The sequence below is a fragment of the Streptomyces sp. NPDC032822 genome (assembly GCF_055578825.1).
Window position 1 is genome coordinate 1 of record NZ_JBVIOL010000001.1, and the last position, 224,607, is coordinate 224,607.

The 224,607-nt window shown below is 70.2% G+C and carries 209 protein-coding genes, 2 tRNA genes, 1 rRNA gene, 1 other RNA gene, 2 pseudogenes and 1 riboswitch (1 of these 216 only partly in view); of the genes and pseudogenes, 111 read left to right on the forward strand and 104 right to left on the reverse strand.

The window, feature by feature from the left end; translation table 11 throughout:
• Positions 1-95: ribosomal RNA gene (gene rrf / locus ACZ5VD_RS00005) — 5S ribosomal RNA — on the forward strand; the annotation flags it as partial.
• Positions 96-189: 94 nt separating this feature from the next.
• On the opposite strand, the gene ACZ5VD_RS00010 is transcribed toward rrf, so the two are convergent.
• From ACZ5VD_RS00010 to ACZ5VD_RS00030, 5 genes are read right to left on the reverse strand one after another with little or no spacing between them, the layout of a single operon-like run.
• Positions 190-1,500: a DUF58 domain-containing protein gene (locus tag ACZ5VD_RS00010; RefSeq protein WP_468679746.1), complete on the reverse strand. Its 1,311-nt coding sequence runs from the start codon at positions 1,498-1,500 to the stop codon at positions 190-192.
• On the reverse strand, positions 1,500-2,498 hold the full coding sequence (locus ACZ5VD_RS00015; protein WP_468552972.1) for an AAA family ATPase: 999 nt from the start codon (positions 2,496-2,498) through the stop codon (positions 1,500-1,502). Before ACZ5VD_RS00015 ends, ACZ5VD_RS00010 begins: the two co-directional genes overlap by 1 nt.
• A complete protein-coding gene (locus ACZ5VD_RS00020) occupies positions 2,498-3,697 on the reverse strand; it encodes a DUF4350 domain-containing protein (protein WP_468552847.1) in 1,200 nt (399 codons plus the stop codon). The genes ACZ5VD_RS00015 and ACZ5VD_RS00020 overlap by 1 nt, the downstream gene beginning before the upstream one ends.
• Positions 3,694-4,455 carry a DUF4129 domain-containing protein gene (locus ACZ5VD_RS00025; RefSeq protein ID WP_468552848.1) on the reverse strand — a complete coding sequence of 254 codons (762 nt, stop codon included), beginning with the start codon at positions 4,453-4,455 and terminating at the stop codon, positions 3,694-3,696. Before ACZ5VD_RS00025 ends, ACZ5VD_RS00020 begins: the two co-directional genes overlap by 4 nt.
• A 4-nt stretch (positions 4,456-4,459) precedes the next feature.
• The gene (locus ACZ5VD_RS00030; protein ID WP_468679748.1) at positions 4,460-5,830 is read right to left on the reverse strand and encodes a DUF7847 domain-containing protein; all 1,371 of its coding nucleotides are present in this window, start codon (positions 5,828-5,830) and stop codon (positions 4,460-4,462) included.
• A gap of 140 nt (positions 5,831-5,970) precedes the next feature.
• Here ACZ5VD_RS00030 and mtnA point away from each other — a divergent pair, with 140 nt between their 5' ends.
• The 7 genes from mtnA (at position 5,971) to ACZ5VD_RS00065 (ending at position 15,263) form a co-directional block, all read left to right on the forward strand.
• Positions 5,971-7,143 carry an S-methyl-5-thioribose-1-phosphate isomerase gene (mtnA, locus tag ACZ5VD_RS00035; RefSeq protein ID WP_468552850.1) on the forward strand — a complete coding sequence of 391 codons (1,173 nt, stop codon included), beginning with the start codon at positions 5,971-5,973 and terminating at the stop codon, positions 7,141-7,143.
• A gap of 247 nt (positions 7,144-7,390) precedes the next feature.
• Entirely contained in the window at positions 7,391-8,080 is a 690-nt protein-coding gene (gene mtrA, locus ACZ5VD_RS00040) for a two-component system response regulator MtrA (protein ID WP_187284748.1), read from the forward strand.
• Position 8,081: 1 nt separating this feature from the next.
• Entirely contained in the window at positions 8,082-10,172 is a 2,091-nt protein-coding gene (gene mtrB, locus ACZ5VD_RS00045) for an MtrAB system histidine kinase MtrB (RefSeq protein WP_468552851.1), read from the forward strand.
• Positions 10,162-11,988 carry an LpqB family beta-propeller domain-containing protein gene (locus ACZ5VD_RS00050; RefSeq protein WP_468552852.1) on the forward strand — a complete coding sequence of 609 codons (1,827 nt, stop codon included), beginning with the start codon at positions 10,162-10,164 and terminating at the stop codon, positions 11,986-11,988. Before mtrB ends, ACZ5VD_RS00050 begins: the two co-directional genes overlap by 11 nt.
• 219 nt (positions 11,989-12,207) lie before the next feature.
• Positions 12,208-13,308 carry a ComF family protein gene (locus ACZ5VD_RS00055; protein WP_468679750.1) on the forward strand — a complete coding sequence of 367 codons (1,101 nt, stop codon included), beginning with the start codon at positions 12,208-12,210 and terminating at the stop codon, positions 13,306-13,308.
• A 311-nt stretch (positions 13,309-13,619) separates the two neighbouring features.
• Positions 13,620-14,312, forward strand: a complete 693-nt coding sequence (gene hpf, locus ACZ5VD_RS00060) for a ribosome hibernation-promoting factor, HPF/YfiA family (RefSeq protein ID WP_468552854.1) — start codon at positions 13,620-13,622, stop codon at positions 14,310-14,312.
• A 204-nt stretch (positions 14,313-14,516) separates the two neighbouring features.
• Positions 14,517-15,263: a response regulator gene (locus tag ACZ5VD_RS00065; RefSeq protein ID WP_468552855.1), complete on the forward strand. Its 747-nt coding sequence runs from the start codon at positions 14,517-14,519 to the stop codon at positions 15,261-15,263.
• A gap of 5 nt (positions 15,264-15,268) precedes the next feature.
• Here the strand turns inward: ACZ5VD_RS00065 and ACZ5VD_RS00070 are convergent, their stop codons facing one another.
• Both ACZ5VD_RS00070 and ACZ5VD_RS00075 read right to left on the reverse strand, forming a co-directional pair.
• Complete coding sequence (locus tag ACZ5VD_RS00070) at positions 15,269-16,468, reverse strand: winged helix-turn-helix domain-containing protein (protein ID WP_468679752.1); 1,200 nt, start codon at positions 16,466-16,468, stop codon at positions 15,269-15,271.
• Positions 16,469-16,523: 55 nt separating this feature from the next.
• On the reverse strand, positions 16,524-17,099 hold the full coding sequence (locus tag ACZ5VD_RS00075; protein ID WP_468679754.1) for a GNAT family N-acetyltransferase: 576 nt from the start codon (positions 17,097-17,099) through the stop codon (positions 16,524-16,526).
• 267 nt (positions 17,100-17,366) lie between these two features.
• Here ACZ5VD_RS00075 and secA point away from each other — a divergent pair, with 267 nt between their 5' ends.
• A complete protein-coding gene (secA, locus tag ACZ5VD_RS00080; protein WP_468679755.1) occupies positions 17,367-20,207 on the forward strand; it encodes a preprotein translocase subunit SecA in 2,841 nt (946 codons plus the stop codon).
• Between the two features lie 111 nt (positions 20,208-20,318).
• Here the strand turns inward: secA and ACZ5VD_RS00085 are convergent, their stop codons facing one another.
• A complete protein-coding gene (locus ACZ5VD_RS00085) occupies positions 20,319-21,092 on the reverse strand; it encodes an Rv3235 family protein (RefSeq protein WP_468679757.1) in 774 nt (257 codons plus the stop codon).
• 333 nt (positions 21,093-21,425) lie between these two features.
• Here ACZ5VD_RS00085 and ACZ5VD_RS00090 point away from each other — a divergent pair, with 333 nt between their 5' ends.
• The 3 genes from ACZ5VD_RS00090 (at position 21,426) to ACZ5VD_RS00100 (ending at position 28,152) form a co-directional block, all read left to right on the forward strand.
• Positions 21,426-21,941: a DUF6912 family protein gene (locus tag ACZ5VD_RS00090; RefSeq protein WP_468679759.1), complete on the forward strand. Its 516-nt coding sequence runs from the start codon at positions 21,426-21,428 to the stop codon at positions 21,939-21,941.
• A 135-nt stretch (positions 21,942-22,076) separates the two neighbouring features.
• Positions 22,077-22,742 (forward strand): HAD family hydrolase, encoded by a 666-nt coding sequence (locus tag ACZ5VD_RS00095; RefSeq protein ID WP_468552861.1) that lies wholly within the window; start codon positions 22,077-22,079, stop codon positions 22,740-22,742.
• A 478-nt stretch (positions 22,743-23,220) separates the two neighbouring features.
• Positions 23,221-28,152: an NAD-glutamate dehydrogenase gene (locus ACZ5VD_RS00100; protein WP_468552862.1), complete on the forward strand. Its 4,932-nt coding sequence runs from the start codon at positions 23,221-23,223 to the stop codon at positions 28,150-28,152.
• Between the two features lie 210 nt (positions 28,153-28,362).
• Here the strand turns inward: ACZ5VD_RS00100 and ACZ5VD_RS00105 are convergent, their stop codons facing one another.
• Positions 28,363-29,211 (reverse strand): ABC transporter ATP-binding protein, encoded by an 849-nt coding sequence (locus ACZ5VD_RS00105; RefSeq protein WP_468552973.1) that lies wholly within the window; start codon positions 29,209-29,211, stop codon positions 28,363-28,365.
• A gap of 25 nt (positions 29,212-29,236) precedes the next feature.
• A complete protein-coding gene (locus tag ACZ5VD_RS00110) occupies positions 29,237-30,166 on the reverse strand; it encodes an ABC transporter permease (RefSeq protein ID WP_468552863.1) in 930 nt (309 codons plus the stop codon).
• Between the two features lie 193 nt (positions 30,167-30,359).
• Between ACZ5VD_RS00110 and ACZ5VD_RS00115 the strand changes: the two genes are divergently transcribed.
• Both ACZ5VD_RS00115 and ACZ5VD_RS00120 read left to right on the forward strand, forming a co-directional pair.
• A complete protein-coding gene (locus ACZ5VD_RS00115; protein WP_468552864.1) occupies positions 30,360-30,986 on the forward strand; it encodes a TetR/AcrR family transcriptional regulator in 627 nt (208 codons plus the stop codon).
• 53 nt (positions 30,987-31,039) lie between these two features.
• Positions 31,040-31,684 carry a LuxR C-terminal-related transcriptional regulator gene (locus ACZ5VD_RS00120; RefSeq protein WP_468552865.1) on the forward strand — a complete coding sequence of 215 codons (645 nt, stop codon included), beginning with the start codon at positions 31,040-31,042 and terminating at the stop codon, positions 31,682-31,684.
• Positions 31,685-31,800: 116 nt separating this feature from the next.
• On the opposite strand, the gene galE is transcribed toward ACZ5VD_RS00120, so the two are convergent.
• Positions 31,801-32,793, reverse strand: a complete 993-nt coding sequence (gene galE, locus ACZ5VD_RS00125) for a UDP-glucose 4-epimerase GalE (protein WP_468552866.1) — start codon at positions 32,791-32,793, stop codon at positions 31,801-31,803.
• A 207-nt stretch (positions 32,794-33,000) separates the two neighbouring features.
• Positions 33,001-33,486, reverse strand: coding sequence for a MarR family winged helix-turn-helix transcriptional regulator (locus tag ACZ5VD_RS00130; RefSeq protein WP_468552867.1), 486 nt, complete (start codon positions 33,484-33,486; stop codon positions 33,001-33,003).
• A gap of 119 nt (positions 33,487-33,605) precedes the next feature.
• Here ACZ5VD_RS00130 and ACZ5VD_RS00135 point away from each other — a divergent pair, with 119 nt between their 5' ends.
• Complete coding sequence (locus ACZ5VD_RS00135; protein ID WP_468679761.1) at positions 33,606-34,019, forward strand: organic hydroperoxide resistance protein; 414 nt, start codon at positions 33,606-33,608, stop codon at positions 34,017-34,019.
• Positions 34,020-34,162: 143 nt separating this feature from the next.
• Here ACZ5VD_RS00135 and ACZ5VD_RS00140 read toward each other — a convergent pair whose 3' ends face one another.
• The 6 genes from ACZ5VD_RS00140 to ACZ5VD_RS00165 form a co-directional block, all read right to left on the reverse strand.
• Entirely contained in the window at positions 34,163-35,443 is a 1,281-nt protein-coding gene (locus ACZ5VD_RS00140; RefSeq protein WP_468552869.1) for a hypothetical protein, read from the reverse strand.
• A gap of 132 nt (positions 35,444-35,575) precedes the next feature.
• Positions 35,576-37,846 (reverse strand): bifunctional glycosyltransferase/CDP-glycerol:glycerophosphate glycerophosphotransferase, encoded by a 2,271-nt coding sequence (locus ACZ5VD_RS00145; RefSeq protein WP_468679763.1) that lies wholly within the window; start codon positions 37,844-37,846, stop codon positions 35,576-35,578.
• A 181-nt stretch (positions 37,847-38,027) separates the two neighbouring features.
• Positions 38,028-38,936: a carbohydrate ABC transporter permease gene (locus ACZ5VD_RS00150; protein ID WP_468552871.1), complete on the reverse strand. Its 909-nt coding sequence runs from the start codon at positions 38,934-38,936 to the stop codon at positions 38,028-38,030.
• Positions 38,933-40,276 (reverse strand): carbohydrate ABC transporter permease, encoded by a 1,344-nt coding sequence (locus ACZ5VD_RS00155; protein WP_468552872.1) that lies wholly within the window; start codon positions 40,274-40,276, stop codon positions 38,933-38,935. Before ACZ5VD_RS00155 ends, ACZ5VD_RS00150 begins: the two co-directional genes overlap by 4 nt.
• Before the next feature lie 4 nt (positions 40,277-40,280).
• The gene (locus ACZ5VD_RS00160; protein WP_468552873.1) at positions 40,281-41,657 is read right to left on the reverse strand and encodes an ABC transporter substrate-binding protein; all 1,377 of its coding nucleotides are present in this window, start codon (positions 41,655-41,657) and stop codon (positions 40,281-40,283) included.
• Positions 41,658-41,817: 160 nt separating this feature from the next.
• Positions 41,818-45,567: an FHA domain-containing protein gene (locus ACZ5VD_RS00165; RefSeq protein ID WP_468679765.1), complete on the reverse strand. Its 3,750-nt coding sequence runs from the start codon at positions 45,565-45,567 to the stop codon at positions 41,818-41,820.
• A gap of 427 nt (positions 45,568-45,994) precedes the next feature.
• Between ACZ5VD_RS00165 and ACZ5VD_RS00170 the strand changes: the two genes are divergently transcribed.
• From ACZ5VD_RS00170 to ACZ5VD_RS00185, 4 genes are all read left to right on the forward strand, one after another.
• Positions 45,995-47,659, forward strand: a complete 1,665-nt coding sequence (locus ACZ5VD_RS00170; protein WP_468552875.1) for a serine/threonine-protein kinase — start codon at positions 45,995-45,997, stop codon at positions 47,657-47,659.
• A 126-nt stretch (positions 47,660-47,785) separates the two neighbouring features.
• Positions 47,786-49,021 carry a serine/threonine-protein kinase gene (locus tag ACZ5VD_RS00175; protein ID WP_468552876.1) on the forward strand — a complete coding sequence of 412 codons (1,236 nt, stop codon included), beginning with the start codon at positions 47,786-47,788 and terminating at the stop codon, positions 49,019-49,021.
• A 179-nt stretch (positions 49,022-49,200) separates the two neighbouring features.
• Positions 49,201-50,307 carry a peptide chain release factor 2 gene (gene prfB, locus ACZ5VD_RS00180; protein ID WP_468552877.1) on the forward strand — a complete coding sequence of 369 codons (1,107 nt, stop codon included), beginning with the start codon at positions 49,201-49,203 and terminating at the stop codon, positions 50,305-50,307.
• 321 nt (positions 50,308-50,628) lie between these two features.
• On the forward strand, positions 50,629-51,261 hold the full coding sequence (locus ACZ5VD_RS00185; protein ID WP_468552878.1) for an LPXTG cell wall anchor domain-containing protein: 633 nt from the start codon (positions 50,629-50,631) through the stop codon (positions 51,259-51,261).
• A 119-nt stretch (positions 51,262-51,380) separates the two neighbouring features.
• Here ACZ5VD_RS00185 and ACZ5VD_RS00190 read toward each other — a convergent pair whose 3' ends face one another.
• The gene (locus ACZ5VD_RS00190) at positions 51,381-51,572 is read right to left on the reverse strand and encodes a hypothetical protein (RefSeq protein ID WP_468552879.1); all 192 of its coding nucleotides are present in this window, start codon (positions 51,570-51,572) and stop codon (positions 51,381-51,383) included.
• A 223-nt stretch (positions 51,573-51,795) separates the two neighbouring features.
• Here ACZ5VD_RS00190 and ftsE point away from each other — a divergent pair, with 223 nt between their 5' ends.
• The 5 genes from ftsE (at position 51,796) to ssrA (ending at position 55,822) form a co-directional block, all read left to right on the forward strand.
• A complete protein-coding gene (gene ftsE, locus ACZ5VD_RS00195; protein ID WP_468552880.1) occupies positions 51,796-52,485 on the forward strand; it encodes a cell division ATP-binding protein FtsE in 690 nt (229 codons plus the stop codon).
• Positions 52,486-52,529: 44 nt separating this feature from the next.
• On the forward strand, positions 52,530-53,450 hold the full coding sequence (ftsX, locus tag ACZ5VD_RS00200; RefSeq protein WP_468552881.1) for a permease-like cell division protein FtsX: 921 nt from the start codon (positions 52,530-52,532) through the stop codon (positions 53,448-53,450).
• Between the two features lie 67 nt (positions 53,451-53,517).
• Entirely contained in the window at positions 53,518-54,690 is a 1,173-nt protein-coding gene (locus ACZ5VD_RS00205) for a S41 family peptidase (RefSeq protein WP_468679767.1), read from the forward strand.
• Positions 54,691-54,742: 52 nt separating this feature from the next.
• A complete protein-coding gene (gene smpB, locus ACZ5VD_RS00210; protein ID WP_468552883.1) occupies positions 54,743-55,288 on the forward strand; it encodes an SsrA-binding protein SmpB in 546 nt (181 codons plus the stop codon).
• 145 nt (positions 55,289-55,433) lie between these two features.
• Positions 55,434-55,822: a transfer-messenger RNA gene (gene ssrA, locus ACZ5VD_RS00215) on the forward strand.
• A 114-nt stretch (positions 55,823-55,936) separates the two neighbouring features.
• Here ssrA and ACZ5VD_RS00220 read toward each other — a convergent pair.
• Genes ACZ5VD_RS00220 through ACZ5VD_RS00230 form a run of 3 tightly spaced genes read right to left on the reverse strand, consistent with a single transcriptional unit; the run spans position 55,937 to position 60,746 of the window.
• Positions 55,937-56,389 (reverse strand): DUF4913 domain-containing protein, encoded by a 453-nt coding sequence (locus ACZ5VD_RS00220; RefSeq protein WP_468552884.1) that lies wholly within the window; start codon positions 56,387-56,389, stop codon positions 55,937-55,939.
• 4 nt (positions 56,390-56,393) lie between these two features.
• Positions 56,394-60,404: a hypothetical protein gene (locus tag ACZ5VD_RS00225; protein ID WP_468552885.1), complete on the reverse strand. Its 4,011-nt coding sequence runs from the start codon at positions 60,402-60,404 to the stop codon at positions 56,394-56,396.
• Positions 60,405-60,419: 15 nt separating this feature from the next.
• The gene (locus ACZ5VD_RS00230) at positions 60,420-60,746 is read right to left on the reverse strand and encodes a trypco2 family protein (protein ID WP_468552886.1); all 327 of its coding nucleotides are present in this window, start codon (positions 60,744-60,746) and stop codon (positions 60,420-60,422) included.
• 431 nt (positions 60,747-61,177) lie between these two features.
• On the opposite strand from ACZ5VD_RS00230, the gene ACZ5VD_RS00235 reads away from it, so the two are divergent.
• The gene (locus ACZ5VD_RS00235; protein ID WP_468552887.1) at positions 61,178-66,034 is read left to right on the forward strand and encodes a ricin-type beta-trefoil lectin domain protein; all 4,857 of its coding nucleotides are present in this window, start codon (positions 61,178-61,180) and stop codon (positions 66,032-66,034) included.
• A 14-nt stretch (positions 66,035-66,048) separates the two neighbouring features.
• Positions 66,049-66,651 carry a contact-dependent growth inhibition system immunity protein gene (locus ACZ5VD_RS00240; protein ID WP_468552888.1) on the forward strand — a complete coding sequence of 201 codons (603 nt, stop codon included), beginning with the start codon at positions 66,049-66,051 and terminating at the stop codon, positions 66,649-66,651.
• A 49-nt stretch (positions 66,652-66,700) separates the two neighbouring features.
• Here ACZ5VD_RS00240 and ACZ5VD_RS00245 read toward each other — a convergent pair whose 3' ends face one another.
• The 6 genes from ACZ5VD_RS00245 to ACZ5VD_RS00270 form a co-directional block, all read right to left on the reverse strand.
• Positions 66,701-67,708, reverse strand: a complete 1,008-nt coding sequence (locus ACZ5VD_RS00245) for a LacI family DNA-binding transcriptional regulator (protein ID WP_468679769.1) — start codon at positions 67,706-67,708, stop codon at positions 66,701-66,703.
• Positions 67,708-69,993, reverse strand: coding sequence for an alpha-xylosidase (gene yicI, locus ACZ5VD_RS00250; protein WP_468552889.1), 2,286 nt, complete (start codon positions 69,991-69,993; stop codon positions 67,708-67,710). Before yicI ends, ACZ5VD_RS00245 begins: the two co-directional genes overlap by 1 nt.
• A gap of 13 nt (positions 69,994-70,006) precedes the next feature.
• On the reverse strand, positions 70,007-70,831 hold the full coding sequence (locus ACZ5VD_RS00255) for a carbohydrate ABC transporter permease (RefSeq protein WP_468552890.1): 825 nt from the start codon (positions 70,829-70,831) through the stop codon (positions 70,007-70,009).
• The gene (locus ACZ5VD_RS00260; protein WP_468552891.1) at positions 70,828-71,796 is read right to left on the reverse strand and encodes a carbohydrate ABC transporter permease; all 969 of its coding nucleotides are present in this window, start codon (positions 71,794-71,796) and stop codon (positions 70,828-70,830) included. Before ACZ5VD_RS00260 ends, ACZ5VD_RS00255 begins: the two co-directional genes overlap by 4 nt.
• Complete coding sequence (locus ACZ5VD_RS00265) at positions 71,793-73,088, reverse strand: ABC transporter substrate-binding protein (protein WP_468679771.1); 1,296 nt, start codon at positions 73,086-73,088, stop codon at positions 71,793-71,795. The genes ACZ5VD_RS00260 and ACZ5VD_RS00265 overlap by 4 nt, the downstream gene beginning before the upstream one ends.
• Positions 73,089-73,221: 133 nt before the next feature.
• Positions 73,222-74,559: an MFS transporter gene (locus ACZ5VD_RS00270; protein WP_468679772.1), complete on the reverse strand. Its 1,338-nt coding sequence runs from the start codon at positions 74,557-74,559 to the stop codon at positions 73,222-73,224.
• 84 nt (positions 74,560-74,643) lie between these two features.
• On the opposite strand from ACZ5VD_RS00270, the gene ACZ5VD_RS00275 reads away from it, so the two are divergent.
• From ACZ5VD_RS00275 to ACZ5VD_RS00300, 6 genes are all read left to right on the forward strand, one after another.
• A complete protein-coding gene (locus ACZ5VD_RS00275; RefSeq protein WP_468679774.1) occupies positions 74,644-75,630 on the forward strand; it encodes a LysR family transcriptional regulator in 987 nt (328 codons plus the stop codon).
• A gap of 563 nt (positions 75,631-76,193) precedes the next feature.
• Positions 76,194-76,904 (forward strand): hypothetical protein, encoded by a 711-nt coding sequence (locus ACZ5VD_RS00280; protein WP_468679776.1) that lies wholly within the window; start codon positions 76,194-76,196, stop codon positions 76,902-76,904.
• 170 nt (positions 76,905-77,074) lie between these two features.
• Complete coding sequence (locus ACZ5VD_RS00285) at positions 77,075-79,267, forward strand: polysaccharide deacetylase family protein (RefSeq protein WP_468552896.1); 2,193 nt, start codon at positions 77,075-77,077, stop codon at positions 79,265-79,267.
• Entirely contained in the window at positions 79,264-80,511 is a 1,248-nt protein-coding gene (locus tag ACZ5VD_RS00290) for an acyltransferase family protein (protein WP_468679777.1), read from the forward strand. The genes ACZ5VD_RS00285 and ACZ5VD_RS00290 overlap by 4 nt, the downstream gene beginning before the upstream one ends.
• 220 nt (positions 80,512-80,731) lie before the next feature.
• Positions 80,732-82,117 (forward strand): nitrate/nitrite transporter, encoded by a 1,386-nt coding sequence (locus ACZ5VD_RS00295; RefSeq protein ID WP_468552898.1) that lies wholly within the window; start codon positions 80,732-80,734, stop codon positions 82,115-82,117.
• Positions 82,118-82,323: 206 nt separating this feature from the next.
• Positions 82,324-83,475, forward strand: a complete 1,152-nt coding sequence (locus tag ACZ5VD_RS00300; RefSeq protein ID WP_468552899.1) for a uroporphyrinogen-III synthase — start codon at positions 82,324-82,326, stop codon at positions 83,473-83,475.
• Here ACZ5VD_RS00300 and ACZ5VD_RS00305 read toward each other — a convergent pair.
• Positions 83,472-83,975, reverse strand: a complete 504-nt coding sequence (locus ACZ5VD_RS00305) for an anthrone oxygenase family protein (RefSeq protein WP_468679780.1) — start codon at positions 83,973-83,975, stop codon at positions 83,472-83,474. The two genes, ACZ5VD_RS00300 and ACZ5VD_RS00305, sit on opposite strands and share 4 nt — an antisense overlap.
• 183 nt (positions 83,976-84,158) lie before the next feature.
• Here ACZ5VD_RS00305 and ACZ5VD_RS00310 point away from each other — a divergent pair, with 183 nt between their 5' ends.
• From ACZ5VD_RS00310 to ACZ5VD_RS00335, 6 genes are all read left to right on the forward strand, one after another.
• A complete protein-coding gene (locus ACZ5VD_RS00310; protein WP_468552901.1) occupies positions 84,159-84,752 on the forward strand; it encodes a CGNR zinc finger domain-containing protein in 594 nt (197 codons plus the stop codon).
• 319 nt (positions 84,753-85,071) lie between these two features.
• Positions 85,072-85,593 carry a sigma-70 family RNA polymerase sigma factor gene (locus ACZ5VD_RS00315; RefSeq protein ID WP_010039908.1) on the forward strand — a complete coding sequence of 174 codons (522 nt, stop codon included), beginning with the start codon at positions 85,072-85,074 and terminating at the stop codon, positions 85,591-85,593.
• Entirely contained in the window at positions 85,593-86,426 is an 834-nt protein-coding gene (locus ACZ5VD_RS00320; RefSeq protein ID WP_468552902.1) for an anti-sigma factor family protein, read from the forward strand. Before ACZ5VD_RS00315 ends, ACZ5VD_RS00320 begins: the two co-directional genes overlap by 1 nt.
• Positions 86,427-86,508: 82 nt before the next feature.
• On the forward strand, positions 86,509-89,025 hold the full coding sequence (locus ACZ5VD_RS00325) for a HelD family protein (protein ID WP_468679782.1): 2,517 nt from the start codon (positions 86,509-86,511) through the stop codon (positions 89,023-89,025).
• 335 nt (positions 89,026-89,360) lie between these two features.
• On the forward strand, positions 89,361-90,776 hold the full coding sequence (locus tag ACZ5VD_RS00330) for an NAD-dependent malic enzyme (protein WP_468552904.1): 1,416 nt from the start codon (positions 89,361-89,363) through the stop codon (positions 90,774-90,776).
• A gap of 347 nt (positions 90,777-91,123) precedes the next feature.
• Positions 91,124-91,405, forward strand: a complete 282-nt coding sequence (locus tag ACZ5VD_RS00335; protein WP_007382399.1) for an HU family DNA-binding protein — start codon at positions 91,124-91,126, stop codon at positions 91,403-91,405.
• A 289-nt stretch (positions 91,406-91,694) separates the two neighbouring features.
• On the opposite strand, the gene murA is transcribed toward ACZ5VD_RS00335, so the two are convergent.
• Positions 91,695-93,041, reverse strand: a complete 1,347-nt coding sequence (murA, locus tag ACZ5VD_RS00340; RefSeq protein ID WP_468552905.1) for a UDP-N-acetylglucosamine 1-carboxyvinyltransferase — start codon at positions 93,039-93,041, stop codon at positions 91,695-91,697.
• Positions 93,042-93,293: 252 nt separating this feature from the next.
• On the opposite strand from murA, the gene ACZ5VD_RS00345 reads away from it, so the two are divergent.
• The 12 genes from ACZ5VD_RS00345 (at position 93,294) to ACZ5VD_RS00400 (ending at position 106,475) form a co-directional block, all read left to right on the forward strand.
• Positions 93,294-93,866, forward strand: a complete 573-nt coding sequence (locus ACZ5VD_RS00345; protein ID WP_468552906.1) for a YqgE/AlgH family protein — start codon at positions 93,294-93,296, stop codon at positions 93,864-93,866.
• Between the two features lie 28 nt (positions 93,867-93,894).
• Complete coding sequence (locus ACZ5VD_RS00350) at positions 93,895-94,191, forward strand: DUF3039 domain-containing protein (protein WP_468552907.1); 297 nt, start codon at positions 93,895-93,897, stop codon at positions 94,189-94,191.
• A 213-nt stretch (positions 94,192-94,404) separates the two neighbouring features.
• Positions 94,405-95,700, forward strand: a complete 1,296-nt coding sequence (locus ACZ5VD_RS00355) for an extracellular solute-binding protein (RefSeq protein ID WP_468679785.1) — start codon at positions 94,405-94,407, stop codon at positions 95,698-95,700.
• A 5-nt stretch (positions 95,701-95,705) separates the two neighbouring features.
• The gene (locus ACZ5VD_RS00360; RefSeq protein ID WP_468552909.1) at positions 95,706-96,752 is read left to right on the forward strand and encodes a carbohydrate ABC transporter permease; all 1,047 of its coding nucleotides are present in this window, start codon (positions 95,706-95,708) and stop codon (positions 96,750-96,752) included.
• Positions 96,749-97,594, forward strand: coding sequence for a carbohydrate ABC transporter permease (locus ACZ5VD_RS00365; RefSeq protein WP_468552910.1), 846 nt, complete (start codon positions 96,749-96,751; stop codon positions 97,592-97,594). The genes ACZ5VD_RS00360 and ACZ5VD_RS00365 overlap by 4 nt, the downstream gene beginning before the upstream one ends.
• A gap of 1 nt (position 97,595) precedes the next feature.
• Positions 97,596-99,239 (forward strand): beta-N-acetylhexosaminidase, encoded by a 1,644-nt coding sequence (locus tag ACZ5VD_RS00370; protein ID WP_468552911.1) that lies wholly within the window; start codon positions 97,596-97,598, stop codon positions 99,237-99,239.
• Between the two features lie 240 nt (positions 99,240-99,479).
• Entirely contained in the window at positions 99,480-100,373 is an 894-nt protein-coding gene (locus ACZ5VD_RS00375) for an FAD binding domain-containing protein (RefSeq protein ID WP_468552912.1), read from the forward strand.
• Positions 100,370-102,067: a (2Fe-2S)-binding protein gene (locus ACZ5VD_RS00380; RefSeq protein ID WP_468679786.1), complete on the forward strand. Its 1,698-nt coding sequence runs from the start codon at positions 100,370-100,372 to the stop codon at positions 102,065-102,067. The genes ACZ5VD_RS00375 and ACZ5VD_RS00380 overlap by 4 nt, the downstream gene beginning before the upstream one ends.
• A complete protein-coding gene (locus tag ACZ5VD_RS00385; protein WP_468552914.1) occupies positions 102,064-104,373 on the forward strand; it encodes a xanthine dehydrogenase family protein molybdopterin-binding subunit in 2,310 nt (769 codons plus the stop codon). Before ACZ5VD_RS00380 ends, ACZ5VD_RS00385 begins: the two co-directional genes overlap by 4 nt.
• The gene (locus ACZ5VD_RS00390; protein ID WP_468552915.1) at positions 104,370-104,501 is read left to right on the forward strand and encodes a hypothetical protein; all 132 of its coding nucleotides are present in this window, start codon (positions 104,370-104,372) and stop codon (positions 104,499-104,501) included. The genes ACZ5VD_RS00385 and ACZ5VD_RS00390 overlap by 4 nt, the downstream gene beginning before the upstream one ends.
• Positions 104,498-105,028 (forward strand): AAA family ATPase, encoded by a 531-nt coding sequence (locus ACZ5VD_RS00395; protein ID WP_468679789.1) that lies wholly within the window; start codon positions 104,498-104,500, stop codon positions 105,026-105,028. Before ACZ5VD_RS00390 ends, ACZ5VD_RS00395 begins: the two co-directional genes overlap by 4 nt.
• Before the next feature lie 265 nt (positions 105,029-105,293).
• Entirely contained in the window at positions 105,294-106,475 is a 1,182-nt protein-coding gene (locus ACZ5VD_RS00400; RefSeq protein WP_468552917.1) for an SUKH-4 family immunity protein, read from the forward strand.
• Positions 106,476-106,558: 83 nt separating this feature from the next.
• Here ACZ5VD_RS00400 and ACZ5VD_RS00405 read toward each other — a convergent pair.
• Positions 106,559-106,633, reverse strand: a tRNA-Cys gene (locus ACZ5VD_RS00405).
• 214 nt (positions 106,634-106,847) lie between these two features.
• On the opposite strand from ACZ5VD_RS00405, the gene ACZ5VD_RS00410 reads away from it, so the two are divergent.
• The 7 genes from ACZ5VD_RS00410 to ACZ5VD_RS00440 all read left to right on the forward strand — a co-directional run bounded on the left by ACZ5VD_RS00410 (position 106,848) and on the right by ACZ5VD_RS00440 (position 114,809).
• Positions 106,848-108,302 (forward strand): MFS transporter, encoded by a 1,455-nt coding sequence (locus ACZ5VD_RS00410; protein ID WP_468679791.1) that lies wholly within the window; start codon positions 106,848-106,850, stop codon positions 108,300-108,302.
• Positions 108,303-108,381: 79 nt separating this feature from the next.
• Positions 108,382-108,654, forward strand: a complete 273-nt coding sequence (locus ACZ5VD_RS00415; RefSeq protein WP_468552919.1) for a hypothetical protein — start codon at positions 108,382-108,384, stop codon at positions 108,652-108,654.
• Positions 108,651-109,025 carry a type II toxin-antitoxin system death-on-curing family toxin gene (locus tag ACZ5VD_RS00420; RefSeq protein ID WP_468679793.1) on the forward strand — a complete coding sequence of 125 codons (375 nt, stop codon included), beginning with the start codon at positions 108,651-108,653 and terminating at the stop codon, positions 109,023-109,025. The genes ACZ5VD_RS00415 and ACZ5VD_RS00420 overlap by 4 nt, the downstream gene beginning before the upstream one ends.
• A gap of 137 nt (positions 109,026-109,162) precedes the next feature.
• Positions 109,163-110,953: a DEAD/DEAH box helicase gene (locus tag ACZ5VD_RS00425; RefSeq protein WP_468552921.1), complete on the forward strand. Its 1,791-nt coding sequence runs from the start codon at positions 109,163-109,165 to the stop codon at positions 110,951-110,953.
• 442 nt (positions 110,954-111,395) lie between these two features.
• Positions 111,396-112,040 (forward strand): IclR family transcriptional regulator, encoded by a 645-nt coding sequence (locus tag ACZ5VD_RS00430; RefSeq protein WP_468552922.1) that lies wholly within the window; start codon positions 111,396-111,398, stop codon positions 112,038-112,040.
• Between the two features lie 303 nt (positions 112,041-112,343).
• A complete protein-coding gene (locus ACZ5VD_RS00435; RefSeq protein WP_468552923.1) occupies positions 112,344-113,588 on the forward strand; it encodes a GNAT family N-acetyltransferase in 1,245 nt (414 codons plus the stop codon).
• Between the two features lie 429 nt (positions 113,589-114,017).
• Positions 114,018-114,809, forward strand: coding sequence for a YlbL family protein (locus ACZ5VD_RS00440; RefSeq protein WP_468679795.1), 792 nt, complete (start codon positions 114,018-114,020; stop codon positions 114,807-114,809).
• A 102-nt stretch (positions 114,810-114,911) separates the two neighbouring features.
• Here the strand turns inward: ACZ5VD_RS00440 and ACZ5VD_RS00445 are convergent, their stop codons facing one another.
• From ACZ5VD_RS00445 to ACZ5VD_RS00475, 7 genes are all read right to left on the reverse strand, one after another.
• Positions 114,912-115,100, reverse strand: a complete 189-nt coding sequence (locus ACZ5VD_RS00445) for a hypothetical protein (protein WP_468552925.1) — start codon at positions 115,098-115,100, stop codon at positions 114,912-114,914.
• Positions 115,101-115,113: 13 nt separating this feature from the next.
• Positions 115,114-115,782: an ArsR/SmtB family transcription factor gene (locus ACZ5VD_RS00450; RefSeq protein WP_468679797.1), complete on the reverse strand. Its 669-nt coding sequence runs from the start codon at positions 115,780-115,782 to the stop codon at positions 115,114-115,116.
• A gap of 127 nt (positions 115,783-115,909) precedes the next feature.
• Entirely contained in the window at positions 115,910-116,875 is a 966-nt protein-coding gene (locus tag ACZ5VD_RS00455) for a glycine betaine ABC transporter substrate-binding protein (RefSeq protein ID WP_468679799.1), read from the reverse strand.
• Positions 116,872-117,714 carry an ABC transporter permease gene (locus ACZ5VD_RS00460; protein ID WP_468679801.1) on the reverse strand — a complete coding sequence of 281 codons (843 nt, stop codon included), beginning with the start codon at positions 117,712-117,714 and terminating at the stop codon, positions 116,872-116,874. Before ACZ5VD_RS00460 ends, ACZ5VD_RS00455 begins: the two co-directional genes overlap by 4 nt.
• Positions 117,711-118,949 (reverse strand): betaine/proline/choline family ABC transporter ATP-binding protein, encoded by a 1,239-nt coding sequence (locus tag ACZ5VD_RS00465; protein ID WP_468552927.1) that lies wholly within the window; start codon positions 118,947-118,949, stop codon positions 117,711-117,713. Before ACZ5VD_RS00465 ends, ACZ5VD_RS00460 begins: the two co-directional genes overlap by 4 nt.
• On the reverse strand, positions 118,942-119,589 hold the full coding sequence (locus ACZ5VD_RS00470; protein WP_468552928.1) for an ABC transporter permease: 648 nt from the start codon (positions 119,587-119,589) through the stop codon (positions 118,942-118,944). The genes ACZ5VD_RS00465 and ACZ5VD_RS00470 overlap by 8 nt, the downstream gene beginning before the upstream one ends.
• Before the next feature lie 6 nt (positions 119,590-119,595).
• Positions 119,596-120,093, reverse strand: a complete 498-nt coding sequence (locus ACZ5VD_RS00475; protein ID WP_468552929.1) for an Lrp/AsnC family transcriptional regulator — start codon at positions 120,091-120,093, stop codon at positions 119,596-119,598.
• 124 nt (positions 120,094-120,217) lie between these two features.
• Here ACZ5VD_RS00475 and hppD point away from each other — a divergent pair, with 124 nt between their 5' ends.
• The gene (hppD, locus tag ACZ5VD_RS00480) at positions 120,218-121,363 is read left to right on the forward strand and encodes a 4-hydroxyphenylpyruvate dioxygenase (protein ID WP_468552930.1); all 1,146 of its coding nucleotides are present in this window, start codon (positions 120,218-120,220) and stop codon (positions 121,361-121,363) included.
• 41 nt (positions 121,364-121,404) lie between these two features.
• Positions 121,405-122,262: a phage baseplate protein gene (locus ACZ5VD_RS00485; RefSeq protein ID WP_468679803.1), complete on the forward strand. Its 858-nt coding sequence runs from the start codon at positions 121,405-121,407 to the stop codon at positions 122,260-122,262.
• A gap of 4 nt (positions 122,263-122,266) precedes the next feature.
• Here the strand turns inward: ACZ5VD_RS00485 and ACZ5VD_RS00490 are convergent, their stop codons facing one another.
• Entirely contained in the window at positions 122,267-123,718 is a 1,452-nt protein-coding gene (locus ACZ5VD_RS00490; RefSeq protein WP_468679804.1) for a tetratricopeptide repeat protein, read from the reverse strand.
• A 92-nt stretch (positions 123,719-123,810) separates the two neighbouring features.
• On the opposite strand from ACZ5VD_RS00490, the gene ACZ5VD_RS00495 reads away from it, so the two are divergent.
• Positions 123,811-125,217 carry an FAD-binding oxidoreductase gene (locus tag ACZ5VD_RS00495; RefSeq protein WP_468552933.1) on the forward strand — a complete coding sequence of 469 codons (1,407 nt, stop codon included), beginning with the start codon at positions 123,811-123,813 and terminating at the stop codon, positions 125,215-125,217.
• An 85-nt stretch (positions 125,218-125,302) separates the two neighbouring features.
• Here ACZ5VD_RS00495 and ACZ5VD_RS00500 read toward each other — a convergent pair whose 3' ends face one another.
• Positions 125,303-125,785, reverse strand: a complete 483-nt coding sequence (locus tag ACZ5VD_RS00500; RefSeq protein ID WP_468552934.1) for an SsgA family sporulation/cell division regulator — start codon at positions 125,783-125,785, stop codon at positions 125,303-125,305.
• Between the two features lie 263 nt (positions 125,786-126,048).
• On the opposite strand from ACZ5VD_RS00500, the gene ACZ5VD_RS00505 reads away from it, so the two are divergent.
• Complete coding sequence (locus ACZ5VD_RS00505) at positions 126,049-127,704, forward strand: RDD family protein (RefSeq protein WP_468679806.1); 1,656 nt, start codon at positions 126,049-126,051, stop codon at positions 127,702-127,704.
• 97 nt (positions 127,705-127,801) lie between these two features.
• Positions 127,802-128,491 carry an RDD family protein gene (locus tag ACZ5VD_RS00510; RefSeq protein ID WP_468552936.1) on the forward strand — a complete coding sequence of 230 codons (690 nt, stop codon included), beginning with the start codon at positions 127,802-127,804 and terminating at the stop codon, positions 128,489-128,491.
• Between the two features lie 39 nt (positions 128,492-128,530).
• Here the strand turns inward: ACZ5VD_RS00510 and ACZ5VD_RS00515 are convergent, their stop codons facing one another.
• On the reverse strand, positions 128,531-128,839 hold the full coding sequence (locus tag ACZ5VD_RS00515; protein ID WP_468679808.1) for a hypothetical protein: 309 nt from the start codon (positions 128,837-128,839) through the stop codon (positions 128,531-128,533).
• Positions 128,840-129,174: 335 nt separating this feature from the next.
• Between ACZ5VD_RS00515 and ACZ5VD_RS00520 the strand changes: the two genes are divergently transcribed.
• Positions 129,175-131,529 carry an immune inhibitor A domain-containing protein gene (locus ACZ5VD_RS00520; protein ID WP_468679810.1) on the forward strand — a complete coding sequence of 785 codons (2,355 nt, stop codon included), beginning with the start codon at positions 129,175-129,177 and terminating at the stop codon, positions 131,527-131,529.
• Between the two features lie 133 nt (positions 131,530-131,662).
• Positions 131,663-132,001, forward strand: coding sequence for a hypothetical protein (locus ACZ5VD_RS00525; protein ID WP_468552939.1), 339 nt, complete (start codon positions 131,663-131,665; stop codon positions 131,999-132,001).
• A gap of 40 nt (positions 132,002-132,041) precedes the next feature.
• Here ACZ5VD_RS00525 and ACZ5VD_RS00530 read toward each other — a convergent pair whose 3' ends face one another.
• Positions 132,042-132,632 carry an isochorismatase family protein gene (locus ACZ5VD_RS00530; RefSeq protein ID WP_468679812.1) on the reverse strand — a complete coding sequence of 197 codons (591 nt, stop codon included), beginning with the start codon at positions 132,630-132,632 and terminating at the stop codon, positions 132,042-132,044.
• A gap of 142 nt (positions 132,633-132,774) precedes the next feature.
• Positions 132,775-134,121, reverse strand: coding sequence for a nicotinate phosphoribosyltransferase (locus tag ACZ5VD_RS00535; RefSeq protein ID WP_468552941.1), 1,347 nt, complete (start codon positions 134,119-134,121; stop codon positions 132,775-132,777).
• 138 nt (positions 134,122-134,259) lie between these two features.
• Here ACZ5VD_RS00535 and clpS point away from each other — a divergent pair, with 138 nt between their 5' ends.
• The 8 genes from clpS to ACZ5VD_RS00575 all read left to right on the forward strand — a co-directional run bounded on the left by clpS (position 134,260) and on the right by ACZ5VD_RS00575 (position 140,171).
• Positions 134,260-134,577, forward strand: a complete 318-nt coding sequence (clpS, locus tag ACZ5VD_RS00540; protein ID WP_468552942.1) for an ATP-dependent Clp protease adapter ClpS — start codon at positions 134,260-134,262, stop codon at positions 134,575-134,577.
• A gap of 40 nt (positions 134,578-134,617) precedes the next feature.
• Positions 134,618-135,220, forward strand: coding sequence for a DUF2017 domain-containing protein (locus tag ACZ5VD_RS00545; RefSeq protein ID WP_468552943.1), 603 nt, complete (start codon positions 134,618-134,620; stop codon positions 135,218-135,220).
• A gap of 355 nt (positions 135,221-135,575) precedes the next feature.
• Positions 135,576-137,009 carry an amino acid permease gene (locus tag ACZ5VD_RS00550; RefSeq protein ID WP_468679814.1) on the forward strand — a complete coding sequence of 478 codons (1,434 nt, stop codon included), beginning with the start codon at positions 135,576-135,578 and terminating at the stop codon, positions 137,007-137,009.
• An 83-nt stretch (positions 137,010-137,092) separates the two neighbouring features.
• Complete coding sequence (locus ACZ5VD_RS00555) at positions 137,093-137,515, forward strand: M67 family metallopeptidase (protein ID WP_468552945.1); 423 nt, start codon at positions 137,093-137,095, stop codon at positions 137,513-137,515.
• A 34-nt stretch (positions 137,516-137,549) separates the two neighbouring features.
• The gene (locus ACZ5VD_RS00560; protein ID WP_468552946.1) at positions 137,550-138,608 is read left to right on the forward strand and encodes a LacI family DNA-binding transcriptional regulator; all 1,059 of its coding nucleotides are present in this window, start codon (positions 137,550-137,552) and stop codon (positions 138,606-138,608) included.
• A 110-nt stretch (positions 138,609-138,718) separates the two neighbouring features.
• The gene (locus ACZ5VD_RS00565) at positions 138,719-138,814 is read left to right on the forward strand and encodes a putative leader peptide (RefSeq protein WP_019759525.1); all 96 of its coding nucleotides are present in this window, start codon (positions 138,719-138,721) and stop codon (positions 138,812-138,814) included.
• Positions 138,815-138,927: 113 nt separating this feature from the next.
• Positions 138,928-139,206, forward strand: coding sequence for a MoaD/ThiS family protein (locus ACZ5VD_RS00570; protein WP_468552947.1), 279 nt, complete (start codon positions 138,928-138,930; stop codon positions 139,204-139,206).
• Between the two features lie 14 nt (positions 139,207-139,220).
• Complete coding sequence (locus ACZ5VD_RS00575; protein WP_468552948.1) at positions 139,221-140,171, forward strand: PLP-dependent cysteine synthase family protein; 951 nt, start codon at positions 139,221-139,223, stop codon at positions 140,169-140,171.
• Positions 140,172-140,262: 91 nt separating this feature from the next.
• Here the strand turns inward: ACZ5VD_RS00575 and ACZ5VD_RS00580 are convergent, their stop codons facing one another.
• Complete coding sequence (locus ACZ5VD_RS00580) at positions 140,263-140,727, reverse strand: type II toxin-antitoxin system PemK/MazF family toxin (RefSeq protein ID WP_468679816.1); 465 nt, start codon at positions 140,725-140,727, stop codon at positions 140,263-140,265.
• Between the two features lie 213 nt (positions 140,728-140,940).
• Between ACZ5VD_RS00580 and ACZ5VD_RS00585 the strand changes: the two genes are divergently transcribed.
• Positions 140,941-141,693: an MBL fold metallo-hydrolase gene (locus tag ACZ5VD_RS00585; RefSeq protein ID WP_468552950.1), complete on the forward strand. Its 753-nt coding sequence runs from the start codon at positions 140,941-140,943 to the stop codon at positions 141,691-141,693.
• Between the two features lie 69 nt (positions 141,694-141,762).
• Here ACZ5VD_RS00585 and ACZ5VD_RS00590 read toward each other — a convergent pair whose 3' ends face one another.
• Positions 141,763-143,067 carry a PTS transporter subunit EIIC gene (locus ACZ5VD_RS00590; RefSeq protein WP_468552951.1) on the reverse strand — a complete coding sequence of 435 codons (1,305 nt, stop codon included), beginning with the start codon at positions 143,065-143,067 and terminating at the stop codon, positions 141,763-141,765.
• Positions 143,068-143,207: 140 nt separating this feature from the next.
• Positions 143,208-144,509: a PTS transporter subunit EIIC gene (locus tag ACZ5VD_RS00595; protein WP_468552952.1), complete on the reverse strand. Its 1,302-nt coding sequence runs from the start codon at positions 144,507-144,509 to the stop codon at positions 143,208-143,210.
• 161 nt (positions 144,510-144,670) lie between these two features.
• Here ACZ5VD_RS00595 and ACZ5VD_RS00600 point away from each other — a divergent pair, with 161 nt between their 5' ends.
• From ACZ5VD_RS00600 to rdgB, 4 genes are all read left to right on the forward strand, one after another.
• Positions 144,671-144,904, forward strand: coding sequence for a PTS sugar transporter subunit IIB (locus ACZ5VD_RS00600; protein ID WP_468552953.1), 234 nt, complete (start codon positions 144,671-144,673; stop codon positions 144,902-144,904).
• 69 nt (positions 144,905-144,973) lie between these two features.
• Positions 144,974-145,711 (forward strand): ribonuclease PH, encoded by a 738-nt coding sequence (rph, locus tag ACZ5VD_RS00605; protein WP_468552954.1) that lies wholly within the window; start codon positions 144,974-144,976, stop codon positions 145,709-145,711.
• Positions 145,712-145,852: 141 nt separating this feature from the next.
• On the forward strand, positions 145,853-146,257 hold the full coding sequence (locus tag ACZ5VD_RS00610; RefSeq protein ID WP_468552955.1) for a hypothetical protein: 405 nt from the start codon (positions 145,853-145,855) through the stop codon (positions 146,255-146,257).
• Positions 146,258-146,299: 42 nt separating this feature from the next.
• Positions 146,300-146,902 carry an RdgB/HAM1 family non-canonical purine NTP pyrophosphatase gene (rdgB, locus tag ACZ5VD_RS00615; protein ID WP_468552956.1) on the forward strand — a complete coding sequence of 201 codons (603 nt, stop codon included), beginning with the start codon at positions 146,300-146,302 and terminating at the stop codon, positions 146,900-146,902.
• 53 nt (positions 146,903-146,955) lie between these two features.
• Here the strand turns inward: rdgB and ACZ5VD_RS00620 are convergent.
• Positions 146,956-147,039: transfer RNA gene (locus ACZ5VD_RS00620), tRNA-Leu, on the reverse strand.
• Positions 147,040-147,185: 146 nt separating this feature from the next.
• Between ACZ5VD_RS00620 and ACZ5VD_RS00625 the strand changes: the two genes are divergently transcribed.
• Positions 147,186-147,713, forward strand: coding sequence for a GNAT family N-acetyltransferase (locus ACZ5VD_RS00625; RefSeq protein WP_468552957.1), 528 nt, complete (start codon positions 147,186-147,188; stop codon positions 147,711-147,713).
• Between the two features lie 9 nt (positions 147,714-147,722).
• Here the strand turns inward: ACZ5VD_RS00625 and bcp are convergent, their stop codons facing one another.
• Positions 147,723-148,190 carry a thioredoxin-dependent thiol peroxidase gene (gene bcp, locus ACZ5VD_RS00630; RefSeq protein WP_468552958.1) on the reverse strand — a complete coding sequence of 156 codons (468 nt, stop codon included), beginning with the start codon at positions 148,188-148,190 and terminating at the stop codon, positions 147,723-147,725.
• Positions 148,191-148,297: 107 nt separating this feature from the next.
• Here bcp and ACZ5VD_RS00635 point away from each other — a divergent pair, with 107 nt between their 5' ends.
• The 3 genes from ACZ5VD_RS00635 to sugE all read left to right on the forward strand — a co-directional run bounded on the left by ACZ5VD_RS00635 (position 148,298) and on the right by sugE (position 149,552).
• A complete protein-coding gene (locus ACZ5VD_RS00635; RefSeq protein ID WP_468552959.1) occupies positions 148,298-148,630 on the forward strand; it encodes a DUF3618 domain-containing protein in 333 nt (110 codons plus the stop codon).
• Between the two features lie 55 nt (positions 148,631-148,685).
• Positions 148,686-149,042 (forward strand): GroES family chaperonin, encoded by a 357-nt coding sequence (locus tag ACZ5VD_RS00640; protein WP_468552960.1) that lies wholly within the window; start codon positions 148,686-148,688, stop codon positions 149,040-149,042.
• A gap of 86 nt (positions 149,043-149,128) precedes the next feature.
• Positions 149,129-149,196, forward strand: a riboswitch (guanidine-III (ykkC-III) riboswitch).
• A gap of 35 nt (positions 149,197-149,231) precedes the next feature.
• Positions 149,232-149,552 (forward strand): quaternary ammonium compound efflux SMR transporter SugE, encoded by a 321-nt coding sequence (gene sugE / locus ACZ5VD_RS00645; RefSeq protein WP_468552961.1) that lies wholly within the window; start codon positions 149,232-149,234, stop codon positions 149,550-149,552.
• Between the two features lie 16 nt (positions 149,553-149,568).
• Here sugE and ACZ5VD_RS00650 read toward each other — a convergent pair whose 3' ends face one another.
• On the reverse strand, positions 149,569-152,004 hold the full coding sequence (locus tag ACZ5VD_RS00650; RefSeq protein WP_468679817.1) for a transglycosylase domain-containing protein: 2,436 nt from the start codon (positions 152,002-152,004) through the stop codon (positions 149,569-149,571).
• Positions 152,005-152,215: 211 nt separating this feature from the next.
• Between ACZ5VD_RS00650 and ACZ5VD_RS00655 the strand changes: the two genes are divergently transcribed.
• Genes ACZ5VD_RS00655 through ACZ5VD_RS00670 form a run of 4 tightly spaced genes read left to right on the forward strand, consistent with a single transcriptional unit; the run spans position 152,216 to position 155,774 of the window.
• The gene (locus ACZ5VD_RS00655) at positions 152,216-153,016 is read left to right on the forward strand and encodes an ABC transporter permease (protein WP_468552963.1); all 801 of its coding nucleotides are present in this window, start codon (positions 152,216-152,218) and stop codon (positions 153,014-153,016) included.
• A 52-nt stretch (positions 153,017-153,068) separates the two neighbouring features.
• Positions 153,069-153,833: an ABC transporter permease gene (locus tag ACZ5VD_RS00660; protein WP_468680924.1), complete on the forward strand. Its 765-nt coding sequence runs from the start codon at positions 153,069-153,071 to the stop codon at positions 153,831-153,833.
• Positions 153,834-153,839: 6 nt separating this feature from the next.
• Positions 153,840-154,901, forward strand: coding sequence for an ABC transporter ATP-binding protein (locus ACZ5VD_RS00665; protein WP_468679819.1), 1,062 nt, complete (start codon positions 153,840-153,842; stop codon positions 154,899-154,901).
• A gap of 33 nt (positions 154,902-154,934) precedes the next feature.
• Entirely contained in the window at positions 154,935-155,774 is an 840-nt protein-coding gene (locus tag ACZ5VD_RS00670) for a DUF1707 SHOCT-like domain-containing protein (RefSeq protein ID WP_468679821.1), read from the forward strand.
• Positions 155,775-155,802: 28 nt separating this feature from the next.
• Here ACZ5VD_RS00670 and ACZ5VD_RS00675 read toward each other — a convergent pair whose 3' ends face one another.
• The gene (locus ACZ5VD_RS00675) at positions 155,803-157,140 is read right to left on the reverse strand and encodes an SGNH/GDSL hydrolase family protein (RefSeq protein WP_468679823.1); all 1,338 of its coding nucleotides are present in this window, start codon (positions 157,138-157,140) and stop codon (positions 155,803-155,805) included.
• 195 nt (positions 157,141-157,335) lie between these two features.
• Here ACZ5VD_RS00675 and ACZ5VD_RS00680 point away from each other — a divergent pair, with 195 nt between their 5' ends.
• Both ACZ5VD_RS00680 and ACZ5VD_RS00685 read left to right on the forward strand, forming a co-directional pair.
• Entirely contained in the window at positions 157,336-158,685 is a 1,350-nt protein-coding gene (locus ACZ5VD_RS00680) for a DUF445 domain-containing protein (protein WP_468679825.1), read from the forward strand.
• A 129-nt stretch (positions 158,686-158,814) separates the two neighbouring features.
• Positions 158,815-160,293 (forward strand): MFS transporter, encoded by a 1,479-nt coding sequence (locus ACZ5VD_RS00685; RefSeq protein ID WP_468552968.1) that lies wholly within the window; start codon positions 158,815-158,817, stop codon positions 160,291-160,293.
• A 46-nt stretch (positions 160,294-160,339) separates the two neighbouring features.
• Here ACZ5VD_RS00685 and ACZ5VD_RS00690 read toward each other — a convergent pair whose 3' ends face one another.
• Complete coding sequence (locus tag ACZ5VD_RS00690; protein WP_468680926.1) at positions 160,340-161,806, reverse strand: alginate lyase family protein; 1,467 nt, start codon at positions 161,804-161,806, stop codon at positions 160,340-160,342.
• A 268-nt stretch (positions 161,807-162,074) separates the two neighbouring features.
• Here ACZ5VD_RS00690 and ACZ5VD_RS00695 point away from each other — a divergent pair, with 268 nt between their 5' ends.
• Complete coding sequence (locus tag ACZ5VD_RS00695; protein ID WP_468552969.1) at positions 162,075-162,434, forward strand: VOC family protein; 360 nt, start codon at positions 162,075-162,077, stop codon at positions 162,432-162,434.
• Between the two features lie 16 nt (positions 162,435-162,450).
• On the opposite strand, the gene ACZ5VD_RS00700 is transcribed toward ACZ5VD_RS00695, so the two are convergent.
• A complete protein-coding gene (locus ACZ5VD_RS00700; RefSeq protein WP_468552970.1) occupies positions 162,451-162,753 on the reverse strand; it encodes a hypothetical protein in 303 nt (100 codons plus the stop codon).
• Between the two features lie 164 nt (positions 162,754-162,917).
• Positions 162,918-163,769, reverse strand: a complete 852-nt coding sequence (locus ACZ5VD_RS00705; RefSeq protein WP_468552971.1) for an oxidoreductase — start codon at positions 163,767-163,769, stop codon at positions 162,918-162,920.
• 129 nt (positions 163,770-163,898) lie between these two features.
• Here ACZ5VD_RS00705 and ACZ5VD_RS00710 point away from each other — a divergent pair, with 129 nt between their 5' ends.
• The 6 genes from ACZ5VD_RS00710 (at position 163,899) to ACZ5VD_RS00735 (ending at position 169,855) form a co-directional block, all read left to right on the forward strand.
• Positions 163,899-164,564, forward strand: coding sequence for a DNA-binding response regulator (locus ACZ5VD_RS00710; RefSeq protein ID WP_468555368.1), 666 nt, complete (start codon positions 163,899-163,901; stop codon positions 164,562-164,564).
• A 53-nt stretch (positions 164,565-164,617) separates the two neighbouring features.
• Complete coding sequence (locus tag ACZ5VD_RS00715) at positions 164,618-165,196, forward strand: GNAT family N-acetyltransferase (protein WP_468679827.1); 579 nt, start codon at positions 164,618-164,620, stop codon at positions 165,194-165,196.
• A gap of 87 nt (positions 165,197-165,283) precedes the next feature.
• Positions 165,284-166,249, forward strand: a complete 966-nt coding sequence (locus ACZ5VD_RS00720) for an ankyrin repeat domain-containing protein (RefSeq protein ID WP_468679830.1) — start codon at positions 165,284-165,286, stop codon at positions 166,247-166,249.
• Between the two features lie 350 nt (positions 166,250-166,599).
• Positions 166,600-166,920: a hypothetical protein gene (locus ACZ5VD_RS00725; RefSeq protein ID WP_468679832.1), complete on the forward strand. Its 321-nt coding sequence runs from the start codon at positions 166,600-166,602 to the stop codon at positions 166,918-166,920.
• A gap of 428 nt (positions 166,921-167,348) precedes the next feature.
• A complete protein-coding gene (locus ACZ5VD_RS00730; protein ID WP_468679834.1) occupies positions 167,349-169,025 on the forward strand; it encodes a glycosyltransferase family 2 protein in 1,677 nt (558 codons plus the stop codon).
• A 665-nt stretch (positions 169,026-169,690) separates the two neighbouring features.
• Positions 169,691-169,855 carry a hypothetical protein gene (locus tag ACZ5VD_RS00735; RefSeq protein ID WP_468550608.1) on the forward strand — a complete coding sequence of 55 codons (165 nt, stop codon included), beginning with the start codon at positions 169,691-169,693 and terminating at the stop codon, positions 169,853-169,855.
• A 52-nt stretch (positions 169,856-169,907) separates the two neighbouring features.
• On the opposite strand, the gene ACZ5VD_RS00740 is transcribed toward ACZ5VD_RS00735, so the two are convergent.
• From ACZ5VD_RS00740 to ACZ5VD_RS00760, 5 genes and pseudogenes are all read right to left on the reverse strand, one after another.
• Positions 169,908-170,120, reverse strand: coding sequence for a DUF397 domain-containing protein (locus ACZ5VD_RS00740; protein WP_468679835.1), 213 nt, complete (start codon positions 170,118-170,120; stop codon positions 169,908-169,910).
• Positions 170,121-170,288: pseudogene (locus ACZ5VD_RS00745) on the reverse strand (Scr1 family TA system antitoxin-like transcriptional regulator); the annotation flags it as partial.
• Positions 170,289-170,305: 17 nt separating this feature from the next.
• Positions 170,306-170,800, reverse strand: a complete 495-nt coding sequence (locus tag ACZ5VD_RS00750) for a hypothetical protein (RefSeq protein WP_468550606.1) — start codon at positions 170,798-170,800, stop codon at positions 170,306-170,308.
• A 390-nt stretch (positions 170,801-171,190) separates the two neighbouring features.
• Positions 171,191-171,400, reverse strand: a complete 210-nt coding sequence (locus tag ACZ5VD_RS00755; RefSeq protein ID WP_468550605.1) for a DUF397 domain-containing protein — start codon at positions 171,398-171,400, stop codon at positions 171,191-171,193.
• Complete coding sequence (locus tag ACZ5VD_RS00760) at positions 171,400-172,245, reverse strand: helix-turn-helix domain-containing protein (protein ID WP_468679836.1); 846 nt, start codon at positions 172,243-172,245, stop codon at positions 171,400-171,402. The genes ACZ5VD_RS00755 and ACZ5VD_RS00760 overlap by 1 nt, the downstream gene beginning before the upstream one ends.
• A 201-nt stretch (positions 172,246-172,446) precedes the next feature.
• Here ACZ5VD_RS00760 and ACZ5VD_RS00765 point away from each other — a divergent pair, with 201 nt between their 5' ends.
• Positions 172,447-173,109: an ATP-binding protein gene (locus ACZ5VD_RS00765; protein ID WP_468680928.1), complete on the forward strand. Its 663-nt coding sequence runs from the start codon at positions 172,447-172,449 to the stop codon at positions 173,107-173,109.
• 4 nt (positions 173,110-173,113) lie between these two features.
• Here the strand turns inward: ACZ5VD_RS00765 and ACZ5VD_RS00770 are convergent, their stop codons facing one another.
• The 4 genes from ACZ5VD_RS00770 to ACZ5VD_RS00785 form a co-directional block, all read right to left on the reverse strand.
• A complete protein-coding gene (locus tag ACZ5VD_RS00770) occupies positions 173,114-176,278 on the reverse strand; it encodes a DEAD/DEAH box helicase (protein ID WP_468679837.1) in 3,165 nt (1,054 codons plus the stop codon).
• Between the two features lie 209 nt (positions 176,279-176,487).
• Positions 176,488-177,498, reverse strand: coding sequence for an SEC-C metal-binding domain-containing protein (locus ACZ5VD_RS00775; RefSeq protein ID WP_468550602.1), 1,011 nt, complete (start codon positions 177,496-177,498; stop codon positions 176,488-176,490).
• A gap of 272 nt (positions 177,499-177,770) precedes the next feature.
• Positions 177,771-178,157: a hypothetical protein gene (locus ACZ5VD_RS00780; RefSeq protein ID WP_468679839.1), complete on the reverse strand. Its 387-nt coding sequence runs from the start codon at positions 178,155-178,157 to the stop codon at positions 177,771-177,773.
• 34 nt (positions 178,158-178,191) lie between these two features.
• Positions 178,192-179,664, reverse strand: coding sequence for a glycoside hydrolase (locus tag ACZ5VD_RS00785; RefSeq protein ID WP_468679841.1), 1,473 nt, complete (start codon positions 179,662-179,664; stop codon positions 178,192-178,194).
• 243 nt (positions 179,665-179,907) lie between these two features.
• Here ACZ5VD_RS00785 and ACZ5VD_RS00790 point away from each other — a divergent pair, with 243 nt between their 5' ends.
• Positions 179,908-180,696, forward strand: a complete 789-nt coding sequence (locus tag ACZ5VD_RS00790) for a class E sortase (protein ID WP_468679843.1) — start codon at positions 179,908-179,910, stop codon at positions 180,694-180,696.
• Between the two features lie 129 nt (positions 180,697-180,825).
• Here the strand turns inward: ACZ5VD_RS00790 and ACZ5VD_RS00795 are convergent, their stop codons facing one another.
• On the reverse strand, positions 180,826-182,277 hold the full coding sequence (locus ACZ5VD_RS00795) for an MFS transporter (RefSeq protein WP_468679844.1): 1,452 nt from the start codon (positions 182,275-182,277) through the stop codon (positions 180,826-180,828).
• A 69-nt stretch (positions 182,278-182,346) separates the two neighbouring features.
• Here ACZ5VD_RS00795 and ACZ5VD_RS00800 point away from each other — a divergent pair, with 69 nt between their 5' ends.
• The 4 genes from ACZ5VD_RS00800 to ACZ5VD_RS00815 all read left to right on the forward strand — a co-directional run bounded on the left by ACZ5VD_RS00800 (position 182,347) and on the right by ACZ5VD_RS00815 (position 185,107).
• A complete protein-coding gene (locus ACZ5VD_RS00800) occupies positions 182,347-182,874 on the forward strand; it encodes a winged helix-turn-helix transcriptional regulator (RefSeq protein ID WP_468550597.1) in 528 nt (175 codons plus the stop codon).
• A 72-nt stretch (positions 182,875-182,946) separates the two neighbouring features.
• Positions 182,947-183,273 (forward strand): DUF6412 domain-containing protein, encoded by a 327-nt coding sequence (locus tag ACZ5VD_RS00805; protein ID WP_468679846.1) that lies wholly within the window; start codon positions 182,947-182,949, stop codon positions 183,271-183,273.
• Positions 183,274-183,363: 90 nt separating this feature from the next.
• The gene (locus ACZ5VD_RS00810; RefSeq protein WP_468679847.1) at positions 183,364-184,077 is read left to right on the forward strand and encodes a YidC/Oxa1 family membrane protein insertase; all 714 of its coding nucleotides are present in this window, start codon (positions 183,364-183,366) and stop codon (positions 184,075-184,077) included.
• Positions 184,078-184,249: 172 nt separating this feature from the next.
• Complete coding sequence (locus tag ACZ5VD_RS00815) at positions 184,250-185,107, forward strand: fumarylacetoacetate hydrolase family protein (RefSeq protein WP_468550594.1); 858 nt, start codon at positions 184,250-184,252, stop codon at positions 185,105-185,107.
• Positions 185,108-185,235: 128 nt separating this feature from the next.
• Here the strand turns inward: ACZ5VD_RS00815 and ACZ5VD_RS00820 are convergent, their stop codons facing one another.
• From ACZ5VD_RS00820 to ACZ5VD_RS00830, 3 genes are all read right to left on the reverse strand, one after another.
• A complete protein-coding gene (locus ACZ5VD_RS00820; RefSeq protein ID WP_468679849.1) occupies positions 185,236-186,108 on the reverse strand; it encodes an LLM class F420-dependent oxidoreductase in 873 nt (290 codons plus the stop codon).
• Positions 186,109-186,259: 151 nt separating this feature from the next.
• Positions 186,260-186,787: a heme-degrading domain-containing protein gene (locus ACZ5VD_RS00825; protein WP_468679851.1), complete on the reverse strand. Its 528-nt coding sequence runs from the start codon at positions 186,785-186,787 to the stop codon at positions 186,260-186,262.
• Positions 186,784-187,872, reverse strand: a complete 1,089-nt coding sequence (locus tag ACZ5VD_RS00830) for a Gfo/Idh/MocA family protein (RefSeq protein ID WP_468679852.1) — start codon at positions 187,870-187,872, stop codon at positions 186,784-186,786. The genes ACZ5VD_RS00825 and ACZ5VD_RS00830 overlap by 4 nt, the downstream gene beginning before the upstream one ends.
• A gap of 252 nt (positions 187,873-188,124) precedes the next feature.
• Between ACZ5VD_RS00830 and ACZ5VD_RS00835 the strand changes: the two genes are divergently transcribed.
• The 3 genes and pseudogenes from ACZ5VD_RS00835 to ACZ5VD_RS00845 all read left to right on the forward strand — a co-directional run.
• A complete protein-coding gene (locus ACZ5VD_RS00835) occupies positions 188,125-189,366 on the forward strand; it encodes an ROK family transcriptional regulator (protein WP_468680930.1) in 1,242 nt (413 codons plus the stop codon).
• Between the two features lie 223 nt (positions 189,367-189,589).
• Complete coding sequence (locus ACZ5VD_RS00840) at positions 189,590-190,390, forward strand: hypothetical protein (RefSeq protein WP_468679854.1); 801 nt, start codon at positions 189,590-189,592, stop codon at positions 190,388-190,390.
• Between the two features lie 152 nt (positions 190,391-190,542).
• Positions 190,543-190,920 (forward strand): annotated as a pseudogene (locus ACZ5VD_RS00845) (HAD family hydrolase); the annotation flags it as partial.
• A 130-nt stretch (positions 190,921-191,050) separates the two neighbouring features.
• Here the strand turns inward: ACZ5VD_RS00845 and ACZ5VD_RS00850 are convergent.
• Positions 191,051-191,830, reverse strand: a complete 780-nt coding sequence (locus ACZ5VD_RS00850) for an HAD-IIA family hydrolase (protein WP_468679855.1) — start codon at positions 191,828-191,830, stop codon at positions 191,051-191,053.
• Between the two features lie 255 nt (positions 191,831-192,085).
• On the opposite strand from ACZ5VD_RS00850, the gene ACZ5VD_RS00855 reads away from it, so the two are divergent.
• Positions 192,086-193,285 carry a hypothetical protein gene (locus tag ACZ5VD_RS00855; RefSeq protein WP_468679857.1) on the forward strand — a complete coding sequence of 400 codons (1,200 nt, stop codon included), beginning with the start codon at positions 192,086-192,088 and terminating at the stop codon, positions 193,283-193,285.
• 62 nt (positions 193,286-193,347) lie between these two features.
• On the opposite strand, the gene ACZ5VD_RS00860 is transcribed toward ACZ5VD_RS00855, so the two are convergent.
• From ACZ5VD_RS00860 to ACZ5VD_RS00875, 4 genes are all read right to left on the reverse strand, one after another.
• Positions 193,348-194,250: a JmjC domain-containing protein gene (locus tag ACZ5VD_RS00860; RefSeq protein WP_468679860.1), complete on the reverse strand. Its 903-nt coding sequence runs from the start codon at positions 194,248-194,250 to the stop codon at positions 193,348-193,350.
• 12 nt (positions 194,251-194,262) lie between these two features.
• Positions 194,263-194,661, reverse strand: coding sequence for a hypothetical protein (locus ACZ5VD_RS00865; RefSeq protein WP_468679862.1), 399 nt, complete (start codon positions 194,659-194,661; stop codon positions 194,263-194,265).
• Between the two features lie 197 nt (positions 194,662-194,858).
• Complete coding sequence (locus tag ACZ5VD_RS00870; RefSeq protein WP_468679864.1) at positions 194,859-195,101, reverse strand: DUF397 domain-containing protein; 243 nt, start codon at positions 195,099-195,101, stop codon at positions 194,859-194,861.
• A 370-nt stretch (positions 195,102-195,471) separates the two neighbouring features.
• Positions 195,472-195,834 carry a hypothetical protein gene (locus ACZ5VD_RS00875; RefSeq protein WP_468679866.1) on the reverse strand — a complete coding sequence of 121 codons (363 nt, stop codon included), beginning with the start codon at positions 195,832-195,834 and terminating at the stop codon, positions 195,472-195,474.
• 206 nt (positions 195,835-196,040) lie between these two features.
• Between ACZ5VD_RS00875 and ACZ5VD_RS00880 the strand changes: the two genes are divergently transcribed.
• Genes ACZ5VD_RS00880 through ACZ5VD_RS00895 form a run of 4 tightly spaced genes read left to right on the forward strand, consistent with a single transcriptional unit; the run spans position 196,041 to position 198,004 of the window.
• Positions 196,041-196,448, forward strand: a complete 408-nt coding sequence (locus tag ACZ5VD_RS00880) for a hypothetical protein (RefSeq protein ID WP_468679867.1) — start codon at positions 196,041-196,043, stop codon at positions 196,446-196,448.
• Entirely contained in the window at positions 196,420-196,944 is a 525-nt protein-coding gene (locus tag ACZ5VD_RS00885) for a DUF6879 family protein (RefSeq protein ID WP_468679869.1), read from the forward strand. The genes ACZ5VD_RS00880 and ACZ5VD_RS00885 overlap by 29 nt, the downstream gene beginning before the upstream one ends.
• Before the next feature lie 7 nt (positions 196,945-196,951).
• Positions 196,952-197,806, forward strand: a complete 855-nt coding sequence (locus tag ACZ5VD_RS00890) for a helix-turn-helix domain-containing protein (RefSeq protein WP_468679872.1) — start codon at positions 196,952-196,954, stop codon at positions 197,804-197,806.
• A 6-nt stretch (positions 197,807-197,812) separates the two neighbouring features.
• On the forward strand, positions 197,813-198,004 hold the full coding sequence (locus tag ACZ5VD_RS00895; RefSeq protein ID WP_468679875.1) for a DUF397 domain-containing protein: 192 nt from the start codon (positions 197,813-197,815) through the stop codon (positions 198,002-198,004).
• Here the strand turns inward: ACZ5VD_RS00895 and ACZ5VD_RS00900 are convergent.
• The 21 genes from ACZ5VD_RS00900 to ACZ5VD_RS01000 all read right to left on the reverse strand — a co-directional run bounded on the left by ACZ5VD_RS00900 (position 197,988) and on the right by ACZ5VD_RS01000 (position 209,564).
• On the reverse strand, positions 197,988-198,263 hold the full coding sequence (locus tag ACZ5VD_RS00900) for a hypothetical protein (RefSeq protein ID WP_468679877.1): 276 nt from the start codon (positions 198,261-198,263) through the stop codon (positions 197,988-197,990). The genes ACZ5VD_RS00895 and ACZ5VD_RS00900 overlap by 17 nt on opposite strands.
• A 64-nt stretch (positions 198,264-198,327) precedes the next feature.
• Positions 198,328-198,600, reverse strand: a complete 273-nt coding sequence (locus ACZ5VD_RS00905; RefSeq protein ID WP_468679879.1) for a hypothetical protein — start codon at positions 198,598-198,600, stop codon at positions 198,328-198,330.
• Between the two features lie 32 nt (positions 198,601-198,632).
• On the reverse strand, positions 198,633-200,765 hold the full coding sequence (nrdJ, locus tag ACZ5VD_RS00910) for a ribonucleoside-triphosphate reductase, adenosylcobalamin-dependent (RefSeq protein ID WP_468679881.1): 2,133 nt from the start codon (positions 200,763-200,765) through the stop codon (positions 198,633-198,635).
• 2 nt (positions 200,766-200,767) lie between these two features.
• Entirely contained in the window at positions 200,768-201,175 is a 408-nt protein-coding gene (locus ACZ5VD_RS00915; RefSeq protein WP_468679884.1) for a hypothetical protein, read from the reverse strand.
• A complete protein-coding gene (locus tag ACZ5VD_RS00920; RefSeq protein WP_468679886.1) occupies positions 201,172-201,555 on the reverse strand; it encodes a hypothetical protein in 384 nt (127 codons plus the stop codon). Before ACZ5VD_RS00920 ends, ACZ5VD_RS00915 begins: the two co-directional genes overlap by 4 nt.
• The gene (locus ACZ5VD_RS00925; RefSeq protein WP_468679888.1) at positions 201,552-201,872 is read right to left on the reverse strand and encodes a hypothetical protein; all 321 of its coding nucleotides are present in this window, start codon (positions 201,870-201,872) and stop codon (positions 201,552-201,554) included. Before ACZ5VD_RS00925 ends, ACZ5VD_RS00920 begins: the two co-directional genes overlap by 4 nt.
• On the reverse strand, positions 201,869-203,062 hold the full coding sequence (locus tag ACZ5VD_RS00930; RefSeq protein ID WP_468679890.1) for a hypothetical protein: 1,194 nt from the start codon (positions 203,060-203,062) through the stop codon (positions 201,869-201,871). Before ACZ5VD_RS00930 ends, ACZ5VD_RS00925 begins: the two co-directional genes overlap by 4 nt.
• Before the next feature lie 3 nt (positions 203,063-203,065).
• Positions 203,066-203,272 (reverse strand): hypothetical protein, encoded by a 207-nt coding sequence (locus ACZ5VD_RS00935; protein WP_175314868.1) that lies wholly within the window; start codon positions 203,270-203,272, stop codon positions 203,066-203,068.
• The gene (locus ACZ5VD_RS00940) at positions 203,269-203,634 is read right to left on the reverse strand and encodes a hypothetical protein (protein ID WP_468679893.1); all 366 of its coding nucleotides are present in this window, start codon (positions 203,632-203,634) and stop codon (positions 203,269-203,271) included. Before ACZ5VD_RS00940 ends, ACZ5VD_RS00935 begins: the two co-directional genes overlap by 4 nt.
• The gene (locus ACZ5VD_RS00945; RefSeq protein WP_468680932.1) at positions 203,631-204,248 is read right to left on the reverse strand and encodes a toprim domain-containing protein; all 618 of its coding nucleotides are present in this window, start codon (positions 204,246-204,248) and stop codon (positions 203,631-203,633) included. The genes ACZ5VD_RS00940 and ACZ5VD_RS00945 overlap by 4 nt, the downstream gene beginning before the upstream one ends.
• Positions 204,130-204,435 (reverse strand): CHC2 zinc finger domain-containing protein, encoded by a 306-nt coding sequence (locus tag ACZ5VD_RS00950; RefSeq protein WP_468680934.1) that lies wholly within the window; start codon positions 204,433-204,435, stop codon positions 204,130-204,132. Before ACZ5VD_RS00950 ends, ACZ5VD_RS00945 begins: the two co-directional genes overlap by 119 nt.
• Positions 204,436-204,545: 110 nt before the next feature.
• Complete coding sequence (locus ACZ5VD_RS00955) at positions 204,546-204,698, reverse strand: hypothetical protein (protein WP_468679895.1); 153 nt, start codon at positions 204,696-204,698, stop codon at positions 204,546-204,548.
• The gene (locus tag ACZ5VD_RS00960; protein WP_468679897.1) at positions 204,695-205,072 is read right to left on the reverse strand and encodes a hypothetical protein; all 378 of its coding nucleotides are present in this window, start codon (positions 205,070-205,072) and stop codon (positions 204,695-204,697) included. The genes ACZ5VD_RS00955 and ACZ5VD_RS00960 overlap by 4 nt, the downstream gene beginning before the upstream one ends.
• 15 nt (positions 205,073-205,087) lie before the next feature.
• The gene (locus tag ACZ5VD_RS00965; protein WP_468679899.1) at positions 205,088-205,951 is read right to left on the reverse strand and encodes an AAA family ATPase; all 864 of its coding nucleotides are present in this window, start codon (positions 205,949-205,951) and stop codon (positions 205,088-205,090) included.
• A 13-nt stretch (positions 205,952-205,964) separates the two neighbouring features.
• Complete coding sequence (locus tag ACZ5VD_RS00970; RefSeq protein WP_468679901.1) at positions 205,965-206,348, reverse strand: deoxycytidylate deaminase; 384 nt, start codon at positions 206,346-206,348, stop codon at positions 205,965-205,967.
• 63 nt (positions 206,349-206,411) lie between these two features.
• Entirely contained in the window at positions 206,412-206,849 is a 438-nt protein-coding gene (locus tag ACZ5VD_RS00975) for a hypothetical protein (RefSeq protein WP_468679903.1), read from the reverse strand.
• Complete coding sequence (locus tag ACZ5VD_RS00980; RefSeq protein WP_468679905.1) at positions 206,846-206,971, reverse strand: hypothetical protein; 126 nt, start codon at positions 206,969-206,971, stop codon at positions 206,846-206,848. Before ACZ5VD_RS00980 ends, ACZ5VD_RS00975 begins: the two co-directional genes overlap by 4 nt.
• A gap of 5 nt (positions 206,972-206,976) precedes the next feature.
• Complete coding sequence (locus tag ACZ5VD_RS00985) at positions 206,977-207,465, reverse strand: hypothetical protein (protein ID WP_468679907.1); 489 nt, start codon at positions 207,463-207,465, stop codon at positions 206,977-206,979.
• 45 nt (positions 207,466-207,510) lie between these two features.
• On the reverse strand, positions 207,511-208,443 hold the full coding sequence (locus ACZ5VD_RS00990; protein ID WP_468679912.1) for a hypothetical protein: 933 nt from the start codon (positions 208,441-208,443) through the stop codon (positions 207,511-207,513).
• Positions 208,440-208,865: a hypothetical protein gene (locus ACZ5VD_RS00995; protein WP_468679914.1), complete on the reverse strand. Its 426-nt coding sequence runs from the start codon at positions 208,863-208,865 to the stop codon at positions 208,440-208,442. The genes ACZ5VD_RS00990 and ACZ5VD_RS00995 overlap by 4 nt, the downstream gene beginning before the upstream one ends.
• 249 nt (positions 208,866-209,114) lie before the next feature.
• Entirely contained in the window at positions 209,115-209,564 is a 450-nt protein-coding gene (locus tag ACZ5VD_RS01000; protein WP_468679916.1) for a hypothetical protein, read from the reverse strand.
• Positions 209,565-209,780: 216 nt separating this feature from the next.
• Between ACZ5VD_RS01000 and ACZ5VD_RS01005 the strand changes: the two genes are divergently transcribed.
• The 3 genes from ACZ5VD_RS01005 (at position 209,781) to ACZ5VD_RS01015 (ending at position 211,862) form a co-directional block, all read left to right on the forward strand.
• Complete coding sequence (locus ACZ5VD_RS01005; RefSeq protein WP_468679918.1) at positions 209,781-210,728, forward strand: hypothetical protein; 948 nt, start codon at positions 209,781-209,783, stop codon at positions 210,726-210,728.
• A 56-nt stretch (positions 210,729-210,784) separates the two neighbouring features.
• Positions 210,785-211,459, forward strand: coding sequence for a hypothetical protein (locus ACZ5VD_RS01010; RefSeq protein ID WP_468679920.1), 675 nt, complete (start codon positions 210,785-210,787; stop codon positions 211,457-211,459).
• 148 nt (positions 211,460-211,607) lie between these two features.
• Positions 211,608-211,862: a hypothetical protein gene (locus ACZ5VD_RS01015; RefSeq protein ID WP_468679922.1), complete on the forward strand. Its 255-nt coding sequence runs from the start codon at positions 211,608-211,610 to the stop codon at positions 211,860-211,862.
• Between the two features lie 55 nt (positions 211,863-211,917).
• Here ACZ5VD_RS01015 and ACZ5VD_RS01020 read toward each other — a convergent pair whose 3' ends face one another.
• From ACZ5VD_RS01020 to ACZ5VD_RS01075, 12 genes are all read right to left on the reverse strand, one after another.
• Positions 211,918-212,118 carry a DUF7439 family protein gene (locus ACZ5VD_RS01020; protein ID WP_468679923.1) on the reverse strand — a complete coding sequence of 67 codons (201 nt, stop codon included), beginning with the start codon at positions 212,116-212,118 and terminating at the stop codon, positions 211,918-211,920.
• A complete protein-coding gene (locus tag ACZ5VD_RS01025) occupies positions 212,115-212,933 on the reverse strand; it encodes a CHAP domain-containing protein (protein ID WP_468679924.1) in 819 nt (272 codons plus the stop codon). The genes ACZ5VD_RS01020 and ACZ5VD_RS01025 overlap by 4 nt, the downstream gene beginning before the upstream one ends.
• A 69-nt stretch (positions 212,934-213,002) precedes the next feature.
• Positions 213,003-213,353: a DUF2746 domain-containing protein gene (locus tag ACZ5VD_RS01030; RefSeq protein WP_468679925.1), complete on the reverse strand. Its 351-nt coding sequence runs from the start codon at positions 213,351-213,353 to the stop codon at positions 213,003-213,005.
• The gene (locus tag ACZ5VD_RS01035) at positions 213,350-214,660 is read right to left on the reverse strand and encodes a tail fiber domain-containing protein (protein WP_468679927.1); all 1,311 of its coding nucleotides are present in this window, start codon (positions 214,658-214,660) and stop codon (positions 213,350-213,352) included. Before ACZ5VD_RS01035 ends, ACZ5VD_RS01030 begins: the two co-directional genes overlap by 4 nt.
• Positions 214,661-214,672: 12 nt before the next feature.
• A complete protein-coding gene (locus ACZ5VD_RS01040; protein ID WP_468679929.1) occupies positions 214,673-216,871 on the reverse strand; it encodes a siphovirus ReqiPepy6 Gp37-like family protein in 2,199 nt (732 codons plus the stop codon).
• Positions 216,871-217,719 (reverse strand): phage distal tail protein, encoded by an 849-nt coding sequence (locus tag ACZ5VD_RS01045; RefSeq protein WP_468679930.1) that lies wholly within the window; start codon positions 217,717-217,719, stop codon positions 216,871-216,873. Before ACZ5VD_RS01045 ends, ACZ5VD_RS01040 begins: the two co-directional genes overlap by 1 nt.
• Complete coding sequence (locus ACZ5VD_RS01050; protein WP_468679931.1) at positions 217,716-222,437, reverse strand: phage tail protein; 4,722 nt, start codon at positions 222,435-222,437, stop codon at positions 217,716-217,718. Before ACZ5VD_RS01050 ends, ACZ5VD_RS01045 begins: the two co-directional genes overlap by 4 nt.
• A 4-nt stretch (positions 222,438-222,441) precedes the next feature.
• Positions 222,442-222,621: a hypothetical protein gene (locus ACZ5VD_RS01055; protein ID WP_254708966.1), complete on the reverse strand. Its 180-nt coding sequence runs from the start codon at positions 222,619-222,621 to the stop codon at positions 222,442-222,444.
• Between the two features lie 194 nt (positions 222,622-222,815).
• Positions 222,816-223,154: a phage tail assembly protein gene (locus ACZ5VD_RS01060; RefSeq protein WP_468679933.1), complete on the reverse strand. Its 339-nt coding sequence runs from the start codon at positions 223,152-223,154 to the stop codon at positions 222,816-222,818.
• A gap of 108 nt (positions 223,155-223,262) precedes the next feature.
• Positions 223,263-224,003: a phage tail tube protein gene (locus ACZ5VD_RS01065; RefSeq protein ID WP_175314745.1), complete on the reverse strand. Its 741-nt coding sequence runs from the start codon at positions 224,001-224,003 to the stop codon at positions 223,263-223,265.
• 77 nt (positions 224,004-224,080) lie between these two features.
• A complete protein-coding gene (locus tag ACZ5VD_RS01070) occupies positions 224,081-224,575 on the reverse strand; it encodes a hypothetical protein (protein WP_468679936.1) in 495 nt (164 codons plus the stop codon).
• On the reverse strand, positions 224,575-224,607 hold the end of the coding sequence (locus ACZ5VD_RS01075; RefSeq protein WP_468679938.1) for a DUF5403 family protein. 366 nt of this gene lie beyond the right edge of the window; 33 of the gene's 399 nt are visible here — the last part of the coding sequence; the start codon falls outside the window, past its right edge — the gene reads right to left on this strand; its stop codon occupies positions 224,575-224,577. Before ACZ5VD_RS01075 ends, ACZ5VD_RS01070 begins: the two co-directional genes overlap by 1 nt.

Here is a 224,607-nt window from a genome sequence, read left to right on the forward strand (position 1 = left end):
AAACGCCCGGTTACATTCCGAACCCGGAAGCTAAGCCTTACAGCGCCGATGGTACTGCAGGGGGGACCCTGTGGGAGAGTAGGACGCCGCCGAACAAACTTTATGGAAAAGGCCCACACCTTATGGTGTGGGCCTTTTTTGTGTTTCCGGTCAGGGGTGGTTGCCCGCCCCAGGTAGCAAAGGAATAGGTCATAGGCGGCCGGCGGCCTTCAGCGCCAGGTAGGCGTCTGCCAGTGCCGGGGCCAGGTCATCGGGGGTGGCGTCGACGACCGTGACACCGCGGCGGCGGAGTTGTTCCGCGATGCGATGGCGTTCGGCCTGCGCCTGGGCTGCGGCTGCGGCCTCGTAGACGGCCTCGGTGTTTCCGCGGGCTCGGGCCATGCCGGCGATGTGGGGGTCCGCCACCGATGCCAGCAGAATCGTGTGGCGCTGGGTGAGTTGGGAGAGCACGGGCAGCAGGCCCTCCTCGACCGGGGCCGCGTCGAGAGTCGTGAGCAGGACGATCAGGGAGCGGCGCGGGGCGGCCCTGAGTGCCGTTGCCGTAAGGCCTCGGGAGTCCGTTTCGACGAGCTCTGGTTCCAGCGTCGCCATGGCGTTGACCAGGGACGGGAGTACGTCTCCTGCCGCGCGGCCCTGGACCAGGGCGCGCACGCGACGGTCGTAGGCGAGCAGGTCGACGCGGTCGCCGGCGCGGGATGCCAGGGCGGCCAGGAGCAGGGCCGCGTCCAGGGAGGCGTCGAGGCGTGGGGCGTCGCCGACGCGGCCCGCGGAGGTGCGGCCGGTGTCCAGGACGAGAAGGATGTGGCGGTCGCGTTCGGGGCGCCAGGTGCGGACGGCGACCGTGGTCTGGCGGGCTGTGGCGCGCCAGTCGATGGAACGGGTGTCGTCGCCGGGGACGTACTCGCGCAGGCTGTCGAATTCAGTGCCCTCGCCTCGGGTGAGGACGCTGGTGCGGCCGTCCAGTTCGCGCAGCCGGGCCAGCTTGGAAGGCAGATGCTTTCGGCTGGTGAACGGGGGCAGGACGCGGACCGTCCACGGGACCTTGTGGGTGCCCTGGCGGAAGAAGAGACCGAGGGGGCCGTACGAGCGGATCGTGACGCGGTCGGGCCGGCGGTCGCCGCGGCGGGTCGGTCGTAGGCGGGTGGTCACGCGACGGCGTTCGCCCGGCGGGACCGTCAGGCGGTGGCGGGAGGCTGCCACCTCTGTGCCGGGTTGCCAGCTGCTGGGGGGCCAGGCGTCGCGCAGATGGGCGCGGAGCGGTCGGCGGGACTGATTGGTGACGGTGAGGGTGACGTCGGCGGTCTCGCCCAGACGGACCGAGGTGTCGCCCGAGCGGGTCAGGCCGAGGCGTCGTACGGGAGCCGCGAGTGCGAAGTCGCAGGCACAGGCGACGGCCAGGGGGGCGTTGACCGCGAGGATGCCCGTCCAGCCGGGGTCCCAGATGCCGACAGGGAGGGAGCCCAGGGCCGCGAGGAGTGCGGCGCGCCCGGTGAGTGCCATCAGCGGGGGACGGGGACGTGGGCGAGGATCGCGTTGACGACGGAGTCGGCCGTCACGCCTTCCATCTCTGCCTCCGGGCGGAGTTGTACACGGTGGCGGAGGGTGGGGAGGGCGAGGGCCTTGACGTCGTCGGGGGTGACGTAGTCGCGGCCGGTCAGCCAGGCCCAGGCGCGGGCCGTGGCCAACAGGGCCGTGGCGCCACGCGGGGAGACGCCGAGGGTGAGGGACGGCGATTCTCGGGTGGCTCGGCAGATGTCGACCACGTACGCGGTGATTTCCGGGGAGATCGTCGTCTTGGCGACCGCGGCGCGGGCGGCTTCCAGATCGGCCGGGCCCGCGACGGGGCGTACGCCGGCGGCGTGCAGGTCGCGCGGGTTGAAGCCCTCGGCGTGGCGGGTGAGGACGCTGATCTCGTCCTGGCGGGAGGGGAGCGGGATCGTCAGCTTGAGGAGGAAACGGTCCAGTTGGGCCTCGGGCAGGGGATAGGTGCCCTCGTACTCGACGGGGTTCTGGGTCGCGGCGACCAGGAACGGGTCGGGGAGCGGGCGGGGGATGCCGTCGACCGTGACCTGGCGTTCCTCCATGGCTTCGAGGAGGGACGACTGGGTCTTGGGCGGGGTGCGGTTGATCTCGTCGGCCAGCAGGAGGTTGGTGAAGACCGGGCCGGGTTGGAAGGAGAACTCGGAGCTTCGGGTGTCGTAGACCAGGGAGCCCGTCACGTCGCTCGGCATCAGGTCCGGGGTGAACTGGACACGCTTGGTGTCGAGTTCCAGCGCCGAAGCGAGGGCGCGGACGAGCAACGTCTTGGCTACTCCAGGGACTCCTTCAAGGAGAACGTGTCCGCGGCAGAGGAGGGCGACGACGAGACCGGTCACGGCGGGGTCCTGGCCGACCACGGCCTTGGCGATCTCGGTGCGCAGGGCCTCCAGGGAGGCTCGGGCGCTGTCCTCGCTCCCGGCGTACCCGGTGTTCCCGGCGTTGTCAGTGGTCGGGTCCATCATGGACGGCGTACCTCCCTTTCGAGGGCGTCGAGTTGGTCGGCGAGGGCGATCAGGGCCGCGTCGTCGCCGGGCGGCGGGCCGAAGAGGAGCGAGTGGAGGGTCTGTCCGTCGCCGTCGTTGTGGAGATGGGCGGACAGGGCGGGGAGCAGGGTCTCGGGCGTGTGCGCCTGGGCGACGGGGGCGCCTACGAGGGGGGCGAGGCGGGTGCGGGTGGCGGAGCGAAGAGCGATGGCCGCGCGGTCACGGGCGTTGGCCTTGCGGTAGAGGCGGGCGCGGCCTTCGGCGGTCTCGGAGGCGCGGATCGCCACGGGGAGATTTTCCGGTACGAGGGGGCCCAGTCGGCGTGCCCGCCAGAGGGCGGCGAGGGCGGCTGCGACGAAGAGCTGCAGTGTGCCCCAGAGCCAGCCCGAAGGGAGCAGGTCGAAGAAGCCCTGTTCGCGGTCCGTGCCGGCGGTGGAGTCGGAGAGCGAGGGGAGGTACCAGACCAGATGGGGGCGGGAGCCGAGGAGTTGGAGGGCGAGCGAGGCGTTGCCGTGCTCGTCGAGGGTGTCGTTGTAGAGGATGTCGGGGGCGCCGAGTGCGATGGTGTCGCCGTCCCCGGAGGTGTCCGGGACCCGAACCAGGGTGGCCAGGCGTTCGCTGGGGTAGCACTCGTCGGCGTCGGGCCGGGTGGCGGTGTAGCGGAAGCCGCCCGTGTCGGCGGTGCCCGCGCGCCGGGCGGCGGGCAGGGCGCAGTCGGGGGAGAGCGTCGAGTCGACGCTGGTGGCCGGGCTGGCGACCACACCGGGGGCCAGCTGTTCCACGGACCAGCTGCCGGGGGCGACCAGGACGGTACGGCCGCCGGAGTCGGCGGTCCCGGAGCGCAGCCGGTTCTGCTGGCTGTGCGTCAGCAGGTCGGGGACGGCGATCAGCAGGGTGGTGTCCGGGCCGGCCGCGGCGCTCGCTTCTTCGAGGGTGGTCACCACGCGGGTGGAGACACCTCGGTCGGCGAGGAGTTCGGCGACGGCGCGGCTGCCCTGCGGGTCGGCGGCGCGCGGGTCGAGCGTGCCGTGCTGGGCCTCGGAGCGGATGGCGGCGATCGCCACGGCCCCCGCCAGGAGGACCACGAGGGCGAGGACGACACCTCGCGCGCGGGTCCACACCTGACGGGTGGTGGGCGAGGCCGAGGTGGACGGGAGCGGGGCCCCGGTGGTCATTCGGCGGCTCCCCGGCTGACGTCGTGGGCCGTGCTGTGGGCCGCGCTGGGGACGGTGCTCGCGAGCTGTGGCTTGGTGCGCCCGAGGTCGCGGTCGAGTTCGGCGATGCGGTGGTACGACCGCTCGGTCGCCGCGCGTCCGCCGTATGTCACGTCGTCGAAGTCCCGGGCGGCGGCGCGCAGTCGGTCCGCCTGCGAGGGCAGGGTGCGGCCCGCGTCGGCGGCTGCCTCGTCCGCGGTGCGGCCGGGGCGGGTGTCGAGGAGCGCGCGCTCCTCCAGGGAGCGGACGATGGCCCGCATCTGTTCCTGCACGGCCTGGCTCCAGTGGCCCTGGGCCGCGTGCGCCGCGGCGGCCGCGCGGTGTTCGGCGGCGCTGCGGGGGCGGTCGTCGAACAGGGCCGCGGTGGAGGTGGGACGGCGGCGCGGGGTGCCCAGGCGCCACCACAGGGCGCCCAGGACCGCGAGGACGGCCAGGACGACGACGACCAGGCCGAGTGCTCCGCCGGGGGTCGCGGCCGAGGCGGCGTTGAACAGCTTGTCGAGCCACTCCCAGAAGGCGTTCAGGGCGCGCTGGAACCAACCGGGGTCGTTCTCGTGGTACATCCGCTTGGACAGCTCGCGCCGGGCCGCCTCGCGCGCGGGGTCGCGCGGGATCGTCAGCGGTGGCTCGTCGTTCGAGCGGGCGAGCGACAGCACCGCTGTGCGGTCGGCGTGCGGCAGGCCCCGGACCACTGTGAGAACTCCCCCCGTCGGACTCACCGCATCAGCTCCCGGGGGCGGGGGTGGTGCCGTAGCCCTGGACGCCGGCGGCGCGGGCCAGTTCGAGGTCGAGGGCCTCGCGCCGGATGCGCTGGTCGATGTAGAGGAGCACGGTGACGCCCGCCGTGATCGGGAACGTGATCATGGAGCCGATCACCGAGCCGATGCCGCTGATGATGAGGAACGTCCAGCCGAGGTCGCTGGTGCCTTCCATGAAGCCGGTGAAGCCGTCCCCGCTGAACGCGGCGGCGAGGAAGGTGAAGGGGAGGACGACGATCGCCGCCATGATGTTCGCGATGATCCCCGCGAGCAGCTGGATGCCGAACACCCGCCACCAGGAGCCGCGGACCAGCTTCGCGGAGCGGTTCAGGGACTTCACGATGCCCTGCTTCTCCAGCATCAGCGTGGGCGAGGCCAGGGAGAAACGCATCATGAGCCATACGGCGACGATGACGGCGGCCAGGCCGCCCAGGACGGCGAGTGCCGTGCCCGCTCCGCCGGCGCCCGAGACGGCCACGATGATGCCGGGCAGCACGCCCACGACGACGAGGCCGACGGCGATGAGCATCAGGAGGAGGATCAGGCCCAGCAGCTTCATCACCTGAGGGCGGGCGTCGTGCCAGGCCTCGCGGGTGGTGACGGGGCGGCCGAGCACGGCGCGGCTGGTGACGGTGGTGAGCAGGGCGGTCGCCATGACCGTACCGATCAGGGTGATCGCGAAGACGACCACGCTGCCGATCATGGCGTCGCCCATGGCGCGGCTGATCTCGCTGAGGGTGGCGCTCGGGTCGTTGAGGGCCTCGGCGTCGGTGGTGTCGTTGAGGACGAGCCCCTGGAGCAGGATGATGACGATTTCCGTGACGACCGCGACGGTCAGCGAGATGCCCAGGACCGTGCGCCAGTAGGTGCGCATGGTGGAGACGGCACCGTCGAGGATCTCGCCCACGCCGAGGGGGCGCAGCGGGATCACGCCGGGCTTGGCCGCGGGCGGGGGGCCGCCCCAGCCGCTGTAGCCGCCGGGGGTGCCGTAGCCGCCGCCCCAGCCGCCGTTTCCACCGCCGTTCCCGCCACCGGGAGGGCCGTAGCCCCCGTGTCCGCCGGGGCCGCCGGGAGGCGGGGTGCCCCAGCCCGGGCCGGGCGGTGGGGGTGGCGGCGTCTGGCCGGGAGGCGGGCCACCGGCGGGCGTGGACCACTGGTCGGCCGGGGGCTGCTCCTTGGACCACTTCGTGCCGGGGCCCTGTGGGTCAGGTCCCGGCTGTTCCGCGGGGTTCGCCGCGTCGGGCCGGTCGGCGGGCTCGGCAGGGCCGGGTGCGCCGGGCTCGTGCCCGTCGGAGGGGGCGGATCCGGGCGAGGCCCAGCCCGGAGTGTCCTTCATCGTCGCTCCTTCACGGTGCCCGTCCGCGGTCGCGGCGGCAGGTTGGCAGCCATCGTGCCATGGGGTGGTCGCCGACGGACCAGGCACGGTATGGGCTGGACACCTTCAATTGTCCGCCGGACAAGGGGCAGACTGGCCACATGGCTGATCAGTACGCGCAAACCGGCGAGGACAGCAGGCCGACCGAGATACCGGCGATCCGTTGGGAGGAGCCACCGGAGGGTCCCGTCCTGGTGCTTCTCGACCAGACGAGACTGCCGGCCGAGGAGGTCGAACTGGTCTGCACGGACGCGCCCGCGCTGGTGGAGGCGATCCGTTCGCTCGCCGTGCGCGGGGCGCCGTTGCTCGGCATCGCGGGGGCGTACGGCGTCGCGCTCGCCGCCGTACGGGGGTTCGACGTGGACGACGCCGCGAACGCGTTGGCGGGGGCCCGCCCCACGGCGGTGAACCTGGCTCTCGGGGTGCGCAGGGCGCAGTCGGCCTTCCGGGCGGAGCTCGCCAGGGGCGGTGACGGCGAGCAGGCCGCCGCGGCGGCGCTGGCCGCGGCTCGGCTGCTGCACCGGGAGGACGCCGAGGCCAGTGGCCGGATGGCCGAGCGCGGTCTCGCCCTGCTGGACGAGTTGCTGCCCGGTGGCGGGCACCGGATCCTCACCCACTGCAACACCGGGTCGCTGGTGTCGGGCGGGGAGGGGACGGCCTTCGCGGTGGCGCTCGCCGCGCACCGGGCCGGGCAGTTGCGGCGGCTGTGGGTGGACGAGACGCGGCCCTTGTTGCAGGGCGCGCGGCTGACGGCGTACGAGGCGGCGCGCAGCGGTATGGCGTACACCTTGCTGACCGACAACGCGGCGGGTTCGCTGTTCGCGGCGGGGGAGGTGGACGCCGTGCTGATCGGGGCGGACCGCATCGCGGCGGACGGGGCGGTGGCGAACAAGGTGGGGAGTTATCCGCTCGCGGTGCTGGCGCGGTACCACCATGTGCCGTTCATCGTGGTGGCGCCGCTGACGACGGTGGATCCGGACACCCCGGACGGGGCGTCCATCGAGGTCGAGCAGCGTCCCGGCCATGAGGTGACCGAGATCACGGCGCCTCAGGTGCCGATGGCCGGGGTCGAGGCGGGCGGCGGGGTCCCGCTGGCACCGCTGGGGACGCAGGCGTACAACCCGGCGTTCGATGTGACACCGCCCGAGCTGGTGACGGCGATCGTCACCGAGGAGGGGGTCGTCTCGCCGGTGACGGCTGAGGCGCTCGCGGAGTTGTGGGCACGGTCGCGTCAGGTGACGGCCGGCCAGGCGGTTCCGTCGGAGGGCGCTTGACGAGGTTCATGGCGCCGAGGGTGTACGCAGGGAAAGAGAGTCGTGACCGACAGTGCGGGGAGCTGGCGAGGATGACCGTGCGGGAGAGGTGTCGGGTGGCCGGGAGCGGCCCGTGGCGGGCCTGCCCGACATCTGCTACTGACATCGACACCGGCGGGCGAGGGCAGACAGTGGCGACTCCGTACGACTATCGTCACAGGCCAGTGACCTCGCTCACCAGCGCCCCGGTCACTGTTACGAGAATGGGATGATGTCGTTTATGAAGGGACGAGTCCTTGTCGTCGACGACGACACCGCACTGGCCGAGATGCTCGGCATTGTGCTGCGTGGTGAAGGTTTTGAGCCGTCTTTCGTAGCCGACGGCGACAAGGCGCTGGCCGCTTTCCGTGAGTCCAAGCCCGATCTGGTGCTGCTGGATCTGATGCTGCCCGGACGGGACGGCATCGAGGTGTGCCGCCTGATCAGGGCGGAGTCCGGGGTGCCGATCGTGATGCTCACGGCGAAGAGCGACACCGTCGATGTCGTGGTGGGTCTGGAGTCGGGTGCCGACGACTACATCGTGAAGCCGTTCAAGCCGAAGGAGCTGGTGGCCCGGATCCGGGCCAGGCTGCGGAGGTCGGAGGAGCCGGCGCCCGAGCAGCTCGCCATAGGGGACCTGGTCATCGACGTGGCCGGGCACTCCGTGAAGCGGGACGGGCAGTCGATCGCGCTCACCCCGCTGGAGTTCGACCTGCTGGTGGCGCTCGCGCGCAAGCCGTGGCAGGTGTTCACGCGTGAGGTGCTGCTGGAGCAGGTGTGGGGCTACCGGCACGCGGCCGACACCCGCCTGGTGAATGTGCATGTGCAGCGGCTGCGTTCCAAGGTCGAGAAGGACCCGGAGCGCCCGGAGATCGTGGTGACCGTCCGTGGTGTCGGTTACAAGGCGGGGCCGAGCTGACATGTCCGGTGACAGTGCCGCTTCGGCGCCCGGCAGGTCCGGGGCCCGCGCGGGGCGGTCTGTCGGCCGGAAGACGGCAGGCTCCCGCTGGGGTCGCCTCTTCGAGGGCGGGTTGCTGCAGGGCGGCGTCCATGGCAGCCCGGTGCTGCGCCTCTTCATGCGCTGGGTGCGCCGGCCGCTGCTGCCCGTCATGCGGCTCTGGCGGCGCAACATCCAGCTCAAGGTCGTCGTCACGACCCTGCTGATGTCGCTGGGTGTCGTACTGCTGCTCGGGTTCGTCGTCATCGGCCAGGTGCGCAACGGACTGCTGGACGCCAAGGTGAAGGCCTCGCAGAGCCAGGCCACCGGAGGGTTCGCGGTGGCCGATCAGAAGGCCGACGAGGCGTCGAGCGGCACCGGCGACGACGGCACGACGGTGGACGGCCGCCCCTCACAGAACGTCATCCCGTGGATGAGCGACCTGGTGGAGTCGCTGTCCAGCGGCGGCCAGGGCGCCTTCGACGTGGTGACGCTCCCCGCGGGCAACGACAGCGGCAGCGGGCGCGGGCCGCGTGCCTCCGGTGACGTGGACCCGTCGTCCAGCGTGCCGGAGGATCTGCGCGAGCGGATCGACAGCAGTACGGCGGCGGCCCAGCGCTACACCCGGATCGTCTACGACGCCGACAAGGACTCCCAGCCGGCCCTGGTCATCGGCAAGCAGGTCAGCGACCCGAACGGCGACCCCTACCAGCTGTACTACCTCTTCCCGCTCACGCAGGAGGAGAAGTCGCTGAGCCTGGTCAAGGGCACCCTGGCGACGGCGGGCCTCTTCGTCGTCGTCCTCCTCGGGGCCATCGCCTGGCTCGTGGTGCGGCAGGTCGTCACGCCGGTGCGGATGGCGGCCGGGATCGCCGAGCGGTTGTCCGCCGGGCGGCTTCAGGAGCGGATGAAGGTCACCGGTGAGGACGACATCGCGCGCCTCGGTGAGGCCTTCAACAAGATGGCGCAGAACCTGCAGCTGAAGATCCAGCAGCTGGAGGAACTGTCGCGGATGCAGCGCCGGTTCGTGTCCGACGTGTCGCACGAGCTGCGGACGCCGCTCACGACCGTGCGGATGGCGGCCGATGTCATCCACGACGCGCGCGTGGACTTCGATCCGGTGACCGCCCGCTCGGCCGAGCTGCTCGCCGACCAGCTGGACCGGTTCGAGACGCTGCTCGCGGACCTGCTGGAGATCAGCCGCTTCGACGCGGGCGCGGCGGCCCTGGAGGCCGAGCCGATCGACCTGCGTGAGGTCGTGCGGCGGGTCGTCAGCGGGGCCGAGCCGCTGGCCGAGCGCAAGGGCACGACGGTCCGGGTGGTGGGCGACCAGCAGCCCATCGTGGCCGAGGCGGACGCCCGGCGGGTGGAGCGGGTGCTGCGCAACCTCGTCGTCAACGCCGTGGAGCACGGCGAGGGCAAGGACGTCTTCGTCAAACTGGCCACGGCGGGCGGGGCGGTCGCGGTCGCGGTGCGCGACTACGGGGTCGGACTCAAGCCCGGTGAGGCGACCCGCGTCTTCAGCCGCTTCTGGCGGGCGGACCCGGCACGCGCGCGTACCACCGGAGGTACGGGCCTCGGGTTGTCCATCGCCCTGGAGGACGCGCGGTTGCACGGCGGTTGGCTGCAGGCGTGGGGTGAGCCGGGCGGCGGTTCGCAGTTCCGGCTGACGTTGCCGCGGACCGCGGACGAGCCGCTCAGGGGCTCGCCGATACCGCTGGAGCCCAAGGACTCGCGGCGCCATCGGGGCCTCGACGACGCCGGGCTGCCACGTGGCGGCGGGGAGAAGAAGGCCACCGTGCCGGCCCAGCCGACGGGTGACCAGGGGGCGGCGCGGGGTCCGATAACGACCCGGACCTCGGCCGCGGCAACGGCGGACCCGACGGCGCTGCCCGGCAACGGCGCGCGCGTCGTGTCCCGGCCCGCTTCGGGGGCGCGACGGCAGGACGAGCAGCCTTCGGGCAGCGGGCCGGAGAGCGCCGAGGCCGCCGGGCCCGGGCGGGCGGCCGTGAGCGGTCCGGAGGCCGGGTCGGAAGGCTCGTACGAGCAAGGGGAGGCATTTCGTGGGCGCTGACCGCCAGCGGGGCGCGCGGCGCACGCCGGGGCGCGCGGCGGCCTACGCCGCTTGTGGCGTCGTACTGCTGGCGGGCTGTGCGTCCATGCCCGACAGCGGGGATCTGCGGGGGGTCGAGTCCACACCGCGACAGGACAGCCAGGTGCGGGTGTTCGCCATCCCGCCGCAGGAGGACGCGCCCGCCTCGGACATCGTCCAGGGCTTCCTGGAGGCGCTGACCAGCGACGATCCGAACTATGAGACGGCGCGCGGTTACCTGACGAAGGCTGCCGCGAAGACATGGCGTCCGAAGCTGTCCACCACGGTGCTCGCGGACGGGGCGACCATCGGGCCCGAGCGGGCCGCGGACCGGGAGGACGCCAACGCCGTCTCGTACCCGCTCACCGGGGAGAAGGTCGCCACGGTGGACGGGCAGCAGTCGTACGCGCCCGCGGAGGGCAACTACGACCAGTCGGTGTACCTCAAGCGGGACCCGAAGACCAAGCAGTGGCGCATCGACCGGCTGCCGCAGGGCGTCGTCATGGGCCAGTCGGACTTCCAGCGCAACTACACATCCGTCAACAAGTACTACTTCGCCTCGAACACGAGGGTCGGAACGAGTCCCGAGATCGTGGCCGTCGCCGATCCCGTGTACGTGCGCGAGCGGGTGGATCCCATGACACAGATGGTGCGATCCCTGATCGCCGGGCCCACGAGCTGGCTCGATCCCGTCGTCAGGTCCAGTTTCCCCACCGGAACGACGCTCGCGAAGGACGTCACCTCGCTGGTGCCGGACGACCGGAGCAAGCTGACCGTGCCGCTCAACGCCCGCGCCAGGCAGGTCGGTTCGGCCAAGTGCGAGGAGATGGCGTCCCAGGTTCTGTTCACCCTGCAGAACCGCACCCCCGCGGTGGACGAGGTCGAACTGCGGTCGGGCGACAAGCAGTTGTGCGCGCTGACCAAGGCCGACGCCGTCGCCGTCGCCGCCCGTGGCTCGGTGAGCGGCGCCGACTACCTGTACTTCGTCGACGGCGAGCATCGGCTCGTCCGGCTGCCGGCGCGTAGCAACAGCACGAAGTCCGATCCGGTGCCGGGAGCGCTGGGCGAGGGCGACAAGGAGTTGCGGTCGGTCGCGGTGTCGCGTGACGAGCACAGCGCGGCCGGGGTCGGGATCGACGGCAAGTCGCTGTACGTCGGCTCGCTCGTGTCGGGCGGTTCGCTCGGGGAGCCCGTGCTGACCAGCCAGGGCGCGACGGTCGACGACCGGCTGACCGCGCCGAGTTGGGACGCGGAGGGCGACCTGTGGGTGGCCGACCGCGACCCCGGGCACGCGCGGCTGCTGGTGCTGAAGGAGGGCGCGGGCGAGCCGTTGACGGTGGACATGCCGGGGCTGGACGGTCGCATCAAGGACCTCCGGGTGGCCGCCGACGGCGTGCGCATCGCGCTCGTCGTGGAGAAGGGCGGCAAGCAGTCCCTGTTCATCGGTCGGGTCGAGCGCGGCGAGAAGGCCGGTGAGGCGCCGTCGGTCCAGGAACTGCGTTCCGCCACACCGGAGATGGAGGAGCTCACGACCATGTCGTGGGCCGGTGACAGCCGGCTCGTGGTGGTCGGGCGCGAGGAGGGCGGAGTGCAGCAGATGCGCTACGTCCAGGTCGACGGCTCCACGCCGGAGGCGCCCGCGCCGGCGGCCCTGACGGGTGTGAAGGAGATCGCCGCGTCCGAGGACGACCATCTGCCGTTGGTGGCGTACTCGGAGGACGGGATCGTCCGGCTGCCGTCCGGAACGCAGTGGCAGAAGGTGAACGCGGACGGGACGGCGCCGGTCTATCCGGGGTGAGTGGTGGACCGCGGGGCGAGTGCCGCCGCGGGGTGTGGGAGGCGGCCGTCTCCGCCGGGGGTGACCCCGGTGGGGGCGGTCGCTTCTTGTCGGTCACGGCGGTCGTGATCTCGGTGGTGACGGCGGCGGTGACGACGGTCGCGGCGGCGTCCGGAGTTGTCCACAGGGAGTTGTCCACAGGGGTGGCAGGGTCGCGTCGGCGTTGGCAGAGTGGTGGCCATGCGGGGGTGGTGGCAGGACCTCACCGATCTGGTGCTGCCGGCCGAGTGCGGAGGCTGCGGGAGGCCTCGCACGGTGCTCTGTCCGGAGTGCCGTGCCGTCCTGAGCGGGGCCGTGCCGTGCCGGGTGCGACCGGTGCCGGAGCCGTCGGGGCTGCCGGTCGTGCACGCGGTGGCGCGGTACGCGGACGAGGTGCGGGCCGTGCTGCTGGCCCATAAGGAGCGGGGTGCGCTGGCGCTGGCGACACCTCTGGGCACGGCGTTGGCGGGGGCGGTGCGGACAGGGCTTCAGGAGGCTGCCGAGGCGGCCTGTGGGGGCGGATCGGGGGAGGCCTGGGGATGGTGTCCGGAGGCGGGGTTCTCGGAGGCGAGAGGGCGGCTGGGCGACCGGGACGGGGGCCCGGAAGCGGTGGCTCGGGATGGCGGGGTCGTGCGGCTCGTTCCGGTGCCGTCCGCGCGGGGGGTGGTCCGGGCGCGGGGACATGATCCGGCGCGGCGGATCGCGCTCGCGGCGGCTGCGGAACTGCGGCGCACCGGGACACCGGCACGTGTGGTGTCCGTGCTGAGGCAGGGGCGTGCCGTGGCCGACCAGACGGGGCTCAACGCACGGCAGCGGCTGGAGAATCTCGCCGGCGCGTTGACGGTGGTCCCCGGCGGCGGACGGCTGCTCTCCGGCGGTCCGGTCGTGCTGGTCGACGACCTGATGACCACCGGCGCGTCCCTGACGGAGGCGGCGCGTGCGGTGCGGGTGGGGTTGGCGGGTCAGGTGGCGGCGGACGGGGACGCGAGGGGGGCGGGGGAGGTGGCGCCGGGTGGGGCCACCGCGCGTGTGCGGCGGACGGCGGTGCGTGGCAGTGGTCCGACGGCACCGGTGCGGCCCGCGGGAGTGCGCGGGGCGGGTGTGCGGGGAGAGGGGACGACGGCGGTGTACGGCGCCGGAGGCCGGGAAGTCACAGGGGAACGGATGGGCGGCACGGCGAAGGAGGAGACGGATCAGGTGGGTGTCCCGTCGGGAAGGGCGGGCTCCGGAAGCGGTGGTGACGTGATCTGCGCGGCCGTGGTCGCTTCCGCACCGGATTCTTTCGAAATAAACCGGAACTGACTGTGAACTTGCATCGTTGCAGGTTATGAGAGGACCAATTCACCTGAACGGAGGTAGGTCGCGGTAGAGGGTGACGACATCCGTCCGGGCGAGATATGTTCGGTTGTGAGAGAAAGGCGCAGGCCACACCTCTCCTATCCGAATGTCGTGCCGTGGGTTTTTCACTATCACCCGCACCGGTGGAGTGGAGATCTTGCCCGCGGGGGAGGAGGTGGACGTCACCGAGTCCGAGGTTCCGGGGCTGACCGGAGCCTGGTGCAAAAGGGAGACGCTCCGTAGTGAAGCGGAGCGATCCGGGAACGGAGTTCTGCGTGGACATCGTCGTCAAGGGCCGCAAGACCGAGGTGCCCGAGCGGTTCCGCAAGCACGTGGCCGAGAAGCTGAAGCTGGAGAAGATCCAGAAGCTCGATGGCAAGGTGATCAGCCTGGACGTCGAGGTGTCCAAGGAGCCGAACCCCCGTCAGGCCGACCGCTGTGACCGAGTGGAGATCACGCTCCGCTCCCGCGGTCCGGTGATCCGGGCGGAGGCGGCGGCCAACGATCCGTATGCGGCACTCGACCTGGCGGCGGAGAAGCTGGACGCGCGGCTGCGCAAGCAGCACGACAAGCGCCACACCCGCCGCGGCTCACGAAGGCTCACGGCGGCCGAGGTCCCCGACCACGTTCCGGGCGCCGCGACCCTCAACGGCAATGGCCACGCCGTCCAGGAGGAAGCGCCGGACGGCGTGCCCACCAAGAAGATCGGCTCGCTGGAGGTCAAGGGTGACGGCCCCCTCGTCGTCCGCGAGAAGACCCACGTCGCCTCCCCGATGACCCTCGACCAGGCTCTCTACGAGATGGAGCTGGTCGGGCACGACTTCTATCTGTTCGTCGACTCCGAGACCAAGGAACCGAGTGTCGTCTACCGGCGGCACGCCTACGACTACGGCGTCATCCACCTCAGCACGGACCCGATGGTCACCCAGGCGCAGTCCCCCGCGGCGGGTGACACGCTGGGTGGCTGACCACCCGGCCGACGGCTGATCCGGTGCCCCTGGTGCGCGCGTGCGCCTCCAGGGGCACCGGTGTGCGACCACTTCACGCCCCGCTCTGTGACCGCGGCGCCGTCCGGGCATGAAATCATGGCCGCACCGGCCCAACCGCTGGGTCGTTGCCTTGGGTTGGCGATGGCACAGGACCACAGGCCACAGCCTTCAGGGGGAGGAACCATGGCGGACAGCTTCGGACCGATGCAGGACGACGACGCCGGAGCCGGTGTCGCCGGCACGGGCCCGGACGTGGGCTCTCCACGCAAGGAGCCGATCCGTGTCCTGGTCGTGGACGACCACGCCCTCTTCCGCCGTGGCCTGGAGATCGTCCTCGCGGCCGAGGAGGACATCCAGGTCGTGGGCGAGGCCGGGGACGGCGCGGAGGCCGTCGACAAGGCGGCCGACCTGCTCCCCGACATCGTGCTGATGGACGTACGGATGCCCAAGCGCGGTGGTATCGAGGCGTGCACCTCCATCAAGGAGGTCGCCCCCAGCGCGAAGATCATCATGCTGACGATCAGCGACGAGGAAGCCGACCTCTACGAGGCGATCAAGGCCGGCGCGACCGGATATCTCCTCAAGGAGATCTCCACGGACGAGGTGGCCACCGCCATTCGCGCGGTGGCCGACGGGCAGTCGCAGATCAGCCCCTCCATGGCGTCGAAACTGCTCACCGAGTTCAAGTCGATGATCCAGCGGACCGACGAACGCCGGCTCGTGCCGGCGCCGCGGCTCACCGACCGTGAGCTGGAGGTCCTGAAACTGGTCGCCACGGGCATGAACAACCGGGATATCGCCAAGGAGTTGTTCATCTCCGAGAACACCGTGAAGAACCATGTGCGCAACATCCTGGAGAAGCTGCAGCTGCACTCCAGGATGGAAGCGGTGGTCTACGCGATGCGGGAGAAGATCCTCGAAATCCAGTAGCGGGTTCAGGCCGTCGCGCGGGCGATTTCCCTCGCGAGAGGCTCGCGCAGTTCCGGCGCGTCCACCCGCTCCACCCGCACGTCCGTGCAGTTCACCCAGCTCGCCGCCTCGACCAGGGCCTGCGCGACCGCCGGGACCGCCTTCGGGCCGTCCAGCGTGACCTGCCGGGCGACCAGGGTGGCGCCCTCCCGGGCCGGGTCCACGCGGCCGACCAGGTGGCCGCCGGCCAGCACCGGCATCGCGAAGTAGCCGTAGACCCGCTTCGGCTTCGGGACGTACGCCTCCAGGCGGTGCGTGAAGCCGAAGATCCGCTCTGTGCGCGCCCGCTCCCAGACGAGGGAGTCGAAGGGGGACAGGAGCGTGGTGCGATGGCGGCCCCGCGGGGTGGACTCCAGGGCCGTGGGATCGGCCCAGGCCGGCTTGGACCAGCCCTCGACCGTGACCGGGACCAGGCCCGAGCCGGCGATCACCGCGTCGACCTGCTCGCTCTTGAGACGGTGGTAGTCGGCGATGTCCGCGCGCGTGCCGACGCCCAGGGACTGACCGGCGAGGCCGACCAGGCGACGCAGGCACTCGGAGTCGTCCAGATCGTCGTGCAGCAGGCTGCCCGGGATGGCGCGCTCGGCGAGGTCGTACACGCGCTTCCAGCCGCGGCGCTCCACGCACACCACCTCGCCGTACATGAGTGCCCGCTCGACGGCCACCTTCGTGCCCGACCAGTCCCACCACTCGCTGGTCTTCTTCGCACCGCCCAAGTCCGTGGCGGTGAGCGGGCCTTCGGCGCGGAGCTGCTTGATGACCTGGTCGTAGGTGCCGTCGGGCAGGGTGTGGTTCCAGTGCGGGCGGTTGCGGTAGGCGCGGCGGCGGAAGGCGAAGTGGGGCCACTCCTCGATGGGGAGGATGCACGCCGCGTGCGACCAGTACTCGAAGGCGTGCGGTCGCGCCTCGGGCGTGTCGGCGGGCACGGGCTTCCAGTAGGCGTCCTCGACCGCTCCGCGCCCCACGGCGCCGAGGCGGGCGTACGGGATGAGCTCGTGGGAGCGGGCGAGGACCGAGATGGTGTCGAGCTGGACCGCGCCGAGATGGCGGAGAACGCCCCGGACGCCCGAGCGGCGGTCCGGGGAGCCGAGCAGGCCTTGGGCGCGCAGGGCGATACGGCGGGCCTCGTCTGCCGAGAGGGTGGTGAGCGGGCGCGGGGTCGTCATGGGCCGCACGATAGGGGGTGCCACTGACAACACGAGGTGAGCTGCGGTTTTGCCGCTACGGCCGGGAGGGAGCCGGCAGGTACGGTGCCGTCGACGGCAGCTCAAGGTCGGACGGCAGCAGCGAACCCACCCAGCAGTCCCGCCGCACGCCTTGGTGCACGAGCGCGGAGCGCAGGGTGCCCTCAAGGGTGAAACCGGTGCGTTCGGCCACCGCGCGGGAGGCGCCGTTGCCGACCTCCGCACGCCATTCCACGCGGTCGACCGACAGGTCGGTGAAGGCCCAGCGGACGGCGGCGCGGGCGGCCTCGGTGACGTAGCCGTGGCCGCGGTGCTCCTTCGTGGCCCAGAAGCCGATCTCGGCCACGCTCCGGGAGCGCATCGTGAGGCCGACCATGCCCGCCAGCTCGTCGCCCGGGAGGAAGACGCCGAAGGTGAACATGGAGCCGTCCGCCCACCCTTCGGGGACCAGTTGCTCGGTGAAGCCGGCGGCGTGTTCGGGGAGGTAGGGCGAGGGGATCGACGTCCAGCGCAGGATGTCGGGGTCCTGGACGGCGGCGTACACGGCCCGGGTGTCGTTCGGCCCGACGGTACGCAGCAGGAGACGGTCGGTGGTGAGGGTGACGGGGTCCATCGGGCGATTCTGCTAGGGGCTCGACCACGGCACCATCTCTTTGCCGTGCGTGAGCGGGTGATCACAATTCGCGCAATTCGTCGGTGCGGCGCGGCACCATCGGCGGGGCCCGGCCGTTGTGCCCTTCGAAGAGATGTGAAGCAGTCGACGGTTGCCGTTCCGGCAGGCCTCCCGGCGTGGCGGGGTCCTCGCATACGATGGCCGTTGCTCAGCAAGCCAAACGGAAACCGACCGTCCCAGGCCCGACCGGCAAGGAGACCAACCCCCGTGTCCGTCCTCTCAAAGATCATGCGTGCAGGCGAAGGCAAGATCCTGCGCAAGCTGCACCGCATCGCGGACCAGGTCAACTCCATCGAAGAGGACTTCGTCGACCTCTCCGACGCCGAGCTGCGGGCCCTCACCGATGAGTACAAGCAGCGCTACGCTGACGGTGAGAGCCTGGACGACCTGCTTCCCGAGGCATTCGCGACCGTCCGCGAGGCCGCCAAGCGCGTCCTCGGACAGCGTCACTACGACGTCCAGATGATGGGCGGAGCCGCCCTCCACCTCGGCTACGTCGCCGAGATGAAGACCGGCGAGGGCAAGACCCTGGTCGGCACGCTGCCCGCCTACCTGAACGCCCTCTCCGGGCAGGGCGTCCACCTGATCACGGTCAACGACTACCTGGCCGAGCGCGACTCCGAGATGATGGGCCGCGTCCACAAGTTCCTGGGCCTGGAGGTCGGCTGCATCCTCGCCAACATGACCCCGGCCCAGCGCCGCGAGCAGTACCGCTGCGACATCACGTACGGCACGAACAACGAGTTCGGCTTCGACTACCTGCGCGACAACATGGCGTGGTCCCAGGACGAGCTCGTCCAGCGCGGCCACAACTTCGCCATCGTCGACGAGGTCGACTCCATCCTGGTGGACGAGGCCCGTACGCCGCTGATCATCTCCGGCCCGGCCGACCAGGCCACCAAGTGGTACGGCGACTTCGCCAAGCTGGTCACCCGCCTGAAGAAGGGCGAGGCCGGCAACCCCCTCAAGGGTCTTGAGGAGACCGGCGACTACGACGTCGACGAGAAGAAGCGCACGGTCGCCATCCACGAGTCCGGCGTCGCCAAGGTCGAGGACTGGCTGGGCATCGACAACCTCTACGAGTCGGTGAACACCCCGCTGGTGGGCTACCTCAACAACGGCATCAAGGCGAAGGAACTCTTCAAGAAGGACAAGGACTACGTCGTCATCGACGGCGAGGTCATGATCGTCGACGAGCACACCGGCCGTATCCTCGCCGGCCGCCGCTACAACGAGGGCATGCACCAGGCGATCGAGGCGAAGGAAGGGGTGGACATCAAGGACGAGAACCAGACGCTCGCCACGATCACCCTGCAGAACTTCTTCCGCCTCTACAAGCGCCACGACCACAGTGGCAAGGAGCAGCCCGGCCTCTGTGGCATGACCGGTACGGCGATGACCGAGGCCGCCGAGTTCCACCAGATCTACAAGCTCGGCGTCGTCCCGATCCCGACCAACCGCCCGATGGTCCGCAAGGACCAGTCCGACCTCATCTACCGCACCGAGGTCGCGAAGTTCGAGGCGGTCGTCGACGACATCGTCGAGAAGCACGAGAAGGGCCAGCCGATCCTCGTCGGCACGACGTCGGTCGAGAAGTCCGAGTACCTCTCGCAGCAGCTCTCCAAGCGCGGCGTCCAGCACGAGGTGCTGAACGCGAAGCAGCACGACCGTGAGGCGCCGATCATCGCCCAGGCCGGCCGCAAGGGCGCTGTGACGGTCGCCACCAACATGGCCGGCCGTGGTACCGACATCAAGCTCGGCGGCAACCCCGACGACCTCGCCGAGGCGGAGCTGCGCCAGCGCGGCCTCGACCCCGAGGAGCACATCGAGGAGTGGGCCCACGCGCTGCCCGCTGCCCTGAAGAACGCCGAGCAGGCGGTCAAGGCGGAGTTCGAGGAGGTCAAGGACCTCGGCGGGCTCTACGTCCTCGGCACCGAGCGGCACGAGTCGCGACGTATCGACAACCAGCTGCGCGGTCGTTCCGGCCGTCAGGGCGACCCGGGCGAGTCCCGCTTCTACCTGTCCCTGGGCGACGACCTGATGCGGCTTTTCAAGGCCCAGATGGTCGAGCGCGTCATGTCGATGGCGAACGTCCCGGACGACGTGCCGATCGAGAACAAGATGGTCACGCGCGCGATCGCGTCCGCGCAGTCGCAGGTCGAGCAGCAGAACTTCGAGACCCGTAAGAACGTCCTGAAGTACGACGAGGTCCTCAACCGGCAGCGCGAGGTCATCTACGGCGAGCGCCGCCGCGTCCTTGAGGGCGAGGACCTGCACGAGCAGATCCAGCACTTCACGAACGACACCATCGACGCGTATGTCACCGCGGAGACCGCCGAGGGCTTCCCGGAGGACTGGGACCTCGACCGGCTGTGGGGCGCGTTCAAGCAGCTCTACCCGGTGAAGGTCACCGTCGAGGAGCTGGAGGAGGCGGCCGGCGACCGGGCCGGTCTGACCGCCGAGTTCATCGGCGATTCCATCAAGGACGACGTCCAGGAGCAGTACGAGGCGCGTGAGGCGCAGCTCGGCTCCGAGATCATGCGCGAGCTGGAGCGCCGGGTCGTGCTGTCGGTCCTGGACCGCAAGTGGCGCGAGCACCTCTACGAGATGGACTACCTCCAGGAGGGCATCGGCCTGCGCGCGATGGCCCAGAAGGACCCGCTGGTCGAGTACCAGCGCGAGGGCTTCGACATGTTCACCGCCATGATGGAGGGCATCAAGGAGGAGTCCGTCGGCTACCTGTTCAACCTGGAGGTCCAGGTCGAGCAGCAGGTCGAGGAGGTCCCGGTCGAGGACTCCAAGCCCTCGCTCGACAAGAAGGACGCGGTGCCGGCTCAGGCGGGCGCGCGCCCCGAGATCCGCGCCAAGGGGCTCGACGTCCCGCAGCGCCGGGAGCTGCACTTCTCCGCGCCGACGGTGGACGGCGAAGGCGGTGTCATCGAGGGCGAGTTCGCCGACGACGACGAGCCGGTGCGCTCCGAGTCCGACGGCCTCACGCGCGCGGAGCGGCGCAAGCAGTCGCGTGGCGGGCGTCGCCGCAAGAAGTGATGTCGCGGTCGCCTGGGGCGCCGTAGTCGACGAAAGGGCCGGTCACCTGAGGGTGGCCGGCCCTTCGGCATGCCGGTGGAGCCCGGGGCCCTCCCCGGGTCGGGGCCGGTGTCAGTCGTCGTCCGTGTGTGGCCTGCGGGGGCCGCCCAGTTCCACCGCCGTGCAGCGCCAGCGCAGGTCGTGGCCCTGTTCCAGACGGAAGGCCATGGCGCGCAGCTGGTCGCCCGCACCGATCCGGGCGAAGGCCTCGATGGCTCCGGGGCGGGGGACGAAGTAGCCGATGTCGCGGACGACGGGAAGGGTGCCGCGGGTGGCGCGCAGGGCGCCGCGTTCGGCGAGCCAGGCCAGTTCGTCGTAGGCGCGGCCCGCGGTGTGCCGGAGCATCCAGTGGACGGGGCGGTGGCCGCTCAGTACGGCGAGGAGACGGTCGGCGAAGACGTCGGTCGGGCGGGGCTGGGGGACGGGCCTGCGGGGGGTCTGGGCGGGGACGACGGGGGTGGTGGGGGCCGCGACGGCGGAGTGGGGCCCGTCGGGCCTGCGAGGGGCCGTGACGGGCCGTTCCGCGGTGCTGGGCCCTGCGGTGGTGGACCCGGCCGAGGCGCGGATGCCGGTGCCGGTGCGTGGCGCGGCGGTGAGGGTGAGTGAACGGGTGCCCGGGGAGGCCGGGGTGCCCGGCGTGGTGCGGGGGCGGTTGTCGGGCGGGCCGGTGCGGGTGCGGGCCTCGCCGCCGGCCGGTGAGCCCGGCGGGCGGCCGTCGGGCGCGGTCGTGCGAGGCGTGCCGCCGCCGGGGGTGCGGGGCGGTGTGCCACCGGGGCGGCGCGGGTCGCGGCGGCCCGGCGGGCGGGCGCCGGGGTGGTGGCCTGCCCTCGTCATGACCTTGTTCATGGTGTCCCCGCTCGATCGGCCCGGGTTGATACCGGGCGGTAACTTCGTGGTTGGTGATCTTGTACGGGGTGGCGGACCACGGCGGCAAACGGGCGGGGCCCCTCGCCGGGGCGGCCGGGATGTTCACCTATCAGAGTGGTCGGGGGTGGTGGAAAGCCCGTGGTGACGGGGGTGCACCGGGTGAATTCCGGGGCGTCGGGTGGACGCCTCCAGGGGGGTGGGCGGGGACTCGAAAGGGGACCCGCGCACGTATCCTGAAGGCCTTCCGGAGGTGCCGAGCGCTCCTCGCGGAGGGACCCTGAGAAGCCTCCGACCACGAGAGAGCGGCGAGCCATGCGTGTCTACGTCCCCCTGACCCTTCCCGGGCTCGCCGAGGCGTACAGGACGGGAGAGCTGGGGAGTGGGCCGCTCGTCGCGTACGCGGTCACGCCGGCCCTGCGCGAGTGGTACCTGTCCGAGGACATCGAGGAGCTGGAGTACGCCGCGCTGAACCGGGCCGCGCTGGCCTCGCTGCGGTTGCTGGCGGCCGACGCCGCGGCGGTGCGGCGCCGGGTCGTGGTCGCCGTGGACGTGCCCGACGGCGCGGCGGTCTCCGATCCCGACCGCGCGCTGGACCCCGCGGCGCTCGGGGAGGTGTGGGTCGCCGGGACCGTACCGCTGGCGAAGACGGCGGCCGTGCACGTCGATGCCGGGGACGCGGAGGCGGACGTGACCGCGGCGGCCGGGGCGCTCGCGGCGGCGGACGGCGGGGACGACGACGCGCAGTTCGTCGTGGACGGGGCCGAGGACCATGAACTGCTGTGGTTCGCCACGCAGGAGATCCCGAGCCTGGTGGGGCCGGCGCGGTAGGCCGAGCCCGCCTGGGCCGTCACGGCCGTCGCCGTGGTGTCACTCCCGCCCGCGTGGCCCCGCTCGCGCCCGCGTGATCCCGCTCTCACCCCTGCGGTCTCTTGATTGTCAGTGCGGGCGGGTACGTTTTTCGGCATGGGGAATCAGACAGGCGCGCACATCGTCTGGGACTGGAACGGGACGCTGTTCCACGACAATGACGCGATCATCGGAGCGACGAACGCGGCGTTCGTGGAGCTGGGGCTGGCGCCGATCACGATGGAGCAGTACCGGGCGCTGTACTGCGTGCCGGTGCCGAAGTTCTACGAGCGGCTGATGGGGCGGCTGCCCACCGACGCCGAGTGGGAGGTCATGGACGAGACCTTCCACCGCTACTACGCCCAGCACCGGGTGAGATGCGCGCTGACCGCGGGGGCGGCGGAGCTGCTGGCCGGCTGGGGGTCGGCCGGGCGGAGCCAGTCGATACTCAGCATGTACGTCCATGACGAACTGGTGCCGTTGGTGCGGGGGTTCGGGATCGAGGCGCACTTCCTGCGGGTGGACGGGCGGGTCGGGCCGTCCGGGGGAAGCAAGGCGGAGCACATGGTGCGGCATCTCGGGGCGCTGGTCGGGGTGGACCCGGCTCGTACGGTGGTGATCGGGGACGCCGCCGACGACGCGGTGGCGGCGCTGCACGTGGGAGCGCGGGCCGTCCTGTACACCGGCGGGTCGCATGGGCGGGCGAGCCTGGAGGTGGTGGGCGTGCCGGTGGTGGACACGTTGGAGGAGGCCGTCGTGGAGGCGGAGCGGCTGGCGGCGTGACGCGGCGGCGAGGGGCGAAGCCGCACACGCACGCGAAGGCGTCCCGCGCCTCTGTGCAGAACGTCAAACTTCTCCCCCCGGTTTTGTACACATACGGCTCATGACGGGCCCCCTGTGGGGAGCGATAGCCTGGTGGCGTGATCAGCGCGATAGCTCGCGGGGGCATCGCCGCCCCTGCCCCGCGCCCGGAGAACACGGACCACATCCGTGACCGGGCGGCAGTCGCTGGTCCTCGCGGGCGGGACAGGGACGCAAGAGCCCCACAGGACGCCGTACACACCCCGGAAGCACACGCGGCAGAGAGCAGCGTCACACTCCGGAGGCGTGTCGAGAATGGCTGATAACCCCCCGCTCATCTCACCCTGCGGCATAGCGTCGGAACAGACCGGACACCCCGCGTCGCGGCGTCACGTCACAGGGGAAGAGACCGTACTTCCACCTACGTCACGCAACGGCGCGCGACAGGAGCCAGAGGAAAATGCAGACCAAGCTGGACGAAGCCAAGGCCGAGCTGCTCCAGAGGGCCGCCCGGGTAGCTGAGAACAGCCCGGTCGGGGGGCACCTACCGACCGGGAAGACGGACGAGGGCACACCCGACCGGGACACCGTGCTCGCGTTCCTCCAGCGCTACTACCTGCACACCGCCCCGGAGGACCTCGCCGACCGCGACCCGGTCGACATCTTCGGCGCCGCACTCTCGCACTACCGGCTGGCCGAGACCCGCCCGCAGGGCACGGCCAACGTCAGGGTCCACACACCCACCGTCGAAGAGAACGGGTGGATGTGCAGCCACTCGGTCGTCGAGGTCGTCACCGACGACATGCCCTTCCTCGTCGACTCGGTGACCAACGAACTCACCCGGCAGGGCCGCGGGATCCACGTCGTGATCCACCCGCAGGTCGTGGTCAGGCGTGATGTCACCGGACGCCTCATCGAGGTGCTCACCTCGCCCGTCGCCGGCGAACTGCCGCACGACGGGCACATCGAGTCCTGGATCCATGTCGAGATCGACCGTGAGACCGACCGCGGCGACCTGAAGCAGATCACCGCCGACCTCCTGCGGGTCCTGTCCGACGCCCGCGAGGCCGTCGAGGACTGGGAGAAGATGCGGGACGCGGCCCTGTGCATGGCCGACGAACTGCCCAAGGAGCCGGTCGCCTCCGATCTGCGCGAGCAGGAGATCGAGGAGGCCCGGGAGCTGCTGCGCTGGTTGGCCGCCGACCACTTCACCTTCCTCGGATACCGGGAGTACCAGCTCCGGGAGGACGACTCGCTGGTCGCCGTCCCCGGGACCGGCCTCGGCATCCTGCGGTCCGACCCGCACCACACCGACGTCGACAGCCACCCCGTCAGCCCGTCCTTCGAGCGGCTTCCGGCCGACGCCCGGGCCAAGGCGCGTGAGCACAAGCTGCTGGTGCTGACCAAGGCGAACAGCCGCTCCACCGTGCACCGGCCGTCGTATCTCGACTACGTCGGTGTGAAGAAGTTCGACGCGGACGGCAACGTCATCGGGGAGCGGCGGTTCCTCGGGCTGTTCTCCTCGGCCGCCTACACGGAGTCCGTGCGGCGGGTGCCGGTCATCCGGCGCAAGGTCGAGGAGGTGCTGGAGCGGGCCGGGTTCTCGCCCAACAGCCACGACGGGCGCGATCTGCTCCAGATCCTGGAGACCTACCCGCGCGACGAACTCTTCCAGACCCCGCCCGACGAACTCCAGTCCATCGTCACGTCCGTGCTCTACCTCCAGGAGCGGCGCCGGCTCCGGCTCTACCTGCGCCAGGACGAGTACGGCCGCTACTACTCCGCCCTCGTCTACCTGCCCCGCGACCGGTACACGACCGGCGTACGGCTGCGGATCATCGACATCCTCAAGGAGGAACTCGGCGGTACCAGCGTCGACTTCACCGCCTGGAACACCGAGTCGATCCTCTCCCGGCTGCACTTCGTCGTCCGGGTCCCGCAGGGCACCGAACTGGAGCAGCTGTCCGACGGCGACAAGGACCGCATCGAGGCCCGGCTGGTGGAGGCCGCGCGGTCGTGGGCCGACGGGTTCGGGGAGGCGCTGAACGCCGAGTTCGGCGAGGAGCGCGCCGCCGAACTGCTGCGCCGCTACGGCAACGCCATCCCCGAGGGCTACAAGGCCGACCACAGCCCGCGCGCCGCGGTCGCCGACCTCGCGCACCTCGAAAAGCTCACCGAGGAGCAGGGCTTCGCGCTCAGCCTGTACGAGCCCGTGGGCGCCGCCCCCGAGGAGCGCCGGTTCAAGATCTACCGCAAGGGCGACTCCATCACCCTGTCGGCCGTGCTGCCGGTCCTGGGCCGGCTCGGCGTCGAGGTGATGGACGAGCGGCCGTACGAACTGCGCTGCTCGGACCGGAGTGTGGCCTGGATCTACGACTTCGGGCTGCGGATGCCCCGCTCGCAGAACGGCGCCGGCGACTACCTCGGCGACGACGGCCGTGAGCGTTTCCAGGAGGCCTTCGCCGCGACCTGGACGGGCCAGGCCGAGAACGACGGGTTCAACGCCCTCGTGCTGAGCGCCGGTCTGAACTGGCGGCAGGCGGTGGTACTGCGCGCCTACGCCAAGTACCTGCGGCAGGCGGGCTCGACGTTCAGCCAGGACTACATGGAGGACACCCTCCGCGACAACGTCCACACCACCCGGCTGCTGGTCTCGCTGTTCGAGGCGCGGATGTCGCCGGACCGGCAGCGGGCGGGGCACGAGATCGTGGACGCGCTGCTCGAAGAGGTGGACGCCGCGCTCGACCAGGTGGCCAGCCTCGACGAGGACCGGATCCTGCGCTCCTTCCTCACCGTCATCAAGGCGACCCTGCGGACCAACTTCTTCCAGGAGGCGGCCGGCGGCAGGCCGCACGAGTACGTCTCCATGAAGTTCGACCCGCAGGCCATCCCCGATCTCCCGGCGCCCCGACCGGCGTTCGAGATCTGGGTGTACTCGCCGCGGGTGGAGGGCGTGCACCTCAGGTTCGGGAAGGTCGCGCGCGGCGGACTGCGCTGGTCCGACCGGCGTGAGGACTTCCGCACCGAGATCCTCGGCCTGGTCAAGGCGCAGATGGTGAAGAACACCGTCATCGTGCCGGTGGGCGCCAAGGGCGGCTTCGTCGCCAAGCAGCTGCCGGATCCGAGTGTGGACCGGGACGCGTGGCTGGCGGAGGGCATCGCCAGCTACAAGACCTTCATCTCGGCGCTGCTCGACATCACCGACAACATGGTCGCCGGTGAAGTGGTCCCGCCCGCCGACGTCGTCCGGCACGACGAGGACGACACCTATCTCGTCGTCGCCGCCGACAAGGGCACCGCGACCTTCTCGGACATCGCCAACGGGGTCGCCGAGCAGTACAACTTCTGGCTCGGGGACGCCTTCGCCTCCGGCGGCTCGGCCGGCTACGACCACAAGGGCATGGGCATCACCGCCCGGGGTGCCTGGGAGTCCGTCAAGCGGCACTTCCGGGAGCTCGGCGTCGACACACAGTCCGAGGACTTCACGGTCGTCGGCATCGGCGACATGTCCGGTGACGTGTTCGGCAACGGCATGCTGCTCTCCGAGCACATCCGCGTGGTCGCCGCCTTCGACCACCGGCACATCTTCATCGACCCGAAGCCCGACGCGGCCACCTCCTACGCCGAGCGCCGCCGTGTCTTCGAACTGCCGCGCTCCAGCTGGGCCGACTACGACACCGGGCTGATCTCCTCGGGCGGCGGCGTGTTCCCCCGCACCGCGAAGTCGATCCCGGTCAACGCGCACATCCGGGAGGCCCTCGGCATCGAGGAGAAGGTCTCCAAGATGACGCCGGCCGACCTGATGAAGGCGATCCTCAAGTCGCCGGTGGACCTGCTGTGGAACGGCGGCATCGGGACGTACGTGAAGGCGAGCACCGAGACGCACGCGGACGTCGGCGACAAGGCCAACGACCCGATCCGTGTCGACGGCGCCGACCTGCGGGTCAAGGTCGTCGGCGAGGGCGGCAACCTGGGCCTGACCCAGCTCGGCCGGATCGAGTTCGCGCTCCAGGGCGGCAAGATCAACACGGACGCCATCGACAACAGCGCGGGCGTGGACACCTCCGACCACGAGGTGAACCTCAAGATCCTCCTCAACGGCCTGGTCGGCGAGGGCGACATGACCGTCAAGCAGCGCAACAAGCTGCTCGCCGAGATGACCGACGAGATCGGCCATCTCGTCCTGCGCAACAACTACGCGCAGAACACGGCCATCGCCAACGCGCTCGCCCAGTCCAAGGACATGCTCCACGCCCAGCAGCGGTACATGCGCCACCTGGTGCGCGAGGGGCTGCTGAACCGGGCGCTGGAGTTCCTGCCCGCCGACCGCCAGATCCGCGAGCGGCTGAACACCGGGCAGGGTCTGAGCGGCCCGGAGACGGCCGTGCTGCTGGCGTACACGAAGATCACGGTCGCCGAGGAGCTGGTGCACACCTCGCTGCCGGACGACCCGTATCTGCGCACCCTGCTGCACGCGTACTTCCCGAGCACGCTGCGCGAGCGGTTCCCCGAGCACATCGACAACCACCCGCTGCGCCGCGAGATCACCACGACCGTGCTGGTCAACGACACGGTCAACACGGGCGGTACGACCTATCTGCACCGGCTGCGCGAAGAGACCGGCGCCTCGCTGGAGGAGATCGTGCGGGCGCAGACCGCGGCCCGGGCGATCTTCCGCTCCGGTGTGGTGTGGGACGCGGTGGAGGCCCTCGACAACACGGTCGAGGCCGCCGTCCAGACCCGTATCCGGCTGCACTCGCGCCGGCTGGTCGAGCGCGGCACGCGCTGGCTGCTCAACAACCGGCCGCAGCCGCTGCAGCTCGCCGAGACCGTCGACTTCTTCGGCGACCGCGTCGAGCAGGTCTGGTCGCAGATCCCGAAGCTGCTGCGGGGCGCCGACCTGGAGTGGTACCAGAAGATCTACGACGAGCTGACCGATGTCGGGGTGCCGGACGAGGCCGCCACGCGGGTGGCCGGGTTCTCCTCCGCCTTCCCCTCGCTCGACATCGTCTCGGTGGCCGACCGGATGGACCGGGACCCGATGGCCGTCGCCGAGGTCTACTACGACCTCGCCGACCGTCTCCACATCACCCAGCTCATGGACCGCATCATCGAGCTGCCCCGCGCCGACCGCTGGCAGTCCATGGCCCGCGCCTCCATTCGCGAGGACCTCTACGCGGCCCACGCGGCGCTCACGGCCGACGTGCTGGCGGTGGGCAACGGCACCTCGACTCCCGAGCAGCGCTTCAAGGCGTGGGAGGAGAAGAACGCGGCGATCCTCGGACGGGCCCGCATCACCCTGGACGAGATCCAGGGCTCGGACTCGTTCGACCTCGCCAACCTGTCGGTGGCGATGCGGACGATGCGGACGCTGCTGCGGACGCATTCGTAGGCGGCCGAGCGGTAAGCGGTCAGTCGGCCGGGTGGTCGCAGGACAACGACAGGGGCCGCCCCGAGCTGCAACAGCTCGGGGCGGCCCCCTTTTCTTCTCATGACAGCAGAGCCTCACGACAGCAGAGCCTCGTAACGGCAGAGCCCTCACGGCAGCAGGGCCTCATGGCGCCAGGGCTCTACGAGGGGAGGGCCGCACGAGGGCAGGGTCTCAGGGGGAGACCGCGGCCTTGGGCTTCGGCTTGGCCTTCGCCTTGTCCGGGCCGCCGGTGAACGCCTCGTACGCCTCCAGCACCTCCTCCGTCGGCCCGTCCATGCGGAGTTCGCCGCGCTCCAGCCACAGCACGCGGTCGCAGGTGTCGCGGATCGACTTGTTGCTGTGGCTGACCAGGAACACCGTGCCCGCGTGCTTGCGCAGCTCGCGGATCCGGGCCTCGGACCGCTTCTGGAAGGAACGGTCGCCCGTGGCGAGGGCCTCGTCGATGAGCAGGACGTCGTGGTCCTTGGCGGCGGCGATGGAGAACCGCAGCCGGGCGGCCATGCCGGAGGAGTACGTCCGCATGGGGAGGGTGATGAAGTCGCCCTTCTCGTTGATGCCCGAGAAGTCGACGATCTCCTGGTAGCGCTCCTTGACCTGTTCGCGGGACATGCCCATGGCGAGGCCGCCGAGGTAGACGTTGCGCTCACCGGTGAGGTCGCTCATCAGGGCCGCGTTCACCCCGAGCAGGGAGGGCTGGCCGTCCGTGTGGATCCGGCCGTTCTCCACGGGGAGCAGTCCGGCGACGGCCTTGAGGAGGGTCGACTTGCCGGAGCCGTTGGTGCCGATCAGTCCGATGGCCTCGCCGCGGTACGCGACGAAGGACACGTTCTTGACGGCGTGCACCGTGCGGACGCCCGACGCCTTCTCGGCGTTCTTGCGCCGCATCATGCGGTTGAGGGCGGCGGTCGCGGAACCCCGGCCGGCGCCGGTGCCGTTGACCCGGTAGACGATGTCGACGCCGTCGACGACGACGGTGGGGATCAGCGCGTCGGCAGGGGTCAGCTCGTGGGCGGGGGTCAGCTCGTCGGTGGTGCGGGGGGTGATGTCAGCCACGGCCGTACGTCTCCTCAGCCTTCCAGAAGTAGATGAAGCCTCCGACACCGGCGAGCAGGGCCCAGCCGGTCGCGATCAGCCACACGTGGGACGGCAGCTGACTGGAGTGGAAGCTGTCGATCAGCGCGAAGCGCATCAGGTCGATGTAGACGGCCGCCGGGTTGGCCTGGAGGGCGGGCCCGACCCAGGACGGCAGGTCGTTGTGCTTTTGGAGCAGGTGGTCGATGCTCCACATCACGCCCGAGATGTACATCCACGTACGCAGGACGAACGGCATCAGCTGGGCGATGTCCGGGGTCTTGGCGCCGAGCCGGGCCATGATCATCGAGACGCCGGCGTTGAAGGTGAACTGCAGCACCAGCGCCGGGATCGCCAGGAGCCAGGACGCCGAGACGGGCACGCCGAAGCAGAGCAGGATCACGACCAGGGCGGCCATCGAGAACATCAGCTGCTGGAGCTGCTGGAGGCAGAAGGAGATCGGCAGCGCGGCGCGCGGGAAGTGCAGCGCCCGGACGAGCCCGAGGTTGCCGGAGATGGCCCGCGTGCCCGCGAGGATCGAGCTCTGCGTGAACGTCCAGATGAACACGCCCGTGACCAGGAACGGGATGTAGTCCGGCACACCCTTCTTGGTGCCGAGCAGCACTCCGAAGATGAAGAAGTACACCGCCGCGTTCAGCAGCGGGTTCATCACCTGCCAGACCTGGCCCAGTTTCGCCTGGCTGTACTGGGCGGTGAGCTTGGCGGTGGAGAACGCGGTGATGAAGTGGCGCCGCGCCCACAGCTGGCTCACGTACTCGCGCAGGGTGGGGCGGGCACCGCTGACCGAGAGGCCGTGGCGGGCGGCGAGGGCCGCGAGGTCGTCGTCGGCGGGGGCGGGGGTGGTCGCCGTCGGCGGGGGCGGTGTGTGGAGGACCTGGCTCACATCCGCTGCTTTCACTCGGGGGTGGGGTGACGCGTGGTGCCGACGCGGCCGGTGTGTCCGTTGCCCGGCGTTTCCTTACGCTTCTCTTCACGTTCTCTTACGTCGGGACGGCACCGTATCGTCGCAACGTGAGAGTAGGCCGAGTTGGCGTCGGAACGCAACCGTTTCGTCGTCACGCCCTATGCTGGTCCGTATGACGACGAACGCCGACGAGCCGCAGACCCGTCCGCGCCGCCGGGCCCCCGCGGGAGCCGCCGTGCTCCGCGAGGATGTGACGGAAGCCATCCGGGCGGCCGTCTTCGAGGAGCTCGCGGCCGTCGGCTACGCGCGGATGTCCATCGAGGGGATCGCGCGCCGCGCGGGCGTCGGCAAGACCGCGGTGTACCGGCGCTGGCGCTCCAAGCAGCACCTCGTCCTCGACGTGGTCTCCGCCCTCGCGGTCCAGGGCCTGCCGGCCCCCGACACCGGCTCCCTGGAGAGCGACCTGCGGCTGCTGTACGAGGTGACCTCGCGCGCGCTGCGCCACCCCGTGGCCTCGCAGATCATCCCCGACCTCCAGGCCGAGGCGGCCCGCAACCCCGAGATCGCCGAGGCCGTGCAGAAGGCCCTGCGGGAGGGGCAGGACAGCGTCGCCAGCAAGATCGTCGTGGCCGCGCGGCAGCGTGGCGAGGTCCGTGCGGGGCTCGACGAGGACCTGGCCCTGGACCTGATCTCGGGGCCGCTGTACTGGCGCTCGGTGGTGATCCGCAGCCCGAAACTCCCGAAGGGGTACCTGGGGGCACTGGCGCGGGCGACGGCCGAAGGGCTCAAGGCGCTGTGACGCGGCGGGGCCGATAGCCGCGCCCCGTACGCCCCGGAGGAGTATGGGGCGCTATGAGAGTCGTGATCGCCGAGGACAACGCCCTGCTCCGCGAGGGCCTTGTGCTGTTGCTGGCGTCCGCCGGGCATGAGGTGGCGGCCGTGGTCGGCACCGGGCCCGAGGTGCTGCCCGCGCTCCTTGAGCACCGGCCGGACGTGGCGGTGCTCGATGTGCGGATGCCGCCCGGCTTCCGCGACGAGGGGCTGCGGGCCGCACTCGCCGCGCGTGAGGAGATCCCCGGGCTGCCGGTGCTGGTGCTGTCGCAGTACGTCGAGGAGTCGTACGCCGCCGAACTGCTGGCCGGCGGGAGCAGCGGGGTCGGCTACCTGCTCAAGGACCGCGTCGGCCGGGTGGATGAGTTCCTCGACGCGCTGGAGCGGGTCGCGGCCGGCGGCACGGCGCTCGACCCGGAGGTGGTGACCGAGTTGCTGACCCGGCGCGGGGACACCCCGCTCGACTCGCTCACCTCGCGCGAGCGGGAGGTACTGAAGTTGATGGCCGAGGGACACGACAACGCCACCATCGCCAGGACCCTCGTCGTCACCGAACGAGCGATCCACAAGCACATCGGGAACGTCTTCCTGAAGCTGGGCCTGCCGCCGAGCGACAGCGGACACCGCCGGGTCCTGGCCGTGCTGGCGTACCTGAACAACGTGTAGCCGACGCGCCCGGGCGACGTGCGCGGGCGCGTCCTCCGGCCGCCGACGGGCCAGTTCGGTCAGTACGGGATGCCGGATGCCGGATGCGGGATGCGGGATATGGGAGGGGCCCCGGCTCAGCCGTGGGCTGCCTCCGGGTGGAGCCGGATCCAGCCCTCCCACGCGGATGTGATCATGTCCTGGATGTCGTGCTTGGCCCTCCAGCCCAGTTCGGTGGCGGCTCGGTCGGCGGAGGCGACGACGCTCGCCGGGTCGCCGGGGCGGCGGGGAGCGACGGCCGGGGGCCGGTCGTAGCCGGTGAGGGTGTTGATGCGGTCGATCATCTCGCGGACCGAAACCCCCTCCCCGCGGCCGATGTTGAGGGTGAGGGAACGGCCGGGGGAGGCGTGGAGGGCGCGGGCGGCGGTGACATGGGCCTCGGCGACGTCGACGACGTGGATGTAGTCGCGTACGCAGGTCCCGTCCGGTGTCGCGTAGTCGTCGCCGAAGATGCGCGGGGGCGCGTGCTCCGTGAGTTTCTCGAAGACCATGGGGACGAGGTTGTGGACGCCCGTGTCCGCGAGTTCGGGGCGGGCCGCGCCCGCCACGTTGAAGTAGCGCAGCGCTGCCGTGGCCAGGCCCGTCGCCCGGCCCGTCGCCCGGACCAGCCACTCGCCGGCCAGCTTCGTCTCGCCGTACGGCGACAGGGGTACGCAGGGCGTCTCCTCCGTGACCAGGTCGTCGGCGTGGGCGGTGGCCGGAGTGCCGTACACCGCGGCCGAGGAGGAGAACACGAAGGACGGGACGCCCGCCTCCGACACGGCCTCCAGGAGGACGCGCAGTCCTTCGACGTTCTCCCGGTAGTAGTGCAGCGGCAGTTCCACCGACTCGCCGACCTGCTTCTTCGCCGCCAGGTGGACCACACCGGTGACCTCGTGGTCGGCGAGGGTGCGGGCCAGGCGTTCACCGTCCAGGGTCGAGCCCGCCACCAGCGGCACGTCCTCGGGGACGCGTGCGGTGATGCCGGTGGACAGGTCGTCGTAGACCACCGTCCGTTCGCCGGCCTCGGTCATCGCCCGTACGACATGCGCCCCGATGTAGCCGGCGCCGCCGGTGATCAGCCAGGTCATGTGCGGCCGTCCCCTCGTCAGTTGACTCCCGCGCTCAGTGAAGCAGGCGGCGCGGCACGGGCACCACGCCGTGACCGCGTTCACGCCGTGAACGCGCTGATACGTCATCCGTCGTCAACGAGAGGTCACCTGGCGCGCGGGATCGGGCGGGCGCCGAACGAGAAGGAAACGAGGGGGTCGTACGGCTTCACGCCCGCCGCGCCCCGCCTATCGGCACCCCGGGGTGTCCTCCAGGGCCGCCGAGTCCAGCGTCGACGTGAGCTGGTCCAGGCGTTCGCGCAGATCGCGGAGTTCGTCGAGGTCGAAGCCGGTGGCCCGGAAGATCCGGCGGGGCACCTGGAGGGCGGGCTCGCGCAGCGCGACGCCCTCCTCGGTCAGCCGTACCTCCACCGAGCGTTCGTCGCGGGCGCTGCGCTCCCGTCGGACGAGACCGGCCGCCTCCAGGCGCTTGAGCAGCGGCGACAGGGTGCCGGAGTCGAGACGCAGGTGTTCGCCGAGGGTCTTCACGGGCAGTTCGCCCCGCTCCCAGAGCACCAGCATCACCAGGTACTGCGGGTAGGTCAGCCCGAGGTCCTTGAGGAGCACGCGGTAGACGCCGTTGAACGCGCGCGAGGCGGCGTGCAGCGAGAAGCAGATCTGGCCGTCGAGGCGGAGCCAGTCCTCCTGGGGGGAGGGTGTCGTGGTCGGGGTCATGTCTCCAGGATAGCTCTTGTCCGCCATTTAGTTGTGCGCAATTTAATTGTGTGCTCTACTTGAACCCGCAAGGCAGCCGGACCGGCCGCCGAGACGTGACTTGAGAGGGATGGATTTCCATGGACGCGATCTACACCGCCGTCGCCACCGCCACCCACGGCCGGGACGGCCGCGCCGTCTCCTCCGACGGCACGCTGGACCTCGCCCTCGGTATCCCGGTCGAGATGGGCGGCAACGGCCAGGGCACCAACCCCGAGCAGCTGTTCGCCGCCGGTTACGCCGCCTGTTTCGGCAGCGCCCTCGGCCTCGTCGGCCGCGCGGCCAAGGTCGACGTCAGCGACGCCGCCGTGACCGCCGAGGTCGGCATCGGCAAGCAGGGTGAGGGCTTCGCCCTCAAGGTCGCCCTCCGCGTCGAGCTTCCCGACACCGTGGACGAGGAGACCGGCCGCAAGCTGGTCGAGCAGGCCCACCAGGTCTGCCCCTACTCCAACGCCACCCGCGGCAACATCGAGGTCGACCTCGTCATCGAGTAGTCCCGCCACCCCTCCGGCTCCGCCCGCTCCACCGCCGCCCTCACGGGCACCCGGTGGCGGCGGGCGCCCGAGGTTCGCGCGGTAGTGCGTGAGCACGGGAGGACCGCCCCCGCGCCCCCGTCGGGGCAATGGCCCGGCCGTCCTCAGCGCATCGAGTGGGCCCGTTCGGCGCGGTCCTGCGCGGGCAGGGTCACCGGCTCCCGGACGACCCGCTCCAGCAGCAGCGGGATCCCCACCACCGGCAGCAGCCAGGCCAGCACGATCAGCCGGTCGCCCCAGATGTTGATGTCGGGGTGCCCGGCCTGGGTGAGGATCCCGGTGCCCGCCGCCGCCACCAGGAACCCGCCGAACGCCCGGCGGCGCCCCCGCAGCGCCCCCCACGCACCGGCCGCCAGGGCCGCCGCGAACAGCGGCTGCCACAGCTGCCGGCGCAGCCACTCCGTCCAGAAGTTCGCCTGGAGATGCAGGAACTCCGGCCACGGACGGGTCCGGTCGGGCGAGGTGAAGTGGTTGGCGAGCAGATCCTGAACGCTCTCCGACATGGACGGATAGTGCAGCACCTTCGCCAGCAGCAGCGTCCCGACCACGGCACCGCAGCCCGCCGCCCCGAGCGCCACGACCCCGCGGCCCGCGTCACGGCCCCGCCGCCACCGCCGTAGGACCACCACCGCGCCCGCGCCCGCCAGGCACAGCCCCAGGAACAGGGCCTGCGAGTGCTTCACCGTGAACAGCCCGGCCAGTGAGCCGCCCACCAGCGCCAGGCCGGCGCGCGTCCGGTGCCGGTGCAGGACCAGCGCGCACCCCCACACCGCGGTCAGGGTCAGCGCCAGCATCAGGCCCTCCGTCATGGGCCGCATGGCGGTCGCCCCGCACGGCAGGACGTAGTACAGCGCCTGACCGGTGAGGGCGAGCGGCACCGGCACGGAGAGGGTGCGCAGGATCAGGAACGCCAGGATCCCGCCCGCGACCGTGATCACCACACCCGCCGCCCACATCCCCCACGTCACGCCGAACACGGTGAGGAACGGCAGCAGGAACACCGGGTAGCCGGGCCGCACCTCGAAGATCCGCAGGAAGCGCTCCGAACTGAACGGCGCGGTGTGCCCGCCGCTCTGCCCGGCCCGCAGCCGCGCGTCCACCTCCCGCCAGGCCGCGGCCCGGCACTCCGCGACGACCCGGGGGCGGGGATCAGGGGCGTGGAAGCGCACCACGTCCACCTTCTGCCTGCGGTACGCCGCCGACGCCCGGCCCGCGCAGGCGTAGTCGATGGTCGCGGCCGCCGCCTCCCGCTTGCCGTCGCCGCGCAGGTCCAGGGCGTACGACAGGTAGTTCCGGGTGTCGGGGGTGTCCCGGCCGGTGACGTTCGCGAGCTGGAGCACGGCGAACACCGCGGCCAGCGCCAGCACCCAGGTGCGCGGCCTCATGAGGACGCCGACGGGCCGCGGCCGGGTCGTCCCGCCGGACGCCAGGTGGACGGCCGGGTCGGGGTCGGCCGTGAAGGACTGGAGGGCATACGGACTCCCGTGGCGGTGACGGCGATCAGACGCTGTCGGCGTTCAGAGGCTGTCGACGGCGGCCCAGCGTGGCGTGGCGGACCGCTCCACGCTGGCCAGCGGTGAGCGGCCGAGCCCCGCCGCCGCGGACGGCACCGGGTGACGCTCGGCGAGCGGCACGACCGGCGGCAGCGCCGACTCGTCCTCGCCCAGCACCACATGGCGGACGACCCGCTCGGCGGCGCGTCCGTCGTCGTACGGACAGAACCGCTCGCGGAACGAGGACCGCAGCTGCGCCGAGCGCGAGCCGCGCCAGTGGCCGGAGGCGAAGATGTCGATCAGCTCGTCCTCGCTGCGCGCGACGGCGCCCGGCGGGAAGCCGCGCAGGTCGAAGTAGGTGCCGCGGGCCGCCTCGTAGGCCTCGCGGTCGTCGGCGAGGAGCACGATCGGGCGGTCGAGGTTGGCGTAGTCGAACATGATCGACGAGTAGTCGGTGACCAGGACGTCCGAGGCGAGACAGAGCTGCTCGACGTTCGGATGCGCGCTGACGTCGACGACCTGGGGCATCTCGCCGCTCAGGGGCTCGCCGTACGCGTGGTGGGCGCGGGCCAGGACGACGAAGCGCGGGCCGAGCTTGCGCAGCACCCGCTCCAGGTCCAGGGCGGTGTGCTGGCTGCGGCGGTGGTCGCGGTGGGTGGGCGCGTACAGGATCGCGACCGAGCCCTCCGGGACGCCGAGGCTCTCGCGCAGCCGCGCCACGTCCGTGGAGGTCGCCTGCTGGAAGACGTCGTTGCGGGGTTGGCCGTATTCGAGCGTGCGGTAGCGGCCGGGGAACACCCGCTCCCAGGTCAGCGTGGAGTGCCGGTTGGCGGACAGGACGTGGTCCCAGGTGTCGACGCCCCGCAGCAGCTCGGCGAAGTCCGTGCCCCGGGCCGCCGCCGGGCGCTCCTGGAGGTCGAGGCCCATGTGCTTGAGCGGGGTGCCGTGCTGTGTCTGGAGGAGGATCTGCCCGGGGCGCCTGACCAGCCGGGGATCGAAGTCGGTGTTGCCGACCAGGTACGTGGAGCGGGCCAGCGCCGTCCAGTAGGCGGCCGAACCGGGGCGCACCCGGCGGGTCGCGGTCGGGATCGTGTGGTGGTGCTCGGGGCGGGCCACCCAGGTCGTCCGGATGTGCGGGGCGTGCGTGCGGAACGCGGTCTCCAGCGCACCCGGGTTGCAGCCGTGGCCGTGGCCGTCGTACGCGGCGAAGACGGCACGGTCGGCCCGCAGCGGGAGCCGCCGCTGCACGCCGTAGTGGAGCCGCAGGGCCCCGGTACGCAGCGACCTCAGCAGACCGGCGGCGGCCCCGCCGGTACGGCGGCGCAGCGCCGACCCTCGTTGCAGGGTGCGGAAGGTGCGGTGCATGCCCCACTGGACGAGGGTGTGCCGCAGCCGGGAACGCAGCGGGACCGGGTGGCCGGGGGCCTGGTGCGTACGGCAGTGGGCGCGGGCCCGGCGCAGGAAGTCGGCCCGCGCCTCGCGCGGCAGCCGCTCGGGGTGGGCGAAGACCACGGCCAGGTGGTTGACCATGCGGCGGAACAACACCGGCCGCCAGCGCGCGAGTTCGGGGCGCTGCTCGACGTACGCGAAGAGCCGGTCGTACTGCTCGAAGAGATCGAAGTGGCGGCGGGTGGTGGTGCGGGTGATGCTGCCGCGCCGGCGCTGCCGGTAGTGCACGCAGACCCGGTCCAGGGTCGCGACGGACTCGGCCGCCATGAGGACCGGGTACGTCCACGGGGTGTCCTCGTACAAGCCGGACGGGAAGGTGAAGCCCTCGCGCTCGACGAACTCCCGGCTGTACGTCTTGTTCCACGCCACCGTCAGCAGCTTGAGCAGGCCCGGCCGGTCCTCCAGGGTGAAGGGCGCCGGGCCGCGTTCGGTGAGCTGGACGGCGGCCTGGTTGCGGACGGTGCGGCCCGACCAGTCGACGCGCGCGTAGTCGTGGACCAGGACGTCGGGCTCGCCGGTCTCCTTCAGCCGGTCGGCGATCGCGCGCAGCGCGTGAGGGGTGAGCGTGTCGTCGCCGTCCAGGAAGACCAGGTAGTCGCCGGTCGCCACGCGCAGTCCGGCGTTGCGGGCCGCGCCCAGCCCCTGGTTCTCCGGCAGGTGCACGGGCCGTACGCGCGGGTCGCGGGCCGCGAACTCGTCGATGATCGCGCCGCAGGCGTCCGGCGAGCCGTCGTCGACCGCGATCAGCTCCAGATCCGGATACGACTGGGAGAGCACCGAGTCCAGGCATGCGTGGAGGTACGCCTGGACCTGGTACGCGGGGACGATGACACTGAACCTGGGCAAGGTGGACATCCATGGGTCGGCGCGGGCGTTCTGCCCGGGAACGGCCGATGGAGTGATTCGGTTACGATCCGTTACGGCATGTGGGGGACGGTGGCGGGACGGCGACGGGGCGGCGAGGGGGCGAAGGCCACGAAAGGGGCGGACCGGTGTGGTCCGCCCCTCAAGTGACTTTCCGTACCGCCTACTTGACCGCGCCCGCCATCACGCCCGACACGAACTGCCGCTGGAACGCGAAGAACACGGCCAGCGGGATCACCATGGAGATGAACGCGCCGGGCGCCAGGACGTCGATGTTGTTGCCGAACTGACGGACCTGCGTCTGCAGGGCGACCGTGATCGGCTGGCTGCCCGAGTCGGAGAACACCAGCGCGATCAGCATGTCGTTCCACACCCACAGGAACTGGAAGATGCCCAGACTCGCGATGGCCGGCCCGCCCAGCGGCATCACGACCCGCAGGAACAGCCGCAGTTCACCGGCCCCGTCGAGCCGGGCCGCCTCCAGCAGCTCCCGCGGGATCTCCGCGAAGAAGTTCCGCAGCAGGAACACCGCGAACGGCAGCCCGAAGCCGGTGTGGAAGAGCACCACACCGAACACCGAGCCGAACAGGCCGAGCTTGCCGAAGAGTTCGGCGATCGGGATCAGCGCCACCTGCACGGGCACGACCAGCAGGCCGACCACGCCCAGGAACCACCAGTCCCGGCCCGGGAACTCCATCCACGCGAACGCGTATCCCGCGAGCGCGCCGATGACGACGACCAGCACCGTCGCCGGGACCGTGATCAGCACGGTGTTGACCAGCGAGTTGGTGATGTCGCTGTTCTGCAGGAGCTTGTCGTAGCTGTCGAAGGTGAGTTGGGACGGTTGGGAGAAGACCTCCCACCAGCCGCTCGCCGTCATCTCGCGCGGCGGGCGCAGCGAGGACAGCAGCAGACCGATCGTCGGCACCAGCCAGAACAGGCCGACGAGGACGAGGAAGAACTGCACCAGACCGCCACTGGCCCGTTCGGCGAGGCGCGAACCCAGGGACTGCTTGGGCTTCGCGCCGTCGACCGGCGCCGTCCCGGTGACCTTTTCGGCATGGGTGGTCATCGCCGCACCTCCCTCCTGAGCCTGCGGATGTTGAACCACATCACCGGGATGACGAGCAGGAGCAGGAACACCGAGATGGCGCTCGCGACGCCCGGCTGGTCCTCGGAGAAGCCCTTGCGGTACAGCTCCAGCGCGAGGACGTTCGCATCGTCCTGCGAGGAGCCCGGGGCGATGATGAAGACCAGGTCGAAGACCTTCAGGACGTTGATCATCAGGGTGACGGCGACGACCGCGAGGACCGGCGCGAGCAACGGCACCGTGACCCTGCGGAACACCTGCCACTCGTTCGCCCCGTCCACCCGGGCCGCCTCCAGGAGTTCCCGGGGCATCCCGGCCAGACCGGCCGCGATCAGCACCATCGCGAACCCCGCCCACATCCAGATGTACGAGCCGATGATCGAGGGCGTGACCAGCGACGGGCCGAGCCAGTCGAGGCCGTTGTAGGCCTCCTTGAAGTTGCTCGCCGGGAGCCGCAGCCGGGCCCCGTCGGCCTTCTCGGACAGGGTGAACGTGCCGTCGGCGGCGGCCTTCGTGGACTCGACGACCTTGCCGTCCTTGACTGCCTCGATCCTCATGCCGGGATAGCCGAGTTCGGTCGGATCCGGTGCGCCGAGGGTGCCCACCCCCTTGCCGCGGGTGAAGTCCTGCCAGGTGGTGCCGGTGATCTTCGCCGGATCGGCCCGCGGTGCCACGGCCTTCTTCGCGTCGCCGGGCATCTGGTCGGGGGCCACGCCCACCAGGGGAAGGGTGACGGTGTCGCCGGTGCCGACCGTCGACTTCGTGACGAAGCCGCCCCCCGCCGCCTGCAGGGGCGACTCACGGCCCGGGTGCGCCTTCGGGAACGCGGAGGCCTCGGCGAACGTGTCGTGGACGCCCACCCACACCGCGTTCGCCACGCCCTTGTCCGGGTCCTGGTCGTAGACCAGCCGGAAGATGATGCCCGCCGCCAGCATGGAGATCGCCATCGGCATGAAGACGACCAGCTTGAACGCCGTGCCCCAGCGCACCCGTTCGGTCAGCACCGCGAAGATCAGACCGAGCGCGGTGGCGACCGTCGGGGCGAACACCACCCAGATGACGTTGTTCTTCAGGGCGGTGCGGATGCCGTCGTCGGTGAACAGGGCCTGGTAGTTGTCGAATCCGGCGAAACCGTCGCCGGACTGGTCGTAGAAACTGCGGACGACCGAGTACCCGATCGGGTAGACCACGAGCGCGCCCAGCAGCACCAGAGCGGGCAGCAGGAACAGCGCTGCCACGGTCTTGCGGGTGCCGGTCACACTCTTGCGCGACTTGGCCGCGGCAGGGGGCGGAGTGCCCCCTGCCGCCGTGGCGGACGTCATGGCGTCAGCCGCCGTAGGCCGCCGCCGCGTCGGCCTCCAGTTTCTGCTGGGTGCCGGCGATGTCCTTCGGGTTCTTCAGGAAGTCCTGCAGCGCCTTCCACTCACCCTTGCCGGGGGTGCCGCCGAAGGCCTGCGGGGCCTGGTCGGACATGTCGAAGCGGAAGTCGTCACCGGCCGCGATCAGCGCCTTGGCCATCTTCTGCTGCACCGCGTTCGGATACGCCGAGTCCGCCACGTTCTTGTTCGGCGAGAGATAGCCGCCGAGCTTCGCCTGGACGGTCGCCGCGTCCGGGGAGGCGAGGAAGGTGGCCAGCGCCTGCGCCGCCTCGGAGTCCTTCAGGATCACCGCGGCGTCGCCGCCGGAGACCACGGGCGCGTCGGCGCCGACGGCCGGGAACGGGAACACCTTCGCGTCCGTGCCGACCTTCGCGCCCGCCTGGACGATGTTGACCTGCGCGAAGTCACCCTCGTAGACCATGCCCGCCTTGGGCTGGTCGCCGCCGGTGAAGGTCTGCGTCACCGAGGCCGGGAAGTCGGTCTGCAGCGCGCCGGCCGCACCGCCCGCGACGTAGTCCTTCTTGCCCCAGACCTGCGCCAGCGTGGTCAGCGCGTCCTTCACGGACGGGTCCGTCCACTTGATCTCGTGCTTGGCGAGCTGGTCGTACTTGTCCGGGCCCGCCTGGGAGAGATAGATGTTCTCGAACCAGTCGGTGAGGGTCCAGCCCTCGGCGCCGCCCACCGAGAACGGCGTGACACCGGAGTCGTAGACCGTCTGCGCGGCGGTGAGGAGCTCGTCCCACGTCTTGGGCTCGGTGGCCCCCGCGTTCTCGAAGACCTTGGCGTTGTACCAGATCAGCGACTTGTTGGCGGCCTTGTAGTAGACGCCGTACGGCTTGCCGTCGATCGTGCCGATGTCCTGCCAGCCCTGGGAGTAGTTCTCCCGCAGTTCCTTGAGGGCCGCGGCGCCCAGCGGCTTGGCCCACTTCTTGTCCACGGCCTGCTGGATGGCGCCCGGCTGCGGGAGCATCGCGATGTCCGGCGGCTGGCCGCCCGCGATCTTCGAACCGAGGAAGTTGACGATCGGGTCCTGCGCGGGCACGAAGGTCACCTTGGCGCCCGTCCGCTTCTCGAACTCCGCGAGCACCTTCTTGAAGTTGGCCTGTTCGGCGCCGCTCCAGACGGCGGCCACCTCCAGGCTCTTGCCGTCCAGTTTGGGAAGCGTGACCGTGGTGCCGGTCTCCTTGCCCGTGGCGTCGTCGTCGCCACCCTTGTCGTCGTCGCCACCGCAGGCGGTGAGCGAGAGCGCGAGGGCTCCCGCCAGGAAGGCGGCTGCGGTTCGTGCGGCCCTGTGGTTCCGGTTGGTTCTGCTGATGCTGCGCATCACTTCCCCGTTCTTCGTGCCTCGTCGAACGTGCGAGCGCTGTCCCGTGCCATCTGTCCCGTGCGCTCTGGTCTACGCCCGGGGGGTTGGGGTCGGCAAGGGCGCGTCCGCTGTCAACCGGGGGATCGTGACCCCCCTGTGACCAGGCGCCCGACCGGCACTACAGGAGGGAGGGCACCTCCGTCGCCGCGACCTCGCGTGCCGCCCGCTCCACCGCGCTCGCCAGCAGTGCCAGGTCCGTCGGGCCGTTGCCCAGTTCCCGGACCGGGCGGCGGGTCGGGGGATCACCCATCCGGTCCCACTCCAGGGGGACGACCGTCGGGCGCAGGGTCGCCGTGCGGGGGATACGGCCCGTGACGCGGCCTCCCTGGAAGGGGGTGGTCCGGCCGTCCGCCCCGGTCAGCCGGCCGCGCCCGGGCGCCGGTTCGTCGGGTCCCGGCGCCGGGGCGTCCAGGGTGACGCGGAGGGTGGCCAGCCGGGCCGGATCCGACGCGGCCGTACGCCCGCTGACGCCGGCCGCCGCCACCAGGTGGACGCCGAGGCGCTCGCCCTCGCGGGCCACGGCCAACAGGGCGCGGATCACCGAGCCGGCCGCGGGCCTGCCCGGCGAACCGAGCGCGGGGGAGACCAGCGCGTCCAGATCGTCGACCACCACGACGAGGCGCGGCAGCGGCGGTACGGCCTCCGGACGGGGCCGGGAGGCCGCCGGTCGCAGCCGGATGGTGCGGCTGGTCGGGGTGTCCAGGTCCCCGGTGTGCTCCGCGGCGCCGGACGACGTGCCGGCCGCGCCGCGGGCCGCGGCCGTCCGCTGGGTGACCAGACGGCCCGAGACCTCGCGCCCGGTGTGCCACTCGGCGAAGTCGGACCGCCCGAGCAACTCAGCGCGCCGCTTCAGCTCGGCGCTCAGCGACTGCGCGAACTCCCGCATGCGCACCGGGTCGTTGGCCGTCAGATGGGTGGTGACATGCGGTACGTCCGTACAGACGCGCAGGCCCTCGCCGTGTCCGCCGGCGTCCGTGCCCACGCTGTCCCGGCCGTCCATCAGCACCACGCTCAGCCGGTCGGGGCGCTCGGCGGCGGCGAGCGAGGCGACGACGGCCCGCAGCAGTTCGGTACGGCCGCTGCCCGACGGCCCCTCGATCAGCAGGTGCGGGCCCTCCAGCGCGAGGTCCGCGCAGACCGGGCCACGGGGTCCGGCACCGAGCACGGCCCAGGCCCGGCCGCCGAGCGACTCGGTGTCGTCGGCCGCGTCCGCCCAACGGGTCATCAGCGACGCCGGGGTGGCGCGGGCCAGCCCCAACTCGTCCAGCAGCCTGGCCGCCTGGGGCAGCGGCGCCGACACGCGCGCGTGGCGCTCACCGGTGCCCTCCGCCCGCAGCGGGGCCAGCGCCCGGCCGAACCGCTCGGCCCAGGCGAGGGAGACGGCGTCCACGGCGGCGACGGTGCCGTGGCCCACCGGACCGGCCGGGGTGGCGGAGGCGGACGGATCCGCGGGAGCCGTCGTCGACCGGGCCACCCGCATCAGCCGCAGGGCCGTGGCCACATCGCCGCTGAGCAGGGCCACGGCACCGCACTCGCGGAAGGCCGGCGCCGCCGCGCAGGCCGCCTCGTAGGTCTCCGTCAGCGGAGAGGCGGGCGAGGCGGGTGCCGTCTCGGCGAGACACACGACGTGGATGCCGGCCTGCGGGCCCTCCAGGGCCAGCCGCGCCACGGCCTCGCGCACGGCGGCACCGCCGGGATCGCCGTCCACGACGACCACGGTGTACGGACCGGTGAAGCCGCCGCCCTCGTGTCCCGTCTCCTCGTGGGCCCAGGAGGGGCGGTGGGCGGCACCGCGAGGCCGGGGGACGCCGGTGCCGGGGCCGAACGACGAGGTGGCCTGCCGGGCCGCGGGGACGGCGGCGTCGGCCGTGACGTGCGAGGACCCGCCTCGGGGTGCGGAGCCGTGCTCTCCGGTCGGTGCGCCGGGCCGGGCGCCCTGCTGTGTGCCGTTCGGTGTGCCGGAGCCGGGCCCTCGGTCGGTGTGCGCCCGCGTGGGCCGCGCTCCGGCCGGTGTCTCCGTCAGGTGGTCCTCCAGACGGCGGAGGAGTTCGTCGGTGCGGGCGACGGCCTGTTCGCGGTCGTAGGCGAGGAGGAGTCGGCAGTCCTGTCCGTGTCCGGGGCGCAGATGCGGGAGCCAGCCCAGCCAGGCCCACTCGGCGGTGCGCGCGGCCACAGGACGGGAGCGGTCCGCGCTGATCAGGACGATTTCCAGGGTGTCGGGGGAGTGCAGCGCGGCGAGCTGGGCGACGACCGCGCGGGCCAGCCCGGCGAGCCGCTCGCGCGGTCCGGCCAGCCCCAGTGCCCCGGCCTCGCGCAGATCGGCGGTCACCGGGACGGCGGGCAGCAGGCCCGAGCCGTCGGGCGCCGCCCGGTCCGCCGTACCGAGCCGGACCGTGAGCGCTTCCGGGTGGGCGGGGTCGCGCTCCCACAGCCGGGGTCCGGGGCCCAGCGCGGTCAGCAGCAGCGCCGCCGGGTCCGGCCAGGTCTCGGGGGCCTGGGACGGCGGGGCCAGGGGGGCCGGGTCCGGCGCGGGGGAGTCGTTGTCCTCCGCCTCGTCGTACGCCTCCTGGCCGGCCGTCTCCGGCTCGCCCCGCCCGCCGGTCAGCCGCCGTGCCCAGGCCGAGAGTCCGCCGCGCCTGCGCACGCCGGGCGGTACGTCGGTCCCCCGGAGCGGGGTTCCCTTGCGGCGGCCCGGGTCGGAGGCGGCTGCGCTGTCGTGGTCGGTCTCGCCGGGGTGGGTGCCTTCGTCGCGGCTGCGGACATGGCCCTCGCCCTCGCCCTCGTGCGGGGTGGCCCCGAAGGGGCCCGAGGGCGGGCGTCCGCCGGCCGGTGCGGCCGTGTCGGAGGGGCGTTCACGTGTCTGGCCGAGGTTCCCGGCGCCGTCCGCCACGCCCAGGCCGAACCGCCCCGCGTGGGTCGCGCCGCTGTCGCCGGGGCCGGTGCCGTCGCGGGGTACGGCGGTCGTCCGGTCGTAGGACCGCGCGCCCCTGGTCTCGATGTGGGGTGCCCCGCCCTGGTCCGGTACGACGCGTGACGGTGGGGCAGGGTCGTGGTCCTGCGGGCCCGAGGTACCGGCGGCGCCCCAGCCCGCCGTGCCGTACGCGTGATGGGTCCTGCCGGTGGGGGCCGGTGGGCCGCCGGGCGCGGGGGCCGGTGTCGGGCCGTCCGCGCTGTCGCCCTCGTGGGGCACCCGGACCTGGCCCTCGCCGTCGGGGGTCGTCCGCACGCGTGCGGACGGGCCGGCCGCCGGGGTCAGCCGCAGGGCGGACTCGCCGATCCGCAGCAGCGCGCCCGGGGCGAACCGGATGGGGCGGGTACCCACCCGCGTGCCGTCCAGCGAGGTGCCGTTCGTCGAGTCGAGGTCGGCGACCGAGACACGGCCGTCGGTGCCGACCGTGACCGCGCAGTGCAGCCGGGAGACGTCGGGGTCGTCGAGCGGGACGTCGGCGTCGGCGGAGCGGCCGATGTGGATCCGGCCGCCGTGCAGGAGGTGCACTCCGCCCGCGTCCGGCCCGGCCACCACGTGGAGTTGGGTCGGCGCGTCGTCCAGCTCGGGGTGGGCCTCCGGCTCGCCGGGGGCACCGAGGGACAGCACGGCGCCGTCTATCAGCGGGGGCTCGCCCAGGGTGCAGCGCTGGGCGTCGAGCCGCTCCGCACCGGCGTACAGCACGACCGGGCCGCCGCCGACCTCCCGGCTCCGCTCCAGGGGGGTGCCCGCGTCGGCCGGGACGGCCGAGGCGAGCGCCGACGCCACCGTGGCCAGGGCGGTGCCCGCGGGCGCGGTGACCAGCACGTCGCAGCTCGCGGTCCGGCCCTGGGGCCGGTCGGGCGGGCCCAGCGGGTCTACGACGGTCAGCCGGATCTGCATCGCCGTCAGCGGTCCCTTCTGCGCGGGCGCCCGGGAACCGGGACGAAGCCGCTCAGCGGTCCCCCACCGCGGACTTCCCCCACCACCACGAGCACGTCGGCCAGTACGGGAGCATCCTCGCACCTGCCACTGACAACGCGCCCGCCGCCCGGCACCAAATGATCTTGATTGGTCGGCTCTGCCCGCAAAAGTGCCTGACCAGTGCTTGATCGGTGACCACTTGAGATCGGTCACGCCCGACTCGGGCAACCAACGGGATCGAGTCGAGCGTCTTTCCTTCGAACGGGCACGGGACGCGGTACGTAAGACGCACAGAAAGACGAGACTCCGGTGCTCCGGACCACGGCACTACAGTGGGTCGGAACGCCCATAGCACGCCGGACCCCGGTGTAGGGACCAGGTAAGCCAGCAGCAGGGAGCGCATGACGTGCGGCCGGTAGGCAGCAAGTACTTCCTGGAGGAGCCGCTCGGACGCGGCGCCACAGGGACGGTCTGGCGAGCCCGCCAGCGCGAGACCGCGGGAGCCGAGGCGGCCGTCCAGGGCCAGCCCGGAGAGACCGTCGCGATCAAGGTCCTCAAGGAGGAGCTCGCGAGCGACCCCGACATCGTGATGCGGTTCCTGCGGGAGCGCTCCGTCCTGCTCCGGCTGACCCACCCGAACATCGTGCGGGTGCGCGACCTGGTCGTCGAGGGCGATCTGCTCGCCCTGGTCATGGACCTCGTCGAGGGCCCCGACCTGCACCGCTACCTGCGGGAGAACGGCCCCTTCTCGCCCGTCGGCGCCGCGCTGCTCACCGCCCAGATCGCCGACGCGCTCGGCGTCAGCCACGCCGACGGCGTCGTCCACCGCGACCTGAAGCCGGCGAACGTCCTGCTCAAGCAGTACGGCGGCCAGATGCACCCGATGCTGACCGACTTCGGCATCGCGCGCCTCGCCGACTCCCCGGGCCTGACCCGCACGCACGAGTTCGTCGGCACGCCCGCGTACATCGCGCCCGAGTCCGCCGAGGGCCGCCCGCAGACCTCCGCCGTCGACATCTACGGCGCCGGCATCCTGATGTACGAGCTGGTCACCGGCCGTCCCCCGTTCGGCGGAGGCTCGGCCCTCGAAGTTCTGCACCAGCACCTCAGCGCCGAACCGCGCCGCCCCTCCACGGTCCCGGACCCGCTGTGGACGGTCATCGAGCGCTGTCTGCGCAAGAACCCCGAGGAGCGGCCCAGCGCCGAGAACCTCGCGCGCGCCCTGCGCACCGTCGCCGAGGGCGTCGGCGTGCACGCGAACTCCGCGCAGATCGCCGCCGCGGAGGCGGTCGGCACGCTGCTGGCCCCCGACCCGGCCCCGGCGGCCGTCCCGGGCGTGCCCGGCTCCGCCGACCCGACCCAGGTGCTCCAGCACGGCGCGGGGGGCTACGACCCGAACGCCTACGACCCGAACGCCGCGACCAGCGTGCTGCCCCACACCAGTGGTCCGGGCGGCCCCGGTGGCGTCGGGGAGTCCTTCGGCGCCGCCGACCCCACCGCCGTCATGCCGCAGGGGCAGCAGCCGGGCCGGCCCGAGGACCCGCACCCCTGGCAGAACCAGCTGCGCGCCGCCCGCGACCGCAACGAACCGACGCAGGTCCAGTACCTCGACCCCGGCCAGGACCCGCTGCGCCGCCGTCCCCAGCGCCAGGTCGCCCGGCCGCAGCAACAGCCGCAGCAGCGCCCCCCGCAGCGCCCGCAGCCCGGCGGCTACGGCCATCCGCAGCAGCAACAGCCACAGCAGTACGCCCCGCAGCAGCAGCCCCGTCAGCAGCCGCAGCGGTACGCGCCGCCCCCGCACCAGGAACCGCCGCAGCGGCGTCCCGCCCGCGAGCCCCGTGAGCCGCGGCAGCGCAGCGCCAACCCGATGAAGATCCCCGGGCTCGGCTGCCTCAAGGGCTGCCTGTTCACGATCATCATCCTGTTCGTCGCGAGCTGGCTGATCTGGGAACTGAGCCCGCTCCAGGAGTGGATCGGCACCGGCAAGAGCTACTGGCAGCAGATCGGCGACATGTACGACACGGTGTCCGGCTGGATCGGGGACCTGAGCGGGAGCTCCTCCGGCCAGTAGGAACCGTCGAATCCGGGGCGACTCTGGGGATTTGTCGACACCCAGCGGGTGATTTCCGTCTCCGCGGTGAAGGTTGGCTCTTCCGGCGCGTAGTTTTGTCGCCAACACGCGTCCGTAGGAGCAGCCTTGGCACGGAAGATCGGCAGCCGGTACACCGCCCACCAGATCCTGGGGCGGGGCAGCGCCGGCACGGTGTGGCTGGGCGAGGGGCCCGAGGGCCCCGTCGCCGTCAAGCTGCTGCGCGAGGACCTGGCGTCCGACCAGGAACTCGTCGGTCGCTTCGTGCAGGAGCGCACGGCCCTGCTCGGCCTGGACCACCCCCACGTGGTCTCCGTCCGCGACCTGGTCGTCGACGGCAACGACCTCGCGCTGGTCATGGACCTCGTCCGGGGCACCGACCTGCGCACCCGGCTCGACCGGGAGAAGCGGCTCGCGCCCGAGTCGGCCGTCGCGATCGTCGCGGACGTGGCCGACGGACTGGCGGCGGCGCACGCGGCCGGGGTCGTCCACCGCGACGTCAAGCCGGAGAACGTGCTCCTGGACATGCAGGGCCCGCTCGGCCCCGGCGGCTCGCACCCCGCCCTGCTGACCGACTTCGGGGTGGCCAAGCTCATCGACTCCCCGCGCCGGACCCGGGCCACGAAGATCATCGGCACGCCGGACTACCTGGCGCCGGAGATCGTGGAGGGACTGCCGCCGCGCGCCTCGGTGGACATCTACGCGCTGGCGACGGTCCTGTACGAGCTGCTGGCCGGCTTCACGCCGTTCGGCGGCGGCCACCCCGGGGCGGTCCTGCGCCGCCATGTCACGGAGACCGTCGTCCCGCTCCCCGGCATCCCGGACGAGCTCTGGCAGCTGATCGTGCAGTGCCTCGCCAAGGCGCCGGCGTCCCGGCTGCGGGCCTCCGAGCTCGGGGCCCGGCTGCGGGAGCTGCTGCCGATGCTGACGGGCATGCCGCCGCTGGACGTGGACGAGCCGGACGGCGAGGCCGAGGAGGAGGGCGCCGAGCAGCCCCCGGAGGAGCCGGTGGCCTCGGCGCCGGTACGACGGGGCGCGGTGCCGTTGGTGCCGGGTGCGAAGCCGGCCGGCTCCAACCGGGACACGCACACCTCGATGCGGGTGCCGGCACCGGACGAGCTGGCCGGGGGTGCGAGGGGCACCGCCCGTGCGCCCCGGGCCGCGGGCGCCCCCCGTCCCGGTTCCGCCCGGCACCGGGCGGCCACCCGGCGGCGGCGTGTCGTCCTGGGCGTGGCCGCGGTGATCCTGGTCGCGGCGGCCGGGGTGGGGACGTGGGCGGCCACGTCGGGCGACGAGGACGGCACCCCCCAGGACACGAAGAACTCCGCCCCGACGTCCCCCTGAGGCGCCAGGGGCTGCGCCCCCGGGTACCCGGACCTGCGCCCACCCTCCCCACGCTCGGTCGCTCGCGCGCGGGGAACCCCCGCCCCGACCCGGTGCGACGAAAGACGGCCCGAGACCCCTCGCCCTGCCCGCCCGGCCGCCAGGACCGGGTCGGTTGCCACAGCCGTTAGGCTGGTGGCGTGGCAGTCGTCGATGTATCCGAAGAGCTCAAGTCCCTCTCCTCGACCATGGAGTCGATCGAGGCCGTTCTGGACCTCGACAGGCTGAGGGCAGACATCGCCGTGCTCGAGGAGCAGGCGGCCGCGCCGTCCCTGTGGGACAACCCGGACGAGGCGCAGAAGATCACCAGCAAGCTCTCCCACCTGCAGGCCGAGGTCAGGAAGGCGGAGGCGCTGCGCGGACGGATCGACGATCTCTCCGTGCTCTTCGAGATGGCCGAGGAGGAGGACGACCCGGACACCCGTGCCGAGGCCGAGTCCGAGCTCACCGCCGTCAAGAAGGCGCTGGACGAGCTGGAGGTCCGCACGCTGCTCTCCGGCGAGTACGACTCCCGCGAGGCGCTGGTCAACATCCGCGCCGAGGCCGGTGGCGTGGACGCCGCCGACTTCGCCGAGAAGCTCCAGCGGATGTACCTGCGGTGGGCGGAGCAGAAGGGCTACAAGACCGAGGTCTACGAGACCTCGTACGCCGAGGAGGCCGGCATCAAGTCGACCACCTTCGCCGTGCAGATCCCGTACGCCTACGGCACCCTCTCGGTGGAGCAGGGCACGCACCGGCTCGTGCGCATCTCGCCCTTCGACAACCAGGGGCGCCGCCAGACCTCCTTCGCCGGTGTCGAGATCCTGCCGGTGGTCGAGAAGACCGACCACATCGAGATCGACGAGTCCGAGCTGCGAGTGGACGTCTACCGTTCGTCCGGTCCCGGCGGTCAGGGCGTGAACACCACCGACTCCGCGGTGCGCCTGACCCACCTCCCCACCGGCATCGTCGTCTCCTGCCAGAACGAGCGGTCGCAGATCCAGAACAAGGCGTCCGCGATGAACGTCCTCCAGGCGAAGCTGCTGGACCGGCGCCGGCAGGAGGAGCAGGCCAAGATGGACGCCCTCAAGGGCGACGGCGGCAACTCCTGGGGCAACCAGATGCGTTCGTACGTCCTGCACCCGTACCAGATGGTCAAGGACCTGCGCACCGAGTTCGAGGTGGGCAACCCCGAGGCCGTGTTCAACGGCGAGATCGACGGCTTCCTGGAGGCCGGAATTCGCTGGCGCAAGCAGCGGGAGAAGTAGCGCGGGGCGCGTAGCGCGCTTTGTCGACAAGGCAACTGTCGCCTCTTCGGTGGCAGTTGTCTTTCGTGTGGCCGGAACTGTGTGCGTTGTCTGGGTTTTACATCACACTCACACACTTCAATCTCCGGCATAGATCCCGTAGCCGGACATTGCGCGCGCAACGGCCTTGACGTTGCTTTGAAAAATGGGAAAGGTGAAGCGCGGCATGCGTATCTCTGGGGTGCATGTGAACCGGGGGGCCTGAGTGAAGTCGCCTCCTCCCGTAGATCACGGCCCCGAGCGCCGCCTCACTGACAATGAGCTACTGGGGGTAGCAACCAGATGACGAAGAAGACGCGGATCCGGATCGCGCGGATAGCAGCCGGTGCCGTGATCGCGGCCGGAGCCTCGCTGACCGCCGCCGGCGCCGCTTCCGCGCTGGAGATCGGCGTGACCGCGGACGAGAACGGCGTCGGCGTGAGCGTCGACACCGGCCTCGCCGACCCCGAGCCGACCGACCCCGGCATCCCGACCGAGCCCAATGACCCGGAGCCCACCGACCCCGGCATCCCGACGGACCCCGAGCCCACCGACCCGGGCATCCCGACGGACCCCGAGCCGACCGCGACGGAGCCGACCGAGCCCACCGAGGAGCCCACCGAGCCCACGGAGGAGCCCACCGCCGACCCGACCGACGACCCGGGTGACAACGGCAACGGCACCGGCGGCAACAACGCCGACCCCGACGGTGGCTCGGGCGACTCCGCCCAGCAGGAGGGCTCCTCCTCCCTGACCGACACCGGCACGGACGTCTCGACCGACACGTCGGCCCAGGGCAGCGGTGGTGAGCTCGCCGAGACCGGCGCCGCGCAGACCACCTTCCTGGTGATCGGTGCCGCCACGATGATCGCCGGCGGTATCGGCTTCCGTATCCTGCCGCGCCTCATGAGCGGCCGGGGCGGCGCCGTCGCCTAGACGGTAGCCGTCCGCGTACGGAACGTACGCGGGTCGTACGGCGAGGGGCCCGGAGCGACTTACGCTCCGGGCCCCTCGTCTGTCTCCGTATGTCTTCTGGTGCGTCCTCGGGCCGCTTCCTAAGCGGTCTGATGTGCCAGCAGCGCGACCGCCGCGATCAGGAGCGCCAGCAATGTGATGAGCGCCATGGGGTTCAGACCCGCGAACAGGTTCCCCTGTTGCAACCGCTCGCGGTTGGCACGGCAGACGGGGCACCGACCCTCGTTCACGGGCGCCGCGCAGTTCGCGCACACCAGCCGGTCGTACGTCATGCGCTCGCCCTCCTTGCACCGGTTCCACGTACACAACGCCTGCGGGAACGCGAACGTTCCCCCTCCACTGTGCCAGGTTCCCCGGGATTCAGCGCGGGGTCCCATGGGACAGGGGAGGGCACAAAACGCACAACTGGCACCCAACCCGATCCGGTGCCTGCGCGGGCGCACCCGGTTCGCGTAGGGTCACGCTCATCTACCCCCGGCGACCCGTGGTGCATCCGTGATCCGATTCGACAACGTATCCAAGGTCTACCCCAAGCAGACCCGCCCCGCACTCAGGGATGTCTCCCTGGAAGTGGAGAAGGGCGAGTTCGTGTTCCTCGTGGGGTCCTCCGGCTCCGGAAAGTCCACCTTCCTGCGGCTGGTGCTCCGCGAGGAGCGGTGCAGCCACGGTCAGGTGCACGTGCTGGGCAAGGACCTCGCCCGTCTCTCCAACTGGAAGGTCCCGCAGATGCGGCGCCAGTTGGGGACGGTGTTCCAGGACTTCCGTCTGCTGCCCAACAAGACGGTCGCCGAGAACGTGGCCTTCGCACAGGAGGTCATCGGCAAGTCGAAGGGCGAGATCCGCAAGTCCGTGCCGCAGGTGCTCGACCTCGTCGGGCTCGGCGGCAAGGAGGACCGGATGCCCGGTGAGCTGTCCGGTGGTGAACAGCAGCGCGTGGCCATCGCGAGAGCCTTCGTGAACCGCCCCAAGCTGCTCATCGCCGACGAGCCCACCGGCAACCTCGACCCGCAGACCTCCGTCGGCATCATGAAGCTGCTCGACCGGATCAACCGGACGGGCACCACCGTGGTGATGGCGACGCACGACCAGAACATCGTGGACCAGATGCGCAAGCGCGTCATCGAGCTGGAGAGTGGCCGCCTCGTCCGCGACCAGGCACGCGGCGTCTACGGCTACCAGCACTGACCGCTGTCTGACGACCGTCCACGGAAAGGCCTGAAGAACCCGCCATGCGCGCCCAGTTCGTACTGTCGGAGATCGGTGTGGGTCTCCGCCGCAACCTGACGATGACCTTCGCGGTCGTCGTCTCCGTCGCCCTGTCCCTCGCCCTGTTCGGCGGGTCGCTCCTGATGAGCGATCAGGTCAACACCATGAAGGGCTACTGGTACGACAAGGTCAACGTCTCGGTCTTCCTCTGCAACAAGAGCGACGCGGAGTCCGACCCGAACTGCGCCAAGGGCGCGGTCACCGAGGACCAGAAGAAGGACGTCCTCTCCGACCTCGACAAGATGACGTCGGTCGTGGAGAAGGTCACCTACGAGTCCCAGGACGCGGCGTACAAGCACTACAAGGAGCAGTTCGGCGACTCGCCGCTGGCCAGCTCCCTCACGCCGGACCAGATGCAGGAGTCGTACCGCATCAAGCTGAAGGACCCGGAGAAGTACCAGGTCATCGCGACCGCCTTCGACGGCCGTGACGGCGTGCAGTCCGTGCAGGACCAGAAGGGGATCCTCGACAACCTCTTCGGGCTGCTGAACGGAATGAACTGGGCCGCGCGCGCGGTGATGGCCCTGATGCTGGTCGTCGCCCTGATGCTGATCGTCAACACCGTGCGCGTCTCGGCGTTCAGCCGGCGGCGCGAGACCGGGATCATGCGCCTGGTCGGTGCCTCGGGCTTCTACATCCAGGCGCCGTTCATCATGGAGGCCGCGGTCGCCGGGCTGATCGGCGGCACGGTCGCGTGCGGGTTCCTGGTGGTCGCCCGGTACTTCCTCATCGACCACGGCCTCGCCCTGTCCGAGAAGCTGAACCTGATCAACTTCATCGGCTGGGACGCCGTCCTGACGAAGCTGCCGCTCATCCTGGCGACGAGTCTGCTGATGCCCGCGCTGGCCGCGTTCTTCGCGCTGCGCAAGTACCTGAAGGTGTGACGCATGCCAAGAGGGCCGTACGGTCAACCGACCGTGCGGCCCTTCGCGTTGTCCTAGACTCACCCGCATGTCAGGTCGTGACCTGTTCTGTCAGCCCCGCCGCATCGGCCGCGGGGCCGCCCTGACATTGGTCTTCGCGAGCGTCCTGGTCGCCGGCGCCGCCACCGGCTCCTTCCCGGAGACCGAGGGCCGCGACCGGAAAGCCTCCTCCGATCCCACCGTCGCGGCCGCCTCGGCCAGCCGCCACGAGGAGGTGGCGAGGGCCGCCGAGGAGGCCATGGCCGACGGCACGTCCCCCGTGGAGGCCGCCGAGCGCGCGGTCAGCCGCAGCGGGGACCGCTGGGGTGCCGTCTACTCCGAGGGCGAGTACGAGGAGTTCGAGGAGGCCCTGGACGGCCGGTACACCGGCGTCGGCCTGTGGGCGCGGCGCGAGGGGGACGGCCGGATCGAGGTGACCAGGGTGCGGTCCGGCTCGCCGGCCGCCGCCGCCGGGATCCACCGCGGCGACCGGCTGCGCAGCGTCGACGGCGCGAAGGTCGACGGACGTCCCGTCACCGAGGTGGTCTCCTTACTGCGCGGCGACGCCACGGACGCCGACGCGGGTACGACCGTCCGCCTGGGCCTGGAACGCGGCACGCGCGCGTGGAGCGAGACCCTGCGCCGGGCCCGCCTGTCCACCGACGACGTCACCGTCCGCACCCCGGCCGACGGCATCACCGTCATCCGGATCGCCGCCTTCACCAAGGGGGTCGGCGAGCGTGTGCGGGCCGCCGTACGGCAGGCCCCCGCCGCCGGCGGCATCGTCCTCGACCTGCGCGGCAACTCCGGCGGCCTGGTCACCGAGGCCGTCACCACCGCCTCCGCCTTCCTCGACGGCGGCCTCGTCGCCACCTACGACGTCGAGGGCGAGCAGCGCGCCCTGCACGCCGACGCGGGCGGCGACACCACCAGACCCCTGGTCGCACTCGTCGACGGCGGCACCATGAGCGCGGCCGAGCTTCTCACCGGCGCCCTCCAGGACCGCGGCCGGGCGGTCGTCGTGGGTTCCCGCACCTTCGGCAAGGGCTCGGTCCAGATGCCGAGCCGGCTGCCCGACGGCTCCGTCGCCGAGCTGACCGTCGGGCACTACCGCACCCCGTCCGGCCGCGGGGTCGACGGCCAGGGCATCACGCCCGACCTGGAGACGGACCGGCAGGTGCTGGAGCGCGCGGAGACCGTCCTGAGCGGCCTGGGCCGCTAGCCGTTAATCGGCTTCCCGCAGCCCCCCTCGGTAGTGCGAAAATGGGCGGACTATGAGCAAGGGAATGTACGTACCGAAGGAGTCCCAGCCCAAGCAGGGCTCGGGAGCAGTGAAGGCCAAGGACGGCAAGCGCAAGATCGTCGCCCAGAACAAGAAGGCACGGCACGACTACGCGATCATCGACACCTACGAGGCCGGGCTCGTCCTGACCGGCACCGAGGTCAAGTCGCTGCGCCAGGGCCGCGCCGCCCTGACCGACGGCTTCGTCCAGATCGACGGGAACGAGGCGTGGCTGCACAACGCCCACATCCCCGAGTACAGCCAGGGCAGCTGGACCAACCACTCCGCGCGCCGCAAGCGCAAGCTGCTCCTGCACCGCGAGGAGATCGACAAGCTGGCGGCGAAGTCCGAGGAGACCGGGCACACCATCGTGCCCCTCGCCCTGTACTTCAAGGACGGCCGGGCGAAGGCCGAGATCGCGCTCGCCCGGGGCAAGAAGGAGTTCGACAAGCGGCAGACCCTGCGCGAGAAGCAGGACCGGCGGGAGTCGGACCGCGCCATCGCGGCGGCGAAGCGGAAGGAACGCGCCGCCCAGTAGGCGCGGGCGGCTCGCCGCCCGCGGGGCGAGGCCGCCGGGAATACGGTGGCATCGGCGTGCGTTGGTCACGTACGATGGCACTGCACCCCACAGCAGGTGCGCACGTCCTCCTCGGAGGGCTTGAGCTGTTGTCAATTAAATACATGGGGATGATCGGTTTCGACAGCGGCTGTCGAAGCAGGGGAAGCGAGCCGAGGAAGCGGCAATGATCTCGTTAACCATATGTCGCAACCAATAATCGCCAATTCCAAGAGCGATTCCCAGTCCTTCGCCCTCGCTGCCTAATAAGCAGTGAGTGAGGGACCCTTAATGGGTGTCAGCCCGGGAGTGTTCCCGACCCGGATCCTGGCATAATCTAGGGGACTAAACCATTGCGTCCGGTCACGGGATGCGATGGGAAATCAAACAGTGACTGGGCCCGTCGGAGACTTGTTCGCGAGATCTCCGGGGCCGAGAAAATCGTAGCGAACTGCGCTCGGAGAAGCCCTGATTCCGCACCGTTGGACGCGGGTTCGATTCCCGCCATCTCCACTCGCCCGCGCTGTAGCGGGTACCCCATGTGGGCAAAGGCCCCGTCGCTTTCGAGCGGCGGGGCCTTTGTCATGGGCGTGCGCCCGGGCACGGACAGCCAGGCGCGGGCACACGGGCTCAGTCGAGGGCGAACGGGTCCTGGCCCGGCACGCCCCGCTGGTCCGTGAACAGCCCCTCCGGCGGGACGACGAGCGGCAGCGGCCGCTGGTCCTGATGGCCGTTGCCGCACTGGGCGAACGGCCCGGTCACCGAGTCCATCAGGGCCCGCAGATGAGGGTCCGCGTGGTGGAGCCACCAGTTCGACATGCCCAGGGCCGGTTCGAAACGCAACATCTCCCAGGCCCGCCACACCGAGTCCAGCCGGGAGAGCGCCTGGGCGTGACGGAACCACTCCGGGCACCAGACCCGCCCGGACGCCGGGGTGGGCCGGGGAATGAAGTAGACGAGCCGGTCGGTGACGAATTCGAGGACGTTCGGGTAGAACAGCTCTCCCAGGCGGGCGATGCTCTCCTCGTCGCGCCGGATGTCGTCGAGCGACTCGTCCTGCCCCTCTTCACGGGGTGATGTCATGGCGTCACGCTCCTCTGCGCAGCTGTACGTCGACGGCCTCGTCGTGACGGCCGATCCGGTCCAGGACTCTGACCAGCAGGCGGAGAGCCCCTCGCAGGGCGGCCTGGAGCCCGGAGTGGTGCGGGTCCCGGTCCACCAGGTCCCGGTAGATGCGGACGGCCCGCCGGGCCGGTTCCACCGCGCGGACGGCCCGGCGCGGGTCGTGGCGACCGCACAGGCTCAGCGCGCGGGCCAGGTACTGGAGCAGCGCGGCGGTCTGGTCCGGGGACAGGCCGCCGGGGCGGGCGGTCAGCGCCAGGCAGCCTTCCTCCGCCTCCAGAGCGGTGCGCCAGGCCGCGGAGCCGTGCCCCGTCATCGCCTGCGCCTCGGCCAGCCGCAGCAGGGCCCAGCACAGGGGCTGTTCCTGGGTGTCGGGGTCCGCGACGATCAGCTTGCGGCGCAGCCGGACGGTGTGTTCCGCGACCGGGAGGCAGTCGCGGAAGCCGCTTGTGGTGAGGAGCACGCGCACCAGCTCCGTGCCGGTGTCGGCGAGCGCCGCCTCGTGCCGCGCGTCCCGCGCCGACAGCCTGACACGCAGCTCGTACGCCTCCCGCAGCGCGGAGACCGCCCGGCCGGCCGTCGCCGTGGACCTTCCGTAGCTGGTGCCGAGGTCGTCCAGGCACCAGGCCAGCCCTTCGTCCCCCTCCTCGCCGAGGCGGGACAGCCGGCGGTAGAGCGGCAGCGCCTGCCGCAGCAGGATGCGCGACGCGACCGGCCGGTGATGCCCCCGGTACAGGTCGGAGCCGTCGTGGAGGGTGGTGGCGTACCCCTCCGCGTAGAGGCTGGGGGCGTACTCGCTCAGGCGGCGCCGGACGGCGAGGGCCTGGCCCAGGGCGGCGGCCGCCGGCGTCGGGCGGCCGAGGGCGTTGTAGGCGCGGGCGAGCCGGAGGGCGGTTCCGGACTGCTTGTCCAGGTTGCTCGCGCTGAGCGGCAGCGGGGCGTTGGCGTAGATCTCCAGGGTCTTCTCGAAGCCCTCCGCCGCCGCCTCGTGGTCGTCCGCGCGGGCGTGGAAGGTGGCGAGGGCGGCGACCGAATGGGCCAGGTCGGGCACCGCGACGCCGTACGGGTCGTGGGCCAGGGCCCGGCGGTGCTCGATGGCCTCGCCGACCGATTCCCGTGCCGCCGCGTGGTCGCCCTCGTCGGACTGCTCCCAGGCGAGGTTGTGCAGTGTCTGGGCCAGGGGTGAGCGGTGGACGCCGGGCAGGTCCCGGGCCAGCGGGCGCAGCAGGGCGATGGCCTCCCGTTCCAGCGCCATCACCTCGCCGCGCGACCGGGTGGCGGCGCTGTGGTCGACCGCGAGACCCATCAACGCGCGGGCCAGGTCGGGGGCGTACGCGTCGGGGTTCTCCGCCGCCAGCCGGCGGACGGTCCGGACCGCCTCCTCGCTCAACGCCAGCGCCTCCGGATGCCGTTGCAGGCGCCAGAGGTTCGTGCCGCGCTCCGCGAGCGCCATGACGAGCAGCAGCGGATCCAGTTCGGGATGCCGGGGTACCAGGGCGCGGGCGCGCCGGACGGCCTCCTCCGTGTGCGCGTCGGACCGGGCGACCTGGTCGAAGGGGATCGCGCTCGGGTCGAGCTGCCAGACCGCCCCCGACTGGTTGACGAGGGCCCGCACCAGTCCGCGTTCGCGTTTCTCCCACTCCTCGCCGTCCTCCTCCGCCAGCGCGCGGAACAGGCGCAACGCCCGGTCGCCGGCGTCGTACGCCTCCATCAGGCGACCGGTCGTGCGGCAGGCGCGGGACAGCACCAGCAGGGAGTCGGCCCACTCCGTGCGGTGGGTCGTCGTGCCGTCGTCCGCCATGTCCCGGCGGATCGCCGCCGCCTCGACGGCCGCCTGCCGGGCGTCCTCCCGGTCGCCGACCGCGAGGTGCCGCTCGGCCAGGTTGTGCAGCGCCCACCCGCGGTCGCGTCGGGCCCGCGGGTCGTCTCCCGTGGCACGGCACAGGCGGCTCAGTTCGCGGGCGACGTCGAGCGCGTGGTCGCGCAGCACGTGGGAGTGGTCCGGCAGCGTGTCCGAGTGCGCGCGCAGCACGGCGGCGGTCAGCGGGGCGTCGGCCGGGACGGAGCGCAGCGCCTCGCGCAGCCGGTCGACGACGGCGCGGGCCTTCTCCGCGCGGCCCTCGTTGGCGTGGGCCACCGCGGACCGGGCCAGTACGGTGAGGATCTGCGCCCGCTGGTGGTCCGGGGCGCGGCCGAACAGCCGCCCGAGCAGTCCGCCGCCGGCGAGGATCTGCTCCGAGGCGTGGTACTCCGCCGGCCGGTCCGGCTCCAGCCGGCCCCAGTAGCGGCCCTCGGGCGGCGGATACAGGTCGCGCAGCCAGGCGGTGATGTCGGTGACCAGCCAGGGCGGTTCGTCGGGCAGCAGCCGTGCGACGGTCTCCCGCGCCTCCTGTTCGTCGTGTGCGGAACAGAGCACGGCCGCCGCCACCGCCGGTTCGAGGAGCCTGTTCGCCCGCGGGCCCATGCCCCAGTCGTCGGCGGTGTCCTGCCAGTACTTCCGCTCGTGGTCGAGGAGTTCGTCCTCCAGGGTTCTCCCGTCCGGCCGGTGCGGCCGGACGTGGCGCAGCAGCGCGACCAGCGCGGCCATCTGCACGGTCAGGGCCGTCTCGGCGCCGGGCCCCGCCGCGGGGCGGACGGCCGGAAGGGTGTCGGCGAGCCCGGCCCAGTCGACGTCACCCGCGCCGGTCACCTCCGCCAGATGGCGGGACAAGTCCCGGGCCGCCGTCCGGAACGCCTCCTCCCGGCCGGCCGCGCCGGGGCTGAGCGCGTGCAGCCGGGTCTCCGGCAGGGCGCCGGTCGCCCGGGTCTGCCAGGAGCCCAGCGAGCGGGCGAGCAGCAGCAGCCGCACCGGATGCCTGGCCTCCCGGGTCTGTTCCCGCAACGTCCGGACCAGGTCGGGCCGGGTCTCGGCGTAGTCGAGGACCAGCAGCAGTGGATGCTGGACGGCGCGCAGGGTGTGCAGGTCGCGGGGCTCGTGGGCGACCTGTCCGACGACCCAGCCGTGCTCCCGCATCCGCGCCATCAGCTGCCGTGCCAGCCGCGTCTTGCCCTGTCCGCCCGGGGCGGTGAGCACCCGGGCGGCGGGAGGGCCGTCCGGATCCGCCCGGCACCACTCCTCCAGGTCGGCGAGCGTGTCCTGGCGGCCGTGGAACGACACGACCTCGGCGTCCGCCCGCAGCAGCATGATGGGGGAGGACACCGCACGCCTGGGCGGCGCCGGATCCAACAGGCCGACGAACTCGGCCGGTTCCAGCCGGGGGCCGACGCCGGTCGCCTCGCGGACGACCGCGCGGAAGTCGGCGCAGGCCAGCAGGTCCTCGCTGCGGGTGTACGTCAGCCGGGTGCCCTGGTCCGGCCGGCGGTCCGCCCGCACCAGGCCCAACAGCAGCTTCTCGCCGTACAGGAAGACGGCCGAGCCCGACATCCCCGACCACGGGGTGGTCCGCGCGGCGGTGGCCGCGTCGAGCCCCGAGAGGTCGGGTTCCAGCAGGCCGATGTCGTCGAGGATCTCGAAGGCGGCGCCGCCGTGCGGTCTGACCCGGCCGACCAGCGCCGTCTGGTTCCGGCGGTGCGCGGCCCGCTCCTGGCGGGGGAATCCGGTGGCGGTGAGCCGTAGTTCGGTCCCGCCCGTCACACACCAGCCCCAGCGCTGCGGGTGCCGGCCCCGGGCGCCGCGCAGGGTGTCCGGCGGCGTCCAGTCCGGGGTGTCCGCGGGGATCTCCAACAGGGCGGCGTCCACGGCCTCGTCGTGCCGTCGCCACCGCACCACCGCGGGGAACCGTGCCGTGGAGTCCGGCAGGGACACCGTGATGTCCGGGTCGATGTCCGGGCGGGTGTCCGCGTGGACACCCGTGGGGACGCTCAGGTGGCCGTCCCGGGGCAGGAGATGCGCGGCGGTCAGGACGAGCCGCGGGGCGATCAGGTAGCCGCTGCCGAAACTCGTGCCGCGGACCTGGACGACCTGCTTCCACTCCATCTGCCGGTCCCCGGACTATTCGACGTCGCCCACGGCCACGTCTCCGCCGCCGCGGTGCTCCGGGTTCAGACGCAGGGTCAGACGCTGTGTGGAGCGCGCCGAGCGCTCACCGCGGGCGTCCGCCTCCACGACACCGAACCGCAGCTTCCCGCCGCCGTTCCTCGCCCGCACCAGCTCGATCTCGAACTCCGCCGTGATCTCACCGAGCACGAAGCGCAGCGAGGAGTCCTGACCGCGCCGCTGGGCCTCCGACAGCTGGGACCGCAGCACCTCGATGGCGTCGGCCAAGTCCAGCCAGTCGTCCCCGTGTTCGTCGCGCTCGTCGTGTGCGTCGCGTGCCATGCCCGACCCCCGTCACCGCGTTCATCGTCCGTGGACATGCTAGCGATCGTGACGGGACGGGCAGGAGGGGCAAAGGGTGAAGGTCGAGGCGCCCGTCGCGGTTCTCCCCTCGGCCACCGTCCCTTCGGCCGACTTGACTACGGTTCCGAAACGCATGTGAATACTCCCTTCACATAGGGCACACAGATTCGTTACCGTCGGGTAGCGCCGTCGGCGGAGCTGACCCCTCCGTCCTCGCGCACGTCGATCAGCGACCGGGGGAACACCGTCGCTACGGGGAGGGGTTCGTGGCCATGCCGCGATTCCTGAGGCATCCGAGCCGCACCGAGGCCTGACCACCTCGCGGCGCCGCCACTTTTCTTCGTACGGGCCCCCGCCTGCCCCTCTTACGAAACCGGGATGTTCTCTTGCGTTCCAGACCAGGGTTCCTCATGCCCTCGACGCGAAAATCCGGACACTTCGCGCGACTTGTCCCGTCGGTACTGGCGCTCGCCGTGCTGGCCACGATCGCCGGCCGGCCGGACGCCGTCGACGACCGCACCCTCGACGCCGGCCTGGTGGCCGACAGCTACGACGGCTTCGACACCAAGGCCGCCGAGCAACTGCGGCAGGACCAGTGCCTCATGGCCGACGTGCTGCGCATGGGCGGTCCGGCCATGTTCGGCACCGCGCAGGGCGCGCTCGACCAGACCCCGGACAAGCTGCACACCGCGGCCAACCGTGAGCGCTGGACCGACACCCCGCTGGCGAAGGCCTTCGAGGCGGACAGGGCCACGGCCCGCAAGGAGGGGGAGGCGCTCGACGCCTACATCGACGTCTGGAAGAAGCCGCTCGACGGCCTGAGCACCCCGGCCGGGTTCACCGTGACCGGTTTCCACTGGCCGCCGGGCACCACCGGGACGGGCCCGGGCTTCTTCGAGCAGACCGGTCTGAGCACCTGGATCTGGGACCGGTTCTGGAAGAGCGAGGAGGACTTCTACGAGGACCCGACCCCGCTCGCCGACGAGGCCACCCTCAAGGCGGTCAAGGACCTCGGCACCCCGCTCTACGGCAACGACCCCGACCCGACGCTCCCCAACCCGCAGTGGCAGCAGGCGGTCGAGGAACACCAGGCGTGGGACGGCCTGGCGAACTGGTCCCTGGAGCCCACGGGCGAGGACAACGCCCGTCTCTTCCTGGGCTCCGGCGGCTTCCCGCGCACCGCGCCCGAGCCGGGCACCGTCGAACACCGCATCGCCGTCGAGGACCTGAAGACCCGGTTCGCCTCCTGCGCCTGGCGCGGGCCGGTCGACCCGAACAAGGTGCTCGGCAAGGAGGTCGCCGACGCGTCCGCCGAGTGGCAGCAGGAGATCTCCTCGCAGGCCACCCAGCGCAACCAGATCCTCACCGCCAACGTCGGCGCCACCAAGGCCCTCGCGACCGGCTCCAAGGCGCTGGGCGAGATGCTCGGCCAGTCGTGGATCACCGACCGGCTGGCCCGCTGGCAGGACTACTGGTCCGCCGGCGGCCCCGGCTGGATCGGCGACAGCCCGATGGCCATCCACGCGCACGGCGCCGCCGACAAGTGCCTCGAAGTGGGCGCTTCCGGCAAGACCAACGGCCTGCCCGTGCAGATCTACACCTGCAACGGCAGCGCGGGCCAGAAGTGGTCGATCCGCGGCGGCGCGCTGGTCAACGTCAACTCCGGCAAGTGCCTGGACATCAAGAGCTCCGGCACCGCGAACGGCACGACGCTGCAGATCTGGACGTGCAACGACTCCGCCGCCCAGAAGTGGGAGTACGACACCCACGCGACCACGCGCCTGTACAACCCGGGCACCGGCAACTGCCTGGACCTCGCGACCTACGTCAACGGCCGTGACACGCGGATGTGGGACTGCAAGGGCACCGACCCGCAGAAGTTCGACATCACGCCGGCCGGCCACAACGGCACGGACGACATCGACTACCCGACGAAGGCCCAGTTCGACAAGGCCAAGAAGGGCGTCACCGACGCCCAGGCCGCGGCGAAGAAGCAGCTCGACCTGCTGAAGGCCCAGGCCACCGCCGCGAAGACGGCCGCCACGACCACCGACACCGCCACCCAGGCCGCCTACGCGACCGCCGACAAGGCCGGCGCGCCCCGGGGCCGAGGTCTCCTCGTCGGACAGCAGAAGGCCCAGGTCACCAAGGCGTCGGCAGCCGCTCTGGAGGCACTGTCGAAGGCCGGTGACACCGCCTACGCGGCCACCCGCGCCGCCGTCGGGGACAGCGCCACCATCGCCGCCCGCGCGCTGACACAGGCCGCCGCGTCCAAGGCGGCGTTCCGTACGGCCGCCGCCAACGAGGCCAGGGCGCAGGCGAAGGCCGCCGCCGACGCGGCCGCCGTACAGGCGACCAACGCCAAGACCGCCCGCGACACCGCCAAGACCAAGCTCGCCGAGACGCGGAAGGCCGAGGCGGACGCCAAGTCGGCCGCCGCCACCGCGCACTCCGAGCGGCTCGCGGCCGAGGCGGAGGAGGCCACCGCGAAGGCGGAGAAGGCGACCGCCGCGCAGAAACAGTCCGAGGCCGCCCAGCACAAGGAGAACGCCCAGGGCTACGCGAAGACCGCCACCGAGGCCAAGGGCCGGGCGGAGACCGCCGAGTCCACCGCCCGCAGCAAGCGTCAGGACGCCGAGGCCGCCCGGGACCGGGCGAAGGGCAAGCGGGACGACGCGTGGGACGCCGAGAGCAAGTCGAACGCCGCCCGCGCCAAGGCCAACGCCAAGGACGCCTACGCCGAGGCCCACTCCTCGGACGCCGACGCCAAGGAGTCCCGGGCCGCGGCGAACGACGCGGACCGGGCCGCCGGTGAGGCCGAGGGGGCGGCGACGTCCGCCCGCGCCGAGGCCGACGCGGCGACCCAGGCCGCGGCCGACGCCGACGCGGCGGCGACGCGCGCGGAGGCCGCGGCCAAGCGTGCCCGCTCCCACTCGGACGCGGCCCAGGCCGCCAAGCTGAAGTCGGAGGCCGCGGTACGGACCGCGACGAGCGCGGCGGCGGACGCCATCAAGGCGTCCCAGGCCGCCGCCTCCGCGGCCAAGACCGCGGTCGAACTGGCCGACAAGGCGGAGACGAAGGCCGCCGACGCGAAGAAGGAGGCCGACGCCTCCCGGGCCGAGGCCGTCAAGGCGGTCGCCGGCGCGGCAGCCGCCGCCGGGCACGCGTACACCACCGCCCAGGCGGCGGAGGACGCCGGCAACTCGGCCCGCCAGGTCGCCGCACCGGCGAACGACGCGATCCAGCTCGGCTCCCCGTACGTCACCACCGACTCCGCGGCCGGACTCGTCGTCCTGACCGGGCAGTCGTCGAAGACGATCGCCGAGCAGCAGCAGGCGGTGGCCGAGGCGCACGCGGCCAACGCCCAGAAGAACGCCACGCAGGCGCAGAGCCTCGCGAACGCGGCGACCGGTGACTCCAAGGCCGCCTACACGCTGGCCGCCGAGGCCGCCGGCTTCGCGTCCGACGCCCGCAAGTCGGCCAAGGAGGCGCTGGGTTACGCCGCCGAGGCGGCCAAGTACGCCGCCGACGCGCAGAAGTCGCTGGCCCGCACCATCGAGTACAACAGCCAGGCCACCGAGGACGCGGCCGCCGCCGACAAGGCCGCCGGCCGTGCCGAGGGCCACGCCCGGGACGCCCGCTCCTCCGCCGACCAGGCCGCCCTGGACGCCGACGCCGCCCGCACCGCGGCCTCGGAGGCCGAACAGGCGGCGAAGGACGCCCGCGCGGCGGCCGACCGCGCCGACATCGAGGCCACCGCGGCCGAGGAGGCGGCGAAGGACGCCAAGAAGTACGCGGACTCGGCCCAGCAGGCGGCCGACCAGGCCGGCCGCGAGGACGCCAACAAGCAGGTGCAGACCGGCGCGGGCACCGGGGTCGGCGGCGTCTTCTCCGTCATCGACGACCTCAAGCAGCGGGGGGACCCGCAGCGTCTGCCCGACGACTGCTCGCGCCTTCCCTGCGACCTGGTCTACAAGGTCACGTTCGACGCGGTCGTCAGCTACTACCTGTGCGCCAACCCGGACGTGCCCGCCACCGAGTCCGGCTGCCCCGCCGAGGACACGTTCTTCCTCACCACGAAGACGTTCCCGAAGCTGACCAAGACGATCAAGATGTCGTCCTGGGACGCGACCAAGGAGCTGTGGAAGGGCCTCTTCGACGCCCTCATCAGCGACTTCACCGGCTGCTACCACAAGATGACCAGCGCCGACGACGGCGGCAGCTACGGCGACTGCGCCTGGGCCGCGTCCAACTTCATCCCGGGCAAGGCCTACGAGCTGATCGCCGACGCGATCCGGACCCTGAACGCCGCCCTGCGCCGCGGGGACGGTGTCGCCGACGCGCTGAAGGCCCTGAAGAAGCTGGACGTCGACCCGGAGACCCTCGCCGACATCGAGCGCACGGTGGACGCGTTCGAGGAGACGCGCACGGCGTGCAAGGTCAACAGTTTCCCCGGCGGAACCGAAGTGGTCCTCGCCGACGGCAGCCGCAAGCCGATCCGGGACGTGCGCCCGGGCGACCTGCTCCTGGCCACCGACCCCGACGCCGGCATCACGCGGGGCGAGCCGGTCACGCGGACGTTCTCCCACCCCGCCGCCGATCTGCTGGAGATCACCCTGGCGGACGGGGGCCGGCTCACCAGCACACCGGGCCACAAGGTCTTCGTCGCCGACCGCGGCTGGACCCTCGCCCTGCACCTGCGTGCCGGCGACCGCCTGCGCACCCCGGACGGCGCCCTGCGCACCGTGACCGCCCTGCGCGACCGGGACGCGTCGAAGCCCCGGACCGTGTACGACCTGACCGTGTCCGGTCTGCACACGTTCTACGCCGTGGCGGGCAGCACCCCGGTCCTGGTCCACAACTGCAACGACCTCGCGGGTGACGAGGCCAAGTTCCCCGGCCAGGCGCACACCCTCAAGGAGCATGTGCGCCCGAACCCGCAGGAGGCGAAGGCGTTCGCCGCGGAGAAGTCGAGGAAGCTCGGGAAGGAGACGCCGAACGGCGTGTGGACGGACCAGGCGACGGCACAGAAGGTCATCGACGAGACGCTGAAGGCCAATAACACCAAGATCGGCAACTGGCTCCGGAAGAATCAGAAGAACGAGCTGACCTGGTCGGGTACCCACGGCCCGAAAGACTCCTCCCTGGGCACGGTCTACTGGGAGAACAAGGCCGATGAGGCCGCCGGCAACCAGTTCTTCATCAAGATCGTGAGAGCACCGGGGCACAAGGCCGGCTACTACGTCCAGACCTGCTACCCGAAGTAAGGAGGCGACCAGCGGTGCAGCGTTTCACCGAGTTCGACTTCGGCGTCTCGTGGGTCATGGGCTTCTTCCACCAGGACTGGATCCGGGAGGGGGACACGGCGGCCGAGATCGTCGCGCAGCACTTCCCGGGAGAGGCCGACGAGGAGATCCTGGCCGTCCGCCGCGACGCCCGGACCCTGCTCGCCGCCCTTCCCTCGGAGACCCTGGAGGTGCTGTGGACGGCCGGCGCGGAGTATCTGCCGAGCTTCACGCGGACCACGGGAGCCGAGTGGACACGGACCGTCGTCGGCCTGTGTGACGCCCGGCTGGCCACGAAGCCGGACGTCCGTCCGCTCACCGGAGCCGACCTGGAGGACGGGTCGGCCCACCGGGACGCGGTCCTCGCCGAGCTGGAGCAGGCGTCGTTCCTGGACGCCGAGGTGCGCGAGGCGCTCGCCGCCTGTGCCCACCGCTGCACTCCGGACCTGGCGCTCCGGGTGCTGCTGAGAACCGCCGTCAACACCCGGGGCGCGTCGCTGACCCCGGACCAGTACCAGAGACTGGAGAGCATCGGGTCGGCCCTCCACTACGGCGAGTACGTGGTGGGGGACGTCGGATACCTGGTCGAGGAGCCCTAGGCCCCCCGACCTCCGGGTCCGTCGACGACCGCCGGTACCGCTCCACGCGTCATGCGTCGCGTGGAGCGGTACTGGCGCGTTCCGTCAGCCTCGCCGGCAGCAGCGTCGCCTCCGCCACGGCCTCGCCGTCCAGCTTCTCCATCAGCAGTTCCACCGCCCGTGTGCCCATCTCGGCGGACGGCAGGGCGACCGAGGTGACCGGCACGCGGACGGACTCGGCGAGTTCGTCGGGGCAGATCGCGGTGACCGAGAGATCGCCGGGGACCCGCAGGCCGAGTTGTTCGAAGGCGTCGATCAGCGGCTCCAGCAGCGGCTCGTTGTGGACGACGACCCCCGTCAACGCCGGTTGTTCGCGCAGCAGTCGCTCGGCGACCGTGCGGGCGGCGCCGGGCCCGGCCTCGCAGGGGTGGACGGCCGAGGAGAGTCCGTGCCGGTCGGCGGCGGCGGTGAAGCCCTGGACCACACGCTGGGCGAACGCGGTCTGCCGCACGTACACCTCGGGCGGCGACCCGACCAGCGCCACCACCCGGTGACCGAGCCCCGCCAGATGCTCCACACACGCCTCGCCGGCCGCCCTGAAGTCGAGGTCGATACAGGTCAGGCCCTCGGAGGAGGCCGGGAAGCCGATCAGCACCGACGGTCGTTCCAGGTTCCGCAGCAACGGCATCCGGGGATCGTGCAGTTGGACGTCCATCAGGATCAGCGCGTCCACCAACGCCGTGTCCGCGACCCGGCGCAGGCCCTCCTCGCCCTCCTCCTGCGTCACCAACAGCACGTCATGGTCGTACCGCCGGGCCGTCGTCACCACCGACACCGCGAACTGCATCACCACCGGCACATGGATGCCGGTCCGCAGCGGCACCACCAGTGCCAGGACCTTCGCCCGTCTGCCGGCCAGTGCCCGGGCGCCCGCGTGCGGCCGGTAGCCCAGCTGCCGGACGGCCTCCTCCACCCGGAGCCGGGTCTCCTCGGAGATCGGGCGCTTGCCGCTGAGGGCGTACGAGACGGTGCTCGGGGAGACCCCGGCATGCCGCGCCACGTCCGTGATCTTCACCATCAGGCCCACTCCAGGGTCAGGAACCCGGTCCCGGCCGGCGCCCGCACCTCGCGCTCGCCGACGGCCAGTCCCCAGGGCGCCGCCGGATCACTGCACGAGGCCCGCAGCAGGTCCCCTTCGCGGACGACGGTGAAGGTCACGTCCCCGACCCGCACCGCCACCTGCTGCCCCCGCTCCAGGCCGTACGCCCGCAGCAGGACGCCGTCGGCGTGGTCGTAGTCGGGCCGGTCGGCCACCGCGCCGACCGGGATCACGGCCCCCGGCCGGACGAGCAGCGGCACGCTCAGGAAGTCGTGCTGTTCCCGCACCCAGCGCGGCCCGGTCACCGTCCGTCCGGTCACGAAGTGCGTCCAGGTGCCCTCGGGGACGTAGTACGCGACCTCGCCCTCGTCGCTGAACACCGGGGCGACCAGCAGGTCGGGGCCGAGCATGTACTGCCGTTCCAGGTGTGCGCACCCGGGGTCGTCCGGGAACTCCAGGACCATCGCCCGCATCACCGGCACGCCCTCGGTGTGGGCGGTCCGCGCCGCCTCGTAGAGATACGGCATGAGCCGCAGCTTGAGGCGGGTGAAGTGCCGTAGGACGTCCACCGATTCCTCGTCGAACAGCCACGGCACCCGGTAGGAGGAGCTGCCGTGCAGACGGCTGTGGGAGGAGAGCAGCCCGAAGGCCACCCACCGCTTGAACAGGGCGGGGGTCGGGGTGCCCTCGAAGCCGCCGATGTCGTGGCTCCAGAAGCCGAAGCCGGAGAGCCCGAGGGAGAGGCCGCCGCGCAGGGACTCGGCCATCGACTCGTACGTCGCCTCGCAGTCGCCGCCCCAGTGCACCGGGAACTGCTGGCTCCCGGCGGTCGCCGAGCGGGCGAAGACGACCGCCTCCTCCTCGCCGCGGTGCTTGCGCAGCACGTCGAAGACCGTGCGGTTGTAGAGGTACGTGTAGTAGTTGTGCATCCGCTCCGGGTCGGAGCCGTCGGACCAGGTCACGTCGAGGGGCACCCGCTCGCCGAAGTCCGTCTTGAAGCAGTCGACGCCCTGGTCGAGCAGCCCCTCCAGCTTGGACGCGTACCAGTCGCGGGCGGCGGGGCTGGTGAAGTCCACCAACGCCATGCCGGGCTGCCAGAGGTCCCACTGCCAGACGCTTCCGTCGGGCCGCCTGAGCAGATGGCCCAGCTCCTTGCCCTCCGCGAACAGCGGCGAGCGCTGGGCGATGTACGGGTTGATCCAGACGGAGACCCGCAGCCCCCGCTCCTTGAGCCGCTTCAGCATGCCCTCCGGGTCCGGGAACACCCGGGGATCCCACCGGAAGTCGCACCAGTGGTGCTCGCGCATCCAGAAGCAGTCGAAGTGGAAGACGGAGAGCGGCAGTTCACGCTCCCGCATGCCCTCGATGAAGGACGTCACGGTCTCCTCGTCGTACGACGTCGTGAAGGACGTCGACAGCCACAGCCCGAAGGACCAGGCCGGCGGGAGGGCCGGGCGGCCGGTCAGGGCCGTGTACTTGCGGAGGATGTCCTTCGGCGTCGGGCCGTGGATGACGTAGTACGTCAGCTCCTGGGTCTCCGCGCTGAACTGCACCCGGGACACCGCCTCCGAGGCGACCTCGAAGGAGACCTTGCCCGGGTGGTCGACGAAGACGCCGTAGCCGGCGTCGGTCAGGTACAACGGCACGTTCTTGTAGGCCTGTTCGGTGGTCGTGCCGCCGTCGGCGTTCCAGATGTCGACGACCTGGCCGTTCTTCACCAGCGGGCCGAAGCGTTCGCCGAGGCCGTACACGGACGTGCCGACACCGAGGCCGAGCTGTTCGCGCAGATAGTGGGCGCCGGACGCGTCCCGCATGATGCCCATGCTCTTGGCGGCGCTGCCGGTCAGGACCTTGCCGTGGGCGAGGAAGTCGACCTGCCAGGGCCCGGAGCGGGCGAACCGGACGGACAGGGAGCCGGAGGTGAGGGTCGCGTGCTCGTCGTCGTAGGACGTCTGCACGCTGCCGCGCCGGTCCGCAGGGCCTCCCCCGGGCCCCCGGACCTCTGTGGCCAGTTCGAACGCGGGCGCGCTCGGGCGTTCGCCCCGGAAGTGGGTGAACGTGATGCCGATGACGTCGGGCATCGGGGTGTGCGCGCTGATCGTCATGACCGGTCCCGTCAGCAGGTCGCCACGGCTGCGGACGGGGCGGGACGGCGCGTGGATCTCCAGCGTGCCTCCCTCGGTCGCCGTCACGTCGAGGACCTCGGTGGGATGGTCCGCGACGACGCCCTCGCGCAGCAGCCAGTAGCCGTCGGTGAACTTCATGTGGGGGGATTCCTTACTTCACGGCACCCACGGCGATGCCACGGGTGAGGGTTCGCTGGAAGACGAGGAAGAAGAGGAGGGCGGGCAGGATGCCGAGGAGGGCCGCCGCGTTGGTCATCGTGGCGTCCATCAGGCGCTGGCCCTGGAGGACACCGAGGGCCACCGACACGGTCTGGTTGTCGTTGGAGATCAGCATGACCAGGGGGAGCAGGAACTCGTTCCAGGTCCAGATGAAGAAGAAGACCAGCAGCACACCGAGGGTGGGGCGGCTGACCGGGACGACGATCCGCCACAGGACCTGCCACTTGTTCGCCCCGTCGATGCGGGCGGCCTCGATGATCTCGCGGGGGAACCGGCCCAGCACCGCGGAGAGGAGATAGGTGCCGAACGCCGCCTGGACGACCGTGAACACGATGATCACGCTGAGCCTGGTGTCGTAGAGTCCGGCCTCCTTGCTCAGGTAGTAGACCGGGTAGACCAGCGCCTCCTGCGGCAGCATGTTCGCGAGGACGAAGAAGGCGAGCACCCAGGTGCGGCCCTTGATGCGGCCGATGCCGATCGCGTAGGCGTTGAGGACCGACAGGACCACCGCCAGGACCGCCACCGCCCCGCTGATCAGCACCGAGTTGAGGAGTTTCTGCCCGAAGTCGACGCGTTCCCAGAAGTCCTTGACGCCGTCCGTGTAGAAGCCGTCGGGGAGGCTGAGGGGGCCGTTCTGGGCGTACTCCGCGGGGGACTTGAAGGCGTTGACCGCGACGATCACGAACGGCACGACCATGAACAGGGCCGCGACGCACAGGGCGACCAGCACGGGGTAGCGGCGCAGGGCCGTGGTCATACGCGGGTCCCCTCCTCGGCGTCCTCGGCGCGGGTCTGGAGCTTCAGGCCGATCAGGGACAGCAGCAGGATGATCACGGTGAGCACGGTGGAGATCGCGGCGCCGTAGCCGACCTGCGTCTTCTCGAAGAACGTGGTGAAGGAGAAGTAGGAGGGGACGTTCGTCGCCCCGCCCGGGCCGCCCTTCGTGAGGACGTACACCGCGCCGAACACCTTGAGCGCGGCGATCGTGCACCAGGTGAGGACGACGTAGATCTCCGGGCGGATCTGCGGCAGCGTGATGTGCCGGAAGCGGCGCCACCAGCCGGCACCGTCCAGCTCGGCCGCCTCGTACAGCTGGGGGTCGACGCGTTGCAGGCCCGCCATGAAGACGACCAGCGGGAAGCCGAGTTGGACCCAGACCATCACGCCCATGACGCTGTAGAGCGCGAGGTCCGGGTCGCCGAGCCAGTCCTGCTGCCACGACGACAGGCCCACCGCCTTCAGCACCTCGTTGAGAGAGCCGTTGTCGGGGGCGAGGATCCAGCTCCAGACGATGCCGGCGACCGCGATCGGCAGCACCTGCGGAAGGTAGAAGCAGGCCCGCAGGACGGTCGTGATCCCGCTGCCGAAGTGCTTGCCCACATGGTCGAACAGGGCGGCGGCCAGGACGAGTCCGAGCGCCGTCGGTACGGCCGCCATCGCGACGACCATGAACATGCTGTGCCGGAAGGACGCCCAGAACTCGGAGTCGTCCAGCAGCTCCCGGTAGTTGGCGAGCCCGGTCCAGTCCGGGGAGCCCACGCCCTGCCAGTCGGTGAAGCTGACGCCCGTGTTCATCAGGAACGGGACGACGATGACGGTGAGGAAGGCGAGGACGCCGGGGAGCAGGAACAGGGCGTACGAGTCGCGGGGGCGGCGGTGCGGGGACCCGGTGGGGGAGTGCCCGCCGGTGACCCGCCCGCCGCGTTCGACGGTCACCGTCATCGCTTCGGCGCGCCCTTGTCGTACGCCTCCTGCAGGGCGTCGAGGTAGCCGTCCGGTTTCGTGCCGCCCGTCATCAGCTTCTGTGTCTCGGAGACGAGGACGTCGTAGAAGCCGGGGCTCGGCCAGTCCGGGTAGAAGGCGAGGCCGTCGCGCCCGGAGAGGGTGTTGAAGTTGTCGATGAGGGTCTTGGACCCGGGATCGGTGATGGCGCTCGCGTCCGCCGCGACCGGGACGCCGCCCTTGTTGCCGAGCAGGTTCTGGATCTTCTTCGACAGGGTGATGTCGATGAAGTCGTAGGCGAGTTCCTTGTTCTCGGCGCCCTTGGGGACGACCCAGAGGTTGCCGCCGGAGCCGAGGGTGAGGTTCGAGTCGGGCCACAGGAAGGTGCCCCAGTCGAAGGTCGCCTCGTCCTGGAAGCGGCCGTACCACCAGCTGCCGGAGAACAGGATCGGCGACTTGCCCTGGAGGAAGGAGACCCCGGCGTCCTCCGCCTTCGCGCTGGTGGAGCTCTTCCCGACGTAGCCCTTCTCCACCCAGTCGGCGAAGGTGTCCGCCGCGTAGGTCCAGGCCGGGTCGTGGAAGTCGGTCTTCCCCTTGTACAGCTCGTAGGCGTCGACCCAGGCGCGGTCGGCCTTCGACAGGGCGAGTTGGTAGAGGTACTGGTGGGCGGGGTACTCGGCACCGGCGTTGGCGAGCGGAGTGATGTCCTCGGCGACGAACCGGTCCATCGCGGCGGTCAGTTCGGCGAACGTCCTCGGCTCGGCGATCCTGTACTTGGCGAAGAGGTCCTTGTTGTAGAACACCATCGTGTATTCGGCGTAGTTGGTCACCCCGTACCACTTGCCGGAGCCCATCACGCCGTCGGTGTCGTAGAGGCTGGTGGTGCGGACGCCCGCGCTGAGTTTCCGGTCCCAGCCGCGCTTCCTCGCCTCCGCGCCGAGGTCGGTCAGCAGGCCCTGTCGGGACAGCAGGCCGGCCGTCGCGTTGCCCTTGTTGTACTCCATGAGGTCGGGCGCGTCGGAGGAGTTGAGGACCATCGGCGCGGTCTTCTGGATCTGTTCGAAGCCCTTGGCCTCGAACTCCACCTTCACACCCGGGTGCTCGGCCTTGAACACCTTGATCGCCTCCGCCCAGGCCTGCCCCATCGCGCTTTTCGGGGCCTCGTAGTGCCAGAGCCTCAGTGTCTTGCCGTCGGCGGCGCCGCTGTCCGGGTCGCCGCAGGAGGACAGGAGCAGGGCTCCGCCCAGTGCCGCCGCGGCCAGGGCCGTCACACGCCTTCGTACCGTCAACATCCAGTGTCTCCAGGGGGGTCGGAGTCGGATGGGTCCCGGGCGTCACGCAGGGTTCGGCGGGACCGTCGAATCGGTTCGATGCGTGACGTCGAAGCGCTTCGACGGAAGAACGTATGGGGCGACTCCGAGGGCGTCAATGGGTTGCACGGGGTTGAGGGAAGCGGTTCGACGGACCGGACGTTCCCGAGGCGGTGAGTGTGATCACGAGCGCCACCGCCGCCGCGACCGGCACCCCGAACCCCGCCGCGGCCGGGGCGTGGTCGGCCAGCCAACCGCCGAGGGCGCTGCCGGCGGCGATCCCGCCGAGCAGACCGGTCACCGCGAGGGTCATGCCCTCGTTGATCCGGCCCTCGGGGGTGCGTTCCTGGACCAGGGTCATGCCGGTGACCATCGTGGGGGCCGTGGCCATCCCGGCGACCAGCAGCGCGCCCGCCAGGGCGAGCAGCGACCCGGTCAGCGCGACGGCGAGCAGCGGCAGCGTCAGCAGCGCGGTCATCACGGCGATGCACCACGGGTAGCGGACCGCCGCCGGACCGGCCGGCCGCGCCGCCCCGTAGAGCAGGCCCGCCGCGCACGAACCGGCCGCCTGGAGGCCGAGCACCGCACCGGCCGCCGCGGGGTGCCCCCGCGTGTCCGCGTAGGCGAGGGTGACGACCTCCATGGCCCCGAACACCACCCCCATGGCGAGACACGTGGCCAGCAGCGGGGGGAGACCGGGCATGCGCAAGAGGGTCCTGCCCGGCGCGTCGGGCCGCCCGGTGACGGGCGGCTCCGTGGAGCGCTGCGCGGCGAACAGCAGCGCGCCCGTGACCAGCAGGATCACACCCGTCAGGGTGCCCGCCTCCGGGAAGAACGTCCCGCACAGGAAGGCCGCGAGGACCGGGCCCAGCAGGAAGCAGGCCTCGTCCACGGCCTGTTCGAAGGAGTTCGCGGTGTGCCGGGCCCCGGCGTCGTCCTTCAGCAGATGGGCCCAGCGGGCCCGGGACATGCCGCCGAGGTTGGGGGTCGTGGCGGTGGCGGCGTAGGAGGCGAAGAGGGTCCAGGCGGGTGCCCCGTACCGCACGCACAGCAGCAGCGAGAGCGAGCCCAGCGCGGCGAGCAGCGTCGCGGGTACGGCGATCCGCGCCTGCCCGTACCGGTCGACGAGCCGCGCGGTCCACGGGGCGGCCACCGCGGTCGCCGCGAGCCCCGTCGCGATGACGGCACCGGCGAGGGTGTACGAGCCCCTCGTCCCGGCGATCATGAGGACCGCGCTCACACTGAACATGCCCATCGGGAGGCGGGCCAGCAGGTTCCCGACGGTGAACGCGCGGGCGCCGGGGACGGTGAAGAGCCGGCGGTAGGGGCCGGGCGGGCGGTTCCCGGTGCGGGGGTTCAGGTCGACGATGACCAGGGTGTCGCCGACGACCGTGTACAGGGGCGGAGTTCTCGGGGCGGGGTCCGGGGTGGGGCGTGGGGTGGGGTGCGGCATGGATCCACCGTGGCCCGCACCCGATCAAGGGGTCCAACACCTGCTCCACGCCGATTCACGCACCTGCGTTGTAAGTTCCCCCCCATGCCCACCACCGGTCACCCCCTCGGCCACCACCTGGACCCCCGTCTCCTGCGGGCCTTCCTCGCCGTCGCCGGGGAGCTGCACTTCACACGGGCCGCGGCCCGCCTCTACGTGGCCCAGCAGGCGCTCAGCCGCGACATACGGCGGCTGGAGCGGGACCTCGGGGCCGAACTGTTCGTACGGACCACCCGGCGGGTGACGCTGACGGCCGACGGCGAGCGGCTGGTGCCGTACGCCCGCCGCGCGCTCCAGGCGCAGGACGAGCTGCTCGCCGCCTTCGGGCAGACCGGACCCCTGCTGGTGGACCTGAACTCGCCGGGCCTCGTCACCGGTCGCCGGGTCCTGCACCGGGCCCGCGAGTTCGTCCCCGAGCTGGAGCTGATGGCCCGCTACGAGAGCGGTCTGACGTATGCGGCGGGGGAACTCCTCGCGGGCCGGCTGGACGCCTCCTTCGGACGGTTCGGTGGCCTCGACCCGGCGCTGCGGTCGGGCCTCGACCACCAGCCCGTGCGCTACGAACCCATGGCGGTCGTCCTGCCCGAGGGGCATCCGCTGACGGCCCTGGAGGCGGTGCCGCTCGCCGCGCTCGCCGGTGAGCGCGTGTACGCGGGGGCCGGGAACCCGCGTACACCGGAGTGGACGGATCTCGCGCACCGGCTGTTCGCGGGGCGCGGTATCGAGGTCGCGCCGCCCGCTCCGCTGGCCGTCGGGGACGAGGAATTCCAGCGGATCATGGCAAAGACGGGGAACCCGATCCTCGCCGTGGTGGATTTTCCGGCCATGCCTGCGACGGTCCTGCGGCACCTGGTCGACCCGGTGCCGCTGTCACCCGTGTCACTGGTGTGGCGGAAGGGGCAGGTGCACCCGGGAATCGCCGCGCTGCGCCGGGCGGCTCTCGAACTTTCTGCCGAGAAGGGATGGCTTGTTCTCCCTGCGGAGGGATGGATTCCAGCCATTGATGTGGACCTGATGAGTGCCCACTATTGACTACCTGGCCAACACGGAACCTCCATGTGCGCTACATTCTTGGCCTGAGCACAGTGTGATAAAGGGGGCGCTCGGATCGGGTGGGGGCCCGGTTCGACCGGCTGGTGCTTGGGTCGTACGCGCACCCGGAACTGTCCCGTGGGGGGATGTGCGTGCACGTGAAGAAGTGGCGAGAAGACACTCAACCGGAATGGCCCGAGGCCGCATCGGCCCAGGACCCTTCGGCTCCGAGAGCAGGTGCTCAGGCGTTCCCTGAGACCTCCGGAACCAGAATCCCGAGACAAACCGGAACCTCGGCCGAGGGTGGCCGGACGACCGCCGACGAGAGCGGCACCGCGCCCCGGCGCAGAGGCCGCCGGGCGCGTCAGGCCGCCCATCGGGCGGACGGCACCGGTGCCCCGCCGTCGACGGCCGAGAGCTGGAGCCGTCCGGAAACCGCCGCGCGGACCACCCCCGTCCGCGACCCGTGGGACGAGAGCGGCCCGTCGGGTTCAGGCCAAGACCTGACCGACAGCAACGGACCGGCGCACGACCCGCACGAGGTGACCGTCCAACTCGACAACATGGGAACGCAGTTGGAGGACCAGCTCGTCCGGCAGGCCAAGGGCGACGACTCCGACGGCACTCCCGCCGGGGCCCCGGACGGCTCCGACGTACCGGTGTTCGTCGACGAGTCGGGCCGGCGCAGTCGCCGGTACCGCAGGATCGGCATCGCCGTCGGCACGGCCTGCGGGGTCTACGCCGTCGTCATCGTGGCCACCCTGCTGTCCGGCAACTCCAACGCCGCCTGGCTGCCCGTGCCGGGCCAGCAGGAGGGCCAGCCGGCCGGCAAGGTCGACAGCTCACCGCTGCCCGCCGAGTCGGCACCGCCCTCCGGCACGTCCGGAGTCCTGCCGGGGCCCGTCGCGACGGCCAGCGACGGCGTGGCCTTGGTGCCGGGCGCCTCCGCCGCCGCCTCCGCGACCGGTACCGCGAGCGGCGCCGCCAAGCCCGGTGCCTCCGGCGCCGCCTCACCGAGCCCGACGGCGACCGTCCCGGGCCCGGTGGTCGGGTCGACCGCGCCCAACGCGACGCCGACGACGGATCCACCGGTCAGCACCCCGCCGGCCAGCCCGGTGACGTCGACGGACCCCGGACCCACGGTCACCCCGACCGAGACGACCGGCGCCAGCGGCGGCCCGGTCGCCAACGGCCCGAGCGATCCGAGCCCGATCGCCACCGAACCGGTCGGCACGGGCGCCCCGCCCGCGCCCACCCCGGCACCCGTCGTCTGACCGTCGTCCCGGCGCGTCGTCCGAGGCCTGCCGGAGGGGCCCTCCCGAGAGGCCCCTCCGGCACCCTCCCGACGCGGTGCGCGCCCCGCTCGCGCGCACCGCCTCCCGATCCACCCTCCCCTGATGCACATCCACCCGATGGCATCCCCGTCCCCGGAGCACTACCACTGATGGCAACCCGCAACCGCCGTCCCGGGGCCGCGACCGGAGCCGCCGACGGCTCCCCGCGTCGCCGCCTGCCCATGCGCCTGCTGCTGCCCGTCCTCGTCCTCGCCGCGCTGATGGCGATGCTGATGCTGCGCGGCTACGTGCACAGCGAGATCCTCGCCGACCACCGCGTCCGGCCCGAGGCCTCAGCCGACAAGGTGCCCGAGAAGATCCTCGACGGCGGCCCGGTGATCGACACCCGCAGCGGCCGCACGACCAGCCTGAACGTCCCCGACCACCGCATGGTCCTCACCTTCGACGACGGCCCGGACCCGACCTGGACCCCCAAGGTCCTGGACGTCCTCAAGAAGCACCACGCGCACGCCGTCTTCTTCGTCACCGGCACCATGACCTCGCGCTACCCCGAGCTGGTGCGCCGGATCGTCGCCGAGGGCCACGAGGTGGGCCTGCACACCTTCAACCACCCGGACCTCTCCTTCCAGTCGAAGAAGCGCATCGACTGGGAGCTGTCCCAGAACCAGCTCGCGATCACCGGCGCCGCCGGCATCCGCACCTCGCTGTTCCGGCCGCCCTACTCGTCGTTCGCCGACGCCATGGACAACCAGTCCTGGCCGGTGACCGAGTACATCGGCACACGCGGCTACATCACCATCGCCACCAGCGTCGACAGCGAGGACTGGCAGAAGCCGGGCGTCGCGCGGATCATCCGCAACGTCACGCCCGAGGGCGGCAAAGGCGCGATCGTCCTGATGCACGACTCCGGCGGCGACCGCCACCAGACCGTCGAGGCACTGGACCGGTTCCTGCCGCAGATGAAGGCCGACGGCTACGAGTTCGACAACCTCACCGAGGCCCTCGACGCCCCCAGCGCGCACACCGAGGTCGGCGGCGTCGACCTGTGGAAGGGCAGGGCGTGGGTCTTCCTCGTGACGGCCTCCGACAACATCACGGCCGTCCTGGTGGTCGGCCTCGCGATCATCGGCTTCCTGGTCATCGCCCGCTTCGGCCTGATGCTGCTGCTCTCCGCCCTGCACACCCGCCGGGTGCGCCGCAAGAACTTCCGCTGGGGGCCGGCCGTCACCGAACCGGTCTCGGTGCTGGTCCCGGCGTACAACGAGGCCAAGTGCATCGAGAACACCGTCCGTTCCCTGATGGAGAGCGACCACCCGATCGAGGTCGTCGTCATCGACGACGGCTCCGGTGACGGCACCGCCCGCATCGTGGAGGACCTGGACCTGCCGGGCGTCCGCGTGGTCCGCCAGCTCAACGCGGGCAAGCCCGCCGCCCTCAACCGGGGCGTGGCGAACGCCCGGTACGACATCGTCGTGATGATGGACGGCGACACCGTCTTCGAGCCGTCCACCGTCCGCGAACTCGTCCAGCCCTTCGGCGACCGCACGGTCGGCGCGGTCGCCGGCAACGCGAAGGTCGGCAACAAGGACACCCTCATCGGCGCCTGGCAGCACATCGAGTACGTGATGGGCTTCAACCTCGACCGCCGGATGTACGACGTCCTGCGCTGCATGCCCACCATCCCCGGCGCGGTCGGCGCCTTCCGCCGCACCGCCCTGGAACGGGTCGGCGGCATGAGCGACGACACCCTCGCCGAGGACACCGACATCACCATGGCCATCCACCGCGACGGCTGGAAGGTGGTGTACGCGGAGAACGCCCGCGCCTGGACCGAGGCCCCCGAGTCCGTCCAGCAGCTGTGGTCCCAGCGCTACCGGTGGTCGTACGGCACCATGCAGGCGATCTGGAAGCACCGCCGCGCCGTCTTCGACCGGGGCCCCTCCGGCCGCTTCGGCCGGGTCGGACTCCCGCTGGTGTCCCTGTTCATGGTCCTGGCCCCGCTGCTCGCGCCCCTGATCGACATCTTCCTCGTCTACGGCCTGGTCTTCGGCCCCACCGAGAAGACGATCCTGGCCTGGTTCGGCGTCCTCGCCATCCAGCTGGTGTGCGCGATCTACGCCTTCGTCCTCGACCGCGAACGGCTGACCCCGCTGATCTCCCTGCCGTTGCAGCAGATCCTCTACCGCCAGTTGATGTACGTCGTCCTGCTCCAGTCGTGGATCACCGCCCTCACCGGCGGCCGGCTGCGCTGGCAGAAACTGCGGCGCAAGGGCGGGGTGTCGGCCCCGCCGAACCTGCCCGCGCAGGACCGCCGGATCGCGGAAGGGAGGCCGGTGGGATGAGCACAGCGTCCACCCAGCCCGCACAGCCCGCCCAGCCCACCCCCGACGCCCGGCAGAGCCCGCCGGACGGGCAGAACCCGCCCGGGATCCCCGGGCAGCGCTCGGCCGGCGCTCCCGGCCGCGACCGCTACTTCGACCTCCTGCGGGCCGTCGCGCTGGGCCGGGTCGTCTTCTACCACCTGTTCGGCTGGGCCTGGCTGCCGGTGGTCTTCCCGTCCATGGGCGTCATGTTCGCCCTCGCCGGCAACCTCATGGCCCGCTCCCTCGGCAAACGCCCCGCGGTGGAGGTCGTCCGCGGCCGGATGCGCCGACTGCTGCCACCGCTGTGGCTGCTGGGCACCATCGGGGTGTCCGGCATGCTGATGGGCGGCTGGGGACCGGACTCCGAGGGCCACCCCGTCTGGTGGTGGATCCACCTCTCCTTCTGGATCCTGCCGCTGAGCGACCCGCCCGCGGGCGAGGGCCTGCCCGGCATACACGGGCTGATCGGCGACGGCTGGGCCGAGCAGCTGGCCGTACCGCTCTGGTACATCCGCGCCTACCTGTGGTTCGTGCTGCTGTCGCCGCTCCTGCTGAAGGCCCTGCGCAGGCTCCCCTGGCCGACGATCCTGTCGCCGATCGCCCTGTCGGCGGCCCTGGAGTTCGGCTGGCTCGCCGTGCCCGGCTGGCGGCTCGAATCCAACCTCGTCGACTTCGGCGCGTTCGGCGCCTGCTGGCTGCTCGGCATGGCCCACCAGGAAGGCGTCCTGCGCCGCCTGCCCCGCTACGTCGTGCCCTCGCTCGCCCCCGTGGTCGCCTGCCTCGGCCTCTGGTACATGCTCACGCACGGCTTCAAACCGGACCACGACCTCGACGACATCCCCTTCGCCCAGTCCCTGTGGTCCTTCGCCACCGTGCTGCTGCTCCTGCACTTCAGCCCGTCCTGGTCCCAGTGGCCACGCCCGCTGCGCCGCTGGGACCGGCTGGTCACCCTGTTCAACTCCCGCGCGGTGACCATCTACCTCTGGCACAACGTGTGCATCGTGGTCGCCGAGTCGCTGTGGGACCACCTGTGGAACGTGCCGCTGCTGGAGCAGAACGTCCCCTGGCTGCTGGAGAGCTCCTGGCCGCTCCTCGTCGTCGTCTGGGCCCTCACCGCCTGCTGCATCCTCGCCTTCGGCTGGATGGAGGACCTCGCGGCCAAGCGGCGCCCGAGGCTGTGGCCGGACGGGGCGGGCGGCGGCCGGAGCGGCAGACACCGGTGACATGCCGCCGCCCCCGGCCCGGTTCACCCGCGTGAACCGGGCCGGGGGCGTGAACCGGGTCACATGACGTTCCGGGACCTCTCATCTGTCGTGCACGCTCGGTGAGAGCAAAGTTCCCTTCCGGTCACCCGGTGCCACAGACCGGAAACGCGCCCTCCCTACCGTCGGGACTCAGCCACTCCCCTGAACGACCTGAGCCCCGGACCACCGTGGAGGCGTCATGACAGCCCCTAGCACAGCCCCCGCACCCCCGAGCAGGGGCGGCCGCTGGATCCAGCAGTGGGATCCGGAGGACGAGACCTTCTGGAAGGAGACTGGAGAGAAGGTCGCCCGCCGCAACCTGCTCTTCTCCGTCCTCTCCGAGCACATCGGGTTCTCGATCTGGACCATGTGGTCCGTGCTGGTGCTCTTCATGGGCCCGGAGTACGGGCTCACCCCGGCGGACAAGTTCCTGCTGACGTCGATGGTGACGCTGGTCGGAGCCGTCGTCCGGGTCCCCTACACCTTCGCGGTCGCGATCTTCGGCGGCCGGAACTGGACGATCGTCTCGGCCGCCCTCCTCCTCGTCCCGACCGTCGCCGCGTTCACGGTGATGAAGCCGGGAACCTCCTTCAACACCTTCCTGCTGGTCGGCCTGCTGGCCGGTATCGGCGGCGGCAACTTCGCCTCCTCGATGACCAACATCAACGCCTTCTTCCCGCTCCGGAAGAAGGGCTGGGCCCTCGGCCTCAACGCGGGCGGCGGCAACATCGGCGTCCCGGTCATCCAGCTGGTCGCGCTCGCGATCATCGGGGCCAGCGGCGGACCGCGGGTGCTGCTCGGGATCTACATCCCGTTCATCGTCGTCGCCGCGGTCCTCGCCGCGCTGTTCATGGACAACATCGCGTCCGTGAAGAACGACACCGGCGCCGCGAAGGACGCCGCGAGGGACGCGCACACCTGGATCATGTCCTTCCTCTACATCGGCACCTTCGGCTCGTTCATCGGCTACAGCTTCGCCTTCGGACAGGTGCTGCAGAACCAGTTCGGCCGGACCCCGCTGGAGGCGGCGTACGTCACCTTCATCGGCCCGCTGCTCGGTTCGCTGATCCGGCCCGTGGGCGGCTGGCTGGCCGACAAGTACGGCGGCGCGAAGATCACGCTGTACAACTACGTCGCCATGGGAGCCGCGACCGCGGTCCTGATCGCCGCCAGCATGGAGAAGTCGCTGACCCTGTTCACCTGCGCGTTCGTGGTGCTGTTCGTCCTGACCGGGCTCGGCAACGGCTCGACGTTCAAGATGATCCCCGGCATCTTCCAGACGAAGGCGCTGGCCAAGGGCCTGGAGGGCGAGGCGGCCGCCGCCTACGGGCGCCGTCTCTCCGGCGCCTCGATGGGCCTGATCGGAGCGGTCGGCGCGCTCGGCGGCGTCGGCATCAACCTCGCCTTCCGCCAGTCCTTCCTCTCCTACGGCTCCGGGACCGGCGCGTTCGTCGCCTTCCTCGCCTTCTACGGCGCCTGCTTCGTGGTCACCTGGGCCGTATACCTTCGCCGCTCGACGGTCCGGCCCACGGCCACGAGCACCGCCGCGGAGGCGAAGCCGCAGCTCAGCTACGCCAAGGTCTGACGCCGAGGGCATCCGGGGGGGGCGAACCCCCGGACCCCCGGCCGGCGAGCGAAGATCGTAGTCGGCGCCTCGGGGGTACCGGACATCGGTTTACACCGAGGACACGAAGCCGAACCGAGCCTGTCACGAGCCGTTGACAGGCTCGGTCGGCACGCAGCTGCACCTGCACCTCGCGGGTGCAACAACTCGAGTGCGGGACGAGAGTCATGTACGACGAACAGCAGCGACCTGACCATGGACCCCTGGCGGGGTTCACCGTGGGAGTGACGGCCGCACGCCGGGCCGACGAACTGGGCGTGCTGCTCCAGCGACGTGGAGCCGCCGTTCTGCACGCCCCCGCCCTGCGCATCGTGCCGCTCGCCGACGACAGTGAACTGCTCGCGGCGACCAAGGAGGTCATCGGCCAGGCGCCGGACATCGTCGTCGCCACGACCGCGATCGGCTTCCGGGGCTGGATCGAGGCCGCCGACGGCTGGGGCCTCGGCGAGAGCCTGCTCGACCGGCTGCGCGGGGTCGAGATCCTCGCGCGCGGCCCCAAGGTCAAGGGGTCGATCCGGGCCGCCGGCCTCACCGAGGAGTGGTCGCCGTCCTCCGAGTCGATGGCCGAGGTGCTCGACCGGCTCCTGGAGGAGGGCGTCGAGGGCCGCCGGATCGCCATCCAGCTGCACGGCGAGCCGCTGCCCGGCTTCGTGGAGTCGCTGCGGGCCGCTGGGGCCGAGGTCCTGGGCGTCCCCGTCTACCGGTGGATGCCGCCGGAGGACATCGGGCCGGTGGACCGGCTCCTCGATGCGACCGTCTCGCGCGGCCTGGACGCGCTCACCTTCACCAGCGCACCCGCCGCCGCCTCGCTGCTCTCCCGCGCCGAGGACCGCCGGCTGCTGCCCGAACTGCTCGCCGCCCTCAACCACGACGTCCTGCCGGCCTGCGTCGGCCCGGTCACCGCGCTGCCGCTCCAGGCCCAGGGCATCGACACGGTCCAGCCCGAACGCTTCCGGCTCGGCCCCCTGGTCCAGCTCCTGTGCCAGGAACTCCCGGGCCGGGCACGTACCCTGCCGATCGCCGGGCACCGGGTGGAGATCCGCGGCCACGCGGTCCTGGTCGACGGCGACCTCAAGCCCGTACCGCCCGCCGGGATGTCCCTGATGCGGGCCCTGTCCCGGCGCCCGGGCTGGGTGGTGGCCCGCTCCGAACTGCTGCGGGCGCTGCCGGGCGCGGGCCGGGACGAGCACGCCGTCGAGACCGCCATGGCCCGCCTGCGGACGGCTCTTGGGGCACCGAAGCTGATCCAGACCGTCGTCAAACGCGGCTACCGACTGGCCCTGGACCCGGCGGCGGACACCAAGTACGGGGACGTCTAGGCCCGCCGGACGCGGCCGTACAGCACGAGCGTCCTGGCCAGGAAGGCCAGCGCCAGGGTCGACAGCAGGGTCCGTACGAGGTTCCAGGCCAGCCACGGGTCCTCGAACTCCTCCCGGGCGAGGGTCACGTCGGCCGTGTTCTTCAGGTCGTCGTTGAGCGGGATGTTGAAGGCGACCGTGACCAGGAGACCGAGGGTGTACGCGGCGCAGGCCGCCCACGCCCAGTGGCGGTACGCGGTGCCGCGCGCCTGCCAGGCCGACACCCCCGTGAGCAGCAGCGCGCCCATGAAGCTCAGCAGGAACACCGGGTTCTGGATCACGTCGTCGATGTCCCGCATCACCTCGACGTAGACCCGGTCGTCGCTGCGGGCCAGCGCCGGCATCACGGCGCAGGCGAAGATGTAGTAGACCCCGGCGACCAGGCCGGTGGTGACCGTGGCCGCGCCCAGGACCCCTCCGGCGGTGCCGTTCCTCCGTGTGGTGCTCTCCAGTCGTGTCATGCCTTCCAGTCAAGGCGCGGACCCGGGGGCCGGACATGGCCGAGAGGCGCGTGCGCATACGCGGGCGTCCAGCACTCCCGTCCGGCGCCCGCCGGTACGAGGGGTTCCGGCGGCACGAGCGGGCAGGCACTGTATGAGGGAACGGTTCCTCACCTGAGGTGACCTCTAGGCGGTGACAGGCACATGGCATTGGGTACGGCCACGGCCGCGTACGAGCTGCGGTTCGACTCCGGGCGGATCTGCCTGGATCTGCTCGCGACCACCCACCCCTTCGAACGTCTCGACTCCGTCGCGGTGCTGCGCGCCTGGATCGCCGGGTCGGGCCTGGTCCCGGCGGGCACCGGGCTGGCCCACGCCGACGGGTCCTGGCTTGTGGGATTTCGCGAACTTCGCGGCCGTATCGGGCAGTTGGTGCCCGGCGGTCTGTCGCCGAAGGGGCGGCCCTACGATCTCGCGCTGGCCCGCGTCAACGAGATCGCCCGCGCGGCTCCTCCGGCGCCACGTGCCGTGACCTGCGAAGACGGCACGCTGGTCCGGGAGTTGGACGGTCCGCCCGAGGGCGCGGCGCTGCTCGGTGCCGTCGCGCGGGACGTGGTGGAACTGCTCACGGATCCGGTCGCGCGTGCCGGGCTGCGGCAGTGCGAGGGGGACAACTGCCCGATCGTCTATCTCGACACATCCCGGGGGCACAGGAGGCGTTGGTGCTCCAGCGAGGTGTGCGGGAACCGCGAAAGAGTGGCCCGGCACCGGCGTCGGGCGGCCCTCTCCCGAGCCTGAGTGCCCGTTATGTTCCTTCTGTGGAGCGACTGTCGAAGTGATTTCGATTACATCCCGTTTACTCCGGGCGACCCGGGAGCGGGCGATGTGATTTTGGCTGTGTGGTGGAAATGTAAAGATCGCGCGGTGGGAATGTGCGCCCATGTCCGACCTCGTCACGTCACCCACGAGAAAACTCTCACATCACTTTGAACAACCAACTCCTGCCGTCCGTACCCGTGGTCGAGCGACCGACTGGGGGAACCCCCGGACATCGGAGGTGGGCGTGCGCAAGGATTCCGTCGTGGCCAATGAACGTGGATCGAGGGCCCGACATCGCATGTCCCAGCCCTCGGAACCTGATGAGGAGCTCATGCGTGCGCTCTATAGAGAACACGCCGGGCCCCTGCTCGCCTATGTGCTCCGGCTCGTCGCGGGGGACCGGCAGCGCGCCGAGGACGTCGTGCAAGAGACGCTCATCCGTGCCTGGAAGAACGCCGGCCAGCTCAATCGAGCGACCGGATCGGTACGCCCCTGGCTGGTGACGGTCGCCCGGCGCATCGTCATCGACGGCCACCGCAGTCGGCAGGCCCGGCCGCAGGAGGTCGATCCGTCGCCGCTGGAGGTCATCCCCGCGGAGGACGAGATCGACAAGGCGCTGTGGCTGATGACGTTGTCCGACGCACTCGACGACCTGACGCCGGCCCACCGGGAGGTGCTCGTCGAGACGTACTTCAAGGGGCGTACCGTCAATGAGGCTGCCGAGACGCTCGGTATACCCAGTGGCACGGTGCGCTCAAGGGTTTTCTATGCCCTGCGGTCGATGAAGCTGGCGCTGGAGGAGCGGGGGGTGACGGCGTGATGAGTGTTTACGGGGGATCACAGGGATTCGGTACGGGTGGTTCGGGTATGTCTGGCCCCATGATGGGATCTCCGGGTCCGAACGAGCACGAGACCGTCGGCGCCTACGCCCTCGGCCTCCTCGACGACGCCGAAGCGACCGTTTTCGAGGCTCATCTCGCCACCTGCGAATGGTGCGCCCAGCAGCTCGACGAACTCGCCGGCATGGAGCCGATGCTCGCCGCCCTCGCGGACCTGCCGGGCTCCGGCACACCCGCCATCGGCGAGTCGCTGTCCGCCAAGCCCAGCCCACGGATCGTGAACAACCTCGTCGACGAGGTCGCCGAACGCCGAGCGCGCAAGCGCCGCAAGAGCTTCTACATGGTGGCGGCCGCGGTCGCCCTCATCGTCGGCGGCCCGATCGCCGCTACGGCGGCGACCGGCGGGGACTCGGGCGGCAGCAGCGGCGGCAACACGACGGTGGCCGCGCCGAGCTCGTCGAAGATCCTGTTCGACAGCATGGACGACAAGGTGTCGGCGACGGACCCCTCGACGGACGTCAGTGCGACGGTCGCCACCGAGAAGAAGGACTGGGGCACCCAGGCGGTCCTGGAACTCAAGAACGTCAAGGGCCCGCTCAAGTGCTCCCTGATCGCCGTCGGCAAGAACGGCGAGCGCGAGACGATCTCCTCCTGGTCCGTCCCGGCCTGGGGCTACGGCCTCGCCGACGCCAAGACGGAGAAGGCCAGGAACCCGCTCTACATCAGCGGCGGAGCGGCCCAGAGCCCGGACGAGATCGACCACTACGAGGTCATGACCTTCGACGGCGACAAGATCGTCGAGGTCGGCGCGTGAATCCCTGAGCGCGCGCACATAGCTTCCGGGGGCCCCCTTCGCGTACGGTTGACGGCTGCCCAGCACGTCAGAAGGGGGCCCGGTGGCCGCTCAGGCTCAGCAGGAAACCGCGGTCGACTCGGTTCAGGATTCCACGCACGATTCCGTGCGAGACCGAGAGATCAGCGTCGAACAGGAACACCTCGACCGGGTGTACGGCCGCCTTGAGGAGAAGATCCACGAGGCCGAGTTCCTCATGAACGACGCGGCCATGCGTGGCCAGGTCGGTACACCAGGAGCACTCGCCGAGCGGGACGCCCAGGTCTTCCGGGCGGGTATCCACCTCAACCGCCTCAACAACGAGTTCGAGGACTTCCTCTTCGGCCGTATCGACCTGCTCCTCGGCAGGGACGGCAAGAAGGGCCCCGACGGCGCCTACACCGCCGTCGAGCCCGCCGAAGGCGCCGTACGGGAGGACAACACCGCCGACATCGCCGAGACCCTGCACATCGGCCGCATCGGCGTCCTGGACCAGGAGTACGCCCCGCTCGTCATCGACTGGCGGGCACCCGCCGCCGCGCCCTTCTACCGCTCCACGCCGGTCGACCCCGGCCGGGTCGTCCGCCGTCGCGTCATCCGCTCCAAGGGGCGCAGGGTGCTCGGTGTCGAGGACGACCTGATGCGCCCCGAGCTGACGTCCTCGCTGGACGGCCGGGAGCTGGCCGTGATCGGCGACGGTGCCCTGATGGCAGCCCTCGGGCAGGCCCGCACCCACACCATGCGGGACATCGTGGCGTCCATCCAGGCCGAGCAGGACCTGGTGATCCGCGCCCCCGCCGCCTCCGTCACCTACGTCGAGGGCGGCCCGGGCACCGGCAAGACGGCCGTCGCCCTGCACCGCGCGGCCTACCTGCTCTACCAGGACCGGCGCCGGTACGCGGGCGGCATCCTCATCGTCTCCCCGACCCCGCTGCTGGTGGCGTACACCGAGGGCGTCCTGCCCTCCCTCGGCGAGGAGGGCCAGGTCGCCATCCGCGCGATCGGCTCGCTCGTCGACGGGGCGCAGGCCACGCTGTACGACGCCCCGGCCGTGGCCCGCGCCAAGGGGTCCCACCGCATGCTCAAGGTGCTCCGCCAGGCGGCACGCGGAGCCCTGGAGAGCGGCTCGGCCGGCGGACCGGCCGAGGACACCTCCGCCGTCTCCGCCTCCACCGGACAGCTCGCCTTCGGCGACCCGGACCCGGCGCCACAGGCCCCCGCCGGAGCGCCCACCCGGCTCCGCGTGGTCGCCTTCGGGCGCCGCCTGGAGCTGGAGGCCCGCGAGCTGGACCGGATCCGGCAGAACGCGCTCAGCGGCACCGCCCCCGTCAACCTGCTGCGCCCCCGCGTCCGCAAGCTGCTCCTGGACGCCCTGTGGACGCAGTCCGGCTCGGCCGGCCGGCACACCGACCCCGAGCTGGCCGCCGAACTGCGCTCCTCCTTCGACGAGGACGTCAGCGCCGAGGACCCGTTCATCGAGTTCCTCGACGCGTGGTGGCCGGAGCTGACCCCGAAGGCCGTCCTCGACGCGATGGCCGACGAGCGCCGGCTCGGCCGCTGGGCCCGGCGGATCCTCAACCCCGGCGAGGTGCGCAAGGTCGCCCGCTCCCTCAGACGCGACGGCCATTCCGTCCACGACATCGCCATGCTCGACGAACTCCAGTCGATCCTCGGCACCCCGGCCCGCCCCCGTCGCAGACGCGAGGCCGACCCGCTCGACCAGCTCACCGGCCTCGAAGAGCTGATGCCGGTCCGTGAGGAGACCCAGCGCGAGCGGGCCGAGCGGCTGGCCCAGGAGCGCGTCGAGTACGCCCATGTCATCGTCGACGAGGCCCAGGACCTCACGCCGATGCAGTGGCGCATGGTCGGCCGCCGCGGCCGGCACGCCACCTGGACGGTCGTCGGCGACCCGGCCCAGTCGTCCTGGTCCGACCCCGAGGAGGCGGCCCAGGCCCGTGACGAGGCCCTCGGCAGCCGCCCGCGCCGCCGCTTCGAACTGACCGTGAACTACCGCAACCCGGCCGAGATCGCCGAGCTGGCCGCGAAGGTACTGGCGCTGGCCATGCCCGGCGCCAAGTCCCCGTCGGCGGTCCGTTCCACCGGCGTCCGCCCCCGGTTCGCCGCGACGAACGCCGGCCAGGGTCAGGGCGAGCGTGCCAACGGCGGCGACAAGCGCGGCGACCGCGACCGCGGCAACGGCAACGGTGAACGCGGTCAGGGCAACGCCGACCGCGGTGCCCGGGAGGCCCTCGGCCGGACCGCGCGCGCCGAGGCCGCCCGGCTCCTGGACCTCGTCGACGGCACCGTCGGCGTCGTCGTCGCCATGAACCGCCGAGAGGAGGCCAGGCGCTGGCTCGCCGGGCTCGGCGACCGGGTCGTGGCGCTCGGCAGCCTGGAGGCCAAGGGCCTGGAGTACGACGCCACGGTCGTCGTCTCCCCGGCGGAGATCGCGGACGAGTCCCCGGCCGGCCTGCGGGTGCTGTACGTCGCCCTCACCCGGGCGACCCAGCAGCTCACGGTGGTGTCGGCGGAGCGGGACGCGCCGGACGCCGCCGGAGTCCCGGATCTCCTGAGGGACTGACCGGACCGGCCCGGGAGATTGGTCCGAAGGAACTCCCGGTACGGGAATGGCCTTACGGGATCCGTTTGTTAGCCTTGACGTGACACCGGCCCGATCCAAGCCCCCGGGCCCAACCTTCGTCGCTACGAGCGACCACTTGCCGCGAGGCGAGCATGGCGGGTCGGTGTCACTGAAAGTCCGAGAGGCCCACGTCACCCTGTGACGTGGGCCTCTCGTCATGTGACCCCGCCCGCGAACAAAAGGTTCGCAATCCCACCCGGCTAACGCCTACTCGACGGTAGGTGCGACGATCGGACGGCATCCAGCGACACAGGTGAAAGCAGAGGAAGTCGGCCATGGCAACGGCGCCCAGCGTCTCCTACTCGATTACGGTCCGGCTCGAGGTGCCCGCCAGCGGAACCGCGGTCTCCCAGATCACCACGGCCGTAGAGTCCCACGGAGGCTCGGTGACCGGCCTCGACGTGACCGCTTCCGGCCACGAGAAGCTGCGGATCGACGTCACCATCGCGGCGACTTCCACGGCTCACTCCGAGGAGATCGTCGAACAGCTGCGCGGTATCGAGGACGTCACCCTCGGCAAGGTCTCGGACCGTACGTTCCTCATGCACCTCGGCGGCAAGATCGAGATGCAGTCCAAGCACCCCATCCGCAACCGTGACGACCTCTCCATGATCTACACGCCGGGTGTGGCCCGCGTCTGCATGGCGATCGCCGAGAACCCCGAGGACGCCCGCCGCCTCACCATCAAGCGCAACTCCGTTGCGGTCGTGACGGACGGCTCGGCCGTGCTGGGCCTCGGCAACATCGGCCCGAAGGCCGCCCTGCCGGTCATGGAGGGCAAGGCGGCCCTCTTCAAGCGGTTCGCCGGCATCGACGCCTGGCCGCTGTGCCTGGACACCCAGGACACCGACGCGATCGTCGAGATCGTCAAGGCCATCGCCCCCGGCTTCGCGGGCATCAACCTGGAGGACATCTCCGCGCCCCGCTGCTTCGAGATCGAGGCCCGGCTGCGTGAGGCCCTCGACATCCCCGTCTTCCACGACGACCAGCACGGCACCGCGATCGTGGTGCTGGCGGCGCTGACGAACGCGCTGCGTGTGGCCGGAAAGGCCATCGAGAACATCCGGGTCGTCATGTCCGGTGCCGGCGCGGCCGGTACGGCCATCCTCAAGCTGCTGATCGCCGCGGGCGTGAAGAACGCCGTCGTCGCCGACATCCACGGCGTCGTGCACGCGGGCCGCGACGACCTCGTCGACGCCGCCCCGGACTCGCCGCTGCGCTGGATCGCCGACAACACCAACCCCGAGGGCCTGACGGGCACGCTGAAGGAGGCCGTGCGCGGCGCGGACGTCTTCATCGGCGTGTCGGCGCCCAACGTGCTCGACGGTGACGACGTGGCCGCGATGGCCGAGGGCGCGATCGTGTTCGCGCTCGCGAACCCCGACCCCGAGGTCGACCCGACGATCGCCCGTCAGACCGCCGCGGTGGTCGCCACCGGCCGCTCCGACTTCCCGAACCAGATCAACAACGTGCTGGTCTTCCCGGGTGTCTTCCGCGGTCTGCTGGACGCCCAGTCCCGCACGGTCAACACCGAGATGATGATCGCGGCGGCCAAGGCCCTCGCGGACGTGGTGACCGAGGACGAGCTCAACCCGAACTACATCATTCCGAGCGTCTTCAACGACAAGGTCGCGGGTGCGGTCGCCGGTGCGGTGCGGGACGCCGCGCGGGCGGCGGGAGTCGCTCCGTAGCCGTCCGGGAGCCGGCATCGGTGTGGCCGGGCTGTGAGGATTGCCACGACGAGCCTGACTCCGGCGCGTCGTGGAACCCGGGCCTCCTGACCGACGTTTATCGTGTCGGCCAGGCTCAGCCCTCCTGTCGTGTGACTCCCAAGGGTGTTCTCACGACTCCCAGGGGTGCCGGATTGGCTTTCCCGCCGCAGGTAGGGGCAGGATGCGTCCCTGGGCGCGAGGGTCTGACGACGGACCCGGGTCCTGCGACTGTCCGAGGGCCCTGGCAGCATCGACTTCGCTGTGCCCACTATGCGGCTCCGCCGCGTGGCACGCCTCAACAGCAAGAAGAACACGGGAGTAACAACATGAACCGCAGTGAGCTGGTGGCCGCGCTGGCCGACCGCGCCGAGGTCACCCGCAAGGACGCCGACGCCGTGCTGGCCGCGTTCGCCGAGACCGTCGGTGAGATCGTCGCCAAGGGCGACGAGAAGGTCACCATCCCCGGCTTCCTGACCTTCGAGCGCACCCACCGTGCCGCTCGCACCGCGCGCAACCCGCAGACCGGCGACCCGATCCAGATCCCGGCCGGCTACAGCGTGAAGGTCTCCGCCGGTAGCAAGCTCAAGGAAGCCGCCAAGGGCAAGTAAGCCTTCGCGTACGCGACGGGACCTGCGTACGAGGCTCGGTAACGCGAATGGGGCGGCCACCCGGTCAGGGTGGCCGCCCCATCGTCGTAAGGATGGCCTTACGGCGTCCGGGTGACCGCCGGCCGAGGGCCGGCGGCCAGGTGAGTGACGGTCAGCCGAGTGCCTTGCCCGGGAGTTCGACCTTCGCGCCCGGGGCGACGGGCTTCTCCATGCTGTGCCCGCCCGGGGGACAACCCCCGGACCCCCGGCCCGGGGCGGCGTCGCCGGGGCCGGAGGGGCGAGGGTGTGGTCAGCCGAGTGCCTTGCCCGGGAGTTCGACCTTCGCGCCCAGGGCGACGAGCTTCTCCATGAAGTTCTCGTAGCCGCGGTTGATGAGGTCGATGCCGTGGACCCGGGAGGTGCCCTGGGCGGCCAGGGCCGCGATGAGGTAGGAGAAGCCGCCTCGGAGGTCGGGGATGACCAGGTCGGCGCCCTGGAGGCGGGTGGGGCCGGAGACCACCGCCGAGTGGAGGAAGTTGCGCTGGCCGAAACGGCAGACGGAACCGCCCAGGCACTCGCGGTACAGCTGGATGTGCGCCCCCATCTGGTTGAGCGCGGAGGTGAAACCGAGGCGGGACTCGTAGACCGTCTCGTGGACGATGGACAGCCCCGTGGCCTGCGTCAGCGCCACCACCAGCGGCTGCTGCCAGTCCGTCTGGAAGCCGGGGTGCACGTCGGTTTCGAGGGCGATGGACTTCAACTGGCTGCCCGGGTGCCAGAAGCGGATGCCCTCGTCGTCGATCTGGAAGGCACCGCCCACCTTCCGGTAGGTGTTCAGGAACGTCATCATCGAGCGCTGCTGGGCGCCGCGGACGTAGATGTTCCCCTCGGTGGCGAGCGCGGCGGACGCCCAGGAGGCGGCCTCCAGGCGGTCCGGGAGGGCGCCGTGGTTGTAGCCGCCGAGTTGGTCCACACCGGTGACGCGGATGGTGCGGTCGGTGTCCATCGCGATGATGGCGCCCATCTTCTGCAGGACGCAGATGAGGTCCTCGATCTCCGGCTCCACGGCCGCGTTCGAGAGCTCGGTGACGCCCTCGGCGAGGACCGCGGTGAGCAGCACCTGCTCGGTCGCGCCGACGGAGGGGTAGGGCAGCCGGATCTTCGTGCCGCGCAGGCGCCGCGGCGCCTCCAGGAACTGTCCGTCCGCCCGCTTCTCGATCGTCGCGCCGAACTGCCGCAGCACCTCGAAGTGGAAGTCGATGGGCCGGCCGCCGATGTCGCAGCCGCCGAGGCCGGGGATGAAGGCGTGACCGAGGCGGTGCAGCAGCGGACCGCAGAGGAGGATCGGGATGCGCGACGAGCCCGCGTGGGCATCGATGTCGGCGACGTTCGCGCTCTCCACATGTGTCGGGTCCATCACCAGCTCGCCCGGCTCCTCACCCGGACGGACCGTCACCCCGTGCAGTTGCAGCAGGCCGCGTACGACACGCACGTCACGGATGTCCGGAACGTTGCGCAGTCGACTCGGCTCACTGCCCAGCAGAGCGGCCACCATGGCCTTCGGTACGAGGTTCTTCGCACCGCGGACCCGGATCTCGCCCTCCAGCGGGGTTCCGCCGTGAACAATCAGTACGTCGTCAGAGCCGTTGACGGTCATGTATCTCGCGTTCCGATGAGTCGGGCAGGGACCAGAAGGGAAAGGGTAATCGCCGCCCACCCCCCTTCTGTAAGCCCAAGGACCGGCCAGGTCGGTCATAGCTCTGTCACAACACGAACCGTTCCGCGTCGGGCACATGGGGTCACCGGCGCGCGCGTGCGCGTGCGGCGCATCAGTGCGCCCTGAGCTGCGTTCACGGCCGTAGGGGCATTGGCTCCCCGCGCGAGGGGAAGATGCGGGATCATGTCTGGCATGACCGAGGTGTCCTCGCTCACAGGGCGGCTGCTCGTGGCCACGCCCGCCCTGGCGGACCCGAACTTCGACCGCGCGGTGGTGCTCCTTCTCGACCACGACGAGAAGGGCTCCCTCGGCGTCGTCCTCAACCGTCCGACTCCGGTGGACGTGGGGGACATCCTGGAGGGCTGGGCGGATCTCGCCGGCGCCCCCGGTGTCGTCTTCCAGGGCGGTCCGGTCTCCCTGGACTCGGCGCTCGGCGTCGCGGTCATCCCCGGCGGCACGTCCGTCGACGGCGCGCCGCTCGGCTGGCGCCGGGTGCACGGCGCGATCGGGCTGGTCGACCTGGAGGCCCCGCCGGAGCTGCTCGCCTCGGCGCTCGGGTCCCTGCGGATCTTCGCCGGGTACGCCGGCTGGGGGCCCGGCCAGCTGGAGGAGGAGCTGGTGGAGGGCGCCTGGTACGTCGTGGAGTCGGAGCCCGGTGACGTCTCCTCGCCGTCCCCGGAGAGGCTCTGGCGCGAGGTCCTGCGCCGCCAGCGCAACGAACTGGCGATGGTGGCCACGTACCCGGACGACCCTTCGCTCAACTGAGGCCTGTGAGCTTCAGTACCCTTGCGTTATGAGCACTCTTGAGCCTGAGACCCAGCCGCAGCGCGGGACTGGTACGGGGACCCTCGTAGAGCCGACGCCCCAGGTGTCCCACGGCGACGGTGACCACGAGCGCTTCGCCCACTACGTCCAGAAGGACAAGATCATGGCGAGCGCGCTCGACGGGACTCCCGTCGTGGCGCTGTGCGGCAAGGTCTGGGTGCCGGGCCGCGACCCGAAGAAGTACCCGGTGTGTCCCATGTGCAAGGAGATCTACGAGTCCATGGGCGCCGGCGGCGACGACAAGGGCAAGGGCGGCGACAAGTAACCCTCCTCCCCGCTGAGGTTCGTGAGGCCCCCGGGGCGCGTTTCGTGCGCCTCGGGGGCATTTGTCGTTCCCTGGCGTTGCACGGGGTGCGTCGGGTGGTCACAGAGTGGTTGAGACCTCTTGTCGGCGTGTTCCTGTAGTCCCTAGCCTCCGTGGTGTTGTGCAGAGCGAAACCGTCATTGCATATGCTGCAACGCCCGGAGGAAACGCTCCATGAAACTCTCCCCCCGTCTCCCCACCCTGGTACTGGCCGCCCTCGTCGTCACGGCCTGCGCCCCCCAGACGTCCGACAACGCCTCCTCCGACAAGGACGACACGTCCGGCACCCTGCGTGTCTGGCTCTTCCAGGAGGTCGGCAACAAGCCGAAGGAACAGGCCGTCGGCTCCGTCGTCACCGCCTTCGAGAAGGCCCACAAGGGCACGAAGGTCGACGTCGAGTACATACCGATCGACACCCGCGCCCAGCGCGTCAAGGCCGCCTTCAACGACCCGAAGTCCGCTCCCGACGTCATGGAGTACGGCAACACCGACACGGCCGGCTATGTGAAGGACGGCGGACTCCTCGACGTCACCGAGGAGTTCGGCGACTGGAGCGAGTCCAAGGACACCGACCCCACAGCGAAGCAGTCGGTCACCGTGGCCGGCAAGATCTACGGCGCGCCCCTCTACGTCGGCGTCCGCGCCCTCTACTACCGCACGGACGTCTTCGAGGAACTGGGCCTGGACGCCCCGACCACGATGGCCGAACTGGCCTCCACGGCCCGCGAGATCCGCGCCGCGAAGCCCGACCTGTACGGCCTGGTCGTCGGCGGCGCCTACACCTACGGCGCGATGCCCTTCGTCTGGGCCAACGGCGGCGAACTCGCCACCGGCAAGGGCGGCTCGTACTCCTCCGGCATCGACAGCGCCGCCGCCCAGAAGGGCATCAAGGCGTACACGTCCCTCTTCGGTGACGACAACTGCCCCGCCGCCAAGTGCGCCGGGATGGGCGGCAACGACACGATCACCGCGTTCGCCGCGGGCAAGGCGGCCATGGCGATCGGCGGCGACTTCAGCCACACCGCCGTCGAGGCCGGCAAGGTCAAGGGCAAGTACGCGGTGGTGCCGCTGCCGGGCGTCACCTCGGGCTCGATCGCCCCGGCGTTCGCCGGCGGCAACAACATCGGCGTCCTCAAGAGCACTTCGCACCGCACCCTCGCCGTCGACCTGATGGAACAGCTCGCCTCGAAGAAGTCGCAGACCGCGCTCTTCGACGCGATGGGGTTCCTACCGACCTTCGGTGACGTACGGCAGCAGGTCGCGGCGAAGCAGCCCTTCGTGAAGCCCTTCGTCGAGACCCTCTCCGCCGGTACCAGGTTCGTCCCCGCCTCGCCCGCCTGGTCCCAGATCGACTCCTCGCTGGTCCTGCCGACCATGCTCCAGGAGGTCATCAGCGGCAAGAAGGACGTGGCCGCGGCGTCGAAGGACGCGGCGACCGAGATGAACGACGCCTTCAGTTCCGCGGGGTGACGCCGATGAACGACCGCACGGCGCCGCCCGACGCCCCGCCCGGCCGCACCGTCGAGGCCGCTCCGGCGGCCCCGGCCGGGCGGGCCCCCGGCGCCGGACCCGCCAAGGACACCGGGTCCGGCGCGGCCCCGTCCCGCCGCCCGCGCCGCGGGCCCGTGAGGGGCGGCTCCCCGCTCGCGCGGGGCCGCTGGACCCCCTGGCTCTATCTCGCCCCCGCCCTCGTCGTCCTCGGCGGGCTGCTCGTCTACCCCATCTACCAACTCGGCCTGATCTCGCTCTTCCAGTACACCCAGGCCCAGGTCAGCGGCGGCGAACCGACCACCTTCAAGGGCCTGGGCAACTACGCCGAACTGTTCGGCGACGACCAGTTCTGGCAGGTCCTGCTGGCCACGGTCGTCTTCGCGGTGGCCTGTGTCCTGTCCACGATGGCGGTCGGCTGCGCCCTCGCCGTCCTCCTCACCCGTGTGCGCGCCCTGCCCCGGCTCGCGCTGATGCTGGCCGCGATGGGCGCCTGGGCGACGCCGGCCGTCACCGGCTCGACGGTCTGGCTGCTCCTCTTCGACCCCGACTTCGGCCCCGTCAACCGCATGCTGGGACTGGGCGACCACTCCTGGACGTACGGCCGGTACAGCGCCTTCCTCCTCGTCCTGCTCGAAGTGGTCTGGTGCTCCTTCCCGTTCGTGATGGTCACGGTGTACGCCGGTATCCGCGCCGTCCCGGGCGAGGTGCTGGAGGCCGCCTCCCTGGACGGCGCCTCGCAGTGGCGCATCTGGCGCTCGGTCCTCGCGCCGATTCTCCGGCCGATCCTGACCGTCGTCACCATCCAGTCCGTCATCTGGGACTTCAAGGTCTTCACCCAGATCTACGTCATGACGAACGGCGGCGGCATCGCCGGCCAGAACCTCGTCCTGAACGTGTACGCCTACCAACAGGCCTTCGCCTCCTCGCAGTACGGCCTCGGCTCCGCGATCGGCGTGGTGATGCTGCTGATCCTGCTGGCCGTCACGCTCGGGTATCTGCGGCTGTTGCGCAGGCAGGGGGAGGAACTGTGAGTCTTCTCCGTGCCCAGCTACGGCGTCCCTGGCGGCTGGCCGCCGAGGCGTCCGCGCTGCTGATCGCGGTCGCCGTGGCCTTCCCCCTCTACTGGATGGTGCTCAGCGCCTTCAAACCGGCCGGTGAGATCGAGTCGTCCGAGCCCCGGCCCTGGACGCTCGCGCCCTCCCTGGACTCCTTCCGGCGCGTCTTCGAACAACAGGAATTCGGTCGTTACTTCCTCAACAGCCTTGTCGTGGCGTGCAGTGTGGTGCTCGCCTCGGCGCTGATCGCGTTTCTCGCGGCGACCGCCGTGACCCGATTCCGGTTCCGCTTCCGGACCACCCTGCTGATCATGTTCCTGGTGGCCCAGATGGTGCCCGTCGAGGCGCTGACGATCCCCCTGTTCTTCCAGATGCGGGACTTCGGTCAGCTGAACACACTGGGCTCGCTGATCCTGCCGCACATCGCCTTCTCGCTGCCCTTCGCGATCTGGATGCTGCGCGGATTCGTGAAAGCCGTACCGGAGGCGCTGGAGGAGGCCGCGTACATCGACGGGGCGAGCCGCGCGCGATTCCTGTGGCAGATCCTTTTCCCGCTCGTCTTCCCCGGCCTGGTCGCCACGAGCGTGTTCTCCTTCATCTCCGCCTGGAACGACTTCCTGTTCGCCAAGTCGTTCCTCATCAGCGACACCTCGCAGTCGACCCTGCCGATGGCGCTGCTCGTCTTCTACAAGCCGGACGACCCGGACTGGGGCGGTGTGATGGCGGCCTCCACGGTGATGACGATTCCGGTGCTGGTGTTCTTCGTACTCGTACAGCGACGTCTGGTCTCCGGGCTGGGCGGAGCGGTCAAGGACTGACATGAGTGAACTGATTCCGGCACCCCGCGCCGTCGTCGCCGCGGCCGGCGAGATACGGCTGACGGCCCGCTCCCGGCTCTACGCCGACACCGGGCTGGAGGGCGTCGGCCACTGGCTGCGCACCGCCCTCTGGCAGGCCACCGGCCTGCCGCTGCGCGAGGGACGGGAGCTCGACGACATCCGCGGCGACGGCATCGGACTCCGGCTCGATCCCACACTCGGCCCCGAGCAGTACCGCCTCGTCAGCGACCAGGACGGCGTTCTCGTCGAAGGCGGCAGCGCGGCCGGTGTCTTCTGGGGCGCCCAGACCCTGCGGCAGCTCCTGGGCCCCGACGCGTACCGAAGGGCCCCGCTCGGCCCCGCCCGCACCTGGGCCGTACCGCACCTCACGATCGAGGACGCGCCCCGCTTCCCGTGGCGCGGCCTGATGCTCGACGTGGCCCGGCACTTCATGCCGAAGGAAGGCGTCCTGCGCTACCTCGACCTGATGGCGGCGCACAAACTCAACGTCTTCCACTTCCACTTGACGGACGACCAGGGCTGGCGCGTCGAGATCGAGCGGTACCCGAAGCTCACCGGGACCGGCTCCTGGCGGACGCGCACGAAATTCGGCCACCGGGCCTCACCGTTGTGGGAGGAGAAGCCGCACGGTGGTTTCTACACCCAGGACGACATCCGGGAGATCGTCGCCTACGCCGCCGAGCGGCATATCAGTGTCGTCCCCGAAATCGACGTACCCGGCCACTCGCAGGCCGCCATCGCCGCGTACCCGGAACTCGGCAACACCGACGTCATCGACACCACCACCCTCTCGGTCTGGGACAGCTGGGGAATCTCCCCGAACGTACTCGCCCCCACCGACAACACCCTGCGCTTCTACGAGGGGGTGTTCGAGGAACTCCTCGATCTCTTCCCGGCGGACGCCGCCGAGTTCTCGGCGTTCGTCCACATCGGCGGCGACGAATGCCTCAAGGACCAGTGGAGGCGGTCGCCCACCGCACAGGCCCGCATCAAGGAACTCGGCCTCGCCGACGAGGACGCGTTGCAGTCGTGGTTCGTCGGACACTTCGACACGTGGCTCTCCGCGCGCGGGCGCCGGCTCATCGGGTGGGACGAGATCCTGGAGGGCGGGCTCGCCGAAGGCGCCGCGGTCTCCTCCTGGCGCGGCTACCAGGGCGGCATCGCGGCGGCCCGCGCGGGCCACGACGTCGTCATGTGCCCCGAGCAGCAGGTGTACTTGGACCACCGGCAGCACGGGGGCGCGGACGAACCCGTCCCCATCGGCTACGTCCGCACCCTGGAGGACGTCTATCGGTTCGAGCCCGTTCCACCGGAGTTGACACCCGCCGAGGCCGGGCACGTCCTGGGCGCACAGGCCAACCTGTGGACCGAGGTGATGGAGGACCAGGGGCGCGTGGACTACCAGGCCTTCCCTAGGGTCGTCGCCTTCGCCGAGGCCGCCTGGAGCGACCTGCCCGCGCCCGCGGAACGGGACTTCGCCGACTTCGAGCGGCGGATGGCCGTCCACTACCGGCGACTTGACGCCCTGGGGGTCGGCTACCGGCCGCCCGCGGGACCGCTGCCCTGGCAGCGGCGGCCCGGGGTGCGGGGCCGGCCGATCGAGGGGGCGCCGCCGCACAAGTAGGAGACGAGGACCCGGGGGAGAAACCCGACAGGGGTCACCGAAGAGTGTCAATCGGTATGCACCGGTGATGCCGTGCGAAAACGGGCCATCTCCCCGGTGAGGTGGGCGAATGCCTCCTAGCGGACCCCCGCGTCGGCGTCCTGCGAAGATGTGCCAGAGTTGCCACGTCCGCCCTGTCAGCACGTACCGTACGGCAACACAGGTGGGACCAGGTGGGGCAGCGGGAAGGGGCAGCCGGTTTTGACCACGCACGCACCGCAGGCGGGGCAGTCCGTGACGCTGCCCACAACGCTGGACGAGGCCGTGACGGCGTTGGCCGCCACGCCCGCCGCCGTGCCCGTGGCCGGCGGCACCGACCTGATGGCCGCCGTCAACTCCGGGCAGCTCAGGCCCGCCGCCCTGGTCGGCCTCGGCCGGATCAGCGAGATCCGCGGCTGGCAGTACCTGGACGGCCACGCCCTGCTCGGCGCGGGTCTCACCCACGCCCGCATGGGCCGCCCCGACTTCGCCGCGCTCATCCCGGCCCTCGCTGCCTCCGCGCGCGCGGCCGGCCCGCCGCAGATCCGCAACGCGGGCACCCTGGGCGGCAACATCGCCTCCGCGTCCCCCACCGGCGACGCGCTTCCGGTGCTGGCCGCCCTGGAGGCGACGCTGATCATCGCGGGCCAGGGCGGGGCCCGCCGGGAGATCCCGGTGTCGCACCTGCTGGCCGGGATGGACATGCTGCGCGCCGGTGAACTCATCGGCTTCGTGCGCGTGCCCCTGCTGCACGCCCCGCAGGTCTTCCTCAAGGCGACCGGCCGCACCGGCCCGGGCCGGGCGCTCGCGTCCGTCGCCCTGGTCCTCGATCCCGCCCGCCGCGGGGTCAGGTGCGCGGTGGGCGCCATAGCGCCGATGCCGCTCAGACCCCTGGACGCCGAGCAGTGGGTCGCCCGGCTGATCGACTGGGACAACAGTCGCGCGATCGTCCCGGAGGCGCTCAGCGCCTTCGGCGAGTACGTCGCCGCGGCCTGCATTCCCGACCCGGTGCCGGCCGAGGACGGCTCCGTACAACAGCTTCCGCCCGCCGTACTGCACCTGCGGCGCACCGTCGCCGCGCTGGCCCGACGAGCACTGGGGAGGGCACTGTCGTGACCGACGACCAGCACGGGGAAGGCAGGCCCCAGGGCGGGGGCCGCTGGGACCCGCTCCCTCAGGGTGACTACGACGACGGCGCCACCGCCTTCGTCAAGCTCCCCGAAGGCGGCATCGATGCCCTCCTGGCCGCCGCAGACCCGCTCGCCGCACCCGGTCACGGCTATGTGCCGCCGCCGATAACGGTGACGCCGGGCACGGGCACCGACCCCGCGGCGGGTACCTGGGGGGTGCCCGCCGACGGAGTCCAGTGGCCCGACCCGAACGCCGTGCCCCAGGACGCGGGGAACGACCGGTTCACGTACCACCAGGGCGGCACCGGGCAGTGGAACTTCGAGGAGAGTGCCGCGGCGGAGGCCGCGCGGACCGCCCAGGCCTCGGGTCAGGACGTGACCGGGCAGTGGTCGATCCCCGTCGCCGACGGTGATCTTCCGGACGAATCGGGCGAGTTCACCACGTCGGCCCTGGTCGAGCAGTGGGGCGGCACCCCGCCCGCCACGCTCCCGGGGGGCGCCGCCGCGCCCTGGGCGACCGAGGCCGCGGGCCAGCCCTGGGGACAGCAGGCGGAAGGCCTGGTCTCCGAGCCGCACACGCACCTGGAGCCCGGCCCGCCCGGATCCGAACAGCCCCGGTCGCACGCGCCCGAGGCCGCGCGTGCGCACCTGGCCGAACGGCCCGCCGAGTCGTACGCGCCCGCGCCGCGCCCCGAGTCCGAGGCGCCCGCCGAACCGCCGTACACCGGAGCCCCCGCCGAACCGTTCGCAGGCGCCTCACAGGCTGCCCACGGCGTCGGTGAGGCCCCTGGAGCCACCGAGGTGCCCGAGGAGGCCCAGGGGGCCGCTGAGGCCGCCGAGGGGGCCACGGAGGCGGATGCCGGCGAGGAGACCGCCGCAGGGTCGGAGACGGCCGACGCGCAGCGGGCCGCGGAGGCCGACGAGGCGCTCGCGACCTCTGCCGCCGCGGAGGCCTCGGACACGGCGGAGACCACCGACCCGGCAGGGGCCCCGGACGCTCCGGACGTCCAGGACGGCGAGGCGGCGCCCCCGCCGTCCGGTGAGGAACACCCCCTCGCCTCCTACGTCCTGCGCGTCAACGGCGTGGACCGCCCCGTCACCGACGCGTGGATCGGCGAGTCGCTGCTCTACGTGCTGCGCGAGCGGCTCGGCCTCGCGGGCGCCAAGGACGGCTGCTCGCAGGGCGAGTGCGGGGCCTGCAACGTCCAGGTCGACGGACGGCTCGTCGCCTCCTGCCTGGTGCCCGCCGTCACCGCGGCCGGCAGCGAGGTCCGTACGGTCGAGGGCCTGGCCGCCGACGGACAGCCCTCGGACGTACAGCGGGCGCTCGCCAAGTGCGGCGCCGTGCAGTGCGGGTTCTGCGTGCCGGGCATGGCGATGACCGTGCACGACCTCCTGGAGGGCAACCCGGCGCCCAGCGAGATGGAGACCCGTCAGGCCCTGTGCGGCAACCTGTGCCGCTGCTCCGGCTACCGCGGTGTCGTGGACGCGGTCAAGGAGGTCGTCGCCGAACGCGAGGCGCACGCCGCGGCGGACGCTGAGTCGGACGGCGACGAGCCACGTATTCCGCATCAGGCGGGTCCCGGAGCCGGCGGTGTCAACCCGTCGGCGTTCGAACCGGCCGAATCGCGTGACCGGGCGTACGGTCCCGGCCAGGGACAGGACGGAGGCCAGGAGTGACCAACGAAGCCGCCACCGCGACCACCGCCGCGGAGGCAGCCCCCGCCCCCGAACCGATCCCGCACGGCCTGGGCGTCTCCCTGCCGGCCACCGACGCCCGCGCGAAGACGGAGGGCACCTTCCCGTACGCCGCCGACCTGTGGGCCGAGGGCCTGCTGTGGGCGGCCGTCCTGCGCTCACCGCACCCGCACGCGCGCATCGTGTCCATCGACACCACCCACGCGCGCGAGATGCCCGGCGTCCGCGCCGTCGTCACCCACGAGGACGTGCCGGGCACGCCGGTCCACGGCCGCGGCAAGGCAGACCGCCCGGTGTTCGCCTCCGAGGTCGTGCGCCACCACGGCGAGCCCATCGCGGCCGTCGCCGCCGACCACCCCGACACCGCGCGCATGGCCGCCGCCGCCGTCATCGTCGAGTACGAGGTCCTCGACCCGGTCACCGACCCCGAACAGGCCTTCGAGGCCGAGGCCCTGCACCCCGACGGCAACCTGATCCGGCACATCCCGCTGCGGCACGGCGACCCGGACGCGGCCGGCGACATCGTCGTCGAGGGCCTCTACCGCATCGGCCGCCAGGACCCCGCCCCGATCGGCGCCGAGGCCGGCCTCGCCGTCCCGCGTCCCGACGGCGGCGTCGAGCTGTACGTGGCCTCCACGGACCCGCACACCGACCGCGACACGGCCGCCGCCTGCTACGGCCTGGAACCGGAACGCGTCAAGGTCGTCGTCACCGGCGTCCCCGGCGCCACCGCCGACCGCGAGGACCAGGGCTTCCAACTCCCGCTCGGCCTCCTGGCGTTGAAGACCGGCTGCCCGGTCAAGCTCACCGCGACGCGCGAAGAGTCCTTCCTCGGGCACGTCCACCGACACCCCACCCTCCTGCGCTACCGCCACCACGCCGACGCCGAGGGCAAGCTGGTCAAGGTCGAGGCGCAGATCCTGCTCGACGCGGGCGCCTACGCCGACACCTCCTCGGAGGCGCTGGCCGCCGCCGTCTCGTTCGCCTGCGGGCCGTACATCGTCCCGAACGCGTTCATCGAGGGCTGGGCCGTACGCACCAACAACCCGCCCTCCGGCCACGTACGCGGCGAGGGCGCCATGCAGGTGTGCGCCGCCTACGAGGCGCAGATGGACAAGCTGGCGAAGAAACTCGGCCTCGACCCGGCGGAACTGCGGCTGCAGAACGTGATGGCCACCGGGGACGTCCTCCCCACCGGCCAGACGGTGACCTGCCCGGCGCCGGTCGCCGAACTGCTCCAGGCCGTACGGGACTTCCCCCTCCCCGCGCTCCCCAAGGACACCCCCGAGGACGAGTGGCTGCTGCCCGGCGGCCCCGAGGGCGCGGGCGAACCGGGCGCGGTGCGCCGGGGCGTCGGCTACGGCCTGGGCATGGTGCACATGCTGGGCGCCGAGGGCGCCGACGAGGTCTCCACCGCCACGGTCCGCGTCCAGGACGGCGTGGCCACGGTGCTGTGCGCGGCCGTCGAGACGGGACAGGGCTTCACCACCCTGGCCCGGCAGATCGTCCAGGACACCCTGGGCATCGACGAGGTCCACGTGGCACCGGTCGACACCGACCAGCCGCCGGCCGGCCCCGGCTGCCGAGGCCGCCACACCTGGGTGTCGGGCGGCGCGGTGGAACGCGCCGCGAAAATGGTCCGCACCCAACTGCTCCAGCCCCTGGCGCACAAGTTCGGCATGTCCACCGAGCTGCTCCAGATCACCGACGGCAAGATCACCTCGTACGACGGAGTCCTGTCGACCACCGTCACCGAGGCGATGGACGGCAAGGAACTCTGGGCGACCGCGCAGTGCCGCCCGCACCCGACCGAGCCCCTGGACGAGACCGGTCAGGGCGACGCCTTCGTGGGCCTGGCGTTCTGCGCGATCCGCGCGGTGGTGGACGTCGACATCGAACTCGGCTCGGTACGCGTCGTCGAACTGGCCCTCGCCCAGGACGTCGGCCGGATCCTCAACCCGACCCAGCTGGTGGCCCGGATCGAGGGCGGCGTCACGCAGGGCGTGGGCATCGCCCTCACGGAGAACCTGCGCAGCGCGCGCGGGCTGATCCGCCATCCCGACCTCACCGGGTACGCCCTGCCGACGGCCCTGGACGCGCCGGAGATCCGGATCGTGAAACTGGTCGAGGAACGCGACGTGGTCGCCCCCTTCGGGGCGAAGGCCATCAGCGCGGTGCCGGTGGTGACGTCCCCCGCGGCGATCGCCGCGGCCGTCCGCGCCGCGACCGGCCGCCCGGTCAACCGACTGCCGATCCGCCCGCAGGCGGCGGTGGTGACGAACCAGTGAGCCACGAGGACGCCCCCGAGGGGCCGCGCTACGAACCGACGCCCGGCGTGGGGAAGCTGGCGGGCTGGATCCTGCTGTTCCTGCTGGCGGCGATCGTCGTGGTGCTGGGCGGTATCTACCTCACGTGACGCGCGGGGTCGTGCTGATCACCGGGGTGATGGCGGCCGGTAAGTCCACGGTCGCGCAGGCGCTCGCGGAGGGGCTGCCGAGGGCCGCACATGTCCGGGGTGATGTGTTCCGGCGGATGGTCGTGTCGGGCCGGGAGGAGTACGAGCCCGGTGGCGGGGGTGGCGGCGAGGCCCAACTCCGGCTCAGGTACCGGCTGTCGGCGGCGACCGCGGACACGTACGCGGAGGCCGGTTTCACGGCGGTCGTGCAGGACGTGGTGCTGGGCGCCGACCTGACGGCGTACACCCGGCTGGTACGCACCCGTCTGCTGTACGTCGTGGTGCTGGCGCCGAGCCCGGAGTCGGTCGCGGCGCGCGAGGCCGGGCGGGCCAAGACGGGCTACGGCGCCTGGACGGTCGCGGAACTGGACGCGGTGCTGCGGACGGAGACGCCACGCATCGGCTTGTGGCTGGACTCGTCGGGACTGTCGGTGGGGGAGACCGTGGCGGAGATCCTCGCGGGATGGGAACGCGCGAGGGTGGTTTGACGTCTCCCTGCGTGGAGTGCCCGGCGCGGGACGCCCGGTGCGCGGTCCGGCATGAGGTCTGTCGTGGGGTTCGGCGCCGAGCGTTCGGGGTGGGCGTTCGGCGGGGGCGTTCGGTCCGGGGCGTTGTCAGTGGCGGCACGTAGTGTTCTGGCAGTGGGGACGGGGCGGGAGTCGGGGTGACCGCCGGAGCCGCGGTGGGCCGCGCGTGCCCTGCGCGGGGGCTGTGGGACACGGGGCTGTGGGACACGTACATGCGGGGGAACACATGAGCTGCACGACGACTGATCCGGGCCCGGCGACCGATGCCGGCCCGGTGACGATCACACTGACCGAGGCCGAGTTGGGCCCGTACGTCACGCACGCGTCGACGCGCCGCTGGCTGACCGGCCCCGGACTGCCGGGCGGCGACGGCCTGTTCACGTTCGCGGAACTGCGCCGCCAGGGCCTGCGTACGGTGGCCGACTCGACCGCCGACACGGACCGCCTGGTGTCCGAGCTGTGCGACCAGCTGGTCATAGGCGGACTGGTGGGCCCCGGCGGCCACGAGACGGAGTCGGTCCTGCTGGACGGCGCGACCGGAGAGATCTCCACGACCCACTTCCTGCACGACCGCCCCGACCTGATGGGCCGCCGCCCGCTCGCCCCCTCGCTGGAGAGGCTGGTGCGGTTCGCGACGGCGACCGACGAACTCGCCGCACTGCGGGGCCAGTTCGCGTCCTACGCGGGCCGTTTCGGGCCGGAGACGGTCGCGGAGGCCTCCCGTCAGCTCCTGGCCGTCTTCAAGGAGGGCACGGGCGGCGAGGTCCCGCCGTTCTGGAAGATGGCGGCCCTGATCCGCCCGCTGTCCCTGGTTGCCGGACCGGGCGCCCGGTCCGGCCTCGCCCTGGACCTCCCGGCCCGCCTCCTGGACCAGGAGTTCGGCCGCGGCAAGGTCGCCCGCTACGAGGACGTCGACTTCCCCGCGACCCTCACCCACGAACCGACCCGCCGCTTCCTGCGCGAGACGGGCCTGCCCGAGGACGCCTTCCTCTTCCACCTCGACACGGACGCGCCGCTGACGACCCTGGCGGAACACCACGCCGACGACCCCTCGGCCGAACTCCCCGCCCGCGCGGCCCACTTGATCCGCCTGGGTGACCTGGTCGAGAACAACAGCCTGGTGATCGACGGCACCACGGGCGCGGTCCTCAACTGGAGCGAACCCGAAGCGACCCTGTACCCCCTCAACACGGACATCTCCACCCTGGGCTTCACTCTCTGGCTCCTGCACCGCGAAAGAGCCATCGACGAGGACCTCTCCCACGGCCTGACCGCGGACACCTACGACCAGCTGGCCGCGACGATGATCGACGTCCTCTCGACGGTCGACCCCACGGGCACGACGACACCGGCCGGCCGCCACTACTGGACGGAACTGTTCCGGGACGAGGCGTGCGGGGCGCTGTGACCGCGAAGCACGAGGAGGCACCGGAGGCCGCCGACCGTGTGGGCGACCTCGTATCCCGGAGAGGGCGGCGAAGGTGGAAGTACTGGAGGCCGTAGCGGGATTCGAACCCACGTAACTCGCTTTGCAGGCGAGCCCCTAAACCACTCGGGCATACGGCCGGGTCGGTGGAGCGGTGCTCCGGTCCGGTCCTGGTGAGATGACCGTATGGCGAGGCGGGGAGGGGCTCAAGGGAATCGCGGGGGCTGCAACGGGACTGCCACACGCCGTTCACGGAAGGGGGAGCGGGGGCGGGTGGTCGTACGACCAAGGTCTCGGGTCCGGCCCTTCCTCTGACAGGGGTCACCGTGGGTCTTGGGCCTTACGCTGGCGGTCATGAGCGTTCTGGAGCCGCGGGATGACGCCGGCGTGGAGACCACCGCTGACCTGGCCGCCGTCGAGGAGGCCGTGCTGGGGCGGTCGTATCGGGCGCTCAGTGCGGGGATCGTGTCCGTCGTGCTGCTCATCGCGTTCGAGGCGACCGCCGTGGGGACGGCGATGCCGGTCGCGGCGCGGGAACTGGACGGGGTGTCCCTGTACGCGTTCGCGTTCTCGGGGTACTTCACGACCTCCCTGTTCGGGATGGTGCTGTCCGGGCAGTGGTCGGACCGGCGGGGGCCGCTCGGCCCGTTGACCGCCGGGATCGGGGCCTTCGCGGCGGGGCTGGTGTTGTCCGGGACCGCCGGTGTGATGTGGATGTTCATCCTCGGGCGGGCCGTGCAGGGACTCGGGGGCGGGCTGGTGATCGTTGCCCTGTACGTCGTGGTGGGGCGGGCCTACCCCGAGCGGTTGCGGCCGGGGATCATGGCGGCTTTCGCGGCGGCCTGGGTCGTGCCGTCGATCGTCGGGCCGCTCGCCTCGGGGGCGGTGACCGAGCATCTCGGGTGGCGGTGGGTGTTCCTCGGGATTCCCGTGCTGGTGGTCTTCCCGCTGGCGCTCGCGCTGCCGCAGATACGGCGACGGGCGTCCGGGGCGGTCGAGGGCGGTGCGGGGGGTGGCTCGCTCGACAGGCGGCGCATCCGGCTCGCCCTCGGGATCTCGATCGGGGCCGGGCTGCTCCAGTACGCCGCGCAGGATCTGCGGTGGCTGTCGATCCTGCCGGGTGCGGTGGGCGTGGCGCTGCTGGTGCCCGCCGCGCTGGGGCTGCTGCCGCGCGGTACCTGGCGCGCGGCGCGCGGGCTGCCGTCCGTGGTGCTGCTGCGCGGGGTCGCCGCGGGGTCCTTCATCGCCGCCGAGTCCTTCGTGCCGCTGATGCTGGTCACCCAGCGGGGGCTGTCCCCGACGCTCGCCGGGTTCTCGCTCGCGGCGGGCGGCGGGACGTGGGCGCTGGGGTCGTGGGTGCAGTCCAGGCCGCGCGTGGAGCCGTACCGGGAACGGCTGATGACGGTGGGGATGGTGCTGGTCGCCGCCGCGATCGCCGCCGCGCCGAGTGTGCTGATCCCGTCCGTACCCGCCTGGATCGTCGCCGTCGCCTGGGCGTTCGGGTGCCTGGGGATGGGGCTGGTGATCTCCTCCACCAGCGTGCTGCTGCTCCACCTCTCCGCCCCGAAGGAGGCCGGTACGAACTCCGCCGCCCTCCAGATCTCCGACGGGCTGTCCAACGTCATCCTGCTGGCGACGGGCGGCGCCGCGTTCGCCGCGCTGGGCGGCGGCACCGTCAGCCACGCGGCCACGGGGGCCTCCGGCTCCCATCCGGCCGCGTTCGTCGCGGTGTTCCTGCCGATGGCGGGGGTGGCGTTGGTGGGGGCATGGGTGACGACACGGATCCGAGTGGGGGAGCGGGAGCGGTGAGGCGGGTGCCGGGCGGGTGTGGTGGGGCCGGGGCGTAAAACGGTCGTGGCCCCGTGATCGCTGCAACTAGCCTCCCCCCATGCGCGAGTCCATAGACGAGTCCATGCACGAACCCATGCACGAACCCGCTGATGAGCCCCCGCGCGAGCCCCCGCACCACCTCGCCCTCCGCCTCGACCCCTCCGACGGCCAGGCCCTCGACGACCTCGCCGACGCGTGCGGGTGTCTCCCGGAGGACCTCGCGCGGGAGGCCGTGCGCCGGTATCTGGAGGAAGAGGCCCGGCGGGTGCGTCTGGCCGGGGAGCGGCTTGCCTCGGCGCACGCCGACTTGCTGAGGAGGCTCGGGGAATGACACGTCATCTCACCGTCGCGGAGGTCACCGCGCTCGCCGAGGTCGCCTTCGGCGGGCGGGCTCCCGAGGTCAGGGAGGCCGGGCTGCTGGCGTCGGCCGTGCACCGGCCGCGGGCTCGGATGTGCGGTACGGCGGCCTACGAGGACGTGCACGAGCAGGCCGCCGCCCTGCTGCACGGCATCGCCGCCAACCATCCCCTCGTCGACGGCAACAAGCGCACCGCCTGGCTGGCCGCCGCGACCTTCCTCGCGGTCAACGGTGTCGATCTCGCCGACGTCGATCAGGATCTGGCGTACGCGCTGGTCATCGATGTGGCGTCCGGGGCGGAGGGGGACGTGGGAGTGATCGCGGGACGGCTGCGGGGGCTGTGACGTGGGTCCCAACCGCGGGCGACCCGGGCTGGTGTGCACGGTGACACGGTGGGGGCGCCGGTAGGGTGGCCCGGTTGTCATACGTAGCAGAGCAGCCCTGCCAGTCCGCTGAGCCGCCCGACCCTCGTACGGAGACCGTGACTACCACCGCCGCCTCCTCCCACCACCTTTCCCCCGCCTTCCCCGGCCGCGCCCCCTGGGGCACCGCCAGCAAGCTGCGCGCCTGGCAGGAGGGCGCGATGGAGAAGTATCTCCAGGAGCAGCCGCGTGACTTCCTCGCCGTCGCGACACCCGGCGCCGGGAAGACGACGTTCGCGCTGACGCTCGCGTCCTGGCTGCTGCACCACCATGTGGTGCAGCAGGTGACCGTCGTCGCGCCGACCGAGCATCTGAAGAAGCAGTGGGCGGAAGCGGCGGCGCGGATAGGGATCAAGCTCGATCCCGAGTACAGCGCGGGGCCGCTCGGGAAGGACTACCAGGGCATCGCGGTGACGTACGCGGGTGTGGGCGTGCGCCACATGCTGCACCGCAACCGGGTCGAGCAGCGCAAGACCCTCGTCATCCTCGACGAGATCCACCACGCCGGCGACAGCAAGTCGTGGGGCGAGGCGTGTCTGGAGGCCTTCGAGCCGGCCACGCGGCGGCTCGCGCTCACCGGTACGCCCTTCCGGTCCGACACCAACCCCATCCCCTTCGTCGCGTACGAAGAGGGGAACGACGGGATCCGGCGGTCCGCCGCCGACTACACGTACGGCTACGGCTCCGCCCTCTCCGACGGGGTCGTCCGGCCGGTCATCTTCATGAGCTACAGCGGCAACATGCGGTGGCGGACCAAGGCCGGCGACGAGATCGCCGCCCGGCTCGGCGAACCCATGACCAAGGACGCCATCAGCCAGGCCTGGCGTACGGCCCTGGACCCGCGCGGCGAGTGGATGCCCAGCGTGCTGCGCGCCGCCGACCGGCGGCTGACGGAGGTCAGGAAGGCCATCCCGGACGCCGGAGCGCTCGTCATCGCCTCCGACCAGGAATCCGCCCGCGCCTACGCCAAACTCATCCGCGAGATCACCGGCGACAAGGCGACCCTCGTCCTGTCCGACGACACCGGCGCGTCCAAGCGGATCGACGACTTCAGCGGCAGCAACGACCGCTGGATGGTCGCCGTCCGGATGGTGTCCGAGGGCGTCGACGTGCCGCGGCTGGCGGTCGGGGTGTACGCCACCACCATCTCCACCCCCCTCTTCTTCGCCCAGGCCGTCGGACGTTTCGTACGGTCCCGGCGGCGCGGCGAGACCGCCTCCGTGTTCCTCCCGACCATCCCCGACCTCCTCACCTTCGCCAACGAGATGGAGGTGGAACGGGACCACGCCCTCGACAAGCCGAAGAAGGAGGGCGAGGAGGACCCGTACGCCGAGTCCGAGAAGGAGATGGAGGAGGCGAACAGGGAAGAGGACGAGGACACCGGCGAGCAGGAACAGTTCTCCTTCGAGGCGCTGGAGTCCGAGGCCGTCTTCGACCGGGTGCTGTACGACGGTGCCGAGTTCGGGATGCAGGCCCACCCGGGGAGCGAGGAGGAGCAGGACTACCTCGGTATCCCCGGCCTCCTCGAACCCGATCAGGTGCAGATGCTGCTGCAGAAGCGGCAGGCCCGGCAGATCGCGCACAGCCGCAAGAAGCCGGACGACGAGGCCGACCTGCTCGAACTGCCCGCCGAGCGGCGGCCGGTGGTCTCCCACAAGGAGATGATGGAGCTGCGCAAGCAGCTCAACACGATGGTCTCCGCGTACACCCATCAGAGCGGCAAGCCCCACGGGGTGATCCACACCGAGCTGCGGCGGGTGTGCGGCGGGCCGCCGAGCGCCGAGGCCACGGCCGGACAGCTGCGACAGCGGATCGCCAAGGTGCAGGAGTGGGCCACGCGGATGCGGTGACATCGGACGCCGGCTGTCCGACGCGGGCGTACGCCGGGTCTCCTGTGCAGGCGTACGCCGGGTGTCCGATGCAGGAACACGCCGATGCGTGTGCCGGGGCATCCGCGGAGTCTGTACCGGGGCGTGTGCGCTGCGTGCGGGTGTGGTGCACGCCGGGTGCCGGGCGCCGCACATATACGGACGAAACCCAGTAGTCCGTACCGGTGAGTGACCGGATTCTGGACGTAGCCTTCCGCTCAGCGAACCGCCTTCGCTACTGTCCCGCTACGCACACGCCCCGTGGCAGCGCAGCCGCGGAGCGCAGCCTTGAAGCGACGCGGGTCGGCAACTGGCCGGTCCGCCCGCCGATCGGCGGCCTCTGAAGCGCGTCGCCGACGGGACTCGGTGACGCATCTTTGCCGCGAGGAGGCTGCCGACCTCACCACTTGGAGGAGTGGGCGTCGTGACCGCGGAGACCTCTCAGACGCTCGACCGGGGACTGCGTGTCCTCAAGCTGCTGGCCGATACGGACCACGGGCTGACCGTCACCGAGTTGTCCAACAAACTGGGCGTGAACCGGACCGTGGTGTACCGGTTGCTCGCCACGCTGGAGCAGCACGCCCTCGTACGGCGTGACCTGGGCGGTCGTGCCCGGGTCGGGCTCGGGGTGCTGAGGCTGGGCCGTCAGGTGCACCCACTGGTGCGGGAGGCGGCGTTGCCCGCCCTGCGGTCGCTCGCGGAGGACATCGGGGCGACCGCGCACCTCACGCTGGTGGACGGGGCGGAGGCGTTGGCCGTGGCCGTCGTCGAGCCGACGTGGACGGACTATCACGTGGCCTACCGGGCCGGGTTCCGGCATCCGCTGGACCGGGGGGCCGCCGGGCGGGCGATTCTCGCCGCCCGGCAGCAATCGGTGGTGGACGAGGCCGGGTACACCCTGACGCACGGTGAGTTGGAGGCGGGCGCCAGTGGGGCGGCGGCGCCGTTGATCGGGGTCACGGGGGTGGAGGGCAGTGTCGGTGTGGTGATGCTGGCCGACGCGGTGCCGGAGCGGGTGGGACCGCGGGTCGTCGACGCGGCTCGGGAAGTCGCCGAAGCGTTGCGCTGACCGACCGGACCGACCGGACCGACCGGAGCGACAGGGCTGACCGGGCCGGCCGCACTGACCGGGCTGACAGGGCTGACCGGGCCTTCGTCATCGACGAGTTCGGACTGTTCGGCATCCGCCCTGCCTCCTGTCTCTTGCCTCCGGCTTCCGGGGCCTGTCGGACCTGGTCGGGCCGAGAGCGGGCTGTGCTGTGACCGACCGCGGGCCGAGCCGTAATTCGTTTGACCGGGCCGCTGGTCAACGCTGCACTGTGGCCAGGCATTACGCGTCGTGGTGCCGGTATCAGAGGAGGCAGCGGCAGCGATGGAGATCCGTTCCACGACCGACAAGGATCTCGACGTCTTCGTCGACACCGTCCATGCCGCGTTCGGGCGCTTCCCGGAAACCCCGGTCGAGGGCGGCGGGCTCTGGTGGTCGGCGCTCGAAATGGAGCGCTGTCTGCTCGCCGTGACGCCGGACGGGCGGCCCGTCGGCACCGCCGCCGCGCACCCTTTCGAACTCACCCTGCCCGGCGAGACCCACGTCCCGACCTCCGGGGTGACCGCCGTCGGAGTCCTGCCCTCCCACCGGCGTCAAGGCGTGCTCAGCACCATGATGCGGCACCAGCTCGCCGAGTTCCGGGCCCGAGGAGAGTTCCTCTCCGTGCTGCTGGCCTCCGAGGCCACGATCTACGGCAGGTTCGGCTACGGGCCGGCGACCTACACGCAGCGACTGACGGTGCCGCGCCACCGGGCCGCCCTCGCCGCTCCCCGGGCCCGCACCGTGGCCGGCGCCCCGGCGACCGACTCGGACAACGCCTCGGACAACGGCTCGGTCGAGGTGGTGCGGCGCGCCGAGTGCGGCGAGATCCTGGAAGAGGTCTACGACCGGTATCGCCGCGCCCAGCCCGGTGCGCTGTCCCGGCCCCACCGCTGGTGGGCCCTGCGCGCGGGGCAGCCCCCGATCTCGCCTGCGCCGCGCTACGTCGCCGTCCACCGTGACGCCGACGGCGTCCCGGACGGGTACGCCAGCTACTCGATCGACGACCCCAACACCTTGACCGTCGACGAGACCATCGCCACCGACGACGCCGTCTTCACGGCCCTGGCCCGGTTCGTCCTCGGACACGACCTGGTCGGTCAGGTCGTGTTCCAGCACGTCCCGCCCGAACACCCGCTGCGCAGGCAGCTCGCGGACTTCCGCGCCGGCCAGGTGAGCGAGGACATGGACTGGCTCTGGGTACGGCTCCTCGACATCCCGCGTGCTCTGACCGCACGGGGCTGGTTCGCGGACGGCGAGCTCGTCCTCGATGTCGACGACCCGTTCCTCGGCGAACACGGCCGCTACCTGCTGACCGTCCGGGAGGGCAAGGCCGACTGCGTCCCCACGGACCGGGAGCCCGACCTGTCCCTGGACATACGCGACCTGGGCTCGGTCTACCTCGGCGGCACCGCCCCCAGCACGCTCGTGCGGGCCGGGCACATCCGGGCCCATCACCCGGGCGCGGCCACCCTCGCCGACGCCCTCTTCCGCACCGACCGTCCCCCGCACTGCCTGCACTGGTTCTGACCGCACCTCCGCCGACCCCGCGGGACGACTGCCCCCAGCCGCAGCTGCCCAGCCGCAGTCACCCGGCTGTAGCCACCGCAGCTGGGGGACAGGGCGGGACGGTCGAAGCGGTGGCAGGCCGTTCGGGCGGTGGCGATGGTGACGGTGGTGGTGGGCGATGCCGTCGGGAGTCCGTTCAGGCGGACCAAAGGCGTCGCGCGGCTCAGGTCGCCCAGCGTCTGGGGCTCCGGGCCGGTGGACGGCCACCCGCCGGTCCCGCACACCCCCGGCATCGGCGTCGAACCGCTCCCGGAGACCCTGCGCTGCCTCACCCTCGCGCGGCGAGACCTGTGGGTGGCCCGAGGGGTGCCTGAGAGATGGCCTGCCGGTGGTCCGACCCATGACCCGACCGGCCCTGGCCGGAAGTGACCGTCACGTTAGATTGATCCCGTGCTCTCTCGCCTCACGCGCCCCCGGGCCGTCGCCGTCTGCGCCCTGCCCGTCGTGGCCCTGCTCGCCACAGCCGTCTTCGCGCCGCTGCCGTTCTCGCTGACGCAGCCCGGGATGACGGCGAACGTCCTCGGCGAGAACAAGGGCACCCCGGTGATCACGGTCTCGGGCGCCCCGACCCGGGACACGACCGGACAGCTCCGTATGACGACCATCGAGGCGACCAATCCGGACACCCGGGTCTCGCTCGGTGACGTGCTCGGCGCCTGGTTCGCCACCGACCGTGCGGTCATGCCCCGTGACGCGGTCTACCCGAGCGGCCAGAGCGTCAAGGAGATCGAGAAGCACAACACCGAGCAGATGAAGGACTCCCAGGACGCGGCGACCGAGGCCGCCCTGAACTACCTCGACCTGTCCGGCAAGGACATCAAGGTCACGCTGAAGCTCGCCGACGTGGGCGGCCCCAGTGCCGGTCTGCTCTTCACCCTCGGCATCATCGACAAGCTGGACGGCGCCGCCGCCGGGGGCGATCTCACGGGCGGCTCCACCATCGCGGGCACGGGCACGATCGACGCGGCCGGTGAGGTCGGCGCGGTCGGGGGAGTGGCGCTGAAGACGCAGGCCGCGCAGCGGGACGGGGCGACGGTGTTCCTGGTGCCGAAGGACGAGTGCGCGGACGCGAAGTCCGAACTCCCCAAGGGGCTGCGGCTGATCCCGGTGAGCACGTTGAAGAGCGCGGTGAACGCGCTGACGGCCCTGGAGAGCGGGAAGGGCTCCGTACCGAGCTGCTAGCCCCCAGCCCCAGCGCCAGTCCTGGACCCAGCCCAAGCTCCAGACCTGAACTGGACCTGGACCTGTTGTCCCCACACAGACCAGACCTGCCCCAGGCTCTAACTAGTGGGCCATGGCCGGCTTCGGTGCGGACGCCAGGCGCAGGCCGACCTCGACGAGGGTCCAGCCGACGCGGGTGCGCAGGTCGCGCGAGGGCCTGGCCTCGGTGGCGAGGCGGTGGGCGTCGGCCTGGGCGCGGAGTTCGGCGGCGCGGTACCGGTGCAGGGCGAGGTGCGTCTCGGGATGCGTCATCGGGCGGTTCCTCTCAGTCCGTTGTGCTGTCTGTGGTTGGCGCACTACCGGTGGCCGCGCCGGTGCCGGTCTTCTTCTCCGTGGCGGTGTCCGCTCCGGTACCCGTGGCCATGGGAAACGCGTGCGTGTGCAGCCGTACCGGTGCCGCGTCGGTGTCGTCCTCTGCGGCGGCCCGGTCGCGGAAGGTGTCGATCAACGCGTGCATCCGCTCGATGAGTTCGCGGGTCAGCTCGGGCGTCAGCCGGAGTGTCGCGCTGCTCATGTCCCAGACACGGTTCCACTCCTCGGGCCAGGAGGAGCGGGTGCCGAGCCAGGTCGACAGCTCCTGGGTCTGGGTGGTCGCGACCTCGTGCAGATACATGTCGGCCGCCCCGCGCACGGCCGGGTCGGCGTCCGTGAGCAGTGCGTCGTCGAAGCTCAGTCCCTTGTGGACGGCCTTCCACCAGCGCTCCCGCCCCTTGCCCCGCTCGGGGGCGTCCTCCACGAAGCCGTGTGCGGCGAGCTGGCGCAGGTGGTAGCTGGTGGCACCGCTCGACTCGCCCAGTTTCCCGGCGAGTTGGGACGCGGTGGCCGGACCGCCGAAGCGCAGGGCGTCGAGGAGCTGCATCCGCAGGGGGTGTGCGAGTCCGCGCAGGGAGCGGGCGTCGAGGTTGCGGACCTGGGGGTCCAGGGGCTCGTTCATGCGTCCAAAGATAGCGTTGCAAAGCTATCTTTGCAACGGAGTCTTTGTAACTTGCCTTTCCTGCCGAGCGTGCCGGGCATGCCGGGCACTCATCCCAGTCACTCACCCCGGGCGCTCGCCCAGGCACTCACCCCTCCTTGACGAACCCCTCCTTCTTCAGCCAGTCCAGCGCCACCTGATGCGCGTCCTCCCCGTCCACGTCCACCTTCGCGTTCAGCTCCTGCGCCACCGCGTTGTCCAGCTTCTTCGTGATCGGGTCGAGGACCTCCGCGATGGCCGGCCACTTCTTCAGGGCCTTCGTGTTGATCACGGGGGCCGCGTTGTAGTTGGGGAAGAACTTCTTGTCGTCCCGCATCACCACGAGGTTCATGGACTTGATGCGCCCGTCGGTGGTGAAGACCTCGCCGTAGGTGCAACTGCCCTTCGCGGCCTGGGTGTAGATGATCCCGGTGTCCATCTGCGTGATGTTCTTCGCCGGGATGTCCATGCCGTAGGCCTTCTCCATGCCCGGCAGCCCGTCCGCCCGGTTGGCGAACTCGCTCTCCACGCACAGCGTCACCGCGCCCGGGTCCTTCTTGGACAGTGCGGCGACCTCGGAGAGGGTCTTCGTGCCGTACTTCTTGGAGTGGGCCTGGTTCATCGCCAGCGCGTAGGTGTTGTTGAGGGAGGCCGGGGGCAGCCAGGTCAGGCCGTTCTTCCGGTCGGCGTCGCGCACCGCCCGCCACTGGTCCAGCGGGTCGGGGATGGGCTCGCTGTTGCCGAGGTAGGTGATCCAGGCGGTGCCCGTGTACTCGTACATGCCGTCCGCGTCACCGGACTTGACCGCCTCGCGGGCGCCGACGGAACCCTGGATGCCGGTGCGGTCGAGTACGTCCGCGCCGGCCGCCTCGAAGGCGATACCCATGATCGCGCCGAGGATGAGCTGCTCGGTGAACTCCTTGGACGTCACGGTGAGATCGGCGCCGTCGAGCGGCAGCCCCTTGCCGATCGAGCCCGGCTTCACGTCGTCGACGATCGGGGAGCCGCTGGTCAGCCCACAGGCGCTGGCCGACACCAGCACCCCGGCCAACAGCAGACACGTACGCCGCCTCATGATCCCGACTCCAACCCGCTTGGCCGCAGCAGCAGTTCGGCCAGCGAGGCCAACCAGTCCACCAGCAGGGCGAGGGCGACCGTGAGGATCGAGCCCAGCACCAGCACCGGCATCCGCTGGTTGGTGATGCCGGTCGTGATCAGTACGCCGAGGCCGCCGCCCCCGCCGAAGGTCGCCAGGGTCGCCGTACCGACGTTCAGGACGAGCGCGGTACGGACGCCGGCCAGGATCAGCGGGACGGCCAGCGGCAGTTCCACCTTTCCGAGGACCCCCAGCGGGGACATGCCGATACCGCGCGCCGCCTCCAGGAGCGTCGGGTCGTTCGCCTCCAGGCCGGCGATGGTGTTCGACAGCACCGGGAGGACGGCGTAGATGATGATGCCGATCAGGGCGGCATTCATGCCGGTGCCGAGCCAGATGACCAGCAGGGCGAGCAGACCGATCGCCGGGGTCGCCTGGCCGGTGTTGGCGAAGGTCATCGCCACCGGGGTCGCCTTGCGGAACGCGGTGCGGGTCAGCAGGATGCCCAGCGGGATCGCGATGATCAGCACGAAGAACGTGGAGATCGCCGTGAGTTCGATGTGCTGCCACAACGCCTTCGACACCTGGCCGCCGGAGAGCGCGTTCTCGGAGATCGAGTCGAGGTCCGCCTGCCGGAACCACAGCCAGGTCGCCAGCAGCACGGCGACCAGGACGGCGGGCAGGACGGTCAGCTTCTGCCAGGTGATACGCGGCTTCAGGGAGTCCGGCGCCGGCGGCGGGCCTTCGGCCTGCTCGCCCAGCTCCTCCCCGTCGTCCCGGTCCTTCACGTCCCGCTCGTCCGACTCGGGGGTGTTCACGCCTTGTTCCCCCCTCCGGCGCCCTCCTGCTCGGCATGCGTCCGGGTGGCCCGCAGCTCCTCCAGGTCGTGCTGGTGCTCCATCGCCTCCAGGCGGTCCGCCTCCAGCAGTTCCTGCACGGAGTTCATCAGCGTCTCCATGTCGACCACGCCGGTGTACTCGCCGCGCCGCCCGGTGACCACGACCCGCCCGGAGCTGTCGGTGAGCACCGCCTCCAGCGCGTCCCGCAGGGTGGCGTCCCGGGTCACCGTGTCGTGCACCAGCGTCCCGGCGCGGGCCAGCGAGCCCTTGGCACGCATCAGGTCGCCGCGCCTGAGCCACTTGTAGGGGCGGCCCCGCTTGTCGAGCAGCAGGATCTCGTTCGTGCCGCTGGAGCGGAGCCGGTTGAAGATCTCCTGGAGCGGGTCGTCCACGGTCACCGTCGGGTAGTCGGTGATCTCCACGTTCCGTACGCGGGTGAGGTTGAGCCGCTTGAGGGCCGCCCCCGCCCCGACGAACCCCGACACGAAGTCGTCCGCCGGGTTGGTGAGGATCGCCTCCGGGGTGTCGAACTGGGCGATGTGCGAGCGTTCGCGCAGGACGGCGATCCGGTCACCGAGCTTGATCGCCTCGTCGAAGTCGTGGGTGACGAAGACGATCGTCTTGTGCAGTTCGTGCTGGAGCCGGATCAGCTCGTCCTGGAGGTGGTCGCGGGTGATCGGGTCGACCGCGCCGAACGGCTCGTCCATCAGCAGCACCGGAGGATCGGCGGCCAGCGCCCGCGCCACGCCCACGCGCTGCTGCTGGCCGCCGGAGAGCTGGCGCGGATAGCGGCCGTGGAACTCCCCGGGGTCGAGGCCGACCAGGTCGAGCATCTCCTCGATCCGGTTCCGGATCCGGGTCTTGGGCCAGCCGATCATCTTCGGGACGAGCGCGATGTTCTGCGCGACCGTCATGTGCGGGAACAGCCCGCTCGACTGGATCGCGTACCCGACCTTCCGGCGCAGCTTCACCGGATCCATGTGGGTGACGTCCTCGCCGTCGATGCGGATCCGGCCGCCGGTCGGCTCGATCAGCCGGTTGATCATCTTGAGCGTCGTGGACTTCCCGCAGCCGGACGGACCGACGAAGACGACCAGCTCGCCCGCCTTGATCTCCATGGTGACGTTGTCCACGGCCGGCTGCGGACTGCCCGGATACCGCTTGGTGAGGTTCTCCAACTCGATGGAGGCACCGGAGGTCGCTGTCTCAGGCACGGATCCCCCTGGGAATGGTCAGCCGTCCGATCAGGACGTACACGGCGTCGAACAGCAGGGCCAGCACGATGATCCCGAGGGTGCCCGCGAGCACCTGGTTGAGCGCGTTCTTGCTGCCCAGGGAGGCCAGGCCCTGGAAGATCACGTTGCCGAGGCCGGGACCGGAGGCGTAGGCGGCGATCGCCGCGATCCCCATCAGCATCTGCGTCGAGACCCGGATCCCGGTCAGGATCGGCGGCCACGCGAGCGGCAGCTCGACCCGCACCAGCCGCATCACCCTGGACATCCCGATGCCCGTCGCCGCGTCCACCAGCGAGGGATCGACGCCGCGCAGCCCCACGATGGAGTTGCGCACGATCGGCAGCAGTCCGTAGAGCGTCAGCGCGATCACCGTGGGCGGGACGCCCAGGCCGACGACCGGGATGAGCAGACCGATCATCGCGAGGGAGGGGATGGTGAGGATGGTGGAGGTGCTGATCGTCGCGAGGTTGCCCGCCCACTCGCTCCGATAGGTCACGACCCCGATCAGCACGCCGATCAGCGTCGCCACGACCATGCACTGGAAGACGGCACTCGCGTGCTGGTAGGCGTCCGCCAGCAGTTGCTGGTGGCGGTTGCCCAGGTACTCCCAGAAGTTCACGGACGCTCACCCCAGGTTCGGTCGCCAGGTGTTCTCCGGGTCCTCCGCCGCCTGCTCCACCAACGGGATGATCCGCAGCGGAACGGGGTTCTCCATCACGATCGCGGTGGCGGCCCGGACGATCCCATCAAAACCGACAACCAGGTCGATGACCCGCTGGAGATCGGCGTTCGAGCGCGCCACCAGCCGGCACAGCATGTCCCCGCTGCCGGTGGTGGTGTGCAGCTCCAGCACCTCCGGCACGGTCGCCAAGTGCGCCCGTACGTCGGTCCCTTGCCCCTGTCGGATCTCCAGCGTGGCGAACGCGGTCACCGGGTAGCCGAGGGCCGCCGGGTCCACCTGCGGACCGAATCCGCGGATGACGCCATTCGACTGAAGCCGGTCCAGCCGCGCCTGCACCGTGCCCCGGGCGACCCCCAGCCGCCGGGACATCTCCAGCACCCCGATCCGCGGCTCCCGCGCCAGCAGCACGATGATCCGCCCGTCCAGATGATCGATCGCCATACCCGGACCTCCACGGTGGTCATCCTGTACAGAAAGGCCGCCGAGGCCGCCGTACGACTGCACATATTGTCCAGCAGTTACGCGAACTATTGCGCACCTTGCGAGGTGGGACCAGGCTTCCCACATGACCCAGACCACACACCACACTCCCGACACCGCCCGGCAGGCCGATCCCTTCCCGGTCAAGGGAATGGACGCGGTCGTCTTCGCCGTGGGCAACGCCAAACAGGCCGCGCACTACTACTCCACGGCCTTCGGCATGAAACTGGTCGCCTACTCCGGACCGGAGAACGGCAGCCGCGAGACCGCGAGCTACGTCCTCACCAACGGCTCCGCCCGCTTCGTCCTCACCTCCGTCATCCGGCCCGCCACCCCCTGGGGCCACTTCCTCGCCCAGCACGTGGCCGAGCACGGCGACGGCGTGATCGACCTCGCCCTGGAGGTCCCCGACGCGCGCGCCGCGTACGCCTACGCCATCGAGCACGGCGCCCGCCCGGTCACCGAGCCGCACGAGGTGAAGGACGAGCACGGCACGGTCGTCCTCGCCGCCGTCGCCACCTACGGCGAGACCCGCCACACCCTGGTCGAGCGCACGGACTACGACGGCCCGTACCTCCCCGGCTTCGAGAAGGCCGCGCCCCTCGTCGAACCCCCGGCCCACCGCACCTTCCAGGCCATCGACCACTGCGTCGGCAACGTCGAACTCGGCCGCATGAACGAGTGGGTCGGCTTCTACAACAAGGTCATGGGCTTCACGAACATGAAGGAGTTCGTGGGCGACGACATCGCCACCGAGTACAGCGCGCTGATGTCGAAGGTCGTCGCGGACGGCACCCTCAAGGTCAAGTTCCCGATCAACGAGCCCGCCCTCGCCAAGAAGAAGTCCCAGATCGACGAGTACCTGGAGTTCTACGGCGGCGCCGGCGTCCAGCACATCGCCCTCAACACCAACGACATCGTCGAGACGGTACGGACCATGCGCGCGGCCGGTGTCCGCTTCCTCGACACCCCCGACTCGTACTACGACACCCTCGGCGAGTGGGTCGGCGACACCCGCGTCCCCGTCGAGACGCTGCGCGAGCTGAAGATCCTGGCGGACCGCGACGAGGACGGCTACCTTCTGCAGATCTTCACCAAGCCCGTCCAGGACCGCCCGACCGTCTTCTTCGAACTCATCGAGAGGCACGGTTCGATGGGCTTCGGCAAGGGCAATTTCAAGGCGCTCTTCGAAGCGATCGAGCGTGAGCAGGAGAAGCGGGGCAACCTGTAGGCCGACAGGGGCTGAACTCCCGCCGGCACAACGGGGGAACCGTGGACGAACGCATCGACCTGGCCACGCCGGCCGTCCGCTGGCTGTGGAAGAAGGCGACCCTGCGGGAGTCCACGGTCCTGCAGTCCTTCGCCTTCGACGAGACCCACCGGCACCTCTACGCCCTCCAGGTCCGGCGGGGCGGCGCCGACGCCGGCAACCTGTGCCTGACCCGGCTCGACTACGACGGCGACGACCTCGGCCACATGTACCTGCACGGCTTCGGACACGGCGTCAGCCTGGGCATCCAGAACGCCGCCGACGGCCAGGTCTGGATCTGGACCGAGGCCGACTCCCAGGGCGGCTACGGCCAGGGCGTCACCCGCTTCCGCTTCGCCGACGGCGCCGTCCGCACCCGCGAGGACGTCAGGATCCGCAAGCCGATCCCCGGGTCCACCAACAACCAGCCCTCGGTCTGCGAGGCCTCGAACCGCATCGCCGTCCGCTACCGCACCGCCGGCCGCCCCCGCTACCGCGTCTGGGACCTCGACGCCTTCACCGCCCGCGACTACGACCACCCGGTCGCCGACCTCCCCCAGTCCGGCGCGCACCCCGACCCCTCGATCCCCTTCCAGGGCTACGCCCTGTACGGCGACCACCTCTACCAACTCGCGGGCACGGCCTACGACGACACCACCAACCCGCCCGCCGGGCACGGCAACACGTACCTCTCCTGCCTCGACATCCGCACCGGCGCGCTGGTCCAGCGGCGGCGCACGGGCGCCGGCCACTCGCTCGACTTCCGCGAACCCGAGGGCATCGCGATCCGCCGCCGACCCCAACCGTGGCTGTGCGTGGGGCTGGCCTCCGGGACGGTGGGGGCCCGCAGGTTCTCGGTCTTCTACAAGCCCCGGAGCTGAGCCCCTACCGCTCCCGCCCCCCGGCCTTCGCGTCCATCGCCGGCACCTCCTCCACCGGCAGCTCCTCCACCGACGGCTCGCCCAGTTCCGCCAACGCCGCCCGGGCCTCCCGCACCCGGACCGGCGAGAAGTACGGGTTGATCCGCAGCGCCTCCTCCAGATGCCGTCGCGCCGGCCCGTACCGCTCCAACTCCCGCTCGATCATGCCCCGGTGGTACGCGAACAGCGCGCTGCGCACCCCGCCGCCCCTCGCCCTGTCCGTCGCCCGCACGGCGAAACCCAGCGCCTCCTCGTGCTCCCCGGCCCGGTGCAGCGCCCAGCCCAGCGCGTCGGCCACCGCGATCCCCGGCTGCCGGGCCCACTCGGTCCGCAACCGCCGTACCGCCGACCGGGGTTCACCGTGGTCCGCCTCGAACTGCCCCAGCACCAGCTCCTCGTCGGCCCCGCCCACGGCCGCGCCGCGCACCCGCTCCCGCAGCAGGTCGTACTGCACCCGCGCGGCCTGCCCCAGGCCCAGCGACTCGTACAACTCACCCAGTTCCAGCGCGTATTGGGGGCAGGGCTGCTTGGCGAGGGCCACCCGGTAGGCGTTCAGCGCCTCCGTCGTGCGGCCCAGCGCGGCCAGGGCCCGCCCCTGACCGGCCTGCGCGGCCCGCTGGTCGGGGTCGACGCGCACCGCCTCCTGGAAGTGCCGCAGCGCGTCCTCACGGTCGCCGCGCTCCCAGGCCAGCTGCCCGGCCCGCTCCAGATACGCGGCCCGCTCGGCCGGCGCCTCGGCGCCCGCCGCCGCGTCCGCGAGCTGCGCGGCGGCGTCCTCCCGCCACCCCCGGTCGCGGTACACCCCCGCGGCCCGCGCCATCACGGCCGGCCCCGACCGCAGCTCCAGCAGCCGTTCGAGGGCGGCGTGGGCCGCCTTGTAGTCGCCGAGGCCGGTGTAGGCGTCGATGAGCGGCGGATACGTCGTCCACCGCTCGGGCCGCAGTTTCCGGGCCGCCTCCGCCCAGGTGCGCGCCGCCCGGAAGTCCCGGCGCGCGTTCGCGAGGCCGGCCAGACCGCCGAGTGCCCGGACGTTGCCCTTCGCCTCCACACCGAGCGAGGTCCGCAGCGCCTTCTCGGCCCTCGGGTAGTACCCGGCGTCCGCGGTCCGCCGCCCCTGCTCCACATACGCCGACCCGAGCACCGCCCACGACCGCGCGTCCCGTGGATGCGCCCGCAGCCGGGTCTCCCGCTGCCCGATCAGCACCGCCAGATCGGGCAGCGAGGCCGGCACCCCCGCGGTCACCGCCGTCAGCGCCTGCGCCCCCGGGGCCGGCGCGGGAGCCCGGGGCGCCGTCCGCTCCCAGGGCAGCAGCACGAGCACCCCGCCGAGCACGGCACACCCGGCGACGGAGGCGATCAGCACCCGCCTGCCCCGGGGCTTCGGGGCCCGCGCGGGAGCCTCCTCTTGGTTCTCCATGGCGTTCACTGTGCGTCAATACGACGACCACACCCCGGCATGCGGCGGCTGCCGTACACGGGGTTCACACCGATGGCCCCCGGTGCCAAGCTGTGATCATGAGCCGTATCGAAGCGCCGCGTGACCACACGACCGGCACCCTCTTCGACCGTCTCCTCGACGGTCTGCCCGCCGAGGCCGTCCTCACCGATCCGGGCGTCACGGCCTCCTACGCCAACGACATGGCCAGCTTCTGCCCAGCCGGCGCCCCCGCGGTCGTCGTCCTGCCGCGCACGGTGGAACAGGTCCGGCACGTCATGCGCACCGCCACCGAACTGCGTGTCCCGGTCGTCCCGCAGGGCGCCCGCACGGGCCTGTCGGGCGCGGCCAACGCCTCCGACGGCTGCATCGTGCTGTCCCTGACGAAGATGGACAGGATCCTGGAGATCAACCCGGTCGACCGCATCGCCGTGGTCGAACCGGGCGTCATCAACGCGACGCTCTCCCGCGCGGTCAACGAACACGGCCTCTACTACCCGCCGGACCCCTCCAGCTGGGAGATGTGCACGATCGGCGGCAACATCGGCACCGCCTCCGGCGGGCTGTGCTGCGTGAAGTACGGGGTGACGGCGGAGTACGTCCTCGGACTGGACGTCGTCCTCGCCGACGGCCGCCTCATGTCCACCGGCCGCCGCACCGCCAAGGGCGTCGCCGGATACGACCTCACCCGCCTCTTCGTCGGCTCCGAGGGCTCGCTCGGCATCGTCGTACGGGCGATCCTCGCGCTCCGGCCGCAGCCGCCCCGACAGCTGGTGCTGGCCGCCGAGTTCGCGTCCGGGGCCGCCGCCTGCGACGCGGTGTGCCGGATCATGGAGGGCGGCCACGTCCCGTCCCTCCTCGAACTGATGGACCGTACGACGGTCAAGGCCGTCAACGACCTCGCGAACATGGGCCTCCCGGAGAGCACGGAGGCGCTGCTGCTGGCCGCCTTCGACACCCCGGACCCCGCCTCCGACCTCGCCGCCCTCGGCGCGCTGTGTGAGGCCGCGGGCGCCACCCAGGTGGTGCCGGCCGACGACGCGGCCGAGTCCGAACTCCTCCTCCAGGCGCGCCGGTTGTCCCTCACCGCGCTCGAAGCGGTCAAGGGCACCACGATGATCGACGACGTGTGCGTGCCCCGCTCGCGGCTCGCCGAGATGCTCGAAGGGACCGAGCGGATCGCGGAGAAGTACCGGCTCACCATCGGCGTCGTCGCGCACGCCGGCGACGGCAACACCCACCCGACCGTCTGCTTCGACGCCCAGGACCCCGACGAGTCCCGGCGCGCCCGCGAGTCCTTCGACGAGATCATGGCCCTCGGCCTGGAACTAGGCGGCACCATCACCGGCGAGCACGGCGTGGGCGTCCTGAAGAAGGAGTGGCTGGCCCGCGAGATCGGCCCGGTGGGAGTGGAGATGCAGCGGGCGGTCAAGGCGGCCTTCGACCCGCTGGGCATCCTGAACCCGGGCAAGCTGTTCTGACCCGTCCGGGGCCCGTCGCGAAAGCCGGCCCCCGGCCCTTCGCCGCCCGGCCCCTCACTCCCCGTCCCTTCGCTCCCCGGCCTTCTCACTCCCCGTCCTTGGACTCGTCCGACGGCCACGGGTCGCGCAGCCACAGGTCGTCGTGACAGCCGGGGGTCGGGGCGAGCAGCTCGGCGAGGCCGTCGTCGATGCCGAGCTGCTCGACCTCGGAGCCCGGGGGGACCACCCGCAGGGTCCGCTCCAGCCAGGCCGACACCTGCGCCGCCGGGGCCTCCAGCAGGGCGTCCCCGTCGGGGGAGCTGAGCGCCATCAGCACGACACCGCGGCCCGCGACCTTCGTCGGCCACACCCGCACGTCCCCGTGCCCGCACGGCCGGAACACCCCCTCCACGAGGAGTTCACGGGCGAACGTCCAGCTCACGGGGTGGTCGGAGCCGATGTGGAAGGTGACGTGGACCGCGTACGGGTCGTCGGACCGGTAACCGAGCAGGGCCGGGACCGGGATGCTGCGCTCGGGCGACAGGATGAGTTTGAGCTCCAGCTCCCGCTCCACCACGGTGGCGTGCATGTCGTACGTCCTCTCTCGCGACTTTCGTCAGGGCCCTGCGGTGGGCCCGTACGAGTGGAGAGCGGGGAGGGGCCCGAAGCATTACGCGGGTTCGAGGAACTTTTTCCGCGGGCCCGCGGCCGGGCCGTAGCAGGACGTGAGAAGTCCGTGGAAGAGGTTGCCCGGAAAGGCGTGGGTAACGCGGGACTGGCAGTGCCGGTTGCGCCGGTCTGATAGATGTGGAGACCCCCATTCGACCCCCGAGCAGATACGGGACGACGGACATGAGCGCCCCAACCCCGGCCCCTGGCGACGACAGGCCCCGTGACGGGTACTACCCGGACCCGTCCATTCCTGGATATGTCCGGTACTGGAACGGTGCCGCCTGGGTTCCGGGCACCAGCCGCCCGGCCCCCGCGGACGGCGCGCCGCTCGCCCCGCCGACCGGCTCCCCGCCCGCGGACGGCCCGGCTCCGGTCGAGGAGACGGGCCCGCACTTCTTCGACGAGGACCCGGTCGACGCGTCCGGCGCCCAGCACGGCAGCCGGCCCGAGCCCGCGTCCGCCTGGGGCGCCGACCGTTCGCACCAGGCGGGCTTCGGCGGCGACCAGGACCGCCGGGTCTCCTGGGGTTCCCCGCAGGCTCCCCAGGGCGCCCAGGGGGCCCCGCAAGGCGCTCCGCAGGGTGCCCAGCGGAACCCAGGTGCCCCGCAGGGCCAGGGCGCCCCGCAGGGCCAGGGCGCCGATCCTCGGCTGCCGCACACCGGCGGCGGGTCCGGTGACGGCCCCGCCCGGCCCGACGGCCGCTCCTCACGGACGGACGGCACGGCGACGATCCCGCCGACCGAGCCGGAGGGGGGCGGCGCCGACTCCGGCAACACCTTCGTCTTCCGCCGTCCCACGGCCGGGTCCGCGGCGCCGGAGGCCACCGGACCGGCGGGCGGCGCCGGCATCCCGGGCCCCGCGGGACCCCGGTCCGACGACGGCACCATGACCTTCCGCGCGCTCTCCCCGCGCACGGGACAGCAGCACGGGGCGGCCGGGGCGCAGCGGGGGAGCACGGGCTCGGCGGCCGGGGCCGGCGCGGAGGCGGCGGGCCTCCGTCCGCAGCCCGCACCGGGCGGCCCCGGCTTCGGCGCCGGGAAGGCGGCCGCGGCCGCCTCGGGAGCGGCCCAGGGCGCCGCACCGGCAGCCGCGCAGAGTGCTGCCCCCACCGCCCTCTCCGGCCCGCAGCAGCCGAGCGTGCCCCAGCAGTCCGGCGCACCCCAGCAGCAGGCCGCACCCCAGCAGGCCGCCGCCTCCGGCACCCCGATGGCGAGCGGTTCCGGTGGCGGCCAGCCCTCCTGGGCGCAGCAGGTGCACCGGCTCGCGGGCGGGCCCGACGAGGAGCAGCCGGTCACGCCCTGGAAGCCGCCGGTGGAGGACATCTTCCAGGCCGCCGCCCGGCGTCAGTCGGAGGCCCGTCCGGCGGGCCTCGGCAAGCGGCTGGCCGCCCGTCTGGTGGACACCCTGGTCCTCGGGGCCGTCACCGCCGGGGCCGCCGTACCGCTCGGCACCAAGGCGATCGACCACGTCAACGAGAAGATCGACGCGGCCAAGCTGTCCGGCGAGACCGTGACGGTCTGGCTGCTCGACGGCACGACCTCCGTCTATCTCGGCATCGTCCTCGCCGTCCTGCTCGTCGTCGGTGTCCTCTACGAGGCGCTGCCCACCGCGAAGTGGGGCCGCACCCTCGGCAAGAAGCTGTTCGGCCTGGAGGTGCGGGACATCGAGGGCCACCAGCCGCCGTCCTTCGGGGGCGCCCTGCGCCGCTGGCTGGTCTACAGCGTGCCGGGCCTGCTCGGCATCGGTGTGGTGGGCGTCGCCTGGTGCCTGTTCGACCGGCCGTGGCGCCAGTGCTGGCACGACAAGGCGGCCCACACGTTCGTGGCGGCGGCCTGACGCCTGGACGCCGTACGGCAGCGGTCGTACACGATTCGGTAGCCCGGACGGCCGCTCGCCGGATGCGGATCGGGAGGGTTCGCGGTCCACTCGGGCCATGAGCAGCGAACCGCCTCCCGGCTCCGGTCAGCAGCCACCGGAAGACGACCCGTTCAGGAAGCAGCCCCCGCCAGGCGAGGGCTCGGGATCGCCGTACGGCGATCAGCCGCCGCAGGGCAGCCCGCCGCCGCCCCCACCGGGCAGCCCGTACGGCGGAGGAGACCCCTACGGCGGTGGGGCCCCGGGTGGCGGTGCCCCCTACGGCGGCGGTGCCGGTTACCCCGGTGATCCGCTGTCCGGCATGCCGCCACTCGCCGAGAGCGGCCGGCGCACGCTCGCCAGGATCATCGACATGATCCTGGTGGGCATCGTCGTCGGCCTGCTCACCTGGGCGTTCGGCGTCAACGAGTACAACGTGGACGGCGACGACATGGAGTACGGCAAGTCGCTCGGCCAGTCCCTGGTCGCCGCCCTGCTCTACATCGGCTACGACACCTTCATGATCACCAAGTCCGGGCAGACGCTCGGCAAGAAGTGGCTGGGCATGCGGGTGGCCAACCTGGACAACGGGTCCACGCCGTCCGTGCAGAGCACGCTGATCCGCTCCGCGGTGCTGTGGATCCCGTTCGCCTTCTGCTGCGCCTGCATCTGGACCGCGATCTCGGGCGGCTGGAGCTTCTTCGACAAGCCCTACAAGCAGGGTCTGCACGACAAGGCGGCAAAGACGGTGGTGGTCAGCACCCGCTGACCACCACCGGACGTACGGAGTCTCTTCGTTCCAGGTTCTTCAGGACGCAGCGCGCTCGTGCACGGGCTGCTCGGCCGCCATCGAGGCGACCGAGGCCGGCACGGGCGCCTGTGTCGTCTCCGTTCGTGCGGCGGGGTGGTGCACCGCGACCAGCCGGGGCTTGGGCATCGGCACGGTCATCGCCACCAGCACTCCCAGAGCGAGCGCCGAGAAGGCGATGACCGCGATCCCCACGCCCGAACTCGTCTGTGACAGCAGCAGCATGGCTAGCGTCGAGAAGACCACGGTGCACGAACCGTAGGCGAGCTGTGCGGCCGTCGGGCGAGGCGTGACAGTCGGACGAGGCATGGCAATCGTGTCCTCGGAAGTGGGGGTACACGGGGGAGTCGGCCTGGCTTTCCGCCGATTTCCGGGCGATCCGCCAACCGACTCTAATCGGCTGCATGCCCGAGCGGAACGAACGGTAAGCGTGACCTGACCAACAGTGCCGGAGCACGGGGGGCGCACGGAGTCATGACGTCCAGGAAGTGGACGGGCCCGCGCGCCTGTTCGGGCCAACGTCATGTGTCCGCAATGTGAACTCGACCTCCGCATAATGCAATTGGCGTGCCCAAGTCAAGATCTTTCTTTTCTCTCCATCCTTTAGTCAAATACCGACACTTGACTACACTGGAGAGACGTAAGTGACCAGTAGACCCTGGCAGTTCAGAGCAGCCGCGACCGTGGTGGCACTCGCGGCGGCCACCGCCACCTTCTCCACGTTCGCGGTGGCACAGGCCGACTCGGCCGCAGCCCCCGCCCCCGCCCCCGCCTCCGTCGACGGGCACGACCCGCAACCGGCGAAGAGCAGGGAACACGACCTCGACGGCCCTCTGTCCAAGACGCAGGCGGCGCAGCGTCAAGAGGCACTCGACCAGGTCATATCCGGAGCCGCCAAGGTCAAGGACCGCGACGGCTCGAAGGTCGTCGCACTCAAGGGCTCCAAGGGCAAGGACAAGTACGTCGAGCTCGGCCGCGAGAAGACCGACAAGATCTTCACGATCCTCGTCGAGTTCGGCGAGGAGATCGACAGCCGCTACGGTGGCACCGTCGGCCCGCTGCACAACGAGATAGCCAAGCCCGACCGCAGGAAGAACAACAGCACGGCCTGGCAGGCGGACTACGACCAGGAGCACTTCCAGAAGCTGTACTTCGGCACCGGCAAGAAGACCGAGTCGCTCAAGAAGTACTACGAGAAGCAGTCCTCGGGCCGCTACTCGGTCGAGGGTGAGGTCACCGACTGGGTCAAGGTCCCCTACAACGAGGCCCGTTACGGCTCCAACGACGCCGCCACCGGCGCCTGGTACGCCGTCCAGGACGGTGTCAACGCCTGGGTCGCCGAGCGTGAGGCGGCCGGCGCCACGGCCGCCGAGATCAAGGCGGAACTCGCCGAGTTCGACCAGTGGGACCGCTACGACTACGACGGCGACGGCGACTTCAACGAGTCCGACGGCTACATCGACCACTTCCAGATCGTGCACGCCGGTGAGGACGAGTCCGCCGGCGGCGGCGCCCAGGGCGCGGACGCGATCTGGGCCCACCGCTGGTACGCCTTCGGCACCGACGCCGGCTCCACCGGCCCGGACACCAACAGGCTCGGCGGCGCCGAGATCGGCGACAGCGGCATCTGGGTCGGCGACTACACCATCCAGCCGGAGAACGGCGGACTCGGCGTCTACGCCCACGAGTACGGCCACGACCTCGGCCTGCCCGACGAGTACGACACCTCCGGCGGCGGCGAGAACTCCACCGGCTTCTGGACCCTGATGTCGTCCGGTTCCTGGCTCGGCACCGGCAAGGACTCCATCGGCGACCTCCCCGGCGACATGAACGCCTGGGACAAGCTGCAACTGGGCTGGCTCGACTACGACGTGGCCAAGGCCGGCGTCAAGTCCCGCCACACCCTGGGCGTCGCGGAGTACAACACCAGGAACCCGCAGGCCCTCATCGTCGAACTGCCCGACCGAAAGGTCACCAACGAGGTGGTCACGCCCGCCGAGGGTGCCACCCAGTGGTGGAGCGGCAGCGGCGACGACCTGCGCAACACCCTGGCCCGCACGGTCGACCTGACCGGGAAGTCGGCGGCGGCCCTGACCCTCGACGGCTGGTGGGACATCGAGGCCGACTTCGACTACCTCTACACCGAGGTCTCCACCGACGGCGCGAACTGGACGCCGATCGACGGCACTCTGGCCGACGGCACCGCCATCCCGCGCGACGGCAGCGACAAGCCCGCCCTCACCGGCACGGTGGACGCCTACCAGAAGCTGACGTTCCCGCTGGACGCCTACGCGGGCCAGAAGGTCGACCTCCGCTTCCGCTACGCCACCGACGGCGGCGTGGCCCAGAAGGGCTTCGCGGCCGACGGGATCACGGTGACCGCCGACGGCGCGACCCTGTTCTCCGACAACGCGGAGACGGCGGACGCCGCCTGGACGTCGAACGGCTTCACCCGCATCGGCGCCTCGATCACGGACGACTACCCGCAGTACTACATCGCCGAGAACCGCCAGTACGTGTCGTACGACAAGACCCTCAAGGTCGGCCCGTACAACTACGGCTTCTCGACGACCCGTCCGGACTGGGTGGAGCACTACGCCTACCAGAACGGCCTGTTGATCTGGAAGTGGGACACCTCCCAGGCCGACGACAACACCAGCCAGCACCCCGGTGAGGGTCTGATCCTGCCGATCGACTCCCACCCGACCCCGCTCAAGTGGTCCGACGGCACGCTGATGCGCAACCGCATCCAGGCCTTCGACTCGACCTTCAGCCAGTACCGGACGGACGCGATCAAGCTCCACAACGCGGACGTCGCGACGAAGATCAAGTCGCGTCCCGGTGTCCCGGTCTTCGACGACGGCACCTCGACGTACTACGACGCGTCGACCCCGCTCGCCGGTGTCAAGGTCACTGACACCAACACCCGGATAAAGATCACCAAGGAACCGAAGAACGGCTCGACGATCACCCTACAAGTCGGACCGTCAGTGAATTAGTCGATGTTTTAGCAGGTCAGAGCATGATCGGCGGTGACCCCCTGGCGGGTCGCCGCCGATCGTGTTTAGGTGCGTCCTGTGGCTGCCTTATTGACACTGATGGTGACGTCGACTCGCACGGGGGTGTGACCGCATGGCCGTAGGAGGTTTCTGCAAGCTGCCGACCGGCAGTGTGGTGGTGGCGCTGAACCTGCCCAGCCCCACCGCCCACGGCACGGGCTGCGTACGCGTCCTCGTGCACGCCCAGAACCGGGCGCGGGCCCTGACCAGGCTCCGCAACCTGGGCATGCGAGCCGTCTATCTGCGCGGCAACGCGAGCCCACCGACCCCGGACGAGATCACCGCCGTCCTGCACCATCCGGACGGCCTGATATGGCGCACGGCACCGGACAACGGTGTCGGCACGGAGCTGATCCAGGAGCTGTGGCACCCGATCCGGGCCCTGATGAGGCGCCCCGCGGCCCCGGCGTAGACGCCGGGCGGGGGCTGCCCGGTCCCGGTCCCGGGACCGGTTAGGCGACGACCGGCTTGCCCGTCAGCTCCACGCCCGCCGTGCGCATCTCCTCCAGCGCCCGCTCGGTGCTCTCGCCGGCCACCCCCGCGGTGAGTTCGAGCAGCACCTGTGTCCGGAAGCCCTCCCGGGCCGCGTCCAGGGCGGTGGCGCGCACGCAGTGGTCGGTGGCGATGCCGACGACGTCGACCTCCTCCACCTCCCGGGCGCGCAGCCAGTCGGCGAGGGTCACGCCGTTCTCGTCGGCGCCCTCGAAGCCGCTGTAGGCCGCCGAGTACGCCCCCTTGTCGAAGACGGCGTCGATCGCGCCGGAGGCGACGGCCGGGGCGAAGTTCGGGTGGAAGCCGACGCCCTCGGTGCCGGCCACGCAGTGCGCGGGCCAGGAGTGGACGTAGTCCGGGTTGTCGGCGAAGTGGCCGCCGGGGGCGATGTGGTGGTCGCGGGTCGCCACCACGTGCTGGTAGCCGGAGCCGGCCGCCTGCCCGATCAGTTCGGTGACGGCGGCGGCCACGTCGGCACCCCCGGCCACCGCGAGGCTGCCCCCCTCGCAGAAGTCGTTCTGCACGTCAACGACGATCAAGGCGCGGCGCATGGTCGGTGTCCTTCGGTTATGGACGACTGGGTCGACGGACTCGATGGGAGGAGCGCGGGCCCGGCCGGTGAGCCTCCGAGCCTATTGACTCGAAGGGCCGTTCGGGAGGGGCGTCGCGGGGGCGTATCGCGGCGCACTCGCTCTAGCTACCCGAGCGCCCATGGGCGTACTCCGTCGGAATGACCGGTTCTCCGCGCGACAGCTGGGTCGCCGACAGCGGCAGGTTGGCGCGGGCCGCCGCGTGCCGGTCGCGGACGACGTCCAGCGGCTCGCGGGCGACGACCTCGCCGCCCTTGACGAGCTCGACGAGGAGCTGGTGGTCGACGAGCTCGCCCGGCACCGGCCCGGTGCCGACGACCTCCGCCTCCGCGATCCCGTGCTCGTCCGGGCGCCGGGCGGCCCACTTGCGGCCGCCGACGGACGTCTTGCCGCCGGACGACTTCTTCGCCACCGGCACCAGCGGGGCCTTCGGGTCGGCGGACTCGGCGCGGGCGACCAGCTTGTAGACCATCGAGCAGGTCGGGTGCCCGGAGCCGGTCACCAGCTGGGTGCCGACGCCGTACGCGTCCACCGGCGCCGCCGCCAGGGAGGCGATGGCGTACTCGTCGAGGTCCGAGGTCACGATGATCCGGGTGTCCGTGGCGCCCAGCTCGTCCAGCTGCTGGCGCACCCGGTACGCGACGAGCAGCAGGTCGCCGGAGTCGATGCGGACCGCGCCCAGCTCGGGCCCGGCGACCTCGACGGCCGTGCGGACGGCCTCGGCGACGTCGTAGGTGTCCACCAGCAGCGTGGTGCCCCGGCCCAGCGAGTTCACCTGGGCCTGGAAGGCGTCCCGCTCGTGGTCGTGGAGCAGGGTGAAGGCGTGCGCGGAGGTGCCGACCGTGGGGATGCCGTAGCGGAAGCCCGCCGCCAGGTCGGAGGTGGTGGTGAAGCCGCCGACGTAGGCGGCGCGCGCGGCGGCGACCGCGGCCAGCTCGTGGGTGCGGCGGGCGCCCATCTCGATCAGCGGGCGCTCACCGGCCGCGGAGGACATCCGGGAGGCGGCGGCGGCGATGGCGGAGTCGTGGTTGAGGATGGAGAGGATCACGGTCTCCAGGAGCACGCACTCGGCGAAGGAGCCCTCGACCCGCATGACCGGCGAGCCCGGGAAGTACACCTCGCCCTCGGGATAGCCCCAGACGTCCCCGGAGAAGCGGTAGGAGGCGAGCCAGTCCAGGGTCTCGTCGTCGACGATGGCGTTCTCCCGCAGGAAGCCGAGGACGTCGGCGTCGAAGCGGAAGTTCTCGACGGCGTCCAGCACCCGCCCGGTGCCCGCGACCACGCCGTACCGGCGCCCCTCCGGGAGCCTGCGGGTGAAGACCTCGAACACGCTGTGCCGCTCGGCCGTGCCCGCCTTCAGGGCCGCCTGCAGCATCGTGAGCTCGTACTGGTCCGTGAAGAGCGCGGTAGAGGGAACATCCACCGGCAGCCCAAGATCCGCTACATCCACGAAAGCTCTCCTCGCCATGACTCTCCGGTGTCCCCAGGTCGGCCGGGGGTCCGGGGACCGTCCCCCGGTGTACGCGGCACGACAACAGATGCTACCCCCATTTGCGTCAGTGTGACGATTTCTAGGCCGCGTGGCAGCATGGGCCATGTGACGTCACCCGCTCCCGTAGAGATCGAACGCACCGAATCGGTGGAAGAGGTCTTCGCCGTCCCCGAGCCGGACGTCCCCTGGGTCACGATCGTGCACAACGACCCCGTCAACCTCATGAGCTATGTGGCATACGTCTTCCAGTCGTACTTCGGCTACAGCAAGGACAAGGCCACCAAGCTCATGATGGACGTCCACCACAAGGGCCGGGCGGTCGTCTCCAGTGGCAGCCGCGAGGAGATGGAACGCGACGTACAGGCCATGCACGGCTACGGCCTGTGGGCCACCCTCCAGCAGGACCGGAAATGACCCGACCCCGCTCGCAGGACCGGAAGTGGCGATACCCCTGATGCCCGGACAATTCGAACCGCTGCCCGGCGGCGGCGCGGCCGTCGCCCTCGACGACGTCGAGATCTCCATCATCCGGTCGCTGGCCGTCCAGCTCCTGGAGCTGATCGGCCCCGGTCCCGCCGAGGACGCCTCCGCCGACCCGCTCGCCGAGCTGTTCTCCGAGGGTCCCAGCGAGCCGCCCTCCGACCCCGTTCTGCTGCGCCTGTTCCCGGACGCCTACAGCGACCCCGAGGGCACTCCGGGGCCCAAGGAGGCCGAGGAGCAGCGGGCGTACTCCTCCGAGTTCCGCCGCTACACCGAGAACGACCTGCGGACCGGCAAGCGCGAGAACGCCCTCGCGGTGGTCCGGACCCTGGACGAGATCGGTTCCGGGGGTGACGGCGGGGCGGTGCTCAAGCTCTCGCCCGAGCAGTCCCAGTGCTGGCTCGGCGCCCTGAACGACCTGCGCCTGGCGATCGGCTCCCGGCTGGACATCGCGGCCGAGGAGGACACCGACCTCCTCTACCGGCTGCCGGACGAGGACCCGCGCAAGCCGATGGTGATGGCGTATCTGTGGCTGGGTGGGCTCCAGGAGACCCTCGTGTCCACACTTCTGCCGTGACGAATCACGATATGTAACGATTCTGTGTTCGCTCAGCGGACGCTCAAATCCGGATAACGATCACATCACCGTGGCGGACACCTATGCCCGCCACGGTTCCCTTTTGTCCACTTCTTCTTGTGTGCTGCGCCACATGTCACCCGGGCGGTCACTGTTGCGGCCGTGATAAATCTTCACGACCGCCCGGGTGAACACCACCCGAATGTTCGGCCGGGTGCGCCACCGAGCCGGTTGATCGCCGGCCAGGCACGGGCGGGCCCGCACAGTCCGCCCAGCTCCATTCATCCGGGGGGATCGAGGCCCGGTCCGCGGCCGACGAGAGGCCCGGGTCGGCATGGAGAAAGGCGCACCACACATGACCGCAGCGCAGGTCGACACGGAGAAGGGCCCCGAGGAACCGGGCGAGGGGTACGAGCGCGGGCTCGGCAGCCGCCAGGTCCAGATGATCGCGATCGGCGGCGCCATCGGCGTCGGCCTCTTCCTGGGCGCCGGGGCGAACATCGCCAAGGCCGGACCCAGCCTGATCCTCATGTACGCCCTCGCCGGCGTCATCATCTTCTTCATCATGCGGGCGCTCGGCGAGCTCCTGCTGTACCGCCCGGTCTCGGGCTCCTTCGCGGAGTACTCCCGCGAGTTCCTCGGCCCGTTCTTCGGCTACTTCACCGGCTGGACGTACTGGCTGATGTGGGTGGTCACCGGCATGGCCGAGCTGACGGCCGCCGCGATCTACGTCAACTACTGGTTCCCGGCCGTCCCGCAGTGGGTGACGGCCCTGGTCTTCCTGGTGATCCTGTTCGGGGTCAACCTGATCTCCGTGAAGCTCTTCGGCGAGCTGGAGTTCTGGTTCTCGATGGTCAAGGTCACCGCCCTGATCGGCATGATCGTGATCGGCCTGGGCGTACTCACCTTCGGCTTCAGCAGCGCCGGCGACACCGCCGCGGTCTCCAACCTCTGGGCCTTCGACGGCTTCTTCCCCAAGGGCATCGGCGCGTCCCTGATGACCCTGCAGGGCGTCATGTTCGCCTACCTCGCCGTCGAACTGGTCGGCGTCACGGCCGGCGAGTCCGAGGACCCCGAGAAGACCCTCCCCAAGGCGATCAACACCCTGCCCTGGCGCATCGCCCTGTTCTACGTCGGCGCCCTCACCGTCATCCTGTGCGTGGTGAAGTGGACCGAGTTCGGGCCGGACGCGAGCCCCTTCGTCCAGGCCTTCGCCAAGATCGGCATCCCGGCCGGCGCCGGCATCGTCAACTTCGTCGTGCTGACCGCCGCCCTCTCCTCCTGCAACTCGGGCATGTACTCCACGGGCCGCATGCTGCGGAACCTGGCCGACAGCGGCGAGGCCCCCAAGGCCTTCGCCAAGCTGTCCTCGACCAAGACGCCCGCCTTCGGCATCCTCGTCTCCGTGCTCTTCATGGGCATCGGCGTGGTCCTCAACTACGTCGTCCCGGAGAAGGCCTTCGGCTACGTCACCTCGGTGGCCACCGCGGCCGGCATCTGGACCTGGCTGATGATCCTGGTCAGCCACGTCCTGTACCGCCGCGCGGTCGAGGCCGGCCGGCTGCCCGCCTCGTCCTTCCCGGCCCCGGGCGGCTCGAAGTGCAGCTACGTCGCGATCGTCTTCCTGCTCTTCGTCACCGGCCTGATCGCCTCCGACGCCGACTCCCGCGTCTGCCTCTACGTGATGGCCGTCTGGGCCGCCGCCCTGGGCATCGGCTGGGCGATCCTCAAGAGCCGCAACGCGCGGATCGCCGCGGGCGACGCGCAGGACTTCGAGAAGATCGGCTGACCGCCCGCCTCCGGCGTCCGGCATATGGGCCGCTCCGTACCACGCCTCGGTACGGAGCGGCCCTCCCGCTTATCCTGACGGACATGCTGACCATCACCCAGGACCTCGTCGACCGGATCGTCGCGCACGCCCGCAAGGACCACCCCGACGAGGCGTGCGGCGTCGTCGCGGGCCCGGCCGGTTCGGACCGCCCCGAGCGCTTCATCCCGATGCTGAACGCGGCCATGTCGCCCACGTTCTACGAGTTCGACTCGGGCGACCTGCTCAAGCTCTACCGCGAGATGGACGACCGCGACGAGGAGCCGGTGGTCATCTACCACTCCCACACGGCGACCGAGGCCCACCCCTCCCGCACCGACATCTCCTACGCCAACGAGCCCGGCGCGCACTACGTCCTGGTCTCCACGGCGGACACCGACGACGCCGGCCCCTTCCAGTTCCGCTCCTTCCGGATCGTCGAGGGCGAGGTCACGGAGGAGGAGGTGAAGGTCGTAGAGGCATACTGATCTCGTACGCACCGCCCAACTCGCCGTATCGGAGATGGTGTTGACGCAGCGCTCGAACACACGACGCCCCACGCTGGAGGACGTCGCCCGCCGGTCGGGCGTCTCGAAGTCCACGGTGTCGCGGGTGGTCAACGGCGAACTCAAGGTGAGTGCGGGGGTCGCGGGCCGCGTCCGGGACGTCATCGCCGAGCTGGGCTACATACCCAACCAGGCCGCCCGCCAGCTGGTCACCCGCCGCACGGGCGCCGTCGCCGTCGTGGCGACCCAGCCGCAGGACCGGGTCTTCATCGACCCCTTCTTCGACTGCCACCTCCGAGGCATCCGCAAGGAGCTCGTCGCGCACGGCGTCCAGCCCGTCCTGTTGTTCCTGGAGGAACCCGACGACTATCCGCGCGTCGGCGACTTCCTCGGCGGCGGCCACGTCGACGGCGCCCTGCTGTTCTCCCTGCGCGCCGACGACCCGCTGCCCGGCATGATCGAACGGCTGGGCCTGCCCGCCGTCTTCGGCGGCCGCCCGCTGCTGCGGGAGGGCGAGACCGTACGGGGCCAGATCTACGTCGACGCCGACAACCGCGGCGGAGCCCGGGAAGCCGTCCGCCATCTGGTCTCGCTCGGCCGCGAGCGCATCGCGACCGTCACCGGGCCCTACGACCAGGAGGCCTCCGCCGCCGACCGCCTCGACGGCTACCGGGACGTCCTGCTCGACGCCTCGCCCCGGCTGATCGAGAAGGCCGACTACACCCGGCAGGGCGGCGCCGACGCCATGGCCGCCCTCCTGGACCGGTGCCCCGACCTCGACGCCGTCTTCGTCGCCTCGGACCTCATGGCGTCCGGCGCCCTCCAGGTGCTGCGGGAGAGCGGCCGCCGGGTACCGGACGACGTGGCCGTCGTCGGCTTCGACGACCTCGCACCCATCGCCGAGTCGACCGACCCGCCGCTGACGACGGTCCACCAGGACGTCGAGGGCATGGGGCGGCTGCTGGCCAGACTGCTGTTCAGCAGGACCGCCGACACAAGTGAGGAGACGAGTGCAGGTCACCCGCTCTCCTCCGTGGTCACCCCGACCCACCTGGTCCGGAGAGCGTCCGCCTGAGCGGTGCGGGGAGAGGGCCTGAGCTGTGCGGTCTCACTCCGCGACCGCTATCCGTCCGGAATGTGGGATCACATTCCGGGACCCCGGTCGGGAATCGATACGATGACCCCATGGTTTCCCACGACGTGAGCGAAAAGACGCCGGGCATGCTGCTCGTGGCGCGGCTGCACGTCGACCTGTGCAGGCTCGCCAGCGCCATCTGTTGACGCCGCCCTGCCGCCGTACGGCCGTGGGCCGCGGCGCTCACCCACGCACCACCCGCTGTACTGCGCTGCCGCGCGCCCACCGACCAGACACCATCCGACAGGAGCCCTGAGCCATGGCCATCGAGGTCCGCATCCCGACCATCCTCCGCACGTACACCGACGGACAGAAGGCGGTGGAGGGCACCGGGGAGACTCTCGCCGAGCTCTTCGCCGACCTCGAAAGCCGCCACACGGGCGTCCAGGCCCGCATCGTGGACGGCGACCAGCTGCGCCGCTTCGTGAACGTCTACCTGAACGACGAGGACGTCCGCTTCCTCGACGGCATCAACACCAAGCTCGCCGACGGCGACAGCGTGACGATCCTGCCGGCCGTGGCCGGCGGCATGGTCTAGGGCCCGCCGCCCCCATGCGCTACGACTCCCCGCTGGCCGCGGTGGGCAACACCCCTCTGGTGCGCCTGCCGCGGCTCTCGCCGTCCGCCGACGTCCGTATCTGGGCGAAGCTGGAGGACCGCAACCCGACCGGCTCGGTCAAGGACCGTCCCGCCCTGCACATGATCGAGCAGGCGGAGAAGGACGGCCGGCTGACCCCGGGCTGCACCATCCTGGAGCCGACCTCCGGCAACACCGGCATCTCGCTGGCCATGGCGGCCAAGCTCAAGGGCTACCGCATGGTGTGCGTGATGCCCGAGAACACCTCGCAGGAACGCCGTGAGCTGCTCGCCATGTGGGGCGCCGAGATCATCCCCTCACCCGCCGCGGGCGGCTCCAACACCGCCGTACGGGTCGCCAAGGAACTCTCCGCCGAGCACCCCGACTGGGTGATGCTCTACCAGTACGGCAACCCGGACAACGCCGGCGCCCACTACGCGGGCACCGGCCCGGAGATCCTCGCCGACCTCCCCTCCGTCACCCACTTCGTCGCGGGTCTCGGCACCACCGGCACCCTGATGGGCGTCGGCCGCTACCTCCGCGAGCACAAGCCGGACGTGAAGATCGTCGCCGCCGAGCCGCGCTACGACGACCTGGTCTACGGCCTGCGCAACCTCGACGAGGGCTTCGTCCCCGAGCTGTACGACGCCTCCGTCCTCACCACCCGCTTCTCGGTGGGCTCGGCCGACGCGGTCACCCGCACCCGGGAGCTGCTCCAGCAGGAGGGCATCTTCGCCGGAGTCTCCACCGGCGCGGCCCTGCATGCCGCGATCGGCGTCGGCAACAAGGCCGTCAAGGCGGGCGAGAGCGCGGACATCGTGTTCGTCGTCGCCGACGGCGGCTGGAAGTACCTCTCGACGGGTGTCTACACGGCCGCCACCACCGAGGAAGCCATCGAGACGCTGCAGGGCCAACTCTGGGCATGAGCGCCGGTCCAGGGGCGCGGGGCCATGCCGGCGGGCGGCTCCGCCGCAAGGCCCCACCGGCCACGACGGACCGGCGGCCGGACGAAGACCCCTAACCGGCCAGGTGACGGACCTGATCCCATAGGACCGGGTCCACCACCCCCACCCGCCGCCGGAAGTCCCCCACCGCCACCTCGCGCAGCTCGTCCGTCTCCAGGAAGCTCGCGCGCCCCTGCGCGTCGCCCACCGCGCCCGGCGGCAACGGGATCACCCCGGCCCGCTCGTCGTGGTACTTGCTGGTGATCTTCGCGACCGTCGCCCGGTCCCCGCGCACCACCAACACCAGACACGGCCGGTCCTTGGCCCCGGGCCCGTCCTCATAGGGCACGTCCGCCCACCAGATCTCCGCCGGCCGAGGCCGCGCCCGACCCCGCCCGCGAGGCCGCGACGGCCGCCCCGGTGGCCGGGTCCGCCGCCCCGCCGGACGCCGACCGCCGCGTCCCCAGCCGTCGACGAGCGTGGCGACGATCGCCAGCAGCACCAGGGCCGCGAGCGCGAGCCACCACGAAGTATCCATGGACATGACGTTACCGGCGCACAAACACCCACGCGCGCCTTATCGCGCGCCCCATACGCCCCGGGTCCAGCCGAACCGGTGACACCACAGGTGAGTTCGCCCACAACAGCCCCTGGTGGAGGAGCGACCGGGAGTTTTGCGCCTTACGCTCGACGAACCGCACGACCCCCGTCTCCTTCCCAGAAAAGTCCCGCCAGCGGAGGTTTCTGCTTTATGAAGCTCACCGTCGTCGGCTGCTCGGGGTCGTTCCCGTCCGCGGAATCGGCCTGTTCGAGCTACCTCGTCGAGGCCGACGGCTTCCGGCTGCTTCTCGACATGGGCAACGGTGCCCTGGGCGAGCTGCAGCGCCACTGCGGTCTCTACGACCTCGACGCGATCTTCCTCAGCCATCTGCACGCCGACCACTGCATCGACATGTGCGCGTACTTCGTCGCGCGCTACTACCGCCACGACGGCGGCCGCTGCGACCCGATCCCGGTCTACGGCCCCGAGGGCACCGAACACCGCCTCACCACGGCCTACGCCGACACCCCCACCGCCTCCTCCATGAGCGAGGTCTTCGACTTCCACACGGTCAAGCCGTCCACCTTCGACGTCGGCCCGTTCACGGTCCACACCGAACGCGTGGCCCACCCCGTCGAGGCGTACGGCATCCGCGTCGAGCACGGCGGCAGGTCCCTGACCTACTCCGGCGACACGGGCGCGACCCCCGTCCTGGACGAACTCGCCCGCGACACCGACCTGTTCCTGTGCGAGGCCGCCTTCACGCACGGCAAGGAGAGCATCCCCGACCTGCACCTCAACGGCCGCGAGGCGGGTGAGACCGCGACCCGGGCAGGCGCCCGCCGGCTGGTCCTCACCCACATCCCCCCGTGGACCGACCCCCAGGTCAACCTGGCCGACGCGCGCACGGTGTACGACGGTCCCGTGGAACTGGCGACGCCGAGAGTCTCGTACGAGATCTAGCCGCCACGGCATGACAAAGGCCCCCCGGAGCTGTGACTCCGGGGGGCCTTCGTATGCGCGGTGGGGGACTCACGCCTTGGTGAGGTCCTCGACCTCCTCCTCGGGCTCACGGCCCGGGGTGGGGAGGTCGAACTTGGTGATGGCGAAGCGGAAGACGGTGTAGTAGATCGCGCCGAAGACCAGACCGACGGGGATCAGCAGCCAGGGCTTCGTGGAGATACCCCAGTTGATGAAGACGTCGATGAAGCCGGCCGAGAAGCTGAAGCCCATGTGCATGCCCAGCGCCCAGGTCACCGCCATCGAAATCGCGGTGAGGACCGCGTGGATGACGTACAGCACCGGGGCGATGAACATGAACGTGAACTCGATCGGCTCGGTGACACCCGTGAAGAACGAGGTCAGGGCCATCGACATCATCATGCCCAGCACGGCCTTGCGGCGCTCGGGACGGGCGGAGTGCGCGATCGCCAGTGCGGCGGCGGGCAGACCGAACATCATGATCGGGAAGAAGCCGGTCATGAACATACCCGCGGACGGGTCGCCGCCGAAGAAGCGGGGCAGGTCGCCGTGGAAGACGGTGCCGGCGGAGTTGGTGAAGTCGCCGATCTGGAACCAGGCCACGGAGTTCACGAACTGGTGCATGCCGATCGGGATCAACGCACGGTTGATCAGACCGAAGAGGGCCGCACCGAAGGAGCCGAGGCCGGTCATCCACTCGCCGAAGTCGGTGATCACGTCACCGATGGGCTGCCAGCCCAGGACGACCAGGACACCGAGCACGGTGCCGACGGCGGCCGTGATGATCGGTACGAGCCGGCGGCCGTTGAAGAAGCCCAGCCAGTCGACGAGCCTGGTCCGGTGGAAGCGCTGCCACAGCAGGGCCGTGAACAGGCCGAGGACGATGCCGCCGAGCACGCCCGGGTTCTGGAAGGTCGCGGTCGTGGCGGCCTCGGTGCCCTTCTGCCAGAAGCCGCCGCCGAGTCCGGTCGCCGTATAGGTGGCGCCTTCGTGACCGTCCTCGATCGGGTACTGGTGGATCACCGCGTAGTAGGTGAGGAAACCGACCACGGCGGCCAGCGCCGTCGAGCCGTCGGCCTTCTTCGCGAAGCCGATGGCCACGCCTATGCAGAACAACAGGGGCAGCCCGAAGGAGCTGTCCAGGAGGGCGCCGCCGGCGCCGGCGAACACCTTCGCCACATCGGCGGGGATGTGGAACCTCTCCTGGGAGTCCGCCTGACCGAGCCGGAGCAGAATACCTGCCGCCGGCAGCACGGCGATGGGGAGCTGAAGGCTGCGACCAACCTTCTGCAGGCCCTTGATCAGGCCGGATCCCCGCTTCTTCGCGGGCGCCGCCGGCGCGGTGGCGGTGGTCATAACTTCCTCCATCGGGTGGCATGGTCTACACCACTCAGTGGTGTAGACCATGTTGTAGCACGATGAAGGACGCATAAGGAACCCGCGTTTCCCGTGACGGGAAAGCTACTTTGGGCTACCTGTTCGAGCCGCCGCGCGCGTCACACCTTGGTGACGTCCTCGACCTCTTCCTCCGGCTCCCTGCCCGGAGTCTTCAGGTCGAACCGCGTGATCGCGAACCGGAAGATCACGTAGTAGACGACCGCGAAACACAGGCCGATCGGAATGATCAGCCACGGCTTCGTCGCCAGGTTCCAGTTGATGAGGTAGTCGATCAGGCCCGCCGAGAAACTGAAGCCGTCATGGACGCCCAACCCCCACGTCACCGCCATCGACACACCCGTCAGCACCGCGTGCACCGCGTACAGCAGCGGCGCGATGAACAGGAACGAGTACTCGATCGGCTCGGTGATCCCCGTGACGAACGACGTCAACGCCACCGACAGCATCAGACCGCCGACCTCCTTGCGGCGCCCCGGCTTCGCGCAGTGCGTGATCGCCAGCGCCGCCGCCGGCAACGCGAACATCATGATCGGGAAGAACCCCGACGTGAACTGCCCCGCGCTCGGGTCGCCCGCCAGGAACATGTTGATGTCGCCGTGCACCACCGTGCCGTCCGGCTTGGTGTAGCTGCCGAACTGGAACCAGATGGGCACGTTCAGGAACTGATGCAACCCGATCACCAGCAACGCCCGGTTCGCCACCCCGAACACACCCGCACCCCACGCGCCCAGATCGCTCATCCAGTCGCTGAAACTCTCCAGCGCGTCACCGATCGGCGGCCACACCCACAGACACACCGCGGCGAACGCGATCGCCACGAACGCCATCACGATCGGCACCAGCCGGCGGCCGTTGAAGAAACCGAGCCAGTCCACCAGCCTGGTCCGGTGGTACCGCTGCCAGAAGTACGCCGACATCAGACCCATCACGATGCCGCCGAAGACACCCGGGTTCTGGAACGTGAACGCCGTCACCGAACCGTCCGCCGCCACCTGGCAGCCGATACCCACCAGAGCCTTCGCCCCGTCAGGACAGTCCTCCGGGAACTGACGCAACACCGTGTAGTAGACGAGGAAACCGGTCACCGCGGCCAACGCCGTCGAACCGTCGGACTTCTTCGCCATACCGATCGCCACACCGATACAGAACAACAGCGGCAACCCGAGCTGACCGTCCAGCAGCGCCCCGCCCGCACCCGCCATCACCTTCGAGATGTTCGTCCAGCCCAGCCCGTCGTCCCCGAACACGTCCGGCTGGCCCAGCCGGTTGAGGATGCCCGCGGCCGGCAGGACCGCGATGGGGAGCTGCAGACTGCGGCCCATCTTCTGCAACGCCTGGAACAGGTTGTTCCAACGGGCGCGCGCGGGACCGATCCCCGCGCCGGCACTCTCGGCACTCATGGTTTGGCGACCGCCTGTCAGGTGGTGTAGACCAGCTACGGACGATTTCGTTGCTGCCATGTCATCTTTCGGCACCATCGACGCAATCGCTCGCGAAGTTGGGCCAACTGTGGGTTACTGCGACAAAGCGGTTCGCATCAGGGAATTCAGGGAGACGGAACATGGCCAGCAAGGCTGAGAAGATCGTTGCCGGGCTCGGCGGCATCGAGAACATCGAAGAGGTCGAGGGCTGCATCACCCGCCTGCGCACCGAGGTCGTCGACGCGAGCAAGGTCGACGAGGCCGCCCTGAAGGCCGCCGGCGCCCACGGCGTCGTCAGGATGGGCACCGCGATCCAGGTCGTCATCGGCACCGACGCCGACCCCATCGCCGCGGAGATCGAAGACCTGATGTGAGGTCACTCGTCGGGGCCCTTTTCCACCGCGGGAAGGGCCCCTTCCCTGTGTGCGGCTAGGCTCTTCGCCATGTCTCGAATCGACGGCCGCACCCCCGAACAACTCCGCCCGGTCACCATCGAACGCGGCTGGAGCAAGCACGCCGAAGGCTCCGTCCTCGTCTCCTTCGGCGACACGAAAGTCTTCTGCACCGCCTCCGTCACCGAAGGCGTCCCGCGCTGGCGCAAGGGCAGCGGCGAAGGCTGGGTCACCGCCGAGTACTCCATGCTGCCCCGCGCCACCAACTCCCGCGGCGACCGCGAATCCGTCCGCGGCAAGATCGGCGGCCGCACCCACGAGATCAGCCGCCTCATCGGCCGCTCCCTGCGCGCGGTGATCGACTACAAGGCCCTCGGCGAGAACACCATCGTCCTCGACTGCGACGTCCTGCAGGCCGACGGCGGCACCCGCACCGCCGCCATCACCGGCGCGTACGTCGCCCTCGCCGACGCCGTCACCTGGGCCCAGGGCAAGAAGCTGATCAAGGCCGGCCGCCAGCCGCTCACCGGCACGGTCTCGGCGGTCTCGGTGGGCATCGTCGGCGGAGTCCCCCTGCTCGACCTCTGCTACGAGGAGGACGTCCGCGCCGAGACCGACATGAACGTCGTCTGCACCGGCGACGGCCGCTTCGTCGAGGTCCAGGGCACCGCCGAGGCCGAACCCTTCGCCCGCGAGGAACTCGACTCCCTCCTCGACCTCGCCGTCGCCGGCTGCGTCGACCTGACCGCCTTCCAGCTCAAGGCACTTGATACGGTCCTCGAAAAGTAAAGGGCGTACCAAGAACGATGGTCGCGGGTCGCAACCCCGTCGGCCGTCCTCGCGTCACTACGGGTACGGGCGCACGGCTCATCACTGTGCGCCCGGCCAGCATGAAGGGCCGGGAAGGCCCCAACGGGAGGGAACAGATCCATGGCCGCGAGCCGACGCCGCCGTAGTCGCCGAATCGCCATCGTCGCCGCGGTGGCCGCCGTCGGGCTGACCGCCGGGCTCACCACCGGCTGCGACGCCGTCAGCAAGGCACTGGACTGCGTCCAGACCGCCGATGCCATCGCCGACAGCGTCACCGATCTCCAGCAGGCCGTGGAGGCCGCGTCGAACGACCCGACACAGCTTGAGGAATCCCTCGACGCCATCGACAAGAACCTCGACGAGATCGGCGACAAGACCGACAACGCCGACGTCAACAAGGCCGTCGACGACCTCGGCAAGGCCGTCACCAACGTCCGTACCTCCGTCGAGAACGGCGACAACACCCCCGACCTCGGCGGGGTCACGGACGCGGCGGGCGAACTGACGAAGGTCTGCACGCCGTAACCGGGCTGCGGGCGGACGGGCGGGGTCGGGATACTGGACCCCATGACCCGCCTGATCCTCGCCACCCGCAACGCCGGAAAGATCACCGAGCTCCACGCGATCCTCGCCGACGCAGGTCTGCCCCACGACCTCGTCGGCGCGGACGCGTACCCGGACGTCCCCGACGTCAAGGAAACCGGCGTCACCTTCGCCGAGAACGCCCTGCTCAAGGCCCACGCCCTGGCCCAGGCCACGGGATTGCCCGCCGTCGCCGACGACTCCGGCCTCTGCGTCGACGTCCTGAACGGCGCCCCCGGGATCTTCTCCGCCCGCTGGGCGGGCACCCACGGAGACGACCAGGCCAACCTCGACCTCCTGCTGGCCCAGCTCTCCGACATCGCCGACGAACACCGCGGCGCCCACTTCGCCTGCGCGGCGGCCCTCGCCCTGCCGGACGGCACGGAGCGAGTGGTCGAGGGCCGACTCCGGGGCCTCCTCCGCCACACCCCCACCGGCACGAACGGCTTCGGCTACGACCCCATCCTCCAGCCGGAGGGCGAGACACGGACGTGCGCCGAGCTGACCGCGGAGGAGAAGAACGCGATCAGCCATCGGGGGCAGGCGTTCAGGGGGTTGGTGCCGGTGGTGCGGGAGTTGTTGGGCTGAGACCGTATGGCAACGGCCTGCGAACCGTTCCTTCGATTCGCAGGCCGCTTGTGTGCGGCGGAAGGGATTCGAACCCTCAAGCCCGATCAAGGGCCACAGATCCTAAGTCTGCTGCGTCGCCATTGCGCCACCGCCGCTGGTCCGTCTGTCATCGTACCGGGAGTTGTCTCACGTCCTCCGCCCCCTCTGTGTCAAGCAGTCGCGCCAGGGCTGCTGATATGCTGTCTCGCCCTCGGCGAAGCCTTCCGGGCGCGGACGCTTGTCTGCTCGGGAGGCTTTTTTCATGGCCAAGACCAAGACTGACAACAAGGGCTCCGGGCTGATCATCCGCCCCGCCACTCCCACCGACCGCCCCACCGTCGAACGCCTCTGGCTGCTCTTCCGGCATGACCTGTCCGAGTTCGGAGGGCAACTGCCCAGCGCGGACGGGGAGTTCAGGAGGGAGAGGCTGGAGGCCGCGTTCTCCGGGGATCCGGGCTGGGCGCCGTATGTCTTCAGCCTCGGTGAGCATCCCGTCGGGTTCGCGTTCGTGCGGGGGTTGGGGGCGGACACCCGGGTGCTTAACAGTTTCTTCGTGGTGCGCGGAGTGCGGCGAAGTGGGGTCGGGATGCGGGCCGTCAAGGAGGTCGTCCGGCGGCATCCGGGAGCCTGGGAGGTCGCGTTTCAGGATGCCAACGCGGGGGCGGTGCGGTTCTGGCGGCGGGTGGCCGGTGAGGTCGCCCCGGGTGCGTGGAGTGAGGAGCGCAGGCCGGTGCCTGGGCGGCCCGACCTGGCTCCTGATGTGTGGGTGTCGTTCGGATGCCCGCGTTAGGCGGCCGAGTCAGATACCCAGGTCCTTGATGATCTTCGCCACGTGGCCTGTCGCCCGGACGTTGTAGAAGGCGTGTTCGACCTTGCCCTCCTCGTCCACGACGATCGTGGAGCGGATGACGCCCATGTAGGTCTTGCCGTAGTTCTTCTTCTCGCCGTACGCGGCGTAGGCCTCGGTGACCGTCTTCTCGGGGTCCGCGAGGAGGGTGATCCGCAGGTTCTCCTTCTCGCGGAACTTCGCCAGCTTCTCCGGCTTGTCGGGGGAGATGCCGATGACGTCGTAGCCGGCGCCGGTCAGGACCTCCAGGTTGTCCGTGAAGTCGCAGGCCTGCTTGGTGCAGCCGGGGGTGAGGGCCGCGGGGTAGAAGTAGACGATGACCTTGCGTCCCTTGTGGTCGGACAGGGACACCTCGGTGGCGTCGGCGTCGGGCAGGGTGAAGGCGGGGGCCACGTCCCCGGGCTGGAGTCGCTCGCTCATCCGGCAAGCGTAACGGGGGGTCCTGACAGTGCGTTCCGGCACTGAGCTGACAGACTGTCCGGATCAGGCAGCAGCAACAGGTATCAGCTGACTTCGGAGGCCGTACGGTGGCGGACACGTCGGACACGAGAACCCCGGCGCAGATCGAGGCGGACATCAAGCGCCGCCGCGAGATGCTGGCCGAGACGCTCGACGAGATCGGGGTGCGGGTGCACCCGAAGACGATCGTCGGCGATGCCAAGGCCAAGGTCGCCTCCCACGTCGATCGCACGCTGGGGCGGGCCTATGTCGGGGTCAACCGCGCGGTGAGTGACGTGAAGGCGCAGTTCGTCGACGAGGAGGGCGCGCCGCGGCTGGAGCGGGTCGTGCCCGTCGCGCTCGTCGTCGTCGGGGTCGTGGGGCTGCTCGCCCTGGGCACCGCCCGGCGGCGTAGCCGCTGAGCCGGGGCCGACCCACCGGCGTACGGCGGTGGCAAAGGCAGGTAGGTTCAGTGGCGTGAGCGCCAACAGAAACGAGCACAGCATCCAGCAGGACAAGTTGCCCATCCGGATGCTGCACGACCGTGTACTCGTGCGGCAGGACGCCGGCGAGGGCGAGCGGCGTTCCGGCGGCGGGATCCTGATTCCGGCCACCGCGGCGGTCGGCCGGCGGCTGGCGTGGGCCGATGTCGTCGCGGTGGGGCAGAACGTGCGGACCGTGGAGCCGGGTGACCGGGTGCTGTACGACCCGGAGGACCGGGCCGAGGTGGAGGTGCGGGGTGTCGCCTACGTGCTGATGCGCGAGCGTGATCTGCACGCGGTGGCCGCGGACCGGTTCGAGGGGTCCGAGGACTCGACCGGGCTGTATCTCTGAGAAGACCGCATCTCGGAGAAGGCCGCATTTCTGAGAAGACTGTGTGAAGGGGCCGGTGACCATCGTCACCGGCCCCTTTTGCTGTTTCTTTGCTACCTTCGGAAGAGACCCGACGAGACGCGCCGTACCGGGATGCAGGCAAAGACGACGCCCCGAAGTCACACGACGCTCGTCTCGGAGGTGCCTGTCATGGCCTGGGTTCTGCTGGTGGTCGCCGGTCTGCTCGAAGTCGGCTGGTCGATCGGAATGAAGTACACCGACGGGTTCACCCGGCTGGTTCCCAGCCTGTTCACCGGTGCGGGCATCGTCGCGAGCATGCTGTTGCTGTCGTACGCCGCGAAGTCCCTGCCCATCGGTACCGCGTACGGCGTGTGGGTCGGGATCGGTGCGGCCGGTGCGGCGGTCTTCGGCATGGTGGTGCTGGGGGAGCCGGCGACCGCCGCCCGGATCTTCTTCGTGTGTCTGCTGCTGGTGGCCGTGGTGGGGCTCAAGGCCACCTCGGGGCACTGAAGCCCACGTCAGGGCATCAGCCGACCGGCCTTCGCCCCGTGGTCTGTGGGAACACCCCGCCCGTCGCGGCGCCTGTCGTGTCCCCGGTGGTGCCGCCGGTGGTGTCTCCGGTGGTGCCACCCGTGTCGGTGGTGCCGCCGGTGGTCTCTCCGGTGGTGCCGTCGGTCGTGCCGCCGTCGGTGGTGGTGCCGCCGGTCGTGGTGGTGTCTCCGGTGGTGCCGGTGCTCGTGTTGCCGGTGGTGCCGTCCGTGGTGCCGCCGTCGGTGGGGGTGCCGCCGGTGGTGCCCTCGGTCTGGCCCTCGGTCTCCTGGCCGCCGGTGGTGCCGTCCGTGGTGCCGCCGGTGTCCTCCTCGTCCGCGCCGGGGTCGGTCGCGGTGTCGGAGGGCGGGGCCTGGATCTCGTCGGCGCCCGGCTGGAGTTCGAGGTCGAACTCGGTGACGGGCTTGCCCTTGAGGGCGGCCTTGGTGAACTGTGCCCAGATCTCGGTGGGTGCCCCGCCGCCGTTGATCCGGTCGAGGCCCATCACGCCGTACAGCGACTCGTGCTTGGCCGTCACCGGGTCCTGGCCCATGACGGAGACGACGGTGGCGAGGTCGGGGGTGTAGCCGGCGAACCAGGCGGCGGTGTCCTCCTCGGCGGTGCCGGTCTTGCCCGCGGCGGGGCGGCCGGCGGCCTGGGCGGCGGTGGCGGTGCCGTTGTCGACGACGCTCCGCAGGATGGACGTCGTGGTGTCGGCGGCCTCGCGGCTGACGGCCTGCTTGGTCTTCTGCCGGGGCAGTTCGACCTCGTCCTTGCCGTCCTTGGTGATCTTCTCGACCATCGTGTACGTGCCGTGCTTGCCGTGGTTCGCGAGGGTGGCGTAGGCCTCCGCCATGTCGAGGACGCTGGCGGTGGACGGGCCGAGCGCGATGGACGGCGAGGCCGTCAGGTCGGGGGTGGAGGCGGGGATGCCGAGGTCGATGGCGGTCTGCTTGACCTTGTCGGAGCCGACGTCGACGGCCATCTGCGCGTACACCGAGTTGACGGACTTGTCGGTGGCCTCGCGGACGGTGATGTCGCCGTAGGAGCCCTGGTCCTCGTTCTCGGGTGCGTAGGTGCCGCCGTCCCAGCCGACGATGGGGCGCTTGTTGGTGCCGTCGTAGATGGTGTTCGGGGTGATGACGCGGCCGTCCTGCGTCTCGGAGTCGTTCTGGACGGCGGAGGTGAACACGAACGGCTTGAAGGTGGAGCCGACCTGGAAGTCGCCGCGGGTGGCGTTGTTCGTGTACTGCTTCACGTAGTCGATGCCGCCGTACATGGCGACGACCTTGCCGGTCTTGGGGTCGACGGCGGCGCCGCCCGCGCGGACGTAGGTGTCGACCTTGCGGTTCTTCTTGTCGAGCTTGTCCATCAGCTGGTCGTTGACGGCGTCGACGAAGGCGTCCTGCCTGCCCTTCGCCAGGGTGGTGGTGATGCGGTAGCCGCCGGCGTCGAGCTGGTCCTTGTCGAGGATCTTGTTGTCGGTGAGGTAGTCCTTGATCGCGTTCACGATGTAGCCGCGCTGACCGGACATGCCGGTCGAGACGGTGGACTCCTTCGGCATGGGGAACTTCATGCCGGCCCGCTCCGACTTGCTCAGCCAGCCCTTGGTGACCATGCCGTCCAGGACGTAGTTCCAGCGGGCCTGGGCGGCGGACTTGTTCTCGGGGTGGGCGACGACGTCGTACTCGCTGGGCGCGTTGACCAGCGCGGCGAGGTAGGCGCCCTGGGCGGGGCTGAGGCTGACGGCGTCGACGCCGTAGTAGGCCTGGGCGGCGGCCTGGATGCCGTAGGCGTTGCGGCCGAAGAAGCTGGTGTTGAGGTAGCCCTCCAGGATCTGGTCCTTGGACTCCGTGCGGTCCAGCTTGATCGAGATGAAGAACTCCTTCACCTTGCGGGTGACGGTCTGTTCCTGGGCCAGGTAGTAGTTCTTCACGTACTGCTGGGTGATCGTGGAGCCGGACTGCTTGCCCTTGCCGGTGGCGGTGTTCCAGCCGGCGCGGAGCATGGCCTTGGGGTCGATCGCGGACTCGGAGTAGAAGTCGCGGTCCTCCGCGGCCAGGACGGCGTGCTGGGCGTCCTTGGAGATCTGGCCGAGGGGGACGATCTCCCGGTTGACCTCGCCGTCGCGGGCGAGCTGGCTGCCGTCGGCGTAGAGGTAGACGTTGCTCTGTTTGGTGGCGAAGGCGTTGGCGGCCGGGATCTTGACCATCGAGTAGCCGAGGAAGAACAGGCCGGCCAGGAGCAGGACGCCCACGACGAAGGCGCCGAGCACCATGCGCCAGGTCGGGACGGCCCGCCGCCAGCCGGTCCGCTTGGGCCGCTTGGCCTTCTTGCCGGCCGGCGTCTCGGGCTCACCGGCGGCGTCAGCCGCCTGTGGTTCTCGGGGGGCCCAGCCCTGGGTCGGCTGCTGCGGCTGCGACTCGTCGCTCATGTCGTGCACGGACTCCTGTTTCGCGTCTTACGTTCCCGTACGTTCCCGTACGCCTCGTACGCCTTGTGCGCCCCCAGTTGAAGACTCTCGCACCACGCGTTCCGTTCCCGACAACCGGCACGCGCTTGCCCGGAAATTGCGTGGCGTGGCACACAGGCCGTGGACTAGGCTCCTCCGCTTCGGTGTCCGCGAGGCGGGGAGGACGGTTTCCGTGGGTGCGGCGCGGTTGTACGCGGCGGTCGCGGCGGGGGGTTTCCGACGGTACGCGACGTATCGGGCGGCCACGCTGGCGGGGGTGTTCACGAACACCGTCTTCGGGGTGATCCTCGTGTACACGTACACGGCGCTGTGGGACGAGCGGCCGCGGCTGGGCGGGTACGAGCTGGCAGAGGCGCTCACCTATGTGTGGATCGGGCAGTCGCTGTTCAAGACGGTCGCCTCCGGTGGCGGCGGTGTCGAGAACGAGCTGATGGAGCGTATCCGCACGGGGGATGTGGCGGTCGACCTGTACCGCCCTGTGGACCTCCAACTGTGGTGGATGGCAGCCGACTTGGGGCGGGCGGCGTTCGAGCTGCTGGGGCGCGGGGTGGTGCCCTTCGTGTTCGGGGCGCTGGTGTTCCGGCTGGCGCTGCCCTCGGACCCGCTGGTCTGGGCCGCCTTCCTGGGCACGGTCGTGCTCGCGGTGCTGGTCAGTTTCGCGATCCGCTATCTGGTGGCGCTGACCGCGTTCTGGCTGCTGGACGGGGCCGGGGTGGTGCAGATGGCGTGGCTTCTGGGGTGGTTCTTCTCCGGGATGCTGCTGCCGCTGAACGTGTTCCCGGGCGTGTTCGGCGAGATCGTACGGATGCTGCCGTGGTCGTCGCTGCTCCAGGCGCCGGCGGACGTGCTGCTGGGGCACGCCGACCCGTGGCGGACGTACGCCTTCCAGGGGGCGTGGGCGGTGGCGCTGCTGACGGCCGGGCGGCTGGTGCAGTCGGCGGCGACGCGCAGGGTGGTGGTCCAGGGTGGCTGAGCGGCCCGGGCGGCTCTCCGAGGGGCTGCGCGCGTACCGGCTGATCGCGGCGATGTGGATCCGCTCCACGATGGCGTACCCGGCCTCCTTCGCCATGACCGCGTTCGGGAGCTTCGCCACGACGGCACTGGAGTTCGTCGCGATCTTGCTGATGTTCTCGCAGGTGGACGCGCTGGGCGGTTACTCGCTGCCCGAGCTGGCCTTCCTGTACGGCCTGTCCGGCACCACGTTCGGGGCCGCAGACCTGGCGATCGGCTCGATCGAGCGGCTGGGGCAGCGGGTCCGCGACGGCACGCTGGACACGCTGCTGGTGCGTCCGGCGCCCGCGCTCGCGCAGATGGCCGCCGACCGTTTCGCGCTGCGCCGCCTGGGCCGGACGTTCCAGGGGGTGCTGGTGCTGGGCTGGGCCCTGGTGAGCGTGGACATCGACTGGACGGTGGCGAAGGTGCTGCTGATGCCGGTGATGCTGGTGAGCGGCTTCGGGATCTTCTGCGCGGTGTTCGTGGCGGGCGCGGCCTTCCAGTTCGTGGCGCAGGACGCGGCGGAGGTGCAGAACGCGTTCACGTACGGCGGTACGACGTTGTTGCAGTACCCGCCGACGCTCTTCGCGACGGAGCTGGTGCGCGGGGTGACCTTCGTGTTGCCGCTCGCCTTCGTGAACTGGGTGCCCGGGACCTATGTGCTGGGGCGGCCCTATCCGCTGGGGCTGCCCGGGTGGGTGGCGTTCACGTCCCCGTTGGTGGCGGTGGCCTGCTGTGCGCTGGCGGGGCTGGCCTGGCGGGCCGGGCTGCGGTCGTATCGGAGTACGGGGAGTTGAGGGACCGTGGGTGATCAGTTCATCGAGGTGGACCGCGTCGAGAAGGTCTTCGACGTGCGCAAGAAGACCGGCTTCCTCAGGAGCGAGCGGCGTCGGGTGCGGGCGGTCGACTCGATCTCCTTCACCGTGTCGCGTGGCGAGATGGTCGGCTACATCGGGCCGAACGGCGCCGGGAAGTCGACGACGATCAAGATGCTCACCGGCATCCTGACCCCGAGCGGCGGCCGGCTGCGGGTCGCGGGCATCGACCCGTCCCGGGAGCGGTCGCGGCTCGCGCACCGGATCGGGGTGGTGTTCGGGCAGCGTACGACCCTGTGGTGGGACCTGCCGCTGATCGACTCGTACCGGCTGATGCACCGTATGTACCGCATCCCCGACGGCCGTTATCGCGAGAACCTCGACCGGCTCGTCGAACTCCTCGAACTGGGCGACCTGTTGGACGTGCCGGTACGGCAGCTCTCGCTCGGCCAGCGGATGCGGGGCGACATCGCGGCGGCCCTGCTGCACGATCCGGAGGTGCTCTATCTCGACGAGCCGACGATCGGCCTGGACGTCGTGTCGAAGGTCCGGGTGCGGGAGTTCCTGCGGGAGTTGAACGTCGAGAAGGGCACGACGGTACTGCTGACCACGCACGATCTCCAGGACATCGAGCAGTTGTGCTCGCGGGTGATGGTCATCGACCACGGGCGTCTGATGTATGACGGTCCGCTCACCGGTCTGCACGAGGTGGGGGAGAGCGAGCGGGTCCTGGTGGTCGACCTGGAGCGCGAACTGCCGCCGATCGAGGCGCCGCCGCCGGCCCGGGTGGTGAAGGTGGACGGGCCCCGGCAGTGGCTGGCGTTCCCGGCGTCCGAGTCGGCGGCACCGCTGGTGGCGCGGATCGCGGCGGAGTACCCGCTGGTGGACCTGTCGGTGCGGGAGCCGGACATCGAGGCGGTGATCGCCAAGATGCTGCATTCACTGGGAGGCAGGGCCGGCGGGGGCGTGGCCGAGGAGGGCCCGCCCGAAGGCGGCACGGCCAAGGGGGACACGTCCGAACCCCCGCCGGACCGGGCGGCGACCGCATAGTGCCCGCCGCCCGGAACTCGTAGGCTGCTGTACATGACCGAGGATGCCCCGGAGCTGCGCGCCTCCGACGCCGATCGTGAACGAGTCGCCGAGATCCTGCGGGACGCCGTCGCGGAGGGGCGTCTCGACATGGAGGAGTTCGGCGAGCGCCTGGACGCCACGTACAAGGCGCGGACGTACGGCGAACTCGCGCCGATCACCCGGGACCTGCCGGCCGCCTCGGGCGCCGCGCCCGCGCCCCGGGTCTCGATGACCAAGGAGCCTGATCGGAGCGGGGGTTGGGCGGGGCGGATCGTCGGCGGCGAGGGGTCGTCGACGTGGGCGGTGGCCGTCATGTCGGGGTTCCAGCGCAGGGGCCGCTGGACGGTGCCGAAGCGGTTCAACTGTTTCGCGTTCTGGGGCGGCGGCGAACTCGATCTGCGGGAGGCGAACTTCGCCGACGGCGAGGTCGTGATCAACTGCGTGGCGATCATGGGCGGGATGTCGGTGGTGGTGCCGCCCGGCGTCGAGGTCGTCGTGCGCGGCATCGGCATCATGGGCGGCTTCGACCAGGGCGAGGAGGGTGTGCCGGGTGAGCCGGGCGCCCCGCGCGTGGTGGTGACGGGCTTCGCCTTCTGGGGCGGGGTCGGCGTGGAGCGCAAGGTCACGCGGGCCGAGCGGCAGCGGCTGAAGGAGGAGCGCCGTCAGGAGAAGCTGGAGCGCAGGTCGTCGCGGCGGGAGCTCGGTGACTCCCACCGGGACGAGGTGCGCGAGGCCCACCAGCGGATGCTGGAGGGGCACCACGACCTGATGCGGGAGCGGCGGCGCGAGCGCGAGGAGCGCCGCGAGGGGCGCCGGGAGGAACGGGACCGGCGCCGCCACGACGAGTACTGACCGCGCCGCCCTGCCGCCCTCCACGGCCCTACAGTTTCGCGGGTGCCGCCCCTTCCAGGTCGGCCAGGTCGAAGACCGCGGCCATCCGCGCGTACCCCTTGTCGCTCGGGTGGAGATGGTCGCCCGAGTCGTAGTCGGCGCGGATCCGGCGCGGGTCGTAGGGGTCGCGGACGGCCTTGTCGAAGTCGACGACGGCGTCGTAGACCGTGCCCGCGCGGATCTGGGCGTTGATCGCCTGGCGGACGTTCTCGCGGGCGTCGGAGTAGCCGCGGTGGCCGCCGAAGGGCATCAGGGTCGCGCCGATGACCTTGATGCCGCGGGCGTGGGCCTGGCTGACCGTGGCGCGCAGGCCGTCGAGGATCGCGTCGGGGTCGGCGAGGCGCGGGTTGCGCAGGATGTCGTTGATGCCGAGGTCGACGACGACGACCTTGACGTTGGTGCGGCCGAGCACGTCACGGGCGAAGCGGTCCACGCCGGCCTGGTTCTCCGCGGGGCGGCCGAGGCCGTCGGCGAGGACCTGGTTTCCGCCGATGCCCTCGTTGACGACGCTGTAGCGGGGCAGGTCGCCGCCCGCCTGGATCGTCGTGCGCAGCCGGTCGGACAGCAGGTCGGGCCAGCGGCTGTTGGCGTCCGTGGTGGAGCCGACACCGTCGGTGAGCGAGTCGCCGAACGCGACGACGGTGCCCTCCGCGTTGTCGCTCAGCACGTCCAGCGCGGTCACATAGCGCCAGTAGGCGGTCGGCTCGGTGTACGCGCTCGCGGTCGGGTCCTCGGTGCGGTCGCCCTCGGCGACGTACGAGGTCTGGCGGGCGTGCGGGTGGTAGGTGACCGGCCCGGACTCGGTGGGGGAGTAGGTGGTGACGAGGAGGTCGTCACCGGCGGTGATCGCGATGCGCACGGCGTCGCTGAGCACCTGCCTGCCGGCCGGGACGACGACCGTGGTGTTGCCGCCGAAGGTCAGGCGCCGCATGGTCGCCGCGGTCGCCTCGGCGGTGCCGGTGCGGGCCGAGACGGCGACCGAGGCGTGGGTGATGGTCAGGGGTGACTGGCCGTAGAGATTGGACAGCGTGATGCGGGCACTCGTGCCTCCGATGCTCGCGTGCACGACGTTGCGCACCGAGCGGCCCGCCATGCCGGTGATCTCGGTGCCGGGTTCGGCGCCGGCCGGGGCGGCGGACCAGGAACCGACCCAGACGCCGGTGGAGGCCGGGGCGGCGGAGTTGCGCGGGGCACGGGGACCGGTCAGCGCGGTCCGGTCGTTCGTGCCGGTGTCGGTCGCCGCTCCGACGTAGTAGATGGCGGCGGAAAGGGCCACGATCACGGCCAGGATCGTGGCGAGCAGGGCGTAGCCATGACGCCGGGTCATGCGGTGTTGTTCTCCTCGGACGATGGGAGCCCGAGGCTCCGATCTGATGAGCCCATGATGAGCCATGGACCTGGGGAAAACTGACAGGACCCCGCCACGTTCCCCCGACCGGACAGACGCCGGGAACTCTTGTTCCGTTCCAGGAGTCGGTCAGGAAGGGACAATGTGTGAGGGATCACCGAACGGGTGGAGCGGATGGAACGTACGGAAACGGGATCAACCGGTACGGACGGGCGGCCTGAGGGGCAGCATGCCCGCACCGGTACCTCCACGAACCGCGCCATGAACACGTTCAGCGAGGCCGACGAGGAGAAGCAGCGCGGCGTGCGCCGCATGAAACTCACCGCGACCGGCATGCTGTTGTTCGTGGCACTGGTGTACGTCCTCGCCAAGTGGGCCTCCCACCAGGGCGCCGGTGCCTGGTCAGGGTATGTCGCCGCAGCCGCCGAGGCCGGCATGGTCGGTGCGATGGCCGACTGGTTCGCCGTCACCGCCCTCTTCCGGCACCCGCTCGGCCTGCCCATCCCGCACACCGCGATCATCCCCACCAAGAAGGACCAACTGGGGGTGTCCCTGGGTGAGTTCGTCGGGGAGAACTTCCTCTCCGAGGGTGTCGTACGGCAGCGGCTGCGGGCCGTCGGCATCGGCAGCCGGCTCGGCGCCTGGCTCGCGGAGCCGGACCACGCCGACCGGGTGACGGCCGAACTCTCCGCCGCACTCCGGGGCGCCCTGACCGTCCTGCGCGACTCCGACGTGCAGGCCGTGGTCGGCGAGGCGATCACCCGGCGGGCCGACGCCCAGGAGATCGCGCCCGGCATAGGGAAGATGCTGGAGAAGATCGTCGCCGACGGCGGCCACAACAGGGCCGTCGACCTGATCGTCACCCGGGCGCACGACTGGCTGGAGCTGCACAGCGACTCCGTGATGGACGCCGTCCAGGGCGGCGCACCCGGCTGGACCCCCAGGTTCGTCGACAAGCGGGTCGGCGAGCGGGTCTACAAGGAACTGCTGCGGTTCTGCGTGGAGATGCGGGACATGCCCTCCCACCCGGCCCGCGGCGCCCTCGACCGCTTCCTCACCGACTTCGCCTCCGACCTCCAGTCCGACACCGACACCCGCGCGCGGGTCGAGCGGCTCAAGGGCGAGGTGCTGGGCCGCGGCGAGGTCCAGGACCTGATCGCCTCCGCCTGGACCGCCGTACGCTCGATGATCGTCTCGGCCGCCGAGGACGAGCGCAGCGAGCTGCGGCTGCGCGTGCGGGCCTCCCTGCTGTCGCTGGGCGCCCGGATGGCGGCCGACCCGAGGCTCCAGGCCAAGGTCGACGGCTGGGTGGAGGGCGCGGTGGTGTACGTCGTGACCACCTACCGCGGCGAGATCACCTCCCTCATCACGGACACCGTGGCGGGCTGGGACGCCGAGCACACCACCCGCAAGATCGAGGCGAACATCGGCCGCGACCTGCAGTTCATCCGGATCAACGGCACGGTGGTCGGGTCGCTGGTGGGGTTGTTGATCTATACGGTGTCGCGGGCCCTGGGAGCGTGACCCCGAAGGGGCCGCGGCGGGCGCCGGGGCGCGATCGGGAAGGGGCGGCGGGAGGCGCCGGGGCGTAGAGCCGCTGGTCGGGGGAACTTGGTGAAAGTTCTCGCGCGCGACTCGACGAGGAGGGAGCCCATGACCACCGCCCCGGCCGAGACCGGCCCCACCATCACCAGCAGCATCCCCGCCCGCCTCGACCGCCTCCCGTGGTCGCGCTGGCACTGGACCGTCGTCATCGGCCTCGGCACCGTGTGGATCCTCGACGGCCTCGAAGTCACCGTCGTCGGCAACATCGCCGGCCGGCTCTCCGAACCCGGCAGCGGACTCCCGATCACCTCCGGCCAGGTCACCGGCATCGCCGCCGCGCTCTACGTGGCCGGTGCCTGCCTCGGCGCCCTCTTCTGGGGCCGCCTCACCGACATCTGGGGCCGCAAAAAACTCTTCATGATCACCCTGGCGGTGTATCTCGGCGCGACCGCGCTGACCGCCGTCTCCTTCGACACCTGGTGGTTCCTGGTCTTCCGCTTCCTCACCGGCTTCGGCATCGGCGGCGAGTACGCGGCGATCAACTCCGCGATCGACGAACTGATCCCCAAGGAGTACCGCGGCCGGGTCGACCTGATGATCAACGGCAGCTTCTGGCTGGGCGCCATCGGAGGCTCCCTGCTCTCGATCGTCGCGCTGAACACCGACATCTTCGCGGCGGACGTCGGCTGGCGGCTCACCTTCGCCCTCGGCGCCGTCCTCGCCCTCGTCATCCTCGTCGTACGACGCCACGTCCCGGAGAGCCCGCGGTGGCTGCTCATCCACGGCAGGAACGAGGAGGCCGAACGCATCGTCACGTCCATCGAGAAACGCATCGAGGACGAACAGGGCGAACCCCTCCCACCGGCCGAGGGTGAACTCACCATCCACCAGCGCCGCGGCGTCACCTTCCTGGAGATCGCCCGCACCGTCTTCTCCGACTACCGCAAGCGGTCCGTCCTCGGCTTCTCCCTCTTCATCGGCCAGGCCTTCCTCTACAACGCGATCACCTTCGGCTTCGGCGCGATCCTGACGACGTTCTACGACGTCCCGACCGGCAGCACCGGCTACTACTTCGCCGTCATCGCCCTCGGCAACTTCTGCGGCCCGCTGCTGCTGGGCAAACTCTTCGACACGGTCGGCCGGCGGATCATGATCTCCTCGACCTATCTGCTCTCGGGCCTGTTCCTCTTCGGCACGGCGTGGCTCTTCGACCGGGGCTCCCTGAGCGCGAGCACACTCACCGCCTGCTGGTGCGCGGTCCTCTTCTTCGCCTCCGCGGGCGCGTCGAGTGCCTACCTGACGGTGTCGGAGATCTTCCCGATGGAGACCCGCGCGATGTCCATCGCCTTCTTCTACGCCCTCGGCACCGCCGCCGGTGGTATCAGCGGCCCCCTGCTGTTCGCCGAACTCACCGGCACGGGCAAGGTCGGCGACACGGTCCTCGCCTTCCAGATCGGAGCGGCGCTGATGTGCGCGGCCGGTCTGGTCGCGGCGTTCCTCGCCGTCCACGCGGAACGACGCTCCCTGGAGGACATCGCGACACCACTGACGGCGACGGCGAGCCCGGCAACGGAGGCGGGCAAGTAGGGCCGGGACCCCGGGGCGCCTGTGGCGCAGGTGGGGCCCGCGGTGCCTATTCCGCGCCGCCCCGCCGCACCTGGTCCCGACGCCGGAGGAACAGCAGCCCACCGGCGACCGCGGTGATCCCCGCGGCGGCGGTCCAGCCGACGACGTCACCGGAACCGGTGGCCGCGAGGTCCCCGCCGGCCTCGGCAGAGGCAGCGGTAGAGGCGGAGGCGGAGGGTGACGGGGTGCCCGTCGCGACACCCTGCGGACGGGCATCGGAGCCGCTGCCACTCGAACCGGCGCTCGCCACCGGGCTCGAAGAAAGCGACGTGTCCGCCCCCTTGTCCCGCGTGAACGCCAGTGTCCCGAACCCGAGTTGGTCGAACCCGCCACTGTTGGGCCCGTAGTCCCCGCCACCCCCCTCGGGCGCGGCCTTCGCGGCGGCCCGCGTGAGATAGGACGCGGACATCCCCCGTCGCCTGGTGTAGTGGTTGGCGATCATCGCCCAGATGGGCCGGGTCATCGCCGGATCGACACCGGCGGCGTCGGTGACGGTCTCCGACCCCGACCAGCCGTCGACCGCACCTTTCGCCCGGGTGTCGGCGGTGAAGGGGACATCGCCGCCGAGGCTCCACTTGGCCACGTACTGGGCGCCCTTGAGGAAGCGGCTGTCGTCATGGCCGTACAGGTCGATGCCCTGGTTCCAGGCCATCTCGCAGAACGTGCCCATCAGTCCCACACCGAGCAGCGCGTGCCCCTGGTCCCGCCCGGCCTCCAGCCACTGGCCGAGCCCGTCGTCGTACACGACGGGGATGGCGTTCCTGACGGATCCCAGCCCCTCGCCGTGCTTGAAGTAGGCGACGGCACGCGCGACTTGGGCCTGGTCGTCGCAGAAGATGCCGGTGGCCAGGACGCAGGCCATCGCGGTGAGATCCCAGTTGGTCCAGTAGTTGCTGACGACCGCGCCGTTGTGCTCGACGAGGAACGAGTCGCTGAGCGAGGCGAAGACGCCGCTCAGCATCTCCTGGAACCGGCCGAGCTCGAAGTCGCCGTGGTCCCGGACGAGTTCGGCGGCGTTCGCGAACTGGTAGCCGTACAGCCCCGCGGCCAGGAAGCGGTCCGCGTTGCCGGCGAGCGAAGTGAGCTTCGCCGACCAGGCGTTGAGGATCGCGACGGCGGTGTCGGCGTACGCGCTGTCGCCGGTGACGTGGTGGCGCAGACCGTTCTGGTAGGCGGCGTGGATGTCGTGGTAGAGGGTCGCGTAGTTCTGGCCGGTGCCGCCGCGGACCACGGTGGCCTGCGGGTTGGCCGTCCAGCCGCTCTGCGCATGACGGTTGGCGGTCAGCTTGGCGAACCCGGCGGTGTAGGGGGCGGCGCCCGCCCTCACCTTGGCGGTCATGCGCGCCAGGTCGGCACCGGTGTGCAGAAGGCCGGGGTGGGCGAACGCGGTGCCGGCCGCGGCGGCGGGCGTACCGGCATCGAGGGCGGTACCTGCGCCCACGGCCCCCGCCGCGACACCCGCGGCCTTGAGCATGTTCCGGCGACTGATCTCTCGTGTCACGTGCGGCATTCCTCTTCGGTCCTCGGGGGCGGATCACGTGCCTGGGTCTGTGCCTGTCGCCTGCGGCTGCGGCAGGGGACGGTGAGGAGACGAGCGGAGGGGCCGACCGATAACGAAAACTGGAGACCCGGTGCAGTGAGCACGAGCATGAGCATCAACGGCACCGAGACCGAGACCGAGACCGAGACCGAGACCGGGTCCGGGACCGTGACCATGAACGCGAGCGTGAGGAGTGAGGGCCGTGACCATCCGCAGGATCGTCCCCGACATCCAGGTCGAGTCCGAGGAGGCGATGCGTACGAACCGGGACTTCTACGGCCTGCTCGGCTTCGAGGAGGCCATGAACCTGGGCTGGGCGCTGACCCTCGCCTCACCCACCAACCCCACCGCCCAGATCAGCTTCTTCACCGAGGAACGCACCGCACCCGTCGTCCCCGACCTGAGCGTGGAGGTCGAGGACGTCGACGCGGTGTACGCGCAGGTGGTGGCGTCGGGTGCGGAGGTCGTACGGGAGCTGCGGGACGAGGAGTGGGGCGTACGACGGTTCTTCGTACGGGATCCGAACGGGCGGGTGGTGAACGTGCTGACGCACCGGGCCTAGTCCGGCGGGCAGCGGCTCAGGCGTGCCGGTCCGCCACCACCCACGACGCCAGGGCGACGGCCCCGGCCACCCCGAACACGGCAGGCCAGGCTCCGACCTTCTTGGCGAGCGGATGAGAGGCGCCGAAGGCGACGACATACGCGGCGGTCAGCGCCCCCGCGGCCGTCCCGCCCGCCTGCCGCCGCCACTGCTGAGCGGCCGCGGCACCGGCGACGGCCAGCACGGCCCCGCCCAGCGGTCGCTTCCTGGTCCAGCGGGCCACGCCGTACCCACCGACGAGACCGCTCGCCGCGACGACCGCGCTGGGAACCTTCGCCATGCCTGCCTCCTGTGCCGTGCCGGAACCGGCCCCGATGCCGGACATCCGAGGCTAGCCGGTGCCGGTGCCGGTGCCGGTGCCGGTGTCCGGTGCCTGTGCCTGTGACGGTCACGGCGGCCCCGCCGGCTCTCAGGAGGCAGGCCCGCCCCGCCGCCCCGCCCCCGTCAGCCGCGCAGCTCGGACAGATCCTCGTCACCGAGGCGGAGATCGTTGGCCGCGAGGTTCTCCTCCAGGTGGTCCAGGGAGCCGGTGCCCGGAATCGCCAGGACCGACGGCGAGATCGCCAGCAGCGAGGCGAGCTGCACCTGCGCGACGGTCGCGCCCAGCCGTGCCGCGACCTTGCCGAGGCGTTCGGTGTCGAGGGGGCTGTATCCACCGCCGAGCGGGAAGTACGGCACGTACGCGATGCCCGCTTCCTCACACTCCGCCAGCAGCCCCAGGTCACCGGTGACGTGCTCGTTCTGCACCGCCGTGACGGGCGCGATGGCCCGGGCCTCGGCGAACTGGGCCGCGTCGACATTGCTGACGCCCAGGTGCCGGATCAGCCCCTCGTCCCGGAGCGCGGCCAGTACCGCGAACCGCTCGGCGATCGACTCGCCGCCGGGCCCGGTGATCCCGCCCACCCGCAGATAGACCAGGTCGAGCCGGTCGAGACCGAGAGAGCGCAGATCCCCCTCGACCAGTCCGCGCAGCTGGTCGGGGGTCGCCTGCCCGCTGGGCACACCGTTCGGTCCGGGCAGCGGCCCGACCTTCGTCGCGATCACCAGATCCTCGCTGGGCGGGTAGGGCGTCAGTGCCGTCCGGATCAGGTCGTTGGCCCACACGGTTCCCCGGCCGTAGAAGCCGGCCGTGTCGATGTGGTTCACGCCCAGTTCCACGGCGCGCCGGAGCACCGCGATGCCGGTCTCCGGGTCTCGCGTCGGACCGTCGAAGGTGCCCATGGCCAGGCGCATCGCACCGAAGCCGAGCCGGTTGACGGTCAGGTCTCCGCCGAGGGAGAAGGTCTTGGTCGTCATGCGGTTCATGCTGTCCGCCGCGATGACGCCGGGCGAGCCCGTGGCAGCTTGCTGCCACGGGAGGTGGGGGAGGGCGGGCCGTATCGGAGGGGCTCCCCGGAGCGGCCGGGCTGCTGCCAGACTGGAGGGGTGCCGAAGGAACAGGTGTTCTCAGTGCGGGGGGACGCGGAGTTGGTCGCGCGTGCCGGTCATCTCTTCGCGTCCGTTCAGACCGAGTTCCTGTGCGCCGCCCGGGACCTCAGGACCTGGTCGCAGCCGGAGGCCAGGACGGCGGTCGCGAACCGGGTGCGTGCCGCGGACTCCCCGACCCTGTCCGTCCACAAACTGCTCAGCCCGGTGGCCCTGGCCGATGAGGAGTCCCGCGCGCACCTGCGGCTGGTGCGGAGCGAGGGGGCGCTCGTCCGGATCAGCGGTTCGCCGCTGCCGCACGAGACGATCCTCATCGACCGGCGGGTGATGATCCTGGCCGGCCGGGAGACCCCCACCGGCCGCGAGTACACGGTGACGACCTCGCGGAATCTGGTTGAGGGCGTCCTCTCCCTGATCCGCGCGATCTGGGACAGTTCTCCCGATCTCGACACCTACCTGCGCAGCGATGTCCCCCACCTGGACGCCGACGGCCGCATGATCCTCCAAGCCCTCGGTTCGGGTCTGACCGACGCGTCGGCGGCCAGACGCCTCGGCCTCTCACTCCGCACCTACCGCCGCCGCGTGGCCGAGCTGATGACCGAGCTGGAAGCCGGCTCGCGCTTCCAGGCGGGGCTGCGAGCGGGCGAACTGGGACTGCCCCGCTGACCCACCCGATCCGCCGACCACGGCGGAGCCCGGACAAGGAGGGAGGGCCAGGCATGGACGCCCACCTGTTCCTGGAGACCGAACGTCTCGCGTTACGCGCGTTCACCGACACCGGCACCGACGCCGAGCACCTGCTCGCCCTGGACAACGACCCCGAGGTCACACGCTTCATCAACGGCGGAAAGCCGACGACCCTGGAGACGATCCGCACCCACACCCTGCCCCGCCTCCTCCACACCCACCCGTGCACGGGGATCCGAGGCTTCTGGGCCGCGGAGGAGAAGGCCACCGGAACCTTTCTCGGCTGGTTCGAGTTCCGGCCCCTCGACGAGCACGACCCCACGGTCGTGGAACTCGGCTACCGCCTGAACAGGGTTTCCTGGGGCCGGGGTTACGCCACGGAAGGCTCACGCGCCCTGATCGCCAAGGGTTTCACGGACCTCGGAGCGCGGCGGATCACCGCGAACACGATGACGGTCGACGCCCGCTCCCGCAGCGTGATGGAGAAGGCGGGCCTCACCTTCGTCCGGACCTACGACAGCGCCTGGCCGGAGCCGATCGAGGGCTCCGGCCAAGGGGAGGTCGAGTACGAACTCACCCGATCCGCGTGGGAGCGGCAGACGAAGGCGTAACGCCCCCTGGGCTTGCGCCGCCTGCGTTGTCAGTGCCGTCTGCGAGGGTGTGCGTGGGTACGGGACCGGCAAGGGCGGGGAGCCACGATGACGCGTGCGAACGACGGCTGGACAGGCGTGGGTTGGAGCACCTGGAAGGACATCGACGTCATCCGGCGCCTCCTCGACCAGGGCGCGGATCCGGAGTCGCACGGCGGAATCAGCCCCCTGCACCAGGCGGCGGCCTACGGCTCACCGGAGGTCGTGGCGGAACTGGCCCGCCGGGTCACCGATGTGGACGCGCTCGCCTACGGCACGACAGCCCTGTGGGACGCGGTCCTCGCCAACAGAGCGGACAACGCCCACGCCCTCACCGAGGCCGGCGCCGACCCCTGGCGCCCCCTGCTCGCCGGCTGGTCCCCGGGCCGCCTCAGCCTGGCCGGCCCCACCCCGGACCTGTTCCCACGCCCGGCGACCGAGCCCGGCCTGACCGGGCCCGAGCAGGCAGCCGTCACGGAGGCCGAGTGCCTCACCACAGCCCTCGGCGACCTCTCCTACGACGGTCTGGGCCTCGCCTGCGTGGCGGGCATCGACGCCGAAGAGGCCATCCGCCGCCTGGAGGCGACACCGACCCAGGCCGAGAACACGGCCGACATGATCGAGAACCCCTACGACTACGACCTCGACGAAACCCTCCACATCGTCGGCGTCACCACGGTCCCCGGCGGCTGCGTCCTCACCCAGCCCTGGGGATACGCCCCGTCGATGCCGGGCATCCACACCCGCCTCTCCACCGGCACCGTCTCCTACGGCCTGTACGCCAACCCCAAGAGCGGCAACCAGGGCAGCATCACCCGCGACGGCGTCACCCAGGGCTGGGACCTCCACCCCGGCGGCGGCACCCCGAACCCGGACGACACACCGGAAGAGGTCCTGCTCACGTACCTTTTCCAAGGCAGAGCGGTGGCCTTCGCCTGCGCCTACGCGGGCCTACGCCTGACCGACCCCCGCCCGGTGACGGGCCCACCGGACGTGTGGGTGGAACTCCCGGAACGGGACTACTGGACGCACTGAAGTCCCGGGCCGCCTACCTGCCCCTCCCTCATGGCTGAGGAGCACGTCAAGGACGGAAACTCTCGGGCGAGGGCGACTACCAGGACGGCGAATGCCACGGCCCCTGGACCTTCTACTCCCTAAACGGCCGGGTGAAGGCCCAGGGCACCTACCGTGCCGGCCAACTGGAGGGCGACGGGACCTGGTTACCGCGAGAGCGGCGCCCTTCTCCAACAGGGAGCCTTCGCCGACGGCCACCAACACGGCCACTGGCGCCGCCGGCACGACACCGGCAACCCGCTGGACGGAGGGGACGTACGACCGACACCGAACGGCCGGTCGAGATCTCACCGAGTCTGCTGGAAAACTGGATGCTGGCCTTCATTGTCCAACTCAGTTCTCCTGGAGCCCAGTTCGTCAGAGCAACCGACGCTGAGGGCGCGCCGCTGCTGTACCTGTTCGACGCTGAGCGGGAGTCCTTCGCGGCCTTCACGGACGAGAACGGCTCGGGGTGGACGGTCCGACAGGGCGGGCCCGTAGCCCTGTGGGACAGCATCGAGGGGGCTGTCGGAGCTTGGCAGGACGCTGGACGGCCGGACATCGATGCTGTCCAGCTACTGGCCACTGAGCGGGCCCACAGCTATTGGATCGGGGAGAGGGATGCGCTGCGGTGGGAGCATGCCCTCGCCTGAGCGGCTCTGTCCCTGGGGCGAGTCCGCGGCGACTGTCACGCAGGATGCGTACTCGATCAACTTGCCATCATCTGGTGAGCGACGGAGTTGGATCGCGTACGCGAGATCCGCCGCCCCAGATGCGGGCGCGGTATGGGAGTCGGCTCCGGCCGTGTGCTGTCGCTTTGCCGCGGTAGCCGCGGGCAGGCGTGCCGCCGGGGCGACTCCCGCCCCGAAGAGGCGAGGCACCCCGCAACACCGGGCTGTGCGACCCGTCCCGGCCCACCGCAGCTCGCGATACCTACTCCGTGCCCCAGGGCTTGCGGTACCTACTCCGCGTCGCACTTGATCCGGTCGAGTTCATCCGTGAGGAACTTTTACCTAGTTCCGAACGTTTTCTCGACGCTCGACACAAGGGCACAACAAGGGGACTTCGCCGGGGGGCGTCGATGCTCAAGGTCAGCATTGTGGTGCCTGTGTACAACGCGGGCCGGTACATCGAACTCTGCGCACCATCGCTGCTCGGACAGAGCCTGGGCGAGGACGCGTACGAGATCATCTACGTCGACGACGGCTCGACCGACGACTCGGGGGAGAGGCTGGACCGGCTGGCGGCCCGGCATCCGCATGTGCGCGTGGTCCACCAGGAGAACTCGGGCTGGCCCGGCAAACCGCGCAACGTGGGGGTGCGTCTGGCCCGTGGCGAGTATGTCCAGTTCGTCGACCAGGACGACGAGTTGACCCCCGAGGCCCTCGAACGCCTCCACCGGTTCGCCACCCGCAACGGCTCAGACATCGTCCTCGGCATGGTCACCGGCACCATGACGGGCCCCAGCCGCGTCTTCAAACGCACCGTCGAGCACTGCACGGTCGAGGACGCGCCCCTCATCGAGAGCCTCACTCCGCACAAGCTGTTCCGCCGCGACTTCCTCCTCACCCACGACCTGACCTTCCCGGAGGGACCGGTCCGGCTGGAGGACCAGCTCTTCATGGCCCGCGCCTACCTGCGCGCCAAGACCGTCTCGATCCTCGCCGGCCACCCCTGTTACGTGTGGAAGCGCCGGGACGACGGCCTCAACACCAGCAGTCGCGCCACCACCCCCGAGGACTACTACGGCCATCTGCGCTCGGTGGTGGAGGCCATCAAGGAGAACACCTCACCGGGCCTGCTCCAGGACCACTTACTGGGCCGCTCCTACCGCGTCGAACTCCTGCGCCCGGTCTCCGAACCGCGCATTCTGGCCCGCACCGGCAAGGCTCTCGAACGCTACTTCGGCGTCGTACGCAAGTTGGCTCTCGACGCCTATCCGCCCGGCGTCCGCGAAGGGCTCCCGGCGATCAGCCGGCTCAGGGCGCACCTGCTGGAGGAGGGCCGCCTCGACTCCCTGGTCGAACTAGCCCGCCGCACCCAGGGGATCAGGCCCCGGCTCACCGTCGACGACGTCCGCTGGAGAGCCGGCCGACTCGTCATCACCACCACCGTCGCCATGCTCCGCCCCGACGGTGAGCCCCTCGCCCTTGTCGAGCGCTACGGCCGTCTCCTCCTGGACCCCGACCTGCTCGCGGGCATCAAGGGCGCCGAGGGCTGGGAAGCCGCGCACCCCCTCGGCCATGCTCAGGGCGAACTCATCGTCCACGACACCGCCCGCGACCTGTGGTGGTTCCCCGACGCCGACCTCACCCCCCGCACCCAGCCGCTCGGCGCCGGCCGCCACCGCGTGGTCCTCACCGGCGAGACCGCCATCGATCCACTCACCCTGTTCGGCGGCGAGGCGATGGCGCCCGGTACGCACCTCGTCTGGGCCAGCGCCCAACTCCTCGGCGTCGGCCGCCGCACCCGCGTCACCCGGGACGACGACCACCCCCGCCCCGGCACGGCGAAGCTCGGCACCCCGCCCCGCCTCGTCATCCCCAACTGGGGTGGCCCCGGCGGCCAACTCCGCCTCGCCGTGGGCCGACCGGGCCGCGCCACCGTCCCCGACCGCATCCTGCTCGGCACCACAGCCGCCCCGACCGTCCGCCGCGCCGTCCGCACCCTCCTCCACCGCCTCCCACCCGACGTCCGCCGCCAGGCCCGCACCCTCGCACGGCGGGCGGACCCGTGGAGAGCGGCGGGGCGGGACTGAGCGGGGGTCGTGGTTCTGGGGGAGGGGAGCGGAGCGCTACGAACACCGCGTGACGGTCGCGGCAGCCGTAGTTCTTGATCACGGTTGGTAGTGACGGCGGTGATGGTGGCAGGCGGTCTCGACGGCTTGGTGATCGCGTCGCCAGGCGGTCCAGCGCAGGAAGTGCTCGTGGTCGTGGACGGGTGGCGGCAGCACGAGGGCTCGCAGGAGCCGGACGAGTTCGGGCGGCTCACCGGAACTACAGCTGCCGTGACAGGTAGCAAGAGTCCAGCTTGGTCGCCGAGCTGCTCCCTGGTGAACTTCCAGGGCACCCGCTTCTCGTCGGGCGGCCCTTCGCCGTTCAGGTATTCCGCGCACCAGTCGGCGATATGCCAACCGAGAGTGCGCTCGGGTAGCTTCCACTGCCCGAGTGCGTCCTTCTGCCCAGCCTGTAGAACTGGGGCTCCAGGGCCTCGGTCCCCTCGGCGGTGAGCGGCTTTGCAGCCACCGGTGACCTCCAGGACCCCCGGGACAGGGAGAGATGGGGCAGCTAGAATCAAGTCGCCCAAAAGGTCGTGTAGTTCGAGAAGAGAGAGCGGCGCTGATCAGGCGATACCTGCGCCTTTGTCCGAGGGGGGACGGAGGCCGTAGGTGCCTACGCCGATCCCTTTTCTGGAAGGAGCTACATGGAACTGGCGGGCTGGGTGACGGTCGGGACAGCTGCGGTCGTCGGGGGTTTCACCGTTGTGGGACACCTCGTCGACCAGGTCCCGCCGCTTTCCCAAAAGGTGATCGCTGCGATCCGGTCCGTTCGCGCGGTGCGCGACGAAGTGAAGGCGGACCGTAAGTGATCACCCGGTCGTGCCAGGGGATGTCCCCCTATTCCTCTGGCGCGGCCGAAAACTACAGCCCCAGACAAAACTGGTGGGTGCCACGCAAGAAGTTGGCCCAGGCCGTCGCCGAGATCGCGAGCTGTGATTCTTCCGGCCGCTTGGAGTCCCGTACAAGCACACCAGGCAGGACGAAGGCTGCCTCCACGCACTCGGTGGTGTTGCCGCCGCTGTACGACGACTTGAACCAGCTGGGTTCAGAGACGGACTCAGGACCGACGGGCATTCACAACTCCTGGCGGGCGTGATGGATCATGGCGGAGGAAGCCTCCATGTCCAACGCTTGTGCCTGGAGGTACTCGAACGCAAGTCTGTATCGGTCTAGTTCCTCGTCCTTCTCCAGGAAGAGGGAACCGGTGTGGATGTCGACGTACACCACGTCGAGGGCGGACTCGGTGCAGTGTGAGTCCGTCACTTGCCTTCGGCGCCGCAGTCGTATTCGTCCACTGCATCGAAGGATGGATTGATCTTCTCGTTGAACACGGGGTCCACCACATCGCGCAACTGGGAATCCGATTTCAGCTTGCTCGACGAACTCCTGACCGCGTCGAGCGCTGCACGGAACTGCTTGGCGATGTCTGGTGGAGCGCTCGCCTGCATTTCCTCGCCCATACGCACTATCAAGGCGGCCCGCTGCTGCAGACTCTTCAGATCCAGCTGCTGGCTGTGCACCGCGTCGGCCAGGTCGCCCCGGTAGACGACTACGCCGACTTGGAAGGCTGTCAGATCAAGGCAGAAGGCCGAGGTGGGGGACGGGCTCGGTGAAACCGGGGTCGATGCGGACGGTGCGGTGGCGTGGGAGTCCGGGCTCGGATCCGAGGAACCCGAACAGCCCGCCGTCATCATTGCGGTGACCATCATCGATGCGGCGATCGTCGTGGAGATCCAACTGCGTGGAAAGACCATGGGTGGAGAGTAGGCAACGGAGTCCGGGAGGGGACCCCGGCCGTTCTGCTACGCACCGTGACTGGGAGTACCGCGTGAGCATCTTGGTGCGTATCCGCATGGACGCTGCTTCGCCCGTCCGCTGCGTGCGAGGCAGGGGACAAGGTCCAGGGGGCGGCGACGTTCGCGGCATGGGTACTTCGCGACAGATCTAGGGATGTCTGTGGAGCACGCACAGGATGTCCTGCAGACACAGGTGGTCCGGCACTGGCTGCGAGCCCGGCCACTTCTCCGGCCAGGGCGGCAGTAGCGGCTCAACCAGGTCCCACAAGTCGTCGTCCACGATCTACGGCAGTACGCACACTCCACGAACGGCCGAATCGACCCACCAGTCACCACCACGAGATCTTGCTACGAGCTCCTAGGGTGTCCGTTTCCGCTCGCCAACGCAGCTATGAACACCCGCCATGCGTGACCTCGAACCACGACAACGGGCCCTACGTCGCTCTTGGAGTCGCGTACGAGGGCACCCTCCCCCGTACGTGCACACTCGACGCACTCCGTCCCACTGCCCCCGCTGTAGGAAGACTTGAACCACAACGGCGCGGATGGTGCCGTCATTAACACTCCTCTTTCATCTGGGAGATGAGCGCTACCGAAGACTCAAGGTCAAGGGCCTGTGCGCTCAGATACTGGAACGCCAACCTATAGCGATCCAGTTCCTGGGGCTTCTCCATGAAGAGCCCGCCGCCGAGTAGGTCTACGTAGACCACGTCCAGCTCGCGCTGAGGTCCGCGCAGGACGGCGAAGCTGCCAACTGCCGCTGCGTGGGCGCCCGTTGAGAAGGAGAGTACCTGGATTGTGATGTTCGGGAGCGTGCTCAGGGTAAGCAAATGTTGCAACTGCTCACGCATGACCTCACGTCCGCCGACTCTGCGTCGGATGGCCGCCTCGTCGACTACGCACCAGATGTGTGGAGGTTCGTCTCGGTCAAGGAGCTCCTGCCGTTTCATGCGAACGTCGACCATGTGTTGCACTTCCCGCTCCGTGCACTCGACCTCCGAAGCCCGGTGAACGGCCTCGGCGTACTTGCGGGTCTGGAGCAGGCCAGGAATGTACATACAGGCGTAGTGGTCTTCGCGTGTGACCTCGTCCTCAAGGGTGAGCATGAGGTTCATGGAATCGGGGATCGGGTCAGCGAGTGACCGCCACCAGCCCTGGATCCTGGCACCCTTCGCAAGTTCTACGAGAGCTTGTCGTTCCTCGTCTGTAGCTCCGTATTCGCGGCAAAGAGCGTCTACGGCCGGCCACTTGACCGTGCCTTCCTTCGTCTCGTAGCGACTCAGTGTCGCCTTAGAGATGCCGACGCGCGCGCCTGCCTCCTCAAGAGTGAGGCCCTTGAGCTCGCGGAAGCGGCGCAGGTCCGCGCCTAGTTGGCGCCTTCGCGTGGTGGGTCCAATCGGCATACGTACAGCCCTTCGTGTCGATGCACAGATCGTCCTGGCTGCCAGGACGAGTCGGCAAGGTGGTGTGCGCCGGGGGCGTGAGCCGTGTCAATGCGCTCCCATCTCTGCGTTATGAGAGTTCCATTTTGAGAGTTCCAATGCAACTCTAAGTGCATGACCGACTGCACTGTGCGACTCGGCGTGGCTAAGGAGGAGTTGAGCATGGACTGCACCGCCTGCATGCCAAGGAAGCCCTGGGACCTTCACTTTCTGGCGGAGCCCGAGGAGGTAGCGGCCCTACGGCGTGTGCTTCGGGTCCACCTAGGGCTCTGGGGCTTGGCCGAGCTCATCGACGCGGCCCAACTCTGCGTCAGCGAACTCGTTTCCAACGTCATCAGGCATGTCGGTCCCGGCACCCCCACTACCCTTGCCGTCTCAATGAAGGGCACCCATCTGCGAATCGAGGTCTCTGACCCCGACATCCGCGCTTTGCCCACGCTCCTCAACCAAGGCGTCAACTCTGAATCCGGGCGAGGAATGGAGCTCGTCACCTTCACCGCTGCTCGCTGGGGCGTCCAACTCCTCGCCGACCGCAAGGTGACGTGGTGCGAGCTCCCTACCACCCTGACCTCGCCCAACGGCCACCGCGGAGACGCTCATGTGGCAAGAGCGGAGGAGGTGCTCGACCTCTACGGCGGGGTGAAGCCGCTGCACTCAGTCGACTCGGGTCAGCTGAGCGCAGTGATGGCAGAGGAGGCAGCGATCGGTGCCATTGCTGACCTTCTTCACTGGCTCCGGGTGCATGGCCGCGATGCGGATGATGTATTGGACCGAGCCCAGATGCACTTCGAAGGGGAGGTGGAGATGGTGAGCGACTCGACGTGAGGCACTACCCGGCTTTGATCGTCGAGTACGTCCAGACATCCGCCGGGATCTCGTGCTTCAGCTTCCACGTGATCGCCATCGGGTTGCTACCAGTGTGCTTCACATACTCCGCCGGGCCGAGCAGTATCCACGGTTGAGCGCCACCTATATCGGTGCTCTTATAGCGCCGCACGAAGAGCAAGACGTGGCTGCCCTCAGTGATGTGATGCTGATAGCGCAGGCCAGTGGGCGAGGTCTCGGAAATCTGGTTCTGGGACTCCCAATGGAAGAGAGTCTCGCTCTGTGCGTAGTCGTGGTAGCGGGTCTGCGGCGAGAAGTCCTTCTCGTCCTTCTCCAGCGTGATGAGGAGCGCGTCCGTCTTGAGAGAGTCGCACCACTTCACACCCTCGCGGAAGTCGGCCGGCATGAAGCCGCCGATGTACGACTGCCCCAGTGCGGGCAAGATCTCTTCGCGGCTGTACGAGGCGTGCACGGTGAGGGGGACGCCGCTCTGACCGCCCAGGCCCAAGAGAGGGATCGGTACGTGCTCGGTATGGGCGAGGTTATACGCCAGCACCTGTCGCAGCTCACTGCGGACGGCGTGCTGCCCGCGCAAGGTCGCAAACCCGGCGTCGTAGTGGGCATACCCCTTGCGGACGATGCCGCCGAGTGGCCACAACTGGAAGAAGAGCATGCGGGCGTAGGCCTGCCCCTGCTCGTCAAGAGCGCTGTACGCGGGGGCGTCGTTTTCCAACATCCGCGTGTACGCAGCGATCCGTAGCGGGTCGTCCACGTGGAGGAACGCGGACATGCGCTTGAGTAGCGCGGCCTCGCCTTCCAGGGCCTCGCCCTTCAGGAGGCCGGAGCGACGCAGTAGACCCGTCCAAGAGTTCCCGTTGCCCCGGTAGAGCTCCTTGAGCTCGCGCCCGCTCTCATCGAGGTAGCGGCCGAGCTTCAGTTCGGAGTATTCCGCCACCTCGCGCGCCAGGGCCGTGACGTTGACGCCGATCTGGTCCTTGATGTTGGCGATGATGGTTTTCTTGGCCTTCTCCTCAAGGATGATCTGGCAGCCGGACGGGAGTTGCGGGAAGTCATGCTGGATGTTGTCCAGGAGTCGCTTGCGGGTCAGATTCGTCAGGGCGCGGAACTGGTTCTCGAATCGGAACTCCTTACGGTGCTGGCCGATGAAGTCGAGCACGGTCAGTACGGCCTTGTTCTCGGTGCGCCGGAGGCCTCGGCCGAGTTGCTGCAAGAACACCGTTGCGCTGGAGGTGGGGCGGAGTAGGAGCAAGGTGTCTACGTCGGGAATGTCGAGCCCCTCGTTGAAGAGATCGACCGAGAAGATCACCTGCAACGCCCCAGAGGCGAGGTCGGCCAGCGCCTGCTTCCGTTCATCGGCAGGGGTCCCGGCAGACAAGGCCACGGCGTTGAGACCAGCCTTGCGGAAGGACTGCGCCATGAAGTGCGCGTGCGCGACAGAAACACAGAAGCCCAACGCGCGCATGGCACTTGGATCGGCGACCTTGTCCTCAACGGCCTTCAACACCAGCAGTGCTCGCGCATGATTGGCGGACAGCACATCGCTTAGCGCACTTGCGTCGTAGGCCCCGCGATGCCACTTCACCGCGCTCAGGTCGGTGTTGTCGCTGATGCCGAGGTAGTGGAAGGGACTGAGTAGATCATTCTCCAAGGCCTCCCACAGCCGCATTTCGGCAGCGATGCGCCCATCGAAGAACTCGTCCTGGATGTTCTTCCCGTCCATGCGCTCGGGAGTCGCTGTCAGCCCGAGCAACTCCAGCGGCTCGAAGTGATCGAGAATCTTTCGATACGTCGGTGATGTCCCGTGATGGAACTCATCGATCACGATCACATCGAAGTGATCAGGAGCGAGCCTGTCCAGAGCTCGCGCGTTCAGCGACTGCACGCTGGCGAAGACATGAGTCCAGCGCTCCGGGATCTCCCCGCTGTGCAGGGACTCGCCGAAGTTTGCGTCTACCAAGACGTCTTGATAGGTCCGCAGGGACTGCTGGAGGATCTCCTTGCGATGAGCGACGAACAGTAGCCGCAGGTCACGGCCGTGCTTCTTGCGCAGCTGCTTGTAGTCCAGCGCCGCCATAACCGTCTTACCCGTGCCTGTCGCGGCAACCAGCAGATTCTCGTGCCGGTCATGCACCTCGCGCTCGACTTCGAGGCGCTCCAACATGTCGCGTTGATGGGCATAGGGGCGTACTTCGAGGCCGGACAGAGTAATTCGGCGATCCGCGGCTGAGGTATTCGAGGTGCCCCCGGCGATCGCCAACGCTTCCTGAAGTCGAGCGCTGTCGGTCTCCGGGTCGTACGGCTCGAAGGACGGGTCACTCCAGTAGGCCTCGAAGGTCGCGTCGAACTTTCGCAGTACGTCGGGCGTGGCGATGGACGAAAGCCGGACGTTCCACTCCAGCCCATCGAGCAGCGCGGCCTTGGAGAGGTTGGAACTGCCGACATACGCCGTGTCGTAACCGCTCTTACGCCGGAACAGCCATGCCTTGGCGTGGAGCCGCGTTGACCTCGTCTCGTAGTTGACCTTGACCTCGGCGTTGAACTCCTGCACCAGGCGATCTAGTGCGCGACGCTCGGTGGCTCCGATATACGTCGTCGTGAGGACGCGTATCGGCACGTCCCGCTCGCGGGCTGCCTGCAGAGACTGCTCGATGATGCGGAGACCGTGCCACTTCACGAAGGCGCAGAGCAGGTCTACGCGATCAGCGGTGGCCAACTCGGCACGCAATTCGAAGCCCAGGCTGGGGTCTTCCGGCGAGTTGGTGATGAGGGCGGTTTCGGAGAGCGGAATGCCCGGGCGCACGGCGAAGACACCGGGGGCTTCCTGCTTTGCCAGAGCCAGGAGTTGCCGGGGCCCTTCGGCGACTAGATCCACCCACTCCTGTGCTCCCGATAGCGTGCTGATGGACTCCAGGATGTGGTTCGCCGCGTGCACCCGCTCTTCGGCTGGCAGATTCTGCAGGACACGTCGTACTGTCCCCGCAACATGGCGAGCCAGGACATGAGGTACAGATTCCGCGCCGACCGAGTCGCTCACTGGGTGCCACCCCAGATCGGCGAGCCCCTTCAACTGCTGCTCAAAGCGGAGAGTGATGAGCTGCTCGTACAGCCCGGCGTGAGGGGCCAACGCGTCGCGGCGGCTCTGAGACATGGATCTGTTCCCCCGTTGAACGTGTGACTGGACGACGCACAGGTTCTTTCAGCGACTGCAAGTTCGTGATGAGGCGTCAGCAGTGAGGATCACGGCACAACTTCGAGTTGCCGCAGCGGCGGCAATGGGCGCCTTATCCACAAGAGTTTCCTGGGTACTCGCGTCAGGGAGTGCCCAGGAGGCGCATTCCTCGCCTCGGGTTGCCAGGCCTACGCCCCGTGGCACTCCCCGTAACCCTGCCCCGACCCACACCAACAAACAGCCCCCCGCTGCGGCGGCCACTCCACCGCCCGCCCCCGTGCCGCCAACGTCGTCGCGTACTGCGGCAGCAGCGTCGCGTCGCCGGGCGATGCGCCCTCCGACGCCGCGAACGCCTCGTAGGACGGCACGGTGCCCGTCACGATCCCCAGGTTCGGTGTCCCCGAGCCCGACAGTTCTCTCAGCGACGCCTCTATCGTCGCGAGGTGCTCCTCGTGCGAGGGGTACTCCGCCTCCAACGACGGGTAGGCCGCGACCAGTTCGGTCAGTTCGGTCGTCGGCCAGTGCAGGACCGCCACCGGGAAGGGGCGGGACAACGCCTCCCGGTACGCGCCCAGTTCGGCTCGCAGGCGGGAGATTTCCGCTGCGAGTTCCGCCGGGTTGTTCGAGCCGAGGGACCAGACGCGCTTGGGGTCGTGGAGTTCGTCGAGGGAGACGGGGGAGGAGTGGAGGGTGTCGGCGAGGATGTCCCAGTCGTCGTGGGAGACGCCCAGCATGCGGCGGACGCGGTGGCGGCCGAAGAGGAGGGGGTGGGTGGAGTAGGGGGGTTCGGGGACGTCCGTCAGGAGGAGGCGGGCGCCCTCGGTGAAGGTTTCCTGCGCCGCCTCCAACTCGTCGTGGGACTCCAGCGCCTCCGCGACGATCACCCAGGCCGCCGGGTCCCGCGGTGAGCCCGCCCGGACGCCGTCGATGATCGCCCTGGCCTCTGCCTCGTGGCCGTACTCCCAGAGGTTCGCGGCCTTCAGGGCGCGGACCAGGAACGGGTTCTCCAGGCTGTCCGGCGAAGACAGCAGGCGGTCGTAGAGGGTGCTCGCGGCGGGGCGGTCGCCGGCGAGCTCCAGGTGGGCCGCGGCCTGCAGCAGCAGGGCCTCGGCGTCCTCGGGGTACAGGCCTGCGGTCCGCTCCAGGCGGGCCGCTTCGGCGGTGTGGTCGACGTTCTCGGCGGAGGTGTCGGGGCGCATGCATGACACCGTACTGCCGGGCAGCGACAAAGGGAGAGGTATGGGGGAGGTATCCCCAGGCCAGCCCACTGATCTCCGGATGCCTCCGGACGTCGGCAGAGACGGTCCCGGGTATCGGCGGAGACGGCTCCGGACGTTGGCAGGCCTCCGGATGTCGGCGGAGACGCCTCCGGATGTCTACAGGGACGGCTCCGTATCGCTCCTGACAGCTTCCGCCGCCCCCTGAAGACTCCTGATCTTCAGGCCGCCCCGCCCTCGCCTCCTCGCGGCGATCACCGCGTCAATACGAACGACGCCAGCAGCATGAGGATCACGACGATCACGCAGAACGTGAGGTGGGAGGGCGGGTAGTCGTATTTCTTGGGGTCCTCGCCCTTGTTGATCGCGGCGCTCACGCTCGCGAACAGCTTTCTGGTCGGGAACATGCCGATCGTGAGGCCGATGAGGCCGAAGGAGTAGGTGACGAGGACGGCGGACAGGGAGAAGTTCGGGCCGCCCCGGCTGACGGCGATCATGCCGGCCAGGCACAGGACCCAGATGAAGGGGTACGTCCTCTGGAACTTCTGGATGGGGAACCATCTCGCCATGGCGGTGCAGTGGACGATGGTGGCTGTGGCTGCCATCAGCCACAGCCACTCGGGGGCGACAGACGCGAGCAAGTGGGGTGTCCTTCCCGGAGGGTGGACGTCTGTTCTAGATCGTCACCCCGTCGATCTGCAAGGTCTGCACCGCTTTCGCCGCGAACGGGACCGTCACGGTCTTCCCGCTCAGGTAGGTGTTCGAGTAGGCCGCGTACTTGTCCCCGCCCGTCGTCACCGTGTTCCAGCGGGGGACCAGACCGCCCGAGCCGCCGGTCACGGTGGTGAACCGGGAGAGGTCGAAGGTCAGGTTCTGGGCCGACGTCGACGTGTTGAGCGCGACGAGGACCAGGCGCTTCGCGGTCGCGTCGTAGGCCGCCGCCGCGTAGCTGACGCCGGTGTCGAGGATCCGCATGCCGGGGCGGATGTGACGGCTGAACTGGGCCATGACGTGGTACTTCGTCTGGACCGTGGTCGGCTGGAGGGTGGTGGCGTCGTACGCGATCATCGCCCAGCCCGACGAGGGGTCCATCACCTGCCAGTAGACCCAGGCCGTCGGGTGCAGCCAGCGGAAGTCGTAGAGCAGGTTGAAGGCCATGTTGTAGCCGGTGCCGTCGCTGTCACCCGTCTCCGAGTTCCAGAGCTTCTTGCCGGCGGTCGTGACGACGTCCGTGTAGAGGAGGTCCCGGCGGCCACTGGAGCCCTGGTAGCCGTGCACGTTGACCTGGCCGACCAGGGCCTTGGTGGAGGAGCCGAAGGAGGACCAGGTGGAGCGGGCGGTGTCGTAGTTGGTCTCGTCGGAGGCGGCGATGCGTACGCCGGTCAGGCCGCGCGCGTTCAACTCGCTGCGCATGTAGGGAAGTACGGCGGCCTGGACCGCCGGGTCCATGTGGCAGCCCTCCTGCGTTCCGGTGGCGGTCCACCAGGACGAGGCCGGTTCGTTGAATGGATCCACCGTCGCGAAGTTCACGCCCCAGTTGTTCTTGGCGTAGAGCGCGGTCGCGGCCAGGTGGGAGGCGTGCTGGCGGTAGTTCCAGGTCTGGAGGTTGTTGCCGCCGCCGGCCGCGCCGGACGGGTTGTGGTTCGCGCACATCCACCACATGGGGGAGTTGGCGAACAGCTCGGTCGTCGCGCCCCGGGCCACCGCCTTCTGGAGCATCGAGCGCTGGTTGGCGTCCGCCGTCCAGTCCCAGGCCGAGGAGGTCGGGTCCTCGTTGTTCCAGTCCTGCCAGAAGCCCTCGATCTGCTTGAAGGCGGGGATGTTGGCCGACTTGACCATCGCCGCGCCGCTCACGGTGTTCCAGCTGCACGCGCCCAGGTTGTAGCGGGCGATGTTGAGGCCCAGGCCGGGGAGTGTGGTGCCGTTGTACGTCACCGACTTGGTGGTGAAGAAGGCGTCGGCGAAGTCGGTGCGGGCGCCGAAGACGTTGGCCCACCAGGCCAGGGAGGTGCCCCAGCCCTCCCAAGTGCCGTACGAAGTGCCGGGGTTGACGGCGATCGTGGCGTCCGCGTGCGCGGTGCCCGTCGCGAGGGTGCTGCCGAGGACCGTTCCGCCTGCCGCGGCCAGCAGGGTTCTGCGTCGGATCATGGCTTCTCCGATCGATCGACCGCCGGTCCCTGAAACCGGAGGCGAGTGGCACGGCTTGTCCCGCTCATGCCACGACGAAGCATCGGATGGGGCAGGCGAGGTTGTCGAGAGTAGGGACAGCCCTTTTAAGAACCTGTGTACGAAGTATCGAACGGGGCCTGGCGGAAACAATGCTCCCGGCGGCTCTGGCGACTTGAGGCACCGGCCCTTATCGTGCGGGCGGCCAGGGAAGGGGGCGGTCCCATGCGGATTCCCGTCGTGCAGCACGACGGTCTGAGGCGGCGGGCCGCGCGGCGCCGGGTGCTGTGGACCGGCGGCGAGGTTCTCGTCACGGTCGGCGTGGTGCTGCTGCTCCTCGTCGCGCACCAGCTGTGGTGGACCAACCGGGAGGCGCGGGAGGGGGCCCAGCGGGAGGTACGGGCGCTGGAGCGGGAGTGGGGTCATGGCGGCGGTGACGGAGACAGCGGCGGCGCCGGGTCCGCTACCGCCACCGGCCCCCGCCCGTCCGCCGGTTCCGGTACGACCGACCCGTCCTCCTCGGCGGACACCGCCACCGGCACCCGCGCGTCCCGCCCCGACTGGTCCCGCGCCTACGCCATCCTCACCATCCCGCGCCTCGGCCTCCGCGTCCCCGTCGCCGAGGGCGTCGGCAAGCAGAACGTCCTCAACAAGGGGTACGTCGGCCACTACCCCGGCACCGGACAGCCCGGCCGGGCCGGGAACTTCGCGCTCGCCGGGCACCGCAACACACACGGCGAGCCCTTCCGGTACCTGAACCGGCTGCGGCCGAAGGACACCGTCGAGGTGGAGACCGGCAGCGCGGTCTACACGTACGCCGTCGACAAGACGCTCCCGCAGACCTCGGCGACGGACGCGAGCGTGATCCGGCCGGTCCCGCGCTCCACCGTCCACCCCTCCTACGGCTACACCGCCCCCGGCTACTACCTGACCCTCACGACCTGCACCCCGGAGTACACCTCCAGGTACCGGCTGGTCGTCTGGGCCGAGCTCGTCTCCATGCGGCCCCGCTGAGCTGCGCCAAGGCGCCCCCGATGAGCTGCCGCAAGGCGGTCCCACTGAGCCGCGGCAAGGGGCGCACGGTTCCGCGACACAAGGGGCCACAGAGGGCTACAGGGGGGCCACAGGGCTACGGCGATCCCCTCACGCCCGCTCCCGGGCCACCCCCACCCCCACCGCGGCCACCAGCGCCAGCCCCGCCGACACCGCCATCGCGAGATCCGCACCGCGGGCCAGACCGCCGCCGGTCGAGGTCGCGAGGGCGATGGTCAGGGCGACGCCGGCGCAGGAGCCGATGTACCGGAAGGTCTGCTGCGCGCCCGAGCCCATCCCGGCGCGCTGGGCCGGGACGGACTCCACGGCGAGCAGCGGCAGCGCGGCGTTCAGCAGTCCGCTGCCGACGCCGGCCACGACGAGGCCGGGCAGCAGCCGGGGCCAGGAGCCCGCGTCGATCGCGCCCAGCATGGCCAGCGCGCCGGCCGCGTGCAGCACGAAACCGAGGACGAGCTGGAGGCGTGGCGGTACCCGGCCCGACAGCCGGCGGGCCTGTAGGGCGACGGTGAAGGACAGCCCGGACCAGAGCAGGAACAGCCAGGCGGTCTCCATCGCGGACAGGCCGAGCGTCTGCTGGAGCAGCGCGGGCAGGAAGCTGAACAGGCCGATCACCGCGAGGCCGGTGAAGAGTCCGCCGGCGGAGGAGGCGAGGAAGCGGGGGCGGCGGAGCAGGTTCAGGTCGATCATCGGGGCCGCCGTGCGTCGCTCGACGGCGACGAAGAGGCCGAGGAGGGCGACGGACGCCAGCAGCAGGAGCCCCACCGGCGCCCGCAGCCAGCCGTCGCGGCCCAGCGTCAGCGCGGCCACCAGTGCGACCAGGGCCAGTCCGAAGGTGACCGCTCCGGCGAGGTCGGGCCGGCCGCCGCGCGGGGCGCGGGACTCGGTGAGACCGCGTGTGGACAGGGCGGCGACGAGCAGGGTGACGGCGCCGAGGACGCCGTAGGCGAGTCGCCAGCTCGGTATCGCGCCGGTGACGATCGGGCCGAGGGCGATACCGCCGCTCACGAACGCGCCCCACACGCCGGTGGCCCGCAGCCGTCCGGCCGGGGTCGGGAACGCGTGGACGATCAGCCCCAGACTGCTCGCCAGCAGCGCCGCGCTCGCCGCGCCCTGGGCGACACGGGCCAGGGTGAACAGCCAGGTCGTGGAGGCGAGCGCGCCGAGCGCGGTGGTGATGCCGAGGGCGAGGGTGCCGGAGACGAAGAGCCGGCGGCGGCCGTAGTCGTCGGCGAGGGTGCCGGCGACCAGGAGGAGCGCGGCCAGTCCCAGCGGGGTGCCGTTCAGGAGCCAGGCCTGGGCGGACAGCGGGGTGTGCAGGGCGGCGGCGGTCTCGGGGAGCGTGACCATCGGCGCGGTGTACGTCATCAGGGCCACGGCGGTGGCGGCGCTGGTCAGGGCGAGGGTGGCGGCCGGGCGGACGGAGGGCTCCGGTGCGGCGGACGTCGCGCTGCCGACCCCGGGCTCCGTCTCAGGCCCGGCCGCGGTACCGGGCCCGGTACCCGCCCCTGCCCCGACGAGAGTTCGTTCATTGAACCTTGGCATGCCCCACACCGTAACAGCATCGGTTCGGTCATTGAACCTATGCTGCGCAAACTGGTTACAGTGGACGGCATGGCACTGGGCAAGGACTACGCGACACAGGAGTGCTCGATCGCTCGCGCGCTGGAGATCGTCGGCGAACGCTGGACGCTCCTCGTCGTCCGCGACGCGCTCTACGGCGTCCGGCGCTACAACGACTTCCTCGTCCACCTCGGCATCCCGCGCGCGGTCCTGGCCGCCCGTCTCCAGATGCTCACCGAGGAGGGGATCCTGGAGAGGCGCCGCTACCAGGACGCACCGCCGCGGGACGAGTACGTCGTCACCGACCGCGGCATCGCGCTCTGGCCCACCCTGCGCGCGCTCGGCCGCTGGGGCCGCGAGCAGCACGGCGAGCCCCAGCTCCGCTACTTCCGGCACGCCGACTGCGGCACCGAACTCGGCCCGTACGGCGAGTGCCCCGCCTGCGCGACCGTCGTACCCGTCGAGGACGTCCTCGTGGAGCCGGGCCCCGGACTCGATCCGGACCCGGCGGATCCGGTCAGCCGAGCCCTGCTGAAGCCCAAGCGGCTGTTGCGGCCGATCGTGGTCGATCAGGTATAACCAACAGGGACAGCCCATAGGTACCACCACAGGGCGAGCACGCGTACGGACGAGGTCCGAGAGGAGTGACCGGTGATCAGCAGCCTCCATGGCCGACGCCTGGCGAACCTGCGCCCCACCGCTCTCCTGGTGATCCTCTTCCTCGATGTCCTGCTGCTCGACACGGGCAGCCTCTCCGCCACCGTCGCGCTCGCCGCGACCGCCGCGGCCGGCTCCGCGTTCGCAGCCTGCTCGCTCCTCGCCTCCCGCTCCGCGCTCGCCGTGCCGCCCACGAGGGTGCGTACGGCCATCCGCGACCGCGACCGCCGTACGGCCTTCCTGCCGCAACGCGACCCCGACGCGAAGGGCCGCACCAGGCCCCGAGCGCCCGGACGCGCCCTCCCGGCGACCGCCGCGTAGGGCACCCTCCTCCACGAGCCAGGCCCACGCGGGTCGTCATGCCGCTCTCGCACCACTCCCGGCACGACGAGACCCCCGGAGGGCTCACCCATGTCCGTTTTCGCCGACCTGGTCCGGCACCTGGCCGACCTGCTCCAGCCGCTGTTCGGCGCGACCGCGGCCGCCGCCGCGATCGTCCTGTTCACCGCGTTCGTACGACTCCTCGTGCACCCCCTGTCCCGGGCCGCCGCGCGCGGACAGAAAGCCCGGACCGCGCTCCAGCCGAAGGTCGCGGAGCTGCGCAAGAAGCACGGCAAGAACCCCGAGAAGCTCCAGAAGGCGGTCATGGAGCTGCACGCCGAGGAGAAGGTGTCGCCGCTGTCGGGCTGCATGCCGAGCCTGTTCCAGATGCCCGCGTTCTTCCTGCTCTACCACCTGTTCTCCAACACGGAGATCGGCGGCCGGGCCAACGAACTCCTCTCCCACCAGCTGTTCGCCGCACCCCTCGGCGACCGCTGGGCCGACGCGCTCGGCGACGGCGGGATGTTCGGCGCCGCCGGGCTCGTGTACGTCGCCCTGTTCGCGTTCGTCGCCGTGGTCGCCGTCTTCAACTACCGCCGTACCCGGCGGATGATGGCCGCCAACCCGGCGATGCCGGTCACCGACGGCCAACCGGTGCCGGGGATGGGCGCGATGACCAAGGTCATGCCGTTCATGTCCTTCTTCACGCTCTTCACCGTCGCGGTGGTGCCGCTGGCCGCCGCGCTGTACGTGGTGACCAGCACGACGTGGAGCGCGGTGGAACGGTCGGTCCTCTACCGCTGACCCGTACCGCTGACCCGCCGGGACCCCCGCCCCGGGCCGGTCGCGGTCCCGTTGGTTACGGTCCAGTCCGTGAACCGGGTATTGCGGACTGGACGCCCAGCTTGGAGGATCGACCAGTCATCCGATGGCTGCACCCGTCGGTCGGCGCCCGCGATCGAGGGAGACTGTGATCATGAAGCTGCTGCGAGTCGGTACGACGGGAGCGGAGCGGCCCGCGCTGCTCGACACCGAGGGGATCTTGAGGGACCTGTCCGGCGTCGTCCCCGACATCGACGGACCGCTGCTCGCCGACGACGAGGCGCTCGGCCGGATCCGTGCCGCCGCCGACGCCGGTGACCTGCCCGAACTGGACCCGGTGGGGCTGCGCGTCGGCCCGCCGCTGGCCCGCGTCGGCAAGATCGTCTGCATCGGCCTGAACTACCACGACCACGCCCGCGAGACCGGCGCCCAGCCGCCCTCCGAGCCCGTCATCTTCTTCAAGGCCGCGGACACCGTCGTCGGACCGCACGACACCGTGCTCGTGCCCCGCCGGTCGGTGAAGACCGACTGGGAGGTCGAACTCGCCGTCGTCATCGGACGTACCGCACGCTATGTGGAGTCGACCGAGGAGGCCCTCGCCCATGTCGCCGGGTACGCGGTGGCCCACGACGTCTCCGAGCGGGAGTTCCAGATCGAGCGGGGCGGAACCTGGGACAAGGGCAAGAACTGCGAGACGTTCAACCCGCTCGGGCCGTGGCTGGTGACGGCGGACGAGGTGCCGGACCCGCAGAACCTGTCGCTGAGGCTGTGGGTCAACGGCGAGCTGAAGCAGGACGGCACGACGGCCGAGCAGATCTTCCCGGTCGCGGAAGTCGTGCGGTACGTCAGCCAGTTCATGACGCTGTACCCGGGGGACGTCATCAACACCGGTACGCCGGCGGGGGTCGCGCTGGGCGCGCCCGAGCCGAAGCCGTTCCTGCGGGCCGGGGACGTGGTGGAGCTGGAGATCGAGGGGCTGGGACGGCAGCGGCAGGAGTTCAAGGACGCCTAGCCCTCCGCGGGAGGAGCGGGAGAACCGCGGAGGGCCGTCGGCCGCGGGGTGCCGGTGGCCGGTCGCGCCCACGCGGCGGGGCCGTACCCGGACACGGCTCCGCGCCCCCGAAGGACGGGCCGGTCAGCTCACGTCAGTAGACCGGCCAGCCGGCGCCATGTCTCCCTCGGCAGGGCGTCCCTCGACCCGCCGTCCACCACCTGCAACGCCACATGGTCCGCGCCCGCCTCGAAGTACGAGTCGACGCGGGCGCGGATCGCCGTGTCGTCACCCCAGGCGAACAGGGCGTCGATCAGGCGGTCGCTGCCGTCGTTCTCGAGGTCGTCCTCCGTGAAGTCGTGGCGGAGGAAGTTGTTGGTGTAGTTCGGGAGGGCGAGGTACAGGGCGAGGAACGCGCGGGCCAGGGTGCGGGCGCGGGTCGGGTCCGCCTCGGGGACGACCGCCAGTTCGGGTGCCAACACCGGCGCGTCACCGAGGAGCTCGCGGGCCTGGGCGGTGTGTTCGGGGGTGACCAGGTACGGGATCGAGCCGGCGGAACGGTCACGGGACAGCTCCAGGCTCTTGGGGCCGAGGGCGGCCAGGAGACGCCGGTCCTCCGGTACGCCCGCCGCGTCCAGGGCGTCCAGATGGGCGACGAGGGCCGAGTAGGGGCGCCGGTACTGCTCCGCGCGCTTCGCGTGGCTGACCCCGAGGCCGAGGAGGAAGCGGCCGGGGTGGGCCCTCTCCAACTCGGCGAAGGCCGCCGCGGTGTCGGTGGGCTCGTGCTGCCAGATGCTCTGGATGCTGGTGCCGATGCGCAGCGTCGAGGTGGCCTCCAGGAGCGGGGCGGCGTTCAGCGCGGAACTGTTGCCGCCCAGCCACACCGCGCCGAACCCGAGCTCCTCCAACTCGGCGGCACCCTCGGCGAGTTCGCCGCGCCGGTCCGGGTCCTCGGAGCGCAGGCCCACACTCCAGACGCCGTACCGTCCGATGGATTCCTTCAAGGTCGGGGTGACACTCACGGGGTAGTCCCTCCGGTCGGTGGCCGTGCCGTACACCGATGCCAACCGGAGGGCGCCCCCGGATCTTCCCGCGCCCCGGATCTTCCCGCGCCCGGGCCACCCCGCCCTCTGCTCCTTCGCCCCCCGGGTCCCGGGTCCCGGGACTCTCCCCTCAGTCGCCCAGGAACTGCTCCAGCGCCTCCACCACGAAACGGTGGTCCTGCAACTGCGGCAGCCCCGACACGGTCACCGCTCCGACCACTCCGACGCCCTCCACGGTGATCGGGAAGGAGCCGCCGTGGGCCGCGTACACGTCCGGGTCCAGCCGGGAGGACTCCTCGAACGTCGTGCCCTTGGCGCGGAAGCGGGCGCCGACCAGGTAGGAGGCGGAGCCGTAGCGCTCCACGACCCGGCGCTTGCGGTCGATCCAGGCGTCGTTGTCGGGGGCCGAGCCGGGCAGCGCCGCGTGGAAGAGCTGCTGGCCGGACCGGTGGATGTCGATGGCGACCGGGGCCTGCCGCTCGCGGGCCAGCTCGACGATGAGGCTGCCCAGCGCCCACGCGTCGTCGTGGGTGAACTGGCGGAAGACCAACCGGCGTTCCTGCGCCTCCAGCTCCGCCAGGGGCGGAGTGAGCTCCGGTTGGAACTTCGGGGTGATCTCCTGGCTGCGCGACTGGTTGTGGGACTGGTTATGCGTCACAGCGACACCGCCACTCCGTCGTGGGCCGAACGGCGCGCCGCCTCCAGTACGTCGAGGGCGGCGGCCGCCTCCAGTGCGGTCACCGGGTTGGGACCGCCGTCGGCGAGGGCCCTGGCCACGGCCGCATAGTAGGCCGGGTAGTCGCCGGGCAGGGTGGGTTCGGGTCGCCCGCCGCCGGTCGACGGGGACTCTCCGGCACCGACCCGGCCCCACTGGTCCTCGGGTTCCCGGCCCCAGTCGGCGGTCGTGCCGGGGCGCAGGCCGTCGCGCAGGTCCGCCTCCTGCGGGTCGAGGCCGTACTTGACGTAGCCCGCCTTCGAGCCCAGCACCCGGAAGCGGGGGCCGAGTTGGGCGGTGGTCGCGGAGGCGTACAGGTGCGTCCGGACGCCGCTCGTGTGGGTGATCGCGATGAACGTGTCGTCGTCGGCCTCCGCGCCCTCGCGGCGGGTGTCCGACTCGGCGTACACCCGGGCGGCGGGGCCGAAGAGGACCAGTGCCTGGTCGACGACATGGCTGCCGAGGTCGTAGAGCAGACCTCCGATCTCTGCCGGGTCGCCGGACTCCCGCCAGCCGCCCTTCAGCTGCGGGCGCCAGCGCTCGAAGCGGGACTCGAAGCGCCATACGTCACCCAGCTCGCCGTCCGCCATGAGCTTGCGGACCGTCAGGAAGTCGTTGTCCCAGCGGCGGTTCTGGAAGACGGACAGGAGCAGGCCGCGCTCCTCGGCGAGGGCCGCGAGCGCGCGGGCCTCGGCGGCCGTGCCGGCGACGGGCTTGTCCACGACGACGGGCAGTCCGGCCTCCAGAGCGGCGGTGGCGAGCCGTACGTGCGTCTTGTTCGGGGACGCGACGACGACCAGGTCCAGCGCATCGGCCCGGTCGAACAACTCGTCCGGCGTGGCGGCCAGGTGCACGTCCGGGAACTCGGCGCGGGCCTGCTGCCGCCGCTCGGGGTTCGAGGTGACCACCGTGTCCAGGGCGAGGCCCTCGGTGGCGGCGATCAGCGGGGCGTGGAAGACGGAACCGGCGAGGCCGTAGCCGACGAGGCCCACGCGGAGAGGGGTACCAGCTGTGTTGCGTCCAGTCATGGCCTCCACTTTCGCAACGCTGTTGCCAAAGTGCAAGCGCCGGGGACAATGGGCGGCGTGAACAGGACGAAGGGCGGGACGGGCGGGGGGCCAGGCCGGGGCGTGGTCGGTGGCGCGGGTGTGGTCGGCGGGGCGGGTGGAGCCGGTGGCCGGGGTGGTTCGAGTGGGACCGGTCGTTCAGGTGGAGCCGGTGTAGTCGGTGGTTCAGGTAGAGCCGGTGGTTCGGGCGGGGTCGGTGGTTCGGGCGGGGTGGTGGGGGCGAATCTGCTCGCCCTGCGCAGTCACAACACCGCGCTGGTGCTCGACCTGCTGCGCACGGCGGGCCCGGACGGCATCAGCCGCCTCGAACTCGCCGACCGGACCGGCCTGACCCCGCAGGCGGTCAGCAAGATCACGGCCCGGCTGCGGGAGGAGGGCCTGGCCACGGAGGCCGGGCAGCGTGCGTCGACCGGCGGCAAGCCGCGCACCGTCCTGCGGCTGGTGCCGGAGGCGGGACACGCGGTCGGCGTCCATCTCGACCGGGACGAACTGCACGCCGTCCTCGTCGACCTGAACGGAACGGTGATCGGCGAACGCCGGGCCCCGCTGGACCTCGGCGCGGGCGCGGAGGCCGTGGTGGGCGCGGTGGCCCGGGAGGTCGAGGGGCTGGCGGTCGAGGGGCTGGCGGTGGCGGGCCCGGTGGCAGCGGAGTCGGTGGTGGAGGGGCCGGTGGCGGAGGGGCTGGTGGCAGAAGGATCGGCGGCGAGGAACCCCGGCCTGTCGAATCCCGGGCTGCCGAACCCCGGGCTGTCGAACCCGGGGCTGCCCGGGACGCCCCCGTCCGCCGCCGTCGGCTCCCTCCTCGGCGTGGGTGTCGCCCTGCCCGGTCCTCTCGATCACACGCGGGGTGTTCTGCACAGGGTCACCGGATTCCCCGAGTGGGACGGGTTTCCGCTGCGGGACGCGTTGGTGCGGAGGCTCGGCGTGCCGGTGGTCGTCGACAAGGACACCAACGCGGCGGCCCTCGGACTGGCGGTGGCCGGAGAAGGCGGTGAGAGCGGCGAGGGCGGGTCCTTCGCGTACCTGTACCTCGGTACGGGACTCGGCGCCGGACTGGTGATCGGCGGGGCCGTGCACCGGGGCGCGCGGACCGGGGCGGGGGAGTTCGGCCACCAGGTCGTCCAACTCGACGGACCGCGCTGCGAGTGCGGGAACCGGGGCTGCGTCGAGACCCTGTGCCTGGGCGCGATGGCACGCGGCGAGGTCGAGGAGGCGGCACGGGTCCTGGGGGAGGGCGCCGCGAACCTCGTCGGCCTGCTGGACATCGACCTCGTCCTCCTCGGCGGCCGTACGGTCGCCTCGGCGCCGGACGCCTTCGTACGAGGGGTCGCCGCCGTCCTCGACACCCGCGCCCGGGGCGAAGGGACGGTGCCGGTGCGGGTCGCCTCCGGCGGGGTCGCGGAAGGCGCGGCCCAACTGCTGCTCGCGCCGCTGTTCGGGCGGGGAGACGGGTGAGACGGCGGTGAGGTGACGGCTCAGGGTGACGGATGCGACGGCTGAGGGCGGCCCACCCGAGCCGACCTCTCGCCCTCCCTTCGCGCCGCCCCTGCCGTCCCCTCCCACCGCGCCTTCCACCCCCACTCGCGCAGACCCTCTGTGCGCTGATCGAGGGGACTTGCCCGGCCGTACGGAGGGGCGCCGCCCCTGAGCCCCACCCGCCCGGCATGGTCATGTGTTCATGCGACTGACCAGACTGGCCAGACTGCCCGGACCCCCCACGCCCGCCGCCGCTCTCTGCCTCGCGGCAGCCGCCGCCGTGCTCCTCCCCGTACCGGCCCACGCCGTCCCCGGCGCCTTCTGCGCGGCCTCCGGCGACCGCGCCTTCCCGGTCACCACGCGCATCCATGGCGGACCCGACTCCTACGAGGCCGGAGGCGGTTACGGCACCTGGTACCTGGACCTCACCAACACCACCACCCGGACCTGCGCGAGCATCCACCCGGTCGTCGTCCTCACCGACGACGAGCGCGGCCTCGCCGCCTCCCAGCCCCGCCTGGAGTTCTACGACGGCCCCGGCCCGGACGCCCGCCCCCACCCCGTCCGCTTCGAACGCACCGACGCCGACGAACTCGTGGGCGCCTTCGCCGACGAGCGGGCCGGCTTCCCCGGCTTCACGGTCGGCCCCGGCAAGACCCTCACCGTGAAGGTCCGGCTCGCGCTCACCTCGGACGCCGCACCGAACGAGGTCACCGCCAACGCGGCCCTCGTGCAACGCCACGACGGCGACGGCGACGATGACGGCGACGGCGACTGGGTCGGCCAGTCCAACGACTACCGGTTCGCCGTCGACGCCGAACCCGCCTCCCGGCCCACCCCCGGCACCACCGCGCCCTCCACCGGCGACCTCCCCTTCGCCGACGAGGCCGAGGAACTCGCCCGCACGGGCCTCGGCCCGGCCGGCGGAGCCCTCGCCGGCACGGCCGCCCTGCTCCTCGTCGCCGTCGGCGCCCTGCTGGTGGCGGTACGAAGGCGACGCTGACGCCTGCCACCCCCGGCGCGTCCCCCGGCCTCCTCCGCCGCCCCCGGCACCCCTCGGCACGGGGCCCCGGCCGGGTCCCCAACTAGGCTGTGGCCGTCGGCACGCCGTGGTCCGGCGCCCAGCCCGCCCCCGTACGCCAGGAGAACCCGCACATGGCAGACCGCAGGCCCATCGAGTCGTGGCTCACCGACATGGACGGCGTACTCATCCACGAGGGTGTGCCGATCCCCGGCGCCGACGCCTTCCTCAAGAAGCTGCGCGAGTCCGGGAAGCCCTTCCTGGTCCTCACCAACAACTCGATCTACACCCCGCGCGACCTGCACGCCCGGCTGCGGCGCATGGGCCTGGACGTGCCGGTCGAGTCCATCTGGACCTCGGCGCTGGCCACCGCCCAGTTCCTGGACGACCAGCGGCCCGGCGGCTCGGCGTACGTCATCGGCGAGGCGGGCCTGACCACCGCGCTGCACGACATCGGCTACATCCTCACCGACCACGAGCCGGACTACGTCGTCCTCGGGGAGACCCGGACAACCAAAACATACTTGGCCCTGACCTGCGGTTTGTCGCCCTCTGTAAGACATCGACCACATGCCGAGACCGACAAGAAGGCCCTCCCAGGATACCGGGAGGGCCTTCTTCGTTGTGGGGGATTCCCTGCGATCACACGTAGTCGATCATGTCCGCGATCGAGTCCACGATCTTCGAGGGTCCGTAGGGGAAGCGGTCCACCTCGTTCGGCTGAGTGACCCCAGTCATGACGAGGAAGGTCTGCATTCCGGCCTCAAGGCCCGCCAGTACATCCGTGTCCATCCGGTCGCCGATCATGGCCGAGGTCTCCGAGTGGGCCCCGATGGCGTTCAGTCCGGCGCGCATCATCAGCGGGTTCGGCTTGCCCACGAAGTACGGCTTCTTGCCGGTCGCTGCGGTGATCAGTGCCGCGACTGCCCCTGTGGCGGGGAGCGCGCCCTCGGTAGAAGGCCCTGTCTCGTCGGGGTTCGTGGCGATGAAGCGGGCGCCATTGTTGATCAGCCGAACCGCCTTCGTCATGGCCTCGAACGAGTACGTCCGAGTTTCGCCCAAAATGACGAAGTCAGGGTCGGTGTCAGTCAGTACGTACCCGATCTCGTGCAGGGCAGTCGTCAGGCCCGCCTCGCCGATGACGTACGCCGTGCCGCCGGGTCGCTGGTCGTCGAGGAACTGCGCTGTGGCCAGGGCTGAGGTCCAGATGTTCTCGGCCGGCACCACCAGGCCCATTCGAAGCAGTCGGGCGTGCAGGTCGCGCTGGGTGTAGATCGAGTTATTGGTGAGGACCAGGAAGGGCTTCCCGGACTCCTTCAGCCGCTTGAGGAAGTCCTCGGCGCCGGGAATTGGGATGCCCTCATGGATCAGCACCCCGTCCATGTCGGTGAGCCAGGATTCGATCGGCTTGCGCTCAACCATGGGGCGTTTTCTCCTGCCGGACGCGTGTACGAGGCGGCTTGCGCTCTACGTAGACATTACCGTCGGCACGTTTTCGATTCCGTTGTGACCGGGTCTGTCCGATATTTGCGAGGCCATCCCCGATTACCGGACGGTCAAAACGTGACCATGCTCACCGTATCCGGTGCAATCTTCAAGGTTTGCACTCCAAAACGATCTTCTGTCACATGATTGGATTCACCGGAAGAACACATTCCGTTTGGGGGAGGTTCACCAATGGGCCGTCATGCGCTGTCGTCAACCGACGAGAAGATCAGCACTCATCCCATCGGGAGACTCCTCGCGCTACCGGCCAGGGGCGAGCCGAGCCGAAAGACCGCCATCACGAGTTACGCGCTCCTGGTGGGAGGCGTCTTCAGCACTCTGACCTGGGCCACATTGAACGAGGACCCGGCGCCGGTCCGAGCCGCCAAGCCTCAAGGTGTCCGGGAGGACGACGCTTACACGCACACTCCCGATCCCGGATACCAGCCGACGTACCTTGACGGCGGAGGCGGCATAGCAGGCGTCCCGCTCACCGACGAGCAGCGCAAGGCGCTGATCGCCGAGGCCCGGCGTCGCGGCCTGCCGGTCACGGAGGCTTATGCGCTCGCGTACGGCGATGGGGTGCGGCTCCGCATTGGCAAGAACGGCACGGTGCAGGTCGACACCAGCGAGGTAACGGTGCCGAATCGCCCGGTCTACATACGGGCTGTCCAGCCTGCATCCGCCCCGAAGGTCGCACAGGTCCGCCTTCCTGCCGAGGGCAAGGCCGAGGAGACCACGAGCGCCGCCGGCAAGGGCGAGGCAAAGCCGATGGCTCGGCAGGAGGTCGAGGAGCCCGCCAAGGCCCAGGAGAAGCCCGCCAAGGACAAGCCCAAGGGCAAGACGGAGCCCGCTTCCGAGGACGGCTACTACGAGACCTCGGGCACCAACTACTACGAGGAGGAGAAGAAGGAGAAGGAAACCGGCTTGAGGTCCGTCCTCCCTCCCGCCCTTGACTCGCTGGTCGACTCGGCCGACGAGGTAACCAAGTTCCTCGGTCAGGCGTCGACCGGAGAAGTGACGGTCGTCGGCCCCGTCCAGCAGGGCAACCGCTTCATGATGACGATGTCCGCGCCCCTCGCAGAAGACCTGAGCGTGAAGACGGTCATCTCGACCCCGCTCGCGGCCGAGGCCCCTGTGCAGCCGGTCGTGACCACGGTCGCCGTGAACACAGACACAGGCGAGGTCGTTGCGCGGGAGAAGGACACCTGCGACCACATCGACGAGGTGCCCACGGTCGCAATCGAGCAGGTCGTCGATGTCGTCCTCGAAGCCCGCGAGGAGATGAGTAACGACGCCGAGCTGACCGGGATTGCGGCTGAGATCGCCGAAGCCCCCAGCGAGGCCGCGCGCGAAGAGGACACGGTGCTCGTGGGGGCCACGGAAGGCTAGGAGAGGGCCCCAGCTCGTTCGCCACGGGGGGAGCGGACGAGCCGGGGCCGGGGGAGCTGGAGTCAGGTGGTGTACTCCAGCTCGGTCGTGGCGGCCTCGCGAACGGCCATGGTGAGCTGGTCGATGTCGAGTCCGTCGAGGTGCTCCATGAGCGCCTGACGAGTCTCCCGCACGCGATCGGCGAGGTTCGGTTCGTTCAGGATGTCGTCGGGCAGGAGGATGCGGCGGAAGTCCCGCTTCTCGATTGCCGATGCGATGAGCTTCTCGGCGATCCAGAGCGGAGTGCGCTCCCGGATCGCGAAGGTGAGATGGATGCTCCGCTCATCGGAGTCCAGTGCGTGAGGGTTGTGAACCCATCCTCGCGGCAGGAGGAGCGATTGTCCCGGCTTCAGATCGACTTCCAGGTCAGGGCCGGCGGCTTCCCACTTCGGGATGAAGTCAGGGTTCCAGACTCGGAAGGACTCCTGGTACTCGCGCATGGGCGCGGGGTACTCCGGGCGCCAGAGTTGCCACCGCTTCACGCCTTCGATCTGCACGATCACGGCCATCTGCTGATCCCAGTGGTGCAGAAGACCTTGGCTCCGCGGTGGGGTCAGGAAGGCGTGAAGGTAGTTGCTGTAGCCGGTCTCACGCTGGATAGCGCCCGCCGCGTCTGCCAGGAACGGGATCACGCGCTGGAGGTTGCCGAGTCGAACGGTGTAGCCGTCGCTGTAGAGCTTGCGGAGCTTGACCGGGTCGGTCCGGCCTCGCGTTCGGTGGCAGTCAGGGTGCAGTGAAGGACCGGACTTCACGAGAGCGATCTCGTCGGCATTCACGCAACCCGTGTCGATGTAGTGGTCGAGGAGTTCCGGCGTGATCGTGCGGTCCAGCTCCGTACTGCCCCGCTCGTACACGCGGGGCTCATTCGGCCAGGAGGTCAGGAGGGCGGTCACACCCTCGTCAGGGAGTAAGAGGCTGAGCGACATTGCGTCGGCTCCTTACGACGGCGGGAGCGGGCAAGGGATGTCCGGGTGGAATCGGTTCGGGCAGCACACGACCGAGAACGAGATCAGGTTCTTTGACGGCGTGTAGTACACCCAGCTCACATCAACGCCCCGAGGAAGAACGTCCGTGGCGTACTCCAGCTTGTTTTCGAGGCTGCTGTACGCCTGGAGCCCGTCCGCCCGGATGAAGGGCGGGTTCTCCTCGTACTCCTTCGTGAGCCAGGCGAGTGCGATTCCCAGATCAGCCCAGGTGCGGTCAGCCGAGACCTGGGTCTTCTTCATCAGCCAGTGGCCGGTCATCATGGGCGGCACGTTGCCCGTCTGGAACTCGGCGGCAGCTTCGCGGTACCGGTTGAGGACGGCCTGTTGTTTCTTGTCCTCGGGATCGAGCACCGAAGGCGGCCCGTTCGGGTGCGGGGGTCGGCGGCCTCCCTCTCGCGCGTAATCAACCGACGATCCGATCCACGGACCGTACCCGTGCCAGTGCCCTGACCAGCTCATGTGTGCCCTTCGGGAAGCGACGGGTCGCCCAGGGAGGACCCCAGGCGACCCACCTTCGTGGTGCTGTGTGCTGTGGGAGGGAGGTCAGGTTAGACCGCCAGGCCCCGCTTCTTGACCCACTCCGAGGCGAACGTGTCGAGCTCCGCCTCGGTGAAGCGCAGCTCCTTGCCGGCGCCCTCCGGCTTGCTGTCGCGGACGGCGAACGAGGACTCCGCGCCGGGGATGGCCGCGAAGTCGACGCACGTCTCGTTGGACCCGCCGAGGTTGCCCCCGCAGTACCGCTCGAACGAGGCGTCGTCGGGCGCGGGCAGGGCGTAGAGGTTTCCGTCCATGGGGATAGTCCTCCTACTAGTGCTGAACCGTGCGGAGATGCGTTCTCCGCGCCGTCGTGCACTTGCTGACCCACCCCGGCTCGGCCTTCCTGGTGCTGGCCGGGGTGGGCGTTCTGTTCCGCCCCCGAGGGGTGCGTGCCGAGGGGGAATCGACCGGAGAGTCACCTCGGGGGCGGAAGATCAGGCGGTCAGGCGCCAGTAGGCGACCATGACCGATGCGGAGGCGAGGATCATGAAGCCCTGAAGGACCCACTGACGCCATCCGAGCGGGCGCCTGTGTCGGCCTCCGGTCTGGCGAAGATGCCGACCGCCAGAGCGGCCATCACGGCGAGGAGCGCCAGGACGTAAGCGACCTGCTGCGCTCTGGGACTCACTCGACACCCGTCCCGCTCCTCTGGGCGTAGACCCACAGCAGGCGGCGAGTGAGGGTGGCGACCTCACGCATGAAGAAGAAGGCGGTGAATGCCGGCGTTTCCGACGTGGGGCGGTTCTTCAGGTCGAGCAGCTCGTACGCCTTGTGAAAGAGGTGCCGGACCATCTCGTCCTGGCTCGCACCCAGTTCTTCGCCGAGGAGCAGTTGCAGGTGCCCGATCAGGACCGGCGTCCTCGCGTCGATCTCCTCACGGGTCGTCGTCGCCAGGGCCATGACGAGGGCGGTTTCCGTGCTGTCTCCGATCAGTTCCACGTCGACCGGTGGACCGTCGACCTGGAGAATTTCCTGTGCCTCGCTCACGGTGGCCACCACGCATCTCCCCTCGGTACCGCACCGTTGTGCGGATTCCTTGGCTGCTCGGGTTCGTGACGAACGTAGGGCGGGCCGCACTCAACTACCAAGAAGATTGCGCCGGTTTGCAGCAAGCCGATTGACGGGCTCGAACGGCCTCGCGAACATCGTGGTGTCGCGCAATCCGGCGCAAGACAGCGGACGGGAGAGCCACCATGAAGCTACGGTTCCTTGGTAAGAACTCCACCCCCGGAGACAGCCCCACCCTGTACGCCAGTGATCAGGACACCTACGTCATCCAAGGCTGGAGGGTGTACGCGAACGACTTGCTCATGCAGCTCGACGTGCCGGAAGGACAGACGGTCATCGAGGTGCCGACCGAACTGTTCGAGCACCTCACCAAGGACGGCCAAGTGTCCGGCGAGATCCAGAAGTTCGACGCCCCGATCATGCTCGTCACCGAGCAGGGAACGTGCGTCCTGCAAGGCCCCGAGATGCACGACGCGGAGGCCCTGAGCCAGATGCGCATGCCCGACTATGAGACCTGCATCGAGGTCCCCAAGTCCTCGATCACGGCCCTACTGGAGGAAGACAGTGGACCTGATCACTCCCGCGCAGCGTGACGAGCTGTTCGACCAGTTCGAACGCGACGCATTTCACCTGGAGTTGAGGGACGACTACGGGTCGCCCATCGAGGACACGCCATACGCCCGCTGGAAGAGGGGTGAGCCGGACGACCTTGCCTGGCTCGACGAGTGGAAGGCGCTCATGAGGCGCGTCACGGGCGCCGGCAAGACGGTGCGCCGCGTTCGAGTGATCACCGAGCCTCACAGCGAGTACGTCACCTGGGAGCACTCGCTCACGGATCTCAACATCGAGGTCGGCGAGGACATCCGCTGGCTGCCGCGACACATGCTTCCCGAGGGGGTCACCTTCCCCGTGCAGGGGAACGACTGGTGGCTGTACGACGATCGCCTCCTCGCCGTGGGTCACTTCGACCCCGAAGGGCGAGTGCTGGGCTCTGAGATCGTCGAGGATGCGGACACGGTGGCCGAGTGCATCCGTCTCCGCGACCTTCTCTGGGCAGTCGCCATCCCGCACGCCGAGTACAAGCCCTGACCCATCAGTGAGCAACCAGGCACAAGAAGCACGAGAGGCGCTGGGTGCCCGGCTTCGAGGATTCCGCAAGGATGCGGGGTTCGCGAGCGGCCGGGCATTCGCGCTGGCTACAGGCTGGGCGGAGTCGAAGGTCTCCCGCATCGAGAACGGGAAGCAGAACGCCAGCGAGCGCGACATTCGCACCTGGTGCGAGAAGACCGACCGTGAAGACCAGGTCAACGACCTGATCGCCACAGTTCGGCACATCGACGAGCTGTGGCTTGAGTGGCGCCGGCAACTGGAGGACGGCGCAGAAAAGAGGCAGCAGGCAGCCATTCCGGTCTACTCAAAGACCAGGGTCTTCCGGATCTGGCATCCCACGCTTGTCTGGGGGACGCTCCAGACGGCCGAGTACGCTGCCGAGACCTTCAAGCAGGTCCGCGACTTCTACGAGATCCCAGACGACACAGACGCAGCAACGGCCAAGCGACTCGAACGTCAGCAGTACCTCTACCAGGGCGACCGGATCTTCAATGTGCTGCTCGCTGAGCAGGCGCTCTACACCAACTTCGGCGGAGCGGAGGTGATGAAGGGGCAACTCGACCGGCTGTTGGCCGTGATGCGGCTCGCCCGGCTGAGCCTCGGCATCGTCCCCAGGTCGGCGAAAATGTGTGTGTGGCCTGGCAACTCCTTCTCGATGTTCGACGACAAGCTCGTACTCGTTGAGACGTACTCGGCCGAGTTCTCCGTCACTCAGCCCCGAGAGATCGAGCTGTACGCCAAGGCGTACGCCCTCTTGCAACAGTCGGCCGTCTACGGGACCGCCGTTCGAGACCTCATCTCCGCTGCACTCCAGCACTTTGACCGGATGCCAACCGACTAGGAGGCGATGACCGTGATACCGAACTGGCGAACCAGCTCTTACACGAAGTCCGATAGCTGCGTCGAGGTGGCCGACAACGACCCGGAGAGGGTCATGGTTCGAGACACGAAGCACCGCGACGGCGGAACCTTGATGCTCCTGCCGCCGACCTGGGCATCGTTCGTGAAGTTCGCCGCAGGCGTCAGGCTGCCGGGGTGAGAGCGACGAGGAGAGGGCCCGCGGCCTTGCTCCAATCACGGCCGGACTCCACCGCGGATTTGCCGGCGGCAGTGATGCCGTCCCGGACAGGGGTGAGGAACGTCTCCCGCCAGTGCTCCTGAGTGTCGGGGGTCATGCCGCTCGCAGTGACTGCCGCGCCGACCTTCTCGTCCAGGACCGCAGCCGCCTGGCTGAAGTCGTCGCCGGTCCACTCGTCTGCGTGCTCGGCGACCAGCGCCCACGTCATCTTGAACGTCATGCAGGCATTCTACCTGCGGAAACGCCAGAAGGGCCCCTCGAAAGGGGCCCAACTAACTTGCTCTTTAAGGCAGTTCATTCTCCTCGACGAGCTGCCCGCCGATGGGCCTTCCGTCTCGGATCAGGAGGACCAGGGGCCGAGCAACGTCCTTCTCCTCCAGCCCGCCTTCCGGGACCATCAGCCTGCCGAGGGCGTCGCGCGTGCTGCCCTCGTTGGGGTAGTCCCACACCCACTTCGGATGCTCGGACCGGACCCGAATGTCGCCCTTGGCGTCGAGGACGACATCGCCGGGCTTCCAGGTGGCATCGAGGCTGGTGATCTTGTGCACGCGGTCCATGCGTCCATCATGCACATCACCACTGACAGCGCTCAGCGCACCGGACAGGCGCCGGTCGAGCACTCTTCGTCGGTCGAGTCCTCGACCCGATACGACTCGTACTCGTCGAACTCCTCGCGGGTGATCCGCTCGTACGGAGCCTGCGGCCTGGTCCCGTCGACCATGATCGTGGTCCCCTTCAGGAGCGGGAGCCACGCCTCGATCACGTCTGCCGTCTCGTCCGGGTCGAGACCCTCGGGGACGTTCGCGGTGAAGCTCACCGCGTTGTCCGCGTACTCGGTCTGGTACATCGCCTGGAAGGCGAGCATCTGGGACAGGCTTAGCTCGTCGGCCGACTCGACCAGATCCGCCGGGTAGCCGCGCGCCTCGACCTCGGCGACGAGCTTGTCCAGCGTGGGGAACTCGACCACCAGTGTGTTTCCGCTGGGGTCGTAGACACACGGCTCGACCTTGTACCCCTCGAACTCGAAGGCGGCGACCCTGGCGGCCTGGTCCGGGTCGGCTACCGAGAAGCGCACGCGCCGCAGGAAGGTGCGGGCGTAGACGGGGTGAATCCCCTCCGTGACGCCCGGCATCTTCGCGATCGTGCCCGTGGGGGCGACCGTCGTGACCTTGACCGGCTCCGGGATTCGCAGCTCGAAGGCGTAGTCGCGGGCGGCCTGGCGGACGACCCTCTTCAGGCGGCCGAGAAGGAGCCGGAAGCGCGTGTGTGCCGGCGCTTCGCTGTAGCGGATGCCCTGCTTGGCGAGGAACCCTTGCACGCCCAGGTGGCCGACGCCGATCCGGCGCTGTGCGGCCAGGCGCTCCGCCTGCTCGGCGTCGTTCACGTCTCCGTACGTCGCCCGCACCAGGAAGCGGGCCATCAATTCGTGCGCCCGCTTCAGACCGGTCTCGTCGTACGCCTCGTGCCCGTCGAGTACGAAGGCGTCGAGGTTGACGTGCCCGAGGTTGCAGTTCTCCCACGGCATGAGCGCGATCTCGCCGCACGGGTTCGTGGCCACGACCTCGTTGGGCTCGCCGACGTTCGAGGCCGAGCTGTTCCAGTAGCCGGGCTCGCCGTTCTTCAGCATCCCGGCGACGACCTTGCGGTGAACCATGTAGGCGAACTCGTTGCCGCCGGGTCCGAAGTCGTCGTGCTTCTCGCCGGACAGGTAGTCGATGAAGTCCTGGTCGATCTCGACGCTGATGTTCGTCGTCCAGTGCCGTGCGGGGTCGTCCTTGCAGGCGAGGAACTCCTCGATGTGCGGGTCGTTCCACGCGCAGATCGCCATGCGGGCCGAGCGCCGGTTGCCTCCCGAGACGACGCACTCAGCGATGGCGTGATCGATCTCCATCGCCTCGGTAGGGGTGATGTACGGCTCGACGGCCCACTCGCCCACCTCGTCGGCGGCGTGGGACAGGACGCGGCCGATCTCCTGCATCATGCGGGCGAACGGGGCCGGGCCCGAGGCAACGCCGCCGAATGTCTTCAGGCGAGCACCCTTGCCGCGCACGCGCGACACGTCGTACACGCGGTCGCTGTGCTTCACCTCGTCGTCGGTCATGAACGTGTCGATCAGGTCCACCAGGGCGGAAGCCCAGCCCTCGCGGGAGTCCTCGACCTCGAAGGCTCCAGCCCAGTCCGAGTCGTAATCCGCGGAGAGGACACCGGCAGCCTTCATGCCCTCGAAGTCGGGGTGGGAGGGGTCGCACACGACGTGCACGGTCAGGGCTCGGCGGGGTGCGCCGTACTGCTTCAGGTAGCGGGTCGAGTAGTTCGCGCCGACGCCGCCTCCCTCCATGAGCCGCATGAAGCTGAACTCGAAGTGCCGGCTGAGCTTCTCGCCCCAGCCCGCGACGTGGCAGTTGAAGAGGTACTGCCTACCTCGCACGCCGGACGCCCACAGGTGGCGGCCAGCGGGCAGTACGGCGAAGCGGTCCATCAGCTCGACCAGCTCGTCATGCTCGGCCCGTACGTCCTTGCTCCAGCCCTCGGCCGGGCCGTAGACGAGCGAGAGGTTCCCGGCGGCGACACGGCGGACCGTCTCGGGCCACGTCTCGCGGGAGCCGTCCGCCTTCGTGCGGCTGTAGGTGCGCTCGTAGACGGTCTGCCCGGTGGGGCCGAACGGAACTGCGGTGGTGATGAGGTTCTCCTTCAGGTGGGCGGTGGTCAGCAGCTCGGCCAAGATCAGACCGGCTTGTTCAACATGACGGCCAGAACCTTGATCAGTCGCTTGAGGGTTCCGGCGCTGTAGGCGGAGAGGTCGGACAGCACCTTGACCTGCGCCGCCGTCTCCTCTCCGGTCGGCGCGGGGAGCGCCAGGTAGGCGAGGCACAGGTCGATCCGCTCGTCGAGGTAGCCGATCGCGAACGCAGCCTCCGAGTGCAGGCTGTCGAGTGCCAACTCGTCCTGTTGCTGGGCGACTTCCGTCTCGGTGAAGGGGCGGGCGGTAACCGCGCCGTCCGCCTGGCGCTCGTAGTAGGTCAGGGTTGCCTCGTCCCAGAACTCGAAGTCCTCCGGGCTCATGCCGGCGGGCGGCTCCACGGACGGCTGGGGCTCCTCGACCGGCGGCTCCTCGGGCAGGGGCTCGCTCATGCTGCGGTCTCCAATTCGTCGTAGCTGTCGATGTAGTCGGTGCCGTTGAGGTGGGCGGCGAGCTTGCCTATCCCGCGTTCAAGGCGGTAGCGGACGGCCCGGTCGGTGACCGCCTCACGGGCCGCGATCCGCCGGTCCTCCCAGTCGAGGGCGAAGCGCATGAACAGCGCCCGCCGCTCGACCAGGGACAGGGGGGCCGTCTCCCAGCCCCGCCGGATGTCGGCGAGGTGGGCGAACAAGGTCCCCGCGGCCTTCTTGTCGACTGTCCCCTTCGGCATGTCCGCGTCCGGGGCCGTGGGGTTGCGGATGCCGTAGGCGGCTTCCACGTCCCACACGGCCGGTAGCAGGTGCTCGACGAGGCGCCGCTCGTACCCGCTCACACACGCCCCTTCTCGGCCGCGTCGCAGGCCGCTTCGTAGGAGGTGTGCCGGATGCGGTACTTGGCCACGGTCTTCACTCGGTCGACCAGGTCGAGGACGAGGCGGTGGTAGAGGACGCCGAGGCCGAGCGAGGGGTCGGCGAGGCACTCGTTCACCATGTCGGGCTTCGTCGCCAGGATGATCAGGGCCTCTTGCCGGGCGTCCTCGTACTCCATCGTCAGCGTGTCCTCGTAGCCGTCCGCGATGCGGCGGGCGGCCCGGCCTGCGAGGGCCACCACTTCGGGCAGGTCGAGGACTCGCCAGTCGGCGGCCGTCACCGGACCACTTCCTTGACCGGCACGTCGCCGTCCTTCGTGACCATGACCATCAGGCCGGGCGCTCCGCGCGTGCCCTTCATGTGGCGCCACCAGGTCGACTCGGACTCCATCGCCGGCACCTGGATGAAGGTGCGCGGCCCGTCCGTGTCGACGAACTCGTGGTGCAGGTGACCGGCCAGGAGGAGATCGGCGGTGTGCATCGCGCTCGTCTTGTCGAACGCCTGGCCCCGCCACCAGTCGAAGTGACGGCCCGGCTTCCACTGATGCCCGTGGGCATGGGCGACGACGGTTCCCGAGCAGTCGACGACGACAGTCAGTTCGTCGGTGTCGGGGACGTATACCTCGACGTGGGCGAACTCCTCGCCCGCGAGGGACAGGGCCTCGCTGACGGAGATCAGGGCGTCGGTGTCGTGCGAATCGTCGTAGCGGGTGACGCCCTTGCCGCCCGGCCGGACAGCCTCGCCGTGGTTGCCGGGCACGGCCACGACCGTCAGGCGGCTGGCCATCGGCGCGAAGCGGATGATCGCGTGCGCCATCAGTCGGCGGGTGAGGCGGATCTGTTCGGTGAGGGTGAGCTGTGTCCGCCAGACGTTCGCGCCGCCCTGCGAGACGAACCCTTCGACGTGATCGCCGAGCCACGCGAGGTGGACGTGCTCGATGTCGAAGCGCTTCTGGTACTCGGTGAGGAGATCGGCCGCCCGGTCGATGCAGTGCATCGCCCGCTTGAGAGTTCCCGTGTACCCGTCGCCGTCGACCTTGCCGAACTGCATGTCGCCCAGGGCGACGACGTACGTGAACTCCCCCTTCACGTCGTCCTGCACGAAGCCGGGCGCCTGGTCGAAGACGGCGAGTAGCTCGTCGATGTCCGGACGCTCGAGAACCGCCGGCACCTTGCGGCGGCCGAAGGAGAAGCGGGCGGAGACGCCGGGCTCACCGCTGGCCATGGTCCATTCGCTCGACCGGAAGCCGGTGACTTCCCATTCGGCGGGGTCGAGGTGGTGGGCGCGGAGCACGTCGGCGGCCGTGGACTCCGGGTCGATGCCCTCGGGGCCCCGGACGGTCACCTCGGCCGCATCGCCCGACACCTCTATCTGGCGGGTGAAGTCCTTCTCGGGGTCGGCCTGGCGGCCGGGGAGGGCCGGCGCAGTCGGCGTACGGAGAAGATCGTTCAGCAGCTCGGAACGGTCCAAAATTTACACCCCATCACGGAGAGAGCGGCGATACGTGCGGATCGTGGAAGCGGAGACGGAGTGCCCGTGCTTGCGCAGGACGAGGGCCAGGCGCTCGGCAGAGGAGCCGATGTCGAGAAGGCGGAGGACGACGGTCTCCCGTACGTCAGGCTCCAGCTCCTCGTAGATGCGCTTCAGGGTCGGGCCAGGGGCGCCGGGCAGGTCGCTCACTTCCCCTCCCCGTCGATCTGACCGATGGCGGCGACCGCGAGGGAGGCCAGGCGGACGAGGCCCTTGCGGATCTCTCCGGGGGTGCGTCCACCGAAGGCGGCGAAGGCGACCTCGATCGCCAGGCCATCCACACCCAGGACGCCCACCTCGCCCCGGTCGGCGTTGATGATCGCCCACTCCTCGCCCCTCTTCTTGTAGGCGTCGGTTCCCCGCTCGGGGTACACGCCGCCGACGAGGTGAGGCGGCAGCGGGCCGACCTCGTTCGCGGCTGCCTGCACCTCCGCGAGCACTGCCGCGAGCGGGTCGGCCTTCCGTGCCGGCGCCTTGCGAGGGGCGGCCTTCTTGGCGGGGGCGGTGGTCACTGGTCGTTCTCCTTGATCAGGTCGAGAAGGGCCTGAGCGCCCCCCTGCATGTACGTCTCGCTCACGTCGCCGTCCCGCAGCCGGACGCCCTTGGCGGATCGCAGGGACCGGCAGATTCGGGCGGTGAACTCGGCGCCCGCGTCGTCCGGATCGCCCCAGACACGGACGCGGTTGAAGCCTGCGAGCATCCGGCGATGCCGTCCCTGCCAGAGGGAGGCGCCGGGAATGGCGACCGCGTGAAGGCCGATCTTGCGGAGGATGATCCGGTCGAGTTCGCCTTCGGTCACCTCGATCGTGTCCCCGGCCTGGTGCACGTCGGCGACGCCGTACATGCGGGGCGGGTCGTCCTTGATCGTGTTGTACTTGCCGTGGAAGGCGGCCCGGTGGTCGTGCTCCTCAAGGCAGCGGAAGCGCACAGTCAGCGGTGCGCCGTTGCGGTCGAGGTACGGGATCGCGAGCATTCCGCGGAAGCGTTCGTGGCCGGGGAACGGCATGTCACCGACGACGCCAAGCCGGTGTATAACCGCCTCCTCGCGGCCGATTCCCCTGTCGAGGAGATACCGCGCGACGCCCGGCGTAAGAGCTTCCTGATAGGCGCTCGTCGCCTCCTCCAGCATCTCGCGTTGCGAAGGCGAGAGAGGCTGCAAGGGCTCGTGCTCCGACAAAGTCAGTGCCTTCCTTTTCCATGATCAGACTGAATGAGTCACCGCCCTTCCCGCAGGAGTGGCACTTCCACAGGCCCTTGTCCGTGTTGAAGGACATGGACGGGGTGTTGTCCTCGTGCAGCGGGCATGCCGTCATGCCCGTGACGCGATGCGAGTTGAAGTCGATGTCGTAGTGCTCGAAGACGGCTTCGAGCGTGGGCTTCTCGTGGTCCTGGTCCTCGTGGTCGCCATCGACCCGGCGGAATCTCACGGCACCCGCCTGCCGACGAACCAGCCCTTCCGGTCGTCGTAGCCGAGGGACTCCAGCCCTGCGGCCCCGGCCGTCTCCACGTCGAAGTGGTTCAGCTCGTCGACCAGGCGCTCGTACTCGTTGGCCTCTTCGAAGGTGAGGGCGTTCACTCGGCGTCGTCCAGGCCGAAGTACGCCTCGACCGTGGTCAGCACGAAGGCTTGCCGCCATCCCTTGCCCCGGCGCTTGACGACGACGATCGACTCCACGCGACCTTCGTCGATGCCCCGATGCTTGGCGAAGTTCACGCGCTCGCGGTGAGCCTCGTCGAGGAAGGGGCCGGGCTCGAACTTCGCGTTCTTCGCCTCGACGATGGTGAAGAGGCCGCCGTCCTCGCGTATGGCGAGGTCGCCCTCGTCCTCTGCGCCGGTCAGCCGCAGCCGTTCCACGTCCTCGCCGACGGACCGCAGGCCCGTCATCAGCTCGATCTCCCAGTCGGCACCCTTGCGCTTGTTGGCTCGGTTGCGCTTGACGATCGGGTCCAAATTTTACACCGCCTTCTACTTGATCAGGGCATCCGTGGGAGACCAGGGCTTTGCCGGGGTTGCCGCCGGCACCATGCGTTCGAGCTTGGAGAAGCGCGTCACCTCGGGGTGGCAGCGCATCGACGCGTACCGCCTGGCCGTGGGGTCACAGGGCCCCATGCGCTGTTTGATCACCGCGACCCGGTACTCGTGCGAGGTCGGGTCCAGCGCGACGGAGAGGGACAGCTCGGGCTTCTCGGAGAGTCCGCCCTTCACCTGGTCGCGGGACGGCGGGGCCCACGGGTCCGACTTTGCTTCCCAGCTCTTGTCGCTCGCGTGATGCAGGACGATCACGGTCGCGCCGGTCGCGCGGGCCAGTTCGGTTAGGCCGCTCATCACGGCCATCTGCTCGGTGTAGTCGGACTCGGCGCCATCGAAGTCCATGAGGTTGTCGAACACGAAGACGGCCGGGTAGGCGTCCCACAGCTCGATGAACGCTTCCAGCTCCTCGTCGATGTTCTTCCAGGTGATCGGCGAGCCGAAGGCGAAGGTGATGTTCGAGCCCGCGAGAGCGGACAGGTACTCCTGGCGGTGCCGTCCGCCCGCAGCCATCCCGGCCTCGACCATTTCCGTGGTGTCGCCAGTGGCCATTGACGCCAGGCGTGAACTCGCCGTGAAGGCCGACATGTCCGCGCTGAAGTACAGCGTGGGCAGGTTCATCTGCGCGGCCCAGTAGAGAGCGAACCCACTCTTCTGGGTGCCGGACCGGCCCGCGATCATGATGACCTCGCCGTGACGCGGGCGGCACCCCATCCCGTACAGGGCATCGAACGCCTCGACGCGCGGCAGCTCCTTGCCGGACTCGGCGTGCAGCGCCAGCGACCTTGCGGGGGTCAGCACTGGGCGGCTCCTCTCATCTGTGGACGACGCGGCGAATGCCCGCCGAGCGGATCAGGGTCGTGCAGGCCGGGCACGGCATGCGGGTGACGTACAAGGTCGAGCCCCGGAGCTGAGCGGGGTCGGCGTGATGGATGGCGTTGGCCTCGGCATGGACGGCCGCGCAGTTCGAGTAGTCCGAATCGCGGGCGCACTCCTCGGTGGTGAGCCGCCCCCTCGGGCAGTTCGCGGCCGTCGCGCAGCCGGGCAGTCCCGCCGGCAGGCCGTTGTAGCCGACGCTCAGCACGCGATTCGTACGGGACAGGAGCACGGCGCCGACCTGTGCGCGCGTGCAGTCGGCACGGGACGACACGGCTTCGGCGATGCTCATGGCCCAGCAGTCCCAGTCGGGACGGGTCACGGGTCCTCCAGACCCGCGAGGCGGGGGCCAGCCGGGCGACCGGCCCCCATCTCCTCGCGTGCGTCAGTCGAAGTCGGGGGCGTCGGCGACGGCCGCGTTCACGGCGGCCTCGCGCGCCTGCGCGTACTCGATGACGGCCTTGCGGATGGCGGCGTCGTTCACCGGACGCCAGACCCAGGCGGGGTGGGCGCCCGGCCGCTTCGGCGGGACCTGGTCCAGCTTGACGATCGTGGCGTTGCCGACGACCTTCTCCAGGTCGCGGGCGAGGAGGGTCTGTTCGATCCGCGTGCCCTTGTTGACCTCGGGCGAGTGCGCGGCGAGGGACTCCGGGGTCTTGAAGACCGTCACGTCGCACAGCGCCGAGTCCTTCGGGCCGTTCGGGGTCGGCCTCTGGGGCTCGTAGGAGTTGACCTCGATCAGGAACGCCACCGCGTCCTTCACATCAGCGGGCTTGAACCAGCCGCCGCCAGCGGTGGGGATCTCGACGAAGTTCAGGGTCACTCGGTTTCTCCTTCAGTGGTGGTGTCGTTGCGGTAGTAGGGGGTCGGCTCGGAGAGGCGCGGGGTGATGACGGAGCCCAGCGCGGAGACGACGAGGACGAGGGCGAGGATCGCGGCAGGCACGGGCGTCACCCGTTCTTCAGGGCCGAGCCGCGGGCCTTGTAGGCGGACATGACGGCGGGGTCGGCGAACATGGCCTGATTCGCTGCCCAGAGCTTCTTCAGCTCGTCGATGCTGGGCGCCTTCTCGATCTCGCCCAGAATCCAGGCGGACTTGTTGGCGGTGGGCTGCTCGGGCTCGGAGGCCGAGGCAGCCGCCCAGGGGTCGTTCGCCGGGGCATCGTTGGGAGTGTCGGAGATGATCCGAGCGTCGAGGATCGAGGCGATGTTTCCCTTGCCGTGAGCGAGGTTCGTCGCGTTCACAACGAGGTCGCTCAGCGAGAGCCCGGTCCAATCTTTACACTCGAACCCGAAGTAGCCGCAGATCTGCTCGCGGACCTGCCCCACGGAGCCACGGAAGACAGCCCAGGTGTCCTCGTAGCCCTTGCCGTATTTGATGGTCACGCTGATCGTCCCGTCCGCGCTGGACGTGGCCAGCTCCGCCTGATCTGCCTTCACTTCAACTCCCTTGCTCTTGGTCCAAACTTAACATGCGTGCCGCAGTTATGCAGCTCGGGATTCTGTGACGCCGCTCACCCACGGGAGCATCGCGCCCTTCATACTGCGGGTCGTGCGAACCTCCAGCGCCAGGCGCGCGGCAGCCCAGCCGATCTCCAGGTCGACCCAGTGAAGGGTGCACTCGCCGGACCCGGCCGGAAGGTTGATGATGACGCCCCACTTCTGGGACACCCCTTGCAGGGGCGTGTACGCCTGAGCCGCCTCGGCCGCCGGCACCTCTCGCTTCTTCCAGGCCGCGAACGCCTTCCTGTCCGCCGGGTCGACGGGGAAGCGGGTGTAGTCGTAGAACTCGCCGCGCGAGTACACGGCGAGCTGCATCGCCATCTTCAGGGCCCCGTACGTGACGCTGCCCGTCTTCAGGTCGCCGATGAACAGACCCTCGATGTGCTCGCCGTCCGGGCCGGGACCGGCGTATTCGAGGAGCCGGTCGAAGGTGCCGCCCGTGCGCAGCTCGGGGACGGCGACGAACTTCTCCACGGCCCTGACCTCGAACTCGACGGTCGCCGCCATGTAGGCCGCCATGTCGAGCACGTCCTTCGCCGCGGTGCCGGCGGGCAGGGGCTCGCCCCGGTCGACGTACTCCGAGAGCGTGTGAAGGTGGGTGCCCTTTTCGCGCTTCGTGTTCGCCCCCGAGATGTCCTGTGCCTGCTCGGCCAGGGCGTTCAGCCTCTTCTTGCCGTCCGGGTCCTCCGGGTCGAGCTGCCTCACCACGTCGAGGATCGACGGGCGCTTAGCGGCTCCCACCAGGGTCATGCGGGACTTCCAGTCGGAGATGGCGCTCTTGTCTTCGATGCAGTCGATGAACGTGGTCGTACGGGTGAGGGCGACCGGCTTACCGCCCTGCTTCGGTATGACGAGCGGGCGGTCCCAGCCGTCGCGCGGGACGGTCGGCTCGGGCGTGAGGTCGATGAACTTCAAGCGATGGACTCCATGTCCTCGTCGATTTCGAACGGGTCTTCAGGGGCGATGGGGACCAGCCATATGCGGACCGATCCGTCGTCGAGAAGTTCGGGCTCGGACTCGTCCTCGCCCAGCGCCTCAAGGCCGAAGAGGTGGATCAGGGCCAGGCCCTTGCGCATGTCTGCGGGGGAGGTCTCGGGCTGAACGATCAGCGCGCGGTCCCAGGTGGCGTTGTCGCCGACGAGTCGCATACCGGCCGGGAGGCTAATCTTGCTACCCGCCAGTACCCATCGGCCGATGTGGTCCTCGCCCAGGGCGTAGAGGTCGGGCAGGCTGTCCTCGTGGGGCACGTCCTCTTTGTCCCGCACGAACAGGCACTTCGTGGTGAATCTGGAGTGGGGCTCGACGCCATCAGTGGTCAGAACTCCTGTCAGCGGCATCGCTGCAACCCCCTGGTGCGTGTAAAGATTGGACTCGCTGAGTCCATTTCTACGTGGGGCTTACACAAGCTGTCAACCGGCTGTGTTCACGGGCTCACCCACGGGCGTACGCCAAACGGACGCACGCGGTCCACTTGCCGTTCACACTATCCAGCCGCAGGTCAGGGCCCCATACGCCTTGAGGATGAGAAAACCCCCCGTCGATCTCCGACGAGGGGTGGATTCGAACAGGATTCGAACACGGGCAAGCTAGTCACGAGCCTGGTTGCCGGTCTTCTGCATCGGCTTGCGGATCAGGTCCGTGTCCTGTGGTTCGCGCGGAACGTAGAAGAAGCCCTCTTCCGTCTCGGCGTCGTAGTGCACGACGAGGCTGTCCTCTTCGAGGCCCCTCTTCCAGCTCTCCAGCTTCTTCAGCTTCACCGCAGCGACCGTCTTGCCAGCCCTTAGACGGCCCTCTGTTCGAAGCATCATGGCGGGATATAGGTGTCTGTGGTCTTCCCTGAGCTTCCAGGGGAGGAGGTCGTCTGACCTGGTGTTGCGCCGGTCGATGCCCTCCCGCCGGCGGAACGCGGCCCACATCGGCTCCGACGTGTCGATCCCGTACTTCGTCTTGTACTGCTCCACCATCCACGCGTACGTGCGCTTCTCCTCGAACCAGCGCAGCACCTCGGCTTTGTCCTGGATCTTCGTGGCGGGCATGTCTCCCCCTTGTCTGTGGGCTGTCTCTGGGCCGTCTGTGGCGGTGGTCTCAATCGGTTGGATCAGTACAACCTTCTGCATCCAAGGTAAAGATTGACCTAGCCAGGATGATCATGTCAAGCTGTGACCAGACAACGGGCGTACGCCCAAAATAAACAGGTGACCCCGGCAGCGCGCCAACGCTCCGGGGTCCGGCATCGAGAGTGGTAGCTCCCAATGCAGATCCATCGTACCCGGCACGACCGGGATTTCACGGTGGTGCCTCACGGCATCGCCCGCAACCGCAACCTGTCCTTCACGGCCCGTGGCCTGCTCGGATACCTGATCAGCCTGCCCAACGGCTTCAAGGAAGACGTCAAGACCCTCGCCGACAGGAACCCTGTCGTCGGCCGGAAGGGCATCGAGAACGCCATCGACGAGCTGATCGCCGAGAGGTACTACTTCCGCGTCACCACCCGCGATGCGCAGGGCCTCATCAGGACTCAGGTTTACGTCTTCGACCAGCCGCAGGAGCACTTCTCTCCGCTTCCCGCCTCGCCGGGAACCGGCTCTGCGGTCGCTGGTGACGCGGGAACGTACCCCTTCGGGAAGAAGAACTCTTCTAAGAACGAAACGAAGAACCCTCCCAACCCTCCCGCTGAGAAGCCCGCACCGGCCGCACTCGCCCCGGAGAGGGAGGGCTTCAGCGAGAAGCAGGACAAGCAGGCCACCGAGGCCGCCCGCATCCTGCGCCGCTTCGCCGCCATCGACAGCCGCCTCAAGCTGTCCGAGCGGCAGGTCGCCAAGCTCGCCCCCTCCGTCGCCGACTGGCTCGACCGTGGCGCCACCATCGCCGAGATCACCGACGCCGTGACGCAGGGCCTTCCCGCGAAGGTCTACAGCGCTGCCCGCCTGGTCGAGGACCGACTCGACCGCAAGCGCCCCGAGCGCAAGCGGCAGTGGAAGCAGTTCGCCGACTGCGCCACGGACGGCTGCGGCCGTCTCCTGCCCGCTGGCCAAGAGACCGGCATCTGCGGCGTCTGCTCGGGCGTCGAGCTGACCGACTTCGCCCGCGAGCTGATCGCCGCGTCCCAGGGCGAGACCCCTGGCGAGGCTCCGTCCGGCGCGCTGGCCCCCGAGGGCCTGGCCCGCTTCCGCGCCGCCCGCGCGGCCATGGCCAAGTAGCCCCCTCCTTCACTCGCACCACCCCGAAAGGCACACCCATGTCTCAGCCTGCCCGCATGCCCCGGTACGCCTACGCCGTTGGCGGCCTGGTGCTCGCCGTCGCCCTCGCCATGTCCGCCCCCGGCGAGTACCAGCTCGCCCGCACCGCCGGGTGGAACGAGTGGGTCGCCGCCGGCATGCCGGTCTGCATGTCCGTGTACGCCGTCGTTGCCGTGTGGTTCACCGAGAGCCGCGCCAAGGGCGAGAAGGGCCGGGGAAGCGCCATAGCGGGGGCCGTGGGTGCCCTGGGCATGACCCTTGCCGGTCAGGTAGTCGCGCACTGGATCTCCGCCGGATACATGACCTCCTCGAAGGAGCTGGTCGCCGCCGTCTCCGCAGTCCCCGCCATCGTTGCCGGGCACGTCGCCCACATGGTCATCCGGGCTGCGAAGCATGTGCCTGCGGAATCCGCGGTGGCCGTCGAGGACCAGGAGCACGACGAGCACCAGGACCAGGACGCCGAGCCCGTTCAGCCGACCCTCGACGGCGAGGAGCTGCCGGTCGACGAGGTGGCGAAGGCCCGCAACCGGCGCCGCCCCGGTCGTCCGGGCCCCAGCATCGAGGAGATCAAGGAGGCCGCGAAGACCCTCCTCGCCACGGGTGAGGAGATCACCGGGCCCAACCTCGCGAAGGTGATGGGCCGCGACCGTCGCACCGGCAGCCGCTACCTCCAGCGCCTCAACGCCTCCTGACCCAATCACGAGCCGCAGCCCCCAGGAGTGAGGGACAATGTTGACAAGACGTGCCTCACTCCTGGGAAGCGGAGGAATGGACCTAACGATCACCGTGCGTGTCTGTGATAAGTGCAAGCGGCGGGACCGGCCCGCCACGAGATACAGCGTGGCCGTGGACGAGGGCGAGCCGATCCGGCGCGACTTGTGCGACGAGGATGCGGCGCCCCTGCTCGACCTCCTCGACCTGCCCGAGGCCGAGGAACCCGAGCCTGCCCCCGCCGAGACGAAGCCCCCGGCGCAGCGCAAGGCCGCCAAGAAGGCCACGGCCAAGAAGGCGACCGCACCCCGCAGGCGCGGCAGGACCCCGGTCACAACCCTCGACGAGATCGAGGCGCGGAAGGCCGCAGCCGCCAAGCAGTGAGACGCAGAAAAGCGCCCCCCAGCCGACCCGCGAGGGCCAGCAGGGGGGCGCAGTGCTACTCGGCGTCTGGCCGCTCGACCAGGCCCAGGGCTGTCGCTACCTGAATGATCAGGGCGACCTCGGGCTTGTCGGCGTAGACGATGGCGGCGACGCTCACCAGCACGCCCAGGGCCGCGATGACGGCCCCGGCGCGCGAGCGGTAGCGGACGGGCAGGGCGGACAGGAAGACCCCTACGGGCTTGCGATGCTTGCTCATCGGCGGCCCGCCTGCTTCTGGAGCGCGATGAACCCCTTCGGCCCGATCTTCGGGTCGTGCAGGCCGCTGCGGTACGCCGGGTTACGGTCATGGAAGCGAGCCACGGCCTTCTGGGTCTCCGGGCCGTAGAAGGTGGTGTACGCGCCAGGGATGGGGCCGTACCCGGCCTTCACGAGGAGCTGCTGAAGCTCCTTCACCTGGGCGTGCTTGACGCCCGGCTTCACCGCCGGGTTCAGGGCGATGATCTTCGAGACAGGCTTGGGGGCAGGTGCCGGCGCCGGGGTCGGCTTCTCGACCGCAGGCTTCGGAGCCTTGTCCTTCCAGGCCGGGTCGGCGGACTTGATCCCCTCGGCGAAGGCCGGGTAGCCGTATCCGAAGACGTACGAGCTGCGACGCTCGCGCTTCTTCAGGTACACGCCGTCGCCCTCGGCCGAGCCGTCGTCGTTCGTGTTGCCCTCGACGGTGTAGACGTACGTGTCGTCGTAGTCGTAGACGAGGCCGGTGTGCGTCCCGCCACCCGAGCCGAAGAACACCTGGGCCCCGATCGCGGGGTACTCGCTGAACTGCTTGCGCTGCTTGAACCAGGAGACACCAGTCAGGCAAGACGCCGTGCGCGGGTACAGGTCGGCGAGACCGGCTTGCATGGCGCACCAGGAGACGAAAGTCGCGCACCACGCCTGATAATCGGACCACTCCAGGCCGGGGACGGCCGGGCTGTACTTCTGCTTGTTGTTCCAGTGACCGTCCTTGCGGCCCTCCTGGTATCCCTTCTCGGCCTTGGCGATGCCGAGAATCTTCTGAGCCTGAGTGCTCAAGGGGCGTCCTCCTTCGGGACATGCGAAAGGCCCCGTCCGCAGGGACAGGGCCTCGGGGAATGAGACGTCTTAGGGGGTGGGGACCGAGGCCGAGATGTGGGTGTCGAGACGCTCGGAGACGGCCAGGCGCTCGCTGCGTTCGTGGGACAGCTCGGAGCGCAGTTCGCGGATGTCCCGGCTGTGCTCGGCCTGTCCTTCGAGGACGCGATCGAGTCCCGAGATCACGCGGTCGAGGTCGTCCCGCAGGTTCGTGGAGTGCGTGTTGGAGACCTGATCTCGGGCCTCTTGGGCGTGCTCGCGCACTTCAGCGAGTGCTGTCCCCTGACGCCGGACCAGCTCGACGAGGACACCCATGAAAGCCGCGGTGACCACTCCGCCGGCGGAGACGAGAGCTACCTGCACGTTGGGGTCAAGGGTCATCGGGACATGTCCCTTACGAGCTGCTCCAGACGCTCGATGCGCTCGGCCTGGTCCTGCACGACGGACAGAAGGGCCACGCCCAACAGGTCGTAGCGCAGGGCGTCGATGCGTCCCTCTTCGTCGTAGGTGACGATCTCGGGAAGTGTCTCGGCGACCTCTTCGGCGATCAGGCCGAACTCGTCCCGCAGGTAGTCGTCACTGCCCTCTTCCTTCGGTCGCCGGTCGTAGACGCGGGGACGCAGGGACAGAACTGCATCGGGGTCGATGTCGATGTCCCGGATGTTCTGCTTGAAGCGGCGCGAGCTGGTGTTGCGCGCGAAGGTTCCGTCGCCCTGCACCCACACCGCGTAGTACGTCCCGGAGCCGGACACGGAGTCGGCGTGGACACGCTTCGTACCGTTGGACCAGGCGATCGTGTCCCCGGACTCAAGGTACTGATCGTGGTAGTGAGTCGACGGCGTGAACGTGGTCGGCTTCGAGGTGATGCTCGCCCACGTGTGGGAGTGCGTCGAGGGGGCGAAGGTCGCGGGGACACCGGTCAGTTCTGACCAGGCGTGGCCGTGCGCGGTCGGGGCGAAACTCGTCGGCTTGCCGGTGACCTGTCCCCAGTCGTGAGTGTGGGCGGCCGGGGGCAGGGACGTGGGCGCGTCGGTTATCTGGGACCAGGTGTGCGTGTGCGTAGACGGCGGGAACGTCGCGGGCTTGCCGGTGAGCGTCGACCAGGACACATTGCCGATCAGCGGGGCCCACGCTGTGTCGTTCCAGAACTCGAAGGAGGACGTATCGGCGTTCCAGCCGATCTGTCCCAGACGGGGTGACGCCGGGCGGGTAGTAGTGTTCCAGCACAGGACGCGTGTCCCGACGAAGGAGCGAATCCTCGTGATGTCCGAGGACGTGATCGAGGCGACGTTCGCGTTCACCGTGACCTGCGCGAGGGCCAGTTCGTAGATGCCCGTATCCGTCTGCGTGAGGGACGGAGGGGTAGTCGAGCCCGCGGTGCCCTGCTTCACCGCTAGGACGATGGAGTTCAGGGCTGGATCGAGACGCAGGACCACCCGGTCGACGCGGACGGACGTGCTCGCCGCCGGGATCGCCACGACCTCGGTAGCCGTGGACTGCACCATGAAGCCCCGCACGAAGGCCAGGCCCGACGACACGTTCAGGTTCATGCCGGTGCCGGCGGTGACCGTGAAGCCCGAGCTGCCGAACGAGGCGACGACGCCCGAGTCCTGGAACTCGCGGAACATCTGGCTGTACTGGGTCTCTGTGACGACCTGGGCGTCAAAGGGGTAGGAGGTGATAGCCAAAGGGGGGACTCCTTAGAGGGCCGCGCCCGCGTCTTCGATGGCCAGTTGCGACAGGCTGCCCGGCAGGTAGCGGACCATGCCGTACGTCGCTGCGGCTCGGCGGGTGTTGAGCGTGACGCCGACCGTGACCGGTCCGGCCGGGGGGTTGTTGATGAAGCACTGCATGTTGATGCCGGTCGAGGTGTTCGAGTCGTCGTCGAACGTCGTGCTGAAGAAATCGCCAACGAGGGTGCTCGTCGTCGTGACAGTCGTACCGGCGGCCCAGCGGATGACGGTGTAGGCGCCCTGCTTCGCGTACCGGATGTCGGTGTTCGCGTTGTCGCCTGTGCCGTCCGTGTCGGCCGACGCGATCTTGAGCGAGACCTTGTAGCAGCGGCCTGCCTCGGCCGTGAACTGCTGCGTGTAGATCATGGTGGCCGTGTCGCCGACGTACGCTGAAGTCGCGAGTGTCTGAAGGGCCACGACGCCCCTCGCAGCCTTCTCGTTGTGCGCGGAGGTGCGCCAGGTCGTCCAACCGGACGCGTCGTTGCCCGAGCGGGTCCACTCCTCGGTGACTGTGGGACTGAGCCGCAGCCAGGTCTGGTGGGCGAAGGAGCTGCCGACAGGGTGGACCGTCCGCAGGACTCCGTACTTGCCGCCCGAGCCGAAGGCCCAGCCGCCAGCCGCCGCCTGCGTCTCGTTCATGGTGAGCGTCGACACCCCGACGGGGTAAGCGGCAGGGAGCGAGCTTTGGGTGTAGCTCGCCGGGTCTAGCTGGTTGTCGAAGCCGACCTGACGCCAGGCCGACCAGCCCGTATTGCGGTTGCCGCCCCGCGCCCACTCTTCGTGCGTCGTGGCGTTGGCGTGTACGCGGCTCCAGTGCTGGTAGGCATCGCCGTTGGCCTGACGCGTCGTGCGCAGGAAGCCGTACTTGCCGCCGAACTCCCAGCCGCCATCGGTTGCCTGGGTCGACGTGAGGTAGATGACCGAGGCGCCCTCTGGATAGGCGTCCGTGGGACTGGCCTGTGTGATCGTGCCCGCCGGCAACTCGCGAGGACCGGCGGGAGTCGCCTCCGCCGTGCGCTCCAGATAGGAGACGCGCGACTCAAGATCCTTCGCGGCCTTCGCTTCGGCCGCCGCAGAATCGAGAGGGGTTGGGTCACCCAGGACGGCGCCGAGCCGGTATCCGTCCGAGTCGACCTTCAGCACCATGCCCGTGACGACGGCCGCCATCTCCGCGTTGCCGACGAGAACAGAGACCTTGTCGCCGAGACCCCAGTCGCGGCCGAAGTCGAGTGCGCTGTCTTCCATCGGTACGGCCTGCGCCGCCCTGACGGTCGCGCCGCCATCGGCGAGGGCCTCGGTGCCCTTCTGCGTCAGCTCGGCCGTGTCCGTGGAGGACCGCTCGTCGATGAAGGTCTCGATCCTGCGACCCCAGTCAGTCTCGGCCGCGATGGAGTCCGCGTTGTCGACGCCGACGAACAGGCGGTTGGAGCCGTCTCCGTCGCCTCCGACGATTACTCGAGTTTTTGCCGGCGTCCCCACCGACACCCGCTGGCCCGCGAGCGTGTTGTTCACGACGCCGAGCCGGGCCTCCTTCGTGCGGTCGGCGACGGCGTACGTCTCGAAGACCAGGTTCGAGCCCCGCTGCACGACACGGAAACCGAGCCCGGCAGGCTCGGCCAGTTCCTTGCACAGCTCGCCGAGCTGCTGGAAGCGCGCGGACTTCGAGACGGTCCCGCCCCGCGCGGCATCCGTGCCCATGACGAGACCGGCGCGGCGCCGGTTGACGGGGGCGCCTGGCCCGCAGTTCACGTTGACGTACGCGTGCATGAGCGTCTCGGCCGGTCCGGTGCGCTCGTCGTAGGCGAAGTTCTGCGAGTTGGCATTGCCGTTGGCCGGGTCGGGCCAGGCGAGCATGTCGGACAGGATGATCGTGTCGTCCACGCCTTCAACCGTCAGCGTGCCGAGGGGGTCGGTCGCGGTGACGGCGGTCTCCGTCTTCGTCACCGGCCCCGAGAACAGAACGTCCGTAGGGCCGGTGACGATGATGCCCGCGCCGGGCGTGGACAGGACGGCGGCGAGCGGATGCTCCGCGCTCAGGGACAGCTTCCACGTACCGACGTTGTTGTGTACGTCTTCCGCGTCCATCGTCAGGAGATCCGCGGGGATGGCGCCGACGCGAGTCAGGCTCTTGTCGCGCACCTCGACGAGGAGATCCTCTTGCCTCACTAGATCACCACCCACTTACGAGGACGCCACGAGCAGACGACCTTGGACGCCGACGTGATGTTGAGGAGAGAGGCCGTGGCCGTCGAGGTGCCAGGGGCCACTGACCAGAACTGCGGAGCGGTCGCCAGGGAGGCGTACCGGTTCGCGCCAGTCCCGTCCTTCACGGTGCCGGCGCCCATGTCGACGATCAGCTTTTGCCCGGCCGTGAGCGTGCCCGTCCAGTGCAGCGTCTTGCCGGTGGGGCTGATCGCCTTGAAGTTGTCGCCGGGCCCGGTCACCTCCCACACCGGGTAGGCGGCCACGTCGCCCTCGTTGGAGAGCTGCACGGTGCCAATCGCCTGCGAGGAGGCGAGCGGCATGGACGACATCGACGACAGGAACGCGCCTGCCGTCGCGCCGCCGATCGTGACCGTCTGCGGGGACTCGGACAGGAAGTACGGGCTCGGGGCCCGCAGGGTGATGACGGTCTGAACGTCCCGCGAGCCAGCGCCCGTGTCCATCTCGCCGCCACCAACCCACGCGACGGACGTGGACCAGCGCACCCCCGCGTTGTCGACGTACGTCAGGGTGAGACCACTCTCGTCGGCCAGAACCCGCGCGAGGCGGGTCACCAGCTCGGAGAGGTGCACCCTGTCCCGGCCCACGATGTCGAGGGGGATGTCGATGTCGCGGGGGAGGACGCGCCGCCCACGGTAGGCGGCGCCGTCCCCTGCGCCTTCGAGCCACTGCACGGCGAGCTGGGGCAGGCCCAGGCCGGTTGCCCCGGCGAGGGCCTGGAACCCCAGTCCATCCGTCTCGAAGCCGTTCAAGTTGAGCCTGTCCGAGGACGAACTCAGTTCCAGCTTCACCAGCCGACCATCCTTGCCCGCGAGGTAGCCGCGAACAGCTCCTCCTCGGAGGAGAGGGAGCTGCCGGAACCTGCGTAGTAGTTGAGAACCTTCGTCACGGCCTGGCCCGAGCCAGCCATCGACAGGCCGCCAGAGACAGCGGCCACGACCCCGCGCGACGCCCCCGAGGTGGCACTCGATGCGAGGGCGTTGGTTGCGCGTTCGACTCGCCCGCGCTCGTCCGTGACGCCGAGGCTGAAGCCCTTGCCGACGAAGGAGCCGAGCTTGCGGAACAGGCGACTCGGCGAGTGGATGTCGAGCGCCTTCTTGATCGCGTTCACCATGGCGTCGGCGATCTTGAGCATCTGCTTCTCGATCGCGTTCTGCTGAGCTTCCAGCCCCTTGACGAGGCCCTCGGCCGCCTGGACACCCGCGTCGTACATGTAGTGCGCTGCGGTATTGCCAGCCGTGGTGGCGTACTTCTCCAGCTCCTTCTGGAGATCGTTGATCTCCGCGACGCCAGATGCGCCGGCATTGGCGAGGGCCTCCGCTGCGGCGAGCCCGGCCTCCGGTCCAGCCATGGCGATCTGGTCGAACGAGGTCTGGTTGAGGCCGAGCTTCTTGAGCTTCGCGAGCACGGTCGCGAACCGCTTGGCTTCCTCGACCGCGTTCTTCAGCGAGTCCGTGATCGTCTCGAAGGTGGCGTCCTGGACCTTGGTCACGTCGCCCGTGCTGATGACCTTGTCGCGGACCTTCTCGGCGTAGTTCGCCAAGTCCTCGCGGAGCTTGTCGAGCTTGTCCCGTGCCGCTTCGAGCCGCTTGGCCCCGGCCTCCCACTGGGCGGCCAGCTTGAGGAGCTGGGCCCGGTCCTTGTTGATCCGGTCCTTCAGGCCCTTCGAGGCGTTCTTCGGGATCTTCGCCGTCAGCTCGTTGAGCGACTTCTTGACGCTGTCGTACTGGGACTCCAGGCCCTTGATCAGACCCGAGATGATCAGTCGACCGGCGTCGTAGAGGAGCTTGGCGTCCTTCGGTGCCGGGCCCTTCCAGTCGGTGAGCTTGCTCGTCAGGTCGCCCAGGGTGCTCTTGACCGAGCCGAACATTCCCTTGATGCCGTCGATCAGACCGCTGATGATCTTCTTACCGGCATCGACGAGCAGAGACTTCGCGTCGCTGAATATCTGCTTGACGTTCTTCGGCAGATCCTTGACGGTCTGGACCGTCTCAGTCACCTTCGTCATGAAGGTCGACTTGACCGCCGCCCACGCCTCGGAGGCCGCGGTTCGGATGGACCGCCAGCAGTCAGCGAAGAACCTGATCAGGGCTTGCAGCGCGGCGCCCGGCGTCTCCTTCAGGGCCGTCATGAATGCCGAGAAGTTGCTCCGGATCGAAGCCCACAGGCTCGTACCGAAAGTCTTGACAGCATTCCATCCCGCAGTCCAGGCGGACTTCAGGAGCGCGAACCCCTTTTTGAACATGCCGAGGATGCCGACGTTGATGAAGATCGAGAAGGCGCCCTTAATGATTTCCCAGATGCCGGAACCGATCTGCTTGATTCCATCCCAGGCCCGGCTCCAGTCACCGGTGAAGAGACCGGCGAAGGTGTTCCAGACGCCCATGATGAAATCGAAGACGCCCTGGAAGACCGTGGCGACGCCCTCCAGTGCACCCACCAGGGAATCCAGGAGGATTCCGGCCAGCCACTCGATAGCGGGAACCAGGATCGGCATGATGAAGTCGACGACCGACTTCAGGACTTCCAGCAGCGGGGCCAGGGCCTCGCAGATGTGCGCGAACGCTTCACTCAGCTTCGGCAGGAATTCCGCAGCGAGCGACTGCACCACCGGGATCAGCGGAAGGATTGCAGCCGTGAGGATCTGCATTACCAGTTCGATGATCGGAGACAGCGCCGCCGACATCACGGAGAGCGCCTCGACCACCAGGGGAATGATCGGAGCCAAGCCGTTAGTCAGCGCCTCGATCAGCGGGACGACGGCCGCGACTACGGTCATGAGCAGCGGGGCCAGCGCCGCGACGACACCGCCCAGCGCTTGACCGAGCAGGCCGATCAGCGGCTCGATCGCCGGCACCAGCATCACGAACGCCTCGGACAGAGGCGTCAGCACGGCGGCGACCAGCGGGCCGAGCATCGACAGGAACGAGCCGACCAGGCCAAGGGCCGCGCCGAGCGCTGCGCCGAGCGGGGCCATCGCGGGAACGAGGCCGTCCACCGCCCCCTGGATACCGCTGAACAGGGCGACGATGCCCTCGGTCACCGCGGGTTGGTTGAGGGCAGCGGTGATGGCGCCCATGGCTGTGCCGAGGATCGCGCCGACCTGCGGAAGGAGCTGAGTCAGCAGCCCGACGAACGTCGAGAGGAAGCCCTTGATCTCCTCGCCGCCGAACACCGACAGGTTCCGCATGGCGTCGTGCGCTGCGGTGAACAGGCCGACGAGCTTCGCCTGAACGCCGCTACTGTCGACGGCCTTGTGAATGCCCGCAAGGGTGTCGCGCATCATGCCGAGCGTCGAGCCGCCCGCCGTCTGCGCTGCCCTGGCGAGGCCCGCGAAGATGCCGCCGGTCTCGAAGATCACGCCGCCCAGGTCCTTGAGCGCCTGGACACCGGCGTCGATCTCCTCGCGGAGACCGGACTCGCCCTTCATGTTCAGCCAGTTCGACGCCTTCTCGGCGATGTCCACGAACCACTGGGCCAGTCGCGGGAGATATCCAGCGCCGACTTCGCCGAGAACCTTGATGATGTTGGCGAAGTGGTTGGTGCCGCCGGTCGCGATTTCGATCGACTTCGAGAGGTCGTCGAACATGCCGCCGAGGGCCGGGCCGAGGGCGCCCTTCAGGGAGGTGGCGAAGCCGCCGAAGAACGAGCCGAGTTCGGTTGCCGTCTGCTTGAAACCAGTACGCAGGTCAGGCAACAGGGAGTCGATCAGGTCCTTGATCGGAGCCTTGGCCTGGTCCCAGAAGTTCGAACTGATCGCGTCTTGCAGTGCCGAGAACTGGCCCTTGACCTCCGGAAGGACCTTGTTGAAATCCTTGAAGGCGGCGATCGTGACCCCGAGACCGATCGCCATTCCGCCGAGAATTCCGGGGAGGGCGAGGCCGGTAGCGCCTATCTGCGCGAGTGACGCGGCCAGCGTGAAGAGGTTCGACGCGGCCGAGATGCCCCATGCCGACAGGCCCGCAATCGCGGTCGCGATCGTGCCGATGATCGGCGCGTTGCGGTCGAGGTTCTTGATCGAGTTGCCGAGCTTCTCGAACACGTCGCCCAGGACGCGGGCGCCGCTCAGGGCTTGCAGCATGGCCGATGCGGTCGCGGCGGCCGAGAGCTTCACACGGGGGATCAGCTCGACGATCCGGTCTCGCGAGAGGGTCGCCAGGTGGGCGATCGTGGCCATGATGCCGGTACGGGAGACCTCGGGCTCGATCGTCGACCGCAGGGTCTTGATCTTGTCCTGAAGCTCCTCGATCTCGCGCTCGACCTTGCGCTTCTCCATCGCGTCCAGCTCAGGCGTGATCTTCGCCTTGAGGGCCTGCATCTGCTCGAAGGCCGCTTCGAGCTGCCGCTTCGTCTGGGCGACCATCTGCTCGTCGAGCTTCGGCCGGACCTTGATCCCGTCCATCTGGGCCTGGATCTCGTCGCGCGCCTTCTGTGCGGCCTCGCGATCCGCGGTGACCTTCGCTTGGATCTGGGCGCCGAGGATGGCCTTCATCTCGGCCTGAGCGGTCAGGAGCGACCGCTTGTCCATCTTGACCTTGATCTCTTCCCGGCCCAGTTCGGAGAGCTGGTCTTCGATCTGCCTGAGCGCACCCTCTACGGAGGACATCGACTTCTTGTCGACCTGAACGTCAAGGGTCAGATGCTTCTCAAGGCGGGCCCGCGCCTTCTGGAGAGACTTCTCGTCCATCTTGACCGAGAGGTCGATCTCCTTGAACTTCGCGAGTTCCGCGTCGATCCGCGCGATAGCGGCCTTTACGGAATTCGTGGAGCGGGGATCGACCTTCAGCTCCAGGCGGAGGAGCTGCTCCAGCTTCTTGCGTTCGGCTTCGAGGGAAGCCTGATCGAGCTTGACCTTGATCTCGATGGCGCGGAGGTCGGAAAGCTCGCGATCGATCTGGCTGATAGCCGCCTGAATCGACGACTGCGAGTCCTTGTCCACCCGAAGCGTGACGTGCTTGATCTCGTCGAGGCGCTCCTCGAACATGTCGACGGCCGCCGAGAGGTCGTCGGTGTTCACGCCGATCTGGACATCGGTCTCGCCGAGGGCCTCGATCGCGGCGCGCACCTTGGCGACGGCTGCCATGACGGAGCCCTGGGAGTCGAGGTTCACCCCGACGTGCAGGTCTCCCAGCTCGGCCTGTGCGTCCTGGCCCGCCTGGCGGGCGGCCTGCACCAGTTGCCGGCCGGAGGCATTGAACACGATCTTGTGGGCGTTGGCCCGCTGCTGGTACGCCTGGGCGGCGTTCCTGACCTCGGTGGCCATGCCGGTGAGGTCGAGCTTCGTGTAGAAGCGGATCTTCCGGGTGTCGGACTTCTTGTTGTCCGAGTTGATCGCGCGGACAGCTTCGAGAACATCAGCGCGGGCGCCGTCCGCGTTGGCCTTCGTGCGGATCGTGATCGCGAGATCGTTCTCGATCTTTTCGAGCTTCTTTTTAAGGTCTTCCTTGAACTCGGAAGTATCCGGCATGACCTTGACCGCGATCCGGCCAACGATGTTCGCGTCCGACACCCAGTTACCTCCGCTGGAAGTGCTTGTAAATCTCCGCGACCGAGCGAGGCTTCTTGGCCTTCTTCTTGTCGGCCTTCTTTGCCTTCGGCCTCGGGTACTCCGGGATCTTCGGGGCTTTGCCCTTGCCCCATTGGCCGGTGGCGCGAGTGTTTTGGTTGAGCGCGTCGAAGAGGTCGGCCGTCATGTGACGGTCCTGACCCCAGCCGAAATGCTCACGGCCGCCTGACGCGAGGGCGATCGTGAGGGAGGTGTCGGGGAGCCTCTGAATCAGGAGGAGGACAAGCGCAGGAGAGGGCCCCCGGCCCGCTATCACCTCGGCGAGATCGACGCCGTAGTGGAAAAGCAGGTCCGGGTAGAGGCCCTCTGCGTACTCGTCGATCAGTCCTGCGAGGCCGAGGCTTCCCCCGCCTGGGTGCTCTCGCCGTAGTGGCTGAAGATCTCGGCGAGGATCGCGAGGTCGCCGCCCACGGTGTCGAGGAGCTTGTCGGCGGCCTTCTCGGACTCGGCGATGGTCCGGATGGCGTCAGCCAGAAGCGCGGCCTGGTCGGCGTCCTCGGCGCCCAGCTTCTCCTGGGTGGCCATCAGCGCGTCGCGCCGGGTCTTCGGCAGGCGGAGCGGATTGACGAGGCGGACAACGTCCTCGCCGAACGTGATCTCGGTCGAGCCGTACTTGCGCTCAGCGGCGGCGCGGATGTCGTCGAGGGAGTAAGAAGCCATGGGGTTGCGGACCTCCAGAGAGATGAACAGGGAAGGGCTGCGGACCTAAGAGAGGGAGGGGGGAGACCCGGCGCGGGCGGGTCCGCATCACACCCGCGCCGGGAGCTATCAGGCGGCCTGGCCTGCCACCCAGGCAGTTCCGTTCCAGTACGCCTTCGAGGCGTCGCCGAGGACGACGTGCTGACCGGTGGTCCACGCGCTCGTCGGGGTGGCGATGACACCAGCCAGACCGGCCAGGTTCGCCGGGGCGACAGCGCCGTCCGGGCTGAAGGAGCCGGGGGTGCCGGCGGAAGCGCCGGTGGCGAGCGTGCCGCCGAGAGGCGTGATGGCGTAGGTCCAGACGTTCGAGCCGTAGGCCATCGGCTTCACGCCGAGCGGCAGACCGGCGAGGGACTCGGTGTCCGAGATCGCCATGTCGTCCGCGCGGTAGATCTCCGCGCGGGGCGCGTAGAAGGCGAAGTGGTTGTCGCCGTCCACGAAGACCGCGAGGAACGCCGACTGAGTGGGCTCCGGGTCGGTCGGGACACCGACGCTGCCGTCCGGCAGGATCGGGGCGTTGGCGCCGAAGTAGAGCCGCAGGCCCGCAGTGTCGAACTGCTGCAAAGTGAAGGTCATGGTCTCCGTGCGCGCGCTGTACTTGGTGCGCAGGGACTTGTTCTGGAGCGACCCGATCGTGGTCGCCTCTCCGCCCTCGGACGTGATGCCGAAGATGTCTTCCAGGGAGGTGTGGCCGACGTTCTGCCACGGACTGACCGGGGTCAGAAGGTCCGCCGGCATCGCCGTACCGACCGGGGCCGTCAGGTAGTTGCCGGACCCGACGACAAGGGTTGCGTTGTCGTTGATCGCCAAGGGGCTGCATCCTTACTCGCGCACGACAAAGGCCCGGCACCCCGCGATGGGGTCCGGGCCTTGCGTGATGGGGCTGTTTAGGGGGTGTAGGGGCGAGTCCGCGGCTTGCGGATCTGCACGTCGTAGATCGACTCGTAGCGCCAGATCCCCGTTGGGAGGTCGGCGTACTGGACGGGCCCTGTTGCGGTCGCCCAGTCCGTTGCTCGTCTCGGCGCGCTGTTCAGGTCCACGCGGATGATGTGGCCGAGGCGGGGATAGACCTTCTGGTTCAGCCAGGCGTTCCGCATGACGACGCGGACGGCCTCGCTGAGAACCGCCGCGTCTTCGTCCCCGTTGGGGTCGGGCGCGAACGCGTTGACGACGATGCGGGCCGCATCGGTGAAGCGGGTGTCGCCCTGCCACTCGCCCCATGTCGGGTCGCGGCGGACCAGGACGAGAGGGAACGTCTCGTGGGCGTCGACGAGGGACTTCACCCGTACGCCGGGCAGGCCCTCGCGCAGCACTGCGAGAAGGAGATCCTCGACGGGGGACAGTTCCGCCATTGCCTTGATGTGGTCGGGAAGTCCTGCCATCAGTCGAGGTGCACCTTGCCCTTCCGCTTCTT

Coding starts and splice junctions, on each gene's coding strand:
- ACZ5VD_RS00010 (WP_468679746.1), bottom strand. CDS start 1,500: ATGGCACTCACCGGGCGCGCCGCACTCCTCGCGGCCCTGGGCTCCCTC.
- ACZ5VD_RS00015 (WP_468552972.1), bottom strand. CDS start 2,498: ATGGACCCGACCACTGACAACGCCGGGAACACCGGGTACGCCGGGAGC.
- ACZ5VD_RS00020 (WP_468552847.1), bottom strand. CDS start 3,697: ATGACCACCGGGGCCCCGCTCCCGTCCACCTCGGCCTCGCCCACCACC.
- ACZ5VD_RS00030 (WP_468679748.1), bottom strand. CDS start 5,830: ATGAAGGACACTCCGGGCTGGGCCTCGCCCGGATCCGCCCCCTCCGAC.
- mtnA (WP_468552850.1), top strand. CDS start 5,971: ATGGCTGATCAGTACGCGCAAACCGGCGAGGACAGCAGGCCGACCGAG.
- mtrA (WP_187284748.1), top strand. CDS start 7,391: ATGATGTCGTTTATGAAGGGACGAGTCCTTGTCGTCGACGACGACACC.
- mtrB (WP_468552851.1), top strand. CDS start 8,082: ATGTCCGGTGACAGTGCCGCTTCGGCGCCCGGCAGGTCCGGGGCCCGC.
- ACZ5VD_RS00055 (WP_468679750.1), top strand. CDS start 12,208: ATGCGGGGGTGGTGGCAGGACCTCACCGATCTGGTGCTGCCGGCCGAG.
- ACZ5VD_RS00065 (WP_468552855.1), top strand. CDS start 14,517: ATGGCGGACAGCTTCGGACCGATGCAGGACGACGACGCCGGAGCCGGT.
- ACZ5VD_RS00070 (WP_468679752.1), bottom strand. CDS start 16,468: ATGACGACCCCGCGCCCGCTCACCACCCTCTCGGCAGACGAGGCCCGC.
- ACZ5VD_RS00075 (WP_468679754.1), bottom strand. CDS start 17,099: ATGGACCCCGTCACCCTCACCACCGACCGTCTCCTGCTGCGTACCGTC.
- ACZ5VD_RS00085 (WP_468679757.1), bottom strand. CDS start 21,092: ATGAACAAGGTCATGACGAGGGCAGGCCACCACCCCGGCGCCCGCCCG.
- ACZ5VD_RS00090 (WP_468679759.1), top strand. CDS start 21,426: ATGCGTGTCTACGTCCCCCTGACCCTTCCCGGGCTCGCCGAGGCGTAC.
- ACZ5VD_RS00095 (WP_468552861.1), top strand. CDS start 22,077: ATGGGGAATCAGACAGGCGCGCACATCGTCTGGGACTGGAACGGGACG.
- ACZ5VD_RS00100 (WP_468552862.1), top strand. CDS start 23,221: ATGCAGACCAAGCTGGACGAAGCCAAGGCCGAGCTGCTCCAGAGGGCC.
- ACZ5VD_RS00115 (WP_468552864.1), top strand. CDS start 30,360: ATGACGACGAACGCCGACGAGCCGCAGACCCGTCCGCGCCGCCGGGCC.
- ACZ5VD_RS00120 (WP_468552865.1), top strand. CDS start 31,040: ATGAGAGTCGTGATCGCCGAGGACAACGCCCTGCTCCGCGAGGGCCTT.
- galE (WP_468552866.1), bottom strand. CDS start 32,793: ATGACCTGGCTGATCACCGGCGGCGCCGGCTACATCGGGGCGCATGTC.
- ACZ5VD_RS00130 (WP_468552867.1), bottom strand. CDS start 33,486: ATGACCCCGACCACGACACCCTCCCCCCAGGAGGACTGGCTCCGCCTC.
- ACZ5VD_RS00135 (WP_468679761.1), top strand. CDS start 33,606: ATGGACGCGATCTACACCGCCGTCGCCACCGCCACCCACGGCCGGGAC.
- ACZ5VD_RS00140 (WP_468552869.1), bottom strand. CDS start 35,443: ATGAGGCCGCGCACCTGGGTGCTGGCGCTGGCCGCGGTGTTCGCCGTG.
- ACZ5VD_RS00150 (WP_468552871.1), bottom strand. CDS start 38,936: ATGACCACCCATGCCGAAAAGGTCACCGGGACGGCGCCGGTCGACGGC.
- ACZ5VD_RS00155 (WP_468552872.1), bottom strand. CDS start 40,276: ATGACGTCCGCCACGGCGGCAGGGGGCACTCCGCCCCCTGCCGCGGCC.
- ACZ5VD_RS00160 (WP_468552873.1), bottom strand. CDS start 41,657: ATGCGCAGCATCAGCAGAACCAACCGGAACCACAGGGCCGCACGAACC.
- ACZ5VD_RS00165 (WP_468679765.1), bottom strand. CDS start 45,567: ATGCAGATCCGGCTGACCGTCGTAGACCCGCTGGGCCCGCCCGACCGG.
- ACZ5VD_RS00185 (WP_468552878.1), top strand. CDS start 50,629: ATGACGAAGAAGACGCGGATCCGGATCGCGCGGATAGCAGCCGGTGCC.
- ACZ5VD_RS00190 (WP_468552879.1), bottom strand. CDS start 51,572: ATGACGTACGACCGGCTGGTGTGCGCGAACTGCGCGGCGCCCGTGAAC.
- ftsX (WP_468552881.1), top strand. CDS start 52,530: ATGCGCGCCCAGTTCGTACTGTCGGAGATCGGTGTGGGTCTCCGCCGC.
- ACZ5VD_RS00205 (WP_468679767.1), top strand. CDS start 53,518: ATGTCAGGTCGTGACCTGTTCTGTCAGCCCCGCCGCATCGGCCGCGGG.
- smpB (WP_468552883.1), top strand. CDS start 54,743: ATGAGCAAGGGAATGTACGTACCGAAGGAGTCCCAGCCCAAGCAGGGC.
- ACZ5VD_RS00220 (WP_468552884.1), bottom strand. CDS start 56,389: ATGACATCACCCCGTGAAGAGGGGCAGGACGAGTCGCTCGACGACATC.
- ACZ5VD_RS00225 (WP_468552885.1), bottom strand. CDS start 60,404: ATGGAGTGGAAGCAGGTCGTCCAGGTCCGCGGCACGAGTTTCGGCAGC.
- ACZ5VD_RS00230 (WP_468552886.1), bottom strand. CDS start 60,746: ATGGCACGCGACGCACACGACGAGCGCGACGAACACGGGGACGACTGG.
- ACZ5VD_RS00235 (WP_468552887.1), top strand. CDS start 61,178: ATGCCCTCGACGCGAAAATCCGGACACTTCGCGCGACTTGTCCCGTCG.
- ACZ5VD_RS00245 (WP_468679769.1), bottom strand. CDS start 67,708: ATGGTGAAGATCACGGACGTGGCGCGGCATGCCGGGGTCTCCCCGAGC.
- yicI (WP_468552889.1), bottom strand. CDS start 69,993: ATGAAGTTCACCGACGGCTACTGGCTGCTGCGCGAGGGCGTCGTCGCG.
- ACZ5VD_RS00255 (WP_468552890.1), bottom strand. CDS start 70,831: ATGACCACGGCCCTGCGCCGCTACCCCGTGCTGGTCGCCCTGTGCGTC.
- ACZ5VD_RS00260 (WP_468552891.1), bottom strand. CDS start 71,796: ATGACGGTGACCGTCGAACGCGGCGGGCGGGTCACCGGCGGGCACTCC.
- ACZ5VD_RS00265 (WP_468679771.1), bottom strand. CDS start 73,088: ATGTTGACGGTACGAAGGCGTGTGACGGCCCTGGCCGCGGCGGCACTG.
- ACZ5VD_RS00270 (WP_468679772.1), bottom strand. CDS start 74,559: ATGCCGCACCCCACCCCACGCCCCACCCCGGACCCCGCCCCGAGAACT.
- ACZ5VD_RS00275 (WP_468679774.1), top strand. CDS start 74,644: ATGCCCACCACCGGTCACCCCCTCGGCCACCACCTGGACCCCCGTCTC.
- ACZ5VD_RS00280 (WP_468679776.1), top strand. CDS start 76,194: ATGGGAACGCAGTTGGAGGACCAGCTCGTCCGGCAGGCCAAGGGCGAC.
- ACZ5VD_RS00285 (WP_468552896.1), top strand. CDS start 77,075: ATGGCAACCCGCAACCGCCGTCCCGGGGCCGCGACCGGAGCCGCCGAC.
- ACZ5VD_RS00290 (WP_468679777.1), top strand. CDS start 79,264: ATGAGCACAGCGTCCACCCAGCCCGCACAGCCCGCCCAGCCCACCCCC.
- ACZ5VD_RS00295 (WP_468552898.1), top strand. CDS start 80,732: ATGACAGCCCCTAGCACAGCCCCCGCACCCCCGAGCAGGGGCGGCCGC.
- ACZ5VD_RS00300 (WP_468552899.1), top strand. CDS start 82,324: ATGTACGACGAACAGCAGCGACCTGACCATGGACCCCTGGCGGGGTTC.
- ACZ5VD_RS00305 (WP_468679780.1), bottom strand. CDS start 83,975: ATGACACGACTGGAGAGCACCACACGGAGGAACGGCACCGCCGGAGGG.
- ACZ5VD_RS00310 (WP_468552901.1), top strand. CDS start 84,159: ATGGCATTGGGTACGGCCACGGCCGCGTACGAGCTGCGGTTCGACTCC.
- ACZ5VD_RS00315 (WP_010039908.1), top strand. CDS start 85,072: ATGTCCCAGCCCTCGGAACCTGATGAGGAGCTCATGCGTGCGCTCTAT.
- ACZ5VD_RS00320 (WP_468552902.1), top strand. CDS start 85,593: ATGAGTGTTTACGGGGGATCACAGGGATTCGGTACGGGTGGTTCGGGT.
- ACZ5VD_RS00330 (WP_468552904.1), top strand. CDS start 89,361: ATGGCAACGGCGCCCAGCGTCTCCTACTCGATTACGGTCCGGCTCGAG.
- ACZ5VD_RS00335 (WP_007382399.1), top strand. CDS start 91,124: ATGAACCGCAGTGAGCTGGTGGCCGCGCTGGCCGACCGCGCCGAGGTC.
- murA (WP_468552905.1), bottom strand. CDS start 93,041: ATGACCGTCAACGGCTCTGACGACGTACTGATTGTTCACGGCGGAACC.
- ACZ5VD_RS00345 (WP_468552906.1), top strand. CDS start 93,294: ATGACCGAGGTGTCCTCGCTCACAGGGCGGCTGCTCGTGGCCACGCCC.
- ACZ5VD_RS00350 (WP_468552907.1), top strand. CDS start 93,895: ATGAGCACTCTTGAGCCTGAGACCCAGCCGCAGCGCGGGACTGGTACG.
- ACZ5VD_RS00355 (WP_468679785.1), top strand. CDS start 94,405: ATGAAACTCTCCCCCCGTCTCCCCACCCTGGTACTGGCCGCCCTCGTC.
- ACZ5VD_RS00360 (WP_468552909.1), top strand. CDS start 95,706: ATGAACGACCGCACGGCGCCGCCCGACGCCCCGCCCGGCCGCACCGTC.
- ACZ5VD_RS00370 (WP_468552911.1), top strand. CDS start 97,596: ATGAGTGAACTGATTCCGGCACCCCGCGCCGTCGTCGCCGCGGCCGGC.
- ACZ5VD_RS00400 (WP_468552917.1), top strand. CDS start 105,294: ATGAGCTGCACGACGACTGATCCGGGCCCGGCGACCGATGCCGGCCCG.
- ACZ5VD_RS00410 (WP_468679791.1), top strand. CDS start 106,848: ATGAGCGTTCTGGAGCCGCGGGATGACGCCGGCGTGGAGACCACCGCT.
- ACZ5VD_RS00415 (WP_468552919.1), top strand. CDS start 108,382: ATGCGCGAGTCCATAGACGAGTCCATGCACGAACCCATGCACGAACCC.
- ACZ5VD_RS00420 (WP_468679793.1), top strand. CDS start 108,651: ATGACACGTCATCTCACCGTCGCGGAGGTCACCGCGCTCGCCGAGGTC.
- ACZ5VD_RS00435 (WP_468552923.1), top strand. CDS start 112,344: ATGGAGATCCGTTCCACGACCGACAAGGATCTCGACGTCTTCGTCGAC.
- ACZ5VD_RS00445 (WP_468552925.1), bottom strand. CDS start 115,100: ATGACGCATCCCGAGACGCACCTCGCCCTGCACCGGTACCGCGCCGCC.
- ACZ5VD_RS00450 (WP_468679797.1), bottom strand. CDS start 115,782: ATGAACGAGCCCCTGGACCCCCAGGTCCGCAACCTCGACGCCCGCTCC.
- ACZ5VD_RS00455 (WP_468679799.1), bottom strand. CDS start 116,875: ATGAGGCGGCGTACGTGTCTGCTGTTGGCCGGGGTGCTGGTGTCGGCC.
- ACZ5VD_RS00475 (WP_468552929.1), bottom strand. CDS start 120,093: ATGGCGATCGATCATCTGGACGGGCGGATCATCGTGCTGCTGGCGCGG.
- hppD (WP_468552930.1), top strand. CDS start 120,218: ATGACCCAGACCACACACCACACTCCCGACACCGCCCGGCAGGCCGAT.
- ACZ5VD_RS00490 (WP_468679804.1), bottom strand. CDS start 123,718: ATGGAGAACCAAGAGGAGGCTCCCGCGCGGGCCCCGAAGCCCCGGGGC.
- ACZ5VD_RS00500 (WP_468552934.1), bottom strand. CDS start 125,785: ATGCACGCCACCGTGGTGGAGCGGGAGCTGGAGCTCAAACTCATCCTG.
- ACZ5VD_RS00505 (WP_468679806.1), top strand. CDS start 126,049: ATGAGCGCCCCAACCCCGGCCCCTGGCGACGACAGGCCCCGTGACGGG.
- ACZ5VD_RS00510 (WP_468552936.1), top strand. CDS start 127,802: ATGAGCAGCGAACCGCCTCCCGGCTCCGGTCAGCAGCCACCGGAAGAC.
- ACZ5VD_RS00515 (WP_468679808.1), bottom strand. CDS start 128,839: ATGCCTCGTCCGACTGTCACGCCTCGCCCGACGGCCGCACAGCTCGCC.
- ACZ5VD_RS00525 (WP_468552939.1), top strand. CDS start 131,663: ATGGCCGTAGGAGGTTTCTGCAAGCTGCCGACCGGCAGTGTGGTGGTG.
- ACZ5VD_RS00530 (WP_468679812.1), bottom strand. CDS start 132,632: ATGCGCCGCGCCTTGATCGTCGTTGACGTGCAGAACGACTTCTGCGAG.
- clpS (WP_468552942.1), top strand. CDS start 134,260: ATGGGCCATGTGACGTCACCCGCTCCCGTAGAGATCGAACGCACCGAA.
- ACZ5VD_RS00545 (WP_468552943.1), top strand. CDS start 134,618: ATGCCCGGACAATTCGAACCGCTGCCCGGCGGCGGCGCGGCCGTCGCC.
- ACZ5VD_RS00550 (WP_468679814.1), top strand. CDS start 135,576: ATGACCGCAGCGCAGGTCGACACGGAGAAGGGCCCCGAGGAACCGGGC.
- ACZ5VD_RS00555 (WP_468552945.1), top strand. CDS start 137,093: ATGCTGACCATCACCCAGGACCTCGTCGACCGGATCGTCGCGCACGCC.
- ACZ5VD_RS00560 (WP_468552946.1), top strand. CDS start 137,550: ATGGTGTTGACGCAGCGCTCGAACACACGACGCCCCACGCTGGAGGAC.
- ACZ5VD_RS00565 (WP_019759525.1), top strand. CDS start 138,719: ATGGTTTCCCACGACGTGAGCGAAAAGACGCCGGGCATGCTGCTCGTG.
- ACZ5VD_RS00570 (WP_468552947.1), top strand. CDS start 138,928: ATGGCCATCGAGGTCCGCATCCCGACCATCCTCCGCACGTACACCGAC.
- ACZ5VD_RS00575 (WP_468552948.1), top strand. CDS start 139,221: ATGCGCTACGACTCCCCGCTGGCCGCGGTGGGCAACACCCCTCTGGTG.
- ACZ5VD_RS00580 (WP_468679816.1), bottom strand. CDS start 140,727: ATGGATACTTCGTGGTGGCTCGCGCTCGCGGCCCTGGTGCTGCTGGCG.
- ACZ5VD_RS00585 (WP_468552950.1), top strand. CDS start 140,941: ATGAAGCTCACCGTCGTCGGCTGCTCGGGGTCGTTCCCGTCCGCGGAA.
- ACZ5VD_RS00590 (WP_468552951.1), bottom strand. CDS start 143,067: ATGACCACCGCCACCGCGCCGGCGGCGCCCGCGAAGAAGCGGGGATCC.
- ACZ5VD_RS00595 (WP_468552952.1), bottom strand. CDS start 144,509: ATGAGTGCCGAGAGTGCCGGCGCGGGGATCGGTCCCGCGCGCGCCCGT.
- ACZ5VD_RS00600 (WP_468552953.1), top strand. CDS start 144,671: ATGGCCAGCAAGGCTGAGAAGATCGTTGCCGGGCTCGGCGGCATCGAG.
- rph (WP_468552954.1), top strand. CDS start 144,974: ATGTCTCGAATCGACGGCCGCACCCCCGAACAACTCCGCCCGGTCACC.
- ACZ5VD_RS00610 (WP_468552955.1), top strand. CDS start 145,853: ATGGCCGCGAGCCGACGCCGCCGTAGTCGCCGAATCGCCATCGTCGCC.
- rdgB (WP_468552956.1), top strand. CDS start 146,300: ATGACCCGCCTGATCCTCGCCACCCGCAACGCCGGAAAGATCACCGAG.
- ACZ5VD_RS00625 (WP_468552957.1), top strand. CDS start 147,186: ATGGCCAAGACCAAGACTGACAACAAGGGCTCCGGGCTGATCATCCGC.
- bcp (WP_468552958.1), bottom strand. CDS start 148,190: ATGAGCGAGCGACTCCAGCCCGGGGACGTGGCCCCCGCCTTCACCCTG.
- sugE (WP_468552961.1), top strand. CDS start 149,232: ATGGCCTGGGTTCTGCTGGTGGTCGCCGGTCTGCTCGAAGTCGGCTGG.
- ACZ5VD_RS00650 (WP_468679817.1), bottom strand. CDS start 152,004: ATGAGCGACGAGTCGCAGCCGCAGCAGCCGACCCAGGGCTGGGCCCCC.
- ACZ5VD_RS00660 (WP_468680924.1), top strand. CDS start 153,069: ATGTGGATCCGCTCCACGATGGCGTACCCGGCCTCCTTCGCCATGACC.
- ACZ5VD_RS00670 (WP_468679821.1), top strand. CDS start 154,935: ATGACCGAGGATGCCCCGGAGCTGCGCGCCTCCGACGCCGATCGTGAA.
- ACZ5VD_RS00675 (WP_468679823.1), bottom strand. CDS start 157,140: ATGACCCGGCGTCATGGCTACGCCCTGCTCGCCACGATCCTGGCCGTG.
- ACZ5VD_RS00680 (WP_468679825.1), top strand. CDS start 157,336: ATGGAACGTACGGAAACGGGATCAACCGGTACGGACGGGCGGCCTGAG.
- ACZ5VD_RS00685 (WP_468552968.1), top strand. CDS start 158,815: ATGACCACCGCCCCGGCCGAGACCGGCCCCACCATCACCAGCAGCATC.
- ACZ5VD_RS00690 (WP_468680926.1), bottom strand. CDS start 161,806: ATGCTCAAGGCCGCGGGTGTCGCGGCGGGGGCCGTGGGCGCAGGTACC.
- ACZ5VD_RS00700 (WP_468552970.1), bottom strand. CDS start 162,753: ATGGCGAAGGTTCCCAGCGCGGTCGTCGCGGCGAGCGGTCTCGTCGGT.
- ACZ5VD_RS00705 (WP_468552971.1), bottom strand. CDS start 163,769: ATGACGACCAAGACCTTCTCCCTCGGCGGAGACCTGACCGTCAACCGG.
- ACZ5VD_RS00715 (WP_468679827.1), top strand. CDS start 164,618: ATGGACGCCCACCTGTTCCTGGAGACCGAACGTCTCGCGTTACGCGCG.
- ACZ5VD_RS00720 (WP_468679830.1), top strand. CDS start 165,284: ATGACGCGTGCGAACGACGGCTGGACAGGCGTGGGTTGGAGCACCTGG.
- ACZ5VD_RS00725 (WP_468679832.1), top strand. CDS start 166,600: ATGCTGGCCTTCATTGTCCAACTCAGTTCTCCTGGAGCCCAGTTCGTC.
- ACZ5VD_RS00730 (WP_468679834.1), top strand. CDS start 167,349: ATGCTCAAGGTCAGCATTGTGGTGCCTGTGTACAACGCGGGCCGGTAC.
- ACZ5VD_RS00735 (WP_468550608.1), top strand. CDS start 169,691: ATGGAACTGGCGGGCTGGGTGACGGTCGGGACAGCTGCGGTCGTCGGG.
- ACZ5VD_RS00740 (WP_468679835.1), bottom strand. CDS start 170,120: ATGCCCGTCGGTCCTGAGTCCGTCTCTGAACCCAGCTGGTTCAAGTCG.
- ACZ5VD_RS00750 (WP_468550606.1), bottom strand. CDS start 170,800: ATGGTCTTTCCACGCAGTTGGATCTCCACGACGATCGCCGCATCGATG.
- ACZ5VD_RS00755 (WP_468550605.1), bottom strand. CDS start 171,400: ATGACGGCACCATCCGCGCCGTTGTGGTTCAAGTCTTCCTACAGCGGG.
- ACZ5VD_RS00760 (WP_468679836.1), bottom strand. CDS start 172,245: ATGCCGATTGGACCCACCACGCGAAGGCGCCAACTAGGCGCGGACCTG.
- ACZ5VD_RS00765 (WP_468680928.1), top strand. CDS start 172,447: ATGGACTGCACCGCCTGCATGCCAAGGAAGCCCTGGGACCTTCACTTT.
- ACZ5VD_RS00770 (WP_468679837.1), bottom strand. CDS start 176,278: ATGTCTCAGAGCCGCCGCGACGCGTTGGCCCCTCACGCCGGGCTGTAC.
- ACZ5VD_RS00775 (WP_468550602.1), bottom strand. CDS start 177,498: ATGCGCCCCGACACCTCCGCCGAGAACGTCGACCACACCGCCGAAGCG.
- ACZ5VD_RS00785 (WP_468679841.1), bottom strand. CDS start 179,664: ATGATCCGACGCAGAACCCTGCTGGCCGCGGCAGGCGGAACGGTCCTC.
- ACZ5VD_RS00790 (WP_468679843.1), top strand. CDS start 179,908: ATGCGGATTCCCGTCGTGCAGCACGACGGTCTGAGGCGGCGGGCCGCG.
- ACZ5VD_RS00795 (WP_468679844.1), bottom strand. CDS start 182,277: ATGCCAAGGTTCAATGAACGAACTCTCGTCGGGGCAGGGGCGGGTACC.
- ACZ5VD_RS00800 (WP_468550597.1), top strand. CDS start 182,347: ATGGCACTGGGCAAGGACTACGCGACACAGGAGTGCTCGATCGCTCGC.
- ACZ5VD_RS00810 (WP_468679847.1), top strand. CDS start 183,364: ATGTCCGTTTTCGCCGACCTGGTCCGGCACCTGGCCGACCTGCTCCAG.
- ACZ5VD_RS00815 (WP_468550594.1), top strand. CDS start 184,250: ATGAAGCTGCTGCGAGTCGGTACGACGGGAGCGGAGCGGCCCGCGCTG.
- ACZ5VD_RS00830 (WP_468679852.1), bottom strand. CDS start 187,872: ATGACTGGACGCAACACAGCTGGTACCCCTCTCCGCGTGGGCCTCGTC.
- ACZ5VD_RS00840 (WP_468679854.1), top strand. CDS start 189,590: ATGCGACTGACCAGACTGGCCAGACTGCCCGGACCCCCCACGCCCGCC.
- ACZ5VD_RS00850 (WP_468679855.1), bottom strand. CDS start 191,830: ATGGTTGAGCGCAAGCCGATCGAATCCTGGCTCACCGACATGGACGGG.
- ACZ5VD_RS00855 (WP_468679857.1), top strand. CDS start 192,086: ATGGGCCGTCATGCGCTGTCGTCAACCGACGAGAAGATCAGCACTCAT.
- ACZ5VD_RS00860 (WP_468679860.1), bottom strand. CDS start 194,250: ATGTCGCTCAGCCTCTTACTCCCTGACGAGGGTGTGACCGCCCTCCTG.
- ACZ5VD_RS00870 (WP_468679864.1), bottom strand. CDS start 195,101: ATGGACGGAAACCTCTACGCCCTGCCCGCGCCCGACGACGCCTCGTTC.
- ACZ5VD_RS00880 (WP_468679867.1), top strand. CDS start 196,041: ATGAAGCTACGGTTCCTTGGTAAGAACTCCACCCCCGGAGACAGCCCC.
- ACZ5VD_RS00895 (WP_468679875.1), top strand. CDS start 197,813: ATGACCGTGATACCGAACTGGCGAACCAGCTCTTACACGAAGTCCGAT.
- ACZ5VD_RS00900 (WP_468679877.1), bottom strand. CDS start 198,263: ATGACGTTCAAGATGACGTGGGCGCTGGTCGCCGAGCACGCAGACGAG.
- ACZ5VD_RS00905 (WP_468679879.1), bottom strand. CDS start 198,600: ATGGACCGCGTGCACAAGATCACCAGCCTCGATGCCACCTGGAAGCCC.
- ACZ5VD_RS00915 (WP_468679884.1), bottom strand. CDS start 201,175: ATGAGCGAGCCCCTGCCCGAGGAGCCGCCGGTCGAGGAGCCCCAGCCG.
- ACZ5VD_RS00950 (WP_468680934.1), bottom strand. CDS start 204,435: ATGACGGCATGCCCGCTGCACGAGGACAACACCCCGTCCATGTCCTTC.
- ACZ5VD_RS00995 (WP_468679914.1), bottom strand. CDS start 208,865: ATGCCGCTGACAGGAGTTCTGACCACTGATGGCGTCGAGCCCCACTCC.
- ACZ5VD_RS01000 (WP_468679916.1), bottom strand. CDS start 209,564: ATGCCCGCCACGAAGATCCAGGACAAAGCCGAGGTGCTGCGCTGGTTC.
- ACZ5VD_RS01005 (WP_468679918.1), top strand. CDS start 209,781: ATGCAGATCCATCGTACCCGGCACGACCGGGATTTCACGGTGGTGCCT.
- ACZ5VD_RS01010 (WP_468679920.1), top strand. CDS start 210,785: ATGCCCCGGTACGCCTACGCCGTTGGCGGCCTGGTGCTCGCCGTCGCC.
- ACZ5VD_RS01020 (WP_468679923.1), bottom strand. CDS start 212,118: ATGAGCAAGCATCGCAAGCCCGTAGGGGTCTTCCTGTCCGCCCTGCCC.
- ACZ5VD_RS01030 (WP_468679925.1), bottom strand. CDS start 213,353: ATGACCCTTGACCCCAACGTGCAGGTAGCTCTCGTCTCCGCCGGCGGA.
- ACZ5VD_RS01055 (WP_254708966.1), bottom strand. CDS start 222,621: ATGACGGCCGACCTCTTCGACGCGCTCAACCAAAACACTCGCGCCACC.
- ACZ5VD_RS01060 (WP_468679933.1), bottom strand. CDS start 223,154: ATGGCTTCTTACTCCCTCGACGACATCCGCGCCGCCGCTGAGCGCAAG.
- ACZ5VD_RS01070 (WP_468679936.1), bottom strand. CDS start 224,575: ATGGCAGGACTTCCCGACCACATCAAGGCAATGGCGGAACTGTCCCCC.